The following is a 230686-nucleotide window of genomic DNA, read 5'->3' as shown; positions in this document are numbered from 1 at the left end:
ATGAGCCGACCAACCATCTGGACCTCGAAACCGTGGTCTGGCTGGAAGACTGGCTGCGCACTTATCCCGGCATGCTGCTGGTCATCTCGCATGATCGCGATTTTCTGGATGCCACCATCAACGGCATCCTGCACGTGGAAAACGCGCAGGCCACGCATTACACCGGCACCTATGCCGACTTTGAAAACCAGCGCGCGCAAAAGCTGGCGCAGCAGCAGCAGGCGTTTGAAAAACAGCAGCGCGAAATTGCGCATCTGCAGTCGTTTGTCGATCGCTTCAAGGCAAAAGCCTCCAAAGCACGCCAGGCACAGAGCCGGGTCAAGACGCTGGAACGTATGGAAGTGATTGCAGCGGCGCATATTGATTCGCCGTTCCACTTCAGCTTTCGCGAGCCGGTTTCCACACCCAACCCTTTGTTGCGGATTGAAAATGCCGCGGCGGGTTACGCGATTGAATCGCCAATTCTGCAAGGCCTCAATCTGAGCCTGGAAAAATCGGCACGAATTGGTTTGCTCGGGGTCAATGGTGCGGGTAAATCCACGCTGATCAAAATGCTGGCGGCCGAGAATGCACCGCTGGCCGGCGAACGCGTGGAAGGCAAGGGGCTGAAGATAGGCTACTTCGCCCAGCATCAGGTGGATGCGCTGCGGCTGGATGAATCGCCGCTGTGGCATATGCAAAAGATCGACCCGATGACGCGCGAGCAGGAATTCCGCAACTTCCTCGGCGGCTTTGATTTCCATGGTGATATGGCCTCGGCGCCGGTGGCCCCGTTCTCGGGCGGCGAAAAAGCCCGTCTGGCTCTGGCTTTGCTGATCTGGCAAAAGCCCAATCTATTGCTGCTGGATGAGCCGACCAACCACTTGGATATCGAAATGCGCCAGGCGCTGACCCAGGCGCTGCAAGACTTTGAAGGCGCCATTATCCTGGTGTCGCACGATCGACATCTGCTGCGCGCCAGCGTGGATGACTTCTGGCTGATCGAAAGCGGCAGCGTGCGCCCGTTTGATGGCGATCTGGACGATTACACGCGCTACAGCCAGGAAAAGCGCAGCGAGCAAGCGACGGCACTGCGCGAATCAGATGGCTTTGCTGACCGCAAAGCACAGAAACGCGCGCAGGCCGAAGCGCGGCAGAAGCTGGCCACTGCGCGCAAACCGCTGGAACAGAAGCTGGCCAAACTGGAAAAACAGATGGCCCCATTGCAGGCCGAGCACGCCAGATGGGCGGCCACGCTGGCGGAAGAAACCATCTATTTGCCGGAACGTAAAAACGATCTGCAGAACGCGCTAAAACGCGAAACCGAAGTGAAGGCACAGATCGATGAGCTGGAACTGGCGTGGCTGGAAATCAGCGACGAACTCGAAGCACTGCAAACCGCCGCGAACGGCTAACGCCGCATAGGGTGGGTCTAGACCCACCATCCAGAGCCGCGGAGAAGCACGCAATGCAGATTTCTCCGCGGCTTGGCGTAGCGATTTGAAATCCCCAGCCGTATCGATGGGCTAAGTGCAGCAATCCTGGCCGATGGCTTTGGGTGGTGGGTCCAGACCCACCCCACGCGTGAGGGCGATACGTTGTCGCACATTTCGTCACATTGCGGTGACATCGCTTACGCTTTTGTCATCTACCGCACGACAGAAGCGGGCGTTTAATAGGCATAGCATCCACTGCATGAGGTGCCTTATGCCAAAAACTACATCTACAAAGTCCGGACCTTTTCTACGTCGCCTGCTGCTGGTCAGTAGCGTGCTGTTTGCGCTTGCCCCGACGGCAAGGGCGGATGACCCACCGGCCGAAGTGGCGCGGCTGAATGAAGTGCAAGGCTCGGTCACGTTTGCGCCTTCGGGCAGCGCTGACTGGGCCTATGCGCCGCTGAATCGTCCCATGACGGCGGGTGACCAGCTTTGGGTTGATCAGAACGCACGCGCTGAACTGCATGTGGGTTCGACCGCGATTCGTCTGGGTGCTGAGACCAGTGCCGCCTTTCTTGCTTTGAACGACCAGGCGCTACAACTGCGGCTTAACCAGGGCAGCGCGCAATTGCGCGTGCGCGCCATCTACGAAGGTCAACACGTCGAGGTCGCCACGCCCGATCTGGCCTTTGTGATTGAAGAGCCGGGTAGCTATCGCATCGATGTCGACCCCGCGCATCAAACTACGCGCGTGACCGTGTGGCAGGGCAGCGGCACGGCGGTGGGTGCCGCCAGCAATAGCTATCGGCTGCGCGCGGGCGACCGCGTGATCTATATCGGCCAGGATCTGGCGCAACAGGCGGTTGAATCGCGTCCGCCGCTCGACGGGTTTGATCAGTGGGCCGAGCAACGCGACCAACGCGAAGAGGCGTCGACCTCGGCGCGTTATGTCTCGCGTGAGCTGACCGGCTATGAGGCGCTGGACAGCAACGGCACCTGGCAAGACACCCCTGATTACGGTGCGGTGTGGGTGCCCACGACGGTGGCTGCCGGCTGGGCACCGTATCGCTACGGCAGTTGGATGTGGGTCAACCCTTGGGGCTGGACCTGGGTCGATGATGCGCCGTGGGGCTTTGCGCCATTCCATTACGGCCGTTGGGCCTACTGGCATAGCCGCTGGTGCTGGGTGCCCGGGCCGCGCGTGGTGCGCCCGGTTTATGCACCCGCGCTGGTGGCGTTTAGCGGGCATTCACCGGTGCATGGCCGTCCTGATCCACATGGCCCCGGCGTGGCGTGGCTCCCGCTGGCACCGGGCGAACACTGGCGCCCGGCCTATGCCGCCAGTCCGCGTTATATCGCCAATGCCAACCGCAACATCGTTTACCAGCACACGGTGCTGAATCAGAACATCAATCAGCCGGTGTATATCAACAGCAATATCCCGAATGCGATTTCGAGCGCTACCGCAGCGACGTTTGCCCAAGGAAGGCCGCAGCCAGGAGGCTATCACGCGGTGCCGTTACGGGATCTGAATGGCGCACGCTTTGGGCCGGCGCCACAAATTCGACCGGGGAATGATGCGATGCGCGGCGGCCGTCCTGCACCGATGCCTGGGGTGGCCCATAATCCGCCGCCCGTGGTGGTATCGCGTCCGGCACCGCAAGCTCCGCGTACGGTACAAGCCCCGCCACCCGGCGCAGCGCCGCGTGTCGAAGCGCCGCGTGGTGGCACCGCGCCCCAGGCGATTGCAGAACCGCCGCAGCGGGGGCTGCAAGCACGGCCGCCGGAACGGGCCCAACCCGAGCCGCGTGCTAACGCGCCACGGCCGCAAGAACCGCAACAACAACCGCAACAACAACCCCAGCAGCAACCCGCTGCGCAGGCTGCGCCCGCCACCGTGCCGCGCCCGCCGCTGCAATCGGGCCAGAGCAATCCGGCTTTCCGACCGGGCCAACCGGTGCGTCAGGGGCAACCGCAAACGCTGGATGGGCAATCTGAAGTGCAGCCGCCGATTCGCGCGCATCAAGGCGGCCCGCATCCGCACGCGCCAGAAGCGCCGCGCCCGCCCGCCAACGTGCAACCGCAGCCCAACGCGCAACCGGCGCCGCAATCCAACCGCATGCAGCGCCCGGCAGAGCCTGCCCGACCGGCGCCCGCACCCGCGCAGCAACAACCGCAACGGCCACAAGCACAGCCGGTGCAACAACGACTGCCAGCGGAAACGCGTCCACAAAACGCAGAAGCGCACCCGCACGCCGAGCATCACGCGCACGAAGAAAAGCGCAAGGCCGAATGATCGGCGCTTGCGCTTGTCAGAGAGGTGCGGGGCGCTCAGGCGCGGGCGGACGGTGTCTTTGCCGCTAGCCACACGCCGATAACGGCCAGCGCGGTGCCGCCCAGCATCGGCACGGTAAGCGGTTCGGCAAAGACGAGCCACGCCATAAGGGTGGTGGCGGGCGGAACCAGAAAGAACAAACTGGCGACCTTGCCTGCCTCCCCATGGCGCAGCAGCCATAACAAAATGCCGATCGCACCAATCGACACCACCAGCACCAGCCATGCCAAGGCCAGCCAGAACGCAGGATGCGGATCAAAATGCGCCGCTTCGGTCGCCCAGGCCAGCGGTGCAATCACTGCCAGCGACACTGCGCACTGAATTGCCGAAGCCGCCAGCAAATCGACCGAGGCGCAAAAGCGTTTCTGATAAACCGTGCCCGCGCTGATCGAGCATAAGGCCGTCACTGCGGCCAGCACGCCGCCCAGGCTCAAGACCCCGCTGCCCAGCTTGTTGCCCACCACCAGAATCACGCCGAGCAAAGCCAGCAACAAGCTGCCCCATTGCCGCGCACTGCGTTGTTCGGGCAGCCAGCGCGCCGCCAATACGCTCACCACGATGGGCTGCAAGCCGGCAATCAAGGCCATCGTGCCCGCCGACATCCCCACCCCCAGCGCGGTAAAGACGCCGATAAAGTACAGCGTTTGCGTCAGCAAGCCCGCGATGCCGGCGTGGAGCAGCAAGCGTCCGCGCGGCCAACGCACTTTGAATAACGGTGCCAGCGGCAACAGAATCAACAGCACCAGCGCAAAGCGCAGGGCCAGAAAATGGAAGGGCGCGATATAGCGCAGGCCCAATTTGGCGGCAATAAACCCGCTACTCCAGAGCAGCACAAACAGCATGGGCGCGAACGGGGCGAAGCCGGATTGCACGGCGTGGGCTGAAGATGACACAGGCTTCATGCGGCGGGCAGGCGGGAGACTAAAGCGCAGCATGCTACTGGCATCCCGGCCGCGAGAGCCACCAAAAAAAACGCCCCGAAGCATCCGGGGCGTTTTGTATTGCGTTGAAGTCGGCAGCGCAAGGACTTATTTGGCTGCCGCTTTGGCCGCCGCTTGCGCTTTGGCAACCACCGCTTCGACTTGCTCGCGCTCATAGCTTTCTACGTAAGTGCGGCCGTAGTAGCTGTCGAGCAGGATCTGCTTCAGCTCAGAGATCAGCGGATAGCGCGGGTTGGCGCCAGTACACTGGTCATCGAAAGCTTCTTCGGCGACTTCATCCAGCTTGGCCAGGAACAAGGCTTCCGGCACGCCAGCGGCCTGAATCGAAGCAGGAATGCCGAGCGTGTTTTTCAACTCATTCACCCAGGCGATCAGCGCTTCTACTTTCTCGTCGTCATCTTTACCCGGCAGGCCCAGATGCTCGGCGATATCGGCATAACGGCACTTGGCTTGCGGGCGGTCATACTGGCTGAACGCCGTTTGCTTGGTCGGAATATCCACCGCGTTGTAGCGGATCACGTTGGTAATCAACAGCGCATTGGCCAGGCCGTGTGCCAGATGGAACTCGGCACCCAGCTTGTGCGCCATCGAGTGGCAAACCCCAAGGAAGGCATTGGCAAAGGCCACACCGGCAATCGTGGCGGCATTGTGCACTTGCTCGCGAGCACGCGGATCGTTGGCGCCGTTGGCGTAGGAAGAGGGCAGATAGGCCTTGAGCAAGGTCAACGCCTGCAACGCTTGCGGATCGGAGTACTCGTTGGCCATGACCGAAACATAAGCTTCCAGCGCGTGGGTTACGGCATCGATACCGCCAAAGGCCGTCAGCGATTTGGGCATATCCATGACCAGATCGGCATCGATAATGGCCATGTTCGGCGTCAGCTCGTAATCGGCGATCGGGTATTTGGTGCCGGTTTTTTCATCGGTCACCACCGCAAACGGCGTCACTTCTGAACCCGTGCCCGACGTGGTCGGGATGGCAACCAGCTCGGCCTTGATGCCCATCTTGGGGAACTTGTAAATGCGTTTACGGATATCCATAAAGCGCAGTGCCAGGTCCTCAAAGTGGACTTCGGGGTGCTCGTACATCACCCACATGATCTTGGCCGCATCCATCGGGCTGCCGCCGCCCAGCGCAACAATCACGTCGGGCTTGAACACGTTGAGCGCATGCACGCCTTTGCGCACCACTTCCAGCGTCGGATCCGCTTCGACTTCGTAAAACACTTCTACTTCCATGCCCATCTGTTTCAGGATCTTGATGGTTTCATCGCAATAACCGTTATTGAACAGATAGCTGCCGGTGACGATGGACGCGCGTTTTTTTCCTTCCAGATCGCGCAAGGCAAACGGCAGGCAACCCCGACGGAAATAAATGTTCTTCGGCAGTTTGTGCCACAGCATGTTTTCGGCGCGTTTGGCCACGGTTTTCTTGTTGATCAAGTGCTTGGGCCCCACGTTTTCCGAAATCGAGTTACCGCCCCACGAACCGCAACCCAAGGTCAGCGACGGTGCCAGCTTGAAGTTATACAAGTCACCAATCCCGCCTTGCGACGACGGCGTATTGATCAGGATCCGCGCGGTTTTCATCTTGTCGCCAAAGTAGGCGATGCGTTCGTCCTGCATGTCCTGATTGGTATACAACGCCGAGGTGTGGCCAATGCCGCCAAGGGCGACCAGGGCCACCGCTTTATCGACCGCGTCGTGAAAATCTTTGGCGCGATACATGGCCAGCGTGGGCGACAGTTTTTCATGCGCAAACGCTTCTTCTTCGCCCACGCTGGAGACTTCACCAATCAGCACTTTGGTGTACGACGGCACGCTGATGCCGGCCATTTCGGCAATGCGTGCGGCGGATTGGCCGACGATATTGGCGTTGAGGCCACCGTTAACAAGAATGACCTTGCGGACGGCTTCGGTTTCTTTCTTGTTCAGTACATAACCACCGCTGCGCACAAAGCGGTCTTTGGCTTGCTCGTAAACTTCATCAACGATGATGACCGATTGTTCGGACGCACAAACCACGCCGTTATCAAAGGTTTTGGACATCAGGATAGACGCGACCATACGCTTGATATCGGCGGTTTCATCCACCACCACCGGCGTATTGCCCGCACCAACGCCAATGGCTGGCTTGCCCGAGGAATAAGCGGCTTTCACCATGCCGGGGCCACCGGTAGCCAGAATCAGGTTGGTGTCTTTGTGATGCATCAGCGCGTTGGACAGCTCAACCGACGGCGCATCAATCCAGCCGATGATGTCTTTGGGCGCGCCAGCGGCGACCGCAGCCTCAAGCACAATACGGGCGGCTTCGTTGGTGGATTTACGTGCACGCGGATGTGGGCTGAAAATGATGCCGTTACGGGTTTTAAGCGAAATCAACGCCTTGAAAATGGCGGTTGAGGTGGGATTGGTGGTCGGCACAATGCCGCAGATAATGCCGATCGGTTCGGCGATGGTCATGGTGCCAAAAGCGGCATCGACTTCGAGCACACCGCAGGTTTTCTCGTCTTTGTAGGCGTTGTAGATATATTCGGAGGCGAAGTGGTTTTTGATCACTTTGTCTTCAAGCACGCCCATGCCGGTTTCGGTAACGGCCATGCGTGCCAGCGGGATGCGTGCGTCGGCAGCAGCCAGCGCAGCACAGCGGAAAATCTCGTCAACCTGCTCCTGGGTGTAGGTGGCGAACACTTGTTGCGCCTTCTTGACCCGGGCAACCAGTAGGTCGAGTTCCTGAACATTTGTTACGGCCATGATGAGCTCCTGAGACTTGAAAAGTGATTGCCTTGAATTATCGAGATTTATGCTGTTGGCATCTGCCAACTATTGGCGGCGTAAGCTGTTGAATAGTGGCATTTTCTTTCCGCCGCCAGCGGTGTCCGACATTCAGCGCGGGGTTGACTGGCAAGGTAGCTTACGAATTGATGTTTAATGTTGATCTGCCTCAAGACCAATGGCATGTAGCAGGTGTAAGCCGAGCTACATTTTTTGATCGCATTGCCGTATAACGGCGCGCTATCGCAAAATCGCTCCATTTCCGCCATCAGGACCCCGCCCATGAGCCAGCCCGTCACTGCCGCCCAGATCCGGATCCGCGCCATGCACGCGCAGGACTGGCCCGCCGTCGAAGCCATCTACCGCGAGGGCATCGATGCGGGTAGCGCCACTTTTGAAACGGCCACGCCAGGCTGGGACGCCTTTGAGCAATCGCATTTGCCATGCTGTCGCCTGGTTATCGAGCACGACGGTGTGCTGCAAGGTTGGGCGGCGTTGTCCCCATATTCCGGGCGGCATGTTTATCGTGGCGTGGCGATTGTGAGTATCTATATAGCGGCCGCGGCGCGTGGGCTGGGGCTGGGCCGGCGCTTGCTGGATGCGCTGGTTACCGAATCGGAAAACCAGGGCCTGTGGACGTTGCAGGCCGGCATATTCGAATCCAACGCCGCCAGCCTGCGCCTGCACGCCAATGCGGGTTTCAGGGTGGTTGGCGTGCGCGAAAGGCTAGGGCAGTTGCACGGCCGCTGGCTGAATGTGGTGCTGCTGGAACGGCGCAGCTCGCTGATCTGAATTCACTACGGCAAGGGGCACGCCGCCCGGGAATGCGCCTTGCTCTCTGCCGCCTGGGCCATGCAGAACACGGCGCGCCTGCGCTAGGCTCCCATTCTTATAAAACCGCATTGGACTGACGCATACATGGGTAAAGGCAGACTGGAAGCATTCAGCGATGGCGTAATTGCCATCATCATTACGATCATGGTGCTGGAACTGCACTCGCCACATGGCTTCGACCTGGCGGCACTGCGCTCGCTAATTCCGGTGTTTCTGGCCTATGTGCTGAGCTTTATGTATGTCGGCATTTACTGGAATAACCATCACCATCTGTTCCACACCGCCAAAACCGTCACCGGCGCTGTGCTGTGGGCCAATCTACATTTGCTATTCTGGCTGTCGCTGTTGCCCGCAGTAACGCGCTGGGTGGATGAAAGCGAAATGGCGGCATGGCCGCTGGCCAGCTATGGTTTTGTGCTGGCCATGTGCGCGATCGCCTATTTCATCCTGACCCAGGTCTTGATCCGCGTGCATGGCCAACAATCCACCCTGGCCCGCGCAGTGCGTTGTGACGTCAAAGGCAAAGTTTCGGTAGGGATTTATGTTTGCGGCATCGTGCTGGCGTTTTTCTGGCCGCTGGGATCGGTGCTGTGTTACGTCGGCGCGGCAGCCTGGTGGCTGGTGCCGGACCGTCGGATTGAGAAAATCCTGGAAGAACACAACGCAGCGTGAATGTTGTGCCTTATGCGGCGGGCAGTTGCCTGGCAACATGGAGGCCAGGCTCGGGATGCACTGGCCTGATCAAGATGCGTATAACTACCTATAATGTATATTATGTAAAGTTAAGGATGTTCCGATAGACATTTCGTTCGCAGCTATCCGCCCAGCTATCGGAATGGCACTCGGCTTTGCACGGTTTGGATTAAGCCGCCGGGTCTGCGGATTGGTGTCGGCCCTTTACCGGGATGCCTGCCCTGCGTCGGGTTCACTAAGACCCCATGGACGCCTGGGGATGGCGATGCTCGGGAGTTGTTACGAGGTGTGCAGCGAAGCTGCCAGGCTATGCAGATTCTGCGGCACCACCCGGATAATCCCCGCGCGAGGACTATCGATATCGGCGATCAGCATAAATGACAACGCCACCGTCAACGGCATCACGGCCAGCAGCCAGCCTTTGGCCTTGCTGCCACGTGCGCCGTAGCCCACCAGAAAGCTGCAAAACAAGCCCAGCAAAATCATCAATGCCCACGCGGCACGGGGGATGCGATTCCACCATGCGGCTTGCGTATAGCCTTGGGTGTTGATGACGTCGTTGGCGCCCGCCACTGCGAGCGCGGACACCGGGTTGGGACCGGATTTGACGCCTTCACGCGCGGCTTGCCAGATCGCGTCTTGCAGTCTGGCCGTTTGCTGATCGATGCCGGCAAGCGCTGCGTCGTCGCGCTCGGTATAAAACAGAATGCGTTGCTGCAGATATTGCTTTAGCGCAGTGCGCATTTGCTCGGCTTGCGGGGCAGACAATAAATCAGCGCGGATGTATTCCGTACCGATGGCATTGGCCTCTTCTTCTTCATAATTCTTGCGCTGGTCATAACGCCCCACCGCCATCGATAAACTGAATCCAATAATCAAGGCGAGCAAAGTCAATGACGCGGATTGCACCGTACCAAAGTCAGTGCGGGCGTCTTCGTCCGCCAGTCTGGCGCGGCGCGAAAAGCGTTCGCCAATAAATGCGGTCAGCATCATGGCCAGGAGTGCCACAACAAAGAACACAATCGGATGATCGATGAGCGTAGTCATGGCCTGTTCACAGCTTGAGTGATCTGGAAATTCCGGAAGGTAATCGGCGTAATGGCACCAGGCCCGTCAAGAACCCGGTGCATGGCGATGCAATTAATTGCTGGCTGCAGCCGAAGCGGCCGGCGTTTTGGTTTTCTTGTGTTTGGTGCGCTGTTTTTGCGTTTTTTGAACGGAGTCCGGGGTGGCCTTCTCCGGCATTTCATCGGCAAACGAAACGCCTGCAAAGCAGAAAGCGACAGCGGCGGCGATCAGATATTTCATGGGGTGTGCTCCAGTCAGATTGGGTGCGGTTTGCGCTTTAACTTTAGTCATAAAAATGCCGCAGACAAGACGATAGGTAGATGCCAGCGCGAGCGCCCTCTTCGCGTCGCGAGGCTGTTAACGCCCAAAGCAATTGCTACTGGCGCAGTAGCGTGGCTACGCCTATACCGAGAACGCCTCTTTTCAAAATCAAAAGGTTAAACGCCATGCTTAGCGATACTTCGCCGGTACTTGATCGTTTTGAATTCGGTCGTTCAATTCGGCAAACCATCAAACGATCCAGCCACACCCATACCGGCAACACGCGGCGTGACGTGATTGAACTGCTTAAAAGCAATAGTGAAGGTCGAGTGGAAAAACTGGTGCCGCTGCGTTATGCGCGCATGCTGGTTTCACCGTTTACGTTTTATCGCGGCAGCGCCATTATCCAGGCGCACGATCTGGCGGGTACGCCGGATAGCCAATTGCATTTGCAGATTTGCGGCGATGCGCATCTATCCAACTTTGGCGGCTTTGCCACGCCCGAGCGCAATCTGATCTTCGATTTGAATGACTTTGATGAAACCCATCCCGGCCCATGGGAATGGGATTTAAAACGGCTCACGGCCAGTCTTGCCGTCGCCGCACGGCACTTGGGCCATGGCGAGCGCAATGCGCGAGAAGCCGCGTTTGAAGCCGCCGTCAGCTATCAAGAAAACATGGCCAAATATGCGCAAATGGGCGTGCTCGATATCTGGTACGAGCGCATTACGTTTGAGCGGCTGGTTGAAAGTGCGCGCACGGACACCGGCAAAAAAATGGTACGCAGCGGCATCGAAAAAGCAGGCAAGCGCACTTCGGCCGAGTTGCTGCCCAAGCTGGCGGGCCAGGCTGACGGTGCCTGGAAAATCCGCGATACGCCGCCTGCCGTGTTTCATATCCACGGCAATACCACGCTGTTTGATGCCGACGACGACTGGATGGTGCTGGGCAGCGGCGAGGCCTTGCTGGAGCGTTTGCGCAAAGAATATCTGGGCACCTTGTCCGGCAGCCATCGCAAATTGCTGGAGCGATTTACCGTGCAAGACGTTGCCTTCAAGGTGGTGGGTGTGGGCAGTGTCGGTACGCGTTGCTTGATTGCCTTGATGATGGATAGTCAGCATCAGCCGCTATTCTTGCAAATCAAAGAGGCGCGCCCTTCTGTACTGGCAAAGTTTGTTAAAGAACGCAGTGGTTTTCAGCATGAAGGTCGGCGCGTGGTCGAGGGCCAACGCCTGATGCAGGCTTCCAGCGATCTGTTTCTGGGCTGGTCGACCGGGCCATCCGGGCGGCACTTTTTTGTGCGCCAGTTGCGCGATATGAAGGTCTCGGCCGAGGTGGAGTTGATGGATGCCACGCGTCTGCAAGGCTACGGCCGGATTTGCGGCTGGGTATTGGCGCGGGCGCACGCGCGGGCCAGCGGCCTGGCCCCGGAAATTAGCGGCTATATCGGCGAAAGCGACCGCTTTGCCGCCGCCCTCGCCCGCTATTCGACCGACTACGCCGACCAGGTCGAACGCGATTACCAGGTGTTTGCCCAAGCCTGCCGCAGTGGCAAATTAAAAGCCCGCACCGACGCCGATTACGCGGCGGATTTCTCGGTCTAACGCCACGCTGCGCGCCGGCAAAAGAAGCTTGCCGGTGCGCGGCGGCATCCATGGTTCAGACCAACGCTTTCAACACTTTTGCCAGCACGTCCTTGATCGGCAATTGCAGCGACATCACCACCAGCAACGGAATGCACGTTGGCAAAATGATCGCGGCAAATCCTTGCTTGCCCAGCACGGATTTGCGCATTTGCCGCACGGCGTCATACAGCGTCTGCACATCGGCCACCGGGCCCAGCTCTGGCGCATCCAGCAAGTCGGGACTGCCGATCTCTGCCGTGATGTCCTCGCCGTTAATCCAGCGCCGATGCACCAGCCGGTTGTGCCGCGACACCAGAATGCCGTATTCACGGATGGCCAGGCGACGCGATTTGGCCAGCAACAAGGCCATCGGCAAAAACGGAATGATGAACACCGCCGACACCAGTATTGCAGTCGTCAGCATCTCGCCTTTAATGCTGCCGACCGCCACGTTGTGGTAGACCACTTCGTGCGCAAACGAGGCGGCAATGACCGCCGAAATGGCAAACGTCACCGGGCTGAAAATCAGCGCCAGTCGCTGCAAAAACGCCAGCCCGGCGCGATGATCAGGATGGGTGGGCACCAGTTTGAGCGGAAACCGCGCCAGCCTGGCAAACAGCAGCAACACCATCAGCGCGCGCCACAGCCAGGCCAGCAACAGCATGGTAAACAGCGGGCGCACCACCAGCACCAGCCACCACGCGCCAAAGTTCAGCCCTGCTTCGCTGGTCGCGCCGGGCCAACCCATGTCGATGTATTGATGGAATATGGCACCCGCCGTGGCGGTGGCTAATACCAGCCCCAGTATCAACACCCAAGGCAGTACGTTGTCCCGCAGCCGCACCACGCCGGCCAGCATTTCGCTGAATGCCGGCAAATCCTGCAACGGCACCAGGCCCGATTTGACGAAATAGCGGAACACCGGCGGCATCAGGCTCTGCGCAATATGTTCGGCCACCACAAACAGCGGAATCGCCACCAGGCAGCGCACGTGCACGCCAAAGTGCGCCAACACGCCGTCCTCATGCGTGTAACTCCACGGCTGGCCCGTTGCGGCGGCCCACAGCATCAAGGGCAACCACGCCACCATGGCAAAGATGAAGGCGCGTCGGCGCACGCCCATGCCGGTGGCCGGTATCAAGCCGATCTGGCGCTGCACGCGATACGCGGCGTCATCGCGCACCAGTGACAATTCGACATCCGCCAGATCGGGATAAGGAGCGCCCAGTCCGTCTGCATCCGTTGCTGCCAACGTCATGATGTTTCTGCCTTGTTAGCGAGCGCAGCGTTTCAAAAACTGACCGCCAGGCCCAATGAAACCCCCGACACGTGATTGCCAAACAGATAACGCGCCACCAGCCGGGTACGGGTGATTACCACGTGATATTTGCTTGAATCCAGTTCCATGCCGACGCCGATCGAGGTCAGGTAGTTAAACCCCAACGCGCCGCGCAACTGGCCGATGTATTCGGTATGCGCCAGCTCAAGCACATAGCGCACCGGACGGTCCAGGGCAGTCAGCCCCGTCGGGGCGCGGTAGCGATACCACAAGCCCAGACTTTGCGAATCAGCGCTACCGGTGACCGCATCATCCGATCCTCCATAACTGCGTAAATCAATATTGGAATAGCGCAGTTCCATATCGATTTCTCGCTCGGGGGTGTAGTCCTCGTAATCCAGCATGATCGAGCCGCCGAGCCCATACGCATTCAGCGTGCCACCATCGACAAACTCCAGGTCCCGGTTGGTCTTGCGATCGATGACCCAGCCCGCCGCGCGCACATCGCTGGCCACTTTGCCTAGCGCGATATTAAAAATCGGTCGCAGTTTCAGCTTGTCGGTCAGCGGAAAATCCCAGCCGATACCGCCACTGGCATTCACGGTATTCCAGCGCAGGGGCAAGCTGCGATCCTGTACGCCATCGGTGGCCACAAAGGTGGGATCGTAGCGTGTGTAAGCGATCAGGCCTTCGAGGTACAGAGGAAACGATTTGCTGATTGAATCGCCGCCACCCAGTTGCGTGGACCAGAGTCCCGGGTTGCCGGATGCGCCGTCCTTGATCGAGAGCGAACTCGTGGTGACGTCGGGCACGACGGCGTAACCGATCAGCGCCACCACGCCGTTGGCGGTGCGCTGCAAGTCGCGATTTTGTACGCGGAAGTTGCCGGGTTCAGCGTAAACGTGGCCCACGATGCCATACACGCACGCTGCGGCAAGCCACCGCGACCCAAAGTTGAAACGTCCCCTCATGCTGCGATGCTCTGGCAAACAACGGCGGTTTCGATAACGAGCGTCCGACGCTGCAATAGGTTGGGAAGCGCATGCATGGCTCAGTCCTGCAAAACCACGCGCGCGGCGTGGGCGTGATCAAAACCGTCTGAGTAGGTGGGCGTTGCCCCCTCGATTGCCGTGTACAAATGGGCTGGCTTGTAGGTCAGGCACGTACAAATTTTATAGGCTAAGGTTTACGATACTTGACGGTGAAATCACTATAGCTGTCTTTTTTCTGACGTGTTTTGGGGTTCCGTCGTCATGAGATTGCCGAAAACCATGTGGAGAATTGTGATGACCGCCGCACCTAAAAAAATCTCGCTCGCCGTGTTATCTGCGCTGTTATGGGCCCAGACATTTGCTGCCGGCCCCAACCCGCCGACCGACGCGACGCGCAAAGCCAACGACGCCGTAGCGCAATATTTGCCTTTTTCAAACACTCAGGATTTTGACGACGCCCGCCACGGCTTTATCGCTGATTTGCCCAGCCCGCTGATCAAGGGCGCCAGTGGCAATACCGTCATTGATCTTTCCGCGTATGACTTTCTTAAAAAGCAGGGCCCTGCCCCCGAATCGGTTAATCCCAGCTTATGGCGCCAATCGCAATTGCTCGCCATTCGGGGCCTGTTCAAAGTGGTAGATGGAATTTACCAGGTGCGCAATATTGACCTGGCCAATATGACGTTTATCCGCGGCAAAACCGGTTGGGTGGTGGTTGATCCGTTGACCTCGACCGAGACCGCCAAGGCCGCACTGGATCTGGTGAATAGCAAGGTCGAGAAGCTGCCGGTGTCTGGCGTGATCTTTACGCATTCGCATGTCGATCACTTTGCCGGTATCCGCGCCATCGTCGATGAAAAAGATGTCAAGGCGGGCAAGGTGCCGGTGATTGCGCCGGAAGGCTTTATGGAAGAAGCGGTCAGCGAAAACGTGTTTGCCGGCAACGTGATGAGCCGACGCGCGTCGTATATGTATGGCAACCTGCTGCCCAAAAATCCGGAAGGCAATGTGGGCGGCGGCCTTGGGCTGACCACGGCGGCAGGGACGATCACGCTGTTTGAACCGAGCAAGCTGATCGAGAAAACCGGTGAGACGCTTAACGTAGATGGCGTGGATGTCGTATTCCAGATGGCGCCGGGCACCGAGGCGCCGGCCGAAATGCTGTTTTATTTTCCGCAATTCAAGGCCATAGACCTGGCGGAAGACGCCAATCACACGCTGCACAACATCCTGACGTTACGTGGCGCCAAAGTACGCAGTGCGCAGAAATGGGCCAGCACGCTCGATCAAACCATAGATTTGTGGGGTAAAGATGCAGTGGTCTCATTTGGTAGCCACCACTGGCCGCAATGGGGTAATGAGCACGTGGTAGAGCATCTGGAAAAACAGCGAGATCTCTACAAATACATCAATGACCAGACCCTGCGCATGGCCAATCAGGGCCTGACCATGAACGAGATTGCCGAGCAATTTGTGCTGCCGGATAGTCTGGCCAAAGAGTTTTACAACCGTGGCTACTATGGCGATCTAAAGCACAACGTCCGCGCCACCTACCAGTTGTATCTGGGCTTCTGGGATGCCAATCCGGCTAATTTCAACCCGTTGCCGCCGACCGAAGAAGCGAAGAAATATGTTGAGATGGTCGGGGCTGACAAGATGATCGCCACGGCTAAAAAAGCCTATGCCGCAGGCGAATACCGCTGGGCCGCCACCGTGGCCAACAAGGTGGTATTTGCCGAACCCAAAAATCAGGCCGCCCGCAATATTGAAGCGGATGCACTGGAGCAATTGGGCTATCAGGCCGAATCTGGGCCGGCGCGCAATTTCTATCTGTCCGGCGCGCAAGAATTGCGTGGTGGCGTCAAGAAAATGGCTACGCCAAACACCAGCTCACCCGACATCATCAAGGGCATGACCACCGATATGTTCCTTGATTTTCTGGCCATCCACCTGAATGGGCCGCGCGCGGGCGCCAAGGCGTATTCGTACAATCTGGTCTTTCCGGACATCAATGCCAAATACGTGCTCACGGTTAAAAACGGCGTGATGAACTACAGCAAAGACAAACAGCTCGACAAAGCGGATGGCACCGTCACCTTAAACCGCAGCACGCTGGATGACATCGCTTTGGGCAAGCTTAAATTAGGCAATCTGGCCGAGAGCGGAGACGTCAAAATTGAAGGTGACGCCGCCAAATTCAAAGACATGCTTGGCAACTTCGACAAGTTTGATTTCTGGTTCACGATTGCCGAGCCTTGATCGGCGGCCGGCGCGCCAGCAAGTGCCTCAAAAATGAACGCGCGGGTGGGTCCGCGGCCCCGAATTTACCGGGCTGCGTACTGCACCCGCTTTTAATCTGCCGCTGTCAGTTTATTTTGTAACCACTCGATCCGATTGCTTGCTTTCGAAATCGTAAGAATCTAGATTCAATTCACATTGAACTTTCTACGCGCGATTTGTAATCCCTGCGCCGCTGAGAGCAAACGCTCGCTCATGCTGTACCTAAAGCAAACCCGTAGCCGGTAACGGCTTAGATATGCCAGCAGCTCAGGGGATTACGCGCCACGCCATGCGCGCTGTCCTCACGTCTTTGCAATCCTGTTGGCATCCAATAAGGAGAGTAGATCGTGAAGTTCTTGATACCGGAATTTGCACGCGGGGTGGTCTCCGCCGTGCTGGTCGGGCTAGTGGGCTTAGGGGTGATGGCGCCAGCCAGCGCCGCGGACAATACGGCGCGCAAACCCAATATCGTGGTGATCTGGGGTGACGACATCGGCATGTGGAACGTGGGCGCTTATACCCACGGCATGATGGGCCAAACCCCTAACATCGACTCCATCGCCAAAAACGGCATGATTTTTACCGACCACTACGGTCAACCCAGTTGTACGGCCGGTCGTGCCGCCTTTGTGATGGGGCAACTGCCCATCCGTACCGGCATGACCACCATCGGCATTCCTGGCTCCAACCGGGGCATCCAGAAAAGCGATCCGTCGATTGCCGAAGTCCTTAAATCGGTGGGTTACGCCACGGCCCAGTTTGGTAAAAACCACTTGGGCGATCGCAACGAATTTTTGCCCACCGTGCATGGCTTTGATGAATGGTTTGGCAACCTCTATCACCTGAATGCGGAAGAAGAGCCCGAAGAACTTGATTATCCGGGCCAGAAAAACCCGGCCTACAAAGACAAGTACGGCCCGCGGGGCGTGCTGCACACCTGGGCCACCACCTCGGACGATGCAACGGTCGACCCCAAGTTTGGCAAGGTGGGTAAACAGAAGATCGTCGACACCGGCCCCCTCACCCGCAAACGCATGGAAACCATCGATCAAGAGGTGACCGATGAAACGCTGAAGTACATGGATCGCGTCGGCAAAGGCGATAAGCCGTTCTTCCTCTGGTACAACTCGACCGCGATCCACGTCTGGTCGCATCCCAATCCCAAGTACACGCAAATGGCGGTGGACGAAGGCCGGGCTGAGGAAGACGTGGTGCGAGCGCGCATGCTTGAACACGACGAGCTGGTCGGCAAGATTCTGCAAAAAATCAAGGATCTGGGTATCGCCGACAACACCATCGTGATTTACAGCACCGATAACGGCAATGAGTTCATGTTCTTTCCGGACGGCGGTTACGCGCCGTTTCGCGGTGAGAAAGGCACGACGTGGGAAGGCGGGCTACGCGTACCGATGCTGATCGAATGGCCGGGGCATATTCCCGCCGGGCGTGAAGGCAACGGCATTCAAAGCCACGAAGATCTGTACGCCACGCTGGCCGCTGCCGCCGGCTTGCCGAACCTGAAACAGGATCTGTTAAAGGGTTATTCCATGAATGGCACCAAGTACAAGGTGCACCTGGATGGCTACAACAACCTGGATTACTGGACCGGCAAAACCGAAAAATCCGCGCGTCACGAAATCTTTTATTACGACGAGACCGACTTGATGGCGATACGGGTAGACGCCTGGAAAATGCACATCGGCGTTAAACATCATGGCTCGTGGTTTGACGAAAAGGCCTTCCCCAGCGTGCCGTATATCGTGAACCTGCTGATGGACCCGATGGAAAAGGTCACGCCTGACTCCGAGGAGTACCAGTACGAGGGCCGCAAATTTGTCGCCACCAAACTTTGGGCGCCCACCGCTGCAGTGCCGTATCTGGCGGAACATCTGAAGAGCTTGCAGGAATATCCGCCTAGCCAGGGCGCAGACACGTTAAGCATGAAAAAAGCCATCGACGGTGCCATGAAGAAGATGGAACAAGCGAACGGCAGCAGCAATTAGTTCATACCGTCCGCGTCGCCTATGGCCTGGCCTTCTCCGCATTGCGCGCGGGAAGGCCAGACCGCACCGTGGAGTGACGCCATCATGAATATCGTTCTGGCTGGATTACTTTTTATTGTGTTGCTGCTGGTGCTCTGGAGCCCTGCGCTGGCGGTGGCCATCAAATTGAACACGCGTGGCGATTTTTTCGCGCTGCGCTGGTTAGCCGTGCTGTGGCCGATCGAAATGATCGCCGTGGTCGTCCTGTGCTGGATCGCCACGATGTTCGATCTGGAAGAAAAGCTGCTCTACACGGCTTGCGCCTGCGTGGCGGTGGGTGCGATGGGCGCTTTGCTGTTGTGGCAATGCCGCAGCCCGGATGCACCTGGCAACACGCTAACCCACCATCACCACCCGTCTCACGGTGCCAGCTAAACGGCCCGTGCTTGCTTCACATAAACCCTGAACCAAACGACATCTCGCCGATGTCGGGAGAATTAATATGGAACGTCGCCATTTTGTCGGGTTGTTGCTGGCCGCATCGATGCTGGCCGCAACGGGTTGCAGCACCACCAGTGGTAGCAAAGGCAGTGCCGCGGACAAGCGCTCCGCGATTGACGCCAGCGTCGATAGCGCGCTGGCCAAGTTGTACGCGTCGGCCAAAGGCTCAAAAGAACTGGTGGCCAAATCACAAGGCGTGCTGGTCTTCCCCAGCGTGCTGGCGGCCGGGCTGGTCGTCGGCGGTGAGTACGGTGAAGGCGCATTGCGCACAGGCGGCACCAGCAGCGGTTATTACAGCACCGCCGCCGTATCGGTGGGCCTGCAGGCTGGCGCGCAATCGAAGGCAGTCATCTTTTTGTTTATGACCAAAGACGCGCTGAACAAATTTACTGCCAGCAAGGGCTGGACTGCGGGCGTGGATGGTTCGGTAGCGCTAGCCAAAATCGGCGCCAATGGCGACGTGGATACCAGCAGTGTCTCCGCGCCGGTGGTGGGCTTTGTGCTGACCAACGCTGGATTGATGGCTAACCTGAATCTGGAAGGCACCAAAGTCACCAAGCTGGATCTGTAAGCGGAAGATTGCGTTTGGCGGAGGACGCTGCCCTGGGGGCGGGGTCCTCCGCCCGCAAGCTTCTTGTTGTGACGGAACCTCCAGCAAGTTGAGCACAACAATGCATGATTCACCGGAGGCGTACGCTCAAGCATTAGACCCCGACCAGATCACGCAAGCGTCGCGGGCACTTCAGGCCATGGCACACCCTACCCGGCTGAAAATAGTCTGCTTGTTGGCTGCAGGTGAAATGCACGTGCACGACATCAGTGAGCACATCGGATCCGCTCAGTCCAACGTGTCACAACACCTGGCGCAATTACGGGAAAAACAGGTGCTGGTGGCCCGCCGCGATGCCAACCGGATTTATTACTCTATTAACCACCCGCGCACGGCCGAGTTGGTCTTGCTGGTTCGCAATGTATTCAGCGGGTTTGCCACCGACGATGACGCTCGCTCCAGCTAGATCCCGGCGGGAAGGTGGACATCAAGCATCGTGCGATAACGCTAAAACCCGCTCTCTCGCAACAAGGCCGCCAGCAAGTGTCGGCCTGCCTCGCCCAGTACGCTGCGGCGCTCGCCCTCTATCTGCAGTTCACCCCGGGTTTCCCACAAGCCGGGCGGCGGCTGGTCCAGCTGTACCAGCACATGAAATACCGCCGGATTGGGTACCAGCGTATCGCGCTCGGCGGCGACCGGGATCGGACCTTTGTAGCGTGACGCCAGCAGTGGCTGTTCCAGTTGTTTAACCCGCGTGCTGCTCACCGACAACACCGACCCGGCCAGCACGCTGGTCTGACCGTGCGGATAGAACCGTACCGCCGCACCCAGCTTGATTTGTTGCAGATCATCCTGTTTGACGTAGGCGTCCACTTGCCAGTGCTGCGGGTCCACCAGGATACCCAGTTGCGTTTTGGCATTCACCCATTGGCCAGGGCGCAGCGTGGGGTCGACATCCAGCCAGCGGCCCGCAAACGGCGCGGTCAGGGTCAGTCGCGCTACTTCCAGCCGGGCGGCTTGGGTTTCCTGAGCTTGTACGTTGATACGCTGGCGCGTTGCAGCCTGCTGCTCCAGCCCGCTGGTATCCGCCAGCAAGCCCGCCAACCGAGCCTGGTAGCCGCGCAAGCCAGCTTCGCTGCTGCTAATGCGTGCGCTGATGTCGGGCTCTTGCAGCGTGAGCAACGTGCTGCCAGCGGCGACATTGCCTACGGTGCGTATCTGTTCGATCCGTGCCGCAAACGGTGTGAATACCCGCAGCTGATGTTCGGAACGCGCCACGCCCACGGCGGCAGTCTGGCTGCGCCAAGGCAGCGCCAACACCAGCAGCAGCGCCGCCAGTAACAGCCAGAAACCGATACGGCGCAGCGTGGAAATGCGCGCGCGTTGGGCCCACCACCAGGCCAGCTCGCGCTGAATCGGCATGACGATAAACCAGCCCACCTCAACGCAAAACAGCAACAGACCCAGCACTTTAAAAAAGAAGAAATATACGGTGGCGGCAATGCCCGCAAACAGCAGCAGCCGATACATCCAGGTCAGCCATTCAAACGCAATCAGCGCACGACGGCGCGCGGGGGCAAAGTGCTCGGGCCACGCTTCATCCAGTCCCCACAAGCCGCGCCGCAACGCCACCCGCGCCTGGGCCGAAGCACGTTCGTGCAGATTGGGAAAATCCAGCAGATCGGACAAGATGAAATAGCCATCAAAACGCATAAACGGGCTGGCATTCAGCCCTAGCGACAGTATCCAACTGGTGGTCGCCAGATACAGCAATGCATTGCGCCATGCGCCCGGCTCACTGAGCGCCCAACCGAGCGTAGCCAATCCGGCCAAGGCCAGTTCACACACGATGCCGGCCGCAGCAATCGCCAGGCGCTGGCGCGAGCGACTGAGTTTCCAGCTCTCGCCGGTGTCGGTGTACAGCATCGGAAACATCACCACAAAGGCCACGCCCATATGCGCCACCCGCAGTCCCAGCCGGGTGGCAACCAGCGCATGCGCTAGCTCGTGCAAAGCCTTGGCCAGCGCCAGGGCCAGGCCAAAACTCAGTAGCCCGTTGAGCGAAAAAGACTCCACTACCGCGGCCCGAAAGGTATCCCATTGATGCAAGGTCAACACGATGCCCAGCACGGTGAGCCCGACCACAGCAGCAGCGGCCCAGGGCGTAAACAGCCCGCGCAAGGCATGCGCGATCGGGCCCAACCATTGTTGCGGTCGCAGCAGTGGAATCCGGAAAAATAGATAGTGATGCAAAAACCACGACCACGAAAACCAACGTTCGCCCTGCCCTTGCCGTTGTAAACGGGCGCTCGCCTGTGCGTCGGGGCGGAGCAATTGATGCTGATCCAGAAAGTGCCGGAATTCGGCCAGCTGCGCGTCTTCGGGCCGTAATGCGGTGTGCGTCGCGATGTCGCTGCAGATTTGCGCGGGTGGCATATGCCAGCGCCGCAGAAATTCAAATTCCAGCCAGCCGATGCGAAAAAAACGGTTGCGCACCGCGTCCTGGATTACCCAGCCGGGCGCGCCGTCGGCGTCGCTGCCGGTGGCCTCCAGGCGCAGATCGTCGCGCAAAGGGGGTAATGGCGCGGCTGCATCCATCACCAGCCCAACCACGCGCGCGCTGCGGCCAAGGGACGTCGCAACAGGTAATACGCCAGGCTCACCTTCTGGCCATACAGTTTGGCGGTGCCATGCAAGCCCAGCCGCAATTGCGCGGGCTGGCCTTCCACTGTGGCCAGCAAGCGATACGCCACCACGCCATCATCGCCGGTGCGTGCCTGATAACTGGTTTCCAGAATTTCGCCATGCACCGGCGTCAACGGATACGCCGTCAGATACAACGTCACCCTGGCGCCCGGGTCGAGCGCGATCGCATCCGCCACCGCCAGCTGGATCAGCATGGCGGGCTTGTGCGGGTCAGCCAGTTGCAGGATGCGCTCGCCGGTCATCACCGGCTTGCCCAGCCAGTCGTTCGGGTCACTGAATACAGCAACGCCGGCCTCAGGCGCGGTCACCTGGGTGCGTTGCAGTTGCGCCTGTACGGCGGCCAGTTCTGCGCGGCGTTGCTGCGCGGTGCCGGCCAGGACGGTCAGGTCGCTTTTGCTCTGCGGATTGTCAAAGGCGCGTTGGCTGGCAGCCATTAATTCGGCATCGGCCACCGCCACTTGTTTGCTCAATACTTCCACCCGGCTACGCAGCGAGGTCTCGTCCAGCGTAAACAACAACGCCCCCGCTGCAACGGCTTGATTGGGCCGCACCGCAATGCGTTCGATGACGCCATCGATGGGACTGCTGATCACGCGCGCATCGCTGGAGACAATCTCCGCCGGAGCCAGCACTGTTTGCGGCACCGGGATTGCGAGCAGCGCCGCCAGCAGCACCAGCCCCAGTAACACGTGGGTGCGCCGGGGCCGCCAATGCCAGGCGATGCGTTGGCGCGTGAGCGCGGCCCAGCAATACGCCCAGGTCTGCCGCACGCCTTCCAGCAGGCTTTGAACCAGCTCGGGCGGCGGACCGTCCAGCAAAAAAAACGCCCAGCCCAGTCGCGGCGACCCCGTTTGTTGCAGCGGTACGCACCATACGCCAGCAGGCCACCATTCGGCCCAGCCTTCGGCGATGTCATCGGGTAGATCCAGCGCTGCGCGGGCCAGCCAGACCGGCGCATCGGCGCCGTGGTTCGCCACCAGCCAACGGCAGGTGCGCTGCTGCCAGATCAAATAGGGCGAGTCTTCAGTGGGTCTGGCCAGACCGGATATACACAGCAGTTCCAGCCGGTTGCCGTATTCGGCAAAGACCACAGCCTGGCGAAATTGCAGTAGCTCATAGGTATCGTTGGCAATGCTGAACGCCAGCGCGGCCAGGCTGGGGGTCGCCAGTGCCCGGTCACGCAAGCCAGCCAGATGCAGCAGCAATTGCGGGTGCGGCAACTGGGCTTGCGCGAGAGAAGAAGCCGCGCCCGCGTCGCTCATGCACCGCCCGCAATGCGCGCAGTACCGCTCATGCCCGCGATCAGTTCAGGATGTTCGCCGTCCAGTTGCGCCTCCAGTTCTACGGTTTGCGCCACTGCATCCACACGCGCATTGACGGCGCTGACGTGGGCCGGATAAGTCTGCCCGGTCTCATGGATATTGATGTCGAGTTTGACCCCGGGCTTGAGTTTGGCCAGCAAGGTCGAAGGCACATTCAGGCGCACTTTGAGCGGCCCATCACTGACCAGATCCGCCACCGGTGTACCCGCGCTCAGGGTTTGATAAGGCTTGGCGTAGACCTTGGCCACCCGACCGGCAAAGGGCGCCACCACCCGGCAATAACCCAACTGGGCCGAACTTAGCGCCAGGGCACCAGTGGCTTTGTCTACTTCGGTCTGCATGGTGGCCACTTCGATGTCGCCTGCCGCATTCAGTTGTTGCAGGCTCTTTTTGGCGCTTAGATTCTGCTTGGCCATGGCCAGCTCGGCTTTGGCCACATTGGCGCGGGCCTGTACTTCAGCGCAATCCAGCTGCGCCAACACCGCGCCTTTGCCCACGCGCTTGCCCAGCGTGACGCGCAGGTCGGTCAAGGTGCCGGTCATCTGCACCGACAAGGTGGTTTCCAGCCGTGGCGCCAGCAGCACACGGATGGCGTTGGCGTCGTCATTGGCCGTCGGTGCAGCGAGGCTCACGCTTGCACAGATCGCCAGCAAGTATGCATCAAGGCGTCGCAGGCGCCGAAGCATCCAGCGGCACCGGCGTGGCTTTGTCGGCCAGATCCGAGCGCAATTGGGGCGTGGCGGTAACGGTGTTCTGAATAGCCTGAGCAAGGGTTTTGAGGTCATCTTTTTCTATGGTGTCCGGTAGCACATCAAAGCCAATCGAGTTATACAAACGGCCCCACGCCGCTTGCGCATCGGAATACGCGGCCTCGCGCTGATAACGCGATAACAGATAGCGACCCTCGGCGCGGATGACTTCCAGTTCCGAGCCAAATGTCGTGGTTTTGGCAGCGCGGGCATAGTCCAGCAGGCTTGTGTCCACGCGCAGGCTTTCGTCAGCAAATTCCATTTCTTGCCGTGCCAGCCGATAGCGCAGGTTGCCCACGCGCACCTGGGTCAGAATCGCCATCGACAGCGCAATCCGCCGCATATCGTCCGTCGCACCCTGCGCGCTTTGCTCGGCATTCAGCGCCGGGTATTGCAGCAATTTCAGCAGGTTAACCGATACTTGCAGGCCGATTTGCGACCAGTGATTGTTGTACAGATACTCGTTGGAATCGTATTGCGCGCTCCAGTCCAGGCCCACGTTGGGCCACAGCTGCGCTTTGGCGATATTCAGGTCGTTCTGGTTAACGCGCTTGCGATACCACTCCTCCATAATTTCCGGCCGATGCTCCATGGCCAGCATTTCCAGCCCGTGCTCGCTGACGTTCATATCAGGCAAGCTGGCCTCTTGCTGATCGGCCAGGATCATCGGTGAGCCAGGGGGCAAAGACATCAACGCCGCCAGCTCGGATTGCGCCATCTCCAGGTCTTGCCGGCGTACGGTCAGCAGGTAGATGGAATCAAGCAAGGCGCGTTGATAGGCCAGGATTTCCTGGCGCGGCAACAGGCCTTTTTGCTCAGCCTGGCGCGCCGCAGCCAGGGCGCTGCGGGTGCGTGTCAGCAATTGGTCGACCTCGGGCTTAAGCCGCTGTGCCCCCAGCGCGCGCCAATAAGCATTGCGCACATCCTGCAGCACGTTTTGCGCCACTTTGCGCCGACGTTCTTCGGCCATCAGCACCTGATCAGACTTTTGTTGCGTGCGGTAATAGGCCACACCAAAGTCGAGCAGGCTCCAGCTCAGCCCCAGACTATCCAGCTTGTGATAGCGCTCTTCCGACGTCGAAGGCCGCAGGCTGACCTGGCGGTCTTCAATGCCGATGGAGGTACCGCCCGAATCATTGCTGCGGCTGTTGTAGCCCGCCGACGCCACCAGCCGGGGCAGCATTTCATAGGCTTGCACGTCGCGCAGATTGGCGGCCAACGCGCTTTCCATCAGCTTGAGGCGGTAATCCAGGTTGTATTTCAGCGCACGCGCCGCCGCGTCATAGAAGGTCAACGGGCCGGTCACCGGTTCTTGCTGCGCGTACATCTGCACCTGATCGCCTATCAGCCGGTCACGCATTTCAGCTTCGGTGGCGGGCTTGGGCTGCATGGCGGAACAAGCCACCAGCAACAGGCTGGAAAGCACGCTGAGCGTGCGCCGTGGTAAGGGGGGCAAAACAATAGAGAGTGCGGGCATGGGCAGATCAGGCCTCTTGTTGCTGGCGCGGCGTCCAGGCGTTTCCGAGCGAAGGTAAGGCAGGTGCGGCGTTAAGTAATTGCGTGCTGAATGCGGGTGCAATCAGCGCGGCCTGGTGGGGCTTGTGCGCTGGATGGGCCGGCGGATGATCGTGACGGGTTGGGTGCTGCGCCGCAGGCCGTTCCGCAGCGTCGGGTACGTCCACGGCGGGATGATGCGCGGGCTGGTTATGCAGCATCGCCGCGGCACTGGGGGCAAACGCAGACGGGTCACTCAGCAACTGGTCTGCGCTCAAGTCGATGCGACTATGCCGGCCCTCCACCCAGGCCGTTTCCATTTCGCTGATCAGACGGCTGGCACGAACGGCATTGGCCACAAACACGCCATCAATTTGCCCCAGACCTGCGCCCAGCGATGTGCTTTGCAATTGCAACGGTCGCACCAGATCAAGGTCGCTGCCGTCGGCTTCCCATGCGTTGACCATCAGTTCGATTTCATTGGCCTGCACCTCGGGCGTCACGTACACCACCGGCTCGACCTGGCGGATATCGGGCCTTGCAGAGGTCGGGTCATAGCGGCTATCGGCATGCGGCCCGGCGCCGCCCGCTGGAGGAATATACGGCGCAGAAATATCAAGATGGATGGTCAGCACCGCTTGGTCGCTTGCGCCTTGCTGGTCGGCAGTGGTGTAGGTAAACCGATCGGCCAATACTTGCCCCCTGCCTGCTGCCTGCAGCACGGCCGGGTTGCTCAGATCGATCTGGTAGCTGTAACTGCCATCTGCGTGCAGCGTTAAAGTGCCGTACTGCCCCGCCAACGGCTGACCGATCTGCCCCGGCGCACCCGTGCTGTCTTTGCCGCCACTGTGAACGCCGATCACGTTCAGGCTGTCGCCTGCATCGACGTCGGTGTCATTGGGCAGCACATTGCCGCTGGCTTGCGGCGCGGGGGTCTGGTCGGTGGCCAGATTGCTGTCGTCGTGCGCGACTGGGGCGTCATTCACGCCACTGATCTGGATCGTCAAATGCGCGCTGGCCGTGGCGCCTGCGGCGTCCTGCATTTGATAGCTGAATACTTCGGTTAACGGCGCACTACTGGCCCGCAGCGCTTCGACCGTGGCGTTGTTGTTGTCGACGGCGTAATGCCAGCTGCCGTCAGCGCTGAGCGTCAACGTGCCATACAAACCCGCCAGGGCGTTGCCCGCAACCGCGGTGTCGCCCTGGCTGTTGGCAAAACTGGCCACGCTGGCGCTTTCGCCATTGGCAACGCTGTCCACGTCGCTGTCGTTGTTCAGTACATTGCCGGACGGATCCAGACCTGCCGTGGCGTTATGCACGCCGCCCGCCTCCTGCGCACTGGCCGTATCGTCGTGCGCCACCGGAGTGTCATTGGCGCCTTCGATGACCACTGTCAGCGTGGTGCTGGCGCTGGCACCCCATTGGTCGGCCACTACATAGGTGAACTGATCGCTGAGCGTTTGTCCGGCGCTGCGCAAAGCCTGTACGGCGGGCAAATCGTTGTTGACGGCGTAGCTCCAGCTGCCATCGGTGTTGAGCGTGAGCACGCCGTAGTTGCCCTGCAGCGGCGTGCCCGCGCCCACCGAGGGTCCGGTTAGACCGCTGCCCGCATGTAATGAGACCACGCTGAAGGTATCGCCATCGGGATCCGTGTCGTTGCTCAGTACGTTGCCGTTTGGGTTAACGCCCGCACTGGTGTTCTGGTCTCCGCCCGCCTCCACTGCGACTGCGCTGTCATGGGTCGGCAGCGGAGCATCATTGCGGCCGCGCACAATAATGCTGAGCCGGCCGACATCGTGCAGCCCGCCCGCGTCCGTGACCTGGTAGCTGAATTCATCCAGCCGGAATTGCCTGCCGGTCAGGCCCACCACGGTTGGATTATTGACATCGATGACATAGCTGTAAGAGCCATCTGCGCCCAGCGTGAGCGTGCCATAGGTGCCGATCAGTACCGTGGCGTTGCTGCTGCTGGACGAGCCCGCCGCTACGACATTCAGCGTCGGATTACTGGTGGGTATGCCCGTGCCCACGGCCGTGACGGTGAGATGGTCGCCATTGTCGACATCGGTGTCGTTGCGCAAGACCAGACCCTGCGCGTCGACGCGCACACCATTGCCGTTGTCGGACAAGGCATAGTTGAGATCGAGATGCGCCACCGGTGCATCCCAGGCGCCGTGCACACTGATCTGGATTTCGGCGCTGGCAGTGGCCCCGCCCGCATCGACCACGCGATAGGTAAATACATCGTTCAGGCTTTGGCCCGGCGCCAGCGCGTTGACGCTGGCGTTGTTGTTATCCACGGCATAGACATAACTGCCGTCGGATTGCAGCGTCAGCGTGCCGTACTGGCCGCTGAGCACGGTGGCCGTACTCACGCTGGTCAGTGCGCCGCCCGCCGCCAGCGTGCCGCTGCGCGCGGCATTGACAGTCTTGCTGTCGCCGCTGTCGACATCGCTGTCATTGCTCAGCACATTGCCAGTGGCATCGATGCCCGGCGTGGCATTGGCGCTGCCGCCCGCTTCGGTGGCGTCGCCGTGGTCGGGCTGGGCCACGGGCGCATCGTTCTGCCCGGCAATAACCAGGGTCAGCGTGGCTGTGTTGCTGCCGCCGTGGCCGTCCGCGACGGTATAGACAAATTGCTCACTGAGTGTGTCGGCGCTGGTACGCAGCGCGTTCACTTGTGCATTGGCGTTATCCACCACATAGCTGTAGCTGCCGTCGGCGTTCAAGGTCAGGCTGCCAAATTGCCCGAGTAGCGCCGCGCCCACGCTGCCTGCCACGCCGCCGCTGGTGCGGATGGCGCTGACGCTCAGGCTGTCGCCATCGGGGTCAGCGTCATTGCTTAACACATTGCCGCTGGGGTTGATGCCCGCACTAACGCCCGCTTCTTGCGCCTGGGCGGTATCGGCCACCGGCAGCGGTTGGTCGTTAACACCATGCACGGTCACCACCAGTTGCGCGGTGTCGGTCAGGCCGGTGCTATCGCTGATGCGATAAGTAAAGCGGTCGCTGAGCGTACCGCTGGCGTTCAGCGCCCGTACCGCCGCATTGGTGCTGTCGACGTCATAGCTGTAACTGCCATCGGCGCCGAGCCGCAACGTGCCGTATTGCCCCACCAGCACCAATGCATTACTGGCCGCGCTGCTGCCAGCCGTCACGTTGCCAAACGCGCCGCCCGCGCTTTCGCTGCCGGTACGCGCCCCGGTTACCGTCAAGGCACCGGCAGCCTGGTCGAGCGCGTCCACATCGGTGTCAATGCCATTGCCGCCCGCTTGCGTGGTGCTGCCAGGGCGGCTGGCGTCGGTCAGCACATTGCCGCTCGGGTTGATTTCGGCCGTGCCCAGCGCCACCGAGCCGGCCGTGGTGCTGGCCGCGTCATCACTCGCCAGCGGATTGTCGTTGGCGCCATGCACATTGATGACCAGGTTGGCCAACGCGCTGAGTCCGCCCGCATCGGTGACTTGATAACTGAATGTGTCTTGCAAGGCGGGACTGCTGGCACTCAGCGCCTGCACCGTCGCGTTGTTGTTATCGACCACGTAGCGATAACTGCCGTCCGCGCCCAGGGTCAGCGTGCCAAATGCACCGACGATTTGCGTGCCGTTGGCACTGGTGCTGCCACTTGCCACGTTGGTCAACGGGCCGGTGTCACTGACCGGCTGGTTGCGGATGCCGGTGACGTGCAAGGCCTCGCCATTGCCGGCGCTATCCACGTCGCTGTCGTTGGTCAGCACGTTGCCCGTAGCGGCGCTACCCGCGGTGCTATTCAGTACCCCGCCTGCCTCGGTGGCGTTACCGCTGTCGGCGCTAAGCGTGGGGGTATCGTTTGCGCCGTGGATCGTGATGGTCAGCGTGGACGTTGCGTGTGCATTGGCGACATCCGACAAGACATAAGTAAAGGTTTCAGTCAGCGTCTGCCCGCTCAGACGCAGTGCCTGTACGGCGGCATTGCTGTTATCCACCGTGTATTGATAACCGCCGCTGCTATTGAGCGTCAGCGCGCCATACAGGCCGTTGAGCACCGAGCTGCCGATATTGGGCAAGCCATGCGTTACGCCGCTGCTGTTGGTGATGGTGACCACGCGCAGGCTGTCGCCATTGGTGGCGATATCCACGTCGGTATCGTTGCTGAGCAGATTGCCGCGCGGATCGATGCCGGGCGTTAGATTGCTGGTGCCGCCCGCCTCACTGGCGGAAGCCACATCAGCCGCACCGACCGGCGCATCGTTGACCGCCGTCACCCCAATGGCCAGCGTGTTTTGCACGCTCAACGCGTCACTGGCCTGGCCCGGTATGCCATTGCCGTCATGATCCCCAAAATTGCCGTTGTCGCTGGTGGTCATGGTCAGCGTGTCGCTGCCGTTGTAGTTGCTGTTGCCCTGGTAAAGCAGCCCGGCGAGGGCCGCGTTGATATTGGCGACATTGCCACTGAGCACCAGCGTGGCGCTGTTTTGCCCACTTGCGCTAACGCCAGCCGGGGTGCTGCTCAGGCTTAGCACACCATGGGCGACCGTGAGCGTCACTTGCATGGCGCCGTTGGCGGCGTCGACGTCGCTGATGCTCAGGCCGGCCAGGTTAAAACTGAGGTCTTCGGCGCCGCTGAGGCTGGCGGGTAAATGATTGACCGGGGCGTCGTTTTGCTCAACATATCCGGCATTGGCGCTGCCGGTGGCCGCCTCGCCCAGCGTTAGATTGATCTGGCCCAAAGCGCTGGCGCTATCGCTATCGATGCGCACGGCGACATCCCCCACCGGTTGGGCAAAGGTCGCCGTGGCCGGCGTGCTGATCTGATAATTGCCCGCCGCCAGCACCCCAAACAGATAGTGGCCATTGGCGTCGGTCGTGGTGGTGTACGTCAGATTGTCGGCGGTGGTGGCAAAGTCGCCATCGACGCCCGCCCAGGTCAGCGTGACCGTCAGCCCGGCCAGCCCGGCGCCATCGGGCGTGGCGTCGGCGCTGGCCGAAGCGGTGTCGTCCCACAAGGTGCCGCCGATGACGCCCAGGCCCGCACCCTCGGTGCGCGTGTAGATATTGGGTGAGCTGCCCGTACCGGTCCGTTCGCCCGTGCTGCCGCCCGCACTGCCCACGCTGGAACCGCCCCACTGGCTAAAGCTGTCAGGCAAGCTGGTCCAGGTCAGGCGGGCGTCGGTGCTGGCGATGCTGCTGCTGTTGGGCAAGGTGACCTGGTAAACCAGTTGCACCGTGGTGCCGGGATCGAGCCGCGCAAACGTGGCGTCGATGCTGTTGCCGGTGACGGTGTAGCTAAAACCAATCGCCCCAGGCACGGCATTGAGCGCATACACCGTGCCATTGATGGCCACGCTGAGTGGCGTCAGATTGCTGCCGGCCGGGTAGCCATCGCTTAGCTCGGTATTAAACGCGGGCGCATCGCCACTGGCGCTAAAGCTGATTGCGACCGTGGCGCTGCCGCTGCTGCCGCTGGGGTTGGGGTCAAACGCGGTGATTTGTTTGTTGAGGCCGGTAAGCGTGGGCTCGACCACGTGTTCGACCACGCTGGCGGCCGTGGACAAATCGGTGCTACCCGCACGATCGATCGCGCTGACGCTCAGCGTTTTTCCATCGCTATTGCTGGCCACATTGAGCACCTGTGCATTGAACTCCAGCGCCACGCCTTCGTGATCCGCATCATTGTCGCTATTGACCAGATTGCCCAGGTGGAAGGTCAGCACCTGGTTGCCGCTGGCATCGGTGCTGATATCCAGATGTGCGCCAGTATTGAATACGCCGGTGGCAGCAGCGCCGGATAGATCGGGCGTGATGGCCTGCACTTCGGCGCTGTGCTGATCCCCGGTCACTTGCAAGGTGCCGCTGGTAATCAGATCGCTCAGATTGGTGCTAATGCCGTTGCTGGACACAAAGGCGATGCGCGTGCTGCCGTCGTTAATAAACTGCAAGCCGTTTTGCAACGTCACCTGAAAACTGAAGTCATTGCTGCTGCCTTCCGCCACGATACCTACCACGCGATAACGCACGATTTCGCCGATCGCCGTGGTTTCGTCGGTGCTAGTCGGGTTGGGTGCCGCGGTATCGGGCAGGCCACCAATATGCGAAATCTGCACGCCTTGCGCGATCGGCACCACCAAAGTGTTGTCGCTGCGGTAATCGTTAAGACTGCCACCATTGAGCACACCGTCTGCGCCGCTACGTTCGCCGCTGACGCTGCCGTCCAGGCTGGTCCATTGCACGCTGGCGGTATTGCTGAAGCGTTCTTCATTGGCTGCCGCCGCCTGCACCTGGCCCGAAACGCGCAAGGTAATCGAACCGCCTTTGCCGATATCGATATTGGCCCCGCTGGCGCTGCGCAATACGCCGCCAACCAGTTCAAAATCACTGCCGCCGTTGTTGCTGGCGCTGCCGTTGTAGCTCACGCCCAGCAGACTCAGGTTGCTCAGTTCGACCGGCAGCGTATCGGCAAACTGGATGTCGTAGGCATTGAAATCGGTGCTGCCGTTACCGTTGCTGATGGTGATGTCGTATTCCACGGTGTCGCCCGCATCCACGCCCACGCCGGGGTCAGTCGCCAGCGTTTGCGTTACGGTCAGGGTGGGCTCGACGATGTTGATGACGGGCGCGGTCGTCTGTTGCATTACGGTGCGATCCAGCGCGACGCTGCCGTTGGCGCTGTCGCCGTCAGGGTCGCTAAAGACCAACTGCGCGCTATTGCTGCGCGTAATGCCCGCCTGGTTGCCACTGGCATTGTCGGCGACCAGTACCACGCGCATTACAAAGCTGTTGTTGCCGCTGTTGTTGTCCGCCGTGGCGCTGGCGTTGCTGAAGGTCCAGCGCGCACCGATGCCATCATTGCCCAGCGCGCCACCGATCCCGCTGACGCCCGCCATGGTGACCGTGCCGCCAAAGTCTGCCGCCAGTGCGCCACTGCCGGCTGCGGTGGTGATGAGCTGATAGCCGAGTCCGCCATTGAAACTGGTGTCCAGACGCATGCCTGCCGGGATCAGGTCATCCAGCCGCAGATTTTGGGTACTGCCTTCGGGCAGCGTAACCACCAGGTCGTAGGTCATGCCCTCGCCGATCACCAGATTGGCGCCTGTGGTTTGCGCTGCGGTGCTGTCATCGTCGGTGAGCGTGCCGTCCTTGAACACGGTGCTGACGTTGGGGCTGGCCATCTGCGCGTTGGCCGTATCCACCACATCGGTGGGCGTGAAGTCGGTGCCGCCGGCGACGCTGGCGTAGTGCGACAAGGTGGCGCTGGTTTGCAGCGTACTGGCCGCGGCGATACCGCTGTTGGCGCTGACGTCATAGGTGATGACCACCACATTGTGGCCGCTGGTATCGGCACTGGTGCCGCTGCGACCCGGCGCCAGCGTGGCCACGCCACCGGCATCCAGAAACGTAATGCTGCTGCCGCTGACGCTGTAATCGGTGCCGAGCAGCAACTGCGTGCCATCGCCGCGATAGATTTGTAAATTGGCCGCCGCCAGCGAGCCGCCGACAAAGCTGAGCCCTGTCGGCAAGGTGACCAGCGTCTGCACATTAAACGCGCCGCCACCGCCGGTGTTTTCCAGCGCTGTGGCCAGGCGCACCGTATCACCGGCGTCGATGCCGGTGACGTCACCGTTGACCGCGCCGGGGTCGGTGATGCTGCCGCTGAAGGGCACGCCGCTGCTGCCGGGTGCGTTCCAACTGCCCGTGGCGCCAGTTACGCTGCCCGCGCTGGCGGACACTACGCCATGGCTGATGCTCAGGTCTGGCTCGGCCACCGACACAATCTCAGCCACGTCGGATGACACCAGATGCTGCTGGGTTTGCGTGGTGAGCTGGTCTGATTGCGCCAGCACGTTCAGCGAACGTTGATCGGCATACGGCGTATCGCCCACGCGCAAGGTAAACACCAGCTCGATCCGGCTGCCGTTAACCGCCGTGGCGTAATCGCCGAAATTGAAAACCACCGCGTTGCCTGCGGCGGTGGTCACGCTGTCGATGGCATCGGCGTTGGTATTGCCCGCGCCCAGATGCCACTGCCCGACACCACTGCCCTGCGACCACGTAATACCCGCCAGATCCAGCAACGGCAGCGGCAGGTACGCGGTTAATTTCAGCTGCTCATAGTCACCGGTCACCAGGTCGTAGCTCAGGGTGAATGTCACCACATCGCCGGGGTTGAGCTCGCCGCTGCTGGGGGGCGCGCCGCCGTTGACGCTGGCAATGTTGATATCCACCGTGTGCGTCGGAACAGTTGATGTCGTGCTGCTGCCATCGCTGGCGGACGCGCCGCTAAGGTTGACGCTGTCCACCAGCAATGTGCCCGTCACGGTGGCGTTATTGCCGAGCGTGTCGCCTTCATTGATTTCACTCTGGCGATAAGTGCTGGTGTAGCGCTGATCTACCAGCGCGTTGTAGCTGATCGTGGCGGTGGTGGCGCCTTCCTGGTTGTTGTCGAACGCCAGGTCGCCAATCAACGCGCCTTCGCTGATGCCATTGAGTGCTGAGGCGGCTAGATCAAAATGCAGGGTGGTGCTGCCGTCGGCGTTTACCGTACTAGTCACCACCAACGCCACCGTATGGCTGACGCCGCCGCTGCTGAAGGTAAACGTGGGCGTGCCAGTGAGCGTCTGGCCATCGGATAGCTGATCGACAATTTCAAAATGGCCGTTACGCAGTAGCGTTTCGCCAAAGGCAAAATAATCCGAAATCGCCACATTGAGCGTATAGCCCAGCGTGTCGCCCGGCGATAAGCCGCTGCTGCCGGCATCGGTGCTGATGGTCACCGTCTTGCTGAGCGTGATCGATGTGGCTACAAAGCTGCCGCCTTCGGTGGACCCGGTGCCGGTAAAGTCAATCTGGCTGCCGACCGGGTCGGAATCCCGCGGGTCTAAAGGCACCCAATCGCCTGTGGCCGTGGGTGCGGCAAAAGCGATCGTGACGGGCGCGCCGGTGGTGGGGTTCAGGATGGGCTGGCCATTGGCGTCGCTTTGCGGCACGTAGAAGCTGACTACGGTGCTGATGGGCGCGCTGACATTGGTGTAGCTGACCGTATATCGCGTGATAAACACCGTGTCACTGGCAATGGCGGCCTGCATCAAGGTGGGATCGGTGAGCGTGCGGCCATCCGCCAGTGTCAACGCCGTTAGCGTGCCGCCGCCACCCGGGGTAATGGCGGTGACCTGCACCGCGCCCGGCACATCATGCGTGATGACCACATCCGACAAGGTCTGGCCGCTGGCTGGCGTACCGGTGACGGTGAGGTTATGCACGTAGTTGGGGCCGGTGGTGGTTTCGCCTTCCGTCATATCCAGCGTTTGAGTCACGGTGACCAGCGTGGGATGGAACACCACACTTTGCAGCGCGGCCTCAACCAGACTGGGATCTGCCGTGGGATTGTCGAGGGCATCGTTGCCAAACTGAAACCCACCGCGCGCCTGCACCGTCAGGTCGGGGGCGCCATTGGTGAGCGATGTATCGGCCAGATTGCTGAGCGCGGCCGTCACTTGCACGGTGATGGCGGGTTGCGCCTGCGACACGCTGCCAAATGGCAACTGCAACACCACCAACTGGTCACCCGCGCGCAAGCCGTAGCTGGCGGCGTTGATCACCAGGGCATTGCCGGCGCTATCCCTGGCGAGCGGATGCACGGCCTGGCCATTGGAATCAAATGTCAACACGTAAGCGGTGACGGACTGGCCCAGATAACTAGCCGAAACAAAGCTGAGGCCATCATTGCCATCCTTACCGGTGGCGGGCATCAGCAAATCAATAAAGGGACCGTAGCCCACCTGGCTAGAGGCGTTGGTCAGGGTGACCTCAAAGGTGGCTTGCGTGCCCAGCAATACGTCGCCGCCCGCGGACACCGTCACCGTAGGGTTGGCGTTGGCCAGCACGTCGTGATAAGCGCCAAGCGCGTTGGCGCTCAAGGCAATGGCTTTGTCGATGTCGCCGTGCGTGGTTTCCAGTTGCCAGTCTGCCCCGACGCTGGCGTTGCCGGTGGCGTTGCTGGATGCCGCCACATCGGCGCCGGTGATGGCAGCCAGCTTGTCCACTAATGCCCTGCCCGCCGTACCCGCACCGACATCACAGCCATATAACTGGATGTCAGCGCCGGGGTTAAGGTCGGCGCGCCACGCGGCCAGGCTGCTGGCCGACTGGCTGAGGGTATCCGCAGTGAAAGCCTGATCGCCGAGCGTAAATTGCCCGGCCGCGCCATGCGAAAAAATCTGGATTGAATCAACCTTGCCCAATCCCGCCAATGCAGCGCTGATGCGGGCGATGGCGTTGTCGCCGCTATTGATGACCAGCACCTTGCTGCTGGCAGGCAATTGTGTGAGCAATTCGGCGTAGTCAGCCACACGGCTGTCAATGACCACCAGGTTGATCGGTGCGGCGGCGCTAGCGCGTGCCGATACAGCGGTGGAAGTTGCAGGTTCGGCATCCGCATGGCGAGCGGGCCCGGGGCTGGAGCGGCTGTCGGTGGACGCACGTGCTGGGCCGGCCGCAGTGTCGGCGTTTCGCAGCGTGTTGAGTGCAGGCAGCGCCTTTACCGCGTGCCCGGTATCGGCGGTGGCGTGGTGGGCATCCGCGTGATGCTGTTCGACCGCGGCAGCCACCGCGCCATCAAACAAAATGCGCGGCTCTAATGCCAGTGCCTGAGCGCGCGGCCGCAGAGCATGCGGCGTGCGTGAACCCGAGTTGCTGAACATCGCAATTACCTCCCGCCGGACGGGATGCCTGGTCCCGTCCTGGATATGCAGCTCAAAGCTGCTTTAAGGGAATCTGGTCGCGTGTGCGGCAGAGGGATGCCGCAGACGTCCGACCAATATAGGCACAAAGGCGGTGCATTGCTGACAGGTTCTTACAAACGGAATGAGACATACCCGGCGCCGGTTTCAGCCTGGCCGCCGTCCGTAAGTTGCCGTGGAAAATAATTACAAAGGTGTAATGCGGTGCTAGAACACAGAGGTGTCGGGCGCCCCTTACACAGCACGCGTTACCCGTCGCGGCAAGCCGACCGCACCCCCCTCGCCTCGGGCGTTCTATTTCTCAAGACGTTTTTTATAAATGCTGGAGAACGCAAATGATTCGAAAACAAGCCACATGGTTGCTGGCATTGCTGGCGGCCTGCGCGCTACAAGCCAGGGCAGAAGACGCCGCTGCGGACGCTACCGCGCAGGCGGTCGTCAACCCCAAGGTGGTCGAAAAGCTCACCCAGATGGGCAACTATCTGCGTAGCTTGTCGCGCTTTGAAGTCAAGGCAGCGATCACCCACGACACCGTGCTGGAAACGGGGCAGAAGCTGCAAATCCAGGGCACCAGCACCTTGCAGGTGGTTGGGCGTGATCGATTTCATGCGGTAGCAGAAACCGACACGCTGAGCCGCGAGTTCTTCTACAACGGTACGGTCTTTACCCAGTATTCGCCGGACCTGCATTACTACACCACGGTGAATGCGCCGCCGAAACTAACCGATATGCTGCACGAGATTGAAGACCACTACGGCATTCAGGTGCCAATGGAGGATCTGTTCTTGTTTGGCACTGACCAGTCACAAGCCAAGGCGCTGACCAGTGCCATGTATATCGGCCCGTCGCATATCAATGGCAAATTGTGTGATCACCTGGCTTTTCGCCAGGAAGGCATCGATTGGCAGCTCTGGATTACCCGCTCGGACAAACCACTGCCCTGCAAACTGGTGATTACCACCACCGACGATACGTCATTCCCGGAATACAGCGCGCTCTACACCTGGAATCTGAAGCCCGGCGTTAAAGCCGACGCGTTCACCTTCAAGCCGGGCAAGAAAGATGTGCTCATTCCTTTAACCAAAGCGGAAGACTAAGGGGGCGATGATGATGACCAGAACACGCAAGACGCTGATTTCGATCATGGCGCTCAGCCTGCTGTCATTGGGCCTGGCGCAGCAGGCGGATGCCGGCCCTGGCGCCCGTGGCGCGGCCCGCAGCTCGGTCAACGCCGACCGCGGCGGGGGTAACCGCAACAATGGCAACCGGGTAGCCGGCGGCCATAACACCAATGTGCACGGCAACAACGTCAACGTGAACAACAGCCATAACGACGTCAACATCAATGTCGAAAACAATGACCGACGCGGCTATGGCTACGACGACCACTACCACCCGGTGGCCACTGCCGCGGCAGTCACGGCAACGGTCGCCGTTACCTCGGCGGTAGTGGGCGCCATTCTGACCCCGGCACAAATGCCGCCCAGTTGCGTAGATGTCATGCGCGGCAACGTGGCTTATCGCCAGTGCGGCAATACGTGGTATCAGCCGCAATATCAGGGCAGTAACGTCACCTACATTGTGGTGAATGCTCCTTGATGTATTGGCCCGGGCCGCCGTGATGGCGGCCCGATTTATATGCATCGGAACGCGCTTACAAGCGACGGTGGTGCCGTCGAAACAAATACCAGCGCACAGCAAAGCATGTCACCGGCCAGGGCCTTGATATTGAATGCATGTTACGCATTTGATCGGGCGGTAGAGTTCGTTGTTGTTTTATCTTTAAAAACATCTGTTATCTGGCTCATGCTGATTTTATTCATCCGGTTTTTGTGGCCTGGCACCGCCGGGAATTCGGCAGCGATTTTGCTTTTGAGTCGCTTAGCCACCAGCGCACGCGGGTTGCCCGGTTAATGTGTTGCAGCCAGCCAACAATAAAGCTTTCTCCTGCCGTACATCAGATTGCACATGGCTGTAACAAATGCCTGCGGACACCGTCACCTATAGTCGCAATCAGCATCTGCGCGCATGTACGCGTGTTCGATGCGCTGCACATTTGGTCAGAAGCTGAATGTGAGCCTCAAAGTTTGTGAAAAAAAGGTGACCCCAAATGATTAAACAACGTCTCTGCCTGTCTATCTTGTCCGCTCTGATTTGTACCCAGGCGCTTGCCGCCGATGATTTTGCTGGCTTTTTTGTCGGGATTAAAGCGGGCGATAATCGCTCGAGCACTTCCGGCAATTTCCAGACGGATAGCAAAAACGCCGTCACCGCGGGTGGCGAGCTGGGTTACAACCTGCAATGGGATAGTTTTTTGATCGGCCTGAGCGGCTTTTATGATTACGTCGATAAATCCGATCACAACCTGCTGAGCACCGGATTGACCAGCAATTATGGTGCGCGGCTGGGTGGCGCTGATTTCAAGCTGGGTGTACCGCTCAATAAATTTCTACCCTATATCAAGCTCGGCTACGGGCGGTTGGAAGGTTCGGGCGGCGATGGCTTGATCAATAACTTTGGCGGCAACGATTTCCACGGGGGTGCCGGCCTTGAATACAAAATTGCGCCGCATTGGGGGCTAGCGGGTGAATGGACGCAAATGCGCGTGGGCGATAACGGCGTCAAATTCAAAAGCAATAGCTACACCCTTAACCTGAACTATTACTTTGGCGCGCCTGCCCCGGCGCCTGTTCCTGTGGCTGCACCCGCTCCGGCGCCTGCTCCCGCGCCCGCTCCGGCCCCTGCGCCCGCACCGGCACCAGAACCGCAAGTGGTAACCAAGCATTTCTCGCTCAAGACCGACGTGCTGTTTGCCTTTGGTAAAAACACGCTGAAACCGGAAGGCAAAGACGCGCTCGACAAACTGTATGCCGAGGTCAAAGATCTGGATCCCAAAGAAGGTAAAGCCATCGTAATCGGCTATACCGACCGCATCGGCAGCGAGAAATACAATATGGACCTCGGCTACCGGCGCGCCAAAGCGGTGGCGGATTATCTGATTTCCAAGGGCGTGCCGCCGGACAAGATCGACGCACAAAGCAAGGGTAAAGCGGATCCGGTTACCGGCGACAGCTGCGCCAAAATCAAGAATCGCAAGAAGCTGATCGAATGTCTGGCGCCGGATCGTCGCGTGGAAATTGATGCGCAAGGCGTGCACGAAGAAGTGCATATGCAAGAAAACTCGACGCAATAACGACGGCGCGTACGCCGCCGCAGGCATAGAGAAAATCAAGGCACAGTCCGGCGCAGCATGGCCGGCTGTGCCTTTGTTGCTTCAAAACCCGGCGCGCTGCGATGCGCGCTTTTTTTCAGGAATGTTCGGGCATGTCGAAAGTCAGGGTTGCTTGCTTTACCGTCTCACTGGATGGCTACGCCGCCGGGCCGGATCAGGATGTGCATAACCCCTTGGGCATCGGCGGTACAGCGTTGCATCCGTGGCTGATCGGTACACGCACCTTCCAGAAAACACTGTTTGGCGCTGACGGCGGTAGCACCGGCGTTGACGACGATTTTGCCGCCGCCGGTTTTGCCAACGTGGGCGCGTGGATCCTGGGCCGCAACATGTTCGGCCCGGTGCGTGGCCCTTGGGCTGAACCCGAATGGCAAGGCTGGTGGGGGGATAATCCGCCCTATCACGTTCCGGTATTTGTGCTGACCCATTACGCGCGGCCCCCGCTGCACATGGCGGGCGATACGACATTTTATTTTGTGACGGGCGGCATCGAAGACGCCCTCGCGCAAGCCCGGGCAGCGGCAGCGCATCAAGACGTGCGCATCGGCGGCGGCGCCAGCACGATCCGGCAATACCTGCGGGCGGGATTGATCGACCAATTGCATATCGCCATCGCGCCGGTGCTGTTGGGTGCAGGTGAAAGATTGTTTGAAGGCCTGAATATGCGGGCGCTGGGTTATGAATGTGTGCGCTCGGTGGCGTCGGAACAGGCAACGCATGTGCTGTTGCAGCGTACCGGCAGTGCCGTCTCCTGAAGGCGGTAGAGCCGGCGCAACCCGACGTGTACCTCGCGGTGTGGCGATCGGTTCATGCGGCGGCGCTTGGGCAGCGCTCGCCGTCCGCTTGCGCTGGGGCGCGGTCTGACCACCGTGCGAACATTGCAGCGACTTGCTCTGCGGCTGGCACATGATAAAAGCGCTGCGTCGCAATCCCCGCTTCTGCCAGCCAGGCATCGCGGCGCGCGTCTTTGTGCTCTTTGCCACGATGAGTGTGGTCGTCCAGTTCAACCACGCCGATAACGGCCAGCGCGCTGTCGCACAATACAAAATCGCAAGCCAACTGGGATACCCGCCGCCAATGTGCCAGATTCTGGCGGGCGTCGCCGCCGTGCGCGGTGAGTAACTGGCCCATGGAAACCTGGGTCAAAACCTTCCAGCCGTGCGGCGCATGGGCGGCCAGCAAGTGGTACATCTGGATTTCATGCGGCGATAGCCAACGTGCGCGTTTGAATCCGGGCGTGGGCAAAACGCGTGGTCGCCAGCGTGGGTATCCGGAATTGCCTGACCTGAGCCTGAGCACCAGGCCGGTGATGATTGATAAGGCCATGCAGCCAACCACGGTCATGAACGGTAGTCCGGCGCGGGCGGGCACCCTTGCGGATGGGTCATTGCTTGCCACGGGGGAAAATGACGGCGCCTGCGCGGCCAATGCAGGCTTTGCGGTCGCTGCGGCAGGAATTACGGCAGGAATTACGGCAGGAACGGCAGTCGCGCCCCGCCCGGTTTGAGCCAGTCCGGATGCCTGCGGCAATTGCGCCGGGCCATTGCGGACCAGCAAAGTATCGAATTCTTCGGCAGTCTTGCCCGCAGGATGATCACGCGTGACGGGCGTCGCCACGCTATAGGCTGCGTCCCCGGCGCACGGCTTGTCTTGATAAATGTGTGCGCCACGCGGCCCCGCGCATTCCCACACCGGGTCGGCGTAAACCCCCGTCGCGCCAAGTCCGAAAACTACCATCCCTAGCATCCAGCAAAACCGCATGTGCCCTCCCGATATGAGGGCGACAGCATAGCAAGTGGCTGGCAGCTCATCAGCCATGCCGTTGCGCAGTGTTGCGCATAGATGCTGTCTGGTATTGCGAGAGGCGTTTTCGGGCGGCGCCATCCCGCATGGCAAGCACGTTCCTGGTACGCGGCCAGCCGCGCCGTCGTATAACAAAACGGGCGGCCCGCTTATGCAGTGCCGCCCGCTTGCCTGGCGATGCTATCCACCACTGAATCGAGTTTAAACCGGCGTGGCCGAGGTCGATTCGGTCTTGTCTTTAACCAGCTTTTTCAACAGAACACCCATTACCAGGCCCGCAATAGCTGTACCAATCAATGACTTGATCATTTTGTTTCTCCGAGAGCGAATGTGCTGACGCTAGTTTTGAGAAATCGCGCGGGCGCCGTTAGCAGGACAACGCCTAAAGCCGTGTAGTACATGGCCGGATGAGCGGCAGCGGCGCTGAGCAGCCATCACGCGCGCCGCCGTGTAACCGCGTTCGGGCTTTATTGCTTCTGCAGATCGCCCGGTTTCCACGTCTGATCAAAAAACGCCTGCTTCGGCCCATACAGCCGCACAATCACCAGCACCCCCTTCCCTTTGACGGTCTGTATCCAGTTTTTGCCTGTGCCTGGCGAGGTGGGGCCAAACCAGATATCGGTCGAGCCATCGGCATTCTGGATGGGCTTGTCCATCTGGTTTAGCGATGGAAACGCCTGGCCATTGGGCATGCCCGATGCACTCAGACCGTCATACGCGGTCACCGACCAGAACAAGGCGGCCGGTACGTCGGCGGGCAGCGTCATTTTGTAGGTTTTGCCGCCGTCAAGATAATTGCCGTCGGCATCGCGCGAAGTTGCGGGATATTTGGCGCCTGCGCCGACGATATTCATCACCATGCCCGGGCTGTCTGAATAAGCAGAGGTAAAGAAGGCTACGCGCTGTTCCAGATTGGTGTAGCTGCCACTGGACTGGAATTCGGTATTTTCTCCGGCAAAAGTATTTACGTATTGGCGATCTTTGTAATACAAACCGCCCGCCTCATTAACCAGCAAATCATTGCTGATTACCTTGCTCATCTTGAATGCCGTGCGTGCCGCCTGATCCAGCAATTTGCGGCGCTTGGCATCGGGCGCATAAGGCTTGCCTTTTTCAATACCGATGGTGTGCAAGAAACCGCGCATATCCAGATCGGCCGGGTCTACCGCTTCGGCTTCGATAAAACGCGACAACATATCGAAATAAGCACCGTCATGCGGAAACAGCATATTGATTTGCGCGCCTGTCGCATCCGGAAATTGCATCGGCAGCGCCTGCTCTTTTTTGCCCAGCGGATATATGCGGGTTTGTTCGACTTCGGCCACTGGGGTGGTCAGGTCAGCGGGGTTTTTAAAGAAGGTGCGCCAGAACAAAAACACATTATTGGTGCGCGACCGATAAACAAAACCTTCGCTCGGTTCCGGGCCGGTATAGCCCGGCGGTAATACCACATAAGTGCCGCCCTTGCCTTTATCCGGCCCCGCCAGGCCGACGTCGCCGCGCCAGGTTTTGCCGTCGATGGTCGGACCCACCAGGGGACGCTGGAAGAAATCATCAAACATGCCCTGCACACCCGGCGGTGCCTCCACCACCAAGGGGCCATATTTGGCCAGGTCCAGATAACTCATGGCGTAAACCAGATCGGAATTGGGCGTGGTGACCAATGTCTTGGCGTTAATGCGGCCTTTCCACGTGGGCAGAATGTTATATCCGGCGCCGAATTGCTTTTCTGAAGCCTCTTTCATGGCCCAGATATTGATCGCTGGCAATGACCATAAATAAGCCTGGGTCGCGCGTTGAAAAATCAATTCATCCGCCAGTTTCTGGCTGCTGGCTTTGGTGGGGAACCCGTTTTTAAACGGCGAATTGGCCAATTCGTCATAACGCGGTGCAGCAAACCCCGGGCTGGATAAGGCCACGGCCAAGGTAAATGCGAGGGTTTTAAGCATGGATGCGGAATTCGACATGAACACGTTCCTTGCGTGCGGTTGGGCGGTGTGGCGGCTTATTGCGCGTAGCGACAGCAAACCGAAAGGTCAGCATAGTTGTGAAGGTAAAATTTGCAAGACTGGGCATGTACGCCCCAGCCGCGCCGCGCCGCCCGTGTTGCGGAAACTACCTGGATACGGCGTTTCAAACGCACGTTAATGTAGTCGCAATTCCGGCACTACAAGACTGGACGATCGCACTGAGAGCACGTTGTTTACCAAAAGAACGATGGAGCAGACTCTGATGAGGCATTTAGGAAGGTCCCTGTATTTCTGGGTGGTGGTAGCCATCGTGGTGGGTGGATTGATCGGCTATTTCAATCCGCCCCTGGGCGTGGCGCTCAAACCATTGGGCGACGGGTTTATTGCGTTGATCAAGATGCTGATAGGCCCGGTGATTTTCTGCACGGTGGTGCTGGGCATTGCCAACGCGGGCGATATGAAGAAAGTAGGTCGCGTTGGCGGTAAAGCCTTGCTGTATTTCGAGGTGGTCTCGACCTTTGCCTTGGTGATTGGCTTGCTGGTGGCCAATATTCTCAAGCCCGGGCAAGGTTTCAACGTTGACCCCAAAACGCTGGACCCCAAACTGGCTGCTGAATACGCGCAAAAAGCGCATGAGCAACATGTAGTGGACTTTGTGCTGCATATCATCCCCAAAACCTTTGCCGATGCATTTGGTGGCTCGGGCGATTTATTGCAGGTTTTGCTGGTCGCGGTGTTGTTTGCTTTTGCGCTGAACAAGATCGGCAGCAAAGGCGAGCCGGTGTTGCGCTTTGTCGAAGGCTTGTCGGATATTTTCTTTGGCATGGTGCGCGCGCTGATGTGGCTGGCGCCGCTGGGCGCGGGCGGTGCCATGGCGTTTACCCTGGGCAAATACGGCCTTAAAGCCTTGCTGCCGCTGGCCAGTCTGATGGCGTGTTTCTATCTCACCTGCATTTTGTTTGTGCTGATCGTATTGGGTGCAATTGCGCGCTATTGCGGCTTCAGCATCATCAAGTTTGTGGTGTATATCCGCGAAGAGTTATTGCTGGTGCTGGGCACGTCTTCATCCGAAAGTGCCCTGGTGCAATTGATGCGGAAAATGGAAAACGCCGGTTGCCCCAAAGCCGTGGTGGGCCTGGTGGTACCCGCGGGCTATAGCTTCAATCTGGATGGCACCAATATCTATCTGACGCTGGCGGCGCTGTTTGTGGCGCAGGCAATGAATATCGATCTGACGCTATGGCAGGAATTGTCGATCTTGTTGGTCGCCATGCTCACTTCCAAGGGCGCGTCCGGCGTAACCGGTGCCGGCTTTATTACCCTGGCGGCCACATTGGCGGTGGTGCCGGATATTCCGGTGGTGGGCCTGACCTTGATACTCGGCGTTGATCGCTTTATGTCGGAAGCCCGCGCGCTGACCAATATCGTGGGGAATGGCGTGGCCAGCATCGTGGTGTCCAAATGGGAGAAAGAACTGGACCACGCCAAGCTGAAACAGGCGCTGGGCTGAGCGCGGCGTCGGTACGCAAAAAGCCCCGCTGCCATCCACGCGATGACAACGGGGCTGATCCGGCGCACTGCCCGGCTTTGCCTCAGGCGGCGGCTGCGCTATCCAGATGCACGCTCAGACCGGTGGCGCTATAGGTCGCGGTCACCTTGAAGCCGTTCACCGTGATGCTGCCAAAGGTGCCTGCCAGTGCTTTGGCGCTGATCAGGGTCAGCGTGGTCCCCACCGTCGGCGTGTAGCCATTGGCAAAGCTGACGTTGAGCGCGCCGCCCGCCAGGGTGACCGTGCCGCTGGCCTTCAACTGACCCTGGGTGCCGCTGCCGATAACCAGATTGGAAGTACCTGTCGCCAGTTGCGTGTAGTTGGCCACCGTCAGCGCGCTGGCCGCGGCTATGGTGGCGGCACCTTTGCCGACGTAGACATCGCCATTGCCAAAGGCACTGACGCTATCGGCTTGTAGCACGCCGCCTTCGATGTCGGTGCCACCGCTATAGCTGTTGGCGCCCGCCAGATGCAACGTGCCCGTGCCCTTCAGCGTGAGCTTGCCCGCGCCGGCGATGTCGTTGCGCCAGGTATCGGCGGCGTTAAAGCCGCCCAAGGTCGAATCCATGCTGACGGCGACATCGCCGTTGAAAGCACCATAGCCGTCGCCCGCTTTGAACAGATCGATGCGGCCCCAGCCTTCTGCGTCGTCCATCACCGGGTAGCCAGACGGCAAAGCCGTGGTCTTGAGCACCACGCGGCGCTGGCTGTAGGTCAGATACGGAAACCGTGTCTGCAGCAGGATTTCGGCGCCTTTGGGCACTGTTGCCAGTTTGGTGGTGTCGCCGATCTGGCTAAAGCCATAGGTCAGGCGGCGGGTGTTATTGGCTTTGTTGGTGGCGTAATCGGCAAAGCGGTCAGTGGTGGTGTCGGCCGAGTGCGCGTAGGTCATGAATGCGCTTTCGCTGCTCGCGCCCGCGGCGGCCATCAGCGCGGTATGGGCTTGGGCATAGGCCACATCGGCCACGCCGGTATTGGCGCGCAGATTGGCGGCGACGGTGGCCAGGGCCTGGATACGGCCGCCGATCACATCCAGCGGCGAATGCATGCCCGCGAGAATGCGGTTCTCGCCCAGTTCCAGCCCGCGCGACACCATTTCCTGAAAGCGTTCCGGCACCAGCCACGCCATGGTAAAGGCGTCACGACCGGCCTCAGCCGAATGACCGCTGGGGAAGCCGCCATCGGTATTCGGCGTGCTGCTTTCCGCCGGTACCAGCGCCGGAACCACCACCACGCTGCTGCTCCAGCGGAATGGCCGTGCATATTTGTAGAAGCGTTTGGCCGGTTCGGTCGAAGCGTTGGTGCCGACCGTGGTGCCGAGCAAATCCACCACATTGCCAAAGGTGGTGTTGGTGGCCGCGCCCACGCCGACGTTGTTACCGGTATCGCTATAAGCCACGCTGGTGGCATCGGCGGCCACACTGGTAATGCTGGTGGTCTGCTGCGCGGCGGTGCGCCATGCCGTGGTCAGCGGGCCCATGCCATCGGTCACGCTATAGCCCTTGCCGCGACGATCATCCAGATAGGCTGCCGTGGCCTGATCGGCCGTGCGCGTGCTGGTGGCGGTGACCACGTACTGGATGTTCTGTGCCAGTACGTTGCTGTTAAGGATGCTGCCATCTGTGGCATCGCCGGGGATGCCGGTCCAGGTGCTGGCGACGACGGCAGGAAAGTCGCCATACGCCGTGGCGGTGACGCCGGCATCGACAATCAGCGTGCTCGGCTTCCACAGATCAAGGTATCTGGCCAGTACACGCACGCCAGCGTTGGTATCCAGCGTGGCGTAACGGGCGTCGCCGCGTTGGTTGGTATACGCGTAATCCACAAACGGCAACACGGTGGCGGTGTCTTGTACCGTGGCGATGTCTTCCGCGCCGGTGCCTGTGGGCGCGGCCGGGATAGTCAGCGCGGTGGACGCAGTGCTGGCGCTGGTTGACGTGCTGCTATCGCTGTCGCCACCACACCCGGCAAGGGCAAGCGCCAGGGCCAGCGGCAGGATGGCGAGCGGAAAATAAGGTTTTTTTTGCATTATGAAAGTCCGTGTCAGTAGAGGGTCGGCAGACCCGGCTGGATAAAACGGACTGAATGCTAGAGAGCCAACATGAGAGAAAGATGACGGTTTTGTATCTGTATCGGCCGATACGGATACGTTTGCGCTTGCCCGCGCCCGCCAGGCCGCGCCAATGCTGTATTTGGCGCGACTGCAGGTTTTTGCCGCAATTTAAAACAAAGTTAAACGCTTAACCGGGGTCGACCGGATTGGTGATGGCGTGAATGGCAGATTGCGCATTCGGATGCAGCGCCGCGTGCGCGGCCGCCTCGGCCCGGCGCGCGGCCAGTTTCTGTTGCAGGCTTTCCGGCATCGGCCATTGCTGCAGCACCCATTGCAGCGCGGCGCTCAGTCTGGCGCGATCGTAATCCAGGCTGAACACATGCAGGCTGGCACCGTGCAACAGTAAACGCCAGGCCAGCAAATCGGCTTCAAACGGCGCATCCGGCGCAAAGCCGAAGATGCGCTTGTCGGCAGTGGCCATGATGGGATTAAGGCGCTCGGCCAGGCGTTCATCGCCGCGGGCCGCCATCCACAACTCCAGCACCGCCAGCGAATCGGTTTGCCCCTGCGCATGGGCCAGACCGTAGAGCGCCAGGTAGATGCGCTCTCTGGGGTTAAACACACCAGCGGCATCGATCTTGCCGCCTTCAATGCCGATCAGCTCATCCAGCAAAGCGGGCAACAGATCAAGCAAACCATCCGGAAAGTGATAGCGCAGCGCGCCGCGACTTACGCCGCCACGTTCGCATACGCGGGTTTCGGCCAGCCGGGCATAACCCTGCTCGATCAAAAGCTGGCGGGCGGCATCGAGCAATGCCTGACGGGTCTGGCTGGAGCGGCTCTGGCTATTCATGCGCGCCATTCTAGCGGGGTGCGCGCCACCTGCCACGTCATAAAAAAGACATACATGTATGTTTTGATATGCGCCCCGATACCCAACTAAAACACTGGGACACAACACGATGAGCATTAACTTCAAACGCTGGATTGCAGCGGCTCTTGGCGGCATCGTCATGGCCGGCGCACTGGTAGGCTGTAATAGCGGCGATGACTCGGCCAGCGCCACGCCGACCATCAACAGCATCAAGCACGTTTTTGTAATCACGCTGGAAAACGAAAACTACAGCACGACATTTGGCAGCAGCACCAAGGCCACGTATCTGGCGCAAACGCTGGCCGGCCAGGGCGCGTTGTTGCAAAAGTACTACGGCACCGGCCACGTCAGCCTGGATAACTATATCGCGATGATCTCGGGCCAGTCCGGCAACCCGGTGACCAATATGGATTGCCAGTCGTTTACTGAATTTGCCCAGACCGGCACCGATGCCGATGGCCAGGCCATTGGTAGCGGCTGCGTCTATCCGGCCTCGGTTAAAACCCTGCCCGACCAGCTGACGGCCGCCAGCCTGACCTGGAAGGGCTATATGGAAGACATGGGCAACGACCCGTCGCGCGAAAGTGCCACCTGTGGGCACCCGGTCATTGGCGCGGTGGATTACACCCAGTCGCCCGAAGCCTCCAGCACCGCAGTGGCCAATGGCGACCAGTACGCCACCCGGCACAATCCCTTTATGTATTTCCACTCGATCATCGATAACAACGCAGATTGCGGCAAACACGTGGTTGAGTTGAATACGCTGAAGAGCGATCTGGCCGCCGTTTCGACCACCGCCAACTTCAACTTCATTACGCCCAATCTGTGCCATGACGGCCACGATGCACCGTGCGTGACGGGTGAAGCCGGTGGCCTGACTTCGGCCGATGCCTTCCTCAAGACCTGGGTGCCGATCATCACCAGCTCGCCGGCCTTCAAGCAAGACGGCCTGTTGATCATCAACTTTGATGAAGGCAGCTACGCCGCCACCACCGTGGCCAGTGGCGTGATGAAGCTGACTTATGCGGGCGAAACCTGCTGCAACCAGAAAAAAGGCCCCAACCTGGGCGACTACCCGCAAACCTCGGCGCTGGGCAGCTACAACGGCTACCAGATCCAGGTGGAATACAACAGCTTTGGTGGCGATAACACCGGTGCGGTGCTGATCTCGCCGTTTATCAAAGCGGGCACAGTCACCACCACGCCGTACAACCACTACTCGCTGCTGCGCAGTATTGAAGACATCTTCAAGCTCAGCCACCTCGGCTACGCGGCGCAGGATGGATTGACGCCGTTCGGCTCCGACATCTTTACCAACCTCAAGTAGCGCGGACCACCGCAGCGCAACCCGCGTGCCGCCGGCTCGCAACCTGGTCACGCTGCGCTGGCCCCGACACGGCGTGCGCAACCCCTCCCAGCGCGGGGTTGCGCGCCGTTTACCTTTTCGCGAATCCAGAGCTCATGAACCTTATCTCTCGTCGTAATGCCTGGCTGGTGTTGTTGCTGGCGGGCCTGGCTGCTACCTCCATCCTGTTCCAGGCGCGGGCACGTGCGACCACGGCGCCGGCGCCAGCCCAAACGGCCGCTGCGGCCCCACTGCCGGACAAAGCCGCTCTCGCCGCTTTGGGCCGGCAATTGTTTTTTGATCGCGGCTTGTCGGCGTCCGGCCAGCAAGCCTGCGCCACCTGCCACGCCGCCGAGCGGGCATATGGCCCACCCAATGCCCTGCCCGCCCAGTTTGGCGGCGCGGATATGACGCATCAGGGCATGCGCGCCGTGCCGTCCTTGCGCTACACCCTCAACAAGATGCAAGCCTGGCACGTGGAAAGCCCGGCCAGCATGATGGAACGCGCCGAAGCGCAAGAGCTGCCGCCCACGGGCGGCCTGACCTGGGATGGCCGCTTTGACACGCTGCATGAGCAAGCGGCGTTTCCCTTGCTCAACCTCGATGAAATGGCCAATGGCACGCCGCAAGGGTTTGCCGAGCGGCTGCGCCACAGCAATAGCGCCAGCGCCTTCGACCAACTGTTCGGCCGCGCGGTGCTGAATAACGACGTGCAAGCGCTGCATTTTGCGGGCCTGGCGCTGGCGCAGTTTCAGCTGGATGACGCCAGCTTCCATCCCTACAGCAGCAAGTTCGACGCATGGATGGATGGCAAAGCCACGCTGACGGCGCAAGAAGCGCGCGGCAAACAATTGTTTGACGACCCCAAAAGCGGCAATTGCGCGTCTTGTCACTTTGATCATCAAGGTGCCAACGGCGCCCACCCGGTGTTTACCGATTACCAGTTTGAAGTGCTGGGCGTGCCACGCAATGGCGAGTTGGCGGTTAACAAAGACCCCAAATTCTTTGATATGGGTTTGTGTGGCCCGCTGCGGCAAGACCAGGCCAAACAGGATGGTTATTGCGGCATGTTCCGCACGCCCACGCTACGCAATGTGGCGACGCGCGCCGTGTTCTTTCACAACGGCAAATTCCACGATCTGAAAACCGCGCTGCAGTTCTATGTGCAACGCGATACCGCGCCGCAAAAGTGGTACCCCAGCGTGCACGGCAAGCTGCAGAAATTTGATGATCTGCCCGCCGACAAGCGCGCCAATGTCGACACCAACGACGAACCGCTCACGCGCAAACGCGGCGGCACGCCAGCGTGGAATGACAAGGATGTGGATGATGTCATCGCGTTTTTGAATACGCTGACGGACCGCGATGCGCTGGTGGTAGCGAAAAAATAATCCCGCCCTTGCTTGAACTGCGGCAGGCGCTAGCGCGGTATCAAGTGCCTGCCGACGGCGCGGCATGCCAGTCGCGCACCGCCTGGGCAAACAAACGCAACGCCGTGGGCGGATGGCGGTTGGCCGGGTAGTACAAACACAGGCCAGGCTGCGCCGGGCTCCAGTCCTGCAACACTTGCACCAGTTGGCCGTTGGCGAGGTACTCGGCCACTTGCGCCTGGTTGACCCACGCAATGCCGATGCCACGCAAAGCCGCCTCGATCGCCAGCCGCATGCTACCCACCGTGACTGGCCCGTTCACGTCCAGATTGATCGGACGCCCGTGGGATTGCAGGTCCCAGCGATACAACGCCCCGCTTTCAAAGCGAAACCGCACGCAGCGATGCTGGAGTAAATCCAGTGGCACTTGCGGCGGCGCATGCTGGGCAAAGTATTCGGGGGCAGCCACCGCCGCAAAGCGCAAATCTGGCCCGAACTTGACCGCAATCATGTCCTTGGGTACCGCCTCCTGCAGGCGGATGCCCGCGTCGTAGCCGGCGGCCACGATATCAACCAGGCGCGTGTCGACTACAAATTCCACATGGATGTCCGGGTAGCGCTGCAAAAATCCCGGTAGCACATATTGCATCAGCGGCAAGGCGGCGGTTTCTGAGCTATTGATGCGCAAGGAGCCCGAGGGTCGCTCGCGCGCATTGGTCACTTCCTGCAAGGCTTCGTCGATGTCGGCCAGCGCGGGACGGATGCGATTAAGCAACTTTTCGCCCGCCTCGGTCAGCGCCACCGAGCGCGTGGTGCGATTCAGCAACCGCGCGCCCAGTCGCTCCTCCAGCGCGCGCATGGCGTGGCTCAAGGCCGAGGGGGAAACATCCAGCAAGCGCGCTGCAGCACGAAAACTGTGCTGTTCGGCAATAACGGCAAAGGCGCTCAGTTCAGAGACGGCAGTCTTGGGCATTAATGAATTTCCTTCACTAGCAGGTGCGCTTAAAGCCGGATTGTTCAGAATATCACCCAGCCATAGACTTTGCTCCATCTTGTAGCACTGGCTGGAGCCATGCATGACCCCGATCTCACCCGCAGCAAGGCCCGCCCGATGACCGCCGCACCACACAAGGCGGCGGCCGCGCACAGCCTGCGCTTGATGCTGATCCTCAGCGCGCTGATGTCGTTTTCTTCGATTGCCACCGACCTGTATTTGCCGGCGCTGCCGACACTGGTCCGCGAGCTGCACACCAATAGCGGCCGCGTGGAATTGACCATCTCAACCTTTTTGATCGGCTTTAGCCTCGGCCAGCTGTTCTGGGGGCCGCTGAGCGATCGCATCGGGCGGCGCTGGCCCATCGCGGCCGGGCTGTTGTTGTTTGTGCTTGGCTCGGTGGGCTGCGCCGTGTCCGCCGACATCGCTCAATTATTACTCTGGCGCGTGGTGCAAGCGCTGGGTGCCTGTGCCGGGCCGGTGCTGGCGCGGGCCATGGTGCGCGATCTGTATCCGCGAGAACGCGCGGCGCAAATGCTGTCCATTCTTATCCTGATGATGGCAGTGGCCCCGCTGGCCGGCCCGTTGCTGGGCGGACAGATTCTCAAGCTGTGGTCATGGCGGATCATTTTTGTGCTGCTCGCCGGCTGCGGTCTGCTGGCGCTGCTGGCATTGCGCTGGCTACCCGAAACCCTGACACCCGGCCTGCGCAATCAAGCCCCCCTGCGTAGCACCCTGGCCGAATATGTGCAGCTGATCCGCGACCCGCGCCTGCTGACCTATGCGCTGGCGGGGGGCTGCTATTACGGCGGCTGCTACGCTTTTATTGCAGGCACGCCCTTTGCCTACGTCGATTACTACCATGTCGCGCCGACCGATTTCGGTTTGCTGTTCAGCGTGAACATCCTCGGCCTGATGGGTATGAATTATCTGAATACGCGCTTGATTCCGCGCCTCGGCAGCCAACTGCTGTTCCAGATCGGCGCGCTGATCGTGGCGCTGGCGGGTGTGGTTCTGATCATCGATGCGCGTAGCGGCTTTGGCGGTGTGGCCGGGCTGGCGATACCGGTGTTTTTCTTTATGGCGCCGAGCGGTTTTATCGTCGCCAACTCGGTGGCAAGTGCGCTGGCGTTTTTTCCGCGCCAGGCAGGCGCTGCATCTTCGCTGGTGGGTGCGGTGCATTACGGCAGCGGGGTGCTGACTGCCGCGCTCTTGGGCTGGCTGGCCGATGGCACGCCGTGGCCCATGGGCTTGATCGTGGGTGTGGCAGGCCTGGCTTGCCTGGCGATTGCACTGCTGCCACGCATCCATCCCGCGTTTTGCCCCACGCTGAACAAAACCGCAATCTGACAAGGAACATGCTCATGACTCAACGTACCTGGTTTATCACTGGCATCAGCAGTGGCTTTGGCCGCGAAATGACCGAGCAATTGCTCGCGCGCGGCGAACGCGTGATTGGCACCGTGCGCGATCTGCACAAGGTGGCCGATTTGAGCGCGCAATATGCGGACACTTTCCATGCTGAACTGCTGGATGTAACCGATACCGATGCGATCGGCAATCTGGTCGAACTGAGCTTCGCGCGGCACAAGACCATCGATGTGGTGGTCAGCAATGCGGGCTACGGCCTGTTTGGTGCCGCAGAAGAGCTGTCGGACAGCCAGATCGACCAGATGATTGCCACCAATCTGGTCGGCTCTATCCAGTTGATCCGTGCGGTGATTCCGCATCTGCGCGCCCAGGGCGGTGGGCGCATCATCCAGCTCTCCACCTATGGCGGTCAGGTGGCGTTTGCCGGCAATTCGCTCTATCACGCGACCAAGTGGGGTATCGAAGGCTTTGTGGAATCGGTGGCGCAAGAGGTGGCCGGTTTCAATATCGGCATGACCCTGGTCGAGCCGGGCGGCGCACGCACCGAGTTCCGCTATGGCAGCGCGCAGGTGGCCAAACTGCTGCCGATCTATGACAACACGCCTGCCCATGCCTTTTTGCGCATGCTCGACCCGGCCAACGGCCTGGCCCCGGGCGACCCGGCGCGGATGGCCAGCCGCATTATTGAAAGTGTCGACCAGCACCCTGCTCCGCTGCGCATGGTGTTGGGCTCACAAGCCCTGGCCAGCACGCTGACCGTGTTACGCAAACGGGTAGCGGATTTTGAGACGCAAACCGAGCTGGCCGCCTCCACGGATTTTCCGGCTGGCGAATAAGCGCTGCCCAAGGAGCACTGTATGAAATACCGTCAATTAGGCCAGGGCCTGCAAGTGTCCGCACTGGGTCTGGGTTGCATGAGCATGAGCTCAGCCTATGGCCCGGCCGCCGACCCGGCCGCCATGATCAAACTGATTCGTCGCGCGCACGATCTGGGCGTAAGCCATTTCGACACGGCCGAAGCCTATGGGCCATTCGCCAACGAAACCCTGCTGGGCGAGGCATTACAGCCGATTCGCGATCAGGTGGTGCTGGCGACCAAGTTCGGCTTTGATATTGATCTGGCCACCGGCGAACGCCGAAGCGCGGGTACCAATAGCCGCCCTGAGCATATTCGCGCTGTATGCGAAGCCGCGCTCAAGCGCTTGCGCACCGACCGTATCGATCTGTTTTATCAACATCGGGTAGACCCGGCCGTCCCGATCGAAGATGTGGCAGGCGCGGTGCACGAGCTGATCGCCGCGGGCAAGGTCAAACATTTCGGTTTGTCAGAAGCCAGTGTCCAAACCATCCGCCGTGCGCATGCGGTGCTGCCAGTGACGGCGGTGCAAAGCGAATACTCGCTGTTCTGGCGCGGCCCGGAGACCGAACTGCTGGGGGTTCTGCAAGAACTGGGCATCGGCTTTGTGCCGTTCAGCCCCTTGGGCGCTGGTTTTTTGACCGGAAAAATCGACGAGAACACGCAGTTTGATGCGACGGATTTTCGCAACAAGGTGCCACGCTTTGCGCCCGAAGCACGCAAAGCCAATCTGGCGCTCGTGGAGGTCATCAAGGCGGTTGCTGCGAGCAAGAATGCGACCCCCGCACAGGTGGCGCTGGCTTGGTTGTTGGCGCAACGGCCGTGGATTGCGCCCATCCCGGGCACCACCAGACTGCAACGGCTGGAAGAGAATCTGGGTGCGGTCACGCTGGAACTCACGCCCGATGAACTGGCGAGTATTGAGGTCGGCATTTCCGCGATTGAAGTCCAGGGCGCGCGCCTGCCCGAAGCCGTTTTGAAAATGACCAATCTGTAAACGCGCGGCCCGCTTGCCAATAACGCGGGCGGCCGCCACCGCAATCCCCGTTCGATCATGCTTGCCGCAAGGCGCCGATCACCAGCGCCACCGCACGTGAAGCCGGGCGGCGACTGGTGTAGTACAGATGATGGCCGCTATAGGTGGGAAACCAGTCTGGCAGCACCCATGCCAGCCGTCCTGCGTCCACATGGGGCTGCACCAGTTCTTGCGGCAGCCATGCCAGACCCAGCCCTTCCAGCGCGGCATCGAGCATCTGGTAGCTGGAGTTCAAAATCAGTTGTCCCGCCACGCGCACTTGCAGTTCACGCGTGCCGTTACGCAACTCCCACGGCATCAGCGATTCATGCGTGGGCAGGCGCAGATTGATGCAGTTGTGTCGGGTCAGGTCTTGCGGCGTAACCGGCGCAGGATGCTGCGCCAGGTAGCTGGGCGCGCCGACGATGGCCATGGTCAGATCGGGACCAATCCGCGCGGCGATCATGTCTTTTTCGACCTGGTCACCCAGGCGCACGCCGATGTCGTAACGCTGCTCGACGATATTGGTCAGGCCGTAATCGTTGATCAGCTCCACACACAGATCGGGATATTGCCGCAGCAAGGGGCGCAGGCGTGGCCAGACATAGGCGTTGGCGGCGTAGTCGGTGGCGGTAATGCGCACCGTGCCGCTGGGCTGATCGCGTAATTCGCTCAGGGTTTCGAGTTCAACATCGATTTCTTCAAACCGCGGCGCAATCGCAGCAAAAACGCGGCGCCCCGCTTCGGTCAGTGCCACGCTGCGGGTGGTGCGTGTTAACAAGGCCAAACCCATCCGCGCTTCCAGGCCCTTGATGGTGCGGCTCAAGGCCGATTGCGACATGCCCAGTTGTGCCGCCGCGCGGGTGAAATTGCGTTCGCGCGCCACGGTCATAAACGCCAGCAAGTCGTTGAGGTTTTCGCGAATCATTGATTAATGCTCCATTGCATAAGTGCATCCCGATTTCATCATCTTATCGCGCGCGCAGCGGCAGGATACAGTGTCGTTCATGCAGCGAGCGCTTGCCGGATTGTTCCAGAAAGCGTTCACATCGACTCACCTCAGCAAGGAAAATACCGCTATGGAACTCAAACGCGTCGGCTCACAGCCCTCGATCAAAGGCCCGGCAGACTGGTTTACCGGCACCGTCCGCATCGACCCGCTCAACAACCCACCCGCCCCGGCGCGGGCTTCGGTTGCGGCGGTGACGTTTGAACCAGGCGCCCGCTCGGCCTGGCATACCCATCCGCTGGGCCAGACTTTGCTGGTCACCGCCGGTTGCGGCTGGACCCAATGTGAAGGCGAACCCATCGTGGAAATCCGCGCGGGCGACGTCATCTGGTGCCCGCCCGGCCACAAGCATTGGCACGGCGCGTCGGCCACCACGGCAATGACGCATCTGGCGATTACCGAGGCGCTGGATGGCGTGGCGGTGGTATGGCTGGAGAAAGTGACCGACGAGGAATACAACGTGGGGCCCAGCGGCGACGGCCACAGCCACAGCCACGCTTGATGGCCGCCTGGTGTGCCCTCTGACGGGCACGCAGCAAAAAGCCCCTCCTGCTTATGGCACGAGGGGCTTGCTACTGGCTGGCTTGTGGCTGGCTTATGCAGCTGCCAGCGACGCCATATCGATTACGAAGCGATAGCGCACATCGGCACGCTCCATGCGCTCAAAGGCCTCGTTGATCTGGTCCATGCGGATCATTTCGCATTCCGGCAGGATGTTTTTCTCGGCGCAAAAATCCAGCATTTCCTGGGTTTGCGCGATGCCACCGATGGGCGAGCCCGCCACGCGGCGACGGCCCAGCAACAAAGGCACGGTGCTGCTTTCTTCCATCGGCCCGACCTGGCCGACGATAACCAGCGTGGCATCCACATCCAGCAGCGGCGTGTACAGATCAAGATTATGTTTGACCGGCACCGTGTCGATGATCAGATCAAAACTGCTGCCGGCGCGCGCCATCGCGTCGGCGTCTGATGACACCAGCAAACGCGCCGCACCCAGCTTGAGCGCATCGGCTTCTTTATCGGCCGTGCGGCTCAGCACGGTGACATCGGCCCCCATCCCCACCGCCAGCTTGACCGCCATATGGCCCAGACCGCCCAGGCCAATAACGCCGACGCGGCTACCGCCTTTGACGCCCCAGGTTTTGAGCGGCGAATACGTGGTGATGCCGGCGCACAACAGCGGCGCCGCTTTGGCAATATCCAGACCCGCCGGCATGCGCAAACAAAATTCCTCACGCACCACCAGATGTCTGGAATAGCCCCCTTGCGTGTTCTCGCCGCTGATGCGATCGCGCCCGGCGTAGGTGCCGGTATTGCCCTCGCGACACAATTGTTCTTCGCCTTTTTTGCACTGGTCGCATTCCATGCAGCTATCGACCATGCATCCCACTGCCACATGGTCACCCACCTTGTAACGCGTGACCGCCGTGCCCACCCCGATCACGCGACCGACAATTTCATGGCCGGGCACGATGGGGTAATAGCTCCAGCCCCAGTCATTGCGCGCGGTGTGCAGATCGGAATGGCAGACGCCGCAGTACAGGATTTCCATCGAGACATCGTTGGCGCGTAATTCGCGCCGCTGAAAAACATAGGGCTTGAGTGGCGTATCAGGGGTATAGGCTGCGTAACCTTGGGTTTGCATGACAGAACTCCGGCAGTTGAAACAGAAATAAGGCGATGGCTGCAGCCATCATAGAACGCCACGCCGCGCGTGCCGGGCTGCTTGCTGCAATCCAACAAGGCAGCAAGCGCCCCGCCGCCGCCGCGACGCGGCCAGCACAAGGTTATTGCGCGCTGCTCGTCTGCGTTTTGGCGAGGGCGTCACGCATGCGTTGCGCGGCGGCGGTCTGGCCGCGCTGCTCCAGGCTGTGGGCCACCTGGCGCACCTGATCGGCGCTCACGCCTACCTGCAAGGTGATGCGCACATGCGATTGCAATTGCGATTCACCCCCCGTCAACGCCGCCAGCGCGCCGATGGTGACCAGCTCGCGGCTGGGCCAGTCCAGGTTGTCGCGCGCAAAAATATCACCGAACAGATGCGCTTTAAGAAACTGGTCGATGGCGGGGGCAAACTCGAATAAAGGGCCTTTGACCGGCTGACCCACCAGTTGGGTCTGGTTGGCGGTGCCCGCTGCCAACGCCTGGTCGCCGCTCGGCACCGGGCCAGGCTCACGCCCCGGCGTGTCATGTATGCCGCGTTGCTTGCGCGCTTCCAGCACTTTCATCAACTCGCCCAGCCCGTTCAGGCTGCGCGGAAACCCGGTATAGGCGTACATCTGCACCAGAATCTCTTTGGTCTGACTGATGCTCAGGCCCGCATCCAGGCCCTGCTCCAGCGCGTTATGCAGCGCAGGCATATCGCCAATAGCGGTAAACGCAGCGATGGGCGCGATGGCCAGTTGTGGGGCGGACAAGGTGAGTGGTGTCGTCATGCGGCTTTGATCTCCAGAATTCGGTGGGGCGGCGCGGCCGGGCGGTGCGCCCACGGCCAATACCAGCGCCAGGGCAAGCGCAGCGCCGCGCTGGTGTAAAGGCGTTGCTTGCATCGCTGATTTCCTTGCAGGGGCAGGAAGCGCTGGCGCGACCAGACAAAGACTGGAGCGGACCAGCTGCGCCATTCTTGCTGGTTTAGCGCGCGACGATAAGCCGCATAAACGGCACGCCCTTATGCGCCGGATTCATCAATCCGCTGCATCCGCCGGATAGCGCAAGGTGTCGAGCACCACGCTGAGCGCCGGCGAGGCCTGATGCCGGTTGGGGTAATACAGATGCAAGCCCGGAAACGTGGTGCACCAGTCCGGCAACACGCTGAGCAGTTGGCCCCGCTGCAGCGCTGCACGCACCAGCGGCTCCGGCACATAAGCCAGCCCGCAGCCTGCCAGCGCGGCCTCAACCGCCATGCTGATCTGATTGAACACCCAGGGCCCCTCCACCCGCACTTGCAGCGTGCGCTCACCTTGCCGCAGATCCCAGGCATACAAGCCGCCGTGCGCGGCAAAGCGCAGATTGATGCACTGATGCCGGGTCAAGTCCGCGGGTGTTTGCGGGGTGCCGTGCGCGGCCAGATACTCCGGCGTGGCCACCATGCAAACCGGGATATCCGGCGAGATGCGTAGCGCGGCCATGTCTTTGGCAACCTGGTCGCCAAAGCGCACGCCGGCATCAAACCGCGCGGCCACGATGTCGATCAGCCCGGTTTCGATGCTGATCTCGAGTTTGATCTCGGGATAGCGCCGCTGCAGCCCGACCAGGCGGGGCCAGAGTATCCATTGCGCAGCAAAGTCCGAGGTCGTGATGCGCACCGTGCCCGCCGGTTTGTCGCGGAGTTCGCCCAGCGCGGCCAGTTCTCGGGCTATCGTGTCAAAGCGAGGGGTGACGCTCTGTATCAGGCGCTCGCCTGCTTCAGTGGGCGCCACGCTGCGGGTGGTGCGGGTGAGCAGGCGCAAGCCCAGGCGTGTTTCCAGCGCGCGGATGGCGTGGCTCAGGGCCGATTGCGAAACGCCCAGTTGCGCCGCAGCGCGGGTAAAACTGCGTTCACGCGCCACCACCAGCAAGGCGTGGATGTCTCTCAGGTTTTCATTCGACACGTTAGTGTTTTCCTGGCTACACGCTGTAACGCAGCGCGTCGATCAGCAAGCTCATCGCGCGCGAAGGCTGACGACGATTCGGGTAATACAGATGAAAGCCATCCCAGGTCGGGCACCAGTCGCGCAACAGCGGCAACAGCAGGCCGGACTCGATATCGGGCCGCACCATGTCTTCGGGCAAATAGGCAAGGCCAAACCCGGCGCGGGCCGCGTCGAGGATGTCGTAGGCATTGTTGAAGACCAGAGGGCCATCGACCCGCGCACTCAAGGCCTTACCCGCCTTGATAAATTCCCATTCATACAAGCCGCCATAAGTGGAAGTGCGCAAATTGATGCATGCATGCGCTGGCAGGTCCTGCGGTGTGCGGGGCAGACTGCGCCCGGCCAGATAGTGGCGCGCCCCCACCACCACATTGCGGATGTCTGGCCCGATGCGCACCGAAATCATGTCTTGCGCCAGCTCCTGGCCAAAGCGCACCCCGGCATCGTAGCCCTGCGCCACGATATCAACGCTGGCGTATTCATTGATCAGCTCGACCTTGATATCCGGATAGCGCGGCAAAAAGTTGGCCAGGCGGGGCCACAGCGTGCTGCGGATGGCGTAATCGATGGCCGTAATCCGCACCGTTCCCATGGGCTGATCGCGTAATTCGCCGAGGGCCAGCAGGTCAGCTTCGATGCCGTCAAATTCGGGCGCCAGCCGATCAATCAGCCGCTGGCCCGCCTCGGTGGGCGCCACATGACGCGTGCTGCGCGTCAATAGCTGCACGCCCAGCCGCGCTTCCAGCGCGCGCACGGTATGGCTCAAGGCGGGCTGGGTGACCCCTAGCCGCGCCGCCGCACGGGTAAAGCTACCTGCGCGGACTACCGCAAAAAACGCCGGCAAGTCAGCAAAGTGATCGCGCGCCATTGATGAATTCCTTTGATAAGTGCTTGCCCATTTTAGCGTCTAGTAAGGGTAACGCGGCGCGCATAAAGTGCAAGCCCGTCCCTTGCCGCTGGAGCGCCCATGCCCGCAACCTTTGATCCTTCTCCAGCGTCGCCGGCACTGGCCACGCTGATTGCGCCGGTGATGGCGATCATTTTTGCCGGATTCTTGATCATCGGCCTGGCGCTGCCGGTACTGCCGCGCTATGTGCACGGCGCGCTGGGCTTTGGTTCAGTCGCGGTGGGATGGGTGACGGGCGCCCAGTTCACCGCTTCGCTGCTGCTGCGTTTGCCCGCGGGCCGTTATGCCGATCGCCACGGCGGCAAGCGCGCAATCCAGCTCGGTCTGCTCTGGGCGCTGGCGGGCGGTTGTCTCTATCTCAGCGCATGGGCCAGCCCCGCCCACCCGCTGGCGCTGGCGCTGTTGCTGGCCGGACGCGGCGTGATGGGCGGCGCCGAAAGTCTGATGATTACCGGCGGGATGAGTCTGGGCCTGGCCCTGGTTAGCCCGCGTGCGAGCGGGCGCGTCATTGCCTGGGTGGGCACCGCCACCTTTGTGGCTTTTGCCCTGGGCGCACCGCTCGGGTCATGGCTGTTTGATCGCTACGGTTTTGGCTGTATTGCACTGCTTTCGCTGCTGCTGCCGCTGCTGGCCTTGCTCGCAAGCCGGCGCTTGTCTGCACCCGTGGTCGCCGTGAGCGCGCCGCAAATCGGCATGCGCAAGGTGATCGCCGCAGTCTGGCTGCCCGGCCTGGGCGCTGCGTTCAACGGCGTCGGGTTCTCGGCGCTGCTGGCTTTCTCGGTATTGCTGTTTGGCCAGCGTGGCTGGTCCAGCATCGGCTGGCTGCCGCTGTCCGCCTTTGCCTGCGCCCTGATCGCTGCCCGCTTGCTGGGCGGCCGATTGATTGATCGCCTCGGCGGCGTGCCGGTGGGACTGTGCTTCAGCGTGGTCACTGCGCTGGGGCAATGGCTACTCGGCGCTGCGCCGGATGCCGCCCTGGCCGTGGCCGGCGCGGCGCTTACTGGCGTGGGCTGGGCCATGGTCTACCCGGCATTCGGTGCCGAGGCCGTGCGCCGTGCTGGCCCGCGCAGCAAAGGTCTGGTGATGGCGGCGTATTCGGCCTTCCCCGACCTCGCAATCGGCGCGGCCAGCCCCACGCTTGGCCTGGCCGCTAGTCACGGCATTTACGCCAGCGTTTATCTGTACAGCGGCCTGGCTGCATTGTGCGCCCTGCCGTTGGCGCTGCTGCCCGCCCACCGCGGCCGCACGGCCATCTCGACCAACCCACAGGATTTATAAAAATGGACAAAAACAGCAACGCCCTGGTCTGGAAGCTCACCTTTGGTGTATTCGGCATCCTGACCACAGAACTCGGCATGGTCGGCATCTTGCCGCTGGTGGCCAAAGTGTTTCAGGTGACGGTGGCGCAAGCGGGCTGGTCCGTGAGCATTTTTGCCCTCGGCGTCGCCGTGGCCGGGCTGTTCATGCCTGCCGTGTTTGCCGGCATGAATCGCAAGCACGCCATGTTGCTGGTACAAGCGATTTTTGTGCTCGGCAATCTGGTTGCAATGTCGACCACTAATTTTTCAGTTTTGCTGGCCAGCCGCTTGATTCCGGCGCTGTTCCACCCGGTGTATTGCGCAACGGCCTTTATGCTGGCGGCCGAAGCGGCGGGGCCACGCGCCGCGCCCAAGGCCGTCGCAAAAGTGATGATGGGCGTTTCGGCAGGCATGGTGTTTGGCGTGCCGGTCACCAGCTATATCGCCAATCTGGCGTCATTCCAGAGCGCGATGTTGTTCCTCGCCGCCATCAATGCCATCGCCTTGCTGACCACGCTACTGAGCATGCCGTCACTGCCGGTCAGCCAGCGCACGTCTTATGGCGCGCAAGTGGGCGTGCTCAAGCGCGGCATTACATGGATCTCGCTGGCCACCGTGGCCTTGATTGCAGCGTCAATGGCCAGCGTCTACAGCTATGTGGCGGATTATCTGCAAGGCGTGACCCAGGTAAGCCCCGGCATGCTGAGCGCGATGTTGCTGCTGTTCGGCATCGCCAGCATTTACGGCAACCCGTTTGCGGGCAAAGTACTGAGCAAATACGCCAGCCGCCCGGTATTGCTGTTCCCGTTCGCCCTCGGCGCGATTTACCTGGCGCTGTTCCTGCTGGGTGCGCATGCCTTGCCGGTATGGGGCTTGCTCTGCGTGTGGGGGGTGATTTACGGCGCGGGCAACAACTTCCAGCAATACTGGATCAGCTCCGCCCTGCCGGACGCACCCGATCTGGCAAATGGGCTGTTCTTGTCGCTTGGTAATGTCGGCATTGTGCTGGGCACCAGTGTTGGAGGGGCGCTGATTGCGGGCGTGGGCATCGAAGCCATCGTGGCGGGCGGCCTTGGCTTGCTGCTGCTGACCTTGCTGTCGGTACTGGTACGGTTACGCTGGTTTCGCCAGGCGGCTTGATGACGGGTATACAGCGGGTTAAAGCCCGCTCAGCGCCTCGCAAGCACCTGCCGCACGGGCCTGACGGCGCTGGCGGGTGGCCTGGATGGCGCCGCCGGACCAGGCAACCGTGCGCAGCCTCAAGCTTTAGCCCCGACCACGTCCGCTCGATCCAGCCCCACCAGCCCCAGCAACAGCGCCATCGGCAAAAGCAGCCCGATAAAACCGAACCCCATCCAGGCATACGCCCCGCTTATCGCTCCGGCGGCAAATGCCACCACGGGCCAGAAAAAATGCTTGATCCGCTTGCGGACTTCGGGCGACGCCGCGCAGCGGACCACATCCACCACGTCGATGACCAGTTGCGTCACGTTCCCGGTCATGACCGTGGTCGGGGCCACGCTGGGTAACAGGATGCGCGATACCGCGTTCTGCACCGCCATTGCCGCCGCCCCGAGCGCGCCGCAGGCCAGCGACAAGGGCGCGTCCAGCTCCATGCCGCGCGCGGCAATGCCCAGGCCCATAAACGCGGCCAGCAACACCACCTGCAGCACCCGCGTGAACGTCAAGGCATGCGCCGCAGGTACCGCCAGCAACAGCAGCCGGGTGAGCGCCACCATCAGCACAAACGCGGCGAATGCCACCAGCTTTAACAGCACCCCGTGCCCGAAATGCGCCAGCGTGGCGCCGATCAGCACAAAGTTGCCGGTCACATGGGCGGTAAACAAGCCACTTAGCGCGATAAAGCCCAGCGTATCGACATAGCCAGCTACAAAGCCGTAGCTCACTCCCAGGGTGATTTCCCGATCCGGCAAGGTCATGCAGTTTTCCTGTGTGATGCGGTAGCTTGCGCCAGCCGCGCATCCAGCGAATATGCGCCCGGCCCGGCCACGACGATGGTGGCGTAGATGATCAGCAGCAACCAGGCAAACTGGCCGTCGGCGATGCTCCAGTCGGCGTGCACAAACAGCAAGGCCACCCCCAACACCACCAGCACCGGCAGCGCCGCCAGCCGGGTCAGCAGGCCCAGCGCGATGCCTATCGGGCACAGCACTTCGGCCAGCACGGCAAACCAGAGCGAGAACGGCGCGCCCAGGCCGAACGGGTCTTCGATATGTTGCAGTTCGCTGTGGTAGTGGATGACCTTGGGCCAGCCATGCACATAAAACAGCAGTGCGCTTCCGGTCAGGCGCAAGAACAGCAGTCCGACATCCAGGCTGACTGGTGAGCTGATCAATACCCGCTTCAGATTATTCATAGGTGCACCATCCCCGCCAGCACAAAACCCAGCGTCATCGCCACCACCAACGATGCGCCTATGGGCGACGGCGGCGCAGGTGAAGGGATATCCAGCGCACGGCACAAGGCACCGACGGCAAAGGACAACACGATGCCGATGATCAACATGGTCATGGGCGCGCCTCCCGCGTCAGATCGTGGCCAGCACAATTTTTCTTTTGCTCGGCCGGCTGGTGCGCCAGGTATTTATCCACCAGCCAGTAGCCCAGGCTCATCACAAACACCAACAGCGCGCCGGTCAAAACGGGTGGCGACGGCACCGGGATGCGCGCCAGCTGGCAACCTACGCCCACGATAAACGACAGCAACAGGCCGCCGGGTACTTTGAATTTATCCATTGCTGCTTTCCTTAAAACGCAAAGCACGAACAACCAAACGCGCCCCAGAAGCCACTGAAATCGCGCACCGGCACGCTGGATTTGCGCGCCACGTCATGGCTATGGCTGTGGACCTGGCATGGGCCGCTGCATTGATGGGCGCTGGCAGCCGTGGTGGGCTGCGCTGCGGCGCGATAGTGGCCCGGCACCTTGCGCACCGGCGACCAATCCGGCATGACCGGCAACGCCGGCGGGCCCAAGGCCTGAAAGCGCTCGGCGGCGTACACAATCTTGCCGTCCACCACGGTCAGCACCGCTTCGATGGTCTTGATGGCGTCTTCCGGCACCGTGAAATAGTCGGCCGATAACACGGCAAAGTCGGCAAACTGGCCCACTTTGATCTGGCCTTTTTTGCCTTGCTCGCTGGAGAACCACGCGCTGCCTGCGGTCCACAGCGCCAGCGCGTCCTCACGCGTCAGCCGGTTGGCGTCGTCATACAACTTGAGCCCGCCGACGGTGCGGCCACTGGTCAACCAGTACAACGCGGTCCAGGGGTTGTAACTGGCCACGCGTGTGGCGTCTGTGCCCGCCCCCACCGGCACGCCGATGGCGCGCATTTGCTGCACCGGCGGAGTAAGACTGGCCGCCTCAGCGCCGTAGCGTTCGGCAAAATATTCGCCCTGAAACGCCATGCGATGCTGGATGGCTATGCCGCCGCCCAAGGCTTTGATGCGCTCGATATTGCGCGGCGTAACCGTCTCGGCGTGATCGAAAAACCAATGCAGCCCATCGAACGGAATCTCGCGATTGACCTTCTCGAACACATCCAGCATGCGGCTGATTGATTCGTCATAAGTCGCATGCAGCCGGAATGGCCAGCGCTGGCTGACCAGATGGCGCACCACTTGCTCCAGCTCGGCCTCCATGCCCGCGGCCAGTTCCGGCCGCGGCTCCAGAAAATCCTCAAAATCTGCAGCCGAGAACACCAGCATTTCGCCTGCGCCATTCAGGCGCAAAAAGTCGTCACCGCTGCCGATTTTTGCGCGATCGGTCCAGGTTTTGAAGTCATCCAGTTCTTGCCCTTTACGCTGGGTAAACAGGTTGTAGGCAATGCGGATGGTGAGTTGCTGCTCCCGCGCCAGTTGCTCGACGACGGCGTAATCGTCTGGATAATTCTGAAAGCCGCCACCGGCATCGATGGCGCTGGTCAAGCCAAGGCGGTTGAGCTCGCGCATGAACTGGCGCGTCGAATTAACCTGATACTCCAGCGGCAGCTTGGGGCCTTTGGCCAGCGTGGCGTACAGGATCATGGCGTTGGGACGGGCGATCAGCATGCCGGTGGGGTTGCCCGCCGCATCGCGCACAATCTCGCCACCGGGGGGATTGGGCGTGTTTTTGTCGTAGCCCACCACGCGCAGCGCGGCGCGGTTGAGCAAAGCGCGGTCGTACAGATGCAGGATGAATACCGGCGTGTCGGGCGCGGCCGCGTTGATCTCATCCAGCGTGGGCATGCGGCGCTCGGCAAACTGGAACTCGCTCCAGCCGCCCACCACACGCACCCATTGCGGCGCTGGCGTGACGCGCGCTTGTTGCTGCAGCAAGCGCAGCGCATCGGCTAACGAGGGCACGCCTTCCCAGCGCAATTCCAGGTTGTAGTTAAGCCCGCCGCGGATCAGGTGCAGATGCGAGTCATTCAGGCCCGGAATCACAGTCTGACCGTGCAGATCAATCACTTGCGTGCGCTCGTCGCGCAGGCGCAGCACGGCTTCGGCGTCGCCGACTGCCACAAAGCGGCCACCGTCGATGGCGACTGCGCTGGCCGTAGGCTGGCTGGGGTCGACCGTGTGAAAACGGCCGTTCAAAAATATCAGTTGCGCTGGCATGGCGAGGCCTGCTCCTTGCAGGCAACGCGCCCACGACCATGGCGCGGGCAACGTTGCAGAGAAAAACGGATGACCGGGTCGTGCGCAAACGCTTAGTGGCCTTCGGATGCGCCAAACATGGTCTTGGCATAGATGATGCCCAGACCATAGGCACCGGCGTGTGCCATGGCGGTGGCAACCGTCTCGTTATAGGAGTCGGTACGCGCCCAGTCACGTTGCAGTTCCAGCAGGTATTGCACCGAGGTCATCGGCTGCGCGCCCGCCTGGATCATGCGTTGCATGGCGCGTTCGTGTGCTTCGTCGCTCACGTCGCCGCAGGCATCGGCAATCACATACACCTCAAAGCCTTGCTCGATGGCGGACAGCATCGGGCCAACAATACACACGCCCGTCCACAACCCTGCCAGCACAATCTTGCTTTTACCGGCCGCATTGACGCGCACCGAAATGCGCTCGTCTTCCCAGGTGTTCATGCTGGTGCGGTCGATGACGACTTCATCCGGAAACACGCTTTTGATTTCGCTGAAAATCGGGCCGGAAAACGTCTTTTCCGCCACGGTAGTCAGGATCACCGGCACCTTGAATTCTTTGGCGGCCTTGGCCACCAGTGCGGCGTTATTGCGCAGGGTGACGGCATCAATCGACTTGGTGGCAAAGGCCATCTGCGATTGATGATCGATCATGATCAGCGTGTGGTTGGTTGGGCTCAGCAGTTTGGGGCCGGCAACGGCCTGGGCTTTGGGCATGGACATGGTGCGCTCCGTGGGGACGATGTATTGGTTTGCCGGACGCCGCAGGGCAGCGTCATGGGGTGAGGCAAACGATACGCAAGCCTGCAGCGCCGCGAATCGCCGTTGTGACCATGCGGCACCTTACCCGGATGGGGGAGCGGCTTCCCTGCCCGCACGCACCGATACGCCCCACGCGGGCCTGGCCAGCAAATACATCCCTCCATCGGGTGACTGTCTGCTTGCGGCGTCCGCGTTATGCTTGCGCCTACCCCCGTCCGGAGCTCCCGTCATGACTTTGCGGCAAAGCGATCGCCCGATCAGCGTACTGGCGGTCGACGACCACCCTTTAATTCTCGAAGGCATAGCCGCGGTATTTGAAGGCATGGACGAGATGACGCTGGTTGGCGCCTGCGACGGCATGGATGCGCTGGCACTGTATCGGCAACACGCGCCGGATGTGACCTTGATGGATTTGCAGATGCCCGGCGTAAGTGGCCTGCAGGCGATCGACGCCATCCGCCAGTACGATCCGCACGCGCGCATCGTGGTGCTGACCACGTACAAGGGCGACGTGCATGCGTTGCGCGCCATCAAGGCGGGCGCGGTGGGTTATGTGCTGAAAAGCATGATGCGCACCGATTTGCTGGAAACCATCCGCACCGTGCATCGCGGCCAGCGGCGCATTCCGGCCGAGGTGGCGCTGGAGCTGGCGGAGTATATGTCCGAAGGCACGCTCACCCCGCGTGAGACTGAAGTACTGCAACTGGCGGCGGCCGGCAAATCCAACAAGCGCATCGGGGTTGGGCTGGATATCTCGGAAGACACCGTCAAAGTGCATATGAAAAACATCCTTGCCAAACTGCATGCCGCCGACCGCACCCACGCGGTCACCATCGCGGTGCGGCGCGGCATTCTGCAATTCTGATTTTCAACTGCAACGCACCCGGGCCAGCGCTACCACAAGAACTTGAGTTCGGCACTGGCGTAATTGCTGTCGTGCCCCCCCAGCGCACGCAGCGTGCCACCAATCTGGTAATGCACCAGTTCAACGGCGCCGCTTAGATTGGGGTTAAAGCGCGTGTCCAGCCGCAGCTGATCGTACACGCCAGTCCAGCTGCTGCCCGCCCCGGCACTGCCCGCCACCGCCACATTGGGCTGCGTGTAAATGGCATCGGCCGTGCTTTGCCGCCACAACCCCGCCAGCGCCAGTTGCAGCGTGGTGGCCGCAGCCACGCTCAGCGTCAGCGACGGTTTGAGCTGATACAGATTGGCGTAACCGGTGTAGCCCGCCAGCGCAAAGTAATTGCCATTGGGGAACAGCGGATTGAAGGTGCCAACCGTGCCATCACTGGCGTGGTGATCACCAGACGCGGCATCCAGCTGCAAGCCCAGTCGCGGTTTGAGCGGCACCGCGCTCCAGCTATAACCACCACGTGCCCCCACCGCCCACGCCCGGATGCGGGTATTGCCCACCCAGCCCGTCTGGCCCATTGCTTCCAGATCCCAATCGATGGCCGCTTGTTTGCCGGCAAACCGCGCATCAAAGACATGCCGGGTTTCGTCACCTTTGGCATCGCCGTAGCGCGCGTTATCACGGGCATAACGCGAGTAGTAGGCCGATAGCTCATTACCGCCGAGCACATGCCGTTCCACGCGCAGCGTATCAAAGCGGAAGTGTCGGTTCGAGGTGTCATCAAACGGGGCATCGGCGGCGTATTGCACCGGCTGGCTGATAAAGCCCAGCACGCGCCAGTCGCTGGTTTCCCAATCCAGCCATGCCGCGTCGAATGATTGCCGCACATTGGGGCCATCGCGCGACGAGACAAAACGCTGCAAATCGAAGGCAAAATCCTGGCGGCCGACGCGGGCTTTGAGTGTGCTGCCATCAGGCAAGGGCGTGCTGTAGGCGACAAAAGCCAGGCGTAAATCGAGCGGGTCTTTATCGGCGCCGCCCAGATTCTGTTTGCCATAAGCGCGGTCATCCTCCACTTGCACAAAGGCCTGCCAATGCGGGCCGAAGCGCGCATCGGCGTGGAATTGCGCACGCTGCAACAACCAGCTGTCGCTATGGCTATTGCCGATGCCGAAGTTGGCGGCGTCGTTATATTCAAAGCGCTCCCGTAGCGTTAGCCCCAGCGTTAACCAGGCGCTGTCATCGGCGGCCAGCGGCAGATATTTCAACCGGTCCAACGGTTCGCTGCGCATGGCTGGATCGCTGAGCGCGGACCAGTTTTCCATCCAGCGATTGCTGTTTAGTGCGGGCCGCGTTGCCACGTCCTCTGACCACGCTGCAGCGCTCAGTAGCATGGTCAGCGCTGCCACCGTCGCGCTCGACTTCATTGTGCTTCCTGATGGATTTCTGCGATGTAGCCACCGGGGAACTGCACCATGGCGGCGGTGCGACCCTGCACCACAAAAGGCGCCACCAGCAGCTGCGCCCCGGCCGCTTGCGCTTGGCTCAGCGTGTCGCGCAGCGCAGGCACGGCGTAGCCGGTGGTTTCGCGGCCATACGGCCAGGGCAGATGGCCATCGGTGACCAGCACGGTCATGCGGCCAAAGCTGGAACTGATACGTACGCGTCGATAATCGCCGCTGCTGCGTCCAATTTCGCTGGCCGGGGCGTGCGCGTTGTCTTGCGTGATATTGCCGTGCGCAAACTTGAGGAAGTCGGCGATGAATTCATCAGCCTTGTCCGGCGACACATAGACACGGTTCTCCGGCACCAATGCAAACGGCGAGTAATGCGGCACCGTGGTGTGCCAGTACAACTGCATATTGACGCCGCCCGGCCACTGAATGACCACATCGCGCCCGATCGGATCATCAAACGGCGCCACCACCACGGCCGCACCGGCGGCTTGCGCGGCTTTGACCGCGGCATCGAGATCAGTGACCAGGTAGCCTGTGCGTTCTGTGCCAAAGCCATACGGAATCGGCGTCTTGAAGCCGAATAAAGACACGGTGCCATACGGCGTTTGCAGTAACTGGGTGGTGGTGCTGCTGGCAGTAGGCGTCACCGTGGCCACGCCTTGCGGGGTGCTCTTGCCGCCAAAGGTGGCGATAAAGCTGGCGGCAAACGCGTTGACGTCGGCCACCGGCACGTAGACATGGCTGGTGTCATATTGCGCCCCGACCGCAACGCCTGCGGGGGCCTCAGCGGCATAGGCAACATCAAGCAAAGCGGCAGACAGCAGCGCGACCAGCAAGCTGGACGGACAAAACGCTAAGGAACGGAGCATGGCAGGCTTCCAGGTACGGGAAAGCCTAGACGATAGTCGGATGGCCGAGTTTGCAAATCATGGATACGGCCCGGCTGCCACTCACCCGAACGGGGAGTTGCGTTTACTCCGGCTGGCAGCTGATGGTGGCCATGCGCTTGACGATCCAGTCATGGTCGGCCTTGAGCCAGGCATCCGCGCGGAGGCGGGCTTTGTCTTCATTGCGTTTTTTGTCTTCGCGCAATAAACGGCATTCCGGCGTAATGCTGTCGGCCACCGGCTGGGCGGACGCCAGTTGCACCGCGCTGGCCGTTTCGCCGTTCAAACGCGGCGGCGCGGTCACGGCTTTGACAAAATGCGCGCCGCTTACCTCACAGGGATCACTTTGATACACGGTGCGCCCACGTGCATCTTTGCATTTGTTGACGCTATCGGCGTGGGCCGCGCCCTCGCAACATAAAGCGCCCACTGCCAACACAAAACTGAACAACCGAACCATAGCCACTCCGAGTAATGGCGCGAGCATACCTTGGGCCTGGTGACATATGTATATGGCATAGGTGCGAAAACGGCAGAAGTCGAGCCAGATGTGGCGCTCGTCGCAACGAGCGCCACTGGCTTGCTGCTCAGTCTTACGCAGACGCCCCGGTGCTGGCTGCTTTATCCAGCGCCGGTTTCAGTACAAACAGCGCCAGCGCGGTGACGACCGTACCGGCCACCAGCGCCACGATATACATGCCCAGATGGCTGATCGCATCGGGAATCGGCAACACAAAAACACCGCCGTGCGGCACTTTGAGCCCCGCCCCGGCCGCCAGCGAAATCGCTCCCGCCACCGCCGAACCCAACACGCATGCCGGGAGCACCCGCATCGGATCACGCGCGGCAAACGGAATCGCGCCCTCGGTGATAAAAGCCAGACCCAGCACCGCAGCCGCCTTGGCAGCGTCGCGGTCTTCGGCCGTAAAGCGGTTTTTGAACAGCCAGCACGCCAGCGCAATGCCTAGCGGCGGCGTCATGCCTGCTGCCATCACCGCCGCCATCGGCGTATAAACGCCACTCACCACCAGGCCGGTGCTGAAGGCATACGCCGCCTTGTTGACCGGCCCGCCCATATCGATGGCCATCATCGCGCCCAGTATTGCGCCCAACAGCAAGGCACTGCTGCCTTGCAGACCTTTAAGCCAGGTTTCCAGCGCTTTGAGTACCAGCGCAACCGGCTCACCCACCACGTACAACATCAGCAGGCCCACCACCAAGGTGGAGAGCAGCGGCAGGATCAGTACCGGCTTGAGCCCGGCCAGGTTGCGCGGCAAACGAATGCGCTGATTGAGCCAGCGCGTGGCATAACCCGCGATAAACCCGGCGACGATACCCCCCAGAAAACCCGCGCCCAAGGTACTGGCCAACATGCCACCCACCAGGCCAGGGGTAAGACCCGGTCTATCCGCGATCGACCACGCGATATACGCGGCCAACACCGGCACCATCAAGGCAAACGCACCTTTGGCGCCGATCTGGAACAGCGCCCATGCCAGCGTGCCTTTGTGCGTGTCGTCAAACGCATAGATACCGCCGAGCGCAAACGCCAGCGCAATCAGTAAACCGCCTGCCACCACCAGCGGCAGCATGTACGACACGCCCGTCATCAGATGCTTGTACGGGCCATTACCATTACCCGCCTTGCCGGTCTCAGCAGGCTCGCTGGCCGCTTCGGCGCTATTTTCGTTGCGCCAGACCCGGGCATCCGCCAGCGCTTGCGTGATCAAAGCTGCGCCGTCGCTGATCGCCACTTTGGTGCCACAGCGATATAGCGGTTTGCCGACGAAGCGCGCCAGATCGACCTGGGCGTCGGCGGCAATCAGCACCAGATCGGCGGCGGCAATCTGCGCCGCGTTCAGGCTGTTTTGCGTGCCGACCGAACCCTGGGTTTCCACATGAATCTGGTCGCCGCGTTGTCGGGCAGCTTGCTCTAATGCTTCCGCCGCCATAAAGGTATGCGCGATCCCGGTCGGGCATGAGGTGATTGCGACGATGCGCAAGGCTTGCGCGGCCGGTGTGGCCGCGGGCAGCGGCGGCGTGGTGTCGACCTGAGTGGCGGCCACGCAGTGTTCCAGCGTGGCCGGGTCCAGCGGCAACTCGCGCGGCGTGCTCAGGCGCGCTGCCGCATAGCCCATGGCCAGACACAGGGCCGCATCGGGGGCGTAAGCCGCCATTTGCGCGGCGACGAAACCCGCCACCATGGCATCGCCCGCTCCCACTGTGCTGCCCGTGGCCGCCGCGGCCGGGCTGGCCCACCAATGCCCGTCTGCCGTCACCAGCAAAGCGCCTTCTGCGCCCAGCGAGACCAGAACTTGCGCGATGCCGCTACGTTGCAAGGCCTCTGCTTGTTCCAGCACCAATTCAGGCGTGGGCAAGGCTTTGCCGCACCAGGCCTCCAACTCATGCCGATTGGGTTTGACCAGATCAGGCAAACCGCCTTCCCCCGCAGCCAGACTGGCTTGCAGCGCGGCGCCGCTGGTATCCAGCGCCACCTTGACCGCATGCTGCCGCAGCATTGCGGTCAGATAACGATAAAACGCCGGCGGTACGCCCGCGGGCAAACTGCCCGACAACACCACCCAACTGGCGCTGGCTGCGTGCAGATCAATGCGCTGCTCCAGCACTTCTTGCTCGCTGGGGCTAACGCTAAAGCCTTGCAGATTGATATCGGTGGTTTGCTGCGCATCGACCAGTTTGATATTGGTGCGCGTGGTGCCAGCCACTTCGACCAGGGTGTGGTGTATGCCGCGTTGTTCCAGCCACGGCACAAATTGCGCCAGATTGGCTTTGCCAAACAAGCCAGTCAGCGTCACGGTGTGGCCGGTGGCGGCCAGGCAGGCGGCGACATTGACGCCCTTGCCGCCCGGCTGCAGCTGGCTGTTTTGCGCTTGCTGCACCGCCCCGGGCTCCAGCGCGGCCAGACTGACCGTCTGATCCAGCGCCGGATTGCAACTCACCACCAGCACGCTGGCCCTGGCGCTATGCGGACTGCCTTCGATGCCGCGCAACGCACTGGCCTCCTGCACCAGGCTGGCGACGGCTTGCGCGGCATCGGCCCCTTTGGCACTGAAGGTCAACAGCGCGCCCGGCTCCAGCCCCAATTGCAGCAGCGCCAGCATGCTCTTGGCATTGGCGCGCTGGCCCGCGTGGCAGACTTCCACCTCGGACTCGAATTTCTTTGCCGTGGTCGCCCAGATCGTAGCGGGCCGCGCGTGCAAGCCGGTGGCGTAATCCATGATGAAACTGGCGCGCACGCTGCCGTCGCCGTGGGTTTGCGGGTCGCGCGGGGCGGCGGCAGCGCTCGGCTGTGCCAACAAGGCATCAATGATTTCTTGCGCGTTTTGCGTGGTGCTCAGCCGCTCGATCAGCGCCGCATCGCCCAAGACCCGCGTCAGCTGGCGCAAAACGCCAATATGCTCGTCACCCCGTGCCGCAATGCCGATGATAAGGCGGGCGCGCTCGCCGCTGGCGGTCCAGACCACGCCGGCGGGCACTTGCAGAATGGCGATACCGGTCTTTAGAACGAGGTCGCGCTCGGCCGGTGTGCCATGAGGAATGGCTACCCCAAGACCGAGCCAGGTATTGGCTTGTTGCTCGCGGCTGAGCATGCTGGCGGCGTAGTCGGCTTGGACATTGCCCGCGCGGTGTAACAATGCGGCCAGCATCTCGATCGCCTGTTCTTTGTGGCCAGGCGAGGCGGCCAGCTGGATGGATTCGGGACTTAAAGCTAGGGACATGGTGGGGCTCCGGTCAAAAACGTCCCCATTTGGGTGGCAGCGTCAGCCGGGGTCAATAGGCCGTCAGCCCCTTTTCAGCTCGCCTTGATCCAGATCGAATCCGGCCGAAATTCGGCTTAAATAAAACCCTCACGCCGTGCGGGCACGCTCGTATAGTGACCGACGTCTTTTCTTGAGTTTGCGGAGTCCTGCAATGCCTAAAAATGCCTTGTACGCCCAGTCCGGCGGCGTCACTGCCGTTATCAACGCCTCTGCCTGGGGGGTGATCAGCACCGCACAACAGCATCCCGACCGCATCGGCACGGTATTGCTGGCCCGCAATGGCATTCTTGGCGCGCTGCACGAAACGCTAATCGACGCGGCCAGCCTCAGCCCGACGCAATTGGCCGCATTGCCCAACACCCCGGCCGGCGCGTTTGGCTCTTGCCGCCACAAGCTGACCCAGGCGCAAGAGTTTGATCGGCTGGTGGCGTTGTTTGCTGCGCATGACATTGGCTACTTCTTTTATAACGGCGGGGGCGATTCTGCCGACACCTGCCTCAAGGTGGCCGAACTGGCGCGGCAGCGCGGGCTGGATCTGGTGGCCGTGCACGTGCCCAAGACGCTGGACAATGATTTGCCGCATACCGATTGCTCACCCGGCTTTGGCTCGGCCGCACGTTATATCGCCACCTCCGTGCGTGAGGCGGGGCTCGATGTGGCCTCAATGGCGAGCACCTCGACGCGGGTATTTGTGATGGAAGTGATGGGCCGCAATGCCGGTTGGCTAACGGCCGCAGCGGGGCTAGCGGCGGCCGATGCCAATACGCCGCCGCACCTGTTGCTGGTGCCGGAGCGCGTCTTTGATGCCGGGCATTTTCTGGATGAGGTACAAAAGACCGTGGCCCGGATAGGCTACTGCGTGGTGGTGGCCTCCGAAGGCTTGCGTGATGCCGACGGCAAGTTGCTGGCACAAAGCGGACGCACCGACGCGTTTGGCCATGCACAGCTGGGCGGTGTCGCGCCCCTGCTGGCGGGCATGGTTACGGACAAGCTGCAGCTCAAAGCACATTGGGCGGTGCCGGATTATCTGCAACGCGCCGGTCGCCATCTGGCGTCCGGTACCGATTTGCAGCAAGCCATCGCCGTGGGCCAGGCGGCGGTGCAGTTTGCGCTGCAAGGCAAGGCGTCGGTGATGGCCGCGATTGTGCGCGAGCAGGATGAACCGTATCGCTGGCATATCGACGCGGTGCCGCTCAATCAGGTGGCCAACCAGGAAAAGAAAATGCCGCGCGAGTTTCTCGACGCCAGCGGCTACCGCTTGACCGACGCAGCACGCGCCTACTTTGCACCGCTGATCCAGGGCGAGGCCCCCATCCCCTACATCGACGGTCTGCCCGCCCTGCCCGACCACCGCTACACCGACATTGCACAACGCCTGCCCAGCTACGAGCGTTTTACCGACCCCCATTGATCAATCCGGATCGATATCCGCGTTGCGCGCATAGGGTGGGTCTAACCCCACCCCATGCGCAGCCAGTTACACACGCGGGTTTACTGCGTGCCGTGCACGGTCTGGCGCAGACTGTTGCCCGCGTAGTCCTCCGGCGGGTTGCCCATGGCGTCGAACAAGGTTGCGGTATCGGCCAGGCGGGCGGCGCGGGCGCGGATGCTTTGCACTTGCGCGTTCTGATATTGCTGCCCTGCCGTGAGCGTGGCGTAGAACGGCAATGCGCCCAACTGATAACGCGCGGTGGTGTCGCTCGCGGTCTGCTGCGCCGCCGCCGCCGCGCGTTCGGTCTGGTTGAGCGTATTGGCATCCTCCTCCAGCGCAACCAGCGTATCGGCCACATTCTGGAACGCACTCAGCACAGTTTGCTTGTATTGCGACACCGCGGCCTGATAGCTCGCCTCGTATTGATGCTTGCGCGCCAGCAAGGCCCCACCGTGGAATATCGGCTGGGTCAACGACGCGCCCACCCCCCAGATCACCCCGGCTGGCGAGGTAAAGGTCGACCAGTCAAAACCACCACGACCATAGCTGGCCGACAAGGTGAGCGACGGAAACATCGACGCCGTCGCCGCCCCCGCCGCATCTGCTGCGGTGCGCACCGCGGCTTCGGCCGCCAGGATGTCCGGGCGCTGATGCAGCAATTCGGTCGGCACCGATACCGGTACTTCGGCCGGCAGATGTAGTTCGCTCAAGCCGATGACAGCAGGCGCCTGGTCAGGTGTCCGCCCCAGCAACACGGCCTGCGCATGGCGCACCGCCAGCAGTTGCGCGCGTAAAGCCGGCAAGGTGGCGGCGGCGTTGGCGGCGTCTTGCTCGGCGGCCAAGGCTTCATCATGCGCGGCGCTGCCCGCTGCGTAGCGTTGCTGCGTTTGGGCAGCCCGCGCTTCACCCAGTCGCACCAGTTCGGTGGTTGCATCCAGTTGCGCCTGCAGCGACGCGGCATTGATGCTCGCCGCGACGATATTGGCTGCAATGGCGCGGCGGCTGGCCTCCAGCTGGAAGGACTGTTGCTGCACTTGCTCGGCCAATGCGCGGTCAGCCAGTACGGCGGCGCCAAAGAAGTCGAAGGTGTACGACGTTTGCACCTGTGCCGCGAACACGTTTTCGACAAACGTTTGCTGCGGCAAGGTGGGCAGCGCCAGCGCGCGTTGGCGCTGCGGCTTGAAGCCCACATCCACCGACGGATATAGATTGTCGCCAATCTGCGAGCGCAATTGCTCGCGTGCTGCTTGCAGATTGTGGCGGGCCGCATCCAGGTTCTGGTTGTGTGCCAGGCCCTCATCCACCAGCGCATTCAGCGCGGTCGATTGATAGGCCTGCCACCATGCGGGCACCGGCAGCAGATCGTGGCGGATTTGCTGGGTAACGCCGTCAGCCGTGGGCAGCGGCGCCGCTTGCACCGCATAGTGCTCGGGCGCGGGCATGGCGGGCGGATTGCGCTCGGGACCGAAGGCGCTGCAGGCGGACAGGCTGAGCGCGGCGGCACCGGTCAGGAATAAAGCGGCGCGGGTCATGGCTGGGCCTCCGGTTGGGCGGGTTCGTCGCGCTTGACGCGGAACCACAGGGCATACAAAGCGGGCAGATAGAACAGCGTTAACACGGTGGCGACGGTAATGCCGCCCATCAGCGCTGTGGCCATCGGCCCAAAGAAGTTGCTGCGCAACAGCGGGATCAGTGCCAGTACGGCGGCGGCCGCGGTCAGCGTAATCGGGCGGAACCGGCGCACGGTGGCCCCGATGATGGCCTCGAAGCGACTATGCCCGGCGCGAATATCCTGTTCGATCTGGTCCACCAGGATGACCGAGTTGCGCATGATGATGCCGAACATGGCAATGGTGCCCAGCATGGCCACAAAGCCGAACGGCATATGAAACAGCAACAAGGCAAACACCACCCCGATCAAGCCCAGCGGTGCGGTGAGCACCACCATCAGCACACGGCTAAAGCTTTGCAGTTGCACCATCAGCAAGACCAGCACGGCAATCAGCAAGACCGGCATCTGCACATTGATCGATGCTTGCGCCTTGGCGTTTTCTTCGACTGCGCCGCCGATTTCGACGCGATAACCCACCGGCATCTCGGCACGAATGGCAGCCAGTTGCTTATCCAGCGTGTTGGTCACATTGATGCCCTGCGCGCCGTGCTGCACATCGGATTGCACGGTAATGGTGGGTTGCCGGTCGCGCTCCCAGACCACGCCGTATTCCAGGCCATAGGTAAAGCGACCCAGCGCCGCCAACGGCACGGCGTTGCCATTACCACCCGGCAGTGCCAGCCGTTCGATCTGGCCGGGGTCGATCCGGTCGTGTTCCGGCGCGCGCAGATCAACGCCGATCAGTTTGTCGCGTTCGCGGAATTGGGTGACGGTGTAGCCGGTGAGCGACATTTGCAGATAATCCGCAATATCTTTCGACGACACATTCAAGGCCCGCGCTTTGACCTGATCAATCTCGAAATGCACTGAGCGCTCGGCGGGCTCATCCCAATCAAATTGCACGTGGCTGGTGTCGGGATGATTGCGCATCACGTTAGCAACCTTCTCGGCCCAGACGCGCACGGTGGCAATCTCCGGCCCGCTAACGCGGAACTGCACCGGAAAGCCAATCGGCGGGCCATTTTCCAGGCGGCTGATACGTGTGCGCAGCGTGGGAAATTGTTCGCGCAATACGGTATCGAGCGATTTGGCCAATGCTTCACGGTCGGCAATGGTTTTGCCGGTGATCACCACTTGGGCAAAGTTGGGGGAAGGCAGTTGCTGGTCCAGCGGCAGATAGAAGCGCGGCGCGCCGGCGCCCACAAAGTCGATGAAATGATCGATGCCGTTTTGCCGGGCAAGGATGGCTTCAAAGCGTTGGGTTTCCCGCAGCGTGGCGGCAAACGACGCGCCTTCGGGCAAGCGCAGATCAACCAGCAATTCGGTGCGATCGGAACTGGGAAAGAACTGCTGCGGCACCAGGGTAAACGCCCCCATGCTTAGCAGAAACAGCGCCAGCGTAACGCTCAATACCGTCTTGCGCCGCGTTACGCACCAGGCAATCCAGCCGCGTAAACGACGATAGAAACCGGTGTCATAAATATCGTGATGCTGCGCATTCGGGCCGTCATCGTGATGGCCGAGCGCACGGCGGGTGGGATGCTCGGACAAGATGCGATAGCCCAACAGCGGAATGACGATGACTGCCGCCAGCCACGACAACAACAAGGCGATTGCCGATACCTCAAAAATCGAGCGCGTATATTCGCCGGTGGCGGACTCAGCCAGCGCAATCGGCAAAAAGCCCGAAACCGTGACCAGCGTGCCGGTCAGCATCGGAAACGCGGTGCTGGTATAGGCAAACGCTGCGGCACGCATGCGGTCGTAGCCTTGCTCCAGCTTCACCGCCATCATTTCGACGGCGATGATGGCGTCATCCACCAGCAAACCCAGCGCCAGAATCAGCGTGCCCAGCGACACTTTGTGCAAGCCGATGCCAAACAGATGCATCAACAACGCCGTGCCCGCCAGCACCAGTGGAATCGACAACACCACCACCATGCCGGTACGCAAACCCAGGCTGATCAGGCTTACCACCAGCACAATGCCGATGGCCTCGGCCACTGCTTCAACAAACTCGTCCACCGACAACGACACTGCGTGCGGCATGCTGGCCACGGGTACCAGCTTGAGGCCGGCGGGCAGCAATTGCTGTAGATGCGCGGTCTGGCTATCGAGCGCTTTGCCCAGGGCGATCACGTCGCCGGATGGCGCCATGGTCACGCCGATGCCCAGCACATTCTGCTTGTTATGCCGCATGTATTCGGTGGGCGGATCGGTATAGCCGCGCTTGACCTGAGCGATATCGCCCAGCCGGATAACGCGATTGTTCACACGGATCAAGGTGTCGGCCAACTGCTCAACTGAATTGAACTGCCCGCCCGGCCGCACATAGACGCGGTCATCCGCCGTGGTAAACACCCCTGCCGCTGCCACACTGTTCTGCGCATTGACGGCATCGCCAATCTGCTGCGGCGTCAGCCCCAGCTTGGCCAGCTGCGCATTGCTGATCTCGATATAAATGCGCTGTTCCTGGTCAGCAATAAAGTCGACCTTGGCCACGCCGGCCACCCGCAGCAACTCGGTACGCAGGCGTTCGGCGTAATCATGCATTTGCGCAAACGAAAAGCCATCGCCTTCCAGCGCATACAGATTGGTGTAGACGTCGCCAAATTCATCATTAAAGAACGGACCCTGCACGCCCGGTGGCAAGGTATAGCCGATGTCACCGACTTTTTTGCGCACCTGATACCAGGTGTCGGGCACGTCTTTGGGCGGCGCGGCGTCTTTGATGGTAAAGAACAGTTGCGATTCGCCGGGGCGCGAATAGCTGCGCAAATAATCGACGTTGGGCGTTTCCTGCAATTTGCGGGCGATGCGGTCGGTGACTTGTTCCTGCACCTGGCGCGCGGTGGCTCCCGGCCACAGGGTACGGATCACCATGACTTTGAAGGTAAACGGCGGATCTTCCGATTGCGCCAGCTTGCCGTACGACAAGATGCCGAAGGTGGTGAGCAGCACCAGTAAAAAGATCACCAGGGCCTGATGGCGCAGCGCCCATGCCGACAAATTGAAGCGATGCGCTTGCTCGGCCGGCGTCAGTGCGGGCTCGCCGGGCGGTGCTTGCGCGGGTGCGCTGTGGCTGGACAAATCCGGATCGGGCGGCAAGCTCATGGCGCGGCCCCTTCTGCGGCTTGTTCGGCGGCAAACAACGGTTTGATCGGCTTGACGGTTTCACCGGCGTAGACGGTGTGTACGCCCGCCTGCACCACTTGCTCACCATTCTTGATGCCACCGCTGACGCTGGCGGTGCGCTCGTCATAACGCAGCACGTTGACCTTGCGCAGTTCCAGCTTGTTACTGGCATTGACCACCCAGACCGCCGGGTCTTTGCCCTGATGGAAGATGGCAGTGGCGGGTAACTGAAAGTTGCCCGCGTCGGCATGGCTGCTGCCGCCGGGCACAGGCTGCAACAGCGCGTCCCCGGTCATGCCGAATTTGACCGCATCACCCGGTTGCAACAACGTCAACTTGACACGCCAGGTACGGCTTTGCGCGTCCGCGGCCGGCGCGACTTCGCGCACCTTGGCGGCGAATTGCTGGCCGGGCAAAGCCGGAAAGGTAATCGTGGCGTTCTGGCCCGGCTTGATGCGCGCCAGGTCGCGCTCGGAGGCATCCAGATACAGATCGGTATCGCCGCTCCAGGCCAGGCCGTAAATGCTTTGCCCGGCCGCCACCACCGCGCCGGTGTCGGCGTTTTCGCTGGTGATTACCCCATCGTGATCGGCCACCAGGGTGTTGTATTGCAGATTGTTTTGCGCCAGCAGCAACTGGGCGGCGGCCTGATCGCGCCCGGCCACGGCGGCCGTGTAATTGTCCTGGCTTTGTTCCAGCTGATTGGCGGCAATCAGATTCTTTTGCGCCTGGCCTTGGTCGCGCTGCAGCTGTTGCTGGGTGTACACCACTTTGTGCGCGGCAGCGTCCAGTTGCGCTTGTGCGCTGGCGACCTGCTTTTGCGCGTCAATCGCATCCAGACGTGCCAGCACCTGGCCCTGGCGCACGTGATCGCCCAGGCGCACCTTGCGTTCGATCAGTTTGCCCGCCACGCGAAAAGACATGGCGTTGGTATAGCGCGAGGCGACTTCAACTGGATAACGCAAGGCAGCGCCAGGCTGGGCATTGCTGGATTGCGCGGGTAGCGCCACCACCAGGGCCGGTGGCGCGGGGGGTGCTTCTGGCTTCTGGCAAGCGGCGACAGTGGCAGCCAGTAACAAGACGACGGGCATGGGCAGCGAGCGGCGTGGCGGCAGGCCAACGCGGCGGATAAGGCTGGGCTTCACGGAGAGCTCCTGATGGCTGATCGGCTGATCTGATCGGGGATCGGGTCCGCGCTGACAGACAGGTCGCGCGGATCTTTCTTGATTCGACGTCGCATCCTAATACACACCTGTATCTGAATACAACCACGTTCTTTTGCGCAATCGGCCGTGCTAATATCGCCGCCATGACCCGCAAACGCCTCTCCCGTGAAGAAAGCCGCGATCAGACGCGCCAGCGCCTGCTCGACGCCGCGCTGGCACTCATCGCCCAGAAAGGCCTGGCCGCGACCAGCGTCGAAGATATCGCCGAAGCTGCTGGCTATAGTCGCGGCGCGGTGTATTCCAACTTTGGCGGCAAAGGTGATCTGTTTATTGAGCTGCTGCGGCGTGACCACCACGAGATGATGGCCGCGTTTGATGCCGTGCTGGACGACGCCCTGCCCATCGAAGAAGTACGCCAGCGGATGCGTGCGCTGTACGTCAGTCTGTATGCCGATACCGCCTGTTTTATGAACTGGACCGAGGCGCGCATGCTGGCCGCGCGCGATGCCGATTTTCGTGACAAATTTGCCGCGCTGATCGGCGAGAAGACGCAACAAGTGGCGGGCTATATCCGTTATTTCTACAAGCGTCTGGGCGTGGAACCCGCGACCACGCCGGAAGTACTGGCGATGGGCTTTATGAGCCTGATGGAAGGCGTCAAATTGTTTATGTTGTCCAGCCCGCTGGAAATGCGCGCCGAACACGCCGAGGCCGCGCTGGCGGCGTTTATGGACTCGATCACCGAGTTGGCCACACTCAAATCCGTTCAGCCCTGAACGATCTGTCCGCCGCCGTTTTGTGCGCGGCGCGGGCGCGCCATGCCAGGAGCGGTCCTGGCTTATCCGCGCCTTGCCCGCCGCCCACAATGGCCGCCATCTACCCCTGTCCCGATACCCCGACGAGCCGCTCATGACAGCCCGAAAACTGCTGCTATGGTTAGTGCTAGCCCTGTGGCTAAGCATTTCCTGCGTGACGCTGATCAAGCTGGATGCGGCGTCGATGTTTCCTGGCGGCTTCTGCGGAACAAAAAAATGACTACGACCAGCGCGATTTCCTTGAATACCAGCGACCTGACTTTGTCCAGGGCTGGCCCTGATCTGATCACCATGCTGCGCGCAACCGCCGACCGCATGTTTGTGCCGATCACCACCTTGTACTGGCTGGTTTCGGTGGTCGAGTCATTTATTACCGGGCATATGCTGCCAGTCTGGTTGATCGGTCTGCCCGCCTTGATCGTGCCCGCCGTGCTGGTCTGGCGTGACGCCGGGGCATTAACCACGCGCCTGGTCGTAGCGTGTGCCTTGATGATCCAGGCCATCGTTTCCATCCTGACTTCGGGCGGCGCAATCGAAGCGCACTTTGGCGTATTTGTCGTGCTCGGTTTGCTGCTGGTTTATTTTGACTGGAAGCCGATTGCCGCTGCCGCAATCCTGATTGCCATCCACCATCTGGGCCTGAACTTTGCCGCGGACCTGGGCGCAAGCTATCTGTTTAAAGAAGGTCCCTCGATTAGCCGGGTGCTGATCCACGCCGCCTATGTGGTGGTTGAATCAGGCATGCTGGGTTGGTTGGCTTTCAAAATGGAAGGCGCCTTGCGCGCCAGCGGCTTTATGGGGCGCTTTGCCACCCGCGCCGCCGAGGGCGATCTGACCATGCAGTTTCCGGCTGATCTGCTCGATCTGAGCCCGATGCTGCGTGCGGCGCAAACCATGCAAAGCCGCATGACCGAGGCTTTGCACGGGGTGCAGTCCAGCTCGAACATCGTGGCCGATGTCGCCGGTGCGCTCAGCCACGAAAGCGCCAGCCTGCAAGCGGGTATCGAATCGCAAGTCAACGAAACCGGGCTGATGGCCGATGCGCTGCAAGACATCAGCATCGGCATCAGCCAGGTGACCGAAGGGGCCAATGCCGCCAGCGCCGCTATCGTCGAATCTGTGCGCATGGCGGCCGAAGGCGACGCGGCCAGCCTGGGCATCAACGCCGATCTGGATGCCATCAGCGGCACCATCCAGGGGCTGTCCAGCAATATCGAAGCCTTGAATCTGCGCACCGGCGAGGCGATGGCGATTGTCGACCTGATCAAGGCCATCACCGATCAGACCAATTTGCTGGCGCTGAACGCCGCTATCGAGGCCGCCCGCGCGGGTGAACACGGCCGTGGTTTTGCTGTGGTGGCGGATGAAGTACGCAAACTGGCCAACAAAACCAGCGAAGCCACAATTTCGATACGCGAAACCATGAGTACCATCGCCGAAAGCATGCAAGGCACGCATCAGGCCGTCGGCCAGGCGCTGGAAAAAGTCGCGGCCGGTCTGGAAAAGTCGGGCAAGGCCCGCACAACCATTTCCGAGATGGCGCGTATGACCGCCACCACCGAAGCAGGCGTCAAGGAAATGACCGAATCGCTGCAACGCCAATCGCAGTCCAGCGCAGATGTGGCCGACCGTTTGCAGCGTGTGGTGTCGCAAGCGCATGCGGCGACGCAGACCTTGCGTGATGTCACCGAGCAGATTGCACGATTAAAGCTGGAAGCCGATCGCATGCAGAGCAGCAGCCAGTTCTTTACCATTGCGCGGATGCAGCGCTGAGTTGCCTGCGGCGCCGCCCATAAAAAAACCGCGCTCCCGTAGGTAAAACGGGGCGCGGTTTTTTTTGCTGCGTTGGGCCGGACGGCTTAGCGCATATGCGTGCGGATGACTTGCAGCATCTGGCCAAACACGCGCGGCGTACCGCAGATCACGTCGCCACTTTGCAGGAAGTTTTCTTCGCCTTTCATATCGGTAATCAGGCCACCGGCCTCTTGCACCAGCAGCGAGCCGGCGGCGATATCGACGGTCTTCAGATCGAATTCAAAGAAACCATCAAACTGGCCAGCCGCCACATAAGCCAGATCCAGCGCGGCCGCGCCCGGGCGACGCACGCCAGCGGCTTTTTGCGTCATGTCGCGGAAGATATTGATATAGGTTTCCAGATTGCCGAACTGGGTGTACGGAAAGCCGGTGCCGATCAGCGCATCCGACAGTTCCCGCGTGCGCGACACGCGCATACGGCGGTCATTGCGGAACGCGCCCACGCCACGGGTGGCGGTAAACATGTCGTTGCGGTTGGGGTCATACACCACGGCCTGCGTGACAACGCCTTTGTGTGCCAGCGCAATCGAAACGGCGTATTGCGGAAAACCATGCAGGAAGTTGGTGGTGCCATCCAGAGGATCGATGATCCATTCAAATTCGGACTCACCGGTCTGGCCCGATTCCTCTGCTAGAATCGCGTGCTTGGGATAAGCCTCAAGGATGGTTTCAATAATCGCTTGTTCTGCCGCACGATCCACTTCCGACACAAAGTCGTTGTGGCCCTTTTTTTCGGGCGTGATCAGATCGAGATTATTGGACGCGCGCTGAATGACTGAAGCGGCGCGGCGAGCGGCACGAACGGCCGTATTGAGCATCGGATGCATGGCTTACCCCTGATTGTAAAAGGCTGACGGCAAAGGTGAGCCCCGACCCTGGCGGTCGGGCTGCGATACGATGCGGATTGTCACCAACCCGGCGGCGTGTGCGCCTGCCCGGTCAGCCTTAAAGAACGAAAAACACGAATAGCGCGCATTCTACTGATTTCTCGGCATTTTTGCATGACTACGACTCAAAACTCTCCGCACGACCCTTCCCTGCAGGCTGGCCACGCCGCCAACGCTGCGCTCGACGTATTTCGGGTGGTGCTGTCGCACACCTCGCACCCGGGCAATATCGGCTCCACCGCCAGAGCCATGAAAAACATGGGTTTGCGCCACCTGGTGTTGATCAATCCAAAAGAATTTCCGTCCGAGGTTGCCACTTCGCTGGCTGCCGGCGCCGACGACGTACTGGCTAATGCGCGCGTGGTTTCGAGCATGGAAGAAGCGCTGCTCGGCACCACGCTGCAGGTGGCGATGACGGCACGTCGTCGCGAGCTGGTGCTGCCCTTGCAGACACCACGCCAACTGGTGCCGGAACTGCTGCACCAGGCGCAGCAAGGCGCGCAGATTGCCCTGGTGTTCGGCACCGAAATGAGTGGGCTGACCATCCAGGAAGTAGCCGCCTGCAACCGTCTGGTGACCATTCCGACCAATCCGGATTACTCCAGCCTCAATCTGTCGCAGGCTGTGCAAGTGCTGTGTTATGAGATCCGCGCGGCACAACTGGATGATGTGAGCTACCTCGAAGAAAAGCGCGAGCTTGCGACGCATGAGCAGCTAGAGCTGTTCTATACGCATCTGGAGCAAACGCTGACAGATATCGGATTTTTAAAGCCGCATGCGCCGAAGCGCCTAATGGCGCGCATGCGCCGCATGTACCAGCGCGCCACGCTGGAGAAAGACGAGGTAGATATCCTGCGCGGAGTGCTGCGCGCCTCGCAGGAATATCGCGGCCCCAAGGCGGAATGAAGCGATTCTTTATAGGGTGGGTCTAGACCCACAGCTCAAAGTCGCGGAGAAGTGCGCAGCAAGCGGCTGTGTTCTGCTGCATGCCTTGGTCTGGTGGGTCTTGACCCACCCTATGCCCTTCCGCCCTGGTGCATGGGTCGCTCGGGCACTGCGCGGCTATTTGAGATAGTGCTTCTCGCCATAGCCCGAAATCGCCATCAAAACGCGCACCACGCCGTGGCTTAGCCATGGCACGGCGCGCTGATACCACGGCGCAGCCAGCCACTTTTGCGGATCGAGTGGGCGTGCGGCCTGTTCGATGGTGTCGAGCACGTCACGCCGCAGCTGGCTGGCAAATTCCGCGTCGTGCACAAACACATTGCCTTCGCGCGCCAGCAGCAAGCTGAACGGATCGATATTGGACGAGCCCACCGTGGCCCAGACCCCATCAATGATTGCGACTTTGGCATGCATAAAGCCCGCGCTGTATTCGTGGATCTGCATGCCCGCCGCCAGAAACTGCCGATAAAAACCACGGCTGGCCGTTTGCAACAAGGCGTGGTCGCGTAATCCCTGCAACAGCAACACCACACGCACGCCGCGCGTTGCCGCATCCACCAAAGCGTGGCGAAAGCGGTAACCCGGCAAGAAATACGCGCAAGCAATAATGATCTCTTCCTGGGCGGCTTCGATGGCGCTCAGATATTCATGCTCGATGTCATGTCTGCGGCGGAAGTTGTCACGTATCTCAAAGCGCGCGGAGGCTCCACCTGCCATTTCGACCGGCCCGCGCCACGGACTGGGTCGGGCCCAGTTCTGCTCCAGCTGCGTCCAGGCGGTCTGCCGCCACAAGCGATCGGCCGCATCGTGCATCTCGGCCACCAACGGGCCGCGCACGGCCACCATATAGTCATAACGCGGCTCGGGGCCGGGCTGGCCGGTAAAGTCAGACACGATATTGATGCCGCCGGTATAAGCCACTTCATGATCGACCACCACCAACTTGCGATGCATGCGGCGCAAGCGCTGGCGATTGAAGGAAATCGCTTTGACTTCAGGCCGGAAGAACAGCACGCGCACACCCGCATGCAGCAAATTCTGCTGCCACTGCGCCGGAAAATGCCGCACGCCAAAGCCATCCAGCAGCAGATTGACTTCAACCCCGCGCCGCGCCGCTGCCATCAGTGCGGTAACCACCGCCAAGCCGATTTCATCGCTGGCAAACAGATAACTTTCGAGAAAAATTTCGTGACGGGCATGCGCTATGGCGTGCAGCAAGGCCGGGAAATACATCTCACCGTTCTTGAGCAGCGTGAGGTGATTGCCCGCCATATAGCCTGGCATTTCAGGTTTTCCGCAATACCGTATACAGCGGTGCGTGGTCCGATAACGCGTTCCACGGCGCGCCGCCCAGCACACTGGCCATTTCGATATTGAAACCCCGCACATAAATGCGATCGAGCGACAACACGGGCATCTTTACCGGAAAACTACGCGCTGGCGCGCCGTGCAAGGCCTCAAACGCTTCCACCACATGCACATCGTGCTGCAACACATGCGTGGCCTCGCGCCGCCAATCGTTAAAATCGCCCGCGATAACCAGCGGCGCATCATCGGGCACTTCATGATGGATCTGGCTAACCAGCTTGTTGAGTTGCTTGCGCCGATCCCGGCCCAGCAAATTCAGATGCACGCAAAAGGCATGCAGCGGCTGTTCCCAGCCCGGCACGTCGAGCACGCAATGCAGCAGCCCGCGATGTTCAAACCGGTTGAGCGTGATGTCGTGATTGCCCCAGCGCACCACCGGAAAGCGGCTCAGCAAGGCATTGCCGTGGTGGCCGAGCTTATGCACGGCATTGCGTCCATACACTGACTTGAGCTCGCCATGCTCCAGAAACTCGTGCTGCGGCGACTCCGGCCAATAGGTGAATTGCTGGGCGCGGCGCTCATGCGAGCCCTGCACCTCTTGCAGAAAGACGACGTCGGGTTCCAGTGCTTCAAGGGCTTTGCGTACGTCGTGAACCACCAGCCGCCGATTGAGTGCACTCATCCCTTTATGGATGTTGTAAGACGCAATTTTTAATGTTTTTGCCATGAATCCAGTCACTTACGTTGCTTGATCAAGGCCGCGCCCAGCGCAGGCACTGCGGGGACGCTTTGCTAGCTGGGTGCAGGTTAGCACGTGCGACGTGGCAGGAAACCAGGCATAAGGCTGACTTGCTGTAAGGGCGCTGGCTGGCACGCAGCCATCGCGGCTTTGGGCAGGCCGGAATTTACCGGGCGCGCGCTGGGCCAAGCAGCTGGCCCAAGGCGTCTCGGCAGCGGCGAAATCCGCAGTCTGGCGCCACAAACGTGCTCGCTGGCCTCGGCAGGGGCAGCAAGAACTCAAGCCCGGGATGGTCGCGGTGCATCGGCCCCGGCCACTCACCCCGGCCCGCCCCAGGAGCAGTCCTGGCTGGCAGCAGCGGCAGCGCATGAGACTATGCATTCAACGCGCAGGCAGGCGCGTTATCTCCGTGTAAGAGGTTGGTTCAGCCCGTCACCCCTGGTGGCGGGCTTTCTTTTTTGCGCTCGGCCAGCTGCCGGATCGCCGCCGCGTTGGAGGGCGAAAACACCGCCTCTGCCGCTTGTTGCCACGGCATCCAGCAATAGCGGGTGTGCTCGGCGGGGGCCAGTGTCACCGGCGTGGACGCGGGCACTTCCAGGCTGAACACCGACTCGGTGTTATGCGTAACGCCGGGCGCATAGCGGTGACGCCAGCGCGCAAAAATCTCGTACACATTCTGCTGCTGCCAGTCCTGTAGTTGCAGCAACGAAGCAGCGATCCCGGTTTCTTCAAACACTTCGCGCAGCGCCACATCGCAGAGCGCTTCATCGCCCTCGCGGCTGCCCGTCACCGATTGCCAGGTACCAGGATAGTCTTTGCGCTCAAGCAGCAGCACGTGCAGATCGGCGGTATGGATCACGACGAGCACGGAGAAGGGTTGTTTATAGGGCATCGCGGCATTATACAATCGGGCGTCCGCCGCCAGGCCATCCTCCCGAGCTCGCCATGTCTGTCTGGTCCGCCGCGCAAGCGCGCGCCTGTTTTCCCTTGTTAACGCAGCAGCCTGAATTGATCTGGCTGGATAGCGCCGCGACCACGCAAAAGCCGTTGGCGGTGCTGGATGCGGAACGTGCTTTTTATGAGCAGATCAACGCCAATGTGCATCGCGGCGCGCATCGGCTGGGGCACGCGGCGACCGAGGCGTTTGAGGCGGCGCGGACCACCGTCGCGCATTTCATTAACTCGCCGTCGCGGCAACAACTGGTGTTTACCCGTGGCGCAACCGAGGCGATCAATCTGGTGGCGCAGAGCTGGGGCGGCAGCCAGTTGCAGCCCGGCGACGAAATCCTGATTTCGATGCTGGAACATCACGCCGACATCGTGCCGTGGCAAATGCTGGCGGCGCGCACTGGCGCCGTCATCAAGCCGATACCGCTCACCAGCGAGCTCGAACTTGATCTGGCCGCGCTGGCCGCTTTGCTTAGCGCCAGAACCAGACTGGTGTGCGTTACTGCAATGTCCAATGTGCTGGGCACGCGCCCGCCGTTGCCGCAGATCATCCAGATGGCGCATGCGGCGGGGGCGCGGGTGCTGGTCGATGCGGCGCAGGCACTGGCGCATGCCCCGATTGATGTGCAGGCGCTAGGGGCTGATTTTCTGGTCTTCTCTGCGCATAAAGTGTTCGGCCCCACCGGCATCGGCGCTTTGTGGGCGCGCATGGAATTGCTGGAAGCAATGCCACCCTGGCAGGGCGGCGGCGAAATGATCGCGCGCGTCTCATTTGAAGGCACCACTTACGCGCCGCCACCATTGCGCTTTGAAGCCGGCACGCCCGCTTTTGCCCAGGCCGTCGCCTTTGCGGCCGCACTGAACTGGCTGCAACAGCAAGATCGCGCCGCCATCGCCGCGCACGAAGCCGCGTTATATCAACAGCTTGAGTCGGGCATCGCACAGATTGACGGTGTGCGCATTCTGGGGTCGACGCGCGACAAAGGTCCGATCGCCTCGCTCGCATTCAGCAGCGCCCACCCTTACGATGTGGCGCAATTTCTTGATAACGCGGATATCGCCGTACGCGTCGGCAACCATTGCGCCGAGCCTTTGATGCACGCGTTGCAACAGCACGGCACTTTGCGCGTCTCGATTGCCGCATATAACTCAGAAAACGATATCGCACGCCTGTTAACCGTGCTTCGCGAAACGCTGGAGCTACTCGCTTGATTCAACTGAACTTTCCCGCCCTACCCGCCAGCCTTGAACTGACTGCGTTGCGCCAGCGTCTGGCCGATGCCCAGGGCTGGGAAAATAAAAACCGGACCCTGGTGCAGCTGGCGCGCGATTTACCCTCGCTGCCCGAAGCATTGCGCGACGAGGCGCATCGCGTTTCCGGTTGTGAGGCGCGCGTCTGGCTCTATACCGATGTGCGAGATGAACGCCTCAGCCTATGGGTAGATAGCGATTCACGCGTGGTCAAAGGTTTGCTGGCGCTGATCTGGGCGGCCTATGCCGGTCGTAGCGCGGCAGAAGTTCGCGATTTTGACTTTGCCGCGCTGCTGCAAGAATTGGGATTAAGCCGCTTTTTATCGAGTTCCCGCGTCAGCGGTTTAGCCGCCATCGTCCGGGCCATTCAACTATCGGTTAATCCTTAGACGCCCCTGCTGGCGTCAATGCCAGCAAAGTGCCATTACGATCCTCGGTAATCCAGATCGTGCCTTGGGCATCGGCTTTCAGATCAGTCGGCGCGCCCATGGGATGCTTGCCCGGCGCATCGGCCCAATCGCTGACCAGCTCGGTATATTCGCCTTGTAATTGCTTATTGGCGTCCAGGTGATAGGCCACAATCCGGTGACCGTTATTGCGATAACCGTGCCAGCCGATAATCAGACTATTACGCCACGCGGCGGGCGCTGCGTCGCCGCCATAAAACAACATGCCCAGCGGTGCGGCATGGCCCGGCATTAAACGCACCGGCTTGCTGTAGCGGCTGCAATCTGCAGCGGGAAATTCCGGCGCAGCGATATTGTTGTCATAGCAATACGGCCAGCCGTAATGCGCGCCCTGCTTGAGCAAATTAACCTCTTCATGCGGCAGGTTTTCGTCGCTTTCCAGACCCGGAATTTTGCGGTTGATATAATCGCGACTATTCTCGGCTTGCCAGACTTCGCCGCTGGCAGGATTAACCGCCAAAGCCATCGAATTGCGCAGCCCCCGCGCAAAGATTTCGTCCTGCCATTTGCCGTTTTTAAAAATATAGTGATGCACCACGCCGCGCGGGTTAGCGGATTCGGTTTCGCTGCACGATTGATTAACCGGTTTATCCGCATCAATATGGCCATCGCAATTATCCGTAGCCGAACCGAAATTCACATATAAGCTGCCATCTTTGCCAAACACAAAGGTCTTGAGCGGATGGCGGCCTTCATCGGGCAAATTAGCCAGCACAGTTTCCAGTTTGGGCTGAGCGGCCTCTGCTTTAAAACGACTGATGCGCCCGGCTTCGCCCAGATAAACCATTCCATCGGGGCCCAATTGCAAGGCATGCGGCCGATCCAGCCCTTCCAGCAGCACGGTGTGTTGATAGGTACCATCGCGCCGGTTCAACAATAACAATCGCCCTTTGCCCTTGCCCCAGCCACCCATATCAGTGACCAGAATCTCACCATTGGCCAATGGCAACACGCCGCGCGGCATGCCCAGACCAGAAGCGGCCAGCCCCAAACAAAAGCCGGCAGCGGTTTTAACATTGAGTTGCGGCAGCCCACCACAGCGACCGCTGGTGGTATACCCCGCATCAGCCGCGGCCCACACGTGAGTGGCAGCCAGCAATACGGCAAGTCCGGATAATCGAGCGATCTGCTTCATCGTTAAACACCTTGAAATACAATGGCCTGATTGTAGCCGCGTTAAATTGCCACGCCGCTGCAAGCAGGCCATTCCGACAAAACCGGCAAAATAGCTTCAGAAGAATCCGCCGCGCTTTTCCATTTTGCATTCGTACGACAACACCACCTCGCCCTTATCGTCCACGCTATCCAGTCGCACCGAAAAACCCCATAAACGCGCAATGTGTTTCAGCACTTCATGCACGCTATTGGCCAATGGGCGGCGTTGATGCTGAAAGTGGCGCAAGGTCAACGAACGATCACCCCGCGTATTCACATCGTAAATCTGGATATTGGGCTCACGATGCGCCAGATTATATTGCGCCGCCAACATCGAACGAATATCGGCATAACCAGCATCATCATGAATCGCAGAGACTTTCAGTTGCGGATTTTCATCGTCATCCAGAATGGCAAACAAACGAAAATCCCGGATCAGCCGGGGCGATAAATACTGCGCAATAAAACTCTCGTCTTTAAAATTGCGCATGGCAAAGTCGAGGGATTTGCGCCAATCCTTGCCGATCAAATCAGGAAACCAGCGTTTATCCTCCTCGGTGGGTTCGGTGCAGATACGCTGGATATCGCGATACATGGCAAAGCCCAAGGCGTAGGGATTGATACCGCTGTAATACGGGCTATCCACGCCCGGTTGCATAATCACGCTGGTATGGCTATGCAGAAATTCAAACATGGCCGAATCGGTGATTTTTCCTTCGTCATACAGTTTATTCATCAGCGTGTAATGCCAGAACGTAGCCCAGCCTTCGTTCATGACCTGGGTCTGGCGTTGCGGATAAAAATACTGCGCGACTTTGCGGATAATGCGCACGATTTCGCGCTGCCATGGCTCCAGCAAGGGCGCGAATTTCTCAATAAAATACAATATGTTTTCTTGCGGTTCAGCCGGAAAACGCGTGGGCGCATCGGCTTGCGCTTCTTCAGCCCGGCGCGGCAAAGTGCGCCAGATATCGTTGATTTGCGACTGTAAATACACTTCGCGTTCAGCCTGGCGCGCGCGTTCTTTCTCCAACGACAATTTCTGCGGTCGTTTATAGCGATCCACGCCGTAATTCATCAGCGCATGGCAAGAATCAACCAGTTCTTCAACCTTGTCCTCGCCATAGCGCGCTTCGCATTCGGCAATATAACGCTTGGCGAAGACCAGGTAATCGATAATGGCATCCGCTTCGGTCCAGGTGCGGAATAAATAATTGCCTTTAAAGAAAGAATTGTGGCCAAAGCTGGCATGCGCAATCACCAAAGCCTGCATCGTCATGGTGTTTTCTTCCATGAGATATGCAATGCAAGGATTGGAATTGATCACAATTTCATAAGCCAGCCCCATCATGCCGCGTTGATAGTTCTTTTGCGTCGATAAAAACTGCTTGCCGAAACTCCAATGGTTATACATGACCGGCATACCGACCGATGCATAAGCATCCATCATTTGCTCGGCCGAGATAATCTCGAGCTGATTCGGGTAATAATCCAGGCCGTATTCATCGGCAATACGTTTGATCTCCTGGTAATACTGGTCGATCAGCTCAAAATTCCATTCCGATCCGGTCGAAATCGGCTGCCGTGACGGGGCAGCCGGTTCTTCCTGGTTGGCGCGCGGGCGGGTTGAAGTGGCCATAATGTCCTCTTGCAATGGTGCCGGGCCGCCCGCTTCAGGCGGCCGCCTTTTCTGGATGCTTGCTGAACAGATCGCGGAATACCGGCCAGATTTCGCTCGGGTCCTTGATACGCCGCATCGCAAATTGCGCGTGCGCCTGCGCGATCATTTCATATTCATACCAGAGGTTTTGCGGCTCTCCTTCGGTGATTTCGACATAGGCGTAATACTGCAATTTGGGCAGCAACTGGTTGCTGATAATTTCGCGGCATTGCGGTGAATCCGAATCCCAGTTATCGCCATCCGAAGCCTGCGCCACATAGATATTCCAGTCGGCCGACGGATAACGCGCATCAATAATCTGGCGGGTTAATTTGAGCGCACTGGACACCACCGTTCCGCCGGTATCACGCGCATGGAAGAACTCTTCTTCATCCACCTCGAAGGCCTGCGTGTGATGGCGGATAAACACGACTTCAATCTTTTCATATACGCGAGTCAGAAACAGATACAACAAGATAAAGAAGCGTTTGGCGATATCCTTTTTGTTCTCATCCATAGAGCCCGAAACATCCATCACGCAAAACATCACGGCTTTGGTGGTGGGCAATGGCACGCGTATCCGGTTGGAATATTTAAGGTCAAACGGATCAATAAACGGAATGCTGTTCAAACGTGTTTTAAGCGCATGTATACGCTCCATGGCCGCCTTGACCACGGGATCATGTTCGCCGCGCGTTTCAAGTAATTGATCCAGATCTTCCTGCGCTTCATTCAATTCGCGCAAGGGTTCAGAAGACAACGCAATGCGGCGCCCCAATGCGCTACGCAAACTGCGCAATACATGGATATTGGTGGGCGTGCCGTCACTGGTATAACCGGCACGTTGCGGCTTGAAGGTGATGGTTTCGCGCAATTGCCGCTTGATCAGATTGGGCAATTCCAGGTCTTCAAAAAAGAAATTGAGGAATTCTTCCCGCGACAATTCAAACGCAAACTCGTCCTCGCCGCCCCCCCCGTTACCGGAACCGCCGTTACCCTGCCCGCCGCCACCGCCATCAGGCCGGTCGATGGCGTCGCCGCGCAGGTATTCCTTATTGCCAGGAAACACGCGCTCCCAGACACCGCCCTGGGCGTGGCCCAAAGTCGGCTCGTTGATATCGCGTACAGGTATAGAGACTTTTTCTCCCCGTTCTATATCGGTAATGGAGCGGTCTTTGACCGAGCGGGCCACCGCATCGCGGATCTGGCTTTTAAAGCGTTTAAGAAAACGCTCCCGGTTTACCGCCGATTTGTTTTTGCCGTTCAAACGCCGGTCTATCAAATGATGCATAGTACCCCCGAGCGGTCGGGCCGCTTGCCGCGCCAGCGCTGACGCAACAACACGGCCCGGTTTACATCAAGACGACTTGCGAACGCGCAAATACCATTCGCACAACAAACGAACCTGCTTCGGCGTATAGCCTTTGGTCACCATCCGGTTAACAAAATCCTCGTGCTTTTTCTGATCTTCAGCACTGGCTTTGGCATTGAACGAAATAACCGGCAACAGCTCTTCGGTATTCGAGAACATTTTCTTCTCAATTACAGTGCGCAGTTTTTCGTAGCTGGTCCATGCCGGGTTTTTGCCATTGTTATTGGCACGTGCCCGCAGCACAAAATTAACAATCTCGTTACGGAAGTCCTTGGGATTGGAAATACCCGCCGGTTTTTCGGTTTTCTCCAGTTCGTTATTGAGCGCATTCCGGTCAAAGCTTTCGCCGGTATCCTGATCGCGATATTCCTGGTCCTGTATCCAGTAATCCGCAAATGTCACGTAGCGATCAAAGATATTCTGACCATATTCGGAATAGCTTTCGAGATACGCCGTCTGGATTTCTTTGCCAATAAATTCAACGTACTTCGGCGCCAGATATTCCTTGATATAGGCAATATAACGTTGCTCGGTTTCTTGCGGAAACTGTTCGCGCTCCACTTGCTGCTCCAGCACATACAGCAAATGCACCGGATTGGCCGCCACTTCCTGGTGATCAAAGTTGAATACGCGTGACAAGATCTTGAAGGCAAAGCGCGTGGACAGGCCGCTCATCCCTTCATCAACGCCGGCAAAATCACGATATTCCTGCAGCGACTTGGCCTTGGGATCGACGTCTTTTAAATTGTCACCGTCGTAAACCTGCATCTTGGAATAAGGGCTGGAATTCTCCGGCTCACGCAAGCGCGACAGAATTGCAAATTGCGACATCATTTTCAGGGTGCCGGGAGCGCACGGCGCGTCAGAGAGCGAAGAGTTACGCAGCAATTTATCGTAAATCTTGACCTCTTCTGTCACACGCAGGCAATACGGCACCTTGACGATATAGATACGATCGAGGAAGGCTTCGTTGTTTTTATTGTTGCGAAATTGTTTCCACTCCGATTCGTTCGAGTGCGCCAGAATGACGCCTTCAAACGGAATCGCACCAAAGCCTTCTGTGCCCTTGAAGTTGCCTTCCTGGGTTGCCGTCAGCAATGGATGCAATACCTTGATCGGCGCTTTGAACATTTCCACAAATTCAAGCAAGCCCTGATTGGCCAGGCACAGGCCGCCGGAATAGCTATACGCGTCCGGATCATCCTGCGCATATTTCTCCAGCTTGCGGATATCGACCTTACCCACCAGCGAAGAAATATCCTGGTTGTTTTCATCACCCGGCTCGGTTTTGGCAATTGCCAATTGGCGTAATACCGAGGGATAACGTTTGACTACGCGAAACTGGTTAATGTCGCCATTGAATTCATGCAGCCGTTTGACGGCCCATGGACTAGGAATGGTTTTGAGGTAACGTAATGGAATGCCGTATTGTTCTTCCAGAATGGCGCCGTCTTCATCAGGATTGAATAATCCCAATGGCGATTCATTGACCGGCGACCCCTTAATGCAATAGAACGGCACCTTTTCCATTAATTCTTTTAATTTCTCGGCAATCGACGATTTACCGCCGCCCACCGGGCCGAGCAAATACAGGATCTGTTTCTTTTCTTCCAGGCCTTGCGCCGCGTGGCGGAAATACGAAACCACTTGTTCGATGACTTCCTCCATTCCGTAAAACTCGCGGAATGCCGGATACAACCGGATCACCTTGTTCTGAAAAATGCGCGAGGCGCGCGAATCGAGCCGGGTATCGATCATTTCCGGCTCACCAATGGCCATCAACATGCGTTCAGCGGCGGTGGCATAGACTGACGGGTCCTGGCGGCATAACTCCAGGTATTCTTTGAGAGTGAGTTCTTCTTCGCGGGTGCGCTCGTAACGCGAGGCGTAATGATTGAATACATCCATGACGCATCTCCAGACAGCGGTGGGAGGGGCTGCAACGGCATTGTCGTGTGATGTTGCGGCACGGCAATGCAGGTGAGACGACCAGGAATCGTCTCAGTTCTCGTTATAGACGAGCTAATTTCGAGAAGAGATATAAAATGTGACCGGATGTACCGGCGCAGCGCAGACGCAACACTGCCTGGCCGCCCTGAGCGTGGCGCCCACGCTGGCGCAACGCAGCGCAACATCAGCCGCAGCGCGGCCCGGCACAGATACAAAAAAAGGGTCCATTGCGGACCCTTGCTGGCGATGGCCAGATGCCATCTGGCGGCGAAACTTTACGCGCTCACGCTGCCTGCGTTGTCTCGAAAAAGGTGACGCGATTACGCCCGCTGCGTTTGGAGGCATACAACGCCTCATCCGCCTGCTGTTTAACCTGTTCCAGATTCTGCAAGCCGGGCTGATAGACCGCCACGCCCAGACTCGAGGTAATACGGATTTCGCTCTCGCCAAATTGCACGGTTTCGTTGCCGATGGCATAGCGGATGCGCTCGGCCACCACCATCGCGCCTTCGCGATTGGTTTGCGGCAGCATCAGCAAGAATTCTTCGCCCCCGTAGCGGCCGAACACATCGGTATCACGCAACACACCGCGCACGCGATCAGCCACCACGCGCAACACTTCGTCACCGCCCAGATGGCCATAGGTGTCATTGACTTGCTTGAAATGGTCCAGGTCAAGCAACACCACGCTGAACGGCTCGTGATGGTAGCGCTCTACCCGGCCGATTTCGTCGATCAGGCGGGCCTCGGTAAAGCGGCGGTTGTAGACGCCAGTCAAACCATCGCGACTGGAGCTTTCTTCCAGCTTGGCCATCGCCTGCTTGAGCATGCTCTGGTACACCGCGGCATCGGTCACGTCAAACAGCGTCACCACCACTGCATTGACCTCGCCTTGCGGATCGCGCACCGGCATAAAGGTGGCGTTCTGCTGCATATAGTCGATGCCGCCGGTGATGGGGCGGTTATGGCGGAACGGAAACAGATACGGCCGCTGCTCCCACGAGGTAAAGGCGAAATTACGCAAGACGAATACGCTATCGATCTTTTTCGAGAGCCATTTCTGCGGCAATTCGGGAAACAGTTCAAACAGGTTTTGCCCGATGGCGTTTTCGGCCGAAATCCCGCTGTGATCCGCCATAAAGCGGTTCCAGACCAGCACCTTGTACGCCTTGTCGAGCGCAAATATGCCGACACTGACTTCACTGACGATGAAATCACCAATTTCGCCAAGCATCACAGATTATCCATGAAGGTATCGAGTGCGGTTTTAAGCTGGACGATGGATTCTTCCGGCATCAGCGTCAGCAGATGGCAGGTGAAGTCGCGAATTTCGAGAGTAAACCGCACTTCAACCAGCAACGCGTAATTCCACGTCAGTTGTTGGGTATTGATCAGACGATCAACGCCAGCGTGTTCCGCAATCAAGGTGGGCGCCGAGAACGACAAGGTGGCGCTAAGCAGATCGGCCACCCCGTTCAGACAGGCCCCGACCAGCACATTGCCGACATCGAGCAGCAGTTCGCGCTCTTGCGCCTGCCCCATATCGTCTTCGTAGCCCATCAAATCGGCCAGATTGCGGCAGCCTTGTTCGTCGTACACCACCATCGCCTCACCATGCAAGGTGCCGCCAAAGGACTGGCGGATGGCGGTGATGGCCGCGCCCGAACCCACCATTTGTTCGATGGCGTGTGTGACTTCGGCCGAACCGGTGATATTGATACGCGGCACCGACAAATGCACAAAGGTGTCCAGGATTTGCGCCAGCCGCGCGCCAGCCTGACCCATGGCGATATTGGTGACTTCTTGCAGCGCGTCACGCTGGTCTTCGGAAAGCAGCACGTCGGCGGTCATAGCTCGATTCCGTACTCGCGCAGCACGCGCTCGATTTGCACTGCATCCACCGGCTTCTTGATAAACGCGGCCGCACCCAGCGCGCGCACGCGTTCGCGCGCCAGCGGCTGGATATCGGCCGAAACCACGATCACAAACGAATCAAGTCCTTCGTGTTGCATGGTTTCCAGCACGGCGTAGCCATCCATCTCCGGCATGGTCAGGTCGAGAAACATCACGTCCGCCTTGCCGGCATGGTAGGCGGCCAGCGCTTCCACGCCGTTGCCGGCTTGCGTGATGTCGACATTCCAGGTGGCAGGCAGCGCCTTGATGAGCATTTTCCGCGCCATGGCGGAGTCATCTACAACGAGAATGGGCGTTGGCATACGTCGGTTGGGTATCCGGTTTAAACAATGCTAAAGGCATAAACTGACAGAGTTTAGAACAACCTTGCATTGCTGAACAGGGCTTTCAAATGAATGATTGATTGAAGCCCAGCCCGTGCGCAAGTTGATAAAGCGCAAACGCCATCAGCAAAATTCCTGCCGTGCGCCTGACAAAACGCTTTCTGAGTAAGCTGCCGGTGGTGCTGGCGGCAAAACCGATCAAGAGAAGATTGGGCAAGGTACCAAGGCCAAACGCCAGCATCGTCAAAGCGCCCCGCCCGGGGCTGCCACTGGCCAGCGCGCCCAGGCTTGCGGTGTAGACCAGGCCACAGGGCAGCCAGCCCCACAAGGCACCGATCAGCAAGGTTTGATACGCGTGTTGTACCGGCAACAATCTGGCCAGCAGCGGCTGCACTTTGCGCCAGACGGGGCGGCCGGCCAGTTCCAGCCGCGCTACCCAGCTTGACCAGCCCGCCATATACAAGCCCATGCTGATCAACAACAGATTTGCCAGCACAAACAGCGCGGTTTTGAGGCCTTGTAATGAGATCAGCGCTGGGATAGAGCCGAGGGTGCCCGCGAGGATGCCGATCAGCATATAACCGCCGACGCGGCCGATATTGAATCCAAGGTAATACTTGAGGCGCGGGCCCGGCGGCAACTGCAGACTGAAGGCGGTGACGATGCCGCCACACATGCCAAAACAGTGTCCGCCGCCCAGCAGGCCCGCAAGAAAATAGGCAAACAGATCAAGGTTATGCAACATCAAGCCCTTGGGTAAACCGCATCGCGGCGTGGTTGCCGCGCACTTTACCTCAAACCAGACGGGAATACCGCGCCTGGGTGCGCCCCTGTTGCAAGTGACGGTCAAACACCATGGCAATCGAACGGATCAACATGCGGCCTTTGGCCGTCACCTGAATACAGCCGTGCGGCGCGGGCAAGGTGGTGAGTTCGAGCAGTCCATCTTCTTGCAAGGGCAACAAGGCCCGCAATTCGCTGGCGAAGTAGTTGGCAAACTGCAGTTGCCACTTTTGCTCGAAGGCATGGATGTCGAGCGCAAACTGACACATCAGTTGCTGGATGGCGTCGCGGCGAATCTGATCGTCTTGCGTCAGGATGTAACCGCGCACGATGGGTAATTCGCCTTGATCAAGCCTGTGGTAATACGCTTCCAGGGTTTTCTCGTTCTGCACGAACGCATGGCCCGGCTTGCCGATGGCAGATACGCCAAAGGCAAACAGATCGCAATCGGCGTGCGTGGAATAGCCCTGGAAATTGCGTTGCAGTGTGCCGTTACGCTGGGCGCGCGCCAGATCATCGTCGGGCAAGGCAAAGTGGTCCATGCCGATATAGACATAGCCCGCGTTGGTCAGCAGATCGATGGCGGCATCCAGAATGTCGAGCTTGGCGGCGGCCGCTGGCAAGGCGCTGGTTTCAATGCGCCGCTGTGGCATAAAGCGCTCGGGCAGATGCGCGTAATTGTATAAAGCGATGCGATCCGGCTTGAGAGTGAGCACGCGGTCCAGCGTGCGCATCACGCTGGCGACGGTCTGCAGCGGCAGGCCATAAATCAGATCGATGCTGGTGGAACGGAAACCCGCGGCCCGACCGGCATCAATGACCATGCGCGTGATGTCTTCGCTCTGCACGCGATTGACCGCACTTTGCACCTCGGGGTCCAGATCCTGCACGCCCACACTCATGCGATTAAAGCCTTCACGTGCCAGATGCTGCACCCGTGCCACATTGAGCTCACGCGGATCAAGTTCGATCGAAAACTCACCATTTTCTTGTAATTCGAAATGGGTGCGTAAAATCGCCATTACTTCGCTGATTTGCGCATCCGACAAAAACGTCGGCGTGCCACCACCAAAATGAATCTGGCTGACGCGGGGCTTCTCGGGCAAAATGGCGGCCTGCAATTCGATCTCTTTGCGCAGGTACTCGATATAAGTCGCCGCGCGCGAGCGATCTTTGGTGGCCACCTTATTACAGCCGCAATAAAAACAGACCGTGTCGCAAAACGGGATGTGTATATACAGCGAGGCAGGCCGCCCGGCTTCTTGTGCCAACCCCGGCGCAGCCAGGGCCAACAGTGCGGCGCCCTGGCCTGAATCAACCGGGCCAAACCGGTCTGCGGTGGGGTAAGACGTGTAGCGCGGGCCATGGCCGTCATACTTCTCGATCATCGCGCGATCAAACTCTACACGTGGCGCACTGGCCAAAAGTTCCATTTGTCCCATCCTTCTTGCATAAGCAAGCGATTGTGTCAGGATCAAACAGGCATTTTTTTGATCTATATCAACTAATGCCAAATGTTCACTGTTGATCGCGAGCCAGTCGCGGCAGAATGCCACGTAAGGTCTTGCCTCAAGGACCCATCGGCTTCCTGAATCTCTTTCGACGAAGGCACTTATGCTCGCCCCCATCAAAATCCGTGACGCTAGCCTTAAGCAGATCCGCCACGCCTGCTCCAACTGCAGCCTGCGCGAGCTGTGCCTGCCCGTCGGCCTTTCTCGCGACGAGATGAAGCAAGTCGATCAGTTGGTTACCCAAGGTCGGCCTATACGCCGTGGCGAATACCTCTACCGCGCGGGCCAACGCTTTCACTCCATCTACGCGGTGCGCCTGGGCTTTTTCAAGACCAGCGTGATTTCGGAAGATGGCCGCGAGCAAGTTACCGGCTTTCATATGAACGGAGAGCTGATGGGGCTCGATGCCATCAGCACCACGCGCCATACCTGCGATGCGGTGGCGCTGGAAGACGGTGAAATCTGTGAATTGCCGTTCGATGATTTCGAAAGCCTTGCGCGGCGCATCCCGGCCTTGCAACACCATTTGTATCGGATGATGAGTCGCGAAATTGTGCGCGATCATGGTGTGATGCTGTTGTTAGGCAATATGAAAGCCGAAGAGCGTATCGCGGCCTTTTTGCTGAATCTATCCGAACGCTTTGAACAACGCGGCTATTCGCACAGCAGTTTTCACCTGCGCATGACGCGCGAAGAAATCGGCAGCTATCTGGGTCTGAAGCTGGAAACGGTCAGCCGCACGCTGTCGCGCTTTCAGGAGCAAGGTCTGGTCAAGGTGCAAAACCGCCTGATCAATCTGACCGACGAAGCTGGCCTGCGCCAACTGGTGTCCAGCTGCGTGCGCGATTGAGCTGAACGCCGCCGCATCGCCCAAGCAAAACGCCCCGTGCTGAACGGGGCGTTGTTGTTTCTGGTGTGATCACACCATCCGACTGGCGCTGCGCTCAGGCCTTGGTGTCAACCGCATTGCCGAGGTTGCTGGGGTTGTTGTACTGCGGCTGCGGAATCGACTGCAGCAGGCTCACCGCGCCCTGTTGCTGCAGATCAAGCGCCTTGCGCAGCACATTGGTGCTGACCGATTCACGCAGCGTTTGCGCAGGCGCATCACTGGCGGCGGTGGCGGCGGAACTGACAGCGGAAGCTAAATCCATACAGGTCTCCCAAATGAGTGTGTAACGTTAATTATCTTTGTAAGCAGCTGCAAGCCCTTGACGACAAAGGGACGTACACAGCGGTTGAAGTGCAGTGCCTACAGCATGGGCTGCCGGTGGTAAAATGCGCCGCATGAATACGCCTGCCTTTATCCATCTTCGCTTTCACTCCGAATTTTCAGTCACCGATGGCATCGTCCGCATTGATGACGCTGTAGCCCGCGCCAAGGCGCTAGGCATGCCTGCATTAGGCATAGCTGACCTGAGCAATCTGTTTGGCCTGGTCAAGCATTACAAAGCCTGCCGTGGTGCCGGCCTCAAGCCCATTGCCGGGGTGGATGTCTGGATCGAAAACGAGGAAGACCTGAACAAGCCGTTCCGGGTCCAGCTCATTGCCAAAGATCGTAATGGCTATGGGCGTTTATGCGAGCTACTGACGCGCGCCTTCCTTGAAAACCAGAGCCGCGGCAAAGCGGAAATCCGCAAAGAATGGCTCGACAGTGGCGATAACAGCGGCCTGATCTGTTTGTCCGGCGCGCATATGGGCGAAATCGGCGTGGCCCTGCTCAACGGCAATTACGAGCAAGCGCGCCTGCTGGCGCAATGGTGGCAACGTCGATTTGCCGGCGCCTTCTATCTGGAACTGCAGCGCACCGGCAAAGCGGAATGCGAGCCTTCGGTACAAGGCCATCTCGATCTGGCGGTGGAACTTGAATTGCCGGTGGTGGCCACGCACCCGATCCAGTTCATGGATCAGGATGACTTCAAAGCGCACGAAGCGCGCACCTGCATCGCCGAAGGCTACGTCGTCAACGACAAACGTCGGCCGCGCCTGTTTACGGACGAACAGTATTTCAAGACGCCCGAACAGATGGCGCAACTGTTTGAGGATGTCCCGGAGGCGCTGGCCAACACCGTCGCCATTGCGCAACGCTGCAATCTGCAGATTGTGTTGGGCAAAAACTTTTTGCCGCTCTTCCCCACGCCCGATGGCATGACGCTGGACGACTTTCTTGTCCACCAGGCCAAAGAAGGTCTCGAACAACGGTTGCTCTCGCTGTACCCGGACCCGGCCCAGCGCGACGCCGAACGGCCGCGCTATCAGGACAGGCTCAAGTTCGAGACCGACACCATTATCCAGATGGGTTTTCCTGGTTACTTTTTGATCGTGGCGGACTTTATCGTCTGGGCCAAGCATAACGGCTGCCCGGTCGGGCCAGGCCGGGGTTCCGGCGCGGGCTCGCTGGTGGCCTATTCGCTGGGCATTACTGACATCGATCCAACGGCTTACGCCCTGCTGTTCGAGCGGTTTCTTAACCCCGAACGCGTTTCGATGCCCGACTTTGACATCGACTTCTGCCAGGACAACCGCTGGCGTGTAATTGAATATGTGCGCGGCAAATATGGCGCCGAAGCCGTCAGCCAGATTGCCACTTTCGGCACCATGGCCGCCAAAGCCGTGGTGCGCGACGTCGGCCGCGTGCTGGACCTGCCCTATATGTTCTGCGATGGCTTGTCCAAGCTGATTCCGGCGGCACCGGGCAAGCAATACAGCCTCGATGATGCGGTCGAGATGGTGCCCGAGCTGGCCGAGCGCGTTAAGAACGAAGAAGAAGTGGCCGAGCTGTGGATCCTGGCCAAAAAGCTGGAAGGCCTGACCCGCAATATCGGCATGCACGCGGGTGGCGTATTGATTGCACCGGGCCAGATCACTGACTTCTGCCCGGTGTATCAAGCCGGCGGCGCCGATTCTTCGCCGGTATCCATGCTGGACAAGGATGACGTTGAGCAAGTCGGCCTGGTCAAGTTCGACTTTCTGGGCCTGCGCAACTTGACGATTATCGAGTTGGCGCTGCAGTACATCAAACAGCAAACCGGCGAATATCTTGATCTGATGAGCCAGGGCTTTGGCGATCAGGCGGCTTATCAGGTTTTCCGCGACGCCAATACCACTGCGGTATTCCAGGTCGAGTCCGACGGCATGAAACGGCTACTGGAAAAACTGCAGCCCGACCGTTTTGAAGACATCATCGCTGTGCTGGCGCTGTACCGGCCGGGCCCTTTGGGCTCGGGCATGGTCGACACCTTTATCAACCGTAAAAAGGGTCTGGAGCAGCCGGATTACTTCCACCCCGACCTGGAAGCGTGTCTCGAGCCGACTTATGGCGTGATCGTGTACCAAGAACAGGTGATGCAGATTTCGCAGATCATCGGCGGCTACACGCTGGGTGGCGCCGATATGCTGCGGCGCGCCATGGGCAAGAAAAAGCCCGAAGAAATGGCCAAACACCGGGTCACCATTGCGGAGGGCGCGGCCAAAAAAGGCTACGACCCGCAGCTGGCCGAGCATCTGTTCGATTTGATGACCAAGTTTGCCGAGTACGGTTTTAACAAATCGCACACGGCCGCTTACGCGGTGGTCTCATATCACACCGCCTGGCTGAAGGCGCACCACACCGCCGCCTTTATGGCCGCCACCATGAGTTCGGAACTGGATAACACCGATCAGCTCAAGGTGTTCTACGACGATTGCGTCGAGAAAAACAAACTCGAAATCTTGCCGCCTGACGTTAACGAAAGCGTGTATCGCTTTGTCCCGGTTGGAAAAAAACAGATCCGCTATGCACTGGGCGCGATCAAGGGCGTGGGCGAAGGCGCGGTCAATATGATTGTGGCCGAGCGCAGCGAGAACGGTCCGTTCAAAGACCTGTATGACTTCTGCATGCGCACCGACAAGAAGGAAGTGAACAAGCGCGTGATCGAAGCCTTGATCCGCGGCGGTGCGTTTGATGCGCTGGAAAGCAACCGCGCGCAATTGCTGGCCAACGTTGAACAAGCCATGAGTCTGGCCGAGCATGCCGCCGCCAACGCCAATCAGGGCAGCTTGTTTGATGTGTTCGAGCCCTCGGCCGCGCCGACGGTGGAATGGATCAGCGCCCCGGCCTGGGACGATAAAACGCGGCTGGCCGAAGAGAAACCGGCCATCGGCTTCTATTTATCCGGACATCCGTTTGATGCCTACGCCAGGGACGTTAAATCGTTTATCAAAACGCGGCTGGATCGCTTACAGCCCACCCGCACCAAAGACACGCAATTTATCGCTGGGATCGTGATCGGCGTGCGCGTCAAAAACGGAGACCGGGGGCGCATGGCGTTTGTGACGCTGGATGACGGCTGGGCCAAGCAGGACGTGACGGTTTATTCCGAAGTCTACGAAGCCAACCGCACCAAATTCAGCGAAGACGCCTTGCTGGTGATTGCCGGCAAGATCAGCGAAGACCGCTTTTCGGGCGGCCTGCGCGTTATTGCCGATGCGGTGATGGACATTGCCGAAGCGCGCAGCCAGTTTGCCCGCGCGCTGACGCTCAAGTTCAATGGCAATGCCGACGCGGCACGGTTGCAGCAGATGCTGGATCGCCATTCCGGCGGCCAGTGTCCGGTCGAAATCGAATATCACAATGCAAACGCCCGCTGCAAACTCGAGCTCGGCCGGAGCTGGCAAGTCACCTTGCACGACGAACTGGTCGACAAGCTGAAGGGCTGGCTGGGTAACGAGGCTGTTTCAGTGCGTTTCCAGTAATTGAAAGCACAAAAAAGGGGACCCGCGTCCCCTTTTTGTTTTTTGATCAACCACTCAGCATTTCAAACGTATGCACCAGACGGATGCCGTCGCTCACCACTGCAATCAGCCCGCCAGACGTGCCTTACACGGCCCGATAAACGCTGGCTACACCGGTTTCCCTATTCGGCAAAACCCTGACTTGTATTGGCTACGCCGCGCGTCCAGCATTCAGCACAAATACAACCATCTCACGCAATCCGCCGGAGCAAGACATGGATGAAGAACTGAAAAAACAAGCCCTCGATTATCACCGCTGGCCCCGCCCGGGCAAAATCCAGGTCATGCCCACCAAAGGCCTTGCCAGCCAACGCGATCTGGCGCTGGCTTATTCGCCCGGCGTGGCGGCAGCCTGCATGGCCATCGTCGAAGATCCGGCCGAAGCCCGTAACATGACCGCGCGCGGCAACCTGGTGGCGGTGGTCACCAATGGCACCGCCGTGCTCGGCCTCGGCAATATCGGCCCCCTCGCCGGCAAGCCGGTGATGGAAGGCAAAGGCGTATTGTTCAAAAAGTTTGCCGGTATCGACGTGTTCGATATCGAAATCAATGAAAACGACCCGGACAAGCTGGTCGAGGTGATCGCCGCGCTGGAACCCACTTTTGGCGGCATCAACCTTGAAGACATCAAGGCGCCGGAATGCTTTGTCGTGGAAAGCAAATTGCGCGAACGCATGAAGATCCCGGTCTTCCATGACGATCAGCACGGCACCGCCATTATCGTGGGCGCGGCGGTCAAAAACGGCCTGCGCCTGGTCAGCAAGAAAATCGAGGAAGTGACGCTGGTATGTTCCGGCGCGGGCGCGGCGGCGATTGCGTGTCTGGATTTGCTGGTCTCGCTGGGCATGCGCCGCGAAAACATCCTGGTGTGCGATTCCAAAGGCGTGATCTGGCAAGGTCGTGACGAAAAAATGGACCCGACCAAGGCCCGTTACGCGCGCGACACGCCGCATCGCAGCGTGGGTGACGCCATGGACCAGGTCGATATTTTCCTCGGCCTGTCTGGCCCGGGCGCCGTATCGCAAGACATGATCAAGCGCATGGCGCGCCAGCCGCTGATTCTGGCGCTGGCCAATCCGGACCCGGAAATCACCCCGCCCGATGCCCACGCCATCCGCCCCGATGCCATCGTGTGTACCGGCCGTTCGGATTATCCGAACCAGGTCAATAACGTGCTGTGCTTCCCCTTCATCTTCCGCGGTGCGCTCGACGTGGGCGCCACCACCATCAATGAAGAAATGAAGCTGGCCGCCGTGCATGCCATCGCCGATCTGGCGCATGCCGAACAATCGGATGTGGTGGCCGAGGCTTATGCCAACGAAGACCTGCATTTCGGCCCGGATTATCTGATTCCCAAGCCGTTTGATCCGCGTCTGATTATCAAGATTGCTCCTGCCGTGGCCCAGGCCGCGATGGACACCGGCGTGGCCACGCGCCCGATCACCGATCTCCCCAACTACGTGGAAGAACTCACGCAGTTTGTCTACAAATCCAACCTGTTCATGCGCCCGGTGTTTAACGCTGCGCGCAAGGCCAGCAAGCGCGTGGCGTATTGCGAAGGCGAAGACCAGCGCGTGCTGCACGCGGCGCAAGAAGTGGTGGATATGAAGCTGGCGCGTCCGATTCTGATCGGCCGCCCGCAAATCATCCTCAAGCGCATCGAGCAACTCGGTTTGCGTATGGTTGAAGGCCGTGATTTCGAGATCTGCAATCAGGACAGCGATCCGCGCTATCGCGATTACTGGACGCAATACCATCAGTTGATGATGCGTAAAGGCGTATCGGAAGAACAAGCGCAGCTGGAAGTGCGCAGCAAGCCCACGCTGATCGGCGCGCTGATGGTCAAACGCGGCGATGCCGATGCCATGATCTGCGGTACGCAAGGTCGCTACCACATGCACCACTGGTACGTGCAGAACGTGCTGTGCCCCAGCCAGGGCAAGGCCACCACAGCGGCCATGAACGCGCTGCTGCTGCCAACGGGCAACATCTTTATCGCCGATACCTACGTCAACGCCGATCCGAGCGCCGAACAACTGGCCGATATCACGCTGATGGCGGCTGAAGCCGTGCGCAACTTTGGCATCGTACCCAAGGTGGCCCTGCTGTCGCATAGCAGCTTTGGCTCGGTCGATTCCCCGTCGGCGCGCAAGATGCAAGACACGCTGACGCTGGTGCGCAGCCGTGCGCCCGAACTGGAAATCGAAGGCGAAATGCATGGCGATGCGGCACTGTCGGGTGAAATACGCCAACGCGTTTTCCCGCAATCGCAGCTTAAGGGTGAGGCCAATGTGCTGATCATGCCTAACCTGGACGCGGCCAACATCTCGTTCAACCTGCTCAAGATGACCGCGGGCGAAGGCGTGACGGTGGGCCCCATCCTGCTGGGCATTGCGGCACCAGCGCATATCCTGACGCCGACCGCTTCGGTGCGACGCCTGGTCAATATGACCGCGCTGGCGGCGGTGGAAGCGGCCAAACGCGAGCCGGCCCCGGCGCAAGTGCGCTAAGGCCACGGGAACGAAACACGGCGCGATCCGCTCAACCGGGATCGCGCCGTTTTTTTTGGTACGCGGCGGTGTAGCATGCGGCGCAGACCTTGCAAGGAGACCCGATCATGAGCGAATTCAATCCAGCCGATCCCTTCGGCTTTTTTAGCCAGTTTCTGAAGCCAGGCGCGGCCCCGACCACGCCGAACCCCTTTCTGCCGCCGCTGAACGAAGAAGAGATCGAACAAAAGCTGGCCGAGCTGCAAGTGGTTGAGCAATGGATGAGCATGCAACTGGGCATGCTGCAAATGACGCGCAAGACGCTGGAAATGCAAAAAGCCGGCCTGAACGCCATGCGTCAAGGGCTGGACCCCACCGCACCCGACGGAGGACGTTGATTTGCCCGCCGTCTTTTTTACGCAATCCGGGGCCAAATGGCATAAGCGCGCCGCCACGCTGATCGGCTTGCTGATACTCGCCGGCTGCGCCACGCCACCCGCCCAGGTCACCCCACCACCCAACCCGCCCACGCCCGCCGCGGCGCTGACGTATCAGCCGGGCAGCTGGGCCGACCTGCCCGCCGCCAATGACGCCGATGTGGTCCATGGCTTTGCCGCATGGCGCAGCGGTTGCAGCAAGCTCACGCGCAGCGCGGTCTGGGCCGCATCGTGCAAGGCGGCGGCCAATGTCAGCCTGGATGCCAGCAGCGTACGCAGCTTTATGCAGACCTGGTTGCAGCCGTATGCGCTGCAAAACCCCGATGGCAGTCAGAACGGTCTGATCACCGGTTATTACGAACCGATTTATCCAGGCAGCACGCAACGCACCGCCAGGGCGACGGTGCCGGTATACGCGGTGCCGGACGATCTGATTACGGTGCAGCTCGATGACGTCTATCCGGAACTCAAGGGCAAACGTCTGCGCGGCCGTCTGCAGGGCAAGAAACTGGTGTCTTATCCCGACGCCGCCACCATCGGTGCCAGCGGCCTTAATACCGCACCCGTGCTGGCGTGGCTGGAAAATCCGATGGATTTGCAGTTTCTGCAGATTCAGGGCTCGGGGCGGGTCCGGCTGGCCGATGGCTCGCAACTGCGGCTGGCTTATGCCGACCAGAATGGCCGACCGTACAAGCCGATCGGCCGCTGGCTGATCGAACAGAATGAACTCAAGTCGGGCGAAGTCAGCATGCAAGCCATACGCGCCTGGGCGCAGCAGCACCCAGACCGGATTAACCAGTTGCTCGGCAGCAATCCGAGCTATGTGTTTTTCCGCGCTTTGCCCCCCGCCAACGAAGGCCCGCAAGGCGCGCTGGCGGTGCCGTTGACGGCGGGCTATTCGGTGGCGATCGATCCGAAAGCCGTGCCGCTAGGCAGCATGTTATGGCTGGCGACCACCCGCCCGGACAACGGTGCGCCCTTGCAAGGGCCGGTGGCGGCGCAGGATACCGGCGGCGCCATTAACGGCAATGTGCGGGCAGATTTGTTCTGGGGCACCGGCGATGCCGCGGGCGAGCTGGCGGGCAAGACAAAGCAAACTGGCAAGATCTGGTTGCTGTGGCCCAAAGGGGCGGCCTTGCCGCTCGCGCCTGCGGTTAACTGATCAACCAGCGGTGCATCGACAGGCGCGTTGCCCGTTTGGGCAATGCGCCTCCAGGTCGGATGCGCCCCCGTCCCGGCGGGCTGCAAGCGCGCACGCGCACATCAAACGGCGCGGCCAGCTTGACCGTCGCGCCCGCCCTGGGCAAGATTAACGCCACTTTTCCAACTGCTCACGCACCCTTCTTTCAAAATGGCATTTCACTCCAACGAAATCTGGCTCGAATGGCGATGGCGTCGCTGGTAAACCCGGCCGCAAGCCCATTGCATTGTTCATCCCATTGATTCGTTCGGAGTTGCATCATGCTCACGCGTGACCAGTTTGCAGCGCTCGCTGCGCAAGGCTACAACCGTATTCCCGTCGTTCTTGAACTGTTTGCTGATCTCGATACCCCGCTGTCGGTGTATCTGAAGCTGGCCAACAAGCCGTATTCCTATTTGCTGGAATCGGTGGTCGGCGGCGAGCGGTTTGGTCGTTATTCCTTTATCGGCCTGCCCGCGCGCACTCGCCTCAGCGTCAAAGGCGAGCACGTCGACGTCATCCATAACGGCCAGATCGTGGAACAACACGACGGCAACCCGCTCGACTTTATCCATAACTATCAAGGCCGCTTCAAGGCCGCAGTGCCTAGCGGCATGCCACGTTTTATGGGCGGCCTGGTCGGCTATTTTGGCTACGAGACCATCCGCTTTATCGAACGCAAACTGGCGCATGTCGAAAAGCCTGATGTGATCGGCGCGCCCGATATCCAGTTGCTGCTGTCCGAAGAACTGGCGGTGGTGGATAACCTGTCCGGCAAGCTGTTGCTGGTGGTATATGCCGATCCGGCCCAGCCCGAAGCGTATGACAAAGCCGAAGCGCGCCTGTGGGAACTGCGCATGAAGTTGCGCGAACCGGCGCCGATGCCGCTGCAAGGCCCGGCTGAACGCGTGACCACGCCCAATTCCGAATTCGGCGAAACCGCCTTCAAAGCCGCCGTGCTCAAGGCCAAGGATTACATCACCGACGGCGACATCATGCAGGTGGTGCTGTCGCAACGCATGCAACTGCCGTTCAGTGAATCGCCGCTGTCTTTGTATCGCGCGCTGCGTTCGCTCAATCCGTCGCCGTATATGTTTTTCTATCACTTCGACGATATGCATATCGTCGGAGCCTCCCCGGAAATCCTGGTGCGACTGGAAGGCGAAACCGTGACGGTGCGCCCGATTGCTGGCACCCGCCCGCGCGGCAAAACGCGCGAAGAAGATGTGGCGCTGGCGGCCGAGCTGCTGGCCGATCCCAAAGAAATTGCCGAACACGTGATGTTGATGGATCTGGGCCGCAACGACACCGGGCGCGTGGCAGAGACCGGCAGCGTCAAGGTGCAAGACCGTATGACCATCGAGCGCTATTCGCACGTGATGCATATCGTGTCCAGCGTTGAGGGCAAACTCAAAGCCGGCCTCAATGCCATCGATGTACTGAAGGCCACCTTTCCGGCGGGCACGGTATCGGGCGCATCCAAAGTACGCGCCATGGAAATCATTGACGAGCTGGAGCCCAGCAAACGCGGCATTTACGCCGGTGCGGTGGGTTATCTCGGCTTTAATGGCGATATGGATGTGGCGATTGCGCTGCGCACCGCCGTAGTCAAGAACGACACGCTGTATATGCAGGCCGGTGCCGGCATCGTGGCCGATTCTGTGCCTGAGAGCGAATGGCAAGAAACGCTGAACAAAGCTCGCGCCGTGCTGCGTGCCGCTGAGCTGGTGCAACGCGGGCTGGACGCATGATGGGTCGTGCCGCTTTGCACAGCGCACGATGGCGGGCCTGCGCCTGATGCCGCCCGCCACATCCGCGCGATGTGGCGCTTGCCCGCAGTCGGCCCGCGCCGACTTGCCCCGTTCCGGAATTTGCTATTGAGGTGACCAGCCATGCTGCTGATGATCGACAACTACGACTCGTTTACTTACAACCTGGTGCAATACTTTGGCGAACTGAAACAAGACGTTGTGGTACACCGCAACGACGAAATCAGCATTGCGCAGATTGAAGAACTCGACCCGAAATACATCGTCGTCTCGCCCGGCCCGTGTTTTCCGCACGAAGCCGGTATCTCCATCGACGCTATCAAACACTTTGCCGGCAAAAAGCCGATCATGGGCGTTTGCCTTGGCCACCAGGCCATCGGCGAAGCCTTTGGCGGCAAGATTGTGCATGCCAAATCCTTGATGCACGGCAAGACCTCGCCAGTGACACATACCGACAAGGGCATGTTCCACCAACTGCCCTCGCCGTTTACTGCCACGCGCTATCACTCGCTGGTGATCGAACGCGACAGCCTGCCGGATAGCCTGGAAGTGACCGCCTGGACCGAAGACGGCGAAATCATGGGCGTGCGTCACAAAACACTGCCGATTGAAGGCGTGCAGTTTCACCCCGAATCCATCCTGACCGAGCACGGCCATCAAATGCTGCAAAACTTCCTGCGTGAATGGGCCTGACGCCTGCCATCGCGTCATCCCTCACCCCCACCAGGACAACAACCATGATTACCGTACAGACCGCGCTTAACCGCCTGATTGATAACAACGAATTGTTCTACGACGAAATGCTGCATCTGATGCGGCAAATCATGTCGGGCGAAATGCCACCGGTGCAGATCGCGGCATTGCTGATGGGCTTGCGCACCAAGGTGGAGTCGGTCTCGGAAATTGCCGCGGCCGCCACCGTCATGCGCGAATTTGCCACGCCGGTCGCCGTGCAGGACCGCAGCCATCTGGTCGATATTGTTGGCACCGGCGGCGACAAAGCCCACACCTTCAATATCTCGACCACCGCTATGTTTGTTACCGCCGCCGCCGGGGCCCGCGTTGCCAAGCACGGCAATCGCGCGGTGTCGTCCAGCAGCGGCAGCGCTGACGTACTGGAAAAACTGGGCCTGCGCCTGGATTTGACGCCCGGCCAGGTGGCACGCTGTATCGACGAAGTGGGCGCTGGCTTTATGTTTGCGCCCAATCATCACAGCTCAATGAAGCATGTGGCCGCGGTGCGCAAAGAAATGGGCGTGCGCACCATCTTTAATATTCTTGGCCCGCTGACCAATCCGGCCCAGGCCGATAACCAGCTGATGGGCGTGTTCCACCCCGATCTGGTCGGCATTCAAGCGCGGGTGTTACGCCAGTTGGGTGGCAAACATGCGCTGATCGTGCATGGCAAAGACGGCCTCGACGAAATCAGCCTGTGCGACCGCACGCTGGTGGCCGAGCTGAAAGACGGCCAGATCACTGAATTTGAATTTGATCCACGCGAGCTCGGTTTTGCCTTCTGCCAACCGGCCGAACTGCAAGCGCACAGCGCCGAGCATTCGCGCAGCATCGTGCTGGCGGTATTGGACAATCAGGCCGGGCCGTGCCGCGACATCGTGCAGCTGAATGCGGGCGCCGCCATCTATGCCGCCAACGTCACCAGCACGCTGGCCGATGGCATCAAGCTGGCTGGCGAGACCCTGGCCAGCGGCAAAGCGCGCGCCAGACTGGACCAACTGGTCACGTTTACTCAGCAGTTTTCTACTCAGGCCGAGGCATAACCATGTCGGACATCCTTAATAAAATTCTCGCCACCAAGGCAGAAGAAATCGCCGTTGCGCGCAAGGCCATCCCGCTGGCCAGCATACGTGCAGAAGCCGAAGCCAACCGCGACCTGCGCGATTTTGTGGGCGCCATCCACGCAAAGCACGCGCAGCAACACGCAGGCGTGATCGCCGAAATCAAAAAGGCCAGCCCTTCCAAAGGCATTATCCGTCCGGACTTTGACCCGGCCGCCATCGCCGCCACTTACGCCAGCCATGGCGCGGCGTGTTTGTCGGTACTGACAGATGTCGAATATTTCCAGGGCCACGCCGATTACCTCAAGGCCGCCCGCGCCGCCTGCACGCTGCCCGCGCTGCGCAAAGACTTTATGGTCGACGAATATCAGGTGTTTGAGGCGCGCGCGTGGGGGGCAGATTGCATTTTGCTGATCGCCGCCGCGCTGACCTTGTCGCAAATGCAGGACCTGGAAGCAACTGCCCATGCATTGGGTATGGCGGTGCTGGTTGAGGTACACAACGGCGCGGAACTGGAACAGGCGCAGCAACTAAAAACGCCGCTGATGGGCATCAACAACCGCAATCTGCGCACGTTTGAAGTTACGCTGCAAACAACCATCGGCTTGCTGGCCCATATCGATCGTGATCGCACCGTGGTGACCGAGAGCGGCATCGTGACACCGGATGACGTGGCTTTGATGCGCCAGCACAATGTGCACAGTTTTCTGGTGGGCGAAACGTTTATGCGCGCCGCCGATCCAGGCCAGGCCCTGCAGACCCTGTTCTTCTAAGCGCGGCACCGGGCCGGCCCGTAAGCCTTCCAGGTGGAAGGCCGATTGGGTCCTGGCCCGGCTGGATGCGGCTTACGCGGCATCAGCGCGCTGCCAGGCGTAAACGATTCCGCCGCTGATCGCCCGCGTTTTAACGGAATTTGCAAAAATTTGAAGTCTGCCTATTGATGAATCTCCCCTAAGGAGATTTGTATGAAACGGACCCTGATCGCAATCGCACTGGCAAGCAGCGGCGCGGCACACGCCGATATTCTGACTTTTGATGACTACGATGGCAGCGGCACCTATCCCATCTACAACACCCTGACGATTTCCGGTCTCGGCCTGTTTTATTCCGGCGATCTCGCGTCCGCGCCCTTGCCCGACGGCACCAGCAAAGCGCTGGAAGGCACCGCCCCAATCACCGGCAGCATCACCTCGCAATTCGGTTTTATTTTTAATGGCGCGTACATTGCCGGCCTGTTTTCGGACGGCTATCCGCTCAATGCCAATTGGGTTGGCATTTCCGGCTACTACAACGGCCAGTTTGTGGGCGCTGTCGACATCCATCCCTATGACAGCTTCGCATGGACCGCCGGGATAGATGGCGTGGTCAACCAACTGGTGTTTGAATCCACACCTTCCACGCAAATTGCGCGCGGCTGGTTGCTCGATGCCATCAACTACAGTCTGACGCCGGTGCCAGAACCGGAAACATGGGCGTTGGCGCTGGTTGGACTGGTCGGTGTGGCGGGCAGATACCGCGCGCAGGCCAGGCGCAAACCCGCACTCGCTTGAGCAGTTCCAAACACAAAACCCCGCTGCGGCGGGGTTTTGCATGACTTGCTCATTGCGCGACAGCAGGCTCAGGCCGGATTGGTCACCACTTGCTCGTCTGCGCGCTGCGGGGCCGACAGCGCCCACACACTATTGGATTGGCCATGCTGCAAACGCAAGCGGGTCAGCTTGGCCAACCACAAGAAGCCGGCGCCCAGCACCACCCCGATGGCATCCACGCTAAACACTTGCCATTGCCCATGCCACGGCGTGATCAGCATGTGATCGCCGGTTGCCAGACCGTTGGCCACGGGAATCAATAAGGTAACTACGCCCGCCACCCGCAACAGCATGATGGCAGCCAGCGCGGGCGGCCGCACAAAGGCAAAGATCACGGCCAGGGCAAAGCTGCCATAGGCGGCGATGCGTTCCCACTGCGGAATATCCAGTGCATGGGCGGCAAAGCCCGCTTGCGTGGCGACAAAGGCGGCGGAAATACCGATGCAGGTGCCGATGCAGATGCCCACCGTGGCCTGCGCCATGCGATAGCTCGACGTAGTCTGGCGGCCCTGACGACGTTTGCGGCGCGACTCCACCCACAGCAGATTGCCGGAATAGAACAGGAAGGCCCCGCCAAGACCGAGGATAAAGTACAGCCACTTGACCAGATACGCGCCATAGCTGCCGAAATGCAGGCTGTACATGCCGGACATGGTGGCGTGGTTGGCGTCCCGCTCGCGCGCCACCTGGGCGTCGGTGATGACGCCGTCGGCCATGCGAATGCCGATATTGCCGTATGGCGCCAGCGAACGATCGCTATCACCCCGTACCGCCATTTCGGCATTGGCGTCGCCGTAATTCAGGATGGTGAGCGAGGTCGGTTCAAAGCCGGGGGCGCGGGCTTCGGCCTTCTTTAGCAATACATCGAGCGGCAACATCGGCGCGGCCTTGTTGGCAGGCTGTACTTCGCCGATCACGTCGAGCGCCATATTGACCTTGGGCTCAAGTTTGCCGTCAAAGCCGAGCGTATTGAAGCCTGCCAGCAGCAGTGCATACAGGCAGAACACCGCCCCGGTAATCGCAAAAATCAGATGGAACGGCAGGCTGACCACGCCAATCAGGTTATGTGTGTCTTGCCACAATTTCTTGATGTTTTTGCCGGGGCGCAGCGCGAGCAAGTCTTTGGTCAAGCGCGGCAAATGAATGATCACCCCCGACACCAGAGCCAGCCCGTACAACACGCTGACCACGCCCATAAAATACAGGCCGCCGCTGCTGATGCCGAGCGAGTAATGCACCGCGTTCACAAAACTGGTCAGATCCGCGCGCTGGCCGCCTTCCGGGCTGTTCAGCGTGGCGAGCGAGGCGTTGGACCAGGCTTTTTTCTTCAGGTCGTACCACCAGGCCACGTAGGGGCCGCCGGTTTCGGCGGGCAGTTGCAGACTGATGCGCGACTTGATCTCGGGATGCACGGCAATAACGCGCTCGATCAAGCGCTCGCCATCTTGCGTGGTTTCCTGCACCGCCACGCGCGATGCCGGATCTTGCCAGGCGCGAATATCATCCTGAAACACCGTGATGGCGCCAGCATAAAACGCAACGAACAAGGCAAAGCCAGCCAGCAAGCCGGTCCACGAATGCAGTGCGGTGTACAGACGCAGGGTCAGCCCACTCAGCGAAGAAATCTCAGACCAACGCATGGCGCGTGCTCCACAAAACCAGATAAAACACCACGTTCAAACCCGCCAGCCCCAGCCAGACCCCCGCCGTGCGCTGCCAGCGCGCGCAGCCGATCATGATGCCGATCCACAAGGGAAAGAAAAATGCCACCGCAGGCACCAGCAAAGCCGGCCACGGGGCGGGCCACACGCGCATGATTGCGCTGACCAGGGCAATGCAGAAAGTCAGGCCCAGCGTCGCTCCCGCCGCCACACGTACCCACATCATGATGCGACTCCCTTACGGCTGAACAAGGCCAGTACGGGCAGCGACAAGATGCTGAGCATGGCGCTGGCCAACCAGCCGCACACACCGGCACCCAAGCCATCCAGCAATATCCACAACGCGGCTGCCGGCAGCAAAAACCCGGCGGCCAACCAGCGCTGACTGCGCGGCAAAGGCACGCTGCGCAAGCGTTGGTTGGGCGAAGTCATATAAAGCAGTGCCATCCCTAGCCAGGTCAGGCCCAGTGCAAACAATTTGATCATTCGGTCGACTGTTTGTTATTGGTCGGGCGGAACACCCGTTCTGAATGCCGCAGTTTATTTGATAACCGTTATCATTTCCATCTCATTTTTATGCTCGCCACTGACATGGTCGGTGGCCGCCTGACACACTTTGCGCTACCCTGCAGCGCATCGTCAGCCAAGGAAGCCAGTCCATGATTATTCAGAGTGCAAGCGTCGATCTGCAAACCCCAAGCGGTGTCATGCGCACCTATGTGCATCGCCCCAAAACCGACGGCAAAGTCCCCGCCATCCTGTTTTATTCCGAGATTTTTCAGCAGACCGGCCCGATTGAGCGCGCCGCACGGTTTCTGGCCGGGCACGGTTACGCCGTGCTGGTGCCCGAGGTATTTCATGAACTGAATCCCATCGGCACGGTACTGGCATATGACGACGCGGGCCGCGACAAAGGCAACGCCGACAAGATGGCCAAAGATGTACAGGGCTATGACAGTGACAACCGCGCCATGATCGAATGGCTGGGCCAGCAAGACTGGTACGACGGCAAACTCGGCGCCATGGGTTTCTGCATCGGCGGCCATCTGGCCTTCCGCGCTGCGCTGCAGCCCGAAGTGCGCGCCACCGCCTGCTTCTATGCCACTGACCTGCACTCGCAAGTCATCCCCAATCAACCGGGCCAGCACAGCATGGAACGCCTGGCCGATATCGGTGGCGAACTGCTGATGCTGTGGGGCAAGCAAGATCCGCATATTCCGGCGGCGGGCCGCGCGCAGGTTTACCAGCAACTGGTGGCGGGCGAGCGCAACTTTACCTGGCATGAAGTAAACGGCCAGCATGCTTTTATGCGTGACGAAGGTGATCGTTACGATGCGCAACTGGCCAGCATCGGCTACCAACTGGCATTTGATCTGTTTGACCGCAATCTGCGCATCGGCTGATTGCGCTGCTGGATGACACGTTAAAGGCGGCCCGGACGATGTTCCGGGCCGTTTTTATTGAAATTATCAAAATATTCTGACCGATAGTCGGAATCTACTGCAGATGAGGCTAAATACAATTTCTATTGTTGAGAATGATTCGCAATAATGCATGGACCCGGTTTTGTATACAGGCAGATTGCCATGACCACGCTTATTCTCGACTTCGGCCAGCGACTGTCGCAGCCCTCCACCCCCGTCTGGCGCCGCCGGCACAGCCTGTACGCGCTTGCCGCCTTGCTGCTGATGGTTGCCTTTTACGCGCTCACCGCCCACACCCTGCGCGCTGGCTGGATCGCCGGTGCCGGTGTGGCGCTGGCAACCAGCCTCGGCGCCATCCCTGTGGCTTTTGCCCGCAAATTACCCGCCTGGCTGGCGGATGGTTTGATGCTGGTGGGTAGCGGTCTGATGGCAACTGTGGCATTGGCATGGGTAATCCCCGCGGCTTATCTGGGCATGAGCAAGTTGTTAACCGCACCGCGCGAGGCCGCGTATGCCGTCGCTACCGTGGTGTTGCTTGGCGCCATGGTGTTCGGGCGCTGGCAAGCGAGTGCCGAGAAAATTGCTGCTGCCACCTCGGGCAATCGCGAGCAACTCGGCCTGTTGCTGTTTGCCCTTGCCATCACGTTGCATAACTTGCCCGAAGGTCTGGCCGCCGGTATTTCGCTGGCGGGCCACGGTGCAGGCCTCACCTTGGGCATTGGCCTGCAGGATGTACCGGAAGGTTTTGCGGTCGCCACTGCCCTCTGGCGCGCGGGCTTGAGTCCGAGCAAGGCCGCGCTCGGCGGCGTGATCAGCGGCTTGGTTGAATGGGTCGGCGCTTTACTGGGTGCCGCAGCGGTGTCGGTTGCGGTGAGTCTGTTGCCGGTACTGACCGCGCTGGCCGCGGGTGCCATGCTGTGGGTGATCGGCAAAGATGCCTGGCCACGTTTGCGCCAGGGTCGCTTGCGGGATGGGGTCTACCTGGTGTTGGGGATTGCGCTGGCGCTGGCGGTGCAAGGCTGAGGCGCGCTCAAGCCGAAGTATGCAAGACCGAGCCGCGTTGATACGCGTCGTAGCCGGTCTGTTCACCGTCGGCCGAGACCACGGTCAAGGCCACCGTGGTATCCGGGTTTTTCTTCACGCTGATCCAGCCGCCACTGCCCTGGTTAAGTAGCGCAATCGCCGCCTGTAGATTGCTGCCACGGCCGCCAGACGCATCCGCCTGTGCCTGTTCCGTCGGCGTGGCGGGCGGCAGGCGTGACGTTGCTGGCGTGTCGGTCTTGCTGGAGGGCGGCTGGTAAGCCAGCGCCTCGGCCTGAAGACTCGCCGGGGTGTAAGTGAGCGCCGGGCTGCTGGTGGCGTTTAACATGGCAGCAAAAAAACCTGTAATTATCAAATATGGCTGTAAGGCCTGACGGCGATTTTAATCGCGCCTGCTTCCACTTGCCAGCCCCCGTTGTTGTTTCAAACCGCCGCCTGGCGGCCACAACCGCCGCCGCAGTAACGCGGCGTATATCCGAGCTGCGCTTACAGCGTCCAGCTCCATATTCCCACCCGCCTGTCGCTATATTTATGTCATGCTGTCGCCCGAACTGAGCGCCCAGAGCCATGATCGATAGCCATTTGATTGCCTGCCACGAGTGTGACCTGTTGCTGCAGCCGCCCCAGCTTGCGCCAGGGGCAGTCGCGTGCTGTCCCCGCTGCGGCGCTACCCTCTATCGTGAAATCAAACACGGGCATGAACGGGTGCTCGCTTTTGCACTGGCGGCGGTGGTGCTGTATCTGCTGGCCAACTGTTTTCCGATCATGTCGCTGGAAATCTCCGGCACGCGGGTGTCGTGCACGCTGATCGGGGCGGCCCAGGCGCTGTGGAATCAGGGCATTCAGACGCTCTCCATCCTGGTGATGGCCACCAGCGTTATCGTGCCCGGCCTGCAATTGCTGATCCTGCTCTATCTGTTAATCCCCTTGCAGCTACGACGCATGCCACCCTATGTGCCCGAGCTGTTGCGCACGCTACAACTGCTGCGGCCGTGGAGCATGATCGAGGTATTCATGTTGGGCATCCTGGTGTCGCTGTCCAAGCTGGCGGCCATGGCGCAGGTTATCCCCGGCATTGCGCTGTGGTCGTTTGCCGTGCTGATGTTCATGATGACGGCGGTGTTTGCCGCCTTTGATGCGCGCCGGGTGTGGCGCATGTTGCCGGTGCTGCAATGAGGCTCTGTCATGGATAAAACACCGCTTACCGCCAGCCGCGCCGGCCTGCTTAATTGCCATGCCTGCGGCCTGCTCAGCCGCCCCACCGCGCACGAAGCCAAGCGCTGTCCGCGTTGTGGCGCGCATCTGCATAGCCGCAAGCCGGATAGCATTACCCGCACCTGGGCGCTGCTGGCGGCGGCTTTTATTCTGTATATCCCGGCCAATTTGCTGCCGGTGATGCACACCTCGTCGATTCTGTACGCCGAAGACGACACCATCATGAGCGGCGTGATTTATCTGTGGACCTCCGGTTCCTGGCCGCTGGCCATTCTGGTGTTCTGTGCCAGCATTACCGTACCGCTGGCCAAGCTGATTGCGCTGACCACGCTCAACTGGTCGGTGCAGCGCAGCAGCCGCTGGAAACAGCAAGAGCGCGCCAGATTGTATCGACTGGTCGAACTGGTCGGACGCTGGTCCATGCTGGATATCTTTGTTGTGGCGTTGATGGTGGGGCTGGTGCATTTCCGCTCGCTGGCCACCATCACCGCCGGCCCTGGCGCGATCGCGTTCGGGGCGGTTGTGGTGATTACCATGTTTGCCGCCATGACCTTTGATCCACGTTTGATCTGGGACCCCGAGAATAATCAAGATGAATGATCCCCAAACACCCGTGCCGCCGCCTGAAGCGGCGCCCGCCCCGGCCGCTGGCGCGCAAGGCCCGGTCATTCCGCCCGATGTGCCCGTGGCCCGCGTCAAGCCGCCGCGGCGTTGGCCGTCGCTGGTGTGGCTGATTCCGATCGTGGCGGCGCTGGCCGGTGGCTTTATCGCCGTGCGCGCCATCATGCAACATGGCCCGAGCGTCACCATTACCTTTGAAAGCGCCGAGGGTCTGGAAGCCAACAAGACCAAGATCAAATACAAGGATGTCGATATCGGCAGCGTCACGGCCGTGGCGCTGACCAAAGACCGTAAGCACATTCAGGTGACGGCAGAACTGTCGCATAACACCGATGATCTGCTGGGCAAGGACACCCGCTTCTGGGTCGTGCGGCCGCGCATTGCGGGCGGCTCGGTCAGCGGCCTGGGCACCTTGTTGTCCGGCGCTTATATCGGCATCGACCCGGCACGCACGGCGGGCGATGAGCGCGACTTTACCGGGCTGGAATCGCCGCCCGTGGTCACTGCCAACCAGTCCGGCCGCGAATTTATCCTGCATGCCGACGATATGGGCTCGCTCGATATCGCCTCACCGCTGTTCTTTCGGCGCATCCAGGTGGGCGAAGTCACGGCCTATTCACTCGACAAGAACGGCCAGGGCGTCACTGTCAAAGTGTTTGTCCATGCGCCGTTTGACCAGTACGTCACCAGCAATACCCGCTTCTGGCACGCCAGCGGCATCGACGTCACCATGGATTCGGGTGGCCTCAAGGTCGATACCCAGTCGCTGGCCTCGATCGCCATCGGCGGTATTGCCTTCCAGGCGCCGCCGGATCAACCGGTCGCGCCGCGCGCCACGTCGGATAGCTCGTTCCGACTCTCGGCTGACCGCAATGCCGCAATGAAAGAGCCGGACCGGGAACGCACGCCGTTCGTGTTGTACTTTAAAGAATCGCTGCGTGGTCTGGCGGTGGGTGCGCCGGTTGATTTCCGTGGCATTACCATCGGCGAGGTCAAAGCGATCAATGTCGAACTGGTGCGCAAAACGCGTGAACTGTTGATGCCGGTCACCATTGATCTGTATCCGGGCCGCTTGCGCTCCCGCATCAAGGATCGCGCTCAGCCCGAAGAAGACGTCAATGCACAGAAGGTGCTGGATGCCATGGTGGCGCATGGTCTGCGCGCCCAATTGCGGACCGGCAATCTGATCACCGGGCAGCTGTATGTGGCGCTGGATTTCTTCCCTGGGGCACCGGAAAGCAAGATCGACTGGAAGCAGGACATTCCGGCCCTGCCGACCATGGCGGGTAGCTTGACGCAGTTGCAACAGACCATGATTTCGATCGCGAAAAAACTGGACAGCCTGCCGCTGGAATCGATGGGTCAGCAAGCCGACAAGGCCTTGCACAACATCAACACCACGCTGGATAACACCAATGTATTGATCAAGCGGCTGGATGGCGAGATTTCGGCACTGTCGCCGGAAGCGCGCGCCACGCTCAAAGACGCACAAACCGCCATCGACGCCGCGCGCAAAACGCTGCAGCCCGATGCGCCGGTGCAGCAGAACCTGCAAGACACGCTGCAAGAAGTGTCGAAAGCCGCGCAATCCATCCGCGATCTGTCTGACTATCTGAGTCGCCACCCCGAAGCCTTGATCCGGGGCAAAAAGGAAGACCAACCATGATGCGCCTGCCCGCCCTGTTTGCGCCCGCCTCGCTGCTGGCCGCCGCGCTGACCCTGACTGCGTGCGGCTCGGCACCGCCTGATCATTTTTATGCGCTTAATCCGGTCGACCCGGCGACGCCCGCACCCACGCTCGCCAACAAACCGGTGCTGGCCATCAGCTCGGTCAGCGTGCCGGGCGCGGTGGATCGGCCCCAGCTGGCAATCAGCGAAGCCGATAACAGCGTGAGCCTGCTGGAACATCAGCGCTGGGTGTCGCCGCTTAAAGCCCAGATCGGCAGCGCGCTGGCACTCGATTTATCGCGTCGGCTGGATGGCGGCGTGGTCACGGCCTGGCCCCAGGTGCCGCCAGCGGGTACGGCCCTTACCGTCAATGTCGGGGTGCAGCGTTTTGAATCGCGCCCCGGCACCAGCGCCACGCTGGAGGCAGTCTGGCAATTACTGGACGACCAGGGCAAGCCGCTGCAAAGCGGGCGCAATCTGATCGTCGAACCCACTCAGGGCACCGACTACGTAGCACTGGCCGCCGCACATGAACGCGCGGTGGGTAAGCTGGCGGACCAGATTGCCGCTGCCGTACGCGCCGCACCGCCGCAAATGCCGGCCCTTGCACCCGCGCCGGGCGCCGCGTCGGCGCCAGCAAGCGTCAACCCATAAACCGCCGCCGGTAACAGCGGCCTTGAAGCGCCAGCGCACGCCCCCACGTGAGGGGCGTATGCGATGGCGTTCACAGCCGGCGCGTATGGCGTCAGCCCACATCAGACGGCGGGCGTTAACAAGGCAAGCACATCGGGCGATCAGCGCCCTGGAGGTAACACGATGCGTTGGATGAACAGTGTGTTGTTTGCGGTGATGGCGACGGTGGCCACGCTGGCGTTGGCATTACCGACGCAAAAAGACGTGCAGGCCGCGGTGCAGCAAGGCAACTACACCCAGGCCCAGCAATTGATGCAGCAAGTGGTTGCGGCCAAGCCAGGCAGCGCCAAAGCGCATTACATCTATGCCGAAATCCTGGCGCATAACGGTCAGTTTGAAGACGCAACGGCGCAAGCGTTACAGGCCAAACAGCTCGATCCCAAAATCACCTTTACCGATCCGCAGAAGTTTCGCCATTTTGAAGCGCTGCTGCTGAACTCGACGCAAAAAGCGCCGACCGCGCCCGCGGCCAACCGCGCGCCGCAAAGCACCATCGTCAACGCCCCTGCGGCCCCGGCGCCACAAGCGTATACAGCACCGGCTGAGCCGCAGGAAAAAAATAGCGGCCTCAGCTGGGCCGCCATCGGCCTGATCGTGATTGCTGCCATCGCCATCTTCATGATGGTGCGACGTCGGCGCCAGGCTGCGGTGGTTTATCCGGCAGGCGGCTATGGCCCGGCTGGCAACTATGGCGCCAACGGCTACGGGCCGACCGGCAACGGCGGTGGATATGGCGCCGGCCCCACCGTGGTCAATCAGGGTGGTAGCGGCCTCGGCACCGGTATCGCAGCAGGCGTGGGCGGCTTTGCCGCTGGCATGTTGGCGGAAGAACTGCTAAGCCGTCATAACGGCGGCGGCGAGCGCATCGTCGAAAACAACACCTACATCACCGAGAACAACCCCGCGCCTGGCGCTTATGGCAGCGATGCCGACCAGCAACTGCGCAATGACCAGATCGACTTCGGGAATGGCAGCGACTGGGACAGCGGTGGCGGCGACAGCGGGGGTGGTTTTGATAGCGGCAGTAGCGACGACAACTGGTAAGCCGCCCTCATCTTCTGATCATCGCGGGAGCAAAACGGCATGCGCACACAGCAACAGTGGTTTGATGGCTATAGCGCAGTGCATCAGCACCCGCGCAATGTGGCTTTGCATTGGTTGTGCGTGCCGTTGATTTTATGGAGTGCGGTGACCTGGCTAACCCTGGCACCGCTGGCGGTATTGGCGACGGCCGTGGTTCTGGCCGTCGCTTTTTATTGCACGCTGTCAGCGCCCATTGCCAGCAGCATGCTGGCGTGGCTACTCGCCAATATTGCGCTCAGCCACATGCTGATTACGGCACAAGGCGCGCGCCGCGCCGCGGTCATTGCGCTGGTGGTGTTTGTTATTGCGTGGGTCGGGCAGTTTATCGGCCATGCCATCGAGGGCCGCAAGCCCTCGTTTTTGACTGATCTGGCGTATTTGCTGGTGGGTCCGGCGTGGCTGATGCACAAGCTGCTGCGTCGCAGCGGGCTTTATCACAAAGACACCGCCGTCGACGAAGTCACGCCCTAGCCGCGGTTACTGCCGGGCCAGCGCGCTGCGCAAGGCGGCGGCAACTTGCTGCACTTGCTCCGCCCCCACTTGCCAATGCGTAACCAGACGCATCAAGCCAGCATCGGGCGGATTCGCTTTGACGCCGTGTTCAGCCATGGCCTCAACCAGGGCGGCGCCGTCGACTTCATGCGCAAAGCGGAAAAACACCATATTGATATCCAGCGCTTGTTGATCCACCAGCACACCCGGAATCTCGGCCACCAGCCGCGCCAGCAATTGCGCGTTGTGGTGGTCATCGATCAGCCGTGCGCTCATTTCGTTGAGTGCCAGCAGCCCCGGCGCCGCCAGCACACCCACCTGGCGCAGGCCGCCGCCCATTAATTTGCGCTTTTTGCGGGCGATCTCGATAAATTCGCGGCTGCCTACCAGCATCGAACCAATCGGCGCAGCCAGCCCTTTGCTCAGGCAGAACATGGCGCTGTCGGCGTACTGGGCAATTTCACGCGCTGGCACTTGCAAATGCGCGGCGGCATTAAAGATGCGGGCACCGTCCAGATGCACCGGCAGGCCCGCCTCCTGGGCGGTCTGCCACACGGCCTGCATTGCGTCGAGGCCCACAACGTGGCCGCTGGAGTACGCGTTCTCCACGCAGATCAGCGCGGTGCGCGGCAGATGGATATCACCGGACGGCCGAATGCGCGCTTTGATCGCCGCCGGTGTCAGTACGCCTTTGGGAGCGGGAATCGGGCGCAGATTTACGCCAGCGATCACCGCCGCAGCGCCGACTTCGTGCCAGACAATGTGGCTGTCTTCGCCCGCGATGACTTCATCGCCCTGCTGACAATGCGTAAACAACGCCAACTGGTTGCCAAAGGTGCCGGACGGCACAAACAGCGCCGCTTCTTTGCCCAGACGTTCGGCCGAGGCACGTTCGAGTTCTGCGGTGGTCGGGTCATCGCCATACACATCGTCGCCCACTTCGGCCGCTTGCATAACGGCACGCATGGCCGGGGTGGGATGGGTAACGGTATCGCTGCGGACGTCGATCCAGGACATAGGGTTTGCTCCGTGTGGGTATCGCTGCGCAGTTTACCTGCGTTGCCGCACGGATGTGGACTGCCGCGCGCTATGCCGTGTGTAACTGCCGCAGCAAGGCAGCGACCACATCAGCCTCAGGAATATGATTGACACCGCGTTCGTCGCGCAGGCACACGGCGCGTTCGCTCATGGGCGCCCATTCGGTCACCAGCGTGCTGCCAAACACCACCACCTGCGGAATATCCAGCGCCGCAGCCATATGCATGATGCCGCCATCGCCAACCAGCACCAGATCCATATCACTGAGTGCGGCCATGAATTCACCCAGCGACGGCGTATCCAGCACCTCGGCGGGCACCGGCATGGCTGCGGCCAGATCAGCCGCCTTGGGTCGGTCATTACCCAGCCAGCAAACATGCACCTGCAGCGGCACCTGCTCGGCCAAGGTGCCGATGATGTTAATCAGTCGCGCGGTATCAAGGCGGGCATCGGCGCGGTTATTGGTGGCGGAAATCAGCAAGCGCACGGGCTCATCGGCGCGGCGCGGCTGGGTGCGGGTCAGCGGGCCAGGTGGCACCCGGAACACCCGGCGCACATCGTCAAAGCGTGGAAAACGGCTGGCATCGACGACGGCATTCGGCTCAAACACCCGCAGGATGTATTGGGCGTGGCGCATCTGCCGCATTGCCGGAATATCAAATTGCACCGGCTGGCTGACCAGGCGGCCATGCCAGTTGTCTTCAACATAAGCAATGGTGGGCGCGCCCAGCACCCCAAACAGGATGTGATCCACCTTGCGCGGCTCCAGCCCGCACACCACCAGATCAAATTGCTTGCGATAGCCCCAGCCATACCGCAGCACGGCCAGATATTTTTTCTTGCCGACAAAATCCGGCATCACCACCACGTGGTCGCACAAATGCAGCAGGTACGGTGCCAGCTCACGATTGCGCCACGCCAGGAACGCAGTAATTTCGGCCTGCGGATAGCGCTTGCGCACGGCGGCGAACAAGGGCCAGTTGCAGATCAGCGTTCCGATGTGGGTGTGGCTAAAGATTGCGATTTTCATGCGCGGCGGAATTTCGATCGGTGAAAGTTACGGAGGCGGCAAATCTTAGCATTTGCGCCCCGCAAAATTCTCAGAACCTATGTATCCGCCTTACAACTTGCAAAGAATTCACACACGCGCCGCGCCAGAACGCACGAAGGCCCGCAAATTCAATACCTTGCGGGCCTTGGCTTTGGTACTCAGGCTGTGGCTGTCTTACAACGCGTTCAGATCAATCTCGCCCACGTGGTTGAATACATGGTCCGGCTTATACGGAAAATGCTCGATCGATTCGCGCGTACTCACGCCCGACAGCACCAGCGCGGTGGTCATGCCGGCTTCCATGCCGCCAACAATATCGGTGTCCATGCGGTCGCCCACCATCACCGCGTTGTCCGGATGCACGCCCAGTTTGCGCGTGGCCAGCGTCATCATCAGCGCGTTGGGTTTGCCCACGATATACGGCTTTTTGCCGGTGGCAGCGGCAATGGCGGCCAGGATGGTGCCGGCAGCGGGTTCGTTGCCGCCTTCGACCGGATCGATCATGTCCGGGTTGGTGCCGATAAATTTGGCACCGCCGTCAATCAGGCGCACGGCTTTTTTCATTTGCTCAAAGGTGAAACTGGTGCTCTTGGCCACCACCACATAGTCCGGGTTCGATTCCGAAATCGAATAGCCCACGTTGTAGAGCTCGTTGATCAGACCACCGCCCCCAACCACATACACGGTGGCGCGTTCCTTTTGATTTTTAAGGAACATCGCCGTGGCCATGGCGCTGGTAATAAAGTTGTCTTCGGTCAAACCCTTGATGCCCAGATGCTCCAGCTTGAGTTTCAGATCGAGCGGCGTTTGTTCGGCATTGTTGGTCAGAAACAGAAACGGGGCGTCGGCCGCCAGCAGGCGATCGACAAATTCGGTGGCGCCCGGGATCAATTGCTTGCCCCGATAAATCACGCCGTCCATATCTGAAATGATGCTTTTAGTCATGGTCTTTCCGTTCAGAGATACAGGCAGGATGCGGGCCAGGCCCGGATTGCAGACAGCATGACGTGAAAGCGTGGGCATCTGCAAGCGGCTCGCAGCTTTGCCGCCACACTGGCATGATGCGCGCATGACTCAAGAAACTCCGGCAACACCGCTTCCCCCCTTCAGCGGCCTGACCCCCGATTGCGTACTCGACGCCATCGAAGCCATCGGTCTGGCCGTGGATGGCCGTCAGCTCGCGCTCAACAGTTTTGAGAATCGGGTTTATCAGATCGGAATCGACGACGGTCCGATGGTGGTCGCCAAGTTCTATCGCCCGGCCCGCTGGAGCGACGCCGCCATACTCGAAGAACACGCCTACAGCGCAGAACTGGCGGCGGCCGAAATCCCCGTAGTAGCGCCCATGCATATCAACGGGCGCACGCTGCATGAGCACGCTGGCTATCGCTTTGCCGTGTTTGCACGCCGCGGCGGCCGCGCGCCCGAGCTGGACGACTTTGAAGTACTGGAATGGCTGGGGCGCTTTATGGGCCGCATCCATGCCATCGGCCAGCTCAAACCGTTTGCCGCGCGCCCGGCGATCAATCCGGAAACCTTTGGCACGGCGCCGCGCAATTGGTTATTGCAAAACAACTTTATTCCGCCCGATTTGTTAGCCGCGTGGGAAAGTGTCAGCGCCCAGGCGCTGGAAGGCGTGCAGCGTTGTTTTGAGCGTGCCGGTGACGTCAGCGCCATCCGGCTGCACGGCGATTGCCACGCTGGCAACGTGCTGTGGACGCCCGATGGTCCGCATTTTGTCGACTTTGACGACTGCCGCAGTGGCCCCGCCCTGCAGGATTTGTGGATGATGCTGTCAGGCGAACGCCAGGATATGGCCTTGCAACTGGATGCCGTGCTGGAAGGCTACGAATCGTTCTGCGATTTCAACCCGCGCGAATTACATCTGCTCGAAGCCTTGCGCACCTTGCGCCTGATTCATTACAGCGCGTGGCTGGCGCAACGCTGGCAAGACCCGGCCTTTCCGGCGGCGTTTCCCTGGTTTAATTCGCAGCGTTACTGGCAAGACCGCGTGCTGGAATTACGCGAACAAATCGCCCTGATGGATGAGCCGCCGCTGGCGCGTCCCGGTTATTAATATTGCCCTTCAAATAACATCGACAAAGACCGATGCGCAAACTACTCGCCTTGCTGCTGTTGATTAGTACGCCCGCATGGGCGGAGCCGCCCCCTTATCGGCTGGGTGCCGATGACCTGGCGGTGGTGATTAATCGCAATGACCCGTACTCGCAAGAAATCGGCGCCTATTACGCCAAAGCGCATGAGATCCCGCCGGAAAACGTGATCGAAATCGATCTGCCGGTCAAAGCCGAGATCAGCGCGGCCGAACTGGAAAAAGCGCGCACGCAGCTGAACAACCGGCTGGGCCACAATATCGAAGCGCTGGCGCTGGCGTGGACGCAACCGTGGCGCGTGTCCTGCCAGTCCATTACCTCGGCATTCACACTGGGACTGGCGCCGAACGTCTGCCAGAACAGTTGCGCGCCCACGCCACCATCGCCCTATTTCAACAGCCCCAGCGTGCGGCCGTGGCAAGAAGTCGGCTTGCGTCCGAGCATGTTGCTGGCCGCCGACAATATCGCCCAGGCGCGCGCCATGATCGACCGGGGCGTAAGCGCATGGGGCACACAACCGCGCGCCAATGCATGGTTTGTGCAGACCACGGACAAAGTGCGTAGCGTGCGCGCGGCGCTGTTTCCACGCGACCAATACGTGGGCGCGCTCAAGCTCACGGTGCATCGCCTGCAAGCCGAATCGATCCGCAATCAAAAAGACGTGATGCTGTACGAAACCGGCCGCGTCAGTGTGGATGATCTGGACACCGTGGGCTTTCTGCCCGGCGCGCTGGCCGACCATCTGACCTCGTTCGGCGGGGTGATTACCGGCCAGAACAGCCAGATGTCCATCCTGCGCTGGATTGATGCGGGCGCCACCGCCAGCTATGGCACCGTGAGCGAACCCTGCAGCCATCCGCAGAAATTTCCGCATCCACAAGTTTTGCTGGCGCATTACGCGGCTGGGGCGACTGCGGTGGAAGCCTATTGGAAAAGCGTGGCCTGGCCCGCTCAGGGGTTGTTTGTGGGTGATCCACTGGCCGCGCCCTACCGGCGCCTGAGCGCATTCAAATAAGCCAGGCCAATGCCATCCGCATAAAAATGCTTGCGGTGGGCAGGCATGCTTATGGCATCATCGCGCACTAGACCGATCGACTACATTTTGCGAGATAGACCATGCAACAGCTGCTGGCCCGCCGCCTGCCCCCACGTTTTCATTACGCCTGGATCGCCATCGCGGTGGTGTTTCTGGTGATGCTGGTGACCGCCGGCATGCGCTCGACGCCCAGTGTAATGATGCAGGCCATGGAGCATGACCTGGGCTGGAGCCGCACCACCATTTCGGCGGCGCTATCGATCAACCTGGCCCTGTTTGGTTTGACTGGCCCCTTCGCCGCCGCCGCCATGCAACGTTTTGGCATCCGCCCGACCGTGCTGACCGCCCTGCTGCTGCTGGCGCTCAGCATCGGACTGTCCAGTCTGATGACCGCCAAATGGCAAATGCTGTTGATCTGGGGCGTGGTGGTCGGGCTGGGCACCGGCGTGACCGCAATGACGCTGGGTGCGACCGTGGTCAGCCGCTGGTTTTCCGCGCGCCGTGGTCTGGCCATGGGTCTGCTGACCGCCAGTTCAGCGACCGGCCAGCTGCTGTTTCTGCCGCTGCTGGCGGCCGTGGTCGAGCATCATGGCTGGCGGCCGGTGGTATTGATCGTGGCGGCAGCCGCGACACTGGTGCTGATCCCGGTGGCTTTGTTTTTACCCGAGCAGCCGGAGAACGTCGGCACGCGTAAATTCGGTGAAGCCGCCGACGCGCCCCGCGCCGCGCCGCTGAGCACGGGCAATCCGGTTACCGTCGCTTTTGGCGCCTTGCGCGAGGCCGCCCGCCACCGGGACTTCTGGTTGCTGTTCTTCAGCTTCTTTGTCTGCGGCGCCAGCACCAATGGCTACATCGGCACGCACTTTATTGCCATGTGCGGCGATCACGGCCTGAATGAAGTCCAGGGCGCCAGCATTCTTGCCAGCATGGGTGCGCTGGATCTGATCGGCACCACCGCGTCGGGTTGGCTATCGGATCGGTTCAATAGTCGCGTGCTGCTGTTCTGGTACTACGGCTTGCGCGGGCTGGCGTTGATTTTCCTGCCGTGGGCGTTTGGCATCGAATACTTCGGCCTGCCTGTATTTGCCCTGTTCTACGGTCTGGACTGGATTGCGACCGTACCGCCGACGGTGCGTCTGACCACCGATATCTTTGGCAGTCAGAAGGCACCGATCGTATTTGGCTGGATTGTAGCTGGCCATCAACTGGGCGCGGCCTTTGCTGCCCTCGGCGCGGGCGTGCTGCGCTCCAGCCTGGGCAACTACACGCTGGCCACCATGATTTCGGGCGGGCTGTGTTTGATCAGCGCGCTGGTCGTGCTGCGTATTTACCGCCGCCCCGCGCTGGTCATGGCCTGAGCCGCGTCAACACACCCGCACAGCAAAAACGCGTTACCCGCAGCGCCGCGGCGGCGGCACGGGTAACGCGTTCTGACTTCATGCAGATGCGGGATCGGATGCGGCGGTTTATTGGCAGTCTTTTTCAGCGTCCGACTTGCTTTCTTTACGGATCGACATAAAGAAGGCCACGCAAACCTGGGTCTGCTGGTTCTGCCATTGCGTGGTGCAGGTATTCAGCGTGGCAGTAGGGTCAGCGGCCGGGGTCTGGCCCATATTGGCTTGCCAGCAGGCCACGGTCAGATCCTGCAACATCACTTGCTTGCCCGCCTCGTTGGCTGCTTTGACATCACCGCCATGACCGGCCGGATCGGATGCATACCAGATCAGGCTGGGATGGTTGCCACCGAGCACCGGCACGGTCTGGCCGGGCTTGGGGCTAATGCTGGTCAGCGTCAGCACATTCACGGGCGGCAATTTGTAATAACTGGACAGCCAGGCGCGCGCCGGCCCGCCCATCGCCACCATGGCACGCGGCGCGCTGGTGCCCGGCGCCGGGGCGGTCCAGCTCTGGATCAGGCCCGTGCTGGCATCATTGAAATAATCGTAAACGCCTTCCAGCTGCTTGCCCGCACTGGCCGGGGCGGCAATTGGCGCGATATCCATAATGCGTTGATAACTGTCGGTCGCCGTCGAGGCGACACCATTCATCACCAGCAGGCTGGCCCAGCGCTGGGTGGTCGCTGCCTGCATATAATCCTGCGAGGTGGTTTTGACGGTATCCGGCGGGAAATGCAGCAGCTGCACCGTTTTCTGATTGCGCAGCGGCATGCCCAGCACTTCAAAGAAAGACCAATCGCTCTGCCACTTGCCAGCCGCTTGCACGGCCGGCACATCGGCCGCCGCTTTGGCTGATTCCTGCATAAAATTCTGCACGTACACGCCGTAATCGGCCGGAACCCCGCTGATGCTGAGGATCTCGTGGCCGTTTTGCGCGCTCACGCTGACCTTGGCATTGCTATAGCCGTCGCGCGTTACGCTGGCCGCCATCCAATGCTGCACGGTTTGTTCCAGCGTCCAGGGCGGCACCGGGCAGTTTTGCAGGCAATTGGGAAAAGAAAACAGCGTGGCAACCTGCGTGCTCGTGCCTAGATCAACCGTAACCGGATTGTCGGCGGAGGCCGGGCCCGCCTGGCTTGTCGGCGGCGCGGCGCAGGCAGCCAGCAGGCTGGCCAGCAGCGCGGCCAGCACCAGTCGGGTGGGTTGCGTCATACATGATCGTTGCATCGGTGTTTTCCTTGTTATTGAGATGTACGGAGAGGCTGGGCTGAACAAACAAGACATCAGGATGTGGGCGTGCGCTCTGCCAGCAGCAGACTGAGCGAGCCCAGCACCTCCACCAGCGCTTCGTTGAACTGAGCCACGTCCAGTTCATGCTGAGCGGCCTGGTCCAGGCTGGCGGATTGTTCCAGCTGGTCGGCGGCATCCGCCAGGCGCAGGGCGCACAAATAACGCGCCACCGAACGCAATGAATGCGCGGTACGTTTGACCTCGTCCAGCCGCCCTTCATGCAGCGCTTCGATCACCTTGCTCGGCGTATTGCCGTGGTTTTTGCGGAAGTTTTCGATCAACGCCAGAAAGCGCTCTTCGCGCAGCCCGATCTGCTCAAAGGCTTGCGCCAGATCGATGCCGGGCAAAGCAGGCCAGTGCGGTTGCGCTGTGGCTGCGACAGGCAGCGACGGCGTTACAGCTGCCGCGTCCGGCTCGGCCAGCGGCGGCGCCATGCCTGCCAGGGTCGGCTCTGCGGGCGGCACACCGGCCGCCGCGGTGACGGCATTTACCACCGCCACCCGCCGCTCCGGATGCAGCCAGCGCGCCAGCACGTTGTACAACTGCTGCGGCTTGAACGGCTTGGCAATATGGTCGTTCATGCCCGCCGCCAGACAGCGATCACGATCCCCCGCCAGCGCATGCGCGGTCACAGCGATAATGGGTAACTGGCGGTAGCCGAGATGACGAATTTCGCGACTGGTGGCAAAGCCATCCAGCTCGGGCATATGGATGTCCATCAGCACCGCATCAAAGCTGCTGCCGGGCATGCGGGCAATGGCCTGGCGACCGTCTTCGGCCACTTCGACCAGCACGCCTATGTTCTCCAGCCATTCCTTGGCAATCTGCCGGTTCACCGCGTTGTCCTCCACCAGCAGCACGCGGGCGCCGGCCAGGATATGTGCGGTGGGGCTGGCCGCCACCGGCGCGGGCGGCAGGCTGGTTTCGCCTTCCGGGCTGAACACCTGCATCAAACACGATTGCAGGCGCGCTTCCAGCACCGGCTTGGTCAAAAAGGCCTGCAGATCGGCTTCGCGACTGAGCACGCGCATTTCTTCGGGATCGTGCGTGGTGGCCATCAGCACGATGGGCATATAGGGCAAGGACGGGTCCTGGCGGATTTGCCGGGCCAGCGCCGTGCCCGCCACGCCGCTCAGATTCTGGTCGATCATGATCAGGCTGTAGGGCCGCAGTACATTGGCCGCAACGCGTAACTCGGCATTGGCGCTGGCGGCGCTGGCCGCCACTTCGACGGCAAACCCCTGGCGCCGCAACAAATGCATCAGTACTTCGGCCGCCGAGGCATTGTCATCCACCACCAATACACGCATGCCGTTGTCGGGCGGGCTGACCGGTCGGGCCGGGGCCGGGGCTTGCAAGGGCACGCAGAACGAGAACACGCTGCCCTGGCCCGGCTGACTATCCACCCAGATGCGCCCGCCCATGGCATCGATCAGTTGCTGGCAAATCGCCAGGCCCAGACCGCTGCCGCCGTAGCGCCGGGTGATCGATTCATCCGCCTGGGTAAACGCCTGGAATAGCGTGCCCACGTGCGCGGGGTCGATGCCGATGCCGGTGTCTTCCACCCGGAACAGGATTTGCGGATGGTTGGGACTGTCGTGGCTAACCCGCACGCGGATGGCGACTTCGCCGGCCTCGGTAAACTTGATGGCGTTATTGGCCAGATTCAGCAACACCTGGTTAAGGCGCAGCGGATCACCGTGCAACAGCATGGGCACGTCGGCCGCCAGGTCTATCACCAGTTCCAGTTCTTTACCCGCCGCGCGCACCATCACCACATTGGCCAGATTGCCCATCAATTCGTCGAGGCGGAACTCGACGTTTTCGACGCGCAATTTGCCCGCCTCGCCCCGGCTGAAATCAAGGATGTCATTGATCAGATCCAGCAGCACGTCAGCCGACAGATTGATTTTGTCCAGATAATCGCGTTGCTTGGCCGTCATGGGCGTTTGCAGCGCCAGCCCCGTCATCCCCACGATGGCGTTCATCGGGGTGCGGATTTCATGACTCATGCGCGCCAGAAAGGCGGATTTGGCGCGCGCCGCTTCTTCAGCGTCCCACACCGCCTGTTGCAACGCGCGCAACCAGGCAATCACAAAGCGATAGCCCAGAAACGCCATCGCAAAAAACATGATGGCCAGCACCCAGTACACGGCCGAGGCCGAGGCTTCGATCAGGCGGGCCGCTTGCCGCCATGCGGCCACATCGCCGCCACCACTGAGCGCATCAGCCGCGCTGTGGCTTAGATGAAACGACACGGCCAGAAACAGATAGACGCCACAGATAACCGTCAGCGCCGCCAGCAATATCGATTTGCCCTCCGGCCCGCGGTTGCCGCCCACTGCGCCAAACCAGCGATCGCGCCATTGGGCCACCGGCACCGCCAGCAAAAACATCAACAAGCCGCCCAGCATGGAAATCTGGATAAAGTTGCCCACCCACCAACCCTGCCAGATGGCAAAGGCTTCATGCACGCCGAGGGCATTGGTATAGGTCCAGACGAAGGAGCCACTGGCGCTGAACACGGCGTTAAAGAACGCCAGCACCATAAAAAACACCCAGTCGTTGATCGAGCGCATGTCATACGACACCGGCAAGGCACGATAAGACAGCGACCAGACCGCCAGGCCCAAAGGATTGGAAAGTGCAAACAGCGCCGCCCAGAACAGCGGCATGCCGGAATAAACCGAAAGACAGAAAGTGGCCAGCCACGCTGGGAGGGCGCCCCACCAATAACCAAAAAACAGCACCCACAGCCCGCAGATCACCACCGGCGGATACAGCGAAAAGAAAATATCCACGCCGCCAAAATGCATGGGAATGGCTGACCAGGATTGCTGGATAACCACAAAGCCGAAGGCAACACAGATGAGCGTGCTGAGTAGCCACAGGCCCAGCAGCAAGATGTTGGGGCGCCGCCCTGCTTCCGCCAGCACTTGCCGCAGCGATACGGCGTGATAATGGGCGCGGCCCGACGCCAGAAATTGTTGAGATACGGCTGAATCCACTAGCGCACTCCAGCCATACCGATCAATAACGCCATAAAAAATGTGCCTGCCAGCAATCGCTTGCTCAAGGTTAAGGTGGGGGCGTCAGCAAAGTCATTGCGACCTCTTCGCACGCATGGGTCTCGGCACATCGTGCCCGATTTCTGCATCAGAAGAAACTGATGCATCGGCAATTGCACCAATCCGCGACAGCCTTGGGTTTGCCACTTGCGCGATTGATACTTTGCTGTGCTTCAACATAGCCTATATCGGAACAACGCTCGCACAATCTGTGGTTCTGGCTTACGCCATGCTGGCGAAAGCGTTGAGATTGCTAGAGAAATATTTTTCAGGATCAGCACCATGCTGCAATTAACCGGCCTTGACGAGGCCGCACTGCCCCAGCTGCAACAATTGCGCATCAGCCAGCAAGCACCGTGGCCGGTGCCGGATTTGCGCAGCGAATTTTTCTGCCCGGCGCGTCAGCAAGGCCGCAATGTGCGCATCGTCTGGCGCGATCGGGTGCCGGTAGGCTGCCTTGGCTGGGTGGAATTTGCCGTGGCCACGCAGGGCGATTTTTTTATTTCGCCCTGTGTGGCCAGCGATGAACTGGCCGCCGCCACCTTGCTGCACGACATCGTGCAATACGCCCGCGACCTGGGTGCCAAACGGGTGCGCGTGGGGGCCGCGCCCGGTGAAGAAGCCAAGATGGCGGCGCTGGAACGCATGGGCTTTATTCCCAGCCTGCAATGGATCAGCCTGGCCCGGCCCGTGGTGGCGTGCGCGGCGCCCGACTTTGCCGCGCTGGCATTGCGTCGGCTCAGCACCGCCGAGATCGACTGGAGCATGCTGGCGCGACTGCACAACCATACTTTCCGCGCGGTGCCGCATGCCGCATTGGGCGATGCGGAATCGATGCGTGCCGATTGGGCCGAGCTGGATCAGGATGCCAGCAGCGTGCTGGCCGACCAGGACGGCGAGTTGGTGGCGTTCTGTTTGATGCAGGCCGACGGCAGCATCGATGCAATCGGCATTGAGCCGCATTGGCGCGGGCGGGGGGTGGCCGACGCCTTATATCAATGGGCGCAGTCGCGGTTGGCGCTGCGGCAGATTGCACACATGAGCACCATCGTGGCCAACACCAACTTTGTGTCGGAACGGTTTCATTTACGCGCCGGGTTTATCGAGAACAAACCGCGCGCCACGGCTTATTTGCTGGAATGGCCCGCCGCCACATAAGCCACTTGCTGCGCCGCACTGGCGCGCGCGCTCAACGGCTGTTGCTCTGCGTCCTCCGGCACTGGTCCCGTCAGCCAGAATGCCAGTGCGGCCGCAATGATGGCGACCAGCAAGATGGACGCGCTGGCACTGGGCGGTTGCTGGCGCGGTAGCGTGGTCCAGCCCGCCTCGGCGTCGCGGCTGCGGATGGGATCGAATAGACGGGCAGGCATGACCATGACTCCAGAATCAACGAAGTCACGTAGCCTAAAAAATCAGCGGCCGTGCCGGGCTGGGACACCTCTTAATCTGCCCATATAAATGATAAACGCCCGCAAAAGACAGCTTGCGGGCGTTCGGTGTGGCGGGCGGGCAAAAACTGATGTTAGCGGCGGATGGCCCCGGCCAGACGGCGTGCGCCCTCTGCGCCCGTCATCGCATCGTTGGCCCAGAATTCGCCCACGGCTTCGATCAACGCTTTTTTCTGATCATCCTGCACCGCCATGTTGTGCGCCCACGACGGCACCAGCGTATTGCGGCTGGCGGCGTTGTTGAAGTCCTTGGCCGAATCGCGCCCATAGGCATCCAGCTTGTTGACATCCACATCCGTGCGCGCCGGGATGCTGCCTTTGTGTTTGTTGTAGGCCAACTGGCCTTCGTGGCTCATCAGCAAGCGGGTAAAGTCCATTTGCGCCGCATTCCGGGCCGGGTCGTCCTGACGGAACATGGTCAAGGTATCGGCAGCAAAGCTGTATTCGCCATTCAAGGTCGGCGCAGCCCAGAACAGATAATCCACGCCCGGTTGCTTGCCCGCTTCGTCCAGTTCGCCCTTCACCCAGTCGCCCATCAACTGCATGGCGGCGCGGCCGTTGATGACGTCGGCGGTTGCCAGGTTCCATTCGCGCCCAACCGGATCCGGCGTGCAATAGCGTTTGAGGCGGCGGAAGGTTTCCAGCGCATGCGCCATCTGGGTTCCGCCCAAGGCGTTGGCGTCAAGACGGCTGAACGCCGACAGATAGAACTCAGCACCGCACAAGCCCAGCACCACGGCTTCAAACAAAGTGGCGACTTGCCATTTGACTTCGGAATGCGCCAGCGGCGTAATGCCGGCCGATACCAGCTTGTCGCACACGCTAAAGAACTCGTCCCACGTGCCCGGGGCGCGGGTGACGCCAACCCGCTTGAGCAAGCTGGCGTTCACCCACAACACGTTAACGCGCGCCACACCCAGCGGCACCGCCACATAGTGATTCTCCGCCTGCATCATGCGATCCAGCACGGCGGGCAGGATGCGATTCCAGGTTTGTTCTTGCGCCACCGGGTCCAGATTGGCCAACACGCCCTTGCCCACCCAGTTCTGGATCTTGACCCCGCCAAAGGCGGCCGCGGTCGGCAGCTTGCCTTCTTCGATGCGCTTTTTCAGCATGCCGGGCACATCTTTGCCGCTATGCATATCGGCCCAGTGGTGGCCTTGCTGATTCAGCCGCATCTTGATTTCGGCTACGGCGCGCGCCCCGCTGGAGGCAAACCAGCCGTGTAATACCTCGATATCTTCCAACCGGAAGCGCCCCACATGGCGCATCAACTCGCCGGCACGTTTTTCAAGGCTTTCCAGCGCCCGGCGCGACTGCTGCAGCGCGGAGTCCGAAGCCTGGCTCATTACATTGATCTGCTCGGATGAGCGCGCCATGGTGGTGCTGGCCGAAGTCTGTTCCATGGTGGCATCAGCAATGCCGCGCACAATCTGCACCATGTTCTGCATGCGATCGCTGATTTCCAGCATGCTGGCACGAGCGGCATCGGCCTTCTCGACACTGCCCAGCACCTGGCTGCTGGTGGCGCCCATGGTATTGACGGCATTGCGCGTTTCCAGCGCCACCGAATCAATCAGCTGCGAGATTTCGACGGTGGCCTTGGCCGTGCGCTCCGCCAGCTTGCGCACCTCATCGGCAACGACGGCAAAGCCGCGGCCTTGTTCACCAGCACGGGCCGCTTCGATGGCGGCATTAAGCGCCAACAAATTGGTCTGACCGGCTACGTCCTTGATCACGGTGACGATGCTGCCGATCTTTTGCGAATTGCGTTCCAGCGCATCCATGGTTGCGCCCAGCTCGGTCATCGACGTGGCCATCTGCGTGACCTCGTCCGAGACCCGCAGTACCGATTCGGCGCTAGCATCCGACAAGGCTTGCGTGCTGGTCACGGCATCGTCCACGTCGCGCGCGTTGTCGGCAATGTGGTTGATGCTGACGGTAATTTCTTCGACTGCGGCGGCGGACGCGGCCGAGAAATCGCTTTGCGTGTGCGCATCCTTGACCAACTGGGTGGTTACCACACCCAGTTCTTTCAGCCCGAGGCTCAGCGTTTCCATATCGCGCTGAACTTCGCGGAAGGTGGTTTGCAAAGCGGCGCTAAAGGCGTTGAAGGCGCGGGCGATTTCGGACAATTCGGCGCTGCTGCCACCGTCCAGTCGCAGGTTCAGATCGCCGCCACTGGCGGCCAGCCGGGCAAACTCGGCGCGCATGCGAAACAACGGTTTAAGCACACGCCCCAGGCCCGCGGCGATCAGGCCGCTGGCTAGCATGAGCGCGACGATCACGATCAAGGCGGTGGCGCCGGTACCGGCACCGGTGCTGCTGATCAGCACCCATGCCAACGCGGCGATAATGACGTTGACCAGGCTGGCCAACACGATGATCTGATTACGGATAGACATCTCGCTTCCTCTTGCGGCGGCCCTGTGCCGGGCCTGTGAATCTCGAATATTAAAATTACCTTATCGAGAATCCGCGCCGCGCGCCATCCTTTTTATCAGTAGAAACCCTTAGGCTTACAAAACGTGGCCCAGTCATGTAGTAGTCATCGCGCGGCAACGAAAAATTGCTTTATACAAGTAAAAGCCCCCGGTAAGTCGAAGGCTTTTATTTGCGAAAAATACTACGTTATAGCCGCAATCAGGCCCGCACGTTGCCATGCCCAGCCGCAGGCGAACATGGCCACGACGCATGAGCCGCCGTACAGCACTACACGTTTGAACCACAGCTCGTGCCGATATAAATACAACACTGGCAACAGCAGCAACACCAACGCCGCCTGCCCGGCTTCCACCCCCAGATTGAATGCGCCCAGCGCCACCACCAGATGCCAGCGCGGCAACGCCATATCCGCCAGCACGCCGGCAAAGCCGAAGCCATGGATCAAACCGAAGCCGAAAGCCAGCAACCACAAGCGTCTTTGTATGACGGGATACAGATTGTTAAGCGCCGCCAGCAAGATGGTCAGGGCGATGCCGGTTTCGACCAGCGCCGACGGCAGGCTGACCCAACGCAGGCTGGCCAGGGTAAGGGTGATGGCGTGGGCGGCGGTAAACGCGGTGACGATGCGCAATAATTCCAGCGCCACCGGCCGCAACGTCGTGACCGCCCGCCAGCGCCGTCCTTGCGCCTGATACGCCGCAGGCAGCAACAGCGCCAACAAGAACAAGGCGTGATCAAATCCCAGCCAGATATGGGTGAAGCCCGCCGCGATAAAGTCGGCCGCAATCGACCGGGCGGGTTTGCCGTGGATATCCAGTGTTTCCTGGGCATGATCCACGCCCAGGATCGCGGTGGCGACGGCGCCTTCATCAAGCACTTGCACCAGGCCCTTGTGCAAGGTGTCGATATCGGCAAACAGCTGGTAATCAATGCTCAGTTGTCGCGGCGCGGCGGCGCAACGGGCTTCGAAGCGCAGCACGGCATAGGCGCCATCGCTGTGATGGTCGATCTGCATGCCTTGCGGCCGGAGTGGACATGCACCGTGCTGCAAGCGCAGTCGGCTAAAGGCATAAGCGCTGATGTCTGCCGCGCGTGGCCGCACCTCACCCCAGGTCAGCTTGCCATCGCCATCGGCGTCGAGCAGCAGCGGCACGTCCAGGTCGCGCAGCGCAATATCCCAGCGCCCATGCAATTGCGTGCCATCCACCACCAGCGTCAGATAGCTGTCGCTCGGTTTATGCGCGCTGGCCAAGGCGCTGCAGCACAAGGCCAGCAATAACAGACAAAGTCGCATCATGCGGGCAACCCCGCTTGTTTTAGCCATTGCAACGCCACCGCAGCCGCCGCGGGTTGCCGTGCCGCCCGCGCAGTCGCCAGCAGGATGCGCGCATCGGCCATTTCTTTTTGCACTTGCCAGTTGGCTTGCGCCAGTTTGAGCGCTGCTTCGGGTTGCTTTAATAGATAGAGGCGAAACATGGCTTCCTCGCGCAGATGCACCCGATCGCCGCGCGCGGCAGCGGCGGCAAAGCGCGCGTTCAGGTCGGTGATATGCCCGGCCAGGGCGTCAGCGTGTGTTTGTTGTTCCGCCAGCGCCAGACGCAGCAGCAGATTGTCATTGCGGGTATCGCTGGCCAGCAGCGTTTGCACTTCGGCCCCGCGCTGCCGGCTGAGCAGAAAATCCGCCCACGCGGTTTTGAGATAAGCGTCGTCCGGACTGGCCGCCCGCCCGGCGCGCAAAGCTTGCTCGGCCAGGTGGGCATCACCGCGCCAACTGGCGGCTTCGCCCAGGCTGGCCCAGACCCAGGCGCTGACGCCGTGGCTATCCGGCGCCTGGGGCGCCAGCCGTTGCAACAGCGCTACGCCCTGCTGCGGCTGGCCGCTGACCACCAGAATATTGGCAAGGCACACGCCGGCGATCACGGCATCCTGCATCACCAGCCCGCCGCAGCTTTGCCTGGCCTCGGCGTAGCGCGCTTGCACTTGCAGGATGCTGGCGCGCATCAACAAGGCTTCGGCATTGCCGGGGCTGCTTTGCATCACCTGGTCGAGATCGGCCAACGCCAGATCAAACTGGTGGTTGCTCTGGCGGATGCTGGCGCGCAGCAACAAGGCCAGCGGCGGCGACGGTGGCTGCACCAGCCACGGTTCGATCAAGGCATCGGCCTGACCCAGATCGCGCGGGTCGCCGTCGCGGCGAAAGCGCTCCAGATGGGCCTGGGCCAGATCAGCGGCGCGCGTGAATTGCGTGGGCTGCGCGGCATACGCGCCGTGCAGGCGGGCGATGCGCGCATCAAGCGGGTTGCTTTTGCGCGCTGGCACCAGATCGAGCACCTGCGTGGCGCGGCTGGGGGTGTACGGCTCGGCGCGTGCAGCAGCGACCGGCCAGCATGTGAGTGCGCTCATCAACACACTGCGGCCAAAAAAACGGATCAGATCGGAGCCGGAGGTCATAGCGCCACCTTGCCGCGCGCCGCCAGCGCCAACACCATCAGGCAGATGGCGACGCTCCAGCTACCCAGCACGCGCAGCCCGATCCTGACCCAGCCCAGCGGCAGATTCCACAGCCCCTGCCCGACTTGTAACAGATAGGCCAGCACCAGAAACGCCACCAGCACCACACCCGCCACAAACGGGTATAGCGCCATTTGCCCTTCCCGGGCCCCACCATTGGCAAGGCCATACAGCGCACCCGCTGCGAGCACCAGGGTGTACAAAATCCAGCGCGGCAGCGGTCGAGCAGCGGCCAATGCGGCGCCGCCGAGCACAGCCAGCCATAACACGCCACGGCCCGCATCAAACGCCACCCGGTCCGCCAGCAATGCACCGACCAGTGCCGCCAGCGCAAACCACGCCAGGCCAAGGCTGGCCCCCGCTTGTTGGCCCAGCAGCACGCCAAAAACCAGCAGGATCAATAGATGCTCGGGCGAGGTAAGCGGATGCAGCGCGCCGGCATAAAAATCACCGGCACCGACGAAGGCCGCATGGGCCTGCGCCAGCGCGGGTACCAACAGCAGAAGCAAGCACAAGCGACGGCGCATGATTAACCTCGCAAAGCCAGGCCAAGAAAATACAAACCACCCAAAGCAATGCCGCCGCCACCGGCGCGCACCAGCGCGCGGCCACCTTGCCATTGATATAAAGCCCCCACGGCAATGCCGCAGGCGTGCAGCAAGCCGGTGGCGCAGACAAAGCCGATGGCAAAGGTTAATGGGTTGGCCGATTGCGGCAGTTCCGCGCCATGCGCGTAGCCATGGCAGATGGCAAACAGCGCCACGATGCCCCCCGCCACCGGCAGCGGCGGCCGCGCGGCCAGCACGATCATCGCGCCCAGAATCAGGGCTGACAGCGCGATGCCGATCTCAATGCCCGGCAAATAAATGCCCAGTACGCCGATCACGCCACCGATACACATCACCAGCGGAAAAGTCACCGGCAGCACCCAGATGGCCGGACGCCCCAGTTGCGCGCCCCATAAACCGACCGCCACCATCGCCAGCACATGGTCGAGCCCGGAAATGGGGTGCAGAAAGCCGGCTTTGAGTCCGCCCGACATATCGCCCTGGCCCACATGGGCCATCGCCAGCGTGGGCATTAACAGCAACGTGGCCAGTAGCCACTTTTGAACGGTGCGCATGGGGGATGTCTCCGGACTCAGGCTTTGGGCGCGCTGCGGCGGCTGGCGGCAATTTCGCGGCTGAAACGGCGCGCCGGGTCCAGCGTGCTGTTGAGCGCGGTGGGATAGTTGACGCAGCTGGCTTTCCCTTGCTCGCCCGCGCGCTGCAGCGCGGCTTTGCGCGCGGTGGCGGCCTCGGCGTATTTGCCGTCCTGAATCACTCTGTACTGGCGATATTTTTCTTTCTTCGGGCCCGCCAGTTGATGCAGATACGCGTCGTAGCGGCGCGTGTATTCATCCACCAATGCTTTGTTGTTGCTTTGCCATTGCGACCACGCCTTGTTATTGGCGCTGGCGGTGGCTGGGTACAACGCGCTGCAGACATCGCGCTCGGCTTGCGCTTCGCGGATGCCTTGGTAAACGCGGCCCATGTTCTGCGCATATTCGGTGTCACCTGCCCTGGCGGCGGGTGCGGCGTGGGCCAGGCTGGCGCCCAGCGCTGCGGCAAAGGCCAGCACGGGCGTGGCTTTCAACAAGATCGACATGCTCGGTTTCCCCAAAAGTGCCCCAGGCGCGGCGTAGTGCGGTCGCGCCCGGGGCGGTTGCTGCTATTGCACGGCCACCGGCGAGGTGGTTTCGCTGGACGTTGCCGTGATGCCATCGATCGGCACCGGCGTGGTGGTCTCCGACGTCGTCGCCAGCACTTGCTGCACTTGCTGGGTAAAGGCGTCCGCGACGGGGGCCGGCGTGGGTGTTGCCGTCGGCGTTGGGGTTGGCGTGCCCGTCACTGGGCCGCCGTCATTGCCGCTGCCGCACGCGGCCAGTGCCAGCAAGACGGTGGTCGCCAGTGCGACTAGCCCGATACGTTTATCCATGATCAGCCTCCGCTTATTGCGCAACGTTAGCGCCCGGCACCGGGGTCTTCAGGTACGGGAAGGCGTTATCAAAGAAAGTGGCGTCAAGGTAAGCGCCATCGGTAAAGTCGGTCGCACCCGCCGGCGCATCGGCCGGAGCGCAGCCGATATTCAGCGTGCACAAGCGCCCTTCCACCACCCGCAGTGCGATATCCACCACGTCATCGCCCGGCCGCCGACCATTGGGGAAACCGGCGTTATCCCCCGCAATCACGCCGAGACGGCTTTGACTGGCCGGTGCCGTAACCGCCACGCTGGTATTCAGGCGCAGCATTTCGGACGGCGTGACGGTTGCCAGTTGGTTAACGCCACTTACGCCGGTCAGGAACGCTGCCACCAGATCGTTACGCGGGATATTGGTTGGTGCCAGCGCGTATTGCCCGAACAGGATCTGCAACAAGGCAGGCAGGGTCGGATTGGTGACGTAGGTCAGGAACTGTGCGTCATCCGACGGCTTGCTGGTGTTGAACTTGTCCTTGTCTTTAAGACCAATGACCAGTTCGTTGACCAGCGGCATGCCCAGACGCGATACCTGCGACCAGGCCCCGCCTTCCTTGCTGGCCAGGCCCAGATTGCTGCCCGGGGCCGGGTTGAGCAAGCGCGCCTGACGCAAACTGGCCGTGGTCCATGCGCCGATAACCGGGCCGCCACTCCCGACCAGGCATGCAGCCGGAACTTCGAGCTCGAGCGCGGTGACGTTCTTTTGTGCAAGGGAATCAAGGCCTTTGTTTTCAGCTTGGGGATCAAAGGCCGTGGCCGGTGCGGCGATATTAACCAGGTCAAACGTGCCGCCCAGGTTCACCACAAACGGATCTTTACGCTGGCCGACAAAGACCTTGCCCGGCGTGCCGCAGCCGGGGATGTTGATGCTGTAAACGTGCTGCGCCGCGTACGTCGCATAATTGGCCAGCGATTTGTTGCCGATATTGTCGACGGGCTTGGTGAAGGTACTGCTGCCGTCGGCCGCATTGGTGATGGCGGCGGCAGTGCCGCTGCGGCGATCGCCCGTCACCAGCGTCAGCGTAAAGCTCTCCTGCACATTCAGCGTGGCCGCTTTGGGCGCGTTGATGGCGCCGGTATTGGTCAGCGGCACCGACACATTCTTGCCCCCCACCGGCACCGTCAAATCCTGCAGGTTATTGCTGAAGCGGAACTGGAAGGTCAGATGCTCATGCGCATCGCCGACGTTGTCGACGTGGATTTCATACAGCGCATTGGGGTCCATCAGATAGAAATTCGGGCCACCCGGGCCGTCCTGCAGCGGCTGGTAGTTGGCGATCAGGGTAACGAAAGCGGAACGGCCGGTTTCGTAGCTACGGAACATATAAAAATCACTGGCATCGACTTTAGGGTTTTGCGTTAGAAACGGTGATTCGCGGTGGCTGGAGGCTTGCGCTCCGGCGGCGATCATCAACAAGGCGGCGGCTATGGGCATGCCCGCCCGTGCAACGTAGCTCATCGTACTCTCCAGTTCTCAGCATCGATTGGGTGGATGCCCCGGCATCAGGCCGGGACGGTGGCTCGCACTTGTTGTAAGGACTGCGTTATTGCGCCACCGTGAATATTTACGAGTGAGATACGTGAACGGATGCGGCGGGCGTAACCATGGCCGCAAATAGATGATTAACGCCTTGTTTTAATGCGCATTTATATCTGCAGAACGCGTCCCTACACGCTGACACGAAGCAGATCCGAGCGGCACCAGCCCCGCTTGACCGGCACACAAAAATGGCAAAAGCCGCCTTGACCCGCGCCGTAAACACGGCCGCCCGCACTGCGGCGGGCTCTGCTAGAATGTCGGGTTTTCCGCATCCAGATGATCAAGCATGGAAGCCGAACAGCTTAACCAGATCGAAAACCAGCTCAAAGAGCTGGGTTCCCGCGCCGAAGAACTCAAACGCTATCTCGACTATCCCGCCAAGCAAGACCGGCTGGAGGAAGTCGTGCGCCTGTCCGAAGACCCGGACATCTGGAACGACCAGAAAAAAGCCCAGGAAATCGGCCGCGAACGCAAAGCCCTCGAAGGCGTGGTGCTGGTGCTCGACCAGGTAACCAGCGGCGTTAAAGACGCGCTCGACCTGTTCGAGATGGCGCGCGAAGAAGAAGACTGGACCACGGTGGATGCCGTGGCCGGCGACTACGCCAGCCTTGAAGCGCAGATTGCCCAGCTTGAGTTCCGGCGGATGTTCAACAATCCGATGGACCCGAACGCCTGCTTTGTTGATATCCAGGCCGGTGCCGGTGGTACCGAAGCCCAGGATTGGGCCTCGATGCTGCTGCGTATGTATGTGCGCTACGGCGAGCGCAAAGGTTTTACCGTCGAAGTGATGGAAGTGTCGGAAGGCGACGTGGCTGGCATCAGCAGCGCCACGGTCAAGTTTACCGGCGACTACGCCTACGGTTTTTTGCGTACCGAAACCGGCGTACACCGCCTGGTGCGTGTATCGCCGTTTGACAGCAACGCCCGCCGCCACACCTCGTTCTCTTCGGTGTTTGTGTACCCGGAAGTCGACGACAGCTTTGAGATTGAAATCAATCCGGCCGATGTGCGCACCGATACCTACCGTGCCTCGGGCGCGGGTGGTCAGCACATTAACAAGACCGATTCCGCCGTCCGTTTGACACACATTCCCACCAATATCGTGGTGCAGTGCCAGAACGACCGCTCGCAACACCGTAACCGCGACGAAGCATGGGCCATGCTGCGCGCCAAACTGTATGAACTTGAATTGCGCAAACGCATGGAAGCGCAGCAACAACTCGAAGCCGGCAAGTCCGACATCGGTTGGGGCCATCAGATTCGTTCGTATGTGTTTGACCAGAGCCGCATCAAGGATCTGCGCACCGGTTATGAAGTGGGCAACCTGAAGGGTGTAATGGATGGCGACATCGATGCCTTTATCGAAGCCAGCCTGAAACAAGGCGTTTAACGCGCCCGCCTCCAGCCAAGATCAAAGCAAGACCAAGACCAACATGACGCCACGCCTCGCGTGGCCCCAGGGATGATAGAAATGTCCGACCAGCAACAGCCTGTGACCGCCGCACCCGCGCAAGACGACAACAAACTGATCGCCGAACGCCGCGCCAAACTGGCCGCCATCCGCGAAAAAGGCGTGGCTTTTCCCAACGACTATCGCCGCGAGCACACCAGCGGCCCGCTGCACGCGCAGTACGATGCCGTGGAAAAAGAACCGCTGGAAGCGCAAGCCGTGGCCGTCAGCGTTGCCGGTCGCATGATGCTGAAACGCGTGATGGGCAAAGCCAGCTTTGCCACGCTGCAAGATGTGTCGGGCCAGATCCAGCTGTATGTTTCGCGTGACAGCGTGGGCGAAGACGTTTACGCCGGCTTCAAGACGTGGGATCTGGGCGATATCGTCGGCGCGCGTGGCACGCTGATGAAAACCAACACCGGCGAATTGTCGATCCACGTCGCCGAACTGCGCTTGCTGACCAAGGCGCTGCGCCCGCTGCCGGACAAGCACCACGGCCTAGCGGATCAGGAGCAGAAATATCGCCAGCGTTATGTTGATCTGATCACCAACGACGTAGCGCGCACTACCTTCGTTAACCGTTCGCGCATCGTGCAAAAGATTCGCGAATACATGGTGAACGAGCAGTACCTGGAAGTGGAAACGCCGATGATGCACCCGATTCCGGGCGGCGCCACGGCCAAGCCGTTTACCACGCACCACAACGCGCTGGATATGCCGTTGTATCTGCGGATTGCGCCGGAGTTGTACCTGAAGCGGCTGGTGGTGGGCGGCATGGAGCGCGTGTTCGAGATCAACCGCAACTTCCGCAACGAAGGCATGAGCACGCGGCACAATCCCGAATTCACCATGATGGAATTCTATGAGGCGTATGCCGATTACCATCGCATGATCGAGATGACCGAGGGCGTCATCCGTTACGCCGCGCAAGAAGTACTGGGCAAGACCGTCATCGAATATCAAGGTCGCGAAGTTGATCTGTCCAAGCCGTTTGCACGCTTTACTACGGTTGAGGCCATCCACCATTACAACCCGCAATACACCACCGAACAGCTGAACGATCGCGACTTTCTGAAAGCCGAAATCGCGCGTCTGGGCGGCAAGCCGGTGTTGACTGATGGCGTGGGCGGTTTGCAACTGAGCCTGTTTGAAGAAACCACCGAAGAAAAGCTGTGGGAACCGACCTTTATCATCGATTACCCGGCCGAAGTGTCGCCGCTGGCGCGTGCCAACGACAACAATCCGGATCTGACCGAGCGCTTTGAGCTGTTTATGGTCGGCCGCGAACACGCCAACGGTTATTCGGAGTTGAACGATCCCGAAGACCAGGCCGCCCGCTTCCAGGCGCAGGTTGATCTGAAGGACAAGGGCGATGATGAGGCGATGCACTTTGACGCCGATTACATCCGCGCACTGGAATATGGCTTGCCCCCGACCGGCGGCTGCGGCATTGGTATCGACCGTCTGGTGATGCTGTTGACCGACTCTGCGTCGATCCGTGACGTCATCCTGTTCCCGCAGATGCGCCGCGAGGACTGATCAAACCGATCCGTCGAGCTATAACGCTGTAACAAGGCTGCCATCGCAAGGTGGCAGCCTGTCGTCATCAAAATAACCCGCCGCTGCTGCATGGCGGGTTTTGTCATTACTGGGCCGTCCCCACTGGCGCGGTTTATCTGCTGGAGTCTCATGCGTCATATCCCCATCAACAAACTGCATTGGCGCGCGCTGTTGTTTCCGCTGTGCATGGTGCTGTACGAATTCTCCTGCTACATCGCCAACGACATGATCCTGCCGGGCATGCTGCACGTGACGCAGGAATTCCACGCCAGCAGCGCGTGGGTGCCCACCTCGATGACCACGTATTTGCTGGGTGGCGCGTCACTGCAATGGCTGCTCGGGCCCTTGTCGGACCGCATCGGCCGGCGCCCGGTGATGCTGACCGGGGTAGTCTGGTTTGTGCTGATGTGCTGCGGCGCGCTGGTGGCGCAAAGCATTGAATTCTTCCTGGTGTTGCGCGTGCTGCAAGGCATGGGCATGTGCTTTATCGTCGCGGTCGGTTATGCGGCGATTCAGGAAGCGTTTGAAGAAACCACCGCCATCAAGGTGATGGCGATGATGGCCAATGTGGCATTGCTGGCCCCCTTGATTGGCCCACTGACCGGGGCGGCGGTCATGGCGGTGGCGCCGTGGCGCATGGTGTTTGTCGCCATCGCCGGGTTGGCTGCCGTCGCTGGCGTCGGGCTGTTCTTTACCATGCCGGAGACGGCACCCAAGGCCAAAGCCGCGTTCTCGTTCAAGGCCGTCGGCCACGATTATCTGGCGGTATTAGGCAACAAGCGTTTTATGGCTGGCGTAATGGCGATTTCACTGGCCAGCCTGCCCTTGCTGGCATGGATAGGCCAATCCCCGGTCATCATCATGGAAGGCGCGGGCCTGCCCAGCCTGACTTATGGCCTGTGGCAGTTGCCGGTGTTCGGCTGCCTGATCGCGGGCAATATCGTGCTGGCCACCATCGCCGAGCGCTTTCCGATCCATCGGGTGATCGCGGGCGGTGGCGCGGTGCTGGGCGTGGGCGTGTTTCTGGCGGCGCTACTGACATGGGTATACGGCTTTCGCGGCATGGCCATCGGGCTGGGCTTGTATTCGTTCGGGCTTGGCTTGGCCAACGCGGGCCTGTACCGCTTGACCCTGTTTTCCAGTGATGTCGGCAAGGGCACGGTTTCCGCCGTGCTGGGCGTGGTGATGATGGGCATCTACGCCGTCGGCGTCGAAGTATTCAAAGCGATTTATGTTGCCGCAGGCACCGCATGGTTTGCCACGGCGTTTATCCCTTTGGGCATTTCTTTCATTTTCACGCTGTTGTGGTTTATGAACTGGCTGCCATCCCAGCGTAAACTGCCGGCTGCCTGAAACCCGCCCGACGCCACTGCCATGCCCGAACGCCTTGTCCCTGCCCGCCTGCAATTCAACGCCGAGGGCGTGCCGTGGTCGGCTGATTTTGACGATGTCTATCATTCGGCCGATGGCGGCCTCGAACAGGCGCAGGCGGTGTTTATCGCCGGCAACGGCCTGCCCCAGCGCTGGCAAGGCCGCACCCAGTTCTGCATCGTCGAGACGGGCTTTGGCCAAGGGCTTAACTTTCTGGCCACGTGGCAGACCTGGCGCGCTGACCCGCAACGGGCAGAGCGCCTGCATTTTGTTTCGGTAGAAAAACACCCCTTCAGCGCCGAAGACCTGCGCCTGCTGCATGCGCAGTATCCGGCACTGGCTGAGCTGTCCGCCGAGTTGCTGACGCAATGGCCGCTACTCACACCTGGATTCCATCGCCTGCATCTGGACGCGGGCCGCGTTACCCTGACGCTGCTGTTTGGCGAGGCGGAAACACTGCTGCGCCAGCTGGATATGCAGGCCGATGCGATTTATCTGGACGGATTCTCCCCCGGCAAAAATGAAGACTTATGGTCGCCCGCCGTATTTCGCGCACTGTGGTTACTCGGCAAAGCCGACACCACGCTGGCGACTTATACCGTAGCGGGCGCGGTGCGCAACGGCCTGAAAGACGCGGGTTTTATGCCGCGCAAGGTCGAAGGCTTTGGACGCAAGCGGCAACGGCTGGAAGGCAGTATGGCGCGCAGTCCGCGTCGCAGTGCGGTTTCGCATCCGGCGCATAGCGCCCTCGTGATCGGCGCCGGGCTGGCTGGCTGTGCGGCGGCCGAGCGCCTGGCCGTGCGCGGCTGGCAGGTCACGGTCATCGAAGCGGAGAGCGATCCGGCACAGCACGCCTCGGGCAATCATGTTGGACTGATGCATGCGCATTTTTCTCGCGATGACAATTTGCTGGCGCGTCTGACCCGCACCGGTAGCGAATACACGCTGCGGCATCTACAAAGCAGCGGCGACGCCGTGCGCTGGGGCATGCAAGGCGTGTTGCAGATTGCCCGCACCGATGAGCAAGCGGCTACGCAAGCGGAAATCGGCGCAGACGGCTGGCCCGCAGCATTGATGCGTTATGTGGATATCGATACGGCCAGCGCCATGGCGGGCCAGCGCGTGCCGCGCAGCGGCCTTTGGTATGAGCGCGGCGTCTGGGCCAATCCGGCCAGCGTGTGTCGCGCCAATCTGCAACGCCACGGCGACCGCGTGCGCTTGATGACCGGCATTACCGTGGTGCGGCTGCAGCGCGATGGCGAGCTGTGGCAAGCGCTGGCCGCCGACGGCCAGGTCGTCGCCACGGCGGCCGTGATCATACTGGCCCAAGCCACCGCCGCCACCGGATTCGCCCAGGCCGCCGAACTGCCGCTGTCGTCTTCCGCGCGCAGCACCACCTTGCTGCGCGCAGGCGCGTTGCCGCTGGCACAAATCGGCTTGTCCGGGGCGGGTTACATTACGCCAGCGCTGGATGGCTGGCATTGCATGGGCGCAGCGGGCGCGCATGACGTCGCCGAGGCAGCGCGCGGCAATCTGCAATCGCTGCAGGATCTGTTTCCGGACGCCGCAGCCCCGGACGTTGCCGCGTTGGGCAGCACACGCTTGTGTCCGCGCCCCACTTCGCCCGATCGCATGCCGCTGGTGGGCGCGCTGCCCTTGCCGTTGGCGCAGCAGACCAAGGCGCATCAGTTGGCGCAGGTGCAGCGCTGGCCGGGGGTTTATGGCTTGCTGGGGCTGGGATCACGCGGGCTGACGTTCTCGCAACTGTGCGCGGAGTTGCTGGCCAGCCAGCTGAATGCTGAACCGCTGCCTGTGGAAACGGCGCTGGCCGAAGCCATCGACCCCGCCCGTTTTATGCTGCGCACGCTGCGCAAAGCGTCTTAGGCCGGAACTGGACGGGACGCCGAGTCCCACCCTATGACAGTTGCATGGGCTGGGCAGCAGTACAGTTAGCCCGAAATCGCGTTCTGCACGCCCTGGACCAGTACAGTAATGTCGCTACCGGGCGCGGCGCCCAGCTCGTACGCTAAGTGCCTGATTCCACAGCACTGCGCAGGAGCTTGCCATGCATACGCAATTGATAGACCGTACCGGACTGGTCGCCATCCAGCATCAAGGCCGCGCGCGTATTGTGTGCGAAAGCGGCCGAGTCTGGCTCAGCATTCCCGGGCGCGATATTACCCTGGCGGCTGGCGAGCGCTGTGAGGTCGGGTGCGACGGGCTGGTTTTGCTGGAAGGCGAAGCGGGCAGTCGCTACAGCATCACCACCCTGCCCGCAGCGCGACGCTGGACATGGCCTTTCCATTCGTCGCCTCGGCTGCTGGTGAGCCAGTAGCACGGCCAGCAGCCCGAAACTTGACATTGTCATAACGGTCACATTTCTCATGCGTCGCATCCAGGCGACGCCTGGGAGGCCCGCATGCTACGCCGTTTCTGTATTGCAGGGATGCTTTGTGCGGGGCTCGCCATGCCCGCGTATGCCGATCTGGTCGGCGATGTCGCCACGCTGGAGGACATCCTCAATAGCGTGTGTGGTCAGCGCTATGACGTCATCTGGGTGGATCAGGACAAAGAGATTCCGCCCTGTCTGATGAGCTATTCGCAATACTGCGTCGAAATTCAGAAAGCCGTGCCCGAGAGTTGTCAGAACGTATTGGGCGACAAGGCCGATAACCTTGAACCGCCCAATCCGGACAACACCGTCACCGCCAGCGTGGGCAATTAATCGCCACGCTGGCGCGACGGTTCAGACCGCGAGCGGTGTAAGCAGCATATCGGCGGCGAGTTCGCCTATGCGCTGCACGGCTTTTTCGTGGCGTGTGGTCCAGGTCTGCACGCAACAGATGCGCAGGCAGTTGCGATAACTGCGGCTGGGCGAGAACAGCTCGCCTGGCGAAAACGCAATGCCCTCCTGCAAACACCGCTGCAACAACTGCATGGTGTCGATGCCTTCCGGCAATTCGATCCACAGCACAAAGCCGCCCTCGGGCACGGTTACGCGCGTGTTGGCCGGAAAATAGCGGCGGACCGCGGCGGTGCCGTGCTCAACTTGCTCGCACACCGCGCGACGCAGTTTGCGCAAATGATGATCGTAGCCGCCGTTCTCAAGAAAGCGGGCGATGGTTTGCTGCAATACCGCCGGGGTGGAAAAAGTATTGATGAACTTGAGCTTTTCCAGCTCGCGCTGCCAACGCCCCGCCACCACCCAGCCCACGCGAAAGCCCGGCGCCAATGTTTTGGTAAAGGACGAACACAACATCACATTGCCGCTGCGATCAAACGCTTTGGCCGGTCGCGGACGCTCACCATGGTGAAAAAACTCGCCGTACAGATCGTCTTCAATCAGCGGAATATTGCGGCTGTCCAGCAATTCAACCAGGCGGCGCTTGGCGTCGTCCGGCATCAAACATCCCAAGGGATTGGAGAAATTAGGCAGCAGCAAACAGGCTTGCACTTGCCCGTTGCGCGTGGCCAGTTCCAGGGCCTCGACCGAAATACCGGTTTGCGGATGGGTCGGGATTTCCAGCGCCTTCAGATTGAAGCTTTCAAGAATTTGTAGCAGCCCGAAATACGCCGGCGACTCGATGGCGACCACATCGCCGGGCCGCGTCACCGCGCGCAAACACAAATTGAGCGCTTCCAGGCAGCCCTGGGTGATGATCACGTCATCCGCCTCAAACTGGCCACCCCAGGCCAGCGAGCGCCGCGCAATATGCCGCCGCAATTCTGGATCACCTTGCGGACGACCATAGTCGGCGAGGATTTCCGGCGCATGCCGCGACACCTGCGACAACAAACGCTGCAAAGGTTGCGTCGGATAGTGCTCCGGCGCGAGCACGGCAAAACTGAAATCCACCCGCGCCGAGGCGCCCCCGACGTGGTAGGGCCAGAATTCGGCCTGGGTAATTACTTTGGAAGGGGTTTGTGGCGGCTGTGTCAGCACCGGAATCTGCATCGATTGCGCCGGACGCACATAGAAGCCGCTTTGCGGGCGGGCCTCGATCAGGCCACGGTCTTCCAGCTCGCGGTAGGCTTCCATTACCGTGGACAGGCTGAGCTGGCGTTGCGACGACATCTTGCGCACAGAGGGGAGTTTTTCGCCCGGCTTGAGCAAGCCAGCGGCAATGGCTTGCGCCATTTCTTCAGCCAACTGGTGATAGAGGGTATCGGCCTTGCGGCGGCCGTTGGCAAAGGCGAGGTCGTTCATGGGGGCGATCCTGGGGACGGACGAGCCCCACTATATCGCAAAATTTGCAAAACAGAACAGTTGCATCTTCTCGACAAAACGTCGAACGGCAACCATTACAGTTGCGCCCCTTCAGGGTGCGGCGGCTGCGCCGCTAGCGGGCACGCTGGCAACGTCACTGGCTATGCCCACACCCACAGCACCGCCCGCAGCGGCGACGGATGCGGATTTGCGGTTATCCAGAATCTGAAAGAACACCTCGTCCTGACGCACCATGCCGAGCTCGTTGCGGGCCCGTTCTTCAATCGCATCAGTGCCGGTCTTGAGGTCGACCACGTCGGCCTCGAGCGCGGTGTTGCGCTCTTTGAGCTTGTCGTTGCGCAGTTTCTGTTCGGCCAGTTGCCGGTCCAGATCCCAGACGCGCAGCCAGCTGCCTTTACCGATCCAGAGCGGCCATTGCAGGGCAAGTATCAGTACAGCCAGGGCGATCGCCAGAGTGCGCATTGAAAGAGTCAGTGTTGTTCTTGTAAAAGAAAACCGGCGCATTGCGCACCGGTTTTCGATGTTACTACAGGCGTACGCCAAATCCTAACGCGCACGCCTGGGCTGTGGCGCAGCTTATTTCTTCAGCTGGTAGAACGCGTCGTGGCCCGGGTAGTACGCAGCATCACCGAGTTCTTCTTCGATGCGCAGCAGTTGGTTGTACTTGGCCATACGGTCCGAACGGCTCAGCGAACCGGTCTTGATCTGCATGCAGTTGGTGGCAACGGCCAGATCAGCGATGGTGCTGTCTTCGGTTTCGCCCGAACGATGGCTCATCACCGAGGTGTAGCCATTGCGCTTGGCCAGATCCACAGCGGCCAGGGTTTCCGACAGCGAACCGATCTGGTTAACCTTGATCAGGATCGAGTTGCAGATGCCCTTCTTGATGCCTTCGGCCAGGATTTTGGTGTTGGTAACGAACAGATCGTCGCCCACCAGTTGTACGCGCTTGCCCAGGCGGTCGGTCAGCACTTTCCAGCCGTCCCAGTCACGCTCGCCCATGCCGTCTTCGATCGAGATGATCGGGTACTTGTTTACCAGACTTTCGAGGTAATCCACCATTTGTTCGGAAGACAGCTCGCGCTTGTCGCTCTTCTTGAACACGTACTTGCCGGTGGCTTTGTCGTAGAACTCGCTGGCGGCGCAATCGAGGGCGATGGCGATTTGTTCGCCAGCCTTGTAACCGGCTTTTTCGATGGCTTGCAGGATCAGGTCCAGTGCTTCTTCAGCATTGGCCACGTCCGGGGCGAAACCACCTTCGTCACCCACCTGGGTCGGCAGATGCTTGTCGTGCAGAATCTTCTTCAGGTTATGGAAGATTTCCGCGCCGTAACGCAGCGCTTCACGGAAAGTCGGCGCGCCCACCGGCACAATCATCAGTTCCTGGAAGTCCAGGCTGTTGCTGGCGTGTTCGCCGCCGTTTACCACGTTCATCATCGGCACCGGCAGCGCCATGGGGCCGGAGCCACCCACGTAGCGATACAGCGGCAGACCGGCTTCGTCTGCAGCCGCTTTGGCTACGGCCATCGACACGGCCAGGATTGCGTTGGCGCCCAGCTTGGATTTGTCTTCGGTGCCATCCAGATCCAGCATGGTCTTGTCGATGAAGGCTTGTTCAGCGGCGTCGAGGCCGATGATGGCTTCACAGATTTCGGTGTTGATGTTTTCAACCGCCTTCAGCACGCCCTTGCCCAGGTAACGGCTCTTGTCGCCATCACGCAGTTCGAGCGCTTCACGTTCACCGGTAGAAGCACCGGACGGCACTGCGGCGCGGCCCATAACGCCCGACTCCAGCAGGACATCGGCTTCAACGGTGGGATTGCCGCGAGAATCCAGAATCTCGCGCGCGATGACTTCAACGATTGCGCTCATTGGCGTTACCTCTGTAGATGTGGTTGGTGTTCAAAACAGCAAAACGGCTATCCCAGGATAGCCGATGCGTATTACAAGGTTTGTTCGATAAAAGCGCCGGTCTTCACAGCCTTGTCGATGGTCTGCAGCGTGGTCAGCAGTTCTTTCATACGATGCAGCGGCCATGCGTTAGGGCCATCCGATTTGGCACATGCCGGATCGGGGTGCGTTTCAGCAAACAAACCAGAGATTCCGACGGCGACGGCAGCGCGCGCCAGAACCGGTACAAACTCACGTTGGCCGCCCGAGCTTGTGCCCTGACCGCCGGGCAACTGCACCGAATGCGTGGCATCAAACACCACCGGGCAGTTGGTTTCACGCATGATGGCAAGGCTACGCATATCGCTGACCAGATTGTTGTAGCCGAAAGATACGCCGCGCTCACAGGCCATAAACTGATCCGGATCAAGGCCAGCCTCCTGGGCCGCTTCACGCGCCTTATCCATCACGTTTTTCATATCACCCGGGGCCAGAAACTGGCCCTTCTTGATATTAACCGGCTTGCCGGACTGGGCGCAGGCCTTGATAAAGTCAGTCTGGCGGCACAAGAACGCCGGGGTCTGCAACACGTCAACGACGGCCGCAACCGGCTTGATCTGGTCAATTTCGTGGATGTCGGTCAGCACCGGCACGCCCACTTGTTCGCGCACTTTAGCCAGAATCTTCAGACCCTCATCCATGCCATAGCCGCGAAAGCTTTTGCCGGACGAACGATTGGCCTTGTCGAAGCTCGACTTGAAAATAAAGTTGATGCCCAGCTCGCTGGTGATTTCTTTCAACTGACCAGCAACATCAATCGAAAACTGTTCGCCTTCGATCACGCACGGGCCGGCAATCAGAAAAAACGGCTGGTCGAGACCGACTTCAAATCCACAAAGTTTCATGCTTGCTCCGTGAGGGATACACAGCCCGCAGCCTGCATAGTGCGGCTACGGGCGGGTTGCAACATTGCTGCTCAGCAGCTCAGGCCTTCGCGGCCTTGCTCACGCGCAAAGGCGATGGCGGCTTCAATATAGGCCTTGAACAGCGGATGACCATCGCGCGGCGTCGAGGTGAATTCCGGGTGGAACTGACATGCAAAGAACCAGCGATGCTGCGGCAGTTCAACCGTCTCCACCAATTGCTCGGTGCCCGACGACTTGCCACTGATCTTCAGACCGGCTTCTTGCAGACGCGGCAAGTAGTGGTTGTTGACTTCGTAGCGATGGCGATGGCGCTCGGTAATCGAGGTGGCGCCGTAAATGCGTGCGGCCAGCGAGCCGTCTTCCAGTTGGCACGCCTGCGCGCCCAGACGCATGGTGCCGCCCAGGTTGCTGTTAGCGTCGCGCTTTTCGATCTTGCCGTCGTGGTTGACCCATTCATCAATCAGCGCCACCACCGGGAATTCGGTTTCGAGGTCGAATTCGGTCGAGTTAGCACCGGTCATGCCTGCCATATCACGGGCGTATTCGATCAGCGCAATCTGCATACCCAGGCAGATGCCGAGGTAAGGGATGTTCTGTTCACGCGCATATTTAACCGCACGGATCTTGCCTTCCACCCCGCGCTTGCCAAAGCCGCCCGGCACCAGAATGGCGTCGACGTTATGCAACACGTCCAGGCCTTCAGTTTCCAGCGCTTCGGAATCGACAAAATTGATCTTCACTTCACAGCCGGTATGAATACCCGCGTGCTTCAGCGCTTCGATCAACGATTTATACGATTCGGTCAGGTCAACATATTTGCCGACCATGGCGATATTGACGGTCTGCTGCGGGTTCTGCACGGCGTGGACGATCTTGTCCCACACGGCCAGATTGGCGGGCGGCAGTTCCAGTTGCAGTTGTTTGGCGATAATCGTGTCGATGCCCTGATCCGACAGCACGCGCGGAATCTGGTAAATCGACGGCACGTCCGGACACGAAATTACCGCGCGCTCGGTCACGTTGGTAAACAACGCAATCTTGCGACGTTCTTCGTCCGGCACCGGGCGATCAGCGCGGCAGATCAGCACATCGGGCTGGATACCGATTTCGCGCAGTTCTTTCACGCTGTGCTGGGTGGGTTTGGTCTTGATTTCGCCAGCGGCGGCAATGTACGGCACATACGACAGATGCACGAAGCAGGTATTTTCTTTACCCAGCGTCACACCCATCTGGCGGATGGCTTCCAGGAACGGCAGCGATTCGATATCGCCGACGGTGCCGCCCACTTCGATCACTGCGAGTTCAGCATCACCGGCACCCTGTTCGATAAACGAACGGATTTCATCGGTGATATGCGGAATCACCTGTACGGTCTTGCCGAGATAATCGCCACGACGCTCTTTCTTGATCACCGAGTCATAAATCTGACCGGTGGTGAAGTTATTGCGTTTGGCCATGCGTGAGCTGATGAAGCGCTCGTAGTGGCCCAGATCCAGATCGGTTTCAGCGCCGTCATCGGTGACGAACACTTCGCCGTGCTGCAGCGGGCTCATGGTTCCCGGATCCACATTGATATATGGATCGAGCTTCATCATGGTGACTTTAAGGCCGCGGGATTCGAGGATAGCGGCCAGAGACGCGGCGGCGATGCCTTTCCCCAAAGAGGAAACAACGCCACCGGTAACAAAGATGTACTTGGTCATGGCAGTACGTACAGATTGGAATTGCGTATTCTATACGAAGCCCGGGTGCCCCTCAATTCTGGACAAGCGCCCTGCTTTGTGCGCCTGGCCTGCTGCGCCAGCGCCCAGCGGCATAATCCAGCGCAGCAGGCAGCGTAAGCCGTTGGTGCGATAGCGATTTAATTGTGCGAGTTAGCGCAGCTTGTATCCGGGCATCGCGCCAGCTATGACAAAAACAGCCGGAGTTACGTAGCCAAAGCACGCTTTACTACGATCAAAATCTGAAAGTAAGATTCGCCCGGTTTAATTTGACGAACGCAATCAATGCGTGCGTCACCACCTTAAGGGACGACACGCATGAGCAGGCTGGCATTGGTGACCGGGGGCATGGGCGGCATCGGCACGGCGATCTGCCGCCAACTGGCCGACGCAGGCTATCAAGTGGCCACCACCTATTCGCGCAGCGGCCGCCAGCAACAATGGCTGGCCGACGCCAGCGCGGCGGGTTATGCGTTTCATGCCTTCGAATGCAATGTGGCCGACTTTGCCAGTTGCACCGCCATGGCCACCGCCTTGCGCGAGCAACTGGGCGAAGTCGATATCCTGGTCAACAACGCCGGCATCACTCGCGACGCCACGTTCCGCAAGCTGAGCCAGCCGGACTGGGATGCCGTCATGGGCACCAATCTCGATTCGCTGTTCAATGTTTCCAAGCAATTTGTCGACAGCATGACCGAACGCGGCTGGGGCCGGGTGATCAATATTTCGTCGATCAATGGGCAGAAAGGCCAGTTTGGCCAGACCAATTATTCTGCCGCCAAGGCCGGCATGCATGGTTTCACCATGGCGCTGGCGCAAGAAGTGGCGCGTAAAGGTGTGACAGTAAATACGATCAGCCCTGGCTACATCGCCACTGAGATGGTGATGGCGGTACCGGTAGACATTCGCGAGCGTATTGTCGGGCAGATTCCGGTGGGCCGTCTGGGCAAGCCGGAAGAAGTGGCCAGCCTGATCGTCTGGCTGGCATCAGAAATGGCGGGCTTTGTGACGGGCGCCAATATCGCCATTAACGGCGGCCAGCACACCGGCTGACCGCGCCCGCTGCGTGTGAGTTACGGCTGCATGGCCCGCAAAAAGAAATCGACGATGTCCTCGATCAATTGCGCCTCTGCCGCGGCATCGGGCGCCTCGCCGCCAAACAGCATGCGCATGCGGTCCTGGCTAACCAGCATATCCATCAGCATCATGGCCGCACGCTGCGGGTTTTCCCGCCGCAGCAAACCTTGCTGCATGGCCACTTCAAACTGCTCGGCCACGTGTACGGCGCAATGCTGGATGCAGTTACGATAAAAGTCCTGCGCCAGCCCGGAAAAACGCGGCGCCTCGCTGGTCAGTACCCGATGCAGATTGATGGCGTCGGGCGATAACACGCGCTGGCGAAAATTAGCGGCAAAGGCCAGCAGGCGCTCGCGCAGTGCCACGTCGCCGCCGCCCAGGGTGCCGAGCATATCGGCCACCGAGCCCGCCAGCGTCGATTCAAAAAGCGCTTGCTTGCTGCCAAAGTGGTTGTATATGGTTTGCCGGGCTACGCCGGCGCGCGCGGCCACCAGATCGATGCTGGCGCGATAGCCGGATTCGCAAAAGACCTGAAAGGCCGCTTCGAGTACGCGATCAGCCCGATCGCTATTGAGGTGTTCTGTTGCCATGAAGCGTCTGTAACGGCATGTAAATAGACTGGCAAGTCTACGTCAGACCTCGCGCTGGCGGCAATTGCCAGACCACCCTACCCACTGGAGCCTTGTCTTGATGCCGTCCCCTGACCTTGCTGCGCAGTTGCAGGCGGCTGTGTCTGCCCAACTGGCAGGCCAGCTTGATGCCGCCGACGCCTTGTACCAGGCCATCCTGGCGCAAGACCCGCACTATGCTTCGGCGATGCATGGCTTTGGCTTGTTGCAGCATCAACGCGGGGACAGCAACGCCGCCATCGAATGGCTGGCGCGGGCTTGCACTACCTTGCCCAATGCCGACTGGTTTAACGATCTGGGCAATGTGCTGGCACTGGCCGGCCACGCCGAAATGGCGGCGCGCGCCTTCCGCCAGGCTTTGTCGCTGCAGCCATCCGCCCTGTTCTGGAACAATCTGGGCTCGGTTTTGCTGGCGCAAGCGCTGGTCGAAGATGCGGCGCAGGCATTTATCCAGGCCCTGCAGCTTGATCCGGATTACATCGACGCACTCGAGAATCTTGGCAATACGCTGGAACGATTGGGCGATAGCGAAGAAGCCTCTTTATTTTTGTGTCGCGCCTACGTACTGCGCCCCGCCGCGGATCAGCCACCCAAGATGCGCGGCATCGCCTATTACCGTCTCGGCCGCATCGACGAAGCCGCCGCCGTCTACCGACTCTGGCTGCAACAGGAGCCGGGCAACCCCACCGCGCGCCATTTATTGGCGGGCTGTTCCGGCCAGAATGTGCCGGATCGGGCCTCAGACGCCTACGTTGCCACCACGTTTGATCAATTTGCCGCCACGTTTGATGAGCGCTTGCAATCGCTGGGCTATCAAATCCCGGCCCGCATCGGGGCCGCGCTGGCGCCGCTACTGGCTGCAGACGCCCGCTTGCAGGTGCTGGATGCCGGTTGTGGCACCGGTTTATGTGCGCCCGTGCTGCGACCCTACGCCCAGCGTCTGGTGGGCGTGGATTTATCCAGCGGCATGCTGCAGAAAGCCAGCGCACGGGGCCTGTACGACGAGCTGGTCCACGCCGAATTGCATGCCTGGCTGTTTAGCCAGCCCGGCGCCTTTGATTTGATTTGCGCGGCCGACGTGCTGATTTATTTCGGCGAACTGGCCCCGCTTCTGGCCGCCTTTCGCCAGGCCATGCGTGCGGACGGCGTGCTGGCATTTTCGGTTGAGTCCACTGAGGGCATGGAATACCGCTTGCAACCCAGCGGCCGCTACAGCCATAGCGAAACCGGCCTGCGCACTAACATGGCGGCGGCCGGCCTGGCCTTGCACGCCCTGATCCCCACCGTAATCCGGGTTGAATTTGGCGAGCCGGTACAAGGCTGGACTATTCTGGCGCGGCCTCTAGCGGCGTAGTTTGTTGTTCATGCTGTTGCAATTGCCACAAGCGTGCATAAGCGCCGTGTGCCGCCAGCAAATCGGCGTGTGTGCCACGTTCGATAATGCGGCCGTGGTCCATCACCAGAATTTGATCGGCATCGGCAATGGTCGACAGTCGATGCGCAATCACCAGCGTGGTACGGCTGGCGGCAATCGCGCGCAATTCGGCCTGTATGGCTTTTTCGGTGCGCGAATCCAGCGCTGAAGTGGCTTCATCAAAAATCAGGATGGGCGGATTTTTAAGGATGGTGCGCGCAATCGCAACGCGTTGCTTTTCCCCGCCCGACAATTTCAAGCCGCGCTCGCCAACCGTGGTTTCAAAACCTTGCGGCAAACTCATGATGAAATCGTAGATATGCGCCGAGCGCGCGGCCTCAATCACTTGCTCTTTGCTGGCCGTGGGGTCGCCATAAGCGATGTTGTAATAAATGGTGTCATTAAACAGCACCGTGTCTTGCGGCACGATGCCGATATGCTGGCGCAAACTGCTTTGCGTGATATCGCGGATATCCTGGCCGTTGATTTGCACTGTGCCGGCATTGACGTCATAAAAGCGGAACAGCAAACGCGACAAGGTTGATTTGCCCGCGCCAGAACTACCCACCACCGCCACGGTTTTACCGGCAGGGATCTCAAAGCTCACGCCCTGCAGAATGTCGCGATCGGTTTCATAGCCAAAATCGACCTGCTGGAATGCCACGGCCGCGTGCTGGGTGTGCAAGGGCACCGCGCTGGCTTTGTCTTTGATTTCGGCATTGCGGTTAAGCAGCGCAAACATCTTTTCCATATCGGCCAGCGAATGTTTGATTTCGCGATAGATAAAGCCGAGGAAATTCAGCGGTGCGTACAGCTGCAGCAAAAAGGCATTGACCAGCACCAGATCGCCCAGGGTCATTTTTCCGCTTACCACTTCTTGCGCCGCCAGACCCACCAATGCGGTAACGCCCAGCGCAATAATCCCGGCCTGGCCGGCATTCAGAAACGACAAAGACACCTGGTTTTTGACCGAAGCGGATTCCCACTTTTGCAGGCTTTTATCGTAGCGCTCGCTTTCCCAACGCTCATTGCCAAAGTATTTGACCGTTTCGTAATTGAGCAGGCTATCGACCGCACGCGTACTGGCTTCGGAATCCATATTGTTCATGGTGCGCCGATGCACCATGCGCCACTCGGTAATACCCAGGGTAAAGCCGATATAAATCACGATGGTGCCAAAGGTAATTGCCGCAAAATACCAGTCGTATTTCTTGAGCAAGATCAGCGCAACCAACACAATCTCGACCAGCGTGGGCAGGATATTGAACAAGGTAAAGTTCAGCAAAAAGGCAATGCCTTTGCTGCCGCGATCAATATCACGCGTCATGCCGCCGGTTTGGCGTTCCAGATGAAAGCGCAGCGACAAAGCATGCAAATGATCGAACACCTGCAGCGCCACGCGGCGGATGGCCCCCTGGGTTACCTTGGCGAACACCGCGTCGCGTAATTCGCCAAACACCGACGCGCACAAACGCAATACGCCATAGGCCAGCACCAGACCCAAGGGCAGCAACACCGCGCTATGTGGCGTGGCGCCGAGCGCGTCGACGATGCGCTTGAGCACCAGCGGCACGCCCACGTTGGCCACCTTGGCCGCCACCAGCAATACCATTGCGCTAATCACGCGAACTTTGTACTGCCACAAATACGGCAACAAGGCGCGCAGGGTTTGCCAGTCGTTACGGCGTGCAGAAGCTTCGGACATGGGGCGGGCTTTACGTAAGATAGAGCGCTTAGATCGGTGCGAGGTCGGCATTTGCAACCACCGCAAAACAAAACGCCCATGCGCAGCGGGTGCGATGGGCGTGGTGGCGGCAATCCCGGCGCTTACGGGCAGTATTTGGCGATATTCTGCGTTGCAATCGTGGTTTCACTGGCGCGGCGATTGGCATCCAGCATTTCGATATTGCCTTTTTCATTAATCGACTGCAGCTTGGTGGCAGTCTGCAGATAATTCAGCCGATCCGAATATTGTTTGCACAAGGCCGGATCTTTTTGCGCTGCCGCGACTTGCGCAGGTGAAGACGCCGCCACCGCAGACGCGGCATTGGCCGGGGCGGAGGCATTGCCTTTGGCCGCCGAATAACCACTTACCGCTTGCGCTTTGACATTAACGACCTGGGATCTGGTCTGCGCATTGGTGGGCGGCTGGTCGGAATAATGGACGCTGCCATCGGCATCTTTCCATTTATAAATCTGCGCCTGTGCGGCCACGGCCAGGCCGCACAGCATCAAGGCCAGAACGGAATATCGCATGGTGGTGCTCCCTGCACATCCGGCATTGGTGCCGGTATTGTGATGTCTCTGTAACTGCAAAATGACGTCGGCGGGTATTTCTGTACTGACGCCAGCCAGCGCGCCCTCTACAGTAGCGCACCAGATTTATTCATGCGGCAGTATAAACGGATGCGCAGCCCGCGGGTTTGCTACATTCCGATAAACGCAGCCTTTAGCCTGCCGCCCGTTGTCGCAATGCCCGAGTGGCCTTGTAATCGCCATGGAGAACGTCATGACATCACCCGCGCCGGCTTTTTTTAGCCGCGATTTTCTGCTCAGCCATATCCGTGACACGCTGGCTTTTTATGATCCGCGTTCCGTCGACCCCGCTGGCGGTTTCTATCACTTTTATAAAGATGACGGCACCATCTACGATCGCGCCACGCGCCATCTGGTGTCCTCAACCCGCTTTGTATTCAACAATGCGATGGCGTGGCTGCAATTTAAAGAACCGCAATATCTGGAACGGGTTAAACACGGCGTGGCGTATATCCGCGACGTGCATCGCAATCCGCAAACCGGCGGTTACGCCTGGCTGTTGCGCGATCATCAAGTGGTTGATGCCACCAATCATTGTTATGGCCTGGCGTTTGTTGTGCTGGCTTATTCCTGCGCGCTTAAATCCGGCATCACCGAAGCGCGCGCCTGGATAGCCGAAACCTTTGATTTGATGGAACAGCATTTCTGGCTGCCCGAGCATGGCGTCTATGGCAGCGAGGCCAGTGCCGATTGGGTCCTGACCGATTACCGCGGCCAGAACGACAATATGCATAGTTGCGAAGCCATGCTGGCGGCGTTTGAAGCGACGGGCGAGCAACGTTATCTGGAACGTGCCAGCACCCTGGCCAAGCACTTTACGATCCGCCAGGCCGGATTTACCGGCGGCCAGGTCTGGGAGCATTTCAATGCTGACTGGACGCCTGATCTGGAATACAACAAAGGCGACCGCACCAATATCTTCCGCCCCTGGGGTTTCCAGACTGGCCATCAAACGGAATGGGCCAAGTTGCTGCTGATTCTGGATCGGCATCAACCCGCAGGCTGGCATCTGGATCGCGCACGCGAATTATTTGATCGCGCCATGGAATATGGCTGGGATCAAAAGCATGGCGGTTTGATTTATGGCTACGATTTGCAGGGCGCCGCGTACGACGAAGATAAATATTTCTGGGTGCAGGCTGAATCGTTTGCTGCGGCCGCGCTGCTGTTCGACCGGACCAAAGATGGCAAATACCGCGAATGGTATGACCGGATCTGGGCCTACAGCTGGCAATATTTTGTCGATCATCAGTACGGCGCGTGGTTCCGTATTCTGACGCCCGACAATCAAAAGGTGGATGACGAAAAATCGCCGGCTGGCAAGACCGACTACCACACCATGGGCGCCTGCTACGAAGCGCTCAATGTGATCGCCTGAGTAGCGCCAAAAAAAAACGGTGCGTGGCATGCCGCCGCGCACCGTTTTTTTATGGAGACGTTTTATTGCGCGTTCTTCCATTGCGCATATACCACTTCAATTTCGGCCAGCAAGCGCGCTTTGCCCGCCTCATCCAGCCAAGTAGCGGTAATGCTGTTGCGCGCCAACTGCAACACATCTTGCTCGCTGAGATCGAGCGCCTTGATGCAGGCAATAAAGTTGTCGTTTACATAGCCGCCAAAATAGGCCGGATCATCCGAATTGAGCGTAATCACCAGGCCCTGATGCAGCAGCGCCTTCAGATTGTGCTCAGCCAGATCCGGATAAACCTTCAGCTTGACGTTGGACAGCGGGCACACGGTAAGCGGGATTTGTTCCGCACGCAGGCGCTCCACCAGTTGCGGGTCTTCGCTGCAGCGTACCCCGTGGTCGATACGCCGGGCGTGCAGGATATCGAGTGCTTCGCGGATATAGGCGGGCGGGCCCTCTTCCCCCGCATGCGCCACCACCGGCAAGCCGTACTCACGGCACAACGCAAACACGCGTTCAAACTTGGACGGCGGATGGCCGTTTTCGCTGGAATCCAGCCCCACGCCGTCTATGCGATGCAGGTACGGCTTGGCCGCTTCCAGCGTGGCAATGGCGTCGGCTTCGGACAAATGCCGCAAAAAGCTCAGAATCAGGCGGAAGCTGATGCCGTGTTCGGTTTCGGCCTCGATCAGCGCGCGGCGGATACCGCCGATGATGTCTTCCATCGGCACACCGCGCTCGGTGTGCGTTTGCGGATCAAAAAAGATTTCGACATGGCGCAGGTTGTCGGCAGCGGCACGCTGCAGATAAGCCTGGGTCAGCGCATGGAAATCATCTGCGTCACGCAATACACCGGCGCCGGCGTAGTACAGATCGAGAAACGATTGCAGATCATTAAAATCGTAAGCCGCGCGCAGCGCTTCGACATCGGCATACGGCAGCGTTACGCCATGCTTGGCCGCCAGCGCAAACGCCAGCTCCGGCTCGAGCGAGCCTTCGATATGTAAATGCAGTTCGGCCTTGGGCAATGCACAGGCCAGAGCGATCAGATCAGACATAAGAGTAGAAACGCCCGGCGATCAGGCCGGGCGTGAAGAGCGGGAGATGTCAGCATCATACCGGATCGGCCCGCTGGCCGACACCAACCATCCGGTCAGCCCAGGCCGCGTAGCGCCCCGGACTAGACAGCCATAGGCGCGGTGATATGCGGATGGTGCTGATAGCCCTCGAGCGTAAAGTCACCCGGTTCAACCTGTTCCAGCCATTCCGGCTCGTACTTGCCGGTTAGCGCAAAGTCCGGAATCCGCTCGGACAACACCAGCCGGGGCGCCGGATACGGCGTGCGGGTGAGTTGCTCGTTCAGCATATCCATGTGGTTCTCATAGATATGCGCATCGCCAATAAAATAGGTAAACCAGCGCGGCTTGTAGCCAGTCAGGCGCCCAACCAGATGCAGCAGCGCCGCGCCCTCGGTCAGGTTAAATGGCGTGCCGAGACCGACATCATTGGAGCGGATATACAGGCACAGAGAAATCTCGCCGCGCGCCTTGTCCACCAGAAACTGGTACAGCAAATGGCACGGCGGCAGCGCCATTTCTTCGATTTGCGCCCAGTTCCAGCCATGAAACAAAATCCGGCGGTTGCCCGGATCGCGCATGATGGTGTCGAGACACTGGCGCAGTTGATCAACCGCCTTGTACAGCACCACGCGTGGGCCGCTATCGCCTGCGGTGACACCGATCCGGGCATAGCCGCGCGCCAATGCATCGGCAATCTGCGCGTCGCCTTGCGGCTGGGTCGGGTCTATCAATTTGTACGCGGGCCAATGCCGCCACTGCACCCCGTAAACCGGGCCCAGATCATCCATTTCCAGACGATAGGGATTGGCCAGCCATTGCGCATTTTCGTTGGCGTTCTGGTCCCACACCTTGCAACCCAGTTCGCGAAACTGCGCCGCATTACGATAGCCGCGCATAAACCCGCACAGCTCACCCACCGCCGACTTGAACGCCAGTTTTTTGGTGGTCACAGCCGGAAACCCTTGCTGCAGATCAAATTTCATCATCGCGCCGGGCATGCTCAAGGTGCGGATGCCGGTACGGTTTTCTTGCCAGGAGCCCTGATCCATGATCTGGCGGACGAGGTCGAGATATTGCTGCATGGTCCTCCCCTGAGGTGCTGCTCACACATCAAGGCGTCATTGATTTGAAGTGCGCGAGTATACCGCGGCTGGCCCGGCTCAGGCGCGCGGCAACGTCACCATAAAGCTGGCGCCATGCCCCAGCTGGCTCTGGCAGCCGACTTCGCCATCCATGGCTTCGACCAGGCGTTTGACGATGGACAAACCCAGGCCGGTGGCATGCTCACCGCCGGTAGGCACTGCCGACAAGCGACTGAATTTGCGGAATAATTTTTCCATTTCATGCGCTGCGATGCCGGGGCCGCGATCAGTCACCCGAATCTCGATACGCTGGCCACGCGGCGCCACGGCAATGCCGATGGCACTGCGCTGCGGCGAATATTTGGATGCATTCGACAGCAGATTATCCAGCACCTGCCACAACGCCTGGCGGTCTGCCAGCACGCTCAAACCACTGGGAAACCACGCCACCGCCTGCTCTTTGGCGTGCAAGCGTGCGTCCCAGCTTTGCACCAGCTCCGCCAGCAGCGCATCCAGATCGATCGGTTCAGCATGCAGAGCAAACTGGCCGGACTCGAGGGCATTGCTGTCGAGCAAGTTACCCACGATACGTTGCAAGCGATCGGCCAACTGCTGGATGCCAAACAAACGCGAGCGCACCCGATCAGGCGGCCAACTGTCGAGCTTGTCCGCCACCAGCCCGGCCATGCCGCTGATGCTGGCCACCGGGTTTTTCAGATCGTGGGCGGCAATCGCCAGCATTTCGTTCTTTTCGTCATTCAGATGGGTCAGTTGCTGATTGGCGTTTTGCAACTCCACATTGCGTTGCGCCAGTTCCGCGGTGCGTGCCGCCACTTCGGCTTCGAGCGCATGTTGATGCTGCGCCACCGTGCTGGACATCACGGCAAAACTACGCGCCAGATCGCCGATCTCGTCGCCGCGCGCGGTGTCGAGCAGATTGGTGGCGCGCTGTTCGGTCAGCGCGTGGATGGCGGCTTTGAGGCGTGCCAACGGCCGGGCCACATCCACCTTTAATACCCAGGCCAACAAGCCCAGCTCAACAAACAAGGCAATCATGCCCAGCGCCAGCACCATGCTGGCGGCGACGGCGGCTTTGGCTTCCAGCAGCGCCTTGGGGTAGACCACGATAAACATCCAGTCTGCACCGGCAATACCGGACACCCCCAACCACGCTTTGCCATCCGGCGATTCCACAAAAGGCTGGGTGGGCGTGGCGCGCAAGGCGGCGTAATACAAGGCGCGTAATTGCGGATCGTTGACCGTCCGCAAATCGTAAGCGCCCTGGGCTTTATGGATTTGCTTCATACGGTCGGCATGCGCAATCAACAAACCAGAGCGCGCCACCATAAAGTTGTACGTGCCCGGTATGGTGACGTTATTGGTACGCTGAATCAGCTGCGAAAGCAGCACATCCTGGCCCGAACCGCCGATATAGCGCCCCTGGAAATCAATCGGCGTAACCACGGAAACCATCCATTCCATCGCTTGCTTGTCGTAATAGATGCCGGACCAGAAGGTCTTGCGTTCTGGATTGCGCGCCGGGGTGGCACCCAGTTCGGTTTCCAGGTCTGTCGCAAAATCGGCCACCGAGCCATTACGCGCGTAATTGAGGTCGGGCAGAAACATCAGACTGCCATCCGACACATTCAGATCAACAAACGTATCGTAATAACGATTGCGGTTAGCCTGGCCGAACTGGCCGCACAGGTCGTAGCCCAGCAAAACCTGGCGCATAAAATCGGGGGTGAGCTTGACGCGGGGCAGGATGGCAACGGTGGCTTTGTATTCAAAATCATCGAGCTGCGGCCGCACCCGGTACATGCCGTCGCGATCCTGGCCGATCAGGCGATGGAATTCCGGCGCCGGATCAACGCTTTGCATCAGCGCATAACGGCGTACAAATTCATTACGCAACAAACGGGTATTGGTTTCGGCCTGCAGAAACAGGTCGCTTTCGAGCTGGCTGCGGGCCTCGAGATATTTGCCGAGATTCGCCAGCGCTTCTTCCTGATAGCGGGTGTAGCTGTAGTAGTAGCTCAGCGCTGAGAGGATCAGTGAGGCCAGCGCAATACGTACTGCCATATTGCGCAAAACGCGGCGGAACAAACTGGAATTGCGGGGCGTAATTTCGGCGGGATTTGACATGCCGTCAGCATACAGGCCGGCGGTAAGTCGGCCAAACCGACGATGTCAGGATGCGACACCCTCGTCACTCGCTGCAGCAATTGCCTTATAGACGACTTCGATGATTTCCAGCTCTTCAATGCCGGAGGGCGTACGCAAGGCCACCACATCGCCCTCGCGCGCCTTGAGCAAGGCACGCGCCACCGGGCTGGTCCAGCTGATGTGGTTCAGTTTGAAGTTGGTCTCATCCACGCCCACGATGCTGACGGTTTCTTCGCGACCATCTTCTCGCGCATAAGTCACGGTGGCGGCAAAGAAAATCTGGTCAGTGGGCTCGCGCGTTTCCGGATCGACCACCTCAGCATTTTCCAGCCGCTTGCTGATAAAGCGGATACGCCGGTCGATTTCACGCAGACGGCGCTTACCGTATTGATAATCGGCATTCTCAGAACGATCGCCATTGCTGGCCGCCCAGTTGATGACTTGCGTCAGCTCTGGACGTTCTTTATTGACCAGGTGGTGCAACTCCAGGCGCATGCGATTCCAGCCGCCGGGCGTCATGTAGTTCTTGCTGCCGACCGGAACCTTGAGTTCGGGCGGCAGTTCGTCATCATCGCCATCCTGTTCTTTGGTGAATGCCTTGTTCATGCCACCGGCCTCAGAAATCCTTGGCCACGCCATTCAGGCGCAGATCAGCCCACTTGAGCACGCCCAGCACTTCGGTTTCATTCAACTCATAGAACTGGCCGCGCTTCAAGCGCGCGGGCAGACCAAACATACCAAAGCGCACGCGGATCAGACGGCTGACGGTCAGCTCAAAATGCTCAAACATCCGGCGCACTTCGCGGTTACGCCCTTCGCGCAGAATGACGCGATACCAGTGGTTAACGCCCTCGCCGCCCTGGTCCTCGATAAAGTCGAAATGCGCCTGACCGTCTTCGAGTTCGATGCCCTTGGTCATCTCTTTCATTTGCTCTGGCGTAATCTGGCCCATCACCCGCACCGCGTATTCGCGCTCGATTTCAAAGCTGGGGTGCGTCATGTAGTTGGCCAGATCACCCGAGGTGGTCAGCAACAGCAAACCGCTGGTATTAAAGTCCAACCGGCCGATGGCAACCCATTTGCTGGATGCCAGCTTGGGCAAACGATCAAACACGGTGGTACGACCTTGCGGATCGTCACGCGTGACCAGTTCACCTTCTTGCTTGTGATACATGACGATGCGCGGCAGGCGGTCGGCCCAGCGCAGGTTGACGCGTTTGTCATCCACCCGCACGTCATCGCCTTGTTTAACGCGCGCACCCAGTTCCGCTTTTTTGCCGTTGACGGTCACGCGACCTTCTTCAATCCAGGTTTCCGCTTCGCGCCGTGAGCCCCAGCCGCTAAAAGCCAGCACTTTTTGCAGACGCTCTTCGCCCACCTGGTCAGCGGTGAGGCGTTTGGCGCGCAATTGCTTTTGCACGGCCACTTCTTTTTGCGAACCGTGACGCACCGACAGTTTTTTGGCCTTGGTCACCGGCGCATTCGGGCGCGAACCCGCCGGCCGTGCCGCAGTCTCGGCCGCCGCCGCACCCGGCGCACCCGGTTTTTGTTGCAACGACTTAACGCCCTGGCCGCCTTGTCGGGTCAGACCCGCGCCAGAGGCGACAACGCGCGGCTTGCGCGCTGCCGGGGCTTTATCGCCCGCCACGCCGGTACCGGCACGGGTACCCGCAGCCGCGCCACGCGGACGGTCACCCGTTACCGCCGATTTGCCCCCGCCCACGGGCGTACCGCGACCACGACCGCCACTCGCTGCCGGCTTGCCGGCGGTACCGGTTTGCCAGTCACCGCTGCTGCTATCGCGAGTACGCGTACGCGCGCCGGGGGTGGCGGCCTTCAGATTAGAGCCAGCCTTTTGTTCACGGATTGCGGGTTGCGGACGACGCGCGCGGGTGGTTTTCATCGGGTGTTTCCATTCAGTAATCGGCGATTATAGCGTGAGCCGGCCTTGCCTCGGTAACGCGCTGTGCAGCCGTCTGCTTAAGGTTAAGCCGTAAATGCAAAAACCGCCCGAAGGCGGCTTGCTGGTCAGCGTCACAGCGACGCTTAAACTGCGAAAAAAGCGATGGCGCCCAGACTGGTCAGCCCCAGATTAAAGTGCTGGTTGTCCGGCAATTCCTCTGCATTGCGCAATTCGGCGCGGCGCAGGATTTCGTGCAGCACCTCGATCTCCTTGAACCACTTGAGCAAACGCGTATCGCCATTGATCAAGGTTTCAATCTGCTCACGCGCAGCGTGTTCGCCCACCACTTCGATGCCATTGTCGGCGCCACTGCGGATCTGTACCGCAGGCGGGATGGTGATGGCGGCCTGCGCCAATGTGGCGATTACATCGTCGCCATAGCGTTTGAGTTCGCTGGCGGCCTTGGCGCGGATATCGGCGATGCGTACGCCTGCATCGGTATCACCCAGCCCGAGAAAGCGCGCTACGCCCTCATCGAGCGCCTCACTGGACGCCTGCTCTTGCGCGCCCACTGCTTCACTTGCGATGTTCACAATCTTTCCTTTCAACCCAAAGTTAATGAATGTTTCAATCCAGATTTAGAAACCATCCTGGCAAACAGGTTTTTGCCGCGATAGGTCAAAAAGACGGGCGGTCGATTACAACGACAGGCTGACAAGGCGTCAGTGAGACGCCTCACAATGCAGTTAGCTTACAAGAGTCGCTTCAATGTATACAAGACCTCAAGTGCCTGGCGCGGCGTGAGTTGATCAGGATCAACCTCTGCCAACGCATCGACCGCTGCGTGTGTAACGATTTCCGGCTCGGCAATGACTGGCGCGGCAAACAGATCGGCCTGCAAGCCATTGCTGATACTGCCTTGTTCCAGTTCAACAAGTTTGCGGCGCGCCTGCCGCACCACATCGCGCGGCACCCCTGCCAGGCTGGCCACAGCCACCCCGTAGCTCTGCGACGCGGGGCCTTCTTGCACCGCGTGCAGGAACACAATCTTGTCTTTATGCTCGACCGCATCGAGGTGAACGTTGGCCACTTGCGGATAATCCTGGGCCAACCTTGTCAGTTCAAAGTAATGGGTTGCGAACAATGTATAAGCGCGATTTTTCTCAATCAAGGCCCGTGCAATCGCCCACGCCAGCGCCAGCCCATCGAAGGTGGAAGTGCCACGGCCGACCTCATCCATCAGCACCAGCGAGTGCTCGCTGGCGTTGTTCAGGATGTTGGCGGTCTCCGTCATCTCGACCATAAAGGTGGAGCGTCCACCGGCCAGATCGTCCGAGGCGCCGATGCGGGTAAAGATGCGATCGACCCGGCCGATCACCGCTTCCGTCGCGGGCACCCAGGCGCCCACATGCGCCATTAATACGATCAGCGCCACCTGGCGCATATAGGTCGATTTACCGCCCATATTGGGCCCGGTAATCAGCAGCAATTTGCGCGTGGCGCAAAAATCGACGCCATTGGGAATAAAGTCATCAATCTGCGCTTCCACTACCGGATGGCGGCCCGCTTCAATGCGCACGCACATTTCATCCACAAACCGCGGCGCCACATAATTCTGCTCGACCGCACGGCGGGCCAGACACGCCAATGTATCCGCCGTGGCCACCGCCTGCGCCGCCAGACGCAAAGCACCCAGATATTGTTGCAGCGTTTCCAGCAATGCTTCGTATAACTGCTTTTCCAGCGCCAGCGCCCGGTCTTGTGCCGACAAGGCTTTGTCTTCGAATAGCTTGAGTTCAGGCGTGATATACCGTTCGCAATTCTTCATGGTCTGGCGCCGACGATATTCCGGCGGCACCTGGTCGACATAAGAATTACTGACTTCAATAAAGAAGCCGGCCACGCGGTTATATTCCACACGCAAATTGGGAATACCGGTGCGGGCACGCTCGGCAATTTCCAGTTGCGTTAAAAATTCGCCCCCGCCTTTCTGGATTTCGCGCAATTCGTCCAGTTCGGCATGGTAGCCATCGGCAATCACCCCGCCTTCGCGCAATACCACCGAAGGCTCGGGCAACACGGCGGCACTTAATAACTGATGCAAAGCCGGATCCGGTTGCAATGCTTGCGCCAGCGCGGCAAAGAATTCGGTTTGCGGCAATGTGGCGGGCAATGCGGTTAACGCGCTCAGGCTATCGCGCAAGCTGGCCAGATCACGCGGGCGCGCGCTGCGCAATGCAATCCGCGCCGAAATACGCTCGATATCGGCCACGTCATTCAGTACGCGATGGATATCGACATAAGCGCCCTGCTCGACCAAGGCACCAATCGCGCTCTGGCGTTGCAATATGGCGCCATGTTGGCGCAAGGGATGGTGCAGCCAGTGCCGCAACAAACGCGAGCCCATGCCGGTGGCACAGCGGTCCAGCAAAGAAAACAGGGTCGGCGCGGCCTCACCGCGGATGGTCTCGCTGATTTCCAGGTTGCGGCGGGTGGCGGCATCCAGCTCGATGTACTGGGTGTGGCTTTCCACACGCAAGCCCGCCAGTTGCGGCACGGTGCCGCCCTGTGTGGCGCGCACATACTCAAACAATGCGCCGGCCGGGCCCAGCGCCAGCGTTTGTGCGGTCACGCCATAACCGGCCAGATCATGCACATTAAAATGCCGCGCCAGATTGCGTTCGGCGCTGGCACGATCAAATTGCCACGGTGCCAGGCGGCGCACCGGAATACTGATGGCGTCGATCAGGGCCAGTTGCACGCCGTCGGGCACCAGCACTTCGGCCGGACGCAGACGTTCCAGTTCTGACAGCAATTTTTCAGCGGTGCTGTCCATCAGGGCAAAATCACCCGAAGCCAGCGACAGCCACGCCATACCCAGCACGCCTTTTTCCAGCGTCAGTGCCAGGATGCGGTTTTCTTGCTTGTCGTCGAGCAATGCGGCATCGCTGAGCGTACCTGGCGTCACCACCCGCACCACGCGGCGTTCTACCGGGCCTTTGCTGGTGGCGGGGTCACCAAACTGCTCGCATAGCGCCACCGATTCGCCCAGCTTGACCAGACGCGCCAGATATTGCTCCACCGCGTGATACGGCACGCCACACATGCGGATCGGTTCGCCCGCCGACTGGCCGCGCGTGGTGAGGGTGATATCGAGCAGCCGCGCCGCCTTGGCCGCGTCGTCATAAAACAGCTCGTAAAAATCGCCCATGCGGTAGAACACAAACTTGTCGGGATGCTCAGCTTTGATCCGCAAATACTGGGCCATCATCGGCGTATGGGTTAACGCTTTGTTTTCACTGGATACTTTACTCAACGTTGCAATCCGTCCTGACCAATATTGGCCGGTATTGTAACGCGAGCCTCTGTCCTTGCCTGAACAAGACGTAACGATAGCGGCAACGGCCGGATTTAAAGCCGCTGCCCGCATTGCGATTCATGGCTGCCGCCGCTGCTCAGGCCGGTTCGACGCTGAAGCGATCCACCCGATCCGGATAAAACGCCATATAGCTCTGGATGGCCGCGACGGCCGGATACGGCGTCTCGTAAGTCCAGATAGCATTGACAGAACGGCCACCGCCCGCCGGAATACTGTAATAACTGCAGTCGCCTTTATATGGGCAATACGTGTGATGCTCAGTGCGTTGCAATGCACTGACATCGACATCGGCGCGCGGAATGTAATAAACCGGCGGATAGCTGGCCTCCTGCAAAACCAGCGCGCGGCGCGTATCCGCAATGGTCTGGCCCGCGACCAGCACCACAATGTGATCGGTGCTTTGCGTAATGTGAACAGGGTGATCTGGCCCAGGGGTTTTGATCGGGCGATCGGTCATGAGCGGACTCCAGCGTGGTTGAGCACTCAGTATAGATAGCGCTTTTGCCGCCATCGCCAACGTATATATCGACACCTGATTTGTAACGCCAGCCTGCCGGTATTAACAGCTCGCAATTAATGTCGCATTAATAGCCGCGCTATACACCCGGGCCCTGCAGCGACTAATGCTGACTAATGCGCCCCGCGGCACGGGGGTGGTGCAACTATTACCGTCTGGCTACATCCGGGCGCGATTGCGCGGCTTAAACCCTGTTATCGCAATGGATTAGCGCGCGTGGCATCGGCCAGATCTGGATTAAGGATGACTAAACAATCAAGGGAAGGCGCAAATCGGGCTTTCTAATTAGCGCTTTATCATGCATATTGACTACCTTGTGCCAGCCGCTTTTTTATTAATACGGCATCGGCCCACTGCACATACAACAGACCCAACACATCAGGAGAATCAAGCAATGGCAGATTTTGATTTCAGCGGCTATTCCTTGCCCCAACTGTTCCAACTGCAAAAAGATGTAGAAGCACAGATCAACCATCGTAAAGTCAGCGAGCGTACCGATACGCTGGCGCAATTGCGGGAACTGGCGCAAGCACGTGGTTTTAATCTGGATGAACTGGTTGGCGTGACCAGCGGCAAAGTAAAAGCGGTTAAAGCCGACAAGAAACCGAGCGAACCCAAATACCGCAATCCGGCTGACCATAGCGCTACGTGGTCGGGTCGTGGCCGCAAGCCGCAATGGATTCTGGATGCGGTAGCCAAAGGCGGCAAGCTCGAAGATTTTCTGATCTAAGTGCGCAATACCGGCCTGGTGCCGGCGCAGAAATAAAAAAATCCGACTTCGTGTCGGATTTTTTTTGGCCCGCAGGCGCAGCGATCATCGCGCGCATTCAAGCGGCGAGGGGCTCATTGCAATGCCGCGTCAGACGCGCCAGGGTATTTTCCAGCGCCTGGGCGCGGGCTTTGAGCATTTCATCCACCGGGCGGCCCTGCATTTGCGCCAACGCAATGGCTGCTTGCAGCGTACGCAATAGCGTCGCGGTTTCTTTGGCGGGCGCAAGGTTGATAGCGGTGTGAGGCAGGCGGCGCGACATGATGGTGTTTCCTCGGACTGGCGTGATCAAGCGCAAGAATAGGCGGGCTTTTTACCGCACTCAACGTGCCGGCATCACGCTTGTGACCTGGCGCACGTCCGGGTCCGCCCTGCCTTCCCACGCTGGCTGATCAAATGCCGCGCTGGCACGGATATGGTGGCTGCGCCCGCTGCTTTCATCCCAGGAGCGGCCCTGGCTGTTTGCTACATCAGAACAGCGCAACATGCTTCTTAACGCGCAGGCAGGCGCGTTGACTCCGTGGTTGGATTTGGGCCCGCCCTCTGTGGCGGGCTTTTTCTTGCCCGCCACAAGATGGAACAAGCCTTGCGGGCTTTTTCTTGCCCGCCACAAGATGGAACAAGCCTTGCGGGCTTTTTCTTGCCCGCCACAAGATGAAACAAGCCGCGCGGGCTAGTCTTGCCCGGCCGCACATCAATCCACGATAAACAAGCGCGCGCCCGTCAATGTCATCGACCGGTGCGGCTCCGCGCCATCGGCCACCTGATAACTCATCCCCGCCCGCAATACAAACTCGCGCCCATCGGCCAGTTCGGTATGCAGCTCGCCATGCAGGCACAACAAGACATGCCCCTTCTCACACCAGTGGTCCGCCACGTAGCCGGGCGAGTAGTCCACCATGCGCACCCGCAGCGCGCCCATCTGTTGCGTGCGCCAGGTCGCCTTGCCAAATTTGCCCGCGTGCTCGGTGGCGGCGACTTGCGACCAGTCGGTGGTGCCAAACGGAATGTGTTCGATCTGCATGGATGCGCCCTCGCGTTAACAGGCGACCAGGATACCGCGCACCGGCGCGCGGCCCCAGATACAGGCATACACGTAAATGCGGAAAAACTGCTGTGCACGGGGTGGGCCAGACGCGGACGCCCAGCTCCACCCCAGTTCAGCTGATCACCAGCAAGCGCTGGCCGGCCACCACGCCGGTGCCCGCCTGGCACAGCACCTGTTGCACGGTGCCCGCGCACGGCGCTGTGATATTGATCTCCATTTTCATCGATTCCACGATTGCGACCACCTGCCCCGCTGCCACAGTCGCGCCGGGTTCCACATTGATCTTCCAGACATTGCCCGCCACCTGCGTGGCGACACCGCTATGGCCCGGGGGCAATATCGTGTCTTCGGCCGAAGCTTCAGTCACGGCCGGTTCGCTGTCATAGACATTGGCGCCGGTGGCTTCCCAATGTGCGCGCTCCGCAGCAAACGCGGCCTGCTGTGTGCGCTGAAAGGCCGCGATCGACTCAGCATGCTCAGCCAGGAATGCCTGGTAATCGGCCAGCCGGAAGACGCCGTCTTCAACGCGCAATTTAAAGCGCCCCTCGATAAAGTCCTCGCGCATCCGCAGCAGCTCGTCCGCGCTGACCGGATAAAAGCGGATCTGGTCAAAAAAGCGCAGCAACCAGGGTTTGCCGGCGCTGAAATCGGCGGTGGTTTTGTGTCGATTCCACATCTGCACCGTACGCCCGACAAATTGATAGCCACCCGGCCCTTCCATGCCGTACACGCACAGATAAGCACCGCCTATGCCGACGGCGTTTTCCGGGGTCCAGGTGCGGGCCGGATTGTATTTGGTGGTGACCAGACGATGGCGCGGGTCCAACGGCGTGGCAACCGGCGCGCCCAGATAAACATCGCCCAGCCCCATCACCAGATAACTGGCCTCAAACAGGATGTTCTGCACTGCCTCGATATCTGCCAGGCCGTTGATGCGACGGATGAACTCGATATTGCTGGGGCACCACGGCGCATCCGGCCGTACCGATTGCATATATTTATCGATGGCCAAACGCGTGGCGGCATCATCCCAACTCAGCGGCAACCACACCGTGCGTGACGGAATTTCCATGCTGGCAATATCCTGCAACCCCGCCTGCGCGCGGTCGACCGCATCCAGCAAGTGCGGCAAGTCCAGCACGCGTGGATCAAAGTGGATTTGCAGCGAGCGTATACCCGGCGTCAGGTCAATCACGCCCGCCAGCGCGCTGTCCACAAACCATTGATACAGCGCCTGCACGCGCAAACGCAGTTCCAGATCAAGCACCAGCGGCCCGTATTCCACCAACAGATAGCGGTCGCCAGCCTGGCGGCAGACGATCTCGGGTTGCCCCGCCTGCGCGGCGATGCGGTGCACGATGGGCGAGTCCGGCGCCGCCACCGGCAGCGGCAGCTGGGCATCGCCCTGCAAACTGGCGATGCGTTGCTCCTGCGCGGCGTGCAGCGTCGTGGCCTGTGCGCGGTTGATGCATCTAAAACGCACGGTATTGCCGGGGCGCAGTTGCCCTAACTTCCATAATTCAGCATCCACGACCACGGCGGGACAAACAAAGCCGCCCAGACTCGGCCCATCCGGACCAAGTATCACCGGCATATCGCCGGTAAAGTCGATTGCGCCGATGGCATAGGCGTTGTCGTGGATATTGGACGGATGCAGCCCGGCCTCACCACCATCACGCCGCGCCCATTGCGGCTTGGGGCCGATCAACCGCACGCCGGTACGGCTGGAGTTGTAATGCACTTGCCATTCAGCGCTAAAGAAGGCGTCGATATCGGCATCGGTAAAGAAATCCGGTGCGCCGTGCGGGCCGTACAACACGCCGATTTCCCAATCCGCTGGATAGAGCGGGATGGCGGTGTGCGCCAATTCGTTCGGCACGCAGTCTGCATCACTGCCCAGATGCAGCACGTCCCCCACCCGCAAGGTGCGACCGCCATGACCGCCAAACTGACCGAGGGTAAAAGTGGATTTGCTACCCAGATAATCCGGCACATCCAGCCCGCCACTCACGGCTAGATAGCTGCGGCAACCACCGCCTTCGATGGCGCCGATACGCAATACGCTACCGGCGGCGACGGGTATCGCGCGCCATAAGGCCAGCGCTTCGCCATCCAGCGTGGCCTGCATGGCAGCCCCGGTCAGCGCGATCACGCTGGCGCGGTTAAAGCGCAAGCTTGGGCCGGTGATGGTGAGCTCCAGTGCGGCGGCCCCCTCGGCATTCCCCACCAGACGATTGGCCAGCCGCAAAGCCTGACTATCCATCGGCCCGGAAGGCGGCACCCCCACGCCCCAATAACCCACCCGGCCCGGCCAATCCTGGATGCTGGATTGCACACCGGCATCCAGCACATCGATGGTTGCAGGACGATAAACCAGAGCGGCAAGCGAGCGGGTAATCTGGCGGCCGCTGGCAAACACCTCATCCGCCAGTATTTGCCGCAGATATTCCAGATTGGTTTCAATGCCCGCCAGCGCCGTGCCCGCCAACGCATGCTGCATCCGCTGCAACGCGGCGGCCCGGTCCTCGCCCCAGGTCAGTACCTTGGCCAGCAGTGGATCGTAAAACGCGGGGACCTCGGTGCCGCTGCTGACCCAGCTATCCACCCGCGCTGCAGCCGGCAACTGCACATGGGTCAGCAAGCCCGCGGCAGGCTGAAACTGCTTGTTCGGGTCTTCGGCATAAACCCGCACCTGCATGGCGGCGCCGTGCGGCTGCCATTGCCAGGCGCTCAGATCCGGGCCCTCGCCTGCGGCGGCCAGCAGCATCCATTCAACCAGATCAACCTCGTTCACCAACTCGGTTACGCCGTGCTCGACCTGTAGCCGCGTGTTTACTTCCAGAAAATAAAACTGCTGGCTGCGCACGTCGTAGACAAACTCGACCGTGCCCGCGGATTGATAGCCAACCGCTTGCACCAGGCGCACCGCCGTATCGCACAGTTGCTGGCGCTGTTCGGCGCTTAAATGCGGCGCCGGCGTTTCTTCAATCACTTTCTGGTTGCGGCGTTGCGTGGAGCAATCGCGTTCGCCCAGATGCACGATGCGGCCGTCCGAGGTGCCAAAAATCTGCACCTCGATATGGCGCGCGTCTTCGACAAATTTCTCCAGATAAATGCCGCCGTTCTTGAAGTTGTTTTGCGACAAGCGCTCCACGCTGGCCCATGCCTGCGTCAGCCCGTCGGCATCGCGGCACAACTGCATGCCGATGCCGCCCCCGCCTGCCGTGCTTTTAAGCATGACCGGATAGCCGATGCCTTGCGCTTGCGCGCGCGCATCGGCCACATCCAGCAGCAAACCACTACCCGGCAATAGCGGCACATTGTTCAGCTGCGCCAGTTCGCGCGCGGTGTGCTTGAGGCCGAAGGCACGCATATGTTCCGGTTTGGGGCCGATAAACGTAATGCCCGCGTCCGCGCAGGCTGCGGCAAAGTCGGCGTTTTCGCTCAAGAAGCCGTAGCCCGGGTGGATGGCTTGCGCGCCGGTATCGCGCGCCGCTTGCAGTATGGCGTCAGCGCGCAGATAACTGAGTGCGGCCGCGGCCGGGCCAACGCAAACGGCCTCATCGGCCAGCGCCACATGCGCGGCATGGCGGTCCGCCTCGGAATACACCGCCACTGCGGCGATGCCCATGCGTTTAAGGGTTTTGATAATGCGGCAGGCAATTTCGCCGCGATTGGCGATCAGCACTTTGCTAAACATGGTTATGCACCAGCGGGTCGTCCCGCACGATTGCAACGCCCAGCGGGCCGTCCCGCGTGGGTGGAATACTTGGGCCAGCGGCGCGATCAGGCCGCGCCCGCCTCAATCCCAGATCAACAGCCGCACCGGCGTCGGGTTCCAGCCATTGCAGGGGTTGTTTAATTGCGGGCAGTTGGAGATCAGCACCCACACGTCCATCTCGGCGCGCATCTCCACATATTTGCCGGGGCCGGACACGCCATCGTCAAACTTCAGATCGCCCGTGTCCGTTACCGGCACATTCATAAAGAAATTCACATTGGGCACCAGATCGCGTTTGCTGATGCCGACGTCGGCGTGCTGGATGGCCAGCAGATAATTGTCGCGACACGAATGCATATATTTCTTTTGCAAGGCGTAGCGCACGGTATTGCTCTCGGCCGCGCAGGCGCCGCCCAGGGTGTCATGGCGGCCACAGGTATCGGCCACGATGGTGAGCATCGCGTTGCCATCGTTGCTGACCAGCACGCTATCGGTGGTCAGATAAATGCCGCCTTGCTGCAACATGGTTTGCGTGGCGCTGTAGTGCTCGCCGATATCGTGCTGGTTATAGAAGATGACATCGGCCGCCTGATTGCCTTGCAGATCTTCGATGCGCAGGGTCTGGCCCTGTTTGACGGCGTGCAGCCACGGCTCGCCCGCAGGTTGATAGCGGTCGAGTACGGCGTGCGCGGGATTAAGCGCGCTGGTTTTGAGGCGGATGGCCGTTGCGGTCATGACGATTTCCTCACATCAAATACAGTTGGTCGGCGTTATGGATGGCACGCGCGTTCTCGGGGCGGAATTGGCGGCAGTAGTCATCAGCCGCTGCGGTCCCGGAACGCCAGGCGGCCAGGCCGATCTTGCCCGGCGCGTAGTCGGAGCGCGGGTCCAGCGGATGCGGCGCGCTGCTATAGGCAATCAGCGTGTCCATATCAAAGCGCAACTCGACGTAATCACCGGGTTGAGCGTGGTCAGGTACAAAGGCAAAGCGGCCTTCGTCATCCACCGTGATCTTGCTGAACAGATTGACCGGCGCGGTCAGATCGCGTTTGCCCAGGCCGTATTTGCCGATCTCGATCAGCAAGCCATCGCGGCCATTGCGGTACATGGCGTTGCGCGCCGTCTCAAAATTGCGCTCGCCGTATTTGCGCGCCAGCGTCGGCGCATCCAGCAGCGCACCCAGCGGATCGTGCCAACCCAGGGTATCGGCGGTGAATGACGCCAGCGAGCGACCCATATCGCTCATCAAGACATGGCCGCGCGTGTAATGCGCGGTGTGCTGCGCTTTCAGGCTGTCGGGCATGCTGTAGCGCTCCAGTTTTTCACGCGCGGAAAACAGCATCAGCGATAAATTGACGCCCGCATCCAGCGCCACCAGACGCAGCGTGCTGCCGCGCGGCATCAGCGCGGACCAATGCGCGCCGCCGGGCAGGATGTCGGACCAGAGGATGCGGTCGGCGGCCAGATCCGGCGCAAAGCGTTTCCAGAATTCGGGCGTATCCACTGGCGCGTGTGCAGGTGGATTGTCGAGGCTTGCGGCAAAGTCGGTCATGGGAATGGCTCCTTCTAATCGTGCAACGCGGCCAGACCGGACAGCTTCTGCAGCTGTTCCAGATCGGTTTTCATGCCTGCGGTGTCACGGATGCGGTTGAGGATTTCGCGCTTGAGGCCGGTAAATTCCGGCGCCAGTTTCATGTCCTGATCGCGCGCGGCGGGCAGCGGCACCGGGTAGATGGTGTCGATGCGGCCAGGGCGTGGCGCCATCAGCACCACGCGGTCGCCCAGATAAATGGCTTCTTCAACATCGTGAGTAACAAAAACGATGGTGACTTGCTCCAGCCGCCGCACGTGGCAGATCAGGTCGTGCATCACTTCACGCGTTTGCGCATCGAGCGCGCCAAACGGCTCATCCATCAGCAATACGCGCGGCTTGCTCATCAAGGCCCGGGCGATGGCCACACGCTGCTGCATGCCGCCCGACAATTGCGCCGGATATTTATGCGCGGCGGCGGTCAGGCCCATCAGGCTGAGCAAGGCATCGGCGCGACCACTGGCGCGTTCCACATCGACCGAAGTACGGTCTTGCTGGTTGACGGCCAGCTGGCGACTGAACTTGATGTTGTCCAGCACGGTAAGCCACGGGTACAGGCTGTAATGCTGAAACACCATAGCCCGATCCGCGCCCGGGCCCGTCACCGGCGCGCCGTCGAGCAACACCTGGCCGCTGCTTTGCGTTTCCAGCCCGCCGATAATGCGCAACAACGTGGATTTGCCGCAGCCCGAAGCGCCGACAAAGGTGATGAATTCGTTGTCGGCCACGTCCAGGCTGGCGTGTTGCAACGCCTGCACGGCTTGCGCGCCGTGGCCGAATTGCTTGTTGACGTCGCGAATGGCGATTTTTGGGGTCATCCTGGTGGCTCCTTGTTAGTGCCGTGCCAGCCACGGAAAGGCTTTGCGATGTAGCAGGCGGAACAGTTGATCGATGACCAGACCCATCGCGCCGATCAGCAAAATGCCGGCGAAGATCTTGTCGGTCTGCAAAAAACGCTGCGCCTTGAGGATGGCAAAGCCGACGCCCGAATTAGCAGCCACCAGTTCGGCCACCACCAGATAAGTCCAGGCCCAGCCCATGGTGATGCGCAGCGTATCCAGCAAGGCGGGTCGCGCCGACGGCACGATCACCAGCTTGATGATCTCGCCGCGCGTGGCGCCCATGGTTTGCGCGGCTTCGATCTGCATGGCGGGTACGCGGCGTACGTCTTCCGCCACCATCAACACCATCTGGAAAAACGTGCCGATAAAGATGACGGCCACTTTGGCGCCCTCATCGATGCCCACCCACAGCATGACCAAGGGCACAAAGGCCACCGCTGGCATGTAGCGGATAAAGTCGGTGAGCGGCTCCAGCAAGGCCTGCACCGGGCGGAAGGTGCCGATCAACAAACCCAGCGGCAAAGCCACCACCACCGACAAGGCCCAGCCGGCAATGACGCGATAGCCGCTGATGGCCATATCGCCGCCCAGGTTGTCTTCGCTCCACCATTGCACCAGCCGTTGCAGCACCGTATACGGGCCCGGCAAAAACACCGGTGACACCAGCTGGCTGGCCGACAGCGCCCACCAGATCAACAAAGGCAACAGCAAGCCCGCCAACGCAATCGCCAGATAAGCGCGCGTCGACAGTTCGCCACGGATGGCCCAGACACTGCGCCGCGGTGGCGCGCTGCTGACGGGCACGATAAGTTCAGGTGCGGACATGCGATTCTCCGGCGGGGTTGGCGGACGGGTCGGGCTGGATGGATTGGACCGACTTATTTGCTTGCGTCCTGGATCAGCGAACCATCCAGACCCTTGGCCACATCGGGCTTGCCTTCGACCAGCTTGTTATCCAGCAAGAAGCGATTGATGGTCGGCGCAACAGCGCTGAGCGAGGTCGCGCTTTTCGGGTTGAAGGCGTCCGCATTGTCCTTGGCATTAAAGAATCGCGTGCCCGGCAAGAATGCTTTGTATTCATCCGGTTTAAGGCTGACCACCTTGCTCATGATTTTGGCGGCGTCATCCGGATGGGTGGCGATAAAGGCTTGCGCGTCGTACCAGGCCTTGATCATACCGACCAGATCTTTGCGCTTGGTCTGGATGGCTTTGTCTTGCGCCACCAGCAAATCGGGGATCAAGCCGGGCATATCGCGCGAGGTGAACAGCGCATGGCCTTTGCCGGAAGTCTGGATGGTGTTGACCCACGGATTCCACACCACGGCGGCATCGACCCGACCGGCCATAAAGGCGGCGGCGGCGTCACCGGCGGCCAGATTGGTCACCTTGACGTCTTTCAGCGTCATGCCGTGTTTTTCCAGCGCGTTGACCAGCACGAAATGCGAAATGCTGTATTGCTCCAAGGCGATGGTTTTGCCTTTGAGGTCGGCAAAGTTCTTGATTTTGGGGCCCACCATCAGGGCGTCGTTGCCGGCCGAGTTGTCATTGACCAGCACCGCCTTGACCGGCACGCCCTTGGCCAGGGGCGCCATGGTGTCGGACCAGGTTTGCGAATTGGCATCCAGTTGCCCGCTGCTCAGTGCAGCGATCGAATCGGTGTAATTGGCAAACCACACCAGCTTGACGTCAGCACCGTACTTTTTGAAATAGCCATTCTGATCGGCCACATACCAGGCCACCCAACCCGGCCAGTCCGACACGCCTACTTTGACTTCAGCACGCGCCAGCGGCGACCACGCGGACAAAGCAGTCAGCGCCACAGCGGTGACAAGGGCAGCACTACGACGACAGAACAGCGATGCAGCAGATGAACGAACAGACATGGCATTGCTCCTGAGGGTGGGAATCCGGGCACGAGAGGCGGGCAGCCCTTGTACTGCATTGCAGTAACAAGCTGTCGCGACCTCCCGGGCTTTTGTCCCGCCGTGGAGCTGCCAATGGATGGCGGCCGGAACGCTCTCGGACCAGACATTGCATGCGCGTCAGTGACGGATGCAACCGGAACCCTAGCTTTCCTGAAAGACGATGCGACACAGGCCGCACCCCTCGTGCTGTCTACTAGAGCAAAAGCAATGCCAGGCATGTATACAAGATGCGTATTACTTGATGTTTTTACTTCAGAGGCATGATTTGGAAAGGTTTTTTCTGCGTGTGTCAGCGGCTGTCAGACAATACCCCGACGCCAGCCTCAATTAACCGCGCGTAACTCTGGTGCAAGATGCAGTTTTATGGGCCGCAATGGTGCAATGCACATAAACATATAATTAATAAGCAATATCTCGGGAGGAATTGAGGCGGAATGCGGCTTGCAGCGTCAGCGCGTTTAATTACCGGTGCAAGCGAGGATGACGTTCGTCGGATTCTGCCGTCAAAGTCGTGAAAAGCTTAATTTCGGCTTAAAAGGTATTTGCTTACAGATGATGTAGCACTTATTATTGCGTTGCGTCAGGACATTCCTTACGCAAACCGCAAAACATTTTCACCGACTTGCCAATTCGGAGACTTGCCAACATGCGTTCCTTTACTTCTTTTGCTGTCGCAGCCCTGCTCGCCGCTGGTGTTGCACAAGTAGCCCAAGCTGATGTCACCACCCCGTGGGGCTTTTTGACCCCGAACCACCCGAAAGTCGCACTGGGTAATGTGGACTCCGGCTCTTTCACCGACACCTACACCTTCAGCCTGGGTCAGGAATACACCCTCGGCACCTCGGCTGTGGTGCTGGATCTGGAAGGCGCCTATGACATCACCGACGCGTACGTAAGCCTGTACGCCGTTGCTGATCCGACCACTGCCCTGCTGACCTATGATTTCGATACCGCCAGCGGCGCTGCTACCTACTTCAAGAAGCTGACTTCTGGCGCTTACTTCTTTGAAGTGAAGGGCATTGGCGGCGACGACAACGGTGGTAACTACCTGTTCGACGTGAAGGTCAGCCCGGTACTGGGCGTGCCGGAACCCGAAACCTATGCCCTGATGGGTCTGGGCCTGGTTGCTCTGGTTGCTGCTCGCCGCAAAAAAATGGGTTCGCGCGACTAAGTCTGGCTGAGTCCTGAAATGCATGCCCCCGCTTAGGCGGGGGCATTTCTTTTTGTGAGCGAGCCACTGCGGCGCATCCATCTTGCGTCCCGGCGGTGCTCGCGATGCTCATGGGTGTGAGCGAGCCACTGCGGCGCATCCATCTTGCATCCCGGCGGTGCTCGCGATGCTCATGGGCGTTCAGCCCACTCCGCTCGCTGTGCTCCGGCGGTATGCAAGCTGAATACACCGCAGCGGCTCGGAGGTTGGGGTTGAAAACCCACTGTTGATCCGATGGGTGCGATCAGCCCACTCCGCTCGCTTGTGCTCCGGCGGTATGCAAGCTGAATACACCGCAGCGGCTCGGAGGTTGGGGTTGAAAACCCACTGTTGATCCGTGGGCGGGTTCTCTCGCGCGCTTCGGCGGCTTGCTAGCTGAATGCACCGTGGCGGCCTGGATGCGGGGATGGGAAACCCGGTGTTGATCGGGTATTGCCTGGTCGGCCGGCGCCATGGCGACGCTCGAGCGGGTGGGCGAGACGTTTATTCGTCGGCGGGGATGACCAGGTTGCCCAGTTCTTGCAGCGGCGGCAAGGCGCTGAGGGCGTGGAGGCCCAGGTCATCCAGAAACTGGCGGGTGGTGGCCAGGAGTTCGGGGCGACCGGGGACTTCTTTGTGGCCGACGACATCCAGCCAGCCACGTTCTTTCAGCGTCTGGATGATCTGGCTGGAGACCGTCACGCCACGGATTTCTTCGATATCGCCCCGCGTAACCGGTTGGCGATAGGCAATGATGGCCAGCGTTTCCATAACCGCGCGCGAATAACGCGGGGGTTTTTCCGGGTTCAGTCGTTCCAGATACGGTTGCATTTCCAGCCTGGCGCGAAAACGCCAGCCCGTGGCCAGCTTGACCAGTTCAATGCCGCGCCCCGCCCAATCCTGCTGGATGGCATCAAGCAAACCATTCAGTAACAGCGCATTGGTCTCTTCGGCAAACAGACTTTTCAAGGCATGCAAGGACAGCGGCTCGTTGGCCACCAGCAAGGCGGTTTCCAGCACCTTTTGCATATGCGCGCGATCATATAGCGCCGATACCCCTTGATTATTCATCGCTCACTTCCTCGGCCGCCGCCGCGCCACCCTGAAACAAATCGGGCACGCTGGTCAGGCAAACATAAATCGGCGCAAAGCCTTCGTCCTGGCTAACGCGGATATATTTTTCTTTCACCAGTTCCAGCACCGCAATAAAGGTCACCACCAACAAAGGCACACCGCGCGTGGTATCGAACAGATCTTCAAAGCGGGCATACCGGCCGTCCTGCAATAGCTTAAGGATGTGAGTCATCTGCTCGCGCACCGATAACTCATCCGGTTGCACCTTGTGATGCTGATTGCGTTTGGCGCGTGCCAGGATATTAAGCCACGCGGTTTTGAGATCGACCGCGCTCACTTCGGGCAAACGCTCCGCCCGGTCTTTTTCAAACAAGACCGTCACCCACTGAAAATCGCGTCCGGCTTGTGGCAACTGATCCAGCTCATAGGCGGCCAGTTTGATTTGCTCGTATTCCAGCAACCGGCGGACCAGTTCCGCGCGCGGATCGTCAGCTTCGGCATCGGCGCTGGCGCTGGGCTTGGGCAGCAACAAGCGCGATTTGATTTCGATCAGCATGGCCGCCATCAGCAAGTATTCGGCGGCCAATTCCAGCCGGTCCACCTGCATGGCATTCACGTATTCCATATATTGCGCAGTTACGCGCGCCATCGGGATATCGAGAATATCGATGTTTTGCTTGCGGATTAAATACAGCAATAGATCGAGCGGCCCCTCAAACGAATCGAGCAGCACGCGCAAGGCATCAGGCGGGATATATAAATCGAGCGGTAATTCGGTAACGGCTTCACCAAACACCAAAGCCAGCGTCGGAGGCGCCAGCGCGGCGGCGGCATCGGTGCTGGCGGTGGCGACGGGCTCAGACATCATCAAACTCCGCAGCGTAAAGCACGGGGCCGGGCTGCAAGGCATCCAGCGCGCCCGGGGCCAGTGCGCTGATCATGAAATGTTCGGGCTGCGCCGCCCGGGCGCAAGTCAGACCAAATTGTGCAGCGGGCACACAGCCAAACCGTGAGTAATACGTAGGGTCGCCGATCACGACCACGCCATCAAAACGCGCATCGCGCAACATCGGCCACGCATATTCCACCAGTGCCGCGCCGATGCCATTCTGCTGCGCGTGCGGCGCCACCGCCAACGGTGCCAGCCCGACCAGGCGCGCCCCTTCCGGCGCACTGACCTGGGTAAACAAGACGTGGCCGACAATCTGTTCATCCAGCAAGGCCACCAGATTGCATACCGAATGGCCGGAACTGAGTAAAGCCGCCACCAGATCAGCCTCGGCGGCACGGCCGAAAGCCGCGCGCTCTACCGCAAGAATGGCGTCCAGATCTCGCGCAATCGCTGGCCGCACATAGGGTTCGGCCAGCCGCATGGAACCTTGATCGACTTTCAATCGTACGCAAGCCCCATCGCTTCGCGCACGTCGCGCATGGTTTCGCGCGCCAGTTCACGCGCGCGTTCACAGCCATCGGCCACCAGGTTGCGCACCAGGGTCGGGTCTTCGAGGAAAGGCTGGGCGCGTTCGAACATCGGTTTTTGTTCGGCCAGCACGCCGTCAATCACCGGCTGCTTGCACTGAATACAGCCGATACCGGCGGTGGTACAGCCTTCTACCACCCATTTGCGCGTGTCTTCCGTTGAATAAACCTGATGCAGCTGCCACACCGGGCATTTTTCCGGATCGCCCGGATCGGTGCGCCGGCCGCGCGCCGGGTCGGTGGGCATCTGCTTGATCTTGCGCGCCACCGTGTCGGCGTCTTCACGCAGGCTGATGGTGTTGCCATAGGACTTGGACATCTTGGCGCCATCGAGCCCGGGCATGCGCGAGGCCGCCGTCAGCAACGGCCGCGATTCCGGCAGAAACATCTTGCCGCCGCCTTCCAGAAAGCCGAACAAACGCTCGCGATCGCCGTGGCTCAGGTTCTGCGTATCGGCCAGCAAGGCACGCGCGGCGTCGAGCGCTTCTACATCGCCTTCTTGCTGAAAACGCGTGCGCAACTCTTCGTACAGCTTGCCCTTTTTGCCACCCATCTTCTTGATGGCGCCTTCGGCTTTTTCTTCAAAGCCGGCTTCTTTGCCAAATACGTGGTTAAAGCGACGCGCAATCTCACGCGTAATTTCCACGTGCGGCACCTGATCTTCACCCACCGGCACCAGTGTGCCGCGGTAGAGCAGGATGTCGGCCGCCTGCAACAGCGGGTAGCCAAGAAAGCCGTAGGTGCCCAGATCCTTGTTCGACAGCTTGTCGATCTGGTCCTTATAAGTGGGCACACGCTCCAGCCAGCTCAGCGGCGTAATCATCGACAACAGCAAATGCAGTTCAGCGTGTTCGGGTACGCGGCTCTGGATAAAGATGGTGGCCTGCGAGGGGTCAACGCCCGCCGCAATCCAGTCGATCACCATATCCCACACGCTTTTTTCGATGACCGAGACATCGTCATAAGCGGTGGTCAGCGCGTGCAGATCGGCCACCATAAACAGGCATTCGTATTCGCTTTGCAATTGCACCCAGTTCTTGAGCACACCGTGGTAATGACCCAGGTGCAGCTTGCCGGTGGGGCGCATGCCCGAGAGAACGCGGTCGGGAAACATGTTTTATTCCTTGCGACGAGGCGTCGTGTATTCGATTACAAAATCATTCGATGCAGAAGGCTGTAGAGCACGCCGATGATGGGTTGCATCACGCCGCCGAGCACGCCGGTGGCCAATAGCAAAATCACGATCCACATACCATAGGGTTCAATGCGCTCCACACTCATGGCGGACTTGCGCGGCAGTAGCGAAATCAGCATGCGCCCGCCATCCAGTGGCGGCACCGGAATCAGATTCAGCACCATCAACATCAGGTTAATCATGATGCCGGCCTGTGACATATACAGCAGCGGCAATTGCAGGCTGCTGCCATCCATCGCGCCGCCGAGCCTGAACAGCAAGCCCCAGCCGATGGCCATGATCAGGTTGGCGGCAGGCCCGGCGGCGGCCACCCAGAGCATGTCGCGCTTGGGATTGTTCAACTTGTCAAAGCGTACCGGCACCGGCTTGGCCCAACCAAACAGAAAGCCCCCGGGCAACATCAGGCAAATGAGCGGCAGCAGGATAGTGCCGACGGGATCAATATGCTTGAGCGGGTTCAGCGTCATGCGCCCCATCATGTAGGCGGTGGTATCGCCAAAGCGTTTGGCGATAAATGCATGCGCTGCTTCGTGCACCGTAATGGCAAACAAAACAGGCAGAGACCAGACACAAATCTTCTGGATCAGGTTCAAGTCCATCGAGGGGAGTTTCCCGGAGCATATTGCGCTGCATGATCGCACGGATCAGCGCAGCGACGAAAATCGGAATCGTGGGCCAGCAGCACGCCGGCCCACTCGGTACAAGCAGAAAGCGCGCCAGTGCTAGCCACCGAACAAGGCTGGATCACCCTTGCCGACACGGATGATTTCGGCCGCGCCATTGGACAAGTCGACCACGGTGGTGGGTTCAAGGCCGCAATAGCCGCCTTCAAGCACCAGATCGACATCGTGCTCCAGCCGGTCGCGGATTTCCCAGGCATCGGTGAGCGGGTCTTCATCACCGGGCAACAGCAAAGTGGAAGACAACAGCGGCTCACCCAGTTCTTCCAGCAAGGCCAATGCCACCGGATGCTGTGGCACGCGCAAACCGATGGTCTGCTTTTTGGGATGCCAGACCCGGCGCGGCGTTTCTTTGGTGGCTTGCAGAATAAAGGTGTAGCTGCCTGGTGTGGCCGCTTTCAGCGCGCGATAGGTGCTGTTGTCGACCTTGGCGTAGGTGCCGATCTGCGAGAGATCGCGACAGACCAAGGTGAAGTGATGTTTGTCGTCCAGACGCCGGATGTGGCGTATGCGATCCAGCGAGTCTTTGGACTCCAGGCTACAGCCGATGGCATAGCACGAGTCGGTGGGATAAACGATCACGCCGCCTTTACGGACGACATCCACCGCTTGCTTGATCAAGCGCGGCTGTGGGGTTTCGGGGTGTACTGAAAAGAATTGGGCCATACCCGCCTAAATAGGGTCAAAAACCGGGCGCATCAAGTCAGCTTGTGCGCCCTCTGCTTATGCAACTTCCGCTTCCAGCCAGTCTTGCCACACTGGTACGCAACCGATGGGCAGATCGGGATTCAACCCGGGTTCGCGCGCGCCTTCGCCGGTAGCGTGGTAATCGGTACCCGACGAGGCCAGCAGTTCAAATTCTTGCGCCAGGCGCCCGAAACGGCCGATCTCGGCGGCGCCATGACATCCGGACACCACTTCGATGCCCTCGCCCCCCAGCCGACGAAACTCGGACAGCAATACGCGCATGGTTTCGTTACCCATCTCATAGCGGCCCGGATGCGCCAGCACCGCTTTGCCGCCCGCTGCGCGCACCCATTCGATGGCTTCGTGCAGGCGCGCCCATTCGTGTTCTACATAGCCGGGTTTGCCGCGCACCATAAAGCGCTTGAAGACCGTTTTGGTGTCTTTGCAGGCGCCAATTTCTACCAGATAACGCGCAAAGTGCGTGCGGCTGATCATCTCGGGGTTGTCGGCATATTTGCGCGCGCCTTCGATCATATTGTCGAGGCCCACTTTCGCCAACGAGGCGCTCATGCGCTCGGCCCGTTCAGTACGGCCTGCGCGCACGCTGGCCAGGCCTTGTTGCAAAACGTCGTTGTGACGATCCACATTCAGCCCGAGCATATGCAGCGTGTGCTTGCCCCAGCTAACCGAGATTTCGACCCCGTTAATGAGCTTGAGCCCATGCAGTGTGGCCTCGGCATGCGCTTCGGTCAGGCCGCGCAAATCATCGTGGTCCGTCAGCGCAAACAGTTTGCAACCGCGCGCGGCCGCTTTGCGCACAACTTCGGCCGGCGGCAACAAGCCGTCGGAGACATTGGAATGGCAGTGCAGATCAACCGGTGTCATGCAGGAAATACGCCTGTAGAAAGATAACGGTCGCCCCGATCCGCAATGATCGAGACGATAACGGCGTTTTCGACCTCGGCCGACAACTTGAGTGCCGCCGCCAGCGCGCCGCCCGACGAGATGCCGGCAAAAATGCCTTCCTCGCGCGCCAGCCGCCGCGTGGTGTCTTCGGCTTCTTGCTGCGTCACTTCCATGACGCGATCAATCTTGTTCCAGTCGCAGATATCGGGCACGTATTCCTGCGGCCATTTGCGGATGCCTGGAATGGACGCACCGTCACAAGGTTGCACGCCGACGATCTGGATGGCGCTGTTCTTTTCTTTAAGAAAACGCTGCGTGCCCATGATGGTGCCGGTGGTGCCCATGCTGGAGACAAAATGGGTGATGCCGCCAGCGGTATCGCGCCAGATTTCCGGGCCGGTGCTTTGATAATGCGCGAGCGGATTATCGGGATTGGCAAACTGGTCCAGCATCAGGCCCTCACCCTGCGCGCTCATGGTCACGGCCAGATCACGCGCGGCTTCCATGCCATCGGTGAGGATGACTTCGGCGCCAAACGCTTTCATGGTCTGCACCCGTTCAATGCTGGAATTTTTCGGCATGATCAGTACCATGCGATAACCCATCATGGCGGCGGCCATAGCCAGCGCGATGCCGGTATTGCCCGAGGTGGCTTCAACCAGGGTATCGCCCGGCTTGATGTCGCCACGCGCTTCGGCCTGGCGGATCATCGACAAGGCCGGCCGGTCTTTGACCGAGCCTGCCGGATTGTTACCTTCGAGTTTGACCAGCACGATATTGCTGGTGTCGCCAGGCAAGCGCTTTAGCCGCACCAGCGGCGTATTGCCGACGAAATCTTCGATGTATTTATACATGGGCACTCCAATGGAGCCCCGATTATAAGCCGGGAATACGCAAGATCGTATCGCCATGCAGTGCCGTGCGCGCCAGCCAGCTAGCCCCGCAGCTGCGTGACGGCCCCGCTCGGGTCTCAGGCGGCAGCAACGATAATCGGGCCCCACACCGCGAACAGCACGTTGGAGATGGCATAACACACGGTAAAGCCAATGACGGGCGTCTGGCTGCCGGATTGCTCGATAATGGCGTTCATCGACGCGGCCTCGGTCTGGGCGCCAGCAAGTGCGCCTAGCAAGATCATCGGATGTAGCCGCAGTACCCATTTGCCAAAATAAAACGCAACCACCGGCGGCACCAGCGTTACCACGACGCCAGCAATTACCAGAGAGATGCCATGCGCCTGAATGGCGACGATGGCTGGCGGCCCGGCCAGTAAACCGACCACGGCTGCAAAAGCGGTCAGACCGAACTCGGAAAACGCCCACTGGGCGGCCGGGGGCAAGGCGCCAAAGGCGGGATAGCGCGATTGCAACCAGCCCAGCACCAGCGCCACCACCAGGATGCCGCCACCTATCCCCAACTCGATGGGTACGTCGCCAACCCGTGCCGACAGCGCGCCCAGCAGCGACCCCAATACAATCCCGAAAGCATGCAATGCGATATCGCTCTTGTGCCGGGCGGAACGGACCTTGCCCAGGCGCGCGGCCAAGGTATCGACGCAGTCCGGCCGACCCGACAGATGCGCAATATCGCCGGGCCGTAACACGGTCTTGTTAAGCAGCGGCAAGTCATAGCCCTGGCGGGTAACGCGATCAAGAAATAGTCCGTGCCGCGACGACGGGCCAACCATAGCCCGGATTTGAGCGAGATTTTTGTGGGCAAATTCGCCGTGCCGCACCACGACTTCGACCGCGCGCGTCGGATAGGACATGGCCAATGGATGATCGATTTCTGGCCCCAGCAAGGCAGCGAGCTGCGCCGCGTACACGCGCTGGCAACCGATCCCGACAATATCCCCTTCCTGCAGCAGCAGATCCGGCTGGCGTTCATGCACGGCGCCAGCACGCACCACGCGTTCAATGCTGATCCACGGCAAATCGTGCTCGACTGCGGCGATGGTTCTGGCAATGGCAGTACCCGCAGCGGTAAGGACGTGCGCGCGGGTCACGATGCGGGTGTAAGGCGTCATGACGTCGTCGTGCCCCCCCTCGCCTTCAGCGAGTTTGGCTTCCAGCTCCCGGGCCGATTGCTTGAGATCCACGCCGAGCAACAGCGGCGCGATGGCGCTGACAAACAGAATCAGGCCTATCGTGCCGAATAGATAGGTAATGGCGTAGGCCACTGCCATATGGCTGTTGAGCTGACTCAGTTGTGCGCTGGTGATGGGTAAACCGTTCAGCGCGCTGGCAGCCGTACCCATCATCGCGGTATCGGTGAGCGCGCCCGCCCCCAGCCCAGCCGCAAAACCGGCATCAAAACCAAACCAATGGTTCATCAACAGTATGGTCAGCAAGCCCGTTACACAGAGCACAACCGAAAACACCACCAGTTTCAGCGTGCCGCGATTGAGGCTACCGAAGAATTCCGGGCCGCTTTTAAAGCCCACGGAATAGATGAAGAGTGCAAAGAAAACCGCCTTCAGCAAGGCAGGTACGGCAATGCCGATCTGCCCGATCAGCAACCCCATCAGCAAAGAACCTGCTACCGACCCGAGATGAAACTTGCCCCATCGCACATTACCTAGCCAGGTTCCCAGCGCAATCGCCAGAAAGATGCCCAGCTCGGGGTTGGCGCGAAACGTATGCAGGACAAAATCCATGACGACGGCGCCTTTTGTTTTTTTGCAGTCGCCGGGGCGACGGTTAACGCTTCATATAGGGTCGGGAGGCAGAGCACATGCTTTTCCGTATGCCACGGTGGCACGACTCGAGACGGCAAGCGTGCTGCGGAGATGCATGCTTCAACTTATTGATAAGACGAAATCCTGAAATGGCAACCTGCGTATGACGCCCGCATAGCGCAACGGGCCGGGCCCGGTTGCTCCGACTCCTCCTCCGATTGGCAGAAAAATCGTTCCCACGGCGCGCAACCACGCAGGCAAATCCTGTAAAACCAGAGTGCGCGGGCTGAACTCGGCATCGCTGACCCGCGGCACCGACGAGGATGGCGGGCGCGACCTGCAGCAGCCCCCCCCTACCACACCCCTGAAAAACTCGAATGAGCTTCCTATGGCCCAGCTGGTCGATTTCCCGATTGTTCTGTTTTTTGTAGCCGTAACGATCATGCTGGCATGCGCTTATGCCGGTACACGGATGCCAGGCAAGCAGGCCTTGCAGGACAAAGAAGTGCGCGATGATTTTGGCATCGTGCAGTCCGCATCGCTGACCTTGCTGGCCCTGGTCATCGGCTTCAGCCTGTCCATGGCCGTCGGCCGCTACGACCAGCGTAAGAACTACGAAGAGGAAGAGGCCAATGCCATCGGCACTGAATACCTGCGCGCGGATCTGCTACCGGCACCGCAAAACAAACAAATGCAAAGCGCGCTAAAACATTATCTTGCGCTACGCCTTGAGTTTTACGCGCCGCTGGACGCCGACCGCCGCGCGCAACTGAACGCAGAGGCCGGCGCAGCACAAAACGCCATCTGGCAAGTGGTGCGCGCAGGCGCCGCAGCCGCAACGCCCAACCCAGTGACGGCACTGGTGGTGGCGGGCGCTAATGACGTCATTAATGCGCAAGGCTACGCGCAAGCCGCCTGGTGGAACCGCATCCCGCATTCGGTTTGGCTGTTGCTGGGCTTGCTGGGTATCTTTTGCAACCTGCTGGTGGGTTACGGAATGCGCGGCCGCCGCCCGCCTTTGCGTTTTCTCGTCATCATGCCGTTGGTGGTGGCGCTGTCCTTTTTGCTGATCGCTGATATCGACAGCCCGCGCAAAGGCATCATCCGCGTGCAACCGCAAAACCTGCAGAGTCTGGCCAACACCCTGAAATAACCGTTGGCCCGCGCCGCCGCGGATTTTTGCGCTCAGAACATGGCGTAACGGGCAGCGACGGATTCGGGAACACTCAGGGTGAGGCCGTCGTGCACATCGAGTTCGAGTTCGGCGTAGTCATTGATCGCGCCGATCACGCCGCGTTCCGTCGACTGCAGGCCGCCGACCAAAACCACGCGGCAGCCAGCGGCCAGGGCGGATTCCATGCCGGCGGGGGCGTCTTCAAACACGATGCAATCGCGCGGGTGGATGCCGAGTTTTTCTGCGGCTTGCAGATAGGGTTCCGGCGACGGTTTGCCGCGGCTGACGGTCTCGGAGGTGACCACTGCGCGCGGCAATACCAGGCCGCAGGCTTCAAAGCGCGCATCCAGCACCGGGCGCGAGGCGGAGGTGACCACGGCCCAGTGTTCGTCCGGCACCCGAGCCAGAAAATGGCCCGCGTTCGGCACCAGCTTGATACCACCGCTGGTGTCGGTTTCGATCTCTTCCATCCATGCCACTTCAGTCGCGACATCAAGATGCGGCGCAACCATGCGTAGCGTGTCTTCGGTGCGCACGCCGTGGGTATAAGGGCGGATTTCTTCCAGATCAAAACCGCGCCGGGCGCACCACGCGGACCAGGTCCGGTCGACCAGCACATGGGAATCGATCAGGGTGCCATCCATATCAAACAAGAAGGCTAAAGCGTGGTGGCGCGGCATGATGCGTCCTGCAAACTGACTAGAGATAGCTGGAATATCGCGCACCGCCAGTCTTTCCGGGTTCGCTTATGGTGCAATTTTCTCTACAATCAGCTCACCCGGACCCCTAAGGTGTAACCCGTATGTTGACACGTGAAATGGTTGCATACAGCCACGGTCAGCGCTGGCATTACCAGCGGCTTGATGTGGAGCAGGTGCCATTTATATGGCACTACCATCCTGAATTCGAACTCACGCTCACACGTCGCGCGCGCGGCATGCGTTATGTGGGTGGCGATGTGGCGCCGTTTGGCGAGCTTGATCTGATGCTGGTGGGGCCCAACCAGGCGCATACCTGGCAAGCGCCGCGCCGCGCCGACGGCGCTTTGCATCAGGTGGAAGTGATCTTTTTTACCCGGGAATGGGTCGAGGAACTGGCGGCTGGCGCACTCCCCGAGATGACGGGTCTGGCGCAGTGGCTGCGGGGTGCGCAGAACGGGGTGGAATTCAGCCTGCCCTGCGCTGAAGGCATGACCGCCTTGTTTGATCGGCTCAAGAGCGCGCGCGGCCTGACCCGGCTGGGCTGCTTGCTGGAAATTCTGGATGGGCTACCGCGCGATCATGGCGCGCGTTTTCTGGCGGGGGCGCGTAATCCGGATGTGCTGGATCAACGCATCGAACTGGCGCTGGCGTGGTTGCATCAGCATTATCGCGAGCCGGTTACCCTGGCCGATCTGGCCACCGCCGCGCGCACCAGCGAGGCCACGCTGAAGCGGCTACTGCGCGAGCAGCTGCACGACAATATGTCGGGTTTGCTGGGCCAGTTGCGTATCGGGCATGCCTGCAATTTGCTGATCACCACCCATTTGCAGGTGCAACTGGTGGGCGAGCAAAGTGGCTTTCCCAGCCCCAGTCATTTCTACAAACAATTTGCGGCGGCCAAGGGTTTATCGCCGGGCGATTTTCGCCGGCGTTACCATTTGAGCCACCGCCAGAACGCCGCCCGCGACAATCTCGACACGCCCGGGCTGCGCTTTCGCTATCGCATCGGCGAGCCCACCACGCCTTGAAGTTACACGCCGGGCCAGCTTATTTGCGCAGCAATTCCTGCACATAACGCTGCACGCCTTCTTCCACCGTGAGGAAGGCTTCGTCATAGCCTGCTTCACGCAGCAAGGTCATATCGGCTTCGGTAAAGCTTTGATATTTGCCTTTGAGCGCATCGGGAAATTCGGTGTATTCCAGCAGCCCCTCGCCGATGGCATCGGCCAGGGTCAGCACGCTTTTGCCTTCGTCAGCGCGGCAGGTATTGATGACCGTCAGCGCCACATCATTAAACGGTTGCGCCTTGCCGGTGCCCACGTTGTAAACGCCGCAGACTTCGGAGTTCTCCAGAAACCACAGGTTGACCTTGACCACGTCTTCAACCGACACGAAGTCACGCGTGTGGCCGCCCGCCGGGTAGCCGCCGTATTCGCCAAACAATTTGACTTTGCCGGTAGCGCGGTACTGATTGAAATTGTGGAAGGCCACCGAGGCCATGCGTTCTTTATGTTGTTCGCGCGGACCGTACACATTGAAATAGCGAAAGCCGACCGCTTGCGCGCTGAGCTCATCCCACCGCTGACGCAGTACCTGGTCGAACAGCAACTTGGAATAGCCATACACGTTCAGCGGCGATTCACATTCCGGATCTTCATGAAAGCCGTTGCGACCCGCGCCATAGGTGGCTGCGCTGGAGGCATACAGAAACTGGATTTCTTCTGACTGGCACCATTCAAACAGCCCCAGCGTGTACTGATAGTTGTTGTCCATCATGTACTTGCCGTTGTGCTCCATGGTGTCGGAGCACGCGCCCTGATGCAGCACCGCACTGATCTGGCCGTCCCAGCGCCCACTGGCCAATTCGTCCAGAAAATCAGTCTTGTCGACGTAATGCGAAATCTGGCAATCGACCAGATTGCGGAATTTGTCGCCGCGCGTGAGGTTGTCCACCGCAATGATGTCGGTGTCGCCGCGCTCGTTGAGCGCGCGTATCAGGTTGGAGCCGATCATGCCGGCTGCGCCGGTCACAACGATAGTCATAGCGATTTTCCTTGCCGTTAAAGCACAGAGGCTGTGCCTGCGATGGCGCGATTGTCGCTAAAAGCCCGCAGCGCGGCAACGCCGCTGTGGCGGCCCGCCTGGCATAAAGCGCTTTTTGTGCGGTTGCCACCACCCCTTCTCCAATGACTGTCACCTACCGTTTGTCGCCGGAATGCCATCGACATAAAACTATACCTTGCATCACAAGGTACTGAATGACTACTATCCATTCCATCGTACTGTGCATTGCATGGTACTGAAAAGGAAACACCATGAAGATACAGCTCAAGAAAGGAACGCTCGACATGTGTGTGCTGGCTCTGCTGGCCCGCAAAGACAGCTACTCGTACGAAATCGCCAGCAATCTGGCGCAAGGCATGGATGTCAGTGAAGGCACGATCTATCCGCTGATGCGGCGGCTGCAGAACGAATCCTGGGTGAGCACTTACCTGGTCGAATCCAGCAGCGGCCCGGCACGCAAGTACTACCGGCTTACGCCGGATGGACATCGCGAGCTGGCCAGCATGCGGCAGGAATGGCGCGAATTTGTCACTGAAGTTGAGAGCGTCCTTGACGCCCAGACCACCGGTACAGCCACCGGTCTCGATGAGGAAGTACAAAAATGAACCAGAAATCTTTTCTCGACCAACTCGAACGCGGCCTGCAAGACCTGCCTCGCGACGCTATCAACGAAATCCTCTCGGATTACACCGAGTACTTTCATGACGCGCTGAGCGATGGCCGCAGCGAACAGGAAATTGCCGCTGCCCTCGGCGACCCACGCCGCCTGGCCCGCGAACTCAAAGTGCAAATGCATTACCGCACCTGGGAGCGCGATCGCAATGTCGCCAGTTTGATGCGCACCATCGGCGCCATCGCCGGTCTGGGCGTGCTTAATTTCATCCTGGCCGTGCCGTTCATGATTTATCTCTGCCTGCTGACCTGCTTTATGGCCGTGAGCGTGATCTGCTCGGTCACCGGTCTGGTCATGGTGTTGATGTGGGGTTCGCATACCGCCACCGGCTGGCCCAGCCTGCAAACCGCCAGCCTTGGGCCGGACGATGGTTATGTAAATGTCAGCGTGTTTGAGCCGGAAGACGATGGCGGCAACCCGACGGCGCGCGAGGCAGCGGATGCCCGCCGCAAGTCCATCGGTAGCGCAACCTCCGCCCTGCACTACCACATGCCCGATATCGGCGTGGAGCTGCGCGATGGCGATGAGCTGAAGCTGACCAGCCGCAAAGGCGAAGTGATTGCGCTCAAGAGCGAGCATGGCCATCTGACCCGCACCGATGGCGGCCAACTGGACGACAACGACAGCTACAGCATGCGTCGGCGCGAAATCAGCAAACTGAACGTGGTGACGGCAGACGGCGATACGGTCGAGATTGCCCGCGACAGCAAGACCGGCAGTATCGACTGGTACAACATGGATCATGCGGGCACCGCTTCGACCATCGTGGTTAGCAAACGCGCCGACGATACCGTGCGCCTGGTGATGGATGACGATGATGATGTGCACATCCTGACGCGTGCCAGCACGCCGAAGAAAGTGCTGGGCTTTGGTCTGGCCCTGCTGGTGGGCGGTGTACTGTGCTTTATGTTGTTGCTGTGGATGGTGCGTATTACCTGGCGCGGTTCGGTCAAGTTTGTGCGCTGGCAATTTGGCCGCATCCAGGACGCTCGCGCCGCCTGACGGCAAAAATACCTGGAAAGCGCGGTGAAAGGTCGCTGCGCGGCAGACCCCTCTAGCGGCATCATGGCGAGTGTTCCTACCGGAGTACCGCCATGAACCGTAATCTGATCCAGGCGGCCCGCGCTATCTACACCACCGGCGCTGGCGCCATCAAACGCAAACTGACCACGCGTAACCAGAGCGCCACGCAATCCAGCCCGCTTCCCCTCTACAAAGGCAGCGCGCCAGACACCACAGCCGCCCCTGGCGAAGCGCCCTATCTGCTGGTGGCCGCGGAACTCCCCGAACAAAGCACCGCGGACTGGTTAGCCGTGCTGGATGCCGAACAACGCGTCAGCACCGAAAGCCCGGGCGCCAGCGGCAACCATATCGCCCCCACCCCGGCCAGTGTTTACACCAACCCCGCGCCGGCACCGACGTCCTTTTCAACCTCAGGTTAAAGCGGCAAGCGCATGCCCGGTTGCGCGTTGGCATACCAGGCCATTAACGCCGTTGCCGCCACCTCGCCTTCTGCTGGCGTGCCCGGCAGGTAATCCGCCGGATCGATCGCCATATACGGCCCGTGTTTCACTTCAAAAATCACCCCACCCGCATCCAGCGACAGCACGGCATGCCATGTGCCTGCCGGCGTCTCCAATGTGGCCGTCCCGTCACCCAGCACCGCACGATCTATCACCACCCCGGCATCGTCAAAATGCAGCACCACAAATCGACCGCGCAAGGGGTAGAGCAATTCCCAGGTATGCGGGTGTCGATGCGGCCGCACATAGGTTGCCGGTTCCATTGCAATGGCCAGACGCTGGATCGGGTCCGCCAGTTCGGGATGCAGATTCAGATTGGCGCGCTGGCGGGGCGATGCCGCGGCCTGGGCGGCGAGTTGATCAATATCGGACTGGCTGATCTGTTTCATGGTCGACCTGAAAAGTGGATGCGATAAGCAATAAAAAACGGGCACATGATGCCCGTTTTTGATGGCCAGCGCCGCAGCGCAGCTTAATGTCTGGCCTCGGCGTTGGCGGGCTTGAAGTAACGATTACCCGGCGCCCACTGCCCGTGTTGCAACTTCTGCGACATATCCGCTTCTTGCCCGGCCTTGCGGTTGGCCATATCCAGCGCGCTGGATTCCGGCGCGGGCGTCTGGCGGATGCCGTCCGGCCCGGACTGTTTAGCGCCGGCGCTGCGGCGTCGCGCCGGGTTTTCCGGATGCGCCTTCATATAACGGCGCACTTTGGGTGCGTCATTGCCCAATTTGTCCGGGTCGAGTGTGTAGCCCTCGCCGCTATGCAAATGCAGACCATCAAGCACGCTGCTGATTTTCTGGCTCAGATCGAACTTGCCGATATCGCTCCAGACACTGGTTTGTTTTTTGCTCATGCGTCGCGGTTTGGCTGGTTTGGCCGTGGTCCAGGCCGTCTGGCGCGGGGCCACGTTGATGGCGCCTTCTGGCGTCTTGAGCGTGGTGCCGCCCGCATTCACCGTGTGGTATGTACCGGGCTCCAGCCCGGGCTGGCTGTTGTCGGTGACCACATCGACATCGTAATCGGTGCCGCGAATACCGATGGTGGCGGTCGGAGTCACCAGCTTGTAGCTGTCTTTATTCATGCGACCGATGGCGCCGGTAATCGAGCGCAACGCACCCTGCGTCAGCGTCAACCAACTGCGACCGTTTTTGGGATTATCGACGTCAAACACGTAGTCATCGATATGCAATTTCGCATTGGGGCGTAAGGTCAGGCTGGCGCCGTCCTGCATGCTCAGCACGGCCCAACTGTTGGGGCCGGCGCTCACGGTGTCGCCCTTGTCCACGGCATCACCCACCTTGACCGCCTGCGCAACGCCAGAGGCGTGCGCCAGCATGATCTGTCCGTTCATGGCAGCCACTTTGCCCGCTGCAGCAAAGGCTGCGGCGGGAGCCAGCAAGGTCAGGCCAAGCAAGACCAAACGTAATAGATTCCGGATCAGCACGGGCGCGCTCCGCGTAGCAAGGACATTATTATGATTCATTCCGTCAGTTAACTCGGCAGTGTGCCTCTTGGTACGCTGCCAACGCCATTCAGTTCCCACCCTGCGGTCGGCAGCGGGGGCCTTACGGCAGCGCCACTATATAAGAAATTACTGTTATCCACCCATCAGGGACGTTCCCATCAGCATTTTTCTTACGGCGTGTAGTCATTCCGGCAAGCCGTCTTTGCAGAGGACAGTGCCGCCACATAGAATGCGCCCATGTTTAAAGACCTGATTGCCTCGTTTTCCGATATTGCGTTTCTGCGCGATCTGTTTGCCTCGATCGCCTATATTGCCGCGCTGGTCACGGTGCGCTCGCTCATTGCCCGCGCCATCTTGCGTCGCGAAGACACCGCACCCGAAGCGCGCCGCCGCATGCTGGTCTATACGCGCAATCTGGGCCTGGTGTTGTTTGTGCTGGGCATGGTGGTGATCTGGGGGCATGAGATCGAAGCATTTGCGGTATCGCTGGTCGCGATTGCCGCCGCCATCGTGTTGGCCACCAAAGAAATGTTGATGTGCATACTGGGCTCGGTCTATCGCACCACCGGGCGTGTGTTTGATATTGGTGACCGCATCGAAATCGCCCAATTGCGCGGGCGGGTCATCGACATCACCCTGCTGTCGACCACGCTGATCGAATCCAGCGCCGCCGCGCCGCATAAGGGCACCGTCGGCCGGGTGATCGTGTTTCCCAATTCGCTGTTACTGTCCAACCCGGTTTTTAACGAAACCATGTTGGGCGCTTATGTATTACAGACCGTGCACGTGGCCATCAGCCGCGATCAGGACTGGCAGCGCGCCGAGACGGCTTTGCTGCAGGCGGCCAATAATGTCATCGCGGAATACGCCAGCGACCTGGCCGTGCATGTGCGCGAACTGGAACGGACCTATGCGCTGGAACCCACACCCACCGAGCCACGAGTACGGGTGGCGCTGGACGATAGAGAAGCCGTGATGCTGCAACTGCAGTTGCCGGTACCCTTGGGGCAACGTGCGCGGATCGAGCAAGTGGTACTGCATGAATACCTGAAAAGCGTGGCGGAACCTGCGTTGGCGCCTGACCTTGCTACCGCTGGTTAAGAATATTCATATAACTTTATGGCAAGAGACTTGCCCTTAGTCCGAATAAGCCGTATAGTCCGTCCTTTCGCCCAGAGCTGGCAGCGCTTTTGACTGCCAACTCTCTGATATTCATCGCCCCTGACCTCTTCACCGCCCCTGCGTTTGTTCGTGATTGCGGTTCATATGTTGGTTAGGTCGATGCTTCGCCGGACACTTTGATTGATCCGGCTCACTTAACCAGGACTACAGCATGACGCTCGCCGCCCATGATCAGGCTTCAGATCAGGATATCACTTTCTCTTCGCTCGGCCTCGACGAAGATCTCTCCAAAGAACTGGCCTCGCAAGGCCTGGTAAACCCCACCCCGATTCAAGCTCATGCGATCCCCGTGCTGCTGCGCGGCGAAGATCTGATGGCTTCTGCACAAACCGGTACCGGCAAGACCGCCGCCTTCCTGTTGCCTGCAATCACCCGTCTGGCACGTCCGCCGGTTCACCACGGCAAAGGCCCGCGTGTTCTGGTACTGACCCCGACGCGTGAACTGGCTGAACAGGTTTCCAAGGTGGCCGTCGCTTTTGCCCGTCGTATTCCGCGTTGCAAAGTCGTTAGCGTGGTCGGTGGCGTACCTTACCCGGTTCAACACAAACAACTGGCGCAACCGGTTGAAGTACTGGTTGCTACCCCGGGCCGTCTGATGGACCTGATGCGCAGCGGTCGTATCGACTTCCGCCGCCTCGAAATGCTGGTGCTGGACGAAGCTGACCGCATGCTGGACATGGGTTTCATCGACGACATCGAAGAAATCGTCGGCCAACTGCCGCCGGAACGCCAAACCGCCCTGTTCTCCGCCACGCTGTCGCAAACCGTGCAAACGTTTGCTGCACCGATGCTGCGTAACCCGCAGAAAGTGGAACTGGCCCCGCAAGGTCTGCCGACCGCTAACGTGGAACAATCGGTGCATTACGCCGATGGTTACGAACACAAACTGAAACTGACCGCTGCACTGGCTCAAGCCCTGCCGGACACCCAGTCGATCGTCTTTGTCGCCACCAAGGTTGACGCTGACAGCATCTCTGACTGGCTGAAGCTGGAAGGCCTGCGCGCTGATGCCATGCACGGCGATCTGCCGCAACGCACCCGCCGTAAAGTGCTGGACAAGCTGCGCCGTGGCGAGATCGACATGCTGATCGCTACCGACGTTGCTGCCCGTGGTATTGACGTGGCCGGTATCGGTCAGGTGATCAACTTTGATCTGCCGCGTTTCTCGGAAGATTACATTCACCGTATTGGTCGTACCGGCCGTGCTGGTCGTTCAGGCCGCGCAGTGTCGCTGGTGACCAAAAACGACTTCATGCTGCTGACGCGTATCCGTAAACGCTATCAGATCGACTTCGGCACCATGGCGATGGAAGGTCTGGAAGCACGCTTCCAGCCGGCAGCCCGCGGTGAGCGTGGCGGCGATCGCGGCAATGACCGCGGTGGTCGTGGCTTTGGTGGCGGCGGTCGTCCGCAAGGTGGTAACGGTGGCCGCGGTGGTTACGCTGGCAAGCCGCGCGAAGGCGGTTACAACCGTGATTCCGCACCGCGTGAAGGTGGCTACAACCGTGACTCGGCACCGCGCGAAGGTGGTTTTAACCGCGCTGATGCCAACGGCGAACGCACTTTCAGCCGTGCACCGCGTGAAGGCGGTTACAACCGCGAAGGTGGTTTCAACCGTGATTCCGCACCGCGTGAAGGTGGTTTCAAGCGTGAAGGCGGCTTTAACCGTGACTCCGCTCCGCGTGAAGGCGGCTTCAAGCGCGAAGGTGGTTTCAACCGTGATTCCGCTCCGCGTGAAGGCGGCTTCAAGCGCGAAGGTGGTTTCAACCGTGATTCCGCTCCGCGTGAAGGTGGCTTCAAGCGCGAAGGTGGTTTCAACCGCGACTCCGCTCCGCGTGAAGGTGGCTTCAAACGCGAAGGTGGCTTCAGCCGCGATGCAGCTGCACCGCGTGAAGGTGGCTTCAAGCGCGAAGGCGGTTTCAACTCCGCTCCGCGTGAAGGCGGCTTCAAGCGCGAAGGCGCACGTGATGGCGCTCCGCGTAGCGACCGTGCCATCCGTGGCGAATTTGCCCGTCGCAACAACCGCGGCGAGTAATCTGCCAGCCCAGCCGGGCTTGCCCGGCTAAAACAAATGCCTCCTTTTTGGAGGCATTTGTTTTTTCAGCTTCCAGAACCGCATCAGATCATGACCGCTGTCCATATCCGCCCTGTCACCCTGGCCGATCTGCCCGCCATCGACACCATTCAGCAAGCCTGTTATCCCGCCGGATTTCATGAACCGCTGGCTGCATTCGCCAGCAAACTGCACGCCTCGCCGCATTCCAGCTGGCTGGCCGAGCAGGCGGGCCGCGTGGTGGGCTATTTCTTTACGCATCCTTGGTGTGGTGCACAGCCACCCAAGCTCGGCCAGGCACTGCCCGCGCTCAGCACGCCAGCCGATACCCACTTCTGGCACGATCTGGCCGTCCTGCCCCAGGCGCGCGGCCGGGGGATTGCGCCCGCACTGGTCGAACATGCCATGGCCTGGGGTCGCGCTCACGGTTTGCGGCAGACGCGCCTGGTGGCCGTGCTGCAGGCAGAGGACTTCTGGCGGCGCTGGGGCTTTGTGCCGGAACGTACTATCGACGGCTACGGTGATGCTGCCGTACTGATGCGACTGGCGCCCACGCCCGCCTGACCAGCAAGCCAGCGCACCGGGGCGGGCCACATTCGCTAGAATGACAAGATTACCGACCGGAGCAATTACATGATCAAACGCAATCGCCCTTCCCGCCGTGGTCGCAGTCCGGCGGATGAAGTGGATCTGATCCGGCTTTCTGAAGGCATGGCCAGCTCCACCAGCCGCCTTGAAGACCAATTCTGGCAAACCCGCCTCTCCACCCTGGTGGAGCGTCTGCTCAACGACAAAGAAGAAGACACGCTCAACAGCGCGCTCGACCAACTCAGTGAAAACGACGTTGAGGCGTATAACGCGTTGGCCGACACCATCGAAAGCGTGTGCGAATCAACCACCATCAGCATCGACGGCAAGGTATGGGACGTCCTGATGTTCAGCGCGCCCTTGCTGACGTGGTCGCGCTGGCAAATTGCCTCGGGCAATATCCCGGCCGAAACGCTGCGCAATGTACGCACACAACTGGGCGCCCACGTCTTTGCCCGCAACGCCCAGATCGGCATCGGCGATTTTCTTTACAGCCCCGACCAACTGCCGCGTGGTTTTGTGCCGACGCTGGAATTGCTGCAAGCGCTCACCCAGGCCGCCTTCGGCAATGGCAGCTATGCCGTGCCGCCCGGATTACCAGAAACCCGCCCCTTCCTGTCCGACACCCGTTACGTGATTGGCGTCGTGGCCGTGCCGCAAGGCGGAGCCCTGTTCCGCTGGCAAGAAGAGGATGGCGATAGCGACGAGGCCATCGATCAATGGCAACGCCAGGGTGCGGCAGCTATGTCGCCCTTATTGCCTGGCGCGGCATTTGAGGCGCTGCTCCCCGGCGCCTATCACACCACCTGGCGTGAGGCAGATCGGGCATCGCGGGCGTATTCGCTGCGGGCCACGGTGGCGTTCCTGATGCTGACCCTGAATCTGGGCGCGCGCGAATTGCAGGCGGTCATCGGGCCATTCCAGGGCAAACGACTGGAAGAATATCGCGTGGGCTTTTTACGTCGCGGCGAAGACAAAGTGCTACATGGCGTGGTCTGGCCGTTGCTGGATGGCGAGGATGAGCACACCGATTGCGTGGCGCAAATCGAGGCCGTGCTGAAGGAAATCGGCATCGTCGACATCATGGTGCACGAGCATGACTTTCCGCTCGATTATTGCGACGACTGCGGCTCGCCACTGTACCCGACGCCGGAGGGTGAATTGCTGCATACCGAAATGCCGGAAGAACCGGAAACCACCTCCACCCCGCGCCATCTGCATTAAGCGCGAGCGCACAGGCAAAGCGTCCGGCGCGGACGCCTTGCCTGCCAAACCATCACACCAGTCCGCGCGCCGACAATTCGCTTTTCAGATAGGCATAGAACACCGGCGCCGCGGCCAGCCCGCCGATGCCGAACAGTGCTTCCATCAACAACATTGCCAACAGGATTTCCCAGGCACTGGCCCGGATGCGGCCGCCCACGATTTTGGCGTTCAGAAAATATTCCAGCTTGTGGATCAGCACCAGAAACAACAAAGAGCCCGCCGCAATCTGCAAGGAATGCGACAAGCTCACCACGATGATCACGGTGTTGGAAATCAGATTGCCAATCACAGGCAGCAGCCCCACGATAAAAGACACCAGAATCATGGTCTTTACCAAGGGCAAATGCACGCCGCAGGCGGGCAAGATGATGGCGAGATAAATGGCGGTAAAAGCGGTATTGATCGCCGAAATCCGGATCTGCGCAAATACCACCTGGCGAAATGAATAAGTAAACAGCCGCATGCGCCGCATCAAGGCGGCTGATAAGGGCTTGATATGGGTATCCAGCAAAACGTCGTGCACCGCCACCATCACGCCGATCACCAGCCCGATCAATCCATGCACAAAGGCCATGCCGGCTTCGGTCCCAAAGATGCGCATTTCGGTGGAATGCGCGCGTAGCCAGTCCACGCTCATGCTGCGGATTTCGTCGCCGCTATTGGGCAGATTGTCGGCCAGCCACGGCGGCAAGGTCTGGCTGGCGTCTTCGATAATCAAGGCCATGCGCGCAAACAGGGCGGACAGCCCGGCCTCGCTGCGCACAAAGGCGGCCGTGGCAATGCCCAGCGCCACAAACAGCCCCACCACTACCGCCACCAGCAAGATCGCCACCAGCAGACGCCCCCGCACGCCCTGCGCCAGCCGTGACACCACCGGCGCCAGCGAATGAATCAGCGTAAACGCAATCAGCCCGGTAAACAGCGCCGGCACCAGATGCAGCAACAGCACGCCCAGCAGTAGCGCAAAAGCGATGAGCCACGCTGCGACGTCCAGCTTGAAATTGCCGGGCATGACGCAGGGTGGTTCTTGCAGGGGAGCCTTGTTAGATTTCACGTGGGAACCAGAGCGCAAAGAAGTTGCCAAGAATAACGGGAAATTAAGCAGATGCGTATATACCCGACCCCGGCCCTTGTGATTAGCCGGGCCCACGCAGACGGACTGTGACAACCTGATACAGGTTCCGCGCGTTTCGACTAAGATCAGCCACAAATAATCAGCCAGACCTACCGGAGAAAAAACATGCCCCGCTTGTCACACCTTGCACTGCCGTTGGTCCTCGCCAGCGTGCTGGCTGGCCCCGCCCATGCGGCCCTGCCCGTTGGCAGCGATGCACCTGCCTTCACCACCCAGGCATCGCTGGGCGGCAAGGTGTTTGATTTCAAATTGAGCGATGCGCTAAAGAAAGGCCCGGTGGTGCTGTATTTTTATCCGGCCGCATTCTCGAAAGGCTGCACCATTGAAGCCCATGATTTTGCCGAGGCCATCGACAAGTACCAGGCTTTGGGTGCGACCGTGATTGGCATCTCCGCTGACGACATTGAGACGCTGAACAAGTTTTCGGTATCGGAATGCCGCAGCAAGTTTGCCGTGGCCTCGGATGCCGACAAAAAAATCATGACCGCCTACGACGCCACACTGGCCTTCAAATACGCCAATCGCACGTCTTATGTGATTAGCCAGGATGGCAAGATTGCCTACGAATACACTGCGCTCAGCCCGGACAAACACGTGGCCAACACCTTGCAAGCCGTGCGTGCCCTGGTCACCACCAAGGGCGCGGGCAGCAGCACGGCGCAATAAGCCAGGGCAGGCAGCTATTCCACTTCGTGATGGCTGCGGAAATTTTCCAGCGCCTCTTTGCCTTGCGGCGAGAGGCGAAACAGCCCCAGTTCGTTTTCAGTCACATAGCCCAGTTGCATCAACTGGCGTTTTTCTTGCTCGCCCACTGTCAGTTGCAGCAAAGGCGACTCATCCAGGGTTTTGAGCGCGTTATAGACAGCAAGTGTCATGGGCGCGGTTGAGGCAGAGGTAAGGATCGGTTCCATTGCAAGCTCCTGGCCGATGCGGCAAACGCCGCGACGCTGCCATGATGCGCGCAACGCGCCCTGCAGCCAGTCCGCAGCATGCGCAGATTGCTGTAGGTGTGAGCGCCGTCCGACGTTTGAGCCGTGGCGGCGGTCGCGGGCATATATCACGCCGTGATATATTTCGCTTCCTTTCAGATCAACGATGAGCCGGTTTGATGCACGGGTTTTTTCACTGGCTGCATAGCTTTCGTCCCGCCGCCACCACCGCCAGCCGCCGCGAGCGCCTGCTTGGCTGCATCGGCGCCGCGCTGGGTTTGTGGCTCACCGAGTTTCTGAGCCGCGACGTGCTGGGCCAGTTGAACCCGTGGTTTATTGCGCCGATGGGCGCTTCGGCGGTATTGCTGTTTGCGGTCCCGGCCAGCCCGCTGGCGCAACCGTGGTCGTTGCTGGGAGGCAATCTGATTGCCTCAACCGTCGGCGTGGCTGCGGGCCTGCTGCTGGGGCATACCGGCTTTGCCGCTGCCGTCGCTGCGGCCGTCGCCATCGCGTTGATGTTTGAAACGCGCTGCGTTCATCCTCCCAGCGGCGCGGTGGCCTTGACCGCCGTATTGGGAGGGCCTGCGGTGTACAAACTGGGGTTTGGCTTTGTGCTGTGGCCGGTGTTGCTGAACTCGGTGTTATTGCTGGGCTGCGCCCTGCTGTTCAATAACGCGCTACAGCGCCGTTACCCGCATCGGGTCAGCGAACGCGCCGCCAGCAACCATCGTGTCAGCCCAGCCGTGCAAGCCGGTGCGGTCACACGCGATGATTTGCGCGCGGTGTTATCAGCGCGTGGCGAGCTGGTGGATATCAGCGAAGAAGATCTGGAAGACATTATTTATGCGGCCGAAATGCGCGCGCTGCAGCGCCAGTTGCAGGCCGGCCGCGCGGCGCGCCAGCCGTAGCGGCTTGGCCGCGGCACGATATTTGCATGTTGCATCCATCATCAGCCTTATGGAGTTCTGCGCCGTGCCCTCGCCGTCCCGTCTGATTCCCCCGCAGGCCTGAGCGCATGTTGCGCGTGCTGCTGGTCACCGACACTGCCAAAGCCATCGGCGCGCTGCGCGATACCTTGTTGCAGCAGGGTTATGACGTGCTGCCCGATGCGGTTAGCTCCACCGCTTTGTTGCGCGCGGTGGAACAGCAGCACCCCGATGTGGTGATTATCGATACCGAAAGCCCGTCGCGCGACACGCTGGAACAACTGGCCGTGATGAACGCGACCGCACCACGCCCAGTGGTGATGTTTACCCACGACGCCAACCAGCAATTAATCCGCGCCGCTGTCGGCGCAGGCGTAACCACCTATGTCGTTGACGGTCTGGCCGCCGAGAAACTTTCCCCCATTATCGAGGTTGCGCTGGTGCGTTTTGCCGAGGATGACCGGCTGCGACAACGCCTGGCCAAGGTAGAACAACAGCTGTCAGATCGTAAATTGATCGATCGCGCCAAAGGCGTGCTGATGGACAAGCGCGGCCTGACTGAAGCCGCTGCCTATGAACTCTTGCGCACGCAAGCCATGAAGCAAGGCCAGAAGCTGGCCGACGTGGCGCGCCAACTGATTAATATGTCCGACCTGCTCGGCTAAGGAAATCCAGCAATGCACGCCTCCCTGCCCGCATCTGGCGCCCCGGAAAAAACCACGCTACGGCTGGGTTTTGTTGCGCTGACCGATTGCGCGCCGCTGCTCGTGGCCCAACGTTTTGCCGCCAGCGCCGGGCTGGAACTGCAATTGCTGCGCCAACCGTCGTGGGCGGCGTTGCGCGATAAATTGCTCAGTGGCGAACTCGACGCCGCGCATGCGCTATACGGCCTGGCCTACGGCGTGCAACTGGGGATAGGTGGGCCGCAAGCGGATATGGCGGCATTGATGACGCTGAACCAGAATGGCCAGGCCATTACCCTGTCGCCAGCGCTCGCCCAGCAATTGCGCAGTGGCCAGAGCCTGCGTCAGATTGTCGACACCAGCCCGCGCCAGTTGGTGTTTGCGCAGACTTTTCCGACCGGCACCCATGCGATGTGGCTGTATTACTGGCTGGCGGCGCAAGGCGTGCATCCCTTGAGCGATGTCCAGTCCGTGGTGATTGCGCCGTCCGAGATGAGCGCCACGCTGGCCAGCGGGCGCCTTGACGGGTTCTGCGCTGGCGAGCCCTGGCACGCTGTGGCGGCACAAGCCGGCGCTGGCGTCACCTGGATCGTCAGCAGCGAAATCTGGCCCGAGCATCCAGAAAAAATCCTGGCCTGCCGCCGCGACTTTGCCGCGCTTTACCCCAACAGTGCGCGTGCGCTGATCCGCTGCGTGTTGCAGGCTTGCCGCTGGCTTGATGCCGACAGCATGCATCGGGCCGAAGCCGCACGTATGCTGGCCCAGCCGCAATATCTGAACCAGCCGGAAGCACTGATTCTGCCGCGTCTGCTCGGCCAGTTTCCGCCGCGCACGGATACTCCGGAGCCGGTGCGCTTCTTTGGCAACGGCGCGGTCACCTATCCGTGGTTATCCGATGGCGCATGGTTTGTCAGCCAGTACCAGCGCTGGGGCTATATCAAACGCGACATCGAGCCGATGACCATAGCGGCAGGCATCAACCAGACTGCCTTGTATCGCCAGGCCGCCGCTGAACTCGGCATCGCCTGCCCGGATAGCGACGTGCGCCACAGCGTATTAATGGACGGTACGCACTGGCCTTGATGGCACCGGGGCCGGGTCCACGGTCTGCAGTCGCGCCCCAAAACGGTTAATGCAGCGGCATAACGGGCCATGGTTGTGCACGCTGTGCCGCGCCCCTGCCCGCCAGGCCGCATAAAGCCTCAACAAGGCGGGCTGGCACAGCATTTGCTCCAGACAAACAAGTCTGGCGCAACGGCGTGCCAGATCGGCAAGACCCTAGCAGTAGCGCAACACCCGATTTACCGGACAACGGCGTCCCTTCCTCACCTCGCGGTGACGGAACGGACGCCGTTTTTGTTTTTACGCCCCCGAAAAACATCGCACTCACTGCCACGGAGTAATCACCATGGACCGTAGTTTCTGGCGTTCCGGCCACACCCCCACCTTGTTGGCGGCATTTTTGTATTTCGATCTCAGCTTTATGGTCTGGTATCTGCTCGGACCATTGCAGGTGCAGATTGCCAGCAGCCTGCACTTGAGCACGCAACAACGCGGCCTGATGGTCGCCACCCCCATCCTGGCGGGCGCGATTCTGCGCGTGGTGATGGGCGTATTGAGTGATCGCATCGGCGCCCGCCGCGCCGGATTGCTGGGCCAGCTGATCGTCATCGGCGCTTTGCTGGCGGCATGGCAACTGGGCATTAACAGCATGGGCGCGGCACTGTTGCTGGGCTTGTTTCTCGGCGTGGCCGGGGCGTCGTTTGCCGTGGCCTTGCCGCTGGCGTCGCGCTGGTATCCCAGCCAGCACCAGGGCACGGCCATGGGCATTGCCGGCGCGGGTAACTCCGGCACGGTGCTGGCGGCGCTGTTTGCCCCGGTCCTGGCCGCGGCGTTTGGCTGGCAGAGCGTGTTTGGCTTTGCCTGCATTCCCTTGCTGCTGGTGCTGGGCTATTTCTGGGGCTTTGCCAAAGAAGCACCGACGCACAGCAAACCCAAAGCCTTTAAAGACTACGCGGCCATGCTGGGCCACAAGGATGCGTGGTGGTTCATGTTCTTTTACTCGCTCACCTTCGGCGGCTTCTCCGGCTTTGCCAGCGCGCTGCCCGGCTTTTTTCATGATCAGTTCGGCTTTGATCCCAAACTGGCCGGATATTGCACCGCCGCCTGCGTGTTTGCCGGTTCGGCCATGCGCCCGGTGGGCGGCGTGGTGGCGGATCGCATCGGCGGCACGCGCTCACTGCTGACCGTCTATGCCGCGGTCACGCTGTTGATTGCGGCCGCCGGTTTCAACATGGGCGGGCAGTATGGCGTGGTGGCGCTGTTTATCGGCGCAATGCTGTGCCTGGGCGCCGGCAATGGCGCGGTATTCCAGTTGGTGCCGCAACGCTTTGGCGCGGAGATCGGCGTAATGACGGGTCTGATCGGCATGGCCGGTGGCGTCGGCGGCTTTGCCCTGACCGCCAGCCTGGGCGCCATCAAACAAGGCACCGGCAGTTATGCCACGGGCCTGTGGCTGTTTGCCTGCCTGACCGCACTGGGCTGGCTCAGCCTGAGCAACGTCAAGGCGCGCTGGCGCAGTGGCTGGACCATGGCCAGTGCCCGCGTTTGATACGCCCATCCCCGAGGTAAACATCGTATGAGCAAACCCAAATTAGTAGTGATCGGTAACGGCATGGCCGGCATCCGCACGCTGGAAGAATTATTGCAACTGGCGCCTGACCAGTACGACATCACCGTCTTCGGCGCCGAGCCCCACCCCAACTACAACCGGATTCTGCTGTCGCCGGTGCTGGCTGGTGAGCAAGCGTTTGACGACATTATCCTGAACCCCTTGAGCTGGTACGCCGACCACGGCATTACGCTGCATCTGGGCAAAACGGTAACGCAGATTGATCGCCGTAACCGCGTCGTGCGCGCCGCCGATGGCACGGAGGCGGCTTATGACCGCCTGTTGCTGGCCACCGGTTCCAGCCCGTTTATCCTGCCGGTGCCGGGCAAGGATTTGCGTGGTGTCATCAGCTACCGCGACATCTTCGACACCGAAACCATGATAGCCACGGCCCAGCTTAAACAACACGCGGTGGTCATCGGCGGGGGATTGTTGGGGCTGGAAGCCGCCAACGGCCTCAAGCTGCGCGGCATGAGCGTGACGGTGGTGCATCTGGGCGACTGGCTGCTGGACAAGCAACTCGACATCACCGCCGGCAAGTTATTGCAAGCCTCGCTGGAACAACGCGGCCTGCAGTTTTTGCTGGCGCACCAGACTGCTGAGATCGTTGGCAATGCTGCGGGTGAAGCGGTGGCCGTGCGCTTCAAGAACGGGACCGAAATCCCGGCTGATCTGGTGGTCATGGCGGTGGGCATCCGCCCCAACCAGGCGCTGGCCGAGAGCGCGGGCCTGTATTGCAATCGCGGCATTGTGGTCAGCGACGCCTTGCAAACCTTCGATCCGCGTATTTATGCCGTGGGCGAATGCGTGAACCATCGCGGCACCGCGTATGGCCTGGTGGCGCCTTTGTTCGAGATGGCCAAAGTCTGCGCCAACCATCTGGCCCATCTCGGCATCGGCCAATACAAAGGCTCGGTGTTATCGACCAAGCTCAAGGTCACCGGCATCGATCTGTTCAGCGCCGGTGATTTTATGGGCTGCGCCGACAGCGAAGACATCGTGTTGTCAGATCCAGCCGGTGGCGTTTACAAAAAGCTGGTGATCAAGGACGACCAACTGGTCGGCGCCTGTTTGTATGGCGACACCACCGACGGCGCATGGTATTTCAAATTGCTGAAGGAAGGCCGCAAGATCAACGACTTGCGTGACCATCTGATGTTTGGCGAATCGTCCATCGGCGACGCGGGCACCCAAGGCCAGAACCGCGCCATGGCCATGCAGGACAGCGACGAAGTCTGCGGCTGCAATGGCGTATGCAAAGGCAATATCGTCAAGGCGATCAAGGACAAAGGTTTGTTCACGGTTGATGACGTCAAGAAACACACCAAGGCCGCCAGCTCTTGCGGTTCGTGTACCGGCCTGGTGGAGCAGATCTTGATGAACACGCTCGGCTCCAGCTTCCAGGAAACACCCAAGACCAAGGCGGTGTGCGGTTGCACCGACCACAATCATGGCGACGTGCGCAAAGTGATTCGCGAGCACCACTTGCTGACGCATCAGGCGGTCTACCAGTTTATGGAATGGCGCACCCCCAACGGCTGCGCCACCTGCCGCCCCGCGATCAACTATTACCTGCTGTCGACCTGGCCCAAAGAAGCCATTGACGATCCGCAAAGCCGTTTTATCAACGAACGCGCACACGCCAATATCCAGAAAGACGGCACCTTTTCGGTAATTCCGCAAATGAAAGGCGGCGTCACCAATGCCTCGGAACTACGCCGGATTGCCGATGTGGCCGACAAATACGCCATCCCTATGGTGAAGGTCACCGGCGGCCAGCGTATCGATTTACTCGGCGTCAAAAAAGAAGACCTGGTCAACGTCTGGGCCGACCTTGGCATGCAGTCCGGTCATGCCTATGGCAAATCGATACGCACCGTCAAAACCTGCGTCGGTAGTGAGTTCTGCCGTTTTGGCACCCAAAACAGCACGCAGATGGGCATAGACCTGGAAACCATGCTCGCCAATATGTGGAGCCCGCACAAAGTAAAGCTGGCGGTGTCGGGCTGCCCGCGCAACTGCGCGGAATCCGGCATCAAGGACGTCGGGATTATCGCGGTGGATAGCGGCTGGGAGCTGTATGTGGGCGGCAACGGCGGCATCAAGACCGAAGTGGCGCAGTTTCTGTGCAAGGTCAAAACGGCGGAAGAGGTCAAGGAATACAGCGGCGCGTTTTTGCAGCTGTATCGCGAAGAAGCCTATTACCTTGACCGCACCGTGCATTACATCGCGCGCGTGGGCCTCGATTACATCAAAGCGCGGGTGGTCGATGACGCCGCCAACCGCCAAGCCCTGCACGAACGCTTGTTGTTCTCGCTGGAAGGCTTGCGCGACCCATGGGCGGAACGCATCGCGGGCAAACAAAAACACGAATTCATTCCTCTGAAGGTGCTGGCATGAATGCAATCACCACGCCCAACTGGGTACAGATCTGCGCGCTGGACGATATTCCGCCGCTGGGTAGCCGCGTGTTGCAACGCGAGAGCGGCAATGTGGCGATATTCCGCACTGCAGACGACAGCGTGTTTGCCCTGCTCGACCGTTGCCCGCACAAGGGCGGGCCGCTGAGCCAGGGCATCGTCCATGGCGCGGCGGTGACCTGCCCTTTGCACAGCTGGAATATCGACCTTGCCAGCGGCGAGGCGCGTGCACCCGACGTCGGCTGTGCGCGCCGGTTTGCGGCCAAGGTAGAAGCAGGCCTTGTGTTTGTGGCTTTGCATTGACTGACCACGCGGGAGCGCATGCGATGAACCAGCCCCTGACCCCACCCCCGATCACGCAGACGCGTTCGACCTGCTGTTATTGCGGCGTTGGCTGCGGCGTGCTGATCGAAAGTGATGGCACGCGCATCACCGGCATACAGGGCGACCCGGACCACCCCGCCAACCGTGGCCGCTTGTGTACCAAAGGCCTGACGTTACCGCTCACCGCGCAACAACAGACCGGCCGCGCGCTCTACCCGGAACTGCGGCTCAACCGGCACATGCCGCGGCAACGGGTGGATTGGGATACCGCACTCGATACGGTGGCGCAGCGCTTTGCCGACATCATCCAGCGCCATGGGCCGGATGCGGTGGCCTTGTATGTGTCCGGCCAGTTGCTGACTGAGGATTACTACGTTTTTAACAAGCTGGCCAAAGGCCTGATCGGCACCAACAACATCGATACCAATTCGCGCCTGTGCATGTCGAGCGCGGTGGCGGCATACAAGCTGGCACTGGGCGCAGACGGCCCGCCCACTTGCTATGACGATCTGGAACTGGCCGATTGCGTGCTGTTTGCCGGATCGAACATGGCCTGGGCGCACCCGGTGCTGTATCGGCGGCTGGAGGCGGCCAAAGCTGCCGACGCCCAGATCAAATGGATCGTGGTCGACCCGCGTCGCACCGATACCGCTGCCCAAGCCGATCTGCATCTGCAAATCCAGCCCGGCACCGATGTGGCCCTGTTCAATGGCATGCTGCATCACCTGATCTGGGAAGGCCTGATCGACCCGGCCTATATCGATGCGCATACCGCCGGGTTTGCCGAACTCAAACGACTGGTGCGCGATTACACCCCGCGCATGGCCGCCGAAATTTGCGGCGTGCTGGAAGCTGACCTGATAACGGCCGCCGAATGGATGGGCCGCAGCAGTGCCGCGCTGTCCCTGTATTGCATGGGGCTGAACCAGTCGGCGCACGGCACCGATAAAAACCTGGCGCTGATCAATCTGCATCTGGCCACGGGCCAGATCGGCAAACCGGGCGCGGGACCGTTTTCCCTGACTGGTCAACCGAACGCCATGGGCGGGCGTGAAGTCGGTGGCATGGCCAATATGCTGGCGGCGCATCGTGACATCACCAATGCCGAGCATCGCGCCGAAGTTGCCGCGCTGTGGGGCATCGCACCAGCGCAGCTCTCGCCCAACCCTGGCCTTCCCGCCGTGGCGTTGTTCGATGCGGTGCGAGCTGGACAGATCAAGGCCATCTGGGTGGTCTGTACCAATCCGGTCCATTCCATGCCCGATATCGATAAAGTGCGCACCGCCTTGCAGCAAGCCGAGTTTGTGGTGGTGCAAGAGGCCTACGGCAATACCGACACCGTGCCGTTTGCCGACGTGTTGCTACCCGCCACCAGCTGGGGCGAAAAATCCGGCACAGTCACCAATTCTGAACGCCGCATCTCGCGTGTGCGCGCCGCCATCGCCGCGCCGGGCGAAGCGCGGGCAGATTGGCAGATCGCTGACGCCGTGGCGCAACGCCTGCAATATTTGCTGCCGTCACGCCCGCAAGGTCTGTTCGGTTTTGCCGATGCGGAAACCGTATTCAATGAACACCGCAGCCTGACAACAGACCGCGATCTGGACATCAGCGGGCTGGATTATCCGCTGCTGGAACAACTTGGTCCGCAGCAATGGCCTTGGCCTAGCGGCGCAAGCGGCGGTCAAGCGCGGCGCTACAGCGACGGCGTATTTGCCACCGCCGATGGCCGCGCGCGCTTTCATGCCACGCCCTACCGGCCGGTGGCCGAGCCGACCAATTCGCGCTATCCCTTCCATTTGTTGACCGGCCGCCTGCGCGACCAATGGCACGGCATGAGCCGCACCGGGCGCGTGCCGGCGTTATGGGCACATACGCCACAAGCCACGCTAAGCATGCATCCGATGGATGCCGAACGCCGTGGGCTGCAGGCCGGGCAACTGGTCAAAATCAGCAGCAAACGCGGCCAGTTGATTTTGCCGCTGGCGTTTAGCGACGAGGTCACCACCGGCACGGTGTTTTCGGCGATGCACTGGAACGCACAATTTCTACACTGCGGCGGCATCAACGAAACCACGCTGGGCGCAGTCGACCCGCAATCGGCTCAACCCGAACTGAAACACGCCGCCGTGCGCATCGAAGCCGCCGACCTGCCCTGGCGCGTCACCGCCGCCCGCCGCGGCAACGTGCTGGCGCTGCACGCCGCGCTGCAACCGCTATTGGCGGAATGTGCCTATGCCGCCATCAGCATGGCGGGCGATGACGTCATCCAGCTCACAGCCGCCGCCACCCACCCGCCCGCCGGCTGGCTGGAACGCTTGTTTGATGCACTCGATCTACACCCGGGCGCTGACGTCCTCGAATACCGTGACGCACGCCGCGGCCTGCTCAAACGCGCCGCGTGGCACGACGGCAGCCTGGCCGGCCTGATCTGGGCCGGCGATGTCACCGGGGCGGACGGACTGGTGCAGCAACTGGTGCAAGCACAAGCATGGCAAGGCCCGCGCATCAAAGTATTCAACAGTCAGGCTGGCGCCGTCGCCGACCGCGTGGTGTGCAATTGCAAGCAAGTCAAAGAATCCGCCATCCGCCAGCTGAGCGCGCAAGGTGCCGACCTGGCCCGGCTCAAAAACGACCTCGGCTGCGGCACCGTCTGCGGCTCCTGCGTCCCCGAAATCAAACGCATGTGCGCCACCCCGGCGCTGGCCTGATCCCTGGAGTACACCATGAAACACGGCAAAGTCATCTTGATGGGCGCTGGCCCCGGCGATCTGGATTTGTTAACGCTCAAAGCGGTGAAGGCGCTGGCGCGGGCCGACATTCTGCTGCTGGACGACCTGGCCAATCCCGACATCGTCAGCCTGGCGCCACAAGCGCGCGTAATCCGCGTGGGCAAGCGCGGCGGCTGTAAATCCACGCCACAGGACTTTATCCAGCGCCTGATGCGACGCTACGCGCTGCAGGGCCAGACCGTGTTACGGGTTAAAGGCGGCGAAGCGCTGCTGTTTGGCCGCGCTGGCGAAGAAATGGCCTGGCTGAAAACCCACGGCATTGCGGTCGAAGTCATCAATGGCATCAGCGCCGGCCTGGCCGCCGCGGCGAGCCTGGGCATGTCTCTGACGCATCGTGAGCATTGCCGCGGCGTAACATTCGTGACCGCGCATGCACAAGACCATAGCGAACCGGACTGGCAAACCCTGGCCGCCAGCGGCACCACCCTGGTGATTTATATGGGCATGAGCCGAATTGACACGCTAACCCAGGCATTGCTGCAGCACCTCCCCGCATCCACCCCCAGCGCCATTGTGCAGTGGGCGAGCACCCCGCAAGAACGGCGCCTGGTATGCCGGCTGGATGGATTGGCACAGCAGGCAACGGCGGCAGGATTTGGCAGCCCGGGGATTATTCTGGTGGGTGATGCGGTGGGCGAAGCGGAGGCAGATGGCGACAGCGCGGCTAGTGCAGAAAGCGAAAGCGTGACCGTCGACGCGGCATGCGTTGGTGCGGATGGATTGCTCAATGGGATGTTGCGCATGGCTTGAATGCTGCGGGTGCAAATTGGCTGCGGGAGGCGGCAAGATGAATGGCGTCAGGGTTCTGGGATTTCTGTGATCGTGATGGCGGGGGTCCATGATCTGTCAGGTTGTGGCCGGTTTAACGATCGTTTAATTCATAGTATTGATCCAGGCTTGAGCTCTTCCCGGTCCAATTAAAAATTCGTGATCACTCCATAGATTAATTCCGCGCTGACCGGCCTCGCTGATAAAATCATTGGCAATATATAGCGCCATTCAATTCGCTTTTTTGAGGCATGTAACACAAATCATCAGGGCATCAATTTTGTTCGAACGACAAAAAATACTCTTTGAAATATTCTCAGAGCCGGATCTGCACACCAATCGTTTCCCGAGACACAGCCGGACTGTCAATTGTTAGAACATCGTATTTGCCACCCTCATCTATTTCGCCCGCCATTAACAGGAAAAATCCATACTCTGCGTAGATTGTTAGACCTTGAATTTCAGTGTCCGGGACGATTGATAGTGAATCGTGAAATACCCGATCATACTTCACATCTGCCCTCTGATATTCAATACTAACGATGCTTTACGCCAACTAAAACGCACTCGTGATGCGCATTACCGCACATCCTCATCACTCAAATCCTGATCCTCATAACAAGTAATACCAAATGGCAATTCAAGTCTAGATAACCTAAGCAGCACTTCCGGAGATAGTTCAATATTGCATTGATCTTTGTATGCGACGGTGATGTATATAATTTTATCGTCTAATTCACGGTCAATCGCGTTTATACTTTCGACAAAATCAAGCACTCTTAGCAGATCTCCTGTGAGATGAAAGCTCGATTCTGGAAGCGGCTTGAGCTTGTAACGCCCTGTACTGCCCAGCGTACCTTTTTTCCGGACCACTGTTTCGTCTCCGGGCTTGATCAAGTGCAAGATATTCTCTGGGGAGAAATGCTGCCCCGACAAGATAAGCGTTGCGTAAATACGGTTCATGTATTTTCCCGAGCTATTGAGCGATCCACGGTTTCAGTTCTTTGACGGAGAATCACCAAGGCGCTATGCCGTCACTCATCATCCAGATATACGAAAAACTGGCGCCTGTTTTCTTCAGTTCACGTTCTAATATATATTTAACGGCCCTTTAATGCTCGGCTTCAGTGGGCCAGTTCAGAGTCCCTTTCTCGTCAATCCATACCAGCTCGGCAGCCGTCCAGCACCGGCATTAACGGAGTATACGAATTTGGTTAAATTCGCCTGGCAAAGGGTTTGGGCCGCTACTTGGGAATTGCGGTGACCAGCTCGCGCTCCGAAGCCTGGCAATAAAAATTGCGCGGCAATTGGGTTTATATAAAGAATATTTGACCGCTAAATTGCCGCTTTTATAAAAGGAGATATCTATATATATCGAGGCAAAATTTTTTCAAGTTCCAACGGCTGATATATTGTTTGCCCATCGAGTAACGCTGAGTCGTTCCATATGATGGAGTCACTGTTTTCTGCGAAAGCGAGGGCGACTATCCCTGCAAAGCCCTCATGCCCACGTGTGCTTATGTTTGCCAGCATAGTTAGCCCTTTATAATCGACGCTCTCTGTATCGGTCTCCAGGACCGAGAAACGGCAAAATTTATCGGATCCGGCCTGAAATATATAAATGTCGGCGTCCTCGAATTCTAAAATCCCCTTCCGAGATGCTTCTATCTCAAGTTGCGGAGCGTCTTGCTGAAATTTGTAAAAAAATGGCTCGATCAGATCCTGAATCTCTGATATGGATCGGGGCCGGGCCCTCAAAGGAACAAAAAAGCTGGCTGACATCACTGAACTCCGGGGTTCTTGGATAGAGTGGATTTTGTAATATTTATCCAGCCATCCTGTGTTTTTATATACACGTTATTAACTGTGCCCTCATTCAAAACGTTGCTGACAGGCGTGCCCGGTTTCGTATAATTAATAATGCTCTCCATACTAGCGCCCGTTTTGCTGGCATCGATATAGAGATCACCTTTGTAGCCCTGTTTCGCCATATCTGCAGCGCCGCCAGTAATATTCCTTCGAATTGCGTTAAGTCCTTGCCCTTCAACAATCTTAAGCTGCACTGGTACCCCGTCAAGCCATCCATCAATCCCGGCATAGTTATTGGTCGGTGCGCCTTCAAAGTGGCCACCCCTAAAGTTTACAATTTCTTGCGCTTGTATATATTCGGCATCACTCATGGCGTTACGGGCGATGGATCCCAAGTTTGCTGGCGGGGTTAGTAACGCAGGTTCTGAACTGAATATCGGGGTTTCGGGTAGAGCTGTCTTTGCAATCGGCTTCGAAGTTTCTACTGTCTCATGAACGTAGTTAGTGGCGATTGCCTCTTTTTCTGCGAGTGTGGCGGTTGCCTTTTCCCCATTTTTAGCTACGGCAGTGCCAAGAGCTGACGCCTCTCCACCAGCCAATCCCCCTGTGATCTTGTACTCAACGACAGCATTTTTTAAAACCCCCGCAATACCAATGGTCCCCTTGGCTGCGCCGGCCACTGCCTTGAGCAGCGTTTCACCCGGTACGAGTTGTTCAACGGCACTAACAAGCGCATCGGCCAGTGGCTTGGTTGCGTTCAGGTCTTGCTGTTTGTTGTAAGCAGCCAGATACATCCCGATTTGCTGGATGCCGTGATCTGCATCCGCGCGGCATTCGTCGTTACATTGGCTGCTCGTTTTCAGGTCTTGCAGCGCGCTGGCAAGGCTCTTCGCATCCATATCGGTCATGACGCCAGCAGCACCGCCTCGTAGCTCGTCAACCATCGCTTTGGCCTGCGCCTTGTCGATCGCGTCGTATTTGTCGCGAATCTTTTTGCGCTCTGCCGGGCTCACCGCTGCGTTCAGATCTTTGTCCTTTTGCAGGATTTGCTTCGGCGTCAGCGCGTTATTTTCCGTCTCAATCTGCGCCGCATTCGCCGTCGTGGTCGGGTTCAGCCCCGTCAGCGTCGAGATCCCTGCCAGCAGCGTGCCCACTTCCTTCGCGCGTTCGTCCTTCTCGGTCGGGGACAGTGTGGTGCTGTTGTTGCTCTGGTCGAGCAGGTTGTTGATCACGCTGCCGCCCGCCGCGCCCAGTGCTGCGGCACCGCAAGCCTGGGACGTGGCCGCTGCGCCGGCGCAGGCGACGATGGCGTGCAGGCCCGCGCGGGCGGTTTCGTTGTCGAGCGAGTCGGCGATTTCCTTGACCTTGCTCGCGCCCAGGCTTTGCAGGTACGCCACCGTCGCGCCCTGCACCAGCCCGGTTACGCCGCCGGTCACGTTGCCGCCCGCGCCCACGGTCAGGGCCGTGGTGATCTGGCGGTAGGTGCCGCCCGGGCCCCATTCGTTTCTCAGCGTTTCAGCTTCGGTAGCGAGGTTCTGGCGTTGTTGGTCGGTCAGCGGTTTGCCATCTGCGCCGATGCCGCTTTTGGCCTGCGCCGCTTTGGTTTCGGCTTCTTTGGCGCGGTTGTCGAGGTAGGTACCGGTCTGGTTGATCAATTCCTTCGTCACCGCAAACCCGGCTTCGATCTGGGTCTTGTCGAAGATGGGTTTCAGCGCGCCGGTGGTGTCTTTGTCGGTGGTGACGGTGGTGTCGAGTGAGGCCAGCGTTTCGGCCGCCGTCTTGCCGGTTTTGGCCAGTTGCCCGGCTTCATCGGTAATCGTCATCGCCCCGGCGCTGATGCCGCTGCGCGTGATGCTGCGACTGTCGCCGTCGGCCGCCATTGCGATTGGCGTACCGGTCGAGAAGCCGCTCTTGTTACCGCTGCCCGGCACCTTGTCACCGGCCGAGGCCACGTCGCCGGCCTGGGTCTTGCCGATGCCGCCGTTGCCGGATGCGGACGAAGAAGTGGCGCCGCCCTCCTGCGACAGGGCTTTCATCCCGCCACCGCCCTGGCTGTAGCCGCCGCCGATGCCGACACTGGTGGCGCTGTAGCGGGCACGGTTCTCGATATCGGAGACCGTCAGCGTGCCGGTGCTGAATGTGTTCATCCCCTGATCAATCGCGGCCTGGCTGCTTTCGATCACGCCGCCTTTCAGGTCCGTGTTGCCCTTCACGTTTACCTGGAAGCCACCATCGCCCGCGCGGATGCCCGATTGCTCAGTCACGCTGGCGTAGTCGCTGTTGATCTTCTGCTGGCTGGCATTGGCGCTGCCGCTGAAGCCCCAGCCGGCGGTGACGCTGCCGCCGAGCTGCTGGTCCTTGCTGTCGTATTTGTGGGTGTCCTGCAGGCTGGCCACATTCAGGTCGCCGCCGATATCGCCGACCACGTTCCGGCCGCTGACCACCGCGCCCTTGATGTTGGTGTCGCCGCCCGACACGATGCCCGCGGTCTTGCCCGCGCTGATGTGGCTGTTGCTCCAGCTCTGGTCGGTACCGTCGCTGCCGCCTTTGCCAACGGCGGCGTTGGCGGTCAGGCCGAAGGCGGCGCCGTCCTTGCCGTAGGTCAACGCCACACCGACGCCCGCGCTCTGGCTGCGGCTGTCGCTGTGCTGTTCGTTGGTGTTGCCGGCGGCCAGCAGGTTGACCTTGCCATCGGCTTCAAGCAGCACATTGCCGCCGCCCTTGATGTCGCTGCCCTGTACGGTCAGATTGCTGTCTGCGCCTGCGCCGGTCGCCTTGATGATGACGTCACCGCCTGCGGCCAGTCTGGAGCCGGCTGCGGTATTGCCTTGTTGCGTGGTCCGGCTTTCGCGCTTCGATTGCCCGTAGGTGATGGACGCGCTGAAGCCACCCGCGTTGTTCGGGTCCGCCTTGACCGCGTCGTAGGTGTTGACGGCGGAGAGTGCGCTGGCCGCACCCGCCAGCGCCTGCACCCGGTCGTCGCCACGCGGTCCGGCCGCCCTGGCCATTTGCTGGCTGGTCTGCAGGCTGGCCAGCACCGGGTTGTTGATCGAGACGGTCAGGCCGGACTGTTTGAACACGCTCTGCTGGTCGGCCTGGCTGGCGTCGCGCGCTTCGCTGATTTTGGCGGTTCTGGCGCGGATGCCGATGTCGCCTTGCGGGGCCAGCACGTCGCTACCTGTCTGCTGATAGGCATTGCCTGCGCGGATGCTGACATTGCCCTGGGTGGCGCCCACCAGCGCCGCGGTGGCGGTCTGGCTGCTGGTGGTGCTCCGGGCGCTTTGTTGCTGCTTGCCATAAGTCAGGCTGAGGCCGCCATTGCTGAACAGGCCGGAGCGCTTGCTCCGGGTGTCGTGCTGCTCGCTCTGGCGATCGATACTGGCGACGATCTTGACGTCGTGTCCGGCGCGCAGGACGGTGCCGTCGCGCGAGACCGCGTTGCTGCCGGTGATGTTCAGGTCGTTTCCGGCGCGCATGAACAGCGTGTTGCCGCTGAAGGTGCTGCCGGTCTGCGTGGTTTGATCCAGCGCGTCGTAGTGGTTGACCGTGCCTCTGGAGAAGCGCATGCGCGACTCGATCTGCGAGCCGGTATCGTATTGCGTGGTGTTCTGCGCGGTGCCGAGGTTGATGTCGTGCGCTGCCTCCACCTGCAACCGGCCCTTGTCACTGCGGACCTGGGCGGCACTGGCATTCAGATCGTTTCCTGCACGCAGCTGCAGGTCACCGCTGGTGCTGATGGTGGCGCCCAGTGCCTGCGTGTCGCTTTGATTGCGCCAGGCGTTTGCGCTGTACCGCGCGTCATGGCTGCTGCCGGTGGTGAGCGCGTTCAGGTTCAGATCATGCTCAGCACTCACCTGCGTCCGGCCGCCGCTGCCCTGATTGACGATCTGGCCACCCAGCAGCGTCAGGTCGCGGCCGGCGTGGGCCACCAGCACCCCGCCCGGGTTGCTGACGTACAACCCGGCCATGCCGTCCACCGCGGTGACGCTGCCCTGCTCATTGCTGTGGGTGCGCGTGGTCGTTTCCACCCTGAGGTCGCGCCCGGCGGTCGCGACCAGCTGGCTGGCTGCGTCGATCTTGCCGCCCACATTGTTCAGGTCGTTGGCGGCGCGCACCTCGACCTGGTCCGCCGAGATGCGTCCGTTCAGGTTGTGCACGTTCTGCGCGGTCAGCGTCAGCACATTGCGCCCTGCCACCGTCCCGCCGTTGCGCAGGTCTGCGCTTACCGCCAGGTTGACGTTGTTGCCGCCGATGAGCGCGCCATTGCCGTCGATATCGTCTTTCCTGACGCGCACATAGACTTGCGGCACCAGCGCCCGGGTGGTGCTGCCGTCGGGAAGGCTGATGGTCTGGCTGACCAGCCAGACCACGTCCGAGGTCAGTTGCGCCATCTGCGCGCCGGTCAGCGCCACGCCCGGGGTCAGATTCCACTGCCGGGCCACGGTGGCCCCGTTGTTCAGCAAGGCCTGGTATTGATCCTGGTCATTGCTGTATCCATCCAGGAAGCGGCGACCGGTCAGTTGCGCCACTTGCTCGCGTATCAGCTTCTGCTCGTAAAACCCGTCGCCGAGGCGTTTTTGTTCCCGCGTCGGGTCGTATTGCAGTTGCTGCAGCAGATAGTCGGAGGAGAGCCAGGTTTTATAGCTGGCAAAGCGGGGATCGGTTTCGATCAGATAGCCGGACGGCCCGGCCGGGTTCAGTTTGAACAGGGCGTTATCGGGCACGCGGGTGTCGGGCAATACGCTGCGGATCCGCTGCGGCACGCCGGGTGCAACGCCGGGGACCTCGGCCAGCGCCGGGCCCGGTATCGGCGTGCTGGCGGGGTTGCGGGGCAGCACCGCGCTGACCGGCGCCACGGCGACATCGAGGGTGGGATTGCGGGGCGCATCGGCGTGGCCTGCAGCAGCCACAGCCGTGTGTTCCTGCTGTTGCCAGGCAATCAGGGGCGTGTTGCTGACGATGGCGGGCGGCGCGTAATGCAGCACGGGGTCGCGCATCTGATCGTCGTCTTTGCGACGTTCGCGGCGGAAGAAATGCTGCTCCGTGCCCTCATCCGTGATGGTTTTATGGCCGACGGTGGCGTTGTTGTACACGCTGCCCAGGCTGCCGCTCAGCGTGTTGCCGGCCAGCAGCCGGCTTTGATTGTTCTGCAGGCTGGCACTGTCCAGCCTGATATTGCCGCCTGCACTGATCACGGCGGGGTCACTGCTGCTGATGCGGTCTACGGTAACGGTGCGCGTAAACAGGTACTGGATGAAGTCGTCGTAATTGCCGGTGCTGTTATAGATGCAGGGGTCGCCGCAGTTGACCGGATGAATGATGTCGACCTGGTCGTGTTTCTTGATCACTTCGCTGACGTCGTAGCGGCGCGGGTCCACCCTGATCTTGTATTCCTCATGCGCCGATACGTCGATCACCTCGGACGTGAGCTGCAGGTGCAGGTTGTCGTTGACGATGCTGCGTGCTGACAGATCCAGATCCCCCATGGCCTGGATCTGCGCGCTGCCGTTGTAGATCGAGTCCGCCTGCCCGGTGGCCCGCCCCTCGGCGTCCAGCGCCGCGCCGATCCGCATGTTGCCGTCGGCAAAGATCAGGGCGTGCGCGTTATTGGTCAGCGCAGTGACGCCCAGGTCCAGACGGTCACGCGCGGCGATGACCGGGGCGCTGCTGCCGTGGTCAGCCACGTTCAGCAACCGGGCCGAGCCCAGCGCGATGTGGTCGCCAAAAATACGGCCTGTACCAAGATTGTTGATGTAGCTGGCGTTGACCCGCGTGGCGCCGCCGTCAAGCAGGCCCTGGTTGGTCAGCGCGTCCTGCAGGTCGAGCGTGTTGCGCTTGCCACTGAGTTCACCCGAGCCGGCGTTGTCCAGATTGACGGCCCGGACATGCAGGTGCTCGCCCGCGCTGATCTGGCCGCGATTGGCCAGGTCGCCCGCGACCACCAGGTCGAGGTTGCCTTGCGCCAGCAACGTGCCGGTCTGCGCCAGGGTGCCACCGAGCTGCAGTGCGGCATCGCCATGGCTGGTCAGCCTGCCCGTGCCCTCAAGGCGGTCGGCCGCGAGGGAGATCCGCTGCGCGGCCACGATCGTGCCGTGCTCGTTGCTGACCAGCAGGCGCGGCTGGATCAGGTCACGGTCCTGGATGCGCACCTCACTGCCGGATACGGTGCCGCGCTGGTTGTCGAGGGTGCCGTGGCTGGTCAGATCCAGCAGGGTCTCGGCGTAGAGGGCGCCCGCCTGGTTGTCGATCTGGTCGGCATCGATCCGCACCGCCTGTCCCTGCAGACCGTGGTCCGGGGTCGCCGTGTCGCGGTTGCTGACCTGCGCGGCCACCACATGCAGGGTGCCGCCCGAATTGATCAGCCCGCCGGTGTTGTCGACGCGACCGTTGCCAGCGGCGAGATCGACATTGCCCGTTGCCTGCAACTGGCCGGTCTGGTTCTGGACACTGTCCGCCGTCAGACGCAGTGCGCCATCGGCGCGGATGACACCGGCGCTGCGGTTGTCCAGCGCCGCAGCATGCAGCGCGGCCGAGCCGCCGGCACTGACGCGGCCCGCCCGGTTATCAAACTGCCCTGCCTGCACAGTCAGCGCGGCCAGGCTGACGATGCCGCCCGCGCTGCCCGCTTGCTGGTTGGTCAGCGCCTGGCCGTGCGTGTCGATGCCCAGCGCCTGCTCCGCCTGGATCAGCCCGGCGGTGTTGTCGATGGCACCGCTGTGCAGATCGAGCTGCCCGCGCGCGCCCAGGGTGCCTGCGCGGTTGTCCAGCTGGCCCGCCGTGGCGGTGCGCAACGCCAGGTCGCGACCGACCAGGCGGCCCTGCTGATTGCGCAGGTCGGCCGCCGTCAGCGTGATGTCCTGCGCCGCATTGATCTGGCCACTGCCGTTATCCAGCGCCCCGTCACTATGCAACTGGATGCCCGCGTGCACCGACGCAATGCTGCCCGCCTGGTTATCCAGCTGCCCCGCGCGCAGGCCCAACGCGCCATGGGCGGCAATCAGGCCGCGACCGTTCTGCAGCATGCCTGGCGTCGCCAGTCGGGCCGCCCCTGTGGCCGTGATCTGGCCGTCGCGGTTATCCAGCCGGGCTGCCTGCAGCGCCAGATCACCATTACCAGCCAGCAGCCCGCTGTGGTTATCCAGCGCCCCGCCCAGCGTCACCTGCAGGGCGGCGGCGCCGCCTTGCACGAGCCTGCCGCTGGCGTTGTTCAGGCTGGCACCGTCGATGCGGATGCGGTCGGCACCGGTCTGGCCAGCGGACAGGTCGAACTGCCCGCCCTGCAGCTGCAACAGGCCGGCGCCGAGGATGCTGCCGCCGTGGCCATTCAAGGCCCGGGTACTGATCTGCAGCGTGCCGGCGCCGGTATGTTCAATGCGGCCGTTCTGGTTACCGAG

The 230686-nt window shown here is 60.3% G+C and carries 189 protein-coding genes and 1 riboswitch (2 of these 190 running past the window's edge); of the genes, 81 read left to right on the top strand and 108 right to left on the bottom strand.

Annotation, left to right across the window (positions count from 1 at the left end; genetic code table 11):
* Positions 1 to 1394, top strand: the 3' portion of a protein-coding gene (locus ACYQ1A_RS02225) for an ATP-binding cassette domain-containing protein (protein ID WP_499359854.1). 523 nt of this gene lie to the left of the window's left edge; 1394 of the gene's 1917 nt are visible here — the last part of the coding sequence; its start codon lies beyond the left edge, outside the window; its stop codon occupies positions 1392 to 1394.
* A gap of 292 nt (positions 1395 to 1686) precedes the next feature.
* A complete protein-coding gene (locus tag ACYQ1A_RS02220) occupies positions 1687 to 3711 on the top strand; it encodes a DUF6600 domain-containing protein (protein ID WP_499359852.1) in 2025 nt (674 codons plus the stop codon).
* A 35-nt stretch (positions 3712 to 3746) separates the two neighbouring features.
* Here the strand turns inward: ACYQ1A_RS02220 and ACYQ1A_RS02215 are convergent, their stop codons facing one another.
* Both ACYQ1A_RS02215 and adhE read right to left on the bottom strand, forming a co-directional pair.
* Positions 3747 to 4652, bottom strand: a complete 906-nt coding sequence (locus ACYQ1A_RS02215; RefSeq protein ID WP_499359850.1) for a DMT family transporter — start codon at positions 4650 to 4652, stop codon at positions 3747 to 3749.
* Between the two features lie 126 nt (positions 4653 to 4778).
* Entirely contained in the window at positions 4779 to 7445 is a 2667-nt protein-coding gene (gene adhE, locus ACYQ1A_RS02210) for a bifunctional acetaldehyde-CoA/alcohol dehydrogenase (protein ID WP_499359848.1), read from the bottom strand.
* 303 nt (positions 7446 to 7748) lie between these two features.
* Between adhE and ACYQ1A_RS02205 the strand changes: the two genes are divergently transcribed.
* Together ACYQ1A_RS02205 and ACYQ1A_RS02200 are read left to right on the top strand one after the other, a co-directional pair.
* Positions 7749 to 8258: a GNAT family N-acetyltransferase gene (locus ACYQ1A_RS02205; protein ID WP_062221801.1), complete on the top strand. Its 510-nt coding sequence runs from the start codon at positions 7749 to 7751 to the stop codon at positions 8256 to 8258.
* 126 nt (positions 8259 to 8384) lie between these two features.
* Positions 8385 to 8972, top strand: a complete 588-nt coding sequence (locus ACYQ1A_RS02200) for a TMEM175 family protein (RefSeq protein ID WP_499359845.1) — start codon at positions 8385 to 8387, stop codon at positions 8970 to 8972.
* Positions 8973 to 9272: 300 nt separating this feature from the next.
* Here the strand turns inward: ACYQ1A_RS02200 and ACYQ1A_RS02195 are convergent, their stop codons facing one another.
* Together ACYQ1A_RS02195 and ACYQ1A_RS02190 are read right to left on the bottom strand one after the other, a co-directional pair.
* Complete coding sequence (locus tag ACYQ1A_RS02195; RefSeq protein ID WP_499359843.1) at positions 9273 to 10040, bottom strand: bestrophin-like domain; 768 nt, start codon at positions 10038 to 10040, stop codon at positions 9273 to 9275.
* 93 nt (positions 10041 to 10133) lie between these two features.
* Positions 10134 to 10301 carry a hypothetical protein gene (locus tag ACYQ1A_RS02190; protein WP_499359841.1) on the bottom strand — a complete coding sequence of 56 codons (168 nt, stop codon included), beginning with the start codon at positions 10299 to 10301 and terminating at the stop codon, positions 10134 to 10136.
* Positions 10302 to 10507: 206 nt separating this feature from the next.
* Here ACYQ1A_RS02190 and ACYQ1A_RS02185 point away from each other — a divergent pair, with 206 nt between their 5' ends.
* The gene (locus ACYQ1A_RS02185; RefSeq protein ID WP_499359839.1) at positions 10508 to 11926 is read left to right on the top strand and encodes a DUF2252 domain-containing protein; all 1419 of its coding nucleotides are present in this window, start codon (positions 10508 to 10510) and stop codon (positions 11924 to 11926) included.
* 55 nt (positions 11927 to 11981) lie between these two features.
* Here the strand turns inward: ACYQ1A_RS02185 and ACYQ1A_RS02180 are convergent, their stop codons facing one another.
* On the bottom strand, positions 11982 to 13205 hold the full coding sequence (locus ACYQ1A_RS02180; RefSeq protein WP_499359837.1) for a hypothetical protein: 1224 nt from the start codon (positions 13203 to 13205) through the stop codon (positions 11982 to 11984).
* 32 nt (positions 13206 to 13237) lie between these two features.
* Positions 13238 to 14149: a hypothetical protein gene (locus ACYQ1A_RS02175; protein WP_499359836.1), complete on the bottom strand. Its 912-nt coding sequence runs from the start codon at positions 14147 to 14149 to the stop codon at positions 13238 to 13240.
* 363 nt (positions 14150 to 14512) lie between these two features.
* Here ACYQ1A_RS02175 and ACYQ1A_RS02170 point away from each other — a divergent pair, with 363 nt between their 5' ends.
* From ACYQ1A_RS02170 to ACYQ1A_RS02150, 5 genes are all read left to right on the top strand, one after another.
* Positions 14513 to 16477: an alkyl/aryl-sulfatase gene (locus ACYQ1A_RS02170; protein ID WP_499359834.1), complete on the top strand. Its 1965-nt coding sequence runs from the start codon at positions 14513 to 14515 to the stop codon at positions 16475 to 16477.
* Positions 16478 to 16845: 368 nt separating this feature from the next.
* Positions 16846 to 18501 carry an arylsulfatase gene (locus tag ACYQ1A_RS02165; RefSeq protein WP_499359832.1) on the top strand — a complete coding sequence of 552 codons (1656 nt, stop codon included), beginning with the start codon at positions 16846 to 16848 and terminating at the stop codon, positions 18499 to 18501.
* A gap of 84 nt (positions 18502 to 18585) precedes the next feature.
* Positions 18586 to 18915 (top strand): hypothetical protein, encoded by a 330-nt coding sequence (locus ACYQ1A_RS02160; protein WP_499359829.1) that lies wholly within the window; start codon positions 18586 to 18588, stop codon positions 18913 to 18915.
* A gap of 67 nt (positions 18916 to 18982) precedes the next feature.
* The gene (locus ACYQ1A_RS02155; RefSeq protein WP_499359827.1) at positions 18983 to 19552 is read left to right on the top strand and encodes a BPSL1445 family SYLF domain-containing lipoprotein; all 570 of its coding nucleotides are present in this window, start codon (positions 18983 to 18985) and stop codon (positions 19550 to 19552) included.
* Between the two features lie 100 nt (positions 19553 to 19652).
* On the top strand, positions 19653 to 19997 hold the full coding sequence (locus ACYQ1A_RS02150; protein WP_062221779.1) for a winged helix-turn-helix domain-containing protein: 345 nt from the start codon (positions 19653 to 19655) through the stop codon (positions 19995 to 19997).
* A 41-nt stretch (positions 19998 to 20038) separates the two neighbouring features.
* Here the strand turns inward: ACYQ1A_RS02150 and ACYQ1A_RS02145 are convergent, their stop codons facing one another.
* From ACYQ1A_RS02145 to ACYQ1A_RS02125, 5 genes are read right to left on the bottom strand one after another with little or no spacing between them, the layout of a single operon-like run.
* Positions 20039 to 22129, bottom strand: a complete 2091-nt coding sequence (locus tag ACYQ1A_RS02145) for a peptidase M50 (RefSeq protein WP_499359825.1) — start codon at positions 22127 to 22129, stop codon at positions 20039 to 20041.
* Positions 22129 to 23499: an efflux RND transporter periplasmic adaptor subunit gene (locus ACYQ1A_RS02140; protein ID WP_499359823.1), complete on the bottom strand. Its 1371-nt coding sequence runs from the start codon at positions 23497 to 23499 to the stop codon at positions 22129 to 22131. Before ACYQ1A_RS02140 ends, ACYQ1A_RS02145 begins: the two co-directional genes overlap by 1 nt.
* Positions 23496 to 24191, bottom strand: a complete 696-nt coding sequence (locus tag ACYQ1A_RS02135; protein WP_499359822.1) for an efflux RND transporter periplasmic adaptor subunit — start codon at positions 24189 to 24191, stop codon at positions 23496 to 23498. Before ACYQ1A_RS02135 ends, ACYQ1A_RS02140 begins: the two co-directional genes overlap by 4 nt.
* Positions 24192 to 24219: 28 nt before the next feature.
* A complete protein-coding gene (locus ACYQ1A_RS02130) occupies positions 24220 to 25785 on the bottom strand; it encodes a TolC family protein (protein ID WP_499359820.1) in 1566 nt (521 codons plus the stop codon).
* A gap of 7 nt (positions 25786 to 25792) precedes the next feature.
* Positions 25793 to 36475 carry a cadherin-like domain-containing protein gene (locus ACYQ1A_RS02125; RefSeq protein ID WP_499359818.1) on the bottom strand — a complete coding sequence of 3561 codons (10683 nt, stop codon included), beginning with the start codon at positions 36473 to 36475 and terminating at the stop codon, positions 25793 to 25795.
* Between the two features lie 374 nt (positions 36476 to 36849).
* On the opposite strand from ACYQ1A_RS02125, the gene ACYQ1A_RS02120 reads away from it, so the two are divergent.
* The 4 genes from ACYQ1A_RS02120 (at position 36850) to ACYQ1A_RS02105 (ending at position 40501) form a co-directional block, all read left to right on the top strand.
* Positions 36850 to 37611, top strand: a complete 762-nt coding sequence (locus ACYQ1A_RS02120; RefSeq protein ID WP_499359816.1) for a DUF2092 domain-containing protein — start codon at positions 36850 to 36852, stop codon at positions 37609 to 37611.
* Positions 37612 to 37621: 10 nt separating this feature from the next.
* The gene (locus ACYQ1A_RS02115; protein WP_499359814.1) at positions 37622 to 38113 is read left to right on the top strand and encodes a hypothetical protein; all 492 of its coding nucleotides are present in this window, start codon (positions 37622 to 37624) and stop codon (positions 38111 to 38113) included.
* A gap of 511 nt (positions 38114 to 38624) precedes the next feature.
* Positions 38625 to 39707: an outer membrane beta-barrel protein gene (locus ACYQ1A_RS02110; protein ID WP_499359812.1), complete on the top strand. Its 1083-nt coding sequence runs from the start codon at positions 38625 to 38627 to the stop codon at positions 39705 to 39707.
* A 131-nt stretch (positions 39708 to 39838) separates the two neighbouring features.
* Positions 39839 to 40501 carry a dihydrofolate reductase family protein gene (locus tag ACYQ1A_RS02105; RefSeq protein WP_499359810.1) on the top strand — a complete coding sequence of 221 codons (663 nt, stop codon included), beginning with the start codon at positions 39839 to 39841 and terminating at the stop codon, positions 40499 to 40501.
* A gap of 52 nt (positions 40502 to 40553) precedes the next feature.
* On the opposite strand, the gene ACYQ1A_RS02100 is transcribed toward ACYQ1A_RS02105, so the two are convergent.
* Positions 40554 to 41483 (bottom strand): DUF2726 domain-containing protein, encoded by a 930-nt coding sequence (locus ACYQ1A_RS02100; RefSeq protein WP_499359808.1) that lies wholly within the window; start codon positions 41481 to 41483, stop codon positions 40554 to 40556.
* A 533-nt stretch (positions 41484 to 42016) separates the two neighbouring features.
* The gene (locus ACYQ1A_RS02095) at positions 42017 to 43516 is read right to left on the bottom strand and encodes a DUF1254 domain-containing protein (RefSeq protein ID WP_499359806.1); all 1500 of its coding nucleotides are present in this window, start codon (positions 43514 to 43516) and stop codon (positions 42017 to 42019) included.
* A gap of 265 nt (positions 43517 to 43781) precedes the next feature.
* On the opposite strand from ACYQ1A_RS02095, the gene ACYQ1A_RS02090 reads away from it, so the two are divergent.
* The gene (locus ACYQ1A_RS02090) at positions 43782 to 45029 is read left to right on the top strand and encodes a dicarboxylate/amino acid:cation symporter (protein WP_499359804.1); all 1248 of its coding nucleotides are present in this window, start codon (positions 43782 to 43784) and stop codon (positions 45027 to 45029) included.
* A gap of 82 nt (positions 45030 to 45111) precedes the next feature.
* On the opposite strand, the gene ACYQ1A_RS02085 is transcribed toward ACYQ1A_RS02090, so the two are convergent.
* A complete protein-coding gene (locus ACYQ1A_RS02085; protein ID WP_499359802.1) occupies positions 45112 to 47097 on the bottom strand; it encodes an acid phosphatase in 1986 nt (661 codons plus the stop codon).
* A gap of 211 nt (positions 47098 to 47308) precedes the next feature.
* Entirely contained in the window at positions 47309 to 47974 is a 666-nt protein-coding gene (locus ACYQ1A_RS02080) for a TetR/AcrR family transcriptional regulator (RefSeq protein ID WP_499359800.1), read from the bottom strand.
* Between the two features lie 109 nt (positions 47975 to 48083).
* On the opposite strand from ACYQ1A_RS02080, the gene ACYQ1A_RS02075 reads away from it, so the two are divergent.
* On the top strand, positions 48084 to 49322 hold the full coding sequence (locus ACYQ1A_RS02075; RefSeq protein ID WP_499359797.1) for an alkaline phosphatase family protein: 1239 nt from the start codon (positions 48084 to 48086) through the stop codon (positions 49320 to 49322).
* 134 nt (positions 49323 to 49456) lie between these two features.
* Positions 49457 to 50731, top strand: coding sequence for a cytochrome-c peroxidase (locus ACYQ1A_RS02070; protein ID WP_499359796.1), 1275 nt, complete (start codon positions 49457 to 49459; stop codon positions 50729 to 50731).
* 40 nt (positions 50732 to 50771) lie between these two features.
* Here ACYQ1A_RS02070 and ACYQ1A_RS02065 read toward each other — a convergent pair whose 3' ends face one another.
* Entirely contained in the window at positions 50772 to 51683 is a 912-nt protein-coding gene (locus ACYQ1A_RS02065) for a LysR family transcriptional regulator (RefSeq protein ID WP_499359793.1), read from the bottom strand.
* Between the two features lie 99 nt (positions 51684 to 51782).
* On the opposite strand from ACYQ1A_RS02065, the gene ACYQ1A_RS02060 reads away from it, so the two are divergent.
* From ACYQ1A_RS02060 to ACYQ1A_RS02050, 3 genes are read left to right on the top strand one after another with little or no spacing between them, the layout of a single operon-like run.
* The gene (locus tag ACYQ1A_RS02060; protein WP_499359791.1) at positions 51783 to 53054 is read left to right on the top strand and encodes a Bcr/CflA family multidrug efflux MFS transporter; all 1272 of its coding nucleotides are present in this window, start codon (positions 51783 to 51785) and stop codon (positions 53052 to 53054) included.
* A 14-nt stretch (positions 53055 to 53068) separates the two neighbouring features.
* Positions 53069 to 53911, top strand: a complete 843-nt coding sequence (locus tag ACYQ1A_RS02055; protein ID WP_499359788.1) for an SDR family oxidoreductase — start codon at positions 53069 to 53071, stop codon at positions 53909 to 53911.
* 21 nt (positions 53912 to 53932) lie between these two features.
* On the top strand, positions 53933 to 54928 hold the full coding sequence (locus ACYQ1A_RS02050) for an aldo/keto reductase (protein WP_499359787.1): 996 nt from the start codon (positions 53933 to 53935) through the stop codon (positions 54926 to 54928).
* 55 nt (positions 54929 to 54983) lie between these two features.
* On the opposite strand, the gene ACYQ1A_RS02045 is transcribed toward ACYQ1A_RS02050, so the two are convergent.
* Positions 54984 to 55874, bottom strand: a complete 891-nt coding sequence (locus ACYQ1A_RS02045; RefSeq protein ID WP_499359785.1) for a LysR family transcriptional regulator — start codon at positions 55872 to 55874, stop codon at positions 54984 to 54986.
* 151 nt (positions 55875 to 56025) lie between these two features.
* Here ACYQ1A_RS02045 and ACYQ1A_RS02040 point away from each other — a divergent pair, with 151 nt between their 5' ends.
* A complete protein-coding gene (locus ACYQ1A_RS02040) occupies positions 56026 to 56457 on the top strand; it encodes a (R)-mandelonitrile lyase (protein ID WP_499359783.1) in 432 nt (143 codons plus the stop codon).
* A 93-nt stretch (positions 56458 to 56550) separates the two neighbouring features.
* On the opposite strand, the gene ACYQ1A_RS02035 is transcribed toward ACYQ1A_RS02040, so the two are convergent.
* The 4 genes from ACYQ1A_RS02035 to ACYQ1A_RS02020 form a co-directional block, all read right to left on the bottom strand.
* Positions 56551 to 57600 (bottom strand): NAD(P)-dependent alcohol dehydrogenase, encoded by a 1050-nt coding sequence (locus ACYQ1A_RS02035; RefSeq protein WP_499359782.1) that lies wholly within the window; start codon positions 57598 to 57600, stop codon positions 56551 to 56553.
* A 142-nt stretch (positions 57601 to 57742) separates the two neighbouring features.
* Positions 57743 to 58390 (bottom strand): carboxymuconolactone decarboxylase family protein, encoded by a 648-nt coding sequence (locus ACYQ1A_RS02030; RefSeq protein ID WP_499359780.1) that lies wholly within the window; start codon positions 58388 to 58390, stop codon positions 57743 to 57745.
* Positions 58391 to 58639: 249 nt separating this feature from the next.
* Entirely contained in the window at positions 58640 to 59545 is a 906-nt protein-coding gene (locus ACYQ1A_RS02025) for a LysR family transcriptional regulator (protein WP_499359778.1), read from the bottom strand.
* 16 nt (positions 59546 to 59561) lie between these two features.
* The gene (locus tag ACYQ1A_RS02020) at positions 59562 to 60455 is read right to left on the bottom strand and encodes a LysR family transcriptional regulator (RefSeq protein WP_499359776.1); all 894 of its coding nucleotides are present in this window, start codon (positions 60453 to 60455) and stop codon (positions 59562 to 59564) included.
* A gap of 99 nt (positions 60456 to 60554) precedes the next feature.
* Here ACYQ1A_RS02020 and ACYQ1A_RS02015 point away from each other — a divergent pair, with 99 nt between their 5' ends.
* A complete protein-coding gene (locus tag ACYQ1A_RS02015) occupies positions 60555 to 61772 on the top strand; it encodes an MFS transporter (protein WP_499359774.1) in 1218 nt (405 codons plus the stop codon).
* Positions 61773 to 61774: 2 nt separating this feature from the next.
* The gene (locus ACYQ1A_RS02010; protein ID WP_499359771.1) at positions 61775 to 62932 is read left to right on the top strand and encodes an MFS transporter; all 1158 of its coding nucleotides are present in this window, start codon (positions 61775 to 61777) and stop codon (positions 62930 to 62932) included.
* A 119-nt stretch (positions 62933 to 63051) separates the two neighbouring features.
* On the opposite strand, the gene ACYQ1A_RS02005 is transcribed toward ACYQ1A_RS02010, so the two are convergent.
* The 6 genes from ACYQ1A_RS02005 to ACYQ1A_RS01980 all read right to left on the bottom strand — a co-directional run bounded on the left by ACYQ1A_RS02005 (position 63052) and on the right by ACYQ1A_RS01980 (position 67162).
* Positions 63052 to 63732: a YoaK family protein gene (locus tag ACYQ1A_RS02005; protein ID WP_499359770.1), complete on the bottom strand. Its 681-nt coding sequence runs from the start codon at positions 63730 to 63732 to the stop codon at positions 63052 to 63054.
* Positions 63729 to 64169: a DoxX family protein gene (locus ACYQ1A_RS02000; RefSeq protein ID WP_062224403.1), complete on the bottom strand. Its 441-nt coding sequence runs from the start codon at positions 64167 to 64169 to the stop codon at positions 63729 to 63731. Before ACYQ1A_RS02000 ends, ACYQ1A_RS02005 begins: the two co-directional genes overlap by 4 nt.
* The gene (locus tag ACYQ1A_RS01995) at positions 64166 to 64324 is read right to left on the bottom strand and encodes a XapX domain-containing protein (protein ID WP_499359768.1); all 159 of its coding nucleotides are present in this window, start codon (positions 64322 to 64324) and stop codon (positions 64166 to 64168) included. The genes ACYQ1A_RS02000 and ACYQ1A_RS01995 overlap by 4 nt, the downstream gene beginning before the upstream one ends.
* Entirely contained in the window at positions 64321 to 64548 is a 228-nt protein-coding gene (locus tag ACYQ1A_RS01990) for a DUF1427 family protein (protein ID WP_499359766.1), read from the bottom strand. Before ACYQ1A_RS01990 ends, ACYQ1A_RS01995 begins: the two co-directional genes overlap by 4 nt.
* 11 nt (positions 64549 to 64559) lie before the next feature.
* Positions 64560 to 66410 carry an amidohydrolase gene (locus tag ACYQ1A_RS01985; protein WP_499359764.1) on the bottom strand — a complete coding sequence of 617 codons (1851 nt, stop codon included), beginning with the start codon at positions 66408 to 66410 and terminating at the stop codon, positions 64560 to 64562.
* A gap of 92 nt (positions 66411 to 66502) precedes the next feature.
* Positions 66503 to 67162, bottom strand: a complete 660-nt coding sequence (locus ACYQ1A_RS01980; protein WP_499359763.1) for a hydrolase — start codon at positions 67160 to 67162, stop codon at positions 66503 to 66505.
* A gap of 268 nt (positions 67163 to 67430) precedes the next feature.
* On the opposite strand from ACYQ1A_RS01980, the gene ACYQ1A_RS01975 reads away from it, so the two are divergent.
* Positions 67431 to 68066, top strand: coding sequence for a response regulator (locus ACYQ1A_RS01975; RefSeq protein WP_499359761.1), 636 nt, complete (start codon positions 67431 to 67433; stop codon positions 68064 to 68066).
* Positions 68067 to 68095: 29 nt separating this feature from the next.
* On the opposite strand, the gene ACYQ1A_RS01970 is transcribed toward ACYQ1A_RS01975, so the two are convergent.
* The 4 genes from ACYQ1A_RS01970 to pfkB form a co-directional block, all read right to left on the bottom strand.
* Positions 68096 to 69481: an alginate export family protein gene (locus ACYQ1A_RS01970; RefSeq protein WP_062224405.1), complete on the bottom strand. Its 1386-nt coding sequence runs from the start codon at positions 69479 to 69481 to the stop codon at positions 68096 to 68098.
* Complete coding sequence (locus tag ACYQ1A_RS01965) at positions 69478 to 70380, bottom strand: hypothetical protein (RefSeq protein ID WP_499359759.1); 903 nt, start codon at positions 70378 to 70380, stop codon at positions 69478 to 69480. The genes ACYQ1A_RS01970 and ACYQ1A_RS01965 overlap by 4 nt, the downstream gene beginning before the upstream one ends.
* Before the next feature lie 103 nt (positions 70381 to 70483).
* Positions 70484 to 70858, bottom strand: a complete 375-nt coding sequence (locus tag ACYQ1A_RS01960; protein WP_499359757.1) for a DUF4124 domain-containing protein — start codon at positions 70856 to 70858, stop codon at positions 70484 to 70486.
* Positions 70859 to 70991: 133 nt separating this feature from the next.
* The gene (gene pfkB, locus ACYQ1A_RS01955) at positions 70992 to 74138 is read right to left on the bottom strand and encodes a 1-phosphofructokinase (protein WP_499359755.1); all 3147 of its coding nucleotides are present in this window, start codon (positions 74136 to 74138) and stop codon (positions 70992 to 70994) included.
* A gap of 193 nt (positions 74139 to 74331) precedes the next feature.
* Here pfkB and ACYQ1A_RS01950 point away from each other — a divergent pair, with 193 nt between their 5' ends.
* Positions 74332 to 75591 carry a 6-phosphofructokinase gene (locus ACYQ1A_RS01950; RefSeq protein WP_499359753.1) on the top strand — a complete coding sequence of 420 codons (1260 nt, stop codon included), beginning with the start codon at positions 74332 to 74334 and terminating at the stop codon, positions 75589 to 75591.
* Positions 75592 to 75671: 80 nt separating this feature from the next.
* On the opposite strand, the gene ACYQ1A_RS01945 is transcribed toward ACYQ1A_RS01950, so the two are convergent.
* Genes ACYQ1A_RS01945 through ACYQ1A_RS01935 form a run of 3 tightly spaced genes read right to left on the bottom strand, consistent with a single transcriptional unit; the run spans position 75672 to position 81504 of the window.
* Positions 75672 to 77144, bottom strand: coding sequence for an efflux transporter outer membrane subunit (locus tag ACYQ1A_RS01945; protein WP_499359751.1), 1473 nt, complete (start codon positions 77142 to 77144; stop codon positions 75672 to 75674).
* A complete protein-coding gene (locus tag ACYQ1A_RS01940) occupies positions 77141 to 80338 on the bottom strand; it encodes an efflux RND transporter permease subunit (protein WP_499359750.1) in 3198 nt (1065 codons plus the stop codon). The genes ACYQ1A_RS01945 and ACYQ1A_RS01940 overlap by 4 nt, the downstream gene beginning before the upstream one ends.
* A complete protein-coding gene (locus tag ACYQ1A_RS01935) occupies positions 80335 to 81504 on the bottom strand; it encodes an efflux RND transporter periplasmic adaptor subunit (protein WP_499359748.1) in 1170 nt (389 codons plus the stop codon). Before ACYQ1A_RS01935 ends, ACYQ1A_RS01940 begins: the two co-directional genes overlap by 4 nt.
* A 164-nt stretch (positions 81505 to 81668) precedes the next feature.
* Here ACYQ1A_RS01935 and ACYQ1A_RS01930 point away from each other — a divergent pair, with 164 nt between their 5' ends.
* Together ACYQ1A_RS01930 and ACYQ1A_RS01925 are read left to right on the top strand one after the other, a co-directional pair.
* Positions 81669 to 82301, top strand: coding sequence for a TetR/AcrR family transcriptional regulator (locus ACYQ1A_RS01930; RefSeq protein WP_062223941.1), 633 nt, complete (start codon positions 81669 to 81671; stop codon positions 82299 to 82301).
* Between the two features lie 255 nt (positions 82302 to 82556).
* The gene (locus ACYQ1A_RS01925) at positions 82557 to 84113 is read left to right on the top strand and encodes a methyl-accepting chemotaxis protein (protein WP_499359746.1); all 1557 of its coding nucleotides are present in this window, start codon (positions 82557 to 82559) and stop codon (positions 84111 to 84113) included.
* Between the two features lie 86 nt (positions 84114 to 84199).
* Here the strand turns inward: ACYQ1A_RS01925 and ACYQ1A_RS01920 are convergent, their stop codons facing one another.
* Positions 84200 to 84982, bottom strand: a complete 783-nt coding sequence (locus ACYQ1A_RS01920) for an inositol monophosphatase family protein (RefSeq protein ID WP_499359744.1) — start codon at positions 84980 to 84982, stop codon at positions 84200 to 84202.
* 174 nt (positions 84983 to 85156) lie between these two features.
* Here ACYQ1A_RS01920 and ACYQ1A_RS01915 point away from each other — a divergent pair, with 174 nt between their 5' ends.
* The gene (locus ACYQ1A_RS01915; RefSeq protein WP_499359742.1) at positions 85157 to 85948 is read left to right on the top strand and encodes an RNA methyltransferase; all 792 of its coding nucleotides are present in this window, start codon (positions 85157 to 85159) and stop codon (positions 85946 to 85948) included.
* A gap of 156 nt (positions 85949 to 86104) precedes the next feature.
* Here the strand turns inward: ACYQ1A_RS01915 and clsB are convergent, their stop codons facing one another.
* From clsB to nudB, 3 genes are all read right to left on the bottom strand, one after another.
* Positions 86105 to 87271, bottom strand: a complete 1167-nt coding sequence (gene clsB, locus ACYQ1A_RS01910; protein WP_499359740.1) for a cardiolipin synthase ClsB — start codon at positions 87269 to 87271, stop codon at positions 86105 to 86107.
* Position 87272: 1 nt separating this feature from the next.
* Positions 87273 to 88022: an endonuclease/exonuclease/phosphatase family protein gene (locus tag ACYQ1A_RS01905; protein ID WP_499359738.1), complete on the bottom strand. Its 750-nt coding sequence runs from the start codon at positions 88020 to 88022 to the stop codon at positions 87273 to 87275.
* 436 nt (positions 88023 to 88458) lie between these two features.
* Positions 88459 to 88926, bottom strand: a complete 468-nt coding sequence (gene nudB, locus ACYQ1A_RS01900; RefSeq protein WP_499359736.1) for a dihydroneopterin triphosphate diphosphatase — start codon at positions 88924 to 88926, stop codon at positions 88459 to 88461.
* Positions 88927 to 88979: 53 nt separating this feature from the next.
* Here nudB and ACYQ1A_RS01895 point away from each other — a divergent pair, with 53 nt between their 5' ends.
* Entirely contained in the window at positions 88980 to 90194 is a 1215-nt protein-coding gene (locus ACYQ1A_RS01895; RefSeq protein ID WP_499359734.1) for an aminotransferase class V-fold PLP-dependent enzyme, read from the top strand.
* On the top strand, positions 90191 to 90622 hold the full coding sequence (locus tag ACYQ1A_RS01890; protein ID WP_499359732.1) for a SufE family protein: 432 nt from the start codon (positions 90191 to 90193) through the stop codon (positions 90620 to 90622). The genes ACYQ1A_RS01895 and ACYQ1A_RS01890 overlap by 4 nt, the downstream gene beginning before the upstream one ends.
* On the opposite strand, the gene ACYQ1A_RS01885 is transcribed toward ACYQ1A_RS01890, so the two are convergent.
* From ACYQ1A_RS01885 to hemN, 9 genes are all read right to left on the bottom strand, one after another.
* Entirely contained in the window at positions 90612 to 91835 is a 1224-nt protein-coding gene (locus ACYQ1A_RS01885) for a PQQ-dependent sugar dehydrogenase (protein ID WP_499359730.1), read from the bottom strand. The genes ACYQ1A_RS01890 and ACYQ1A_RS01885 overlap by 11 nt on opposite strands.
* A 96-nt stretch (positions 91836 to 91931) precedes the next feature.
* Positions 91932 to 93494 (bottom strand): SpoVR family protein, encoded by a 1563-nt coding sequence (locus tag ACYQ1A_RS01880; protein ID WP_499359729.1) that lies wholly within the window; start codon positions 93492 to 93494, stop codon positions 91932 to 91934.
* Between the two features lie 34 nt (positions 93495 to 93528).
* Positions 93529 to 94806, bottom strand: a complete 1278-nt coding sequence (locus tag ACYQ1A_RS01875) for a YeaH/YhbH family protein (RefSeq protein WP_499359727.1) — start codon at positions 94804 to 94806, stop codon at positions 93529 to 93531.
* A gap of 66 nt (positions 94807 to 94872) precedes the next feature.
* Positions 94873 to 96795, bottom strand: coding sequence for a PrkA family serine protein kinase (locus tag ACYQ1A_RS01870; protein ID WP_499359725.1), 1923 nt, complete (start codon positions 96793 to 96795; stop codon positions 94873 to 94875).
* 325 nt (positions 96796 to 97120) lie between these two features.
* Complete coding sequence (locus ACYQ1A_RS01865; protein WP_499359724.1) at positions 97121 to 98071, bottom strand: GGDEF domain-containing protein; 951 nt, start codon at positions 98069 to 98071, stop codon at positions 97121 to 97123.
* Complete coding sequence (locus ACYQ1A_RS01860) at positions 98071 to 98688, bottom strand: chemotaxis protein CheC (RefSeq protein ID WP_062222164.1); 618 nt, start codon at positions 98686 to 98688, stop codon at positions 98071 to 98073. The genes ACYQ1A_RS01865 and ACYQ1A_RS01860 overlap by 1 nt, the downstream gene beginning before the upstream one ends.
* Positions 98685 to 99053 (bottom strand): response regulator, encoded by a 369-nt coding sequence (locus tag ACYQ1A_RS01855; protein WP_499359721.1) that lies wholly within the window; start codon positions 99051 to 99053, stop codon positions 98685 to 98687. The genes ACYQ1A_RS01860 and ACYQ1A_RS01855 overlap by 4 nt, the downstream gene beginning before the upstream one ends.
* Before the next feature lie 85 nt (positions 99054 to 99138).
* A complete protein-coding gene (locus ACYQ1A_RS01850; RefSeq protein WP_062222160.1) occupies positions 99139 to 99819 on the bottom strand; it encodes a sulfite exporter TauE/SafE family protein in 681 nt (226 codons plus the stop codon).
* A 49-nt stretch (positions 99820 to 99868) separates the two neighbouring features.
* Complete coding sequence (gene hemN / locus ACYQ1A_RS01845) at positions 99869 to 101290, bottom strand: oxygen-independent coproporphyrinogen III oxidase (RefSeq protein WP_499359718.1); 1422 nt, start codon at positions 101288 to 101290, stop codon at positions 99869 to 99871.
* Between the two features lie 181 nt (positions 101291 to 101471).
* Between hemN and fnr the strand changes: the two genes are divergently transcribed.
* Positions 101472 to 102218: a fumarate/nitrate reduction transcriptional regulator Fnr gene (fnr, locus tag ACYQ1A_RS01840; protein ID WP_053936131.1), complete on the top strand. Its 747-nt coding sequence runs from the start codon at positions 101472 to 101474 to the stop codon at positions 102216 to 102218.
* Between the two features lie 94 nt (positions 102219 to 102312).
* Here the strand turns inward: fnr and ACYQ1A_RS01835 are convergent, their stop codons facing one another.
* Complete coding sequence (locus tag ACYQ1A_RS01835) at positions 102313 to 102519, bottom strand: YjfB family protein (RefSeq protein WP_062222158.1); 207 nt, start codon at positions 102517 to 102519, stop codon at positions 102313 to 102315.
* Positions 102520 to 102652: 133 nt separating this feature from the next.
* Between ACYQ1A_RS01835 and dnaE the strand changes: the two genes are divergently transcribed.
* The 9 genes from dnaE (at position 102653) to ACYQ1A_RS01790 (ending at position 115359) form a co-directional block, all read left to right on the top strand.
* The gene (dnaE, locus tag ACYQ1A_RS01830; protein WP_499359716.1) at positions 102653 to 106099 is read left to right on the top strand and encodes a DNA polymerase III subunit alpha; all 3447 of its coding nucleotides are present in this window, start codon (positions 102653 to 102655) and stop codon (positions 106097 to 106099) included.
* Between the two features lie 254 nt (positions 106100 to 106353).
* Positions 106354 to 108648, top strand: coding sequence for an NADP-dependent malic enzyme (locus ACYQ1A_RS01825; protein ID WP_499359715.1), 2295 nt, complete (start codon positions 106354 to 106356; stop codon positions 108646 to 108648).
* A gap of 107 nt (positions 108649 to 108755) precedes the next feature.
* Positions 108756 to 109025, top strand: a complete 270-nt coding sequence (locus ACYQ1A_RS01820) for a PhaM family polyhydroxyalkanoate granule multifunctional regulatory protein (protein WP_499359714.1) — start codon at positions 108756 to 108758, stop codon at positions 109023 to 109025.
* Between the two features lies 1 nt (position 109026).
* Complete coding sequence (gene mltA, locus ACYQ1A_RS01815; RefSeq protein WP_499359713.1) at positions 109027 to 110226, top strand: murein transglycosylase A; 1200 nt, start codon at positions 109027 to 109029, stop codon at positions 110224 to 110226.
* Positions 110227 to 110525: 299 nt separating this feature from the next.
* On the top strand, positions 110526 to 111995 hold the full coding sequence (gene trpE, locus ACYQ1A_RS01810) for an anthranilate synthase component I (RefSeq protein WP_499359712.1): 1470 nt from the start codon (positions 110526 to 110528) through the stop codon (positions 111993 to 111995).
* Between the two features lie 141 nt (positions 111996 to 112136).
* On the top strand, positions 112137 to 112706 hold the full coding sequence (locus ACYQ1A_RS01805) for an anthranilate synthase component II (RefSeq protein ID WP_499359710.1): 570 nt from the start codon (positions 112137 to 112139) through the stop codon (positions 112704 to 112706).
* Positions 112707 to 112750: 44 nt separating this feature from the next.
* On the top strand, positions 112751 to 113791 hold the full coding sequence (gene trpD, locus ACYQ1A_RS01800; protein ID WP_499359708.1) for an anthranilate phosphoribosyltransferase: 1041 nt from the start codon (positions 112751 to 112753) through the stop codon (positions 113789 to 113791).
* Between the two features lie 2 nt (positions 113792 to 113793).
* Entirely contained in the window at positions 113794 to 114582 is a 789-nt protein-coding gene (gene trpC / locus ACYQ1A_RS01795) for an indole-3-glycerol phosphate synthase TrpC (protein WP_499359706.1), read from the top strand.
* Between the two features lie 192 nt (positions 114583 to 114774).
* On the top strand, positions 114775 to 115359 hold the full coding sequence (locus ACYQ1A_RS01790; protein ID WP_499359704.1) for a PEP-CTERM sorting domain-containing protein: 585 nt from the start codon (positions 114775 to 114777) through the stop codon (positions 115357 to 115359).
* Positions 115360 to 115427: 68 nt separating this feature from the next.
* On the opposite strand, the gene ACYQ1A_RS01785 is transcribed toward ACYQ1A_RS01790, so the two are convergent.
* From ACYQ1A_RS01785 to ACYQ1A_RS01775, 3 genes are read right to left on the bottom strand one after another with little or no spacing between them, the layout of a single operon-like run.
* Positions 115428 to 117038 (bottom strand): PepSY-associated TM helix domain-containing protein, encoded by a 1611-nt coding sequence (locus ACYQ1A_RS01785; protein WP_499359702.1) that lies wholly within the window; start codon positions 117036 to 117038, stop codon positions 115428 to 115430.
* Positions 117025 to 117285: a hypothetical protein gene (locus ACYQ1A_RS01780; RefSeq protein WP_499359700.1), complete on the bottom strand. Its 261-nt coding sequence runs from the start codon at positions 117283 to 117285 to the stop codon at positions 117025 to 117027. The genes ACYQ1A_RS01785 and ACYQ1A_RS01780 overlap by 14 nt, the downstream gene beginning before the upstream one ends.
* Positions 117282 to 117545 carry a hypothetical protein gene (locus tag ACYQ1A_RS01775; protein WP_499359698.1) on the bottom strand — a complete coding sequence of 88 codons (264 nt, stop codon included), beginning with the start codon at positions 117543 to 117545 and terminating at the stop codon, positions 117282 to 117284. Before ACYQ1A_RS01775 ends, ACYQ1A_RS01780 begins: the two co-directional genes overlap by 4 nt.
* 173 nt (positions 117546 to 117718) lie before the next feature.
* Here ACYQ1A_RS01775 and ACYQ1A_RS01770 point away from each other — a divergent pair, with 173 nt between their 5' ends.
* Complete coding sequence (locus ACYQ1A_RS01770) at positions 117719 to 118462, top strand: dienelactone hydrolase family protein (protein WP_499359695.1); 744 nt, start codon at positions 117719 to 117721, stop codon at positions 118460 to 118462.
* Between the two features lie 183 nt (positions 118463 to 118645).
* Entirely contained in the window at positions 118646 to 119506 is an 861-nt protein-coding gene (locus tag ACYQ1A_RS01765; protein WP_499359693.1) for a ZIP family metal transporter, read from the top strand.
* A 7-nt stretch (positions 119507 to 119513) separates the two neighbouring features.
* Here ACYQ1A_RS01765 and ACYQ1A_RS01760 read toward each other — a convergent pair whose 3' ends face one another.
* Positions 119514 to 119852 (bottom strand): hypothetical protein, encoded by a 339-nt coding sequence (locus ACYQ1A_RS01760; protein WP_499359692.1) that lies wholly within the window; start codon positions 119850 to 119852, stop codon positions 119514 to 119516.
* A 377-nt stretch (positions 119853 to 120229) separates the two neighbouring features.
* Between ACYQ1A_RS01760 and ACYQ1A_RS01755 the strand changes: the two genes are divergently transcribed.
* The 6 genes from ACYQ1A_RS01755 (at position 120230) to ACYQ1A_RS01730 (ending at position 125275) form a co-directional block, all read left to right on the top strand.
* Positions 120230 to 120700: a paraquat-inducible protein A gene (locus ACYQ1A_RS01755; protein ID WP_499359690.1), complete on the top strand. Its 471-nt coding sequence runs from the start codon at positions 120230 to 120232 to the stop codon at positions 120698 to 120700.
* Positions 120701 to 120709: 9 nt separating this feature from the next.
* Positions 120710 to 121339, top strand: a complete 630-nt coding sequence (locus ACYQ1A_RS01750) for a paraquat-inducible protein A (protein WP_499359688.1) — start codon at positions 120710 to 120712, stop codon at positions 121337 to 121339.
* Positions 121332 to 123026 carry a PqiB family protein gene (locus ACYQ1A_RS01745; protein ID WP_499359686.1) on the top strand — a complete coding sequence of 565 codons (1695 nt, stop codon included), beginning with the start codon at positions 121332 to 121334 and terminating at the stop codon, positions 123024 to 123026. Before ACYQ1A_RS01750 ends, ACYQ1A_RS01745 begins: the two co-directional genes overlap by 8 nt.
* Positions 123023 to 123682, top strand: coding sequence for a PqiC family protein (locus tag ACYQ1A_RS01740; RefSeq protein ID WP_499359684.1), 660 nt, complete (start codon positions 123023 to 123025; stop codon positions 123680 to 123682). The genes ACYQ1A_RS01745 and ACYQ1A_RS01740 overlap by 4 nt, the downstream gene beginning before the upstream one ends.
* Positions 123683 to 123844: 162 nt before the next feature.
* Positions 123845 to 124765: a tetratricopeptide repeat protein gene (locus ACYQ1A_RS01735; protein ID WP_499359682.1), complete on the top strand. Its 921-nt coding sequence runs from the start codon at positions 123845 to 123847 to the stop codon at positions 124763 to 124765.
* Between the two features lie 39 nt (positions 124766 to 124804).
* Entirely contained in the window at positions 124805 to 125275 is a 471-nt protein-coding gene (locus ACYQ1A_RS01730; protein ID WP_499359680.1) for an Mpo1 family 2-hydroxy fatty acid dioxygenase, read from the top strand.
* Positions 125276 to 125281: 6 nt separating this feature from the next.
* Here the strand turns inward: ACYQ1A_RS01730 and ltaE are convergent, their stop codons facing one another.
* From ltaE to ACYQ1A_RS01715, 3 genes are all read right to left on the bottom strand, one after another.
* Positions 125282 to 126313 (bottom strand): low-specificity L-threonine aldolase, encoded by a 1032-nt coding sequence (gene ltaE / locus ACYQ1A_RS01725; protein WP_499359678.1) that lies wholly within the window; start codon positions 126311 to 126313, stop codon positions 125282 to 125284.
* Positions 126314 to 126383: 70 nt separating this feature from the next.
* Complete coding sequence (locus ACYQ1A_RS01720) at positions 126384 to 127364, bottom strand: glycosyltransferase family 9 protein (RefSeq protein WP_499359676.1); 981 nt, start codon at positions 127362 to 127364, stop codon at positions 126384 to 126386.
* Positions 127365 to 127559: 195 nt separating this feature from the next.
* Positions 127560 to 128330: an HAD-IIA family hydrolase gene (locus tag ACYQ1A_RS01715; RefSeq protein WP_499359674.1), complete on the bottom strand. Its 771-nt coding sequence runs from the start codon at positions 128328 to 128330 to the stop codon at positions 127560 to 127562.
* Positions 128331 to 128454: 124 nt separating this feature from the next.
* Between ACYQ1A_RS01715 and ACYQ1A_RS01710 the strand changes: the two genes are divergently transcribed.
* From ACYQ1A_RS01710 to ACYQ1A_RS01700, 3 genes are all read left to right on the top strand, one after another.
* Positions 128455 to 129462, top strand: coding sequence for a serine/threonine protein kinase (locus ACYQ1A_RS01710; RefSeq protein ID WP_062224699.1), 1008 nt, complete (start codon positions 128455 to 128457; stop codon positions 129460 to 129462).
* Between the two features lie 32 nt (positions 129463 to 129494).
* Entirely contained in the window at positions 129495 to 130514 is a 1020-nt protein-coding gene (locus tag ACYQ1A_RS01705; protein ID WP_499359672.1) for a TIGR03790 family protein, read from the top strand.
* A 101-nt stretch (positions 130515 to 130615) separates the two neighbouring features.
* Positions 130616 to 131893: an MFS transporter gene (locus ACYQ1A_RS01700; protein ID WP_499359668.1), complete on the top strand. Its 1278-nt coding sequence runs from the start codon at positions 130616 to 130618 to the stop codon at positions 131891 to 131893.
* Positions 131894 to 132001: 108 nt separating this feature from the next.
* Here the strand turns inward: ACYQ1A_RS01700 and ACYQ1A_RS01695 are convergent, their stop codons facing one another.
* Positions 132002 to 133159, bottom strand: a complete 1158-nt coding sequence (locus ACYQ1A_RS01695) for a hypothetical protein (RefSeq protein WP_499359666.1) — start codon at positions 133157 to 133159, stop codon at positions 132002 to 132004.
* Between the two features lie 56 nt (positions 133160 to 133215).
* On the bottom strand, positions 133216 to 136230 hold the full coding sequence (locus ACYQ1A_RS01690) for a hybrid sensor histidine kinase/response regulator (protein WP_499359664.1): 3015 nt from the start codon (positions 136228 to 136230) through the stop codon (positions 133216 to 133218).
* Positions 136231 to 136572: 342 nt separating this feature from the next.
* On the opposite strand from ACYQ1A_RS01690, the gene ACYQ1A_RS01685 reads away from it, so the two are divergent.
* Positions 136573 to 137448 (top strand): GNAT family N-acetyltransferase, encoded by an 876-nt coding sequence (locus tag ACYQ1A_RS01685; protein ID WP_499359662.1) that lies wholly within the window; start codon positions 136573 to 136575, stop codon positions 137446 to 137448.
* On the opposite strand, the gene ACYQ1A_RS01680 is transcribed toward ACYQ1A_RS01685, so the two are convergent.
* The 9 genes from ACYQ1A_RS01680 to ACYQ1A_RS01640 form a co-directional block, all read right to left on the bottom strand.
* Positions 137418 to 137660, bottom strand: a complete 243-nt coding sequence (locus ACYQ1A_RS01680; RefSeq protein ID WP_499359660.1) for a hypothetical protein — start codon at positions 137658 to 137660, stop codon at positions 137418 to 137420. The genes ACYQ1A_RS01685 and ACYQ1A_RS01680 overlap by 31 nt on opposite strands.
* A 152-nt stretch (positions 137661 to 137812) precedes the next feature.
* Positions 137813 to 140143 carry an extracellular solute-binding protein gene (locus ACYQ1A_RS01675; RefSeq protein ID WP_499359658.1) on the bottom strand — a complete coding sequence of 777 codons (2331 nt, stop codon included), beginning with the start codon at positions 140141 to 140143 and terminating at the stop codon, positions 137813 to 137815.
* Between the two features lie 221 nt (positions 140144 to 140364).
* Positions 140365 to 141480, bottom strand: a complete 1116-nt coding sequence (locus ACYQ1A_RS01670) for a HupE/UreJ family protein (RefSeq protein ID WP_499359657.1) — start codon at positions 141478 to 141480, stop codon at positions 140365 to 140367.
* Positions 141477 to 142634 carry a hypothetical protein gene (locus tag ACYQ1A_RS01665; protein ID WP_499359654.1) on the bottom strand — a complete coding sequence of 386 codons (1158 nt, stop codon included), beginning with the start codon at positions 142632 to 142634 and terminating at the stop codon, positions 141477 to 141479. Before ACYQ1A_RS01665 ends, ACYQ1A_RS01670 begins: the two co-directional genes overlap by 4 nt.
* Complete coding sequence (locus tag ACYQ1A_RS01660; protein ID WP_499359651.1) at positions 142631 to 143221, bottom strand: HupE/UreJ family protein; 591 nt, start codon at positions 143219 to 143221, stop codon at positions 142631 to 142633. Before ACYQ1A_RS01660 ends, ACYQ1A_RS01665 begins: the two co-directional genes overlap by 4 nt.
* A 2-nt stretch (positions 143222 to 143223) precedes the next feature.
* Positions 143224 to 143817, bottom strand: a complete 594-nt coding sequence (locus tag ACYQ1A_RS01655; RefSeq protein WP_499359650.1) for a HupE/UreJ family protein — start codon at positions 143815 to 143817, stop codon at positions 143224 to 143226.
* A gap of 17 nt (positions 143818 to 143834) precedes the next feature.
* Entirely contained in the window at positions 143835 to 144341 is a 507-nt protein-coding gene (locus tag ACYQ1A_RS01650; protein WP_499359648.1) for a hypothetical protein, read from the bottom strand.
* A gap of 63 nt (positions 144342 to 144404) precedes the next feature.
* Complete coding sequence (locus ACYQ1A_RS01645) at positions 144405 to 144671, bottom strand: hypothetical protein (RefSeq protein ID WP_053939039.1); 267 nt, start codon at positions 144669 to 144671, stop codon at positions 144405 to 144407.
* 13 nt (positions 144672 to 144684) lie between these two features.
* The gene (locus ACYQ1A_RS01640) at positions 144685 to 146169 is read right to left on the bottom strand and encodes a DUF4331 domain-containing protein (protein WP_499359643.1); all 1485 of its coding nucleotides are present in this window, start codon (positions 146167 to 146169) and stop codon (positions 144685 to 144687) included.
* Between the two features lie 367 nt (positions 146170 to 146536).
* Here ACYQ1A_RS01640 and prfB point away from each other — a divergent pair, with 367 nt between their 5' ends.
* From prfB to ACYQ1A_RS01610, 6 genes are all read left to right on the top strand, one after another.
* Complete coding sequence (prfB, locus tag ACYQ1A_RS01635) at positions 146537 to 147640, top strand: peptide chain release factor 2 (RefSeq protein ID WP_499359641.1); 1104 nt, start codon at positions 146537 to 146539, stop codon at positions 147638 to 147640.
* 81 nt (positions 147641 to 147721) lie between these two features.
* On the top strand, positions 147722 to 149239 hold the full coding sequence (gene lysS / locus ACYQ1A_RS01630; RefSeq protein WP_499359639.1) for a lysine--tRNA ligase: 1518 nt from the start codon (positions 147722 to 147724) through the stop codon (positions 149237 to 149239).
* A gap of 150 nt (positions 149240 to 149389) precedes the next feature.
* Positions 149390 to 150613, top strand: coding sequence for an MFS transporter (locus ACYQ1A_RS01625; RefSeq protein ID WP_499359637.1), 1224 nt, complete (start codon positions 149390 to 149392; stop codon positions 150611 to 150613).
* Between the two features lie 21 nt (positions 150614 to 150634).
* Positions 150635 to 152515 carry a bifunctional tRNA (5-methylaminomethyl-2-thiouridine)(34)-methyltransferase MnmC2/FAD-dependent 5-carboxymethylaminomethyl-2-thiouridine(34) oxidoreductase MnmC1 gene (mnmC, locus tag ACYQ1A_RS01620; RefSeq protein ID WP_499359634.1) on the top strand — a complete coding sequence of 627 codons (1881 nt, stop codon included), beginning with the start codon at positions 150635 to 150637 and terminating at the stop codon, positions 152513 to 152515.
* 181 nt (positions 152516 to 152696) lie between these two features.
* Positions 152697 to 152966, top strand: coding sequence for a DUF2917 domain-containing protein (locus tag ACYQ1A_RS01615; protein ID WP_062222322.1), 270 nt, complete (start codon positions 152697 to 152699; stop codon positions 152964 to 152966).
* A gap of 132 nt (positions 152967 to 153098) precedes the next feature.
* Positions 153099 to 153356, top strand: coding sequence for a hypothetical protein (locus ACYQ1A_RS01610; protein ID WP_062222320.1), 258 nt, complete (start codon positions 153099 to 153101; stop codon positions 153354 to 153356).
* Between the two features lie 21 nt (positions 153357 to 153377).
* Here ACYQ1A_RS01610 and ACYQ1A_RS01605 read toward each other — a convergent pair whose 3' ends face one another.
* The 5 genes from ACYQ1A_RS01605 to pyrG form a co-directional block, all read right to left on the bottom strand.
* Positions 153378 to 154838 carry an aminotransferase-like domain-containing protein gene (locus tag ACYQ1A_RS01605; protein ID WP_499359630.1) on the bottom strand — a complete coding sequence of 487 codons (1461 nt, stop codon included), beginning with the start codon at positions 154836 to 154838 and terminating at the stop codon, positions 153378 to 153380.
* 111 nt (positions 154839 to 154949) lie between these two features.
* Positions 154950 to 155321, bottom strand: coding sequence for a cell division protein FtsB (ftsB, locus tag ACYQ1A_RS01600; RefSeq protein ID WP_062222314.1), 372 nt, complete (start codon positions 155319 to 155321; stop codon positions 154950 to 154952).
* Positions 155322 to 155435: 114 nt separating this feature from the next.
* Positions 155436 to 156731, bottom strand: a complete 1296-nt coding sequence (gene eno, locus ACYQ1A_RS01595) for a phosphopyruvate hydratase (RefSeq protein ID WP_053939030.1) — start codon at positions 156729 to 156731, stop codon at positions 155436 to 155438.
* 71 nt (positions 156732 to 156802) lie between these two features.
* Complete coding sequence (kdsA, locus tag ACYQ1A_RS01590) at positions 156803 to 157654, bottom strand: 3-deoxy-8-phosphooctulonate synthase (RefSeq protein ID WP_053939029.1); 852 nt, start codon at positions 157652 to 157654, stop codon at positions 156803 to 156805.
* 71 nt (positions 157655 to 157725) lie between these two features.
* Complete coding sequence (gene pyrG / locus ACYQ1A_RS01585) at positions 157726 to 159378, bottom strand: CTP synthase (protein WP_499359626.1); 1653 nt, start codon at positions 159376 to 159378, stop codon at positions 157726 to 157728.
* Between the two features lie 336 nt (positions 159379 to 159714).
* Here pyrG and phbB point away from each other — a divergent pair, with 336 nt between their 5' ends.
* Positions 159715 to 160449 (top strand): acetoacetyl-CoA reductase, encoded by a 735-nt coding sequence (gene phbB, locus ACYQ1A_RS01580; protein ID WP_499359624.1) that lies wholly within the window; start codon positions 159715 to 159717, stop codon positions 160447 to 160449.
* A gap of 20 nt (positions 160450 to 160469) precedes the next feature.
* Here phbB and ACYQ1A_RS01575 read toward each other — a convergent pair whose 3' ends face one another.
* A complete protein-coding gene (locus ACYQ1A_RS01575; RefSeq protein WP_499359621.1) occupies positions 160470 to 161063 on the bottom strand; it encodes a TetR/AcrR family transcriptional regulator in 594 nt (197 codons plus the stop codon).
* A gap of 100 nt (positions 161064 to 161163) precedes the next feature.
* Here ACYQ1A_RS01575 and ACYQ1A_RS01570 point away from each other — a divergent pair, with 100 nt between their 5' ends.
* Positions 161164 to 162456, top strand: a complete 1293-nt coding sequence (locus tag ACYQ1A_RS01570) for a class I SAM-dependent DNA methyltransferase (protein WP_499359896.1) — start codon at positions 161164 to 161166, stop codon at positions 162454 to 162456.
* Here ACYQ1A_RS01570 and ACYQ1A_RS01565 read toward each other — a convergent pair.
* Positions 162428 to 164221, bottom strand: a complete 1794-nt coding sequence (locus tag ACYQ1A_RS01565) for an ABCB family ABC transporter ATP-binding protein/permease (RefSeq protein ID WP_499359620.1) — start codon at positions 164219 to 164221, stop codon at positions 162428 to 162430. The two genes, ACYQ1A_RS01570 and ACYQ1A_RS01565, sit on opposite strands and share 29 nt — an antisense overlap.
* A 122-nt stretch (positions 164222 to 164343) precedes the next feature.
* On the bottom strand, positions 164344 to 164772 hold the full coding sequence (locus ACYQ1A_RS01560; RefSeq protein ID WP_499359619.1) for a DUF4124 domain-containing protein: 429 nt from the start codon (positions 164770 to 164772) through the stop codon (positions 164344 to 164346).
* Positions 164773 to 165025: 253 nt separating this feature from the next.
* On the opposite strand from ACYQ1A_RS01560, the gene ACYQ1A_RS01555 reads away from it, so the two are divergent.
* Entirely contained in the window at positions 165026 to 166210 is a 1185-nt protein-coding gene (locus ACYQ1A_RS01555; RefSeq protein WP_499359617.1) for an AGE family epimerase/isomerase, read from the top strand.
* Between the two features lie 62 nt (positions 166211 to 166272).
* Here ACYQ1A_RS01555 and ACYQ1A_RS01550 read toward each other — a convergent pair whose 3' ends face one another.
* The 8 genes from ACYQ1A_RS01550 to ACYQ1A_RS01515 all read right to left on the bottom strand — a co-directional run bounded on the left by ACYQ1A_RS01550 (position 166273) and on the right by ACYQ1A_RS01515 (position 176306).
* Positions 166273 to 167298 (bottom strand): adenosine deaminase, encoded by a 1026-nt coding sequence (locus ACYQ1A_RS01550; RefSeq protein ID WP_499359616.1) that lies wholly within the window; start codon positions 167296 to 167298, stop codon positions 166273 to 166275.
* Between the two features lie 122 nt (positions 167299 to 167420).
* On the bottom strand, positions 167421 to 168401 hold the full coding sequence (locus ACYQ1A_RS01545) for a thymidylate synthase (RefSeq protein WP_499359614.1): 981 nt from the start codon (positions 168399 to 168401) through the stop codon (positions 167421 to 167423).
* Positions 168402 to 168479: 78 nt separating this feature from the next.
* Complete coding sequence (locus tag ACYQ1A_RS01540; RefSeq protein WP_499359613.1) at positions 168480 to 170546, bottom strand: ATP-binding response regulator; 2067 nt, start codon at positions 170544 to 170546, stop codon at positions 168480 to 168482.
* Between the two features lie 45 nt (positions 170547 to 170591).
* A complete protein-coding gene (gene greB, locus ACYQ1A_RS01535) occupies positions 170592 to 171173 on the bottom strand; it encodes a transcription elongation factor GreB (protein WP_062222298.1) in 582 nt (193 codons plus the stop codon).
* A gap of 10 nt (positions 171174 to 171183) precedes the next feature.
* Positions 171184 to 172470, bottom strand: a complete 1287-nt coding sequence (rluB, locus tag ACYQ1A_RS01530) for a 23S rRNA pseudouridine(2605) synthase RluB (protein WP_499359612.1) — start codon at positions 172468 to 172470, stop codon at positions 171184 to 171186.
* Between the two features lie 143 nt (positions 172471 to 172613).
* Positions 172614 to 173063 (bottom strand): hypothetical protein, encoded by a 450-nt coding sequence (locus ACYQ1A_RS01525; protein ID WP_499359610.1) that lies wholly within the window; start codon positions 173061 to 173063, stop codon positions 172614 to 172616.
* Positions 173064 to 173221: 158 nt separating this feature from the next.
* Positions 173222 to 175741, bottom strand: a complete 2520-nt coding sequence (gene mutS / locus ACYQ1A_RS01520; RefSeq protein WP_499359895.1) for a DNA mismatch repair protein MutS — start codon at positions 175739 to 175741, stop codon at positions 173222 to 173224.
* Between the two features lie 184 nt (positions 175742 to 175925).
* Entirely contained in the window at positions 175926 to 176306 is a 381-nt protein-coding gene (locus ACYQ1A_RS01515; protein ID WP_062224733.1) for a DUF427 domain-containing protein, read from the bottom strand.
* A gap of 454 nt (positions 176307 to 176760) precedes the next feature.
* On the opposite strand from ACYQ1A_RS01515, the gene ACYQ1A_RS01510 reads away from it, so the two are divergent.
* Entirely contained in the window at positions 176761 to 177096 is a 336-nt protein-coding gene (locus tag ACYQ1A_RS01510) for an H-NS histone family protein (protein ID WP_499359607.1), read from the top strand.
* A 97-nt stretch (positions 177097 to 177193) separates the two neighbouring features.
* Here the strand turns inward: ACYQ1A_RS01510 and ACYQ1A_RS01505 are convergent, their stop codons facing one another.
* From ACYQ1A_RS01505 to ACYQ1A_RS01470, 8 genes are all read right to left on the bottom strand, one after another.
* Entirely contained in the window at positions 177194 to 177397 is a 204-nt protein-coding gene (locus ACYQ1A_RS01505; protein ID WP_062224735.1) for a hypothetical protein, read from the bottom strand.
* Positions 177398 to 177829: 432 nt separating this feature from the next.
* Complete coding sequence (locus tag ACYQ1A_RS01500) at positions 177830 to 178159, bottom strand: DHCW motif cupin fold protein (protein ID WP_062224736.1); 330 nt, start codon at positions 178157 to 178159, stop codon at positions 177830 to 177832.
* Positions 178160 to 178295: 136 nt separating this feature from the next.
* Complete coding sequence (uca, locus tag ACYQ1A_RS01495) at positions 178296 to 181883, bottom strand: urea carboxylase (RefSeq protein ID WP_499359603.1); 3588 nt, start codon at positions 181881 to 181883, stop codon at positions 178296 to 178298.
* Positions 181884 to 181985: 102 nt separating this feature from the next.
* The gene (locus tag ACYQ1A_RS01490) at positions 181986 to 182639 is read right to left on the bottom strand and encodes an urea amidolyase associated protein UAAP2 (RefSeq protein WP_062221617.1); all 654 of its coding nucleotides are present in this window, start codon (positions 182637 to 182639) and stop codon (positions 181986 to 181988) included.
* Positions 182640 to 182649: 10 nt separating this feature from the next.
* Positions 182650 to 183456, bottom strand: a complete 807-nt coding sequence (locus ACYQ1A_RS01485; protein WP_499359600.1) for an urea amidolyase associated protein UAAP1 — start codon at positions 183454 to 183456, stop codon at positions 182650 to 182652.
* Between the two features lie 14 nt (positions 183457 to 183470).
* Positions 183471 to 184313, bottom strand: coding sequence for an ABC transporter ATP-binding protein (locus ACYQ1A_RS01480; RefSeq protein WP_499359598.1), 843 nt, complete (start codon positions 184311 to 184313; stop codon positions 183471 to 183473).
* Between the two features lie 15 nt (positions 184314 to 184328).
* Positions 184329 to 185162: an ABC transporter permease gene (locus tag ACYQ1A_RS01475; protein ID WP_499359596.1), complete on the bottom strand. Its 834-nt coding sequence runs from the start codon at positions 185160 to 185162 to the stop codon at positions 184329 to 184331.
* Between the two features lie 53 nt (positions 185163 to 185215).
* Positions 185216 to 186220: an ABC transporter substrate-binding protein gene (locus ACYQ1A_RS01470; RefSeq protein WP_499359593.1), complete on the bottom strand. Its 1005-nt coding sequence runs from the start codon at positions 186218 to 186220 to the stop codon at positions 185216 to 185218.
* Positions 186221 to 186299: 79 nt separating this feature from the next.
* Positions 186300 to 186418, bottom strand: a riboswitch (guanidine-I (ykkC/yxkD leader).
* 490 nt (positions 186419 to 186908) lie between these two features.
* Here ACYQ1A_RS01470 and ACYQ1A_RS01465 point away from each other — a divergent pair.
* Positions 186909 to 187433, top strand: coding sequence for an FxDxF family PEP-CTERM protein (locus ACYQ1A_RS01465; protein WP_499359591.1), 525 nt, complete (start codon positions 186909 to 186911; stop codon positions 187431 to 187433).
* A gap of 522 nt (positions 187434 to 187955) precedes the next feature.
* On the opposite strand, the gene scpB is transcribed toward ACYQ1A_RS01465, so the two are convergent.
* The 9 genes from scpB to aspT form a co-directional block, all read right to left on the bottom strand.
* On the bottom strand, positions 187956 to 188522 hold the full coding sequence (scpB, locus tag ACYQ1A_RS01460) for an SMC-Scp complex subunit ScpB (RefSeq protein ID WP_499359590.1): 567 nt from the start codon (positions 188520 to 188522) through the stop codon (positions 187956 to 187958).
* Positions 188515 to 189393: a segregation and condensation protein A gene (locus tag ACYQ1A_RS01455; protein ID WP_499359588.1), complete on the bottom strand. Its 879-nt coding sequence runs from the start codon at positions 189391 to 189393 to the stop codon at positions 188515 to 188517. The genes scpB and ACYQ1A_RS01455 overlap by 8 nt, the downstream gene beginning before the upstream one ends.
* Positions 189383 to 189919 carry a GNAT family N-acetyltransferase gene (locus ACYQ1A_RS01450; RefSeq protein WP_499359586.1) on the bottom strand — a complete coding sequence of 179 codons (537 nt, stop codon included), beginning with the start codon at positions 189917 to 189919 and terminating at the stop codon, positions 189383 to 189385. Before ACYQ1A_RS01450 ends, ACYQ1A_RS01455 begins: the two co-directional genes overlap by 11 nt.
* Positions 189916 to 191118 carry a tryptophan--tRNA ligase gene (locus ACYQ1A_RS01445; RefSeq protein ID WP_499359584.1) on the bottom strand — a complete coding sequence of 401 codons (1203 nt, stop codon included), beginning with the start codon at positions 191116 to 191118 and terminating at the stop codon, positions 189916 to 189918. Before ACYQ1A_RS01445 ends, ACYQ1A_RS01450 begins: the two co-directional genes overlap by 4 nt.
* Positions 191119 to 191153: 35 nt before the next feature.
* Complete coding sequence (locus ACYQ1A_RS01440; RefSeq protein ID WP_062221623.1) at positions 191154 to 191798, bottom strand: site-2 protease family protein; 645 nt, start codon at positions 191796 to 191798, stop codon at positions 191154 to 191156.
* 123 nt (positions 191799 to 191921) lie between these two features.
* Positions 191922 to 192545: an L-threonylcarbamoyladenylate synthase gene (locus ACYQ1A_RS01435; RefSeq protein WP_499359581.1), complete on the bottom strand. Its 624-nt coding sequence runs from the start codon at positions 192543 to 192545 to the stop codon at positions 191922 to 191924.
* A 57-nt stretch (positions 192546 to 192602) separates the two neighbouring features.
* Complete coding sequence (locus tag ACYQ1A_RS01430) at positions 192603 to 193451, bottom strand: 3',5'-nucleoside bisphosphate phosphatase (RefSeq protein WP_499359580.1); 849 nt, start codon at positions 193449 to 193451, stop codon at positions 192603 to 192605.
* Positions 193448 to 194326, bottom strand: coding sequence for a cysteine synthase CysM (gene cysM / locus ACYQ1A_RS01425; RefSeq protein ID WP_499359578.1), 879 nt, complete (start codon positions 194324 to 194326; stop codon positions 193448 to 193450). Before cysM ends, ACYQ1A_RS01430 begins: the two co-directional genes overlap by 4 nt.
* Before the next feature lie 116 nt (positions 194327 to 194442).
* On the bottom strand, positions 194443 to 196128 hold the full coding sequence (gene aspT / locus ACYQ1A_RS01420) for an aspartate-alanine antiporter (protein WP_499359576.1): 1686 nt from the start codon (positions 196126 to 196128) through the stop codon (positions 194443 to 194445).
* Positions 196129 to 196537: 409 nt separating this feature from the next.
* On the opposite strand from aspT, the gene ACYQ1A_RS01415 reads away from it, so the two are divergent.
* On the top strand, positions 196538 to 197302 hold the full coding sequence (locus ACYQ1A_RS01415) for a bestrophin-like domain (RefSeq protein ID WP_499359575.1): 765 nt from the start codon (positions 196538 to 196540) through the stop codon (positions 197300 to 197302).
* A gap of 32 nt (positions 197303 to 197334) precedes the next feature.
* Here the strand turns inward: ACYQ1A_RS01415 and ACYQ1A_RS01410 are convergent, their stop codons facing one another.
* On the bottom strand, positions 197335 to 198003 hold the full coding sequence (locus ACYQ1A_RS01410; RefSeq protein ID WP_499359573.1) for an HAD-IA family hydrolase: 669 nt from the start codon (positions 198001 to 198003) through the stop codon (positions 197335 to 197337).
* Positions 198004 to 198125: 122 nt separating this feature from the next.
* On the opposite strand from ACYQ1A_RS01410, the gene ACYQ1A_RS01405 reads away from it, so the two are divergent.
* Positions 198126 to 199052, top strand: a complete 927-nt coding sequence (locus ACYQ1A_RS01405; protein WP_499359571.1) for a helix-turn-helix domain-containing protein — start codon at positions 198126 to 198128, stop codon at positions 199050 to 199052.
* Between the two features lie 19 nt (positions 199053 to 199071).
* Here the strand turns inward: ACYQ1A_RS01405 and rfaD are convergent, their stop codons facing one another.
* Entirely contained in the window at positions 199072 to 200067 is a 996-nt protein-coding gene (gene rfaD / locus ACYQ1A_RS01400) for an ADP-glyceromanno-heptose 6-epimerase (RefSeq protein WP_499359569.1), read from the bottom strand.
* A 272-nt stretch (positions 200068 to 200339) separates the two neighbouring features.
* Between rfaD and ACYQ1A_RS01395 the strand changes: the two genes are divergently transcribed.
* From ACYQ1A_RS01395 to ACYQ1A_RS01385, 3 genes are all read left to right on the top strand, one after another.
* Positions 200340 to 200693, top strand: coding sequence for a PadR family transcriptional regulator (locus ACYQ1A_RS01395; RefSeq protein ID WP_499359566.1), 354 nt, complete (start codon positions 200340 to 200342; stop codon positions 200691 to 200693).
* Positions 200690 to 201763, top strand: coding sequence for a DUF1700 domain-containing protein (locus tag ACYQ1A_RS01390; RefSeq protein WP_062221635.1), 1074 nt, complete (start codon positions 200690 to 200692; stop codon positions 201761 to 201763). The genes ACYQ1A_RS01395 and ACYQ1A_RS01390 overlap by 4 nt, the downstream gene beginning before the upstream one ends.
* Before the next feature lie 92 nt (positions 201764 to 201855).
* Positions 201856 to 202203 (top strand): hypothetical protein, encoded by a 348-nt coding sequence (locus ACYQ1A_RS01385; RefSeq protein ID WP_062221637.1) that lies wholly within the window; start codon positions 201856 to 201858, stop codon positions 202201 to 202203.
* Here ACYQ1A_RS01385 and ACYQ1A_RS01380 read toward each other — a convergent pair.
* Both ACYQ1A_RS01380 and ACYQ1A_RS01375 read right to left on the bottom strand, forming a co-directional pair.
* Complete coding sequence (locus ACYQ1A_RS01380) at positions 202200 to 202673, bottom strand: WbuC family cupin fold metalloprotein (RefSeq protein ID WP_499359563.1); 474 nt, start codon at positions 202671 to 202673, stop codon at positions 202200 to 202202. The genes ACYQ1A_RS01385 and ACYQ1A_RS01380 overlap by 4 nt on opposite strands.
* Positions 202674 to 202756: 83 nt before the next feature.
* On the bottom strand, positions 202757 to 203728 hold the full coding sequence (locus tag ACYQ1A_RS01375; protein ID WP_499359560.1) for a FecR family protein: 972 nt from the start codon (positions 203726 to 203728) through the stop codon (positions 202757 to 202759).
* 258 nt (positions 203729 to 203986) lie between these two features.
* On the opposite strand from ACYQ1A_RS01375, the gene ACYQ1A_RS01370 reads away from it, so the two are divergent.
* From ACYQ1A_RS01370 to ACYQ1A_RS01355, 4 genes are all read left to right on the top strand, one after another.
* Positions 203987 to 204850, top strand: a complete 864-nt coding sequence (locus tag ACYQ1A_RS01370; protein WP_499359558.1) for a mechanosensitive ion channel domain-containing protein — start codon at positions 203987 to 203989, stop codon at positions 204848 to 204850.
* Positions 204851 to 205082: 232 nt separating this feature from the next.
* Positions 205083 to 206966: a DEAD/DEAH box helicase gene (locus ACYQ1A_RS01365; RefSeq protein WP_499359556.1), complete on the top strand. Its 1884-nt coding sequence runs from the start codon at positions 205083 to 205085 to the stop codon at positions 206964 to 206966.
* 90 nt (positions 206967 to 207056) lie between these two features.
* Positions 207057 to 207548 carry a GNAT family N-acetyltransferase gene (locus ACYQ1A_RS01360; RefSeq protein ID WP_499359554.1) on the top strand — a complete coding sequence of 164 codons (492 nt, stop codon included), beginning with the start codon at positions 207057 to 207059 and terminating at the stop codon, positions 207546 to 207548.
* 69 nt (positions 207549 to 207617) lie between these two features.
* Positions 207618 to 208796 carry a DUF2863 family protein gene (locus ACYQ1A_RS01355; protein ID WP_499359553.1) on the top strand — a complete coding sequence of 393 codons (1179 nt, stop codon included), beginning with the start codon at positions 207618 to 207620 and terminating at the stop codon, positions 208794 to 208796.
* Between the two features lie 52 nt (positions 208797 to 208848).
* Here the strand turns inward: ACYQ1A_RS01355 and ACYQ1A_RS01350 are convergent, their stop codons facing one another.
* Complete coding sequence (locus tag ACYQ1A_RS01350; RefSeq protein ID WP_499359551.1) at positions 208849 to 209850, bottom strand: AI-2E family transporter; 1002 nt, start codon at positions 209848 to 209850, stop codon at positions 208849 to 208851.
* 228 nt (positions 209851 to 210078) lie between these two features.
* Here ACYQ1A_RS01350 and ACYQ1A_RS01345 point away from each other — a divergent pair, with 228 nt between their 5' ends.
* Positions 210079 to 210639: a peroxiredoxin gene (locus ACYQ1A_RS01345; protein WP_499359550.1), complete on the top strand. Its 561-nt coding sequence runs from the start codon at positions 210079 to 210081 to the stop codon at positions 210637 to 210639.
* 14 nt (positions 210640 to 210653) lie between these two features.
* On the opposite strand, the gene ACYQ1A_RS01340 is transcribed toward ACYQ1A_RS01345, so the two are convergent.
* Positions 210654 to 210884, bottom strand: a complete 231-nt coding sequence (locus tag ACYQ1A_RS01340) for a hypothetical protein (RefSeq protein WP_499359547.1) — start codon at positions 210882 to 210884, stop codon at positions 210654 to 210656.
* 197 nt (positions 210885 to 211081) lie between these two features.
* On the opposite strand from ACYQ1A_RS01340, the gene ACYQ1A_RS01335 reads away from it, so the two are divergent.
* From ACYQ1A_RS01335 to cobA, 8 genes are all read left to right on the top strand, one after another.
* On the top strand, positions 211082 to 211810 hold the full coding sequence (locus ACYQ1A_RS01335; protein ID WP_499359545.1) for an HPP family protein: 729 nt from the start codon (positions 211082 to 211084) through the stop codon (positions 211808 to 211810).
* A gap of 107 nt (positions 211811 to 211917) precedes the next feature.
* Entirely contained in the window at positions 211918 to 212493 is a 576-nt protein-coding gene (locus ACYQ1A_RS01330) for an ANTAR domain-containing response regulator (protein WP_062224586.1), read from the top strand.
* Between the two features lie 12 nt (positions 212494 to 212505).
* Positions 212506 to 213594, top strand: coding sequence for a CmpA/NrtA family ABC transporter substrate-binding protein (locus ACYQ1A_RS01325; protein WP_499359541.1), 1089 nt, complete (start codon positions 212506 to 212508; stop codon positions 213592 to 213594).
* A 325-nt stretch (positions 213595 to 213919) separates the two neighbouring features.
* On the top strand, positions 213920 to 215122 hold the full coding sequence (locus ACYQ1A_RS01320) for a nitrate/nitrite transporter (RefSeq protein WP_499359538.1): 1203 nt from the start codon (positions 213920 to 213922) through the stop codon (positions 215120 to 215122).
* Positions 215123 to 215149: 27 nt separating this feature from the next.
* On the top strand, positions 215150 to 217582 hold the full coding sequence (nirB, locus tag ACYQ1A_RS01315; RefSeq protein WP_499359536.1) for a nitrite reductase large subunit NirB: 2433 nt from the start codon (positions 215150 to 215152) through the stop codon (positions 217580 to 217582).
* The gene (gene nirD / locus ACYQ1A_RS01310) at positions 217579 to 217905 is read left to right on the top strand and encodes a nitrite reductase small subunit NirD (RefSeq protein ID WP_062224589.1); all 327 of its coding nucleotides are present in this window, start codon (positions 217579 to 217581) and stop codon (positions 217903 to 217905) included. The genes nirB and nirD overlap by 4 nt, the downstream gene beginning before the upstream one ends.
* 23 nt (positions 217906 to 217928) lie before the next feature.
* Positions 217929 to 220634: a nitrate reductase gene (locus tag ACYQ1A_RS01305; RefSeq protein ID WP_499359532.1), complete on the top strand. Its 2706-nt coding sequence runs from the start codon at positions 217929 to 217931 to the stop codon at positions 220632 to 220634.
* A gap of 15 nt (positions 220635 to 220649) precedes the next feature.
* Positions 220650 to 221465 carry a uroporphyrinogen-III C-methyltransferase gene (gene cobA, locus ACYQ1A_RS01300; protein WP_499359531.1) on the top strand — a complete coding sequence of 272 codons (816 nt, stop codon included), beginning with the start codon at positions 220650 to 220652 and terminating at the stop codon, positions 221463 to 221465.
* 334 nt (positions 221466 to 221799) lie between these two features.
* On the opposite strand, the gene ACYQ1A_RS01295 is transcribed toward cobA, so the two are convergent.
* The 3 genes from ACYQ1A_RS01295 to ACYQ1A_RS01285 form a co-directional block, all read right to left on the bottom strand.
* Positions 221800 to 221997, bottom strand: coding sequence for a DUF6911 family protein (locus ACYQ1A_RS01295; protein WP_499359530.1), 198 nt, complete (start codon positions 221995 to 221997; stop codon positions 221800 to 221802).
* A gap of 65 nt (positions 221998 to 222062) precedes the next feature.
* Entirely contained in the window at positions 222063 to 222446 is a 384-nt protein-coding gene (locus ACYQ1A_RS01290; RefSeq protein WP_499359527.1) for a hypothetical protein, read from the bottom strand.
* A gap of 818 nt (positions 222447 to 223264) precedes the next feature.
* Positions 223265 to 230686 carry the 3' portion of a hemagglutinin repeat-containing protein gene (locus ACYQ1A_RS01285; protein WP_499359524.1) on the bottom strand. 1689 nt of this gene lie beyond the right edge of the window, so the window shows 7422 of its 9111 coding nt (coding positions 1690-9111); the start codon falls outside the window, past its right edge; it ends in the stop codon at positions 223265 to 223267.

The organism is Silvimonas sp. JCM 19000, from assembly GCF_054652575.1.
This window is presented reverse-complemented; position numbering and strand designations above follow the sequence as displayed.

Coding starts and splice junctions, on each gene's coding strand:
- ACYQ1A_RS01730 (WP_499359680.1), top strand. CDS start 124,805: ATGCGCACACAGCAACAGTGGTTTGATGGCTATAGCGCAGTGCATCAG.
- ACYQ1A_RS02195 (WP_499359843.1), bottom strand. CDS start 10,040: ATGACTACGCTCATCGATCATCCGATTGTGTTCTTTGTTGTGGCACTC.
- ACYQ1A_RS01385 (WP_062221637.1), top strand. CDS start 201,856: ATGAACCGTAATCTGATCCAGGCGGCCCGCGCTATCTACACCACCGGC.
- ACYQ1A_RS02150 (WP_062221779.1), top strand. CDS start 19,653: ATGCATGATTCACCGGAGGCGTACGCTCAAGCATTAGACCCCGACCAG.
- ACYQ1A_RS01775 (WP_499359698.1), bottom strand. CDS start 117,545: ATGATCAAATTGTTTGCACTGGGCCTGACCTGGCTAGGGATGGCACTG.
- ACYQ1A_RS02030 (WP_499359780.1), bottom strand. CDS start 58,390: ATGACGACACCACTCACCTTGTCCGCCCCACAACTGGCCATCGCGCCC.
- ACYQ1A_RS01395 (WP_499359566.1), top strand. CDS start 200,340: ATGAAGATACAGCTCAAGAAAGGAACGCTCGACATGTGTGTGCTGGCT.
- ACYQ1A_RS01675 (WP_499359658.1), bottom strand. CDS start 140,143: ATGTCTATCCGTAATCAGATCATCGTGTTGGCCAGCCTGGTCAACGTC.
- eno (WP_053939030.1), bottom strand. CDS start 156,731: ATGAGCGCAATCGTTGAAGTCATCGCGCGCGAGATTCTGGATTCTCGC.
- ACYQ1A_RS02125 (WP_499359818.1), bottom strand. CDS start 36,475: ATGTTCAGCAACTCGGGTTCACGCACGCCGCATGCTCTGCGGCCGCGC.
- ACYQ1A_RS02185 (WP_499359839.1), top strand. CDS start 10,508: ATGCTTAGCGATACTTCGCCGGTACTTGATCGTTTTGAATTCGGTCGT.
- nirB (WP_499359536.1), top strand. CDS start 215,150: ATGAGCAAACCCAAATTAGTAGTGATCGGTAACGGCATGGCCGGCATC.
- ACYQ1A_RS01715 (WP_499359674.1), bottom strand. CDS start 128,330: ATGACTAAAAGCATCATTTCAGATATGGACGGCGTGATTTATCGGGGC.
- ACYQ1A_RS01680 (WP_499359660.1), bottom strand. CDS start 137,660: ATGCCTGCCCGTCTATTCGATCCCATCCGCAGCCGCGACGCCGAGGCG.
- ACYQ1A_RS01515 (WP_062224733.1), bottom strand. CDS start 176,306: ATGACCGATCGCCCGATCAAAACCCCTGGGCCAGATCACCCTGTTCAC.
- ACYQ1A_RS01290 (WP_499359527.1), bottom strand. CDS start 222,446: ATGAACCGTATTTACGCAACGCTTATCTTGTCGGGGCAGCATTTCTCC.
- ACYQ1A_RS01365 (WP_499359556.1), top strand. CDS start 205,083: ATGACGCTCGCCGCCCATGATCAGGCTTCAGATCAGGATATCACTTTC.
- ACYQ1A_RS01645 (WP_053939039.1), bottom strand. CDS start 144,671: ATGGATAAACGTATCGGGCTAGTCGCACTGGCGACCACCGTCTTGCTG.
- ACYQ1A_RS02035 (WP_499359782.1), bottom strand. CDS start 57,600: ATGCAAACCCAAGGTTACGCAGCCTATACCCCTGATACGCCACTCAAG.
- ACYQ1A_RS01615 (WP_062222322.1), top strand. CDS start 152,697: ATGCATACGCAATTGATAGACCGTACCGGACTGGTCGCCATCCAGCAT.
- ACYQ1A_RS02205 (WP_062221801.1), top strand. CDS start 7,749: ATGAGCCAGCCCGTCACTGCCGCCCAGATCCGGATCCGCGCCATGCAC.
- ACYQ1A_RS01945 (WP_499359751.1), bottom strand. CDS start 77,144: ATGACCCGCGCCGCTTTATTCCTGACCGGTGCCGCCGCGCTCAGCCTG.
- ACYQ1A_RS01720 (WP_499359676.1), bottom strand. CDS start 127,364: ATGAAAATCGCAATCTTTAGCCACACCCACATCGGAACGCTGATCTGC.
- ACYQ1A_RS02070 (WP_499359796.1), top strand. CDS start 49,457: ATGAACCTTATCTCTCGTCGTAATGCCTGGCTGGTGTTGTTGCTGGCG.
- ACYQ1A_RS01750 (WP_499359688.1), top strand. CDS start 120,710: ATGGATAAAACACCGCTTACCGCCAGCCGCGCCGGCCTGCTTAATTGC.
- ACYQ1A_RS01550 (WP_499359616.1), bottom strand. CDS start 167,298: ATGTCTGATCTGATCGCTCTGGCCTGTGCATTGCCCAAGGCCGAACTG.
- ACYQ1A_RS02180 (WP_499359837.1), bottom strand. CDS start 13,205: ATGACGTTGGCAGCAACGGATGCAGACGGACTGGGCGCTCCTTATCCC.
- ACYQ1A_RS01770 (WP_499359695.1), top strand. CDS start 117,719: ATGATTATTCAGAGTGCAAGCGTCGATCTGCAAACCCCAAGCGGTGTC.
- ACYQ1A_RS02040 (WP_499359783.1), top strand. CDS start 56,026: ATGGAACTCAAACGCGTCGGCTCACAGCCCTCGATCAAAGGCCCGGCA.
- ACYQ1A_RS01760 (WP_499359692.1), bottom strand. CDS start 119,852: ATGTTAAACGCCACCAGCAGCCCGGCGCTCACTTACACCCCGGCGAGT.
- ACYQ1A_RS01765 (WP_499359693.1), top strand. CDS start 118,646: ATGACCACGCTTATTCTCGACTTCGGCCAGCGACTGTCGCAGCCCTCC.
- ACYQ1A_RS02120 (WP_499359816.1), top strand. CDS start 36,850: ATGATTCGAAAACAAGCCACATGGTTGCTGGCATTGCTGGCGGCCTGC.
- ACYQ1A_RS02200 (WP_499359845.1), top strand. CDS start 8,385: ATGGGTAAAGGCAGACTGGAAGCATTCAGCGATGGCGTAATTGCCATC.
- ACYQ1A_RS02045 (WP_499359785.1), bottom strand. CDS start 55,874: ATGATTCGCGAAAACCTCAACGACTTGCTGGCGTTTATGACCGTGGCG.
- ACYQ1A_RS01565 (WP_499359620.1), bottom strand. CDS start 164,221: ATGTCCGAAGCTTCTGCACGCCGTAACGACTGGCAAACCCTGCGCGCC.
- ACYQ1A_RS01470 (WP_499359593.1), bottom strand. CDS start 186,220: ATGTCTGTTCGTTCATCTGCTGCATCGCTGTTCTGTCGTCGTAGTGCT.
- phbB (WP_499359624.1), top strand. CDS start 159,715: ATGAGCAGGCTGGCATTGGTGACCGGGGGCATGGGCGGCATCGGCACG.
- ACYQ1A_RS02085 (WP_499359802.1), bottom strand. CDS start 47,097: ATGCAAAAAAAACCTTATTTTCCGCTCGCCATCCTGCCGCTGGCCCTG.
- ACYQ1A_RS01930 (WP_062223941.1), top strand. CDS start 81,669: ATGACCCGCAAACGCCTCTCCCGTGAAGAAAGCCGCGATCAGACGCGC.
- ACYQ1A_RS01545 (WP_499359614.1), bottom strand. CDS start 168,401: ATGCAGCAATATCTCGACCTCGTCCGCCAGATCATGGATCAGGGCTCC.
- ACYQ1A_RS01500 (WP_062224736.1), bottom strand. CDS start 178,159: ATGCAGATCGAACACATTCCGTTTGGCACCACCGACTGGTCGCAAGTC.
- ACYQ1A_RS01665 (WP_499359654.1), bottom strand. CDS start 142,634: ATGACCTCCGGCTCCGATCTGATCCGTTTTTTTGGCCGCAGTGTGTTG.
- ACYQ1A_RS01875 (WP_499359727.1), bottom strand. CDS start 94,806: ATGCATCATTTGATAGACCGGCGTTTGAACGGCAAAAACAAATCGGCG.
- ACYQ1A_RS01880 (WP_499359729.1), bottom strand. CDS start 93,494: ATGGCCACTTCAACCCGCCCGCGCGCCAACCAGGAAGAACCGGCTGCC.
- ACYQ1A_RS02170 (WP_499359834.1), top strand. CDS start 14,513: ATGACCGCCGCACCTAAAAAAATCTCGCTCGCCGTGTTATCTGCGCTG.
- ACYQ1A_RS02080 (WP_499359800.1), bottom strand. CDS start 47,974: ATGAATAGCCAGAGCCGCTCCAGCCAGACCCGTCAGGCATTGCTCGAT.
- ACYQ1A_RS01605 (WP_499359630.1), bottom strand. CDS start 154,838: ATGAACGACCTCGCCTTTGCCAACGGCCGCCGCAAGGCCGATACCCTC.
- ACYQ1A_RS01820 (WP_499359714.1), top strand. CDS start 108,756: ATGAGCGAATTCAATCCAGCCGATCCCTTCGGCTTTTTTAGCCAGTTT.
- ACYQ1A_RS01335 (WP_499359545.1), top strand. CDS start 211,082: ATGCACGGGTTTTTTCACTGGCTGCATAGCTTTCGTCCCGCCGCCACC.
- ACYQ1A_RS01825 (WP_499359715.1), top strand. CDS start 106,354: ATGGATGAAGAACTGAAAAAACAAGCCCTCGATTATCACCGCTGGCCC.
- trpD (WP_499359708.1), top strand. CDS start 112,751: ATGATTACCGTACAGACCGCGCTTAACCGCCTGATTGATAACAACGAA.
- lysS (WP_499359639.1), top strand. CDS start 147,722: ATGTCCGACCAGCAACAGCCTGTGACCGCCGCACCCGCGCAAGACGAC.
- ACYQ1A_RS01915 (WP_499359742.1), top strand. CDS start 85,157: ATGACTACGACTCAAAACTCTCCGCACGACCCTTCCCTGCAGGCTGGC.
- ACYQ1A_RS01965 (WP_499359759.1), bottom strand. CDS start 70,380: ATGCTCCGTTCCTTAGCGTTTTGTCCGTCCAGCTTGCTGGTCGCGCTG.
- ACYQ1A_RS01695 (WP_499359666.1), bottom strand. CDS start 133,159: ATGCAACGATCATGTATGACGCAACCCACCCGACTGGTGCTGGCCGCG.
- ACYQ1A_RS02220 (WP_499359852.1), top strand. CDS start 1,687: ATGCCAAAAACTACATCTACAAAGTCCGGACCTTTTCTACGTCGCCTG.
- ACYQ1A_RS01570 (WP_499359896.1), top strand. CDS start 161,164: ATGCCGTCCCCTGACCTTGCTGCGCAGTTGCAGGCGGCTGTGTCTGCC.
- aspT (WP_499359576.1), bottom strand. CDS start 196,128: ATGGATTTTGTCCTGCATACGTTTCGCGCCAACCCCGAGCTGGGCATC.
- fnr (WP_053936131.1), top strand. CDS start 101,472: ATGCTCGCCCCCATCAAAATCCGTGACGCTAGCCTTAAGCAGATCCGC.
- uca (WP_499359603.1), bottom strand. CDS start 181,883: ATGTTTAGCAAAGTGCTGATCGCCAATCGCGGCGAAATTGCCTGCCGC.
- adhE (WP_499359848.1), bottom strand. CDS start 7,445: ATGGCCGTAACAAATGTTCAGGAACTCGACCTACTGGTTGCCCGGGTC.
- hemN (WP_499359718.1), bottom strand. CDS start 101,290: ATGGAACTTTTGGCCAGTGCGCCACGTGTAGAGTTTGATCGCGCGATG.
- ACYQ1A_RS02020 (WP_499359776.1), bottom strand. CDS start 60,455: ATGGCGCGCGATCACTTTGCTGACTTGCCGGCGTTTTTTGCGGTAGTC.
- ACYQ1A_RS01865 (WP_499359724.1), bottom strand. CDS start 98,071: ATGCTTGGCGAAATTGGTGATTTCATCGTCAGTGAAGTCAGTGTCGGC.
- ACYQ1A_RS01805 (WP_499359710.1), top strand. CDS start 112,137: ATGCTGCTGATGATCGACAACTACGACTCGTTTACTTACAACCTGGTG.
- trpC (WP_499359706.1), top strand. CDS start 113,794: ATGTCGGACATCCTTAATAAAATTCTCGCCACCAAGGCAGAAGAAATC.
- ACYQ1A_RS01850 (WP_062222160.1), bottom strand. CDS start 99,819: ATGTTGCATAACCTTGATCTGTTTGCCTATTTTCTTGCGGGCCTGCTG.
- ACYQ1A_RS01905 (WP_499359738.1), bottom strand. CDS start 88,022: ATGGCAAAAACATTAAAAATTGCGTCTTACAACATCCATAAAGGGATG.
- mnmC (WP_499359634.1), top strand. CDS start 150,635: ATGCCCGAACGCCTTGTCCCTGCCCGCCTGCAATTCAACGCCGAGGGC.
- ACYQ1A_RS01440 (WP_062221623.1), bottom strand. CDS start 191,798: ATGGACTTGAACCTGATCCAGAAGATTTGTGTCTGGTCTCTGCCTGTT.
- ACYQ1A_RS01455 (WP_499359588.1), bottom strand. CDS start 189,393: ATGATGTCTGAGCCCGTCGCCACCGCCAGCACCGATGCCGCCGCCGCG.
- ACYQ1A_RS01740 (WP_499359684.1), top strand. CDS start 123,023: ATGATGCGCCTGCCCGCCCTGTTTGCGCCCGCCTCGCTGCTGGCCGCC.
- prfB (WP_499359641.1), top strand. CDS start 146,537: ATGGAAGCCGAACAGCTTAACCAGATCGAAAACCAGCTCAAAGAGCTG.
- ACYQ1A_RS01975 (WP_499359761.1), top strand. CDS start 67,431: ATGACTTTGCGGCAAAGCGATCGCCCGATCAGCGTACTGGCGGTCGAC.
- ACYQ1A_RS01940 (WP_499359750.1), bottom strand. CDS start 80,338: ATGAGCTTGCCGCCCGATCCGGATTTGTCCAGCCACAGCGCACCCGCG.
- ACYQ1A_RS02065 (WP_499359793.1), bottom strand. CDS start 51,683: ATGCCCAAGACTGCCGTCTCTGAACTGAGCGCCTTTGCCGTTATTGCC.
- ACYQ1A_RS02215 (WP_499359850.1), bottom strand. CDS start 4,652: ATGAAGCCTGTGTCATCTTCAGCCCACGCCGTGCAATCCGGCTTCGCC.
- ACYQ1A_RS01305 (WP_499359532.1), top strand. CDS start 217,929: ATGAACCAGCCCCTGACCCCACCCCCGATCACGCAGACGCGTTCGACC.
- ACYQ1A_RS01555 (WP_499359617.1), top strand. CDS start 165,026: ATGACATCACCCGCGCCGGCTTTTTTTAGCCGCGATTTTCTGCTCAGC.
- ACYQ1A_RS01920 (WP_499359744.1), bottom strand. CDS start 84,982: ATGCATCCGATGCTCAATACGGCCGTTCGTGCCGCTCGCCGCGCCGCT.
- ltaE (WP_499359678.1), bottom strand. CDS start 126,313: ATGTCCTGGATCGACGTCCGCAGCGATACCGTTACCCATCCCACCCCG.
- trpE (WP_499359712.1), top strand. CDS start 110,526: ATGCTCACGCGTGACCAGTTTGCAGCGCTCGCTGCGCAAGGCTACAAC.
- ACYQ1A_RS01510 (WP_499359607.1), top strand. CDS start 176,761: ATGGCAGATTTTGATTTCAGCGGCTATTCCTTGCCCCAACTGTTCCAA.
- ACYQ1A_RS01670 (WP_499359657.1), bottom strand. CDS start 141,480: ATGATGCGACTTTGTCTGTTATTGCTGGCCTTGTGCTGCAGCGCCTTG.
- ACYQ1A_RS02110 (WP_499359812.1), top strand. CDS start 38,625: ATGATTAAACAACGTCTCTGCCTGTCTATCTTGTCCGCTCTGATTTGT.
- greB (WP_062222298.1), bottom strand. CDS start 171,173: ATGAACAAGGCATTCACCAAAGAACAGGATGGCGATGATGACGAACTG.
- ACYQ1A_RS01980 (WP_499359763.1), bottom strand. CDS start 67,162: ATGTCCATGCCCAAAGCCCAGGCCGTTGCCGGCCCCAAACTGCTGAGC.
- ACYQ1A_RS01655 (WP_499359650.1), bottom strand. CDS start 143,817: ATGCGCACCGTTCAAAAGTGGCTACTGGCCACGTTGCTGTTAATGCCC.
- ACYQ1A_RS01685 (WP_499359662.1), top strand. CDS start 136,573: ATGCTGCAATTAACCGGCCTTGACGAGGCCGCACTGCCCCAGCTGCAA.
- ACYQ1A_RS01610 (WP_062222320.1), top strand. CDS start 153,099: ATGCCCGCGTATGCCGATCTGGTCGGCGATGTCGCCACGCTGGAGGAC.
- ACYQ1A_RS01370 (WP_499359558.1), top strand. CDS start 203,987: ATGTTTAAAGACCTGATTGCCTCGTTTTCCGATATTGCGTTTCTGCGC.
- ACYQ1A_RS01995 (WP_499359768.1), bottom strand. CDS start 64,324: ATGACCATGTTGATCATCGGCATCGTGTTGTCCTTTGCCGTCGGTGCC.
- ACYQ1A_RS02155 (WP_499359827.1), top strand. CDS start 18,983: ATGGAACGTCGCCATTTTGTCGGGTTGTTGCTGGCCGCATCGATGCTG.
- ACYQ1A_RS01950 (WP_499359753.1), top strand. CDS start 74,332: ATGCCTAAAAATGCCTTGTACGCCCAGTCCGGCGGCGTCACTGCCGTT.
- clsB (WP_499359740.1), bottom strand. CDS start 87,271: ATGCCAGGCTATATGGCGGGCAATCACCTCACGCTGCTCAAGAACGGT.
- ACYQ1A_RS01780 (WP_499359700.1), bottom strand. CDS start 117,285: ATGATGTGGGTACGTGTGGCGGCGGGAGCGACGCTGGGCCTGACTTTC.
- ACYQ1A_RS01405 (WP_499359571.1), top strand. CDS start 198,126: ATGTTGACACGTGAAATGGTTGCATACAGCCACGGTCAGCGCTGGCAT.
- cysM (WP_499359578.1), bottom strand. CDS start 194,326: ATGTATAAATACATCGAAGATTTCGTCGGCAATACGCCGCTGGTGCGG.
- ACYQ1A_RS01575 (WP_499359621.1), bottom strand. CDS start 161,063: ATGGCAACAGAACACCTCAATAGCGATCGGGCTGATCGCGTACTCGAA.
- ACYQ1A_RS01350 (WP_499359551.1), bottom strand. CDS start 209,850: ATGCCCGGCAATTTCAAGCTGGACGTCGCAGCGTGGCTCATCGCTTTT.
- ACYQ1A_RS01355 (WP_499359553.1), top strand. CDS start 207,618: ATGATCAAACGCAATCGCCCTTCCCGCCGTGGTCGCAGTCCGGCGGAT.
- ACYQ1A_RS01885 (WP_499359730.1), bottom strand. CDS start 91,835: ATGAAGCAGATCGCTCGATTATCCGGACTTGCCGTATTGCTGGCTGCC.
- scpB (WP_499359590.1), bottom strand. CDS start 188,522: ATGAATAATCAAGGGGTATCGGCGCTATATGATCGCGCGCATATGCAA.
- ACYQ1A_RS02095 (WP_499359806.1), bottom strand. CDS start 43,516: ATGTCGAATTCCGCATCCATGCTTAAAACCCTCGCATTTACCTTGGCC.
- ACYQ1A_RS01925 (WP_499359746.1), top strand. CDS start 82,557: ATGACTACGACCAGCGCGATTTCCTTGAATACCAGCGACCTGACTTTG.
- ACYQ1A_RS02090 (WP_499359804.1), top strand. CDS start 43,782: ATGAGGCATTTAGGAAGGTCCCTGTATTTCTGGGTGGTGGTAGCCATC.
- ACYQ1A_RS02075 (WP_499359797.1), top strand. CDS start 48,084: ATGAGCATTAACTTCAAACGCTGGATTGCAGCGGCTCTTGGCGGCATC.
- ACYQ1A_RS01540 (WP_499359613.1), bottom strand. CDS start 170,546: ATGTCAAATCCCGCCGAAATTACGCCCCGCAATTCCAGTTTGTTCCGC.
- ACYQ1A_RS01990 (WP_499359766.1), bottom strand. CDS start 64,548: ATGGATAAATTCAAAGTACCCGGCGGCCTGTTGCTGTCGTTTATCGTG.
- ACYQ1A_RS01705 (WP_499359672.1), top strand. CDS start 129,495: ATGCGCAAACTACTCGCCTTGCTGCTGTTGATTAGTACGCCCGCATGG.
- ACYQ1A_RS01970 (WP_062224405.1), bottom strand. CDS start 69,481: ATGAAGTCGAGCGCGACGGTGGCAGCGCTGACCATGCTACTGAGCGCT.
- mutS (WP_499359895.1), bottom strand. CDS start 175,741: ATGATGGCCCAGTATTTGCGGATCAAAGCTGAGCATCCCGACAAGTTT.
- pyrG (WP_499359626.1), bottom strand. CDS start 159,378: ATGACCAAGTACATCTTTGTTACCGGTGGCGTTGTTTCCTCTTTGGGG.
- rfaD (WP_499359569.1), bottom strand. CDS start 200,067: ATGACTATCGTTGTGACCGGCGCAGCCGGCATGATCGGCTCCAACCTG.
- ACYQ1A_RS02060 (WP_499359791.1), top strand. CDS start 51,783: ATGCATGACCCCGATCTCACCCGCAGCAAGGCCCGCCCGATGACCGCC.
- dnaE (WP_499359716.1), top strand. CDS start 102,653: ATGAATACGCCTGCCTTTATCCATCTTCGCTTTCACTCCGAATTTTCA.
- nudB (WP_499359736.1), bottom strand. CDS start 88,926: ATGCCCTATAAACAACCCTTCTCCGTGCTCGTCGTGATCCATACCGCC.
- ACYQ1A_RS01325 (WP_499359541.1), top strand. CDS start 212,506: ATGCACGCCTCCCTGCCCGCATCTGGCGCCCCGGAAAAAACCACGCTA.
- ACYQ1A_RS01390 (WP_062221635.1), top strand. CDS start 200,690: ATGAACCAGAAATCTTTTCTCGACCAACTCGAACGCGGCCTGCAAGAC.
- ACYQ1A_RS01345 (WP_499359550.1), top strand. CDS start 210,079: ATGCCCCGCTTGTCACACCTTGCACTGCCGTTGGTCCTCGCCAGCGTG.
- ACYQ1A_RS01870 (WP_499359725.1), bottom strand. CDS start 96,795: ATGGATGTATTCAATCATTACGCCTCGCGTTACGAGCGCACCCGCGAA.
- ACYQ1A_RS01790 (WP_499359704.1), top strand. CDS start 114,775: ATGAAACGGACCCTGATCGCAATCGCACTGGCAAGCAGCGGCGCGGCA.
- ACYQ1A_RS01625 (WP_499359637.1), top strand. CDS start 149,390: ATGCGTCATATCCCCATCAACAAACTGCATTGGCGCGCGCTGTTGTTT.
- ACYQ1A_RS01360 (WP_499359554.1), top strand. CDS start 207,057: ATGACCGCTGTCCATATCCGCCCTGTCACCCTGGCCGATCTGCCCGCC.
- ACYQ1A_RS01835 (WP_062222158.1), bottom strand. CDS start 102,519: ATGGATTTAGCTTCCGCTGTCAGTTCCGCCGCCACCGCCGCCAGTGAT.
- ACYQ1A_RS01475 (WP_499359596.1), bottom strand. CDS start 185,162: ATGTCCGCACCTGAACTTATCGTGCCCGTCAGCAGCGCGCCACCGCGG.
- nirD (WP_062224589.1), top strand. CDS start 217,579: ATGAATGCAATCACCACGCCCAACTGGGTACAGATCTGCGCGCTGGAC.
- ACYQ1A_RS01380 (WP_499359563.1), bottom strand. CDS start 202,673: ATGAAACAGATCAGCCAGTCCGATATTGATCAACTCGCCGCCCAGGCC.
- ACYQ1A_RS01485 (WP_499359600.1), bottom strand. CDS start 183,456: ATGACCGACTTTGCCGCAAGCCTCGACAATCCACCTGCACACGCGCCA.
- ACYQ1A_RS01640 (WP_499359643.1), bottom strand. CDS start 146,169: ATGAGCTACGTTGCACGGGCGGGCATGCCCATAGCCGCCGCCTTGTTG.
- ACYQ1A_RS01855 (WP_499359721.1), bottom strand. CDS start 99,053: ATGCCAACGCCCATTCTCGTTGTAGATGACTCCGCCATGGCGCGGAAA.
- ACYQ1A_RS01490 (WP_062221617.1), bottom strand. CDS start 182,639: ATGACCGCAACGGCCATCCGCCTCAAAACCAGCGCGCTTAATCCCGCG.
- ACYQ1A_RS02015 (WP_499359774.1), top strand. CDS start 60,555: ATGCCCGCAACCTTTGATCCTTCTCCAGCGTCGCCGGCACTGGCCACG.
- ACYQ1A_RS01710 (WP_062224699.1), top strand. CDS start 128,455: ATGACTCAAGAAACTCCGGCAACACCGCTTCCCCCCTTCAGCGGCCTG.
- ACYQ1A_RS01505 (WP_062224735.1), bottom strand. CDS start 177,397: ATGTCGCGCCGCCTGCCTCACACCGCTATCAACCTTGCGCCCGCCAAA.
- cobA (WP_499359531.1), top strand. CDS start 220,650: ATGAAACACGGCAAAGTCATCTTGATGGGCGCTGGCCCCGGCGATCTG.
- ACYQ1A_RS01430 (WP_499359580.1), bottom strand. CDS start 193,451: ATGACACCGGTTGATCTGCACTGCCATTCCAATGTCTCCGACGGCTTG.
- ACYQ1A_RS02005 (WP_499359770.1), bottom strand. CDS start 63,732: ATGACCTTGCCGGATCGGGAAATCACCCTGGGAGTGAGCTACGGCTTT.
- ACYQ1A_RS01960 (WP_499359757.1), bottom strand. CDS start 70,858: ATGGTTCGGTTGTTCAGTTTTGTGTTGGCAGTGGGCGCTTTATGTTGC.
- ACYQ1A_RS01330 (WP_062224586.1), top strand. CDS start 211,918: ATGTTGCGCGTGCTGCTGGTCACCGACACTGCCAAAGCCATCGGCGCG.
- ACYQ1A_RS01660 (WP_499359651.1), bottom strand. CDS start 143,221: ATGCGCCGTCGCTTGTGCTTGCTTCTGCTGTTGGTACCCGCGCTGGCG.
- ACYQ1A_RS02010 (WP_499359771.1), top strand. CDS start 61,775: ATGGACAAAAACAGCAACGCCCTGGTCTGGAAGCTCACCTTTGGTGTA.
- ACYQ1A_RS02140 (WP_499359823.1), bottom strand. CDS start 23,499: ATGAGCGACGCGGGCGCGGCTTCTTCTCTCGCGCAAGCCCAGTTGCCG.
- ACYQ1A_RS02055 (WP_499359788.1), top strand. CDS start 53,069: ATGACTCAACGTACCTGGTTTATCACTGGCATCAGCAGTGGCTTTGGC.
- ACYQ1A_RS01985 (WP_499359764.1), bottom strand. CDS start 66,410: ATGCCAGCGCAACTGATATTTTTGAACGGCCGTTTTCACACGGTCGAC.
- ACYQ1A_RS01415 (WP_499359575.1), top strand. CDS start 196,538: ATGGCCCAGCTGGTCGATTTCCCGATTGTTCTGTTTTTTGTAGCCGTA.
- ftsB (WP_062222314.1), bottom strand. CDS start 155,321: ATGCGCACTCTGGCGATCGCCCTGGCTGTACTGATACTTGCCCTGCAA.
- ACYQ1A_RS02145 (WP_499359825.1), bottom strand. CDS start 22,129: ATGGATGCAGCCGCGCCATTACCCCCTTTGCGCGACGATCTGCGCCTG.
- kdsA (WP_053939029.1), bottom strand. CDS start 157,654: ATGAAACTTTGTGGATTTGAAGTCGGTCTCGACCAGCCGTTTTTTCTG.
- ACYQ1A_RS02130 (WP_499359820.1), bottom strand. CDS start 25,785: ATGCCCGCACTCTCTATTGTTTTGCCCCCCTTACCACGGCGCACGCTC.
- ACYQ1A_RS02000 (WP_062224403.1), bottom strand. CDS start 64,169: ATGAATAATCTGAAGCGGGTATTGATCAGCTCACCAGTCAGCCTGGAT.
- ACYQ1A_RS01700 (WP_499359668.1), top strand. CDS start 130,616: ATGCAACAGCTGCTGGCCCGCCGCCTGCCCCCACGTTTTCATTACGCC.
- ACYQ1A_RS02100 (WP_499359808.1), bottom strand. CDS start 41,483: ATGGTAGTTTTCGGACTTGGCGCGACGGGGGTTTACGCCGACCCGGTG.
- ACYQ1A_RS01435 (WP_499359581.1), bottom strand. CDS start 192,545: ATGGCCCAATTCTTTTCAGTACACCCCGAAACCCCACAGCCGCGCTTG.
- ACYQ1A_RS02190 (WP_499359841.1), bottom strand. CDS start 10,301: ATGAAATATCTGATCGCCGCCGCTGTCGCTTTCTGCTTTGCAGGCGTT.
- ACYQ1A_RS02050 (WP_499359787.1), top strand. CDS start 53,933: ATGAAATACCGTCAATTAGGCCAGGGCCTGCAAGTGTCCGCACTGGGT.
- ACYQ1A_RS01465 (WP_499359591.1), top strand. CDS start 186,909: ATGCGTTCCTTTACTTCTTTTGCTGTCGCAGCCCTGCTCGCCGCTGGT.
- ACYQ1A_RS01650 (WP_499359648.1), bottom strand. CDS start 144,341: ATGTCGATCTTGTTGAAAGCCACGCCCGTGCTGGCCTTTGCCGCAGCG.
- ACYQ1A_RS01340 (WP_499359547.1), bottom strand. CDS start 210,884: ATGGAACCGATCCTTACCTCTGCCTCAACCGCGCCCATGACACTTGCT.
- ACYQ1A_RS01320 (WP_499359538.1), top strand. CDS start 213,920: ATGGACCGTAGTTTCTGGCGTTCCGGCCACACCCCCACCTTGTTGGCG.
- ACYQ1A_RS01860 (WP_062222164.1), bottom strand. CDS start 98,688: ATGACCGCCGACGTGCTGCTTTCCGAAGACCAGCGTGACGCGCTGCAA.
- ACYQ1A_RS01785 (WP_499359702.1), bottom strand. CDS start 117,038: ATGCGTTGGTCTGAGATTTCTTCGCTGAGTGGGCTGACCCTGCGTCTG.
- ACYQ1A_RS01480 (WP_499359598.1), bottom strand. CDS start 184,313: ATGACCCCAAAAATCGCCATTCGCGACGTCAACAAGCAATTCGGCCAC.
- ACYQ1A_RS01410 (WP_499359573.1), bottom strand. CDS start 198,003: ATGCCGCGCCACCACGCTTTAGCCTTCTTGTTTGATATGGATGGCACC.
- pfkB (WP_499359755.1), bottom strand. CDS start 74,138: ATGTCCCTAGCTTTAAGTCCCGAATCCATCCAGCTGGCCGCCTCGCCT.
- ACYQ1A_RS01895 (WP_499359734.1), top strand. CDS start 88,980: ATGTCTGTCTGGTCCGCCGCGCAAGCGCGCGCCTGTTTTCCCTTGTTA.
- ACYQ1A_RS02105 (WP_499359810.1), top strand. CDS start 39,839: ATGTCGAAAGTCAGGGTTGCTTGCTTTACCGTCTCACTGGATGGCTAC.
- ACYQ1A_RS02160 (WP_499359829.1), top strand. CDS start 18,586: ATGAATATCGTTCTGGCTGGATTACTTTTTATTGTGTTGCTGCTGGTG.
- ACYQ1A_RS01560 (WP_499359619.1), bottom strand. CDS start 164,772: ATGCGATATTCCGTTCTGGCCTTGATGCTGTGCGGCCTGGCCGTGGCC.
- rluB (WP_499359612.1), bottom strand. CDS start 172,470: ATGAAAACCACCCGCGCGCGTCGTCCGCAACCCGCAATCCGTGAACAA.
- ACYQ1A_RS01445 (WP_499359584.1), bottom strand. CDS start 191,118: ATGTTTCCCGACCGCGTTCTCTCGGGCATGCGCCCCACCGGCAAGCTG.
- ACYQ1A_RS01745 (WP_499359686.1), top strand. CDS start 121,332: ATGAATGATCCCCAAACACCCGTGCCGCCGCCTGAAGCGGCGCCCGCC.
- ACYQ1A_RS01735 (WP_499359682.1), top strand. CDS start 123,845: ATGCGTTGGATGAACAGTGTGTTGTTTGCGGTGATGGCGACGGTGGCC.
- ACYQ1A_RS02115 (WP_499359814.1), top strand. CDS start 37,622: ATGATGACCAGAACACGCAAGACGCTGATTTCGATCATGGCGCTCAGC.